Below are 230,686 nucleotides of genomic sequence, written 5' to 3'. Positions count from 1 at the left end.
ACCTCGGCCTTGCCGTGATCATCGCAACGAACCCGATCTTCCCACGCACAGCGGTCCAGGCTCGGCTCGCGTGGGCCGAGCTCGACGACTTGCCATTCGCTGGCGTCACGTCGTTCGAGAACATGACCGCATGCAAGCCTCATCCGTCGTACTTCCGGGAAGCGGCGAGGCTTGCCGGACTCGAGCCTCCCGAGTGCCTCATGGTCGGAGATGACCGCTACCTCGACATGCCTGCCGCCGACGTCGGCATGAAGACGTTCTTCGTCGGAACAGCGGAGGGAGGACTGTGGACCGATGCCAGCGGCTCGCTCGAGGACCTGGTGTCGCTGCTTCCTGCCCTCGTCAGATCTTCCGCCGGATGAGCGCGACCCACGCGCCGTCGAGACGCTGGTCGCAGTCGAACTCGAACTTGCCTCGTGACTCGCGACGAAGATCCAGCTGGTAGCCAAGACCCGATGGGTCGTGGTCGCAGATGACGACGATGCTGTCCATGCAGTCCAGCTCGAGCATCTTGTCGACGACGGCGAAGACGATCGGCCGGCGCATGGCCGGTGTCAGCCCTCGGATGTCAAGCACGAGACCTGTCGGTGCAGCGCGCACGAAGCGCCTCCTTGCCTGCCCTGCCGACTCATGCTGCGTCGGCGGACCTGCGATGCCGTCTAGCGTGAGATTACACGCTCGCAACGCATATCCTGCACCAGCAGTGCGCAGGAGCACCATGCGGCCCTGGCAGAATCCATATTCCCTTCTGCACAAATCGTCGCCGTCTTGTTACACTCGTAGCATGCCAGCACATGCGACAGCATGGCATCCAGGGGGTGCCAGACCGGCGAAGAGGGATCGGCGAGCCACGCGCTCTTCTGCCGAGCCCGCGCGGCCTTCGTCCGCTGGCTCGGCTCATCCTCTCCCCGCGTATTGAGGTCGCGCCCTGCGGCAGGTCTGCCGCCGTCGCTCGCCGAATCTCCGCCGTGCGACGTTTTTCTCCTCGGGAACGACGCCTGCTCCGGCGCGCCACATGCCGGTTATCGGCGTTCGTCCGTGTGCAACGGCAGGTTCTTTGTGAGCATGGAAGGAGGGAAGGTGCGCACCAGGGGCTGAAGCCCCGCACGATCGACGTGTACTGAAGCTCGCATGTCGTTTCGAGATGACACCAAGGAGGTGTATGGCATGGCGCAAGAGGCGCACGGTGCATTGCACGACCTGCTCGCGGTCCGTGGCGTGACCCGTCGCGACTTCCTCAAGTATTGCGGCTCAGTGGCCGCGATGCTTGGGCTGTCTGAGACGATGGCCCCACAGATCGCAGCTGCCCTCGAAGGGGCGCCGAAGCTGATGCCGGCCCTGTGGCTCAACGGTGGTTCGTGCACCGGCTGCACCGAGTCCATCGCGCAGGTCGACACGCCCGATGTCGCCACGATCGTCCTCGACTACCTGTCGTTCGAGTACTTCGAGACGATCATGGCCGCAGCAGGTTCGTGGGCTGAGAAGAACATCACGAAGCGCGCCGAAGAAGGCGGCTACATCCTCGTCTACGAGGGTTCGGTGATGACCGGCCAGGACGGCAACACGCTGTTCGTCGGCGGCGGACCTGAGAACGAGGGCGCCAAGAAGGGCATCGAGATCCTCGAGGAGGCCGCCGCGAACGCTGCCGCCGTGTTGGCGATCGGCTCGTGCGCGGTCGACGGCGGTTGGATCGCTGGCTATCCGAATGCTTCTGAAGCCACCGGTGTGGCCGCATGGCTGCAGAAGAAGGGCATCAAGACACCGGTCGTCAGCATGCCGACCTGCCCGGTCAACCCCGAGTGGGTCGTCGCGATGGTCGTCCAGCTCCTGCTGGTCGCCGACCGCGATCCCGCGAAGTTCCTGCAGGTCACCCCGATGGTCGAGGTTCCGTACAACGATCCTGTCACCGGCGAGAAGGTCACGCTTCTCATGCCGAAGGCGATCTACGGCCAGACCATCCACGACAACTGCCCACGCCGTGGCCACTTCGAGAACGGCGAGTTCGTCACCGAGCTCGGCAGCAAGGAAGAGGCGATGGGCTACTGCCTGTACAAGGTCGGCTGCAAAGGCCCCCAGACCTTCACGCAGTGCCCCGTCACCCGCTGGAACCGTCGTGCGAGCTGGTGCGTCGAGTCCGGCGCCCCCTGCATCGGCTGCGGCGGCCTGAACTGGGTGGACAACAACTCGCCGTTCCTCAAGCGCATGTCCGACATGCGCATCGGCGACACCTTCGTGCAGCCGGGAACCATCGGCGCTGCCGTGGGTGCTGTCGCAGCCGCCGGCCTGGTGCTGCACGGCATCGGCATGAAGGCAGCCGGCCGCATCGGCGACGGGCCTCCCATGGAGGAGATGAAAGCGTACGACCGCAAGCGTCTCGCGAAGAAGGGAGGCGATAAGTAGTGGCTCGCGTCGTTGTCGATCCCGTGACCCGAATCGAGGGTCACCTGCGTGTCGAGGTCGAAGTGACCAACGGCAAGGTCTCGGACGCGTGGGTCTCCGGCACGCTGTGGCGTGGCATGGAGAAAGTCCTTGTCAACCGCGCTCCTGAAGACGCGTTCTGGGTCTCCCAGCGCATCTGCGGCGTGTGCCCGATCTCGCACAGCCACGCCTCCGCACAGTCGTGCGAAGACGCGCTCGGCATCAAGATCCCGAACAACGCGCGCATCATCCGGAACCTCATCGAGGCCGCCCAGTACCTGCACAGCCACATCCTGTGGTTCTACACGCTGGCTGCACTCGACTACGTCAACCCGGTGAACGCGCTCAATGCGGACATCGCCGACACCTACGCGCTCGCGCAGGCCGCCGGCACCCGCATCGCGGATTTCGGCGCTGTCGCCGCTCGCCTCAAGGCCTTCGTCGAGAACGGCCAGCTCTCGATCTTCACCGGTCATGAGGGCTGGTTCGGCGTCGGTGCCGAGAAGCATCCGGGCTACGTCCTTCCGCCGGAGCTCGACCTCATCGCGACGGCCCACTACCTCGAGGCTCTGGAGCTCCAGGCCGTCGCCGCGGAGATCATCGGCATCATGGGCGGCAAGTTCCCACACCAGATGACCTCCATCCCCGGCGGCACCGCGTTCGTCCCGACCGAGCAGAAGCTGGACGACGTCCTGTTCCGCTTCACCCGCGTCAAGGAGTTCATCGATACAGCGCTCATCCCTGACACTCTCGCGATAGCGCCGTACATCCTGGATGCGGCGTCGTTCGGCGGTGGCTGCGGCAACTTCCTGTCGTGGGGCGTCTTCGAGGCCGAGGATTTGGATCCGTACAACCGGTACCTGCCTCGCGGCTTCGTGGAGGTTTCGAAAGGCCTCACGGCGCAAGAAGTCGGTCCCGACGACGTGACGGAAGACGTCGACCACTCCTGGTACGACGTACCGTCCGGACTCAACCCGAAAGACGGCCAGACCGTCCCGAAGTTCGAGCCGTACTCCACGCAGGGCAAGTACTCGTGGGGCAAGGCCGCGCGCTGCAAGGGCGTGCCGGCTGAGGTCGGCCCGCTTTCGCGCATGCTGGTCGCGTACGTCAATGGCCGTCCCGAGGTGAAGTCGATCATCGACGATACCCTGGCCAAGCTTTCGAAGGCCGCAGGCGCTCAGCTTCAGCCCACCGTGCTGGTGTCGCTGCTCGGTCGCGTCGCCGCGCGCAACCTCGAGGCGAAGGTCGTCGCCGACTGGTCGATCGCTTGGGTCCTCGAGCTCATCGAGGCGCTCAAGGGCGGCGACAGCTCCTTCTTCGTCACCGAGCGGGCCGACTCAGGACAGGGCGCTGGCCTGTGGGAGGCACCGCGTGGTTCGGTCGGTCACTGGATGACCGTCGAGGGCGGTAAGATCGCCAACTACCAGGTCGTCGCACCGACCACCTGGGACATCGCCCCGCGCGACAGCAAGGGCGTTCCTGGCCCGATGGAGCAGGCGCTCATCGGCACGCCGGTCGTCGATTCCGAGCGGCCGCTCGAGGTCATGCGCGTCGCGCACAGCTTCGACCCTTGAATCGGATGCGCTGTCCACGTGGTGGACACCGTGACCGGCAAGGACGTAACGCTCTCGACGTCGCCGATGGGGGTGATGTGAGATGGCAGGGCACCCGCACTACCGTGAGGCGCATCCGCTCATCTTCGTGATCACCCACTGGATCAACCTGATCTGCATGGTGATGCTGGCGTTCTCGGGCTTCTACATCCACTACCCGTTCTTCGACGGGTTCATGGGAGTGGCCCGCGGCATGCACTTCGTCGCGATGTACGTGGTCATCATCAACCTCACGTTCCGGATCGTCGCGGCCTTCTTCGTCAAGACGGCCCAGGACCTGGACTCGCGCGAGGTCGACCTCGACATCAAGAACTGGCTGCCGCAGGAGAAGAACCGCCACCAGTTCTTCGAGACCGTGAAGTACTACCTGTTCCTGCGCAAGGAGGGCGTGATCTCCGCCAAGTACGGGTCGCTCCAGAAGATTGCGTACCTGGCCACCATCCCCCTCACCTACCTGCAGGCGTACACGGGCTTCGCGATCTACGGACCGAGCATGGACCTCGGCTTCTTCAAGGCCGGGCTCGACCTGGTGGGCGGCCCGATGAACATGCGCATCATCCACTACCTGGGGATGTGGGTGTTCATCCTGTTCACGATGGTGCACGCGTACCTCGCGAACATCTACAACTTCGCCCCGAGCAAGCTCATCTTCCTGTGGAAGGAGACCGTGCCCGAGGGCAAGCACTAGGGCACGACGCTCAGCGAAGCAACGGGCGGGCCTCGGGAAACCGGGGCCCGTTCCGCTATCATCCGAAGAGACGGTGATGGCATCACACGTTAGGAGCGAGGAGTGCCTGTCCAGCGGATTCTCGTCTTGGGCGTCGGCAATGCCTTGATGCGCGACGAAGGTGTCGGTCCGCGCGTCGTCGACGTGCTCGCCAGCGCGTATCGGCTGCCGCCGCACGTCCGGATCGTGGACGCCGGCACCCTCGGGTTCGCGATGATGCACCTGTTGCGCGACGCCGATCACGTCATCGTCGTCGACGCGGTCGAGGGCACGGGGCGCCCCCCTGGCACCGTGCTTCGCCTGAAGCCTGAGCACTTCGCTCCCAACCAGGTCCTCCACTCGCTTCACGACGTGCGGCTCGTCGATGTGCTGAACGCGGCGCGGCTCGTCGGCATCGAACCTGAGGTGGAGTGCATCGGGGTCCAGGTCGAGGACATCGCTCCTGAGGAGTTCTCGATCGGTTTGACGCCGTACGTCGAGACGGCGGTCCCGCGCGCAGTCGCCGCCGTGCTCATGTTGCTCGAGGAGCGCGGCGTCGAGCACGAGACTGCCGACGGTGCGGACCCAGCGCTCACCGCTGCGGTCGGTCGCGCGCTTTCTCAGATGCGCGAGCGCCTGCAGGCCACCGGATCGTCGGCCGACTACTCGTAAGCGAGCACCGGCAGCACGAACCCGATCGCGCTGCCCCGGCCTTCGACGCTCGACGCGAACACCTGCCCGCCGTGGTCCTCGACGATGCGCTTGACGATGGCGAGGCCGAGCCCGGCTCCGCCAGTCGCTGCGGCCCGCGCCTCGTCAGCGCGGTAGAATCGCTCGAAGATGTACGGGAGGTCTTTCTCCGGTATGCCCGACCCAGTGTCTGACACCGTGAGACGCACCCACCCGTCGATGCGTTCCACGGTGACGACGACCTTCCCCTTGGCAGTGTGACGAAGCGCGTTGCCAAGAAGGTTCCGCACGGCCTGTGCGATGCGGAACTCGTCGGCGTACACCTCAAGCTCGCCGCCTGCGCACGCAAGCTCGACATCGACGCCTTGGTGTGCGAGCACGCGTGCGCGCTCGACCTCGCGAGAAGCGACACTGCACAGGTCCGTGCGGCTCATGTCATAGCGGAGCGCGCCGGCCTCGGCCACGGCGAGCTCTTGCAGCTCGTGCACCAGCCGGGAGAGCTGCTCCAGGTCTTCGACCATCGAGCGCATCCGAGCGTCGTCGAGCGGCATGACGCCTTCCGCGACAGCTTCCGCCTGAGCGCGCAACGCAGCGATCGGGTTCCTGAGCTCGTGTGCGACGTCGCTCACCATGCGACGCCTGAGCGTCTCGCTCCGCTCCAGCGACTCGGCCATCCCGTTGAACGCGGTGGCGAGCTCTTCGATCTCGGCCGGACCGCTGACGTCGACCCGATGCGAGAGGTTTCCGCTCGCAATGGCCTCCACGCCCGAGGTGAGCTGCCGAAGCGGGCGCACGAGGTACCCCGCCAGCACGATCGCCGCGACCGCCGCGATCGCCGCGGCCACCGCTGCCGAGATCAGGATGCCGCGGTCGACACCGGCGAGGAACGATCGCTCGGCGGCGCCGAGCACCATGCGGCCGAACCCGACTCCTGGACCCATGTGCATGCCGAGCGCGCTCAAGTATGCAGCGAATGCGTTCGAGAGCGCTCGACGCGCGATGAAGCCGGCAACGAGCACCGAGGTAAGCGCGACAGCGACGATCGCGAGGAATACCTCCCAGGTAAGGCGCATCCGCTTCACGACGGCGCCTCCACCTTGTAGCCGACCCCAAAGACCGTGCGTATGTACCGCGGTTCCTTGGGATCATCTCCGATCTTCTTGCGGATGTTCTTCACGTGCGCGTCGATCGTCCGTTCGTAGCCCTCGAACGCGTCGCCCGACACCGCCTCCAGGAGCTGCAACCGGCTGTACACGCGGCCCGGGTGCGCAGCCATCGTCGCAAGGATCTCGAACTCCGTGCGCGTGAGGTCGACCTTCGTGCCAGCGACCGTCACCTCACGCCTGTCGGTGTCGATGGTGAGGTCGCCTACGACGAGCATTCCTCCTGCAGCGCTCTCGCTGGCACGGTCCACCCGCCTGAGGACCGCCTTGACGCGAGCGACGACCTCGCGGGGGCTGAACGGCTTGGACACGTAGTCATCGGCGCCGACCTCGAGCCCGATCAGCCGGTCGATCTCTTCGGTCTTGGCCGTCACGAGGATCACCGGCAGGTCGTAGTCCCGCTGGAAACGGCGTGTCAGCTCGATCCCGTCGATGCCGGGGAGCATGATGTCGAGCAGCGCTATGTCCGGCCTGCGCGCTCGGACCGCCTCGATAGCGGCCTCGCCGTCGTGCGCGGTGACGACCTCGTAGCCTGAGGCTTCCAGGTATGCCGCCAGCACCTCGACGATCTTCTCGTTGTCGTCGACCACCAGGACGGTCCGCCGCATCTCTTCTCCTTCCATGGCGCCAGTGTGCCCGCGACTCGTGAAGCGTTCGTGAACCTCGCGTGTCAGTCTCATGCGCTGAGCAGCTCGCGCAACCTCCGCTCGATGCCGTCGGCATCCAGTCCTGCGACGCGGTACAGGTCGCGCGCATGACCGGACCCTTGGTAGCCTGTCACGCCCAGCGGGACGAAACGGGTGCGAATGCCATGCTGGGCCGCGTGCTCGACGACGCTCGCCCACAGGCCCGTGCGCCAGTGGTGGTCTTCCACGCAGAGCACGAACGGCGCCGCTCCGATGCGCTCGGAAAGGGAGTCCGGGAGGTCGAGGGGAGCCGACACCACGCCGACGGCGACCGAGGCGCCAGAGGCGGCGAGCCGATCGGCGGCCTCCACCGCTCCGCCGCTGGGCGTGCCCATGACGAGCACCACGCCGTCAGCGCCGTCCCGCACCCAATCGATCCCCCCGTAGGCGAACTCATACCCGCTTGCGAACCACGGCTTCCCGTCGCGATCCGCGAGCGGAGGAAGCTTCGAGCGCCCCATCGCGAAGGCGACGTTCCCTGGAGCGTCTGCGAGGGCGACGACCGCCTTGTACGTCTGGATGGGGTCCGCCGGCACCACCACACGCCAGCCGAACAGATTGCGGAACGCGCCTACGTAGTCGAGGCACTGGTGCGTCTTGCCGTCTTCACCGACATCGAGCCCGCAGTGCGTGAGCACCAGGCGCACGTTCGTCGCGTTGATGTCGTTGAGCCGCTGCTGGTTGTACGCCTCGTCGATGCCGAACACGCCGAAATCGCTCCAGAACGTCAGCACGTCGCTCACCGAAAGCGCGCCGGCCACGGTGGCCGCGTTGTGCTCCCCTACCCCGCACTGCACGAACCCCTCGGGGCGCACGCGCGCGAAGGCGTCGGTCTTCACCGACGACGCCAAATCGCAGTCGAGGACGGCGATGGCGACGCCAGGGTTCTGCTCGGCGATGTCCGCAAGCGCTCTGCCCCACGCCGAGCGGCAATCGGTGCTCGCGAAGTCGTCCGCCGGACGCGCGGGCTTCGTGGCGATCGCAGGCGGCTGCGGAGTGCGACGACCGTCCACCGTCCGCGGCCTGGCGCTTCGGGCGGGCGCGTAGCGGTCGAGCACGGGTTCGAGCCCAAGCTCGCCCATCGCGCGCTCGTACTCGTCCAGCGTGAGCGCGCGACCGTGGTACTCGGCCTTCCCCTCCATGAACGACACGCCCTTGCCGATGACGGTGTGCGCTATCACCGCAACGGGACGGTGCGTGTCGGCGACGGCGGACGCGATGGCATCGTACAGCGCTCTCACGTCGTGACCGTCCACCTCGATCACGCCCCACCCATCGGCGGCGAAGTCCCTCGCGACGTCCACAGGCATCACGTCGCTCGTCTTCCCGGATATCTGGATGCCGTTGAGGTCCACGACGACGGTGAGGTCGGTGAGCCCCTCCTTGGCCGCCAGCCGGCGCGCCTCGGCGACCTGCCCCTTGTGCTGCTCTCCGTCGCTCATCGCGACGAAGGTGCGCCAGCAGCAGCCGCCGCTCATACGCGATGCGAGCGCGAACCCCACGCCCGCCGAGAGTCCTTGGCCGAGGTTGCCCGTTGCCCACTCCACGCCTGGGACCGACGGCTCCACGTGGCCTTCGAAGATGCTCCCCGCTTGCCTGAAGTGCGCGATGGCCTCCGCAAGGTCGAAGAACCCCGCCTGCCCGAGGACCGCGTAGACGCCTGGCGAGGTGTGGCCGTGGCTGACCACGATGCGGTCCCGGTCTGAGCGCCAGGGATCCTCGGGATCCACGTTCGCGAAGCTCCACAACACCAGGTACATCTCGAGCGAGGACATCGACCCGCCGGGGTGTCCGCTCGCGGCGAGCGTCGTCATCGTCAGGATCGCCCCGCGCGCCTGGCGCGCCTTCTCTTCAAGCTCAGCGACGGTCTTCTCGTCCAGCGTTGCAGCCACGAATCCTCTCGGCACCATCAGCGCCTCCTCACGGCACGACAACGTCCCGCTCACGCGATACGATGAGCATACCCGATACACGGACCCGGAGGTGGCATGGACGCGGTTCTTGAAGCTGCGCAGGCAGCGGCGCGGGCGGGCGGCGCTGTTCTCCGCTCGATGCAAGGCTCGTTCGGCGTGGCGCGCACGAAATCGTCACGCGTCGACTTCGTGACCGACGCGGACATCGCGGCCGGCGTCGCGGCATGCCGCGCGATCGCCGAGCGCATCGAAGGAGCGACGTTCGTCGTCGAGGAGCCGGAGGTCTACGGGCGTGCCGGCGTGCCGCGCGGCGAGCTTGGCCGCGGCGACGTGTGGGTGATCGACCCTCTTGACGGGACGACGTCGTTCGTGCACGGCTATCCGTGCTACTCGACGAGCGTGGCACTCGTCCGCGAAACGCAGCCGGTCGTCGGCGCGGTCTACAACGCCGCTCTCGACGAGCTCGCCTCTGCTGAAACCGGCTCGGGAGCCGATCTCGATGGCGTGCCACTTGCGGTCAGCAGCGTCGCTCGGCTGGAAGACGCGCTCCTCGTCACCGGCTTTCCCTACGACCGCGGACGGCCATTCGAGGTGCAGATGCGCGTGCTCGCGCGCGTTGCTCGCGTTGCCCACGACATCCGCCGAGACGGCTCCGCGGCCGTGGACTGCTGCGAGGTGGCAGCTCGACGCGTCGACGGCTTCTGGGAGTTCGAGCTCAAGCCGTGGGACCTCGCCGCAGGCGTCGTCATCCTGCGGGAGGCGCACGCGCTCGTGACCGGTACGGACGGACGGCCGTGGGACATCTTCACGCCAGGCATCGTCGCGGCCGGACCAGCGCTCCACGACGTGCTGCTCGAGGCCGTGCTCGACGCCCAGCGCTAGCGGCGCTGACCGCTGGAACGGTCTTCGGCGTGCTCGACGCCAAGGTCGCGTAGCACCTTGTCGGCCGCCTTCTCCCCGCCCTCGATGCAGTTCGGGATCCCGACGCCCCGGAACGCACTGCCGGCCATCGCGAACGCGGGGATCTGCGCCGTGCGCGCCTCGATCTCCTCGACCCGATCGAGGTGTCCGAGCGTGTACTGCGGCATCCCGCCCGTCCAGCGGTAGACGCTCGCGAACACTGGCCGCGCGTCGTCGGGCATGCCGAGCATGCGCACGATCTCCCGACGCGTCAGCTCGACGAGGTCTTCGTCGCTCGCCTCGACGAGATGCTGGTTGCGCGGGCCGCCGATGAAGCCGCGCATCAGCACCTTGCCATCGGGCGTGCGGTCTGGCCACTTCGAGGACGAGAGCGTCACGGCAAGCAACGGGCGCTTCTCGACGAGCGGCACCAAGATACCGTGCCACCGCTTGTCGAATGGGCAATCGGCCTCGCGAAACGCCATCGGAACGGTCACCGACGACGAGCACGGGGTCTGTGCGAGAAGCTCCGCGATGCGCGGATCCACGCCCGAGACGATCCCGGTCCCGGCCCACGCCTCCGTGGCGACGATGACGCCGTCTGCCGAGATGGCATCGCCATCGTCAAGCACGACCCGCCACCCAGCGCCCGCGCGCTCGACCGCCGTCACCGCCTTTCCGAGCACGATCCTCTCCGCGCCGACCGCTGCCGCCATCGCATTCGGGAGCGTCTGCATCCCGCGAACGAACGTGTTGAAGAACGACCACGGCTTCTGACCGGGCCGGGCTGGCTGGCGCGCCTTCATCGCCTCGCGCGCCTTGCGCTGTTCGAGGAACCCCCGGATCAGCGAGCCGTGCTTCTGCTCCATCTCCAGGAACTCCGGGAACGTTGCGGCAAGCGACATCACCGTCGGGTCGGACGCGTGGACGCCGCCCACGAGCGGCTCTGCCACGCGATCGAGCGCTTCGCGACCCATCCGGCGCGTCACGAAGCTCTCGAGGGTCTCGTCGTGGTCTTTCGCGCTCTCGCCGGGCGCCCAGCGCTCCTTGCGGGGGATCACGAGGTCGAGCGCCATGCGGAACTTGCCCGGCCAGGAGTACAGCGACGTCGTGGCGAGCGGCATGAGCTTGGTCGGCGCGAACATCATGATGCCGTCGGGAAGCTCGATCAGCCGATCGCCCTTGACGATGAGCGTGCGCTTGTTCTCGTCGCGCGCAGGAACGATGTCGTCCTCGATGCCGAGCGTCCTCGCGATACGACGCACCGCTGGCTTCGTCGAAACGAACGCATCAGAGCCGCCGTCCACCACGTACTCGCCGCCCTCTGGGTCCGGCACGATGTCCGTGGCAAGCTTCCCGCCGACACGCGTGCTCTTCTCGACGACCACCACGTCCACCGGATGGCCGGCCGCTTGCGCACGAATGATGCGGTACGCCGCGCCGAGCCCAGCGACACCGCCGCCGATCACCACCACGCGTTTCATCGCGTCTCCTCCGCAGTCGTTCCGCCGCTCACAACGCCCAGGTCGGCAAGGACCTTGTGCGCTGCCCGCTGGCCGCTTTCGAGCGCGTTCGGCACGCCGACGCCGCGGTACGCGTTCCCAGCGAACGCCACGCCGGCGATCTGCGCCTCGAGCCGCTCGATCTCGTCCACGCGCTCGAGATGACCGAGCGTGTACTGCGGCATTCCTCCCGGCCACCGGAAGAGCCGCGCATAGCGCGGTCGCGCCGCTCGACGCACCCCGAGCAGATCCGCGAGCTCCTCACGCGCAAGAGCGATGAGCTCGTCGTCGGTGGCGTCCAGAACGCCTTCGTCGCGCGGACCGCCGAGAAAGCCGCGCAGAAGCACGCGGCCGTTCGGTGCGCGGTCCGGCCACTTCGAGGACATGAGCGAGATGCCGGTGAGGTGCCGGCGCTCGACGGCGGGCGTGAGGATCCCGTGCCACCGCTTGTCGAACGGGCAGTCCGATTCGTCGTACGCGAGGACCACGGTCGCCGAGGAGGAACACGGGATGCTGCTCAAGAGCTCGGCCGCCCTCGCGTCGACGCCTTCCGCCAGCACCGCGGCGGCCCACGCTTCGGTCGCGACGATCAGCCCGTCAGAGTCGATCACCGACCCGTCTGCAAGCTCGGTACGCCAGCCCTCAGGCGCGCGCCCCACGCGCACTGCGGCGACGCCGGTGACGATCCTTTCCCTGCCCGCAGCGTCGGCAAGCGCGTCGGTGATGGTCTGCAGGCCGTCTCGGAACGACGAGAAGAACGTGCGGCGTGGCGAGCCCGCAGGCGCCTTGGCGCGCATCGCTTCGATCCGCTTCCGCTGCGCGACGAAGCCCCGGATGAGCGATCCGTGCTTTTGCTCCATCTCGAGCAGATTGGGATAGGTGGCTGCGAGCGACATCGTCGCAGGATCGGATCCGTTCACGCCGCCCACGAGCGGTTCGGCGAGCCGGTCGAGGCACTCGCGCCCCATCCGGCGCGTCACGAAGCTCTCGAGGGTCTCGTCGTGGTCTTTCCCGCTCTCGCCGGGCGCCCAGCGCTCCTTGCGGGGGATCACGAGGTCGCACGCCATGCGGAACTTGCCCGGCCAGGAGTACAGCGACGTCGTGGCGAGCGGCACGAGCTTGGTCGGCGCGAACATCATGACGCCGTCGGGCAGCTCCACGAGCCTTCCGTCCTTGACGATGAAGGTCCGCTTGTTCTCATCGAGCGTCCCGCACAGCCGGTCAGCGATGCCGAGCTCAGCAGCAGCGCGATGCACCGCCGGCTTCTCCGTCAAGAACGAGTCGGAGCCGCCGTCTGCGACGTACTCGTCTCCGTCCGGATCGGCCGCCCGGTCCGTGAAGATCTTCCCACCGAGGCGGTCGTGCTTCTCCACGAGGACGAACTCCACGTCTTCGCCCGACCGCCCAGCCTTCGCGATCTCGTACGCGGCGCCCAGCCCCGCGATGCCGCCGCCGATGATGACGATCCGCTTCATGCCGTGCCAGCACCTCGCTCGTCTCGTCGCACGCGACCGCTTGCCGGAGCGTCGGCATGCCTGCTGATTAGAACTACCCCTGCCCACACCCCGTGCCGAGCACGACCTCTGCGATAGCACGCGCGAGCGCCGGATGTGCGTTCGGCACCTGAGCGCGGACGAACCTTACGCCCGCCCGCTCCGCGTGCTCCTTCGCGTCCACGTCGAGGTCGTACAGCGTCTCCATGTGGTCGAGTGCGAAGCCGACCGGAGCGATGACGATGGCCCGCGCCCCGAGACCGGCGACCGCGGGAATCACATCGTCCAGGTCGGGACCGAGCCACGCGCCGCCGCGCGCGCCCTTCGACTGGTAGCACACCGCCCACGGCGTCGCGCCCTCGACATCCCCCCACGTCGTCGCACCCGCAACGGAGACGTCGTGACCGCTCGCCAGGCCTGCGCTCGTTGCAACCACGTCGGCTACCGCCCGCAGCTCGCGATCGTATCTTGCCGCACCCTCGTCGGAGGCCGGCAGACTGTGCGCCGTGAACGCCACGAACGCGGGGCCGTCTGCGACAGCAGCGAGGGCCTGCCGAAGCGCGTGTGCGTGCAGGTCCCGGTACGCCGAGAACGTCGAGAGCTGCGGGGCATCGCACACAACCATGTGCGGAATGCCCGACAGCGCCGCGTCGATGGCCTCACGGTACCTCGCGTGCGTCACAGCAGCCTCGATCGGCGAGAGCGAGACGTGTGCGACGCAGCGAACGCCACGCTCAGCAAGCCGCTCGATCCCTTCCGCGATCGTCGGTTGCCAGTACCGCATCCCGACCTCCACGGGAACCTCGCGCCCCATCTCTTCGAGCGCGGATTCCACTGCGAGGGCGAGCTCGCGCGCTGTCTGGACGAGCGGTGAGCAGCCGCCGATGCGCTCGTAGCGCGCTCTCACGCGCTCGAGGGTCGCCGGATCGGGGTCGCGGCCCGTGAGGTTGCGCATGAACGGACCCACCGCGTCCGGACAGTCAGGACCGCCGAAGCCCGTGAGCAGCACGCCGTCAGCCAGCATGCTTCCCGCCACGGATCCGTTCGGAGTGCTCGTGCACCAGCCGCACGAGCGTCCTGGCCTTCTCTGGATCGGTCGTCTTGTGGATGCCGTGCCCGAGGTTGAAGATGTGCCCGGGCCGCGTCCCGACGGCCTCGAGGATCTCCACGACCATGCGCTCGAGCTCGTCGTCGGGCGCGAACAGCGCGACAGGGTCGATGTTCCCCTGGATGCCGAAGCGCTCGTCGATGAGCTCGACCGCCTTCTTCATGTCGAGGCGCCAGTCGATGCCAACCACGTCGCACCCGGTCTGGAGCGCACGATCGAGCATCGACGTCGCGCCGTTTGGGAAGTAGATGACGGGCACCCCTTCTGGGACGGCCTTCTTGCCGTGCTCGATCAGGGCCTGCACCACGCGCGTCGTGTGCGGCAGCACGTAGCGTTCGTAGTCACGGGGAGCGACGTAGCCCACCCAGCTGTCGAAGACCTGCACCGCCTGCGCGCCTGCGTCGATCTGCGCCGACAGGTAGGCGATCACCGTGTCGGAGATCTTGCTCATGAGCTCGTCCCACGCCGCCGGATCGCCCCACATCAACGCCTTCGTGACCTCGTAGTCCCGCGTTCCGTGGCCTTCGACCATGTAGCTCGCAAGCGTGAACGGCGCACCGCCGAAGCCGATGAGCGGCACCTTGTCGACGAGCTCGCGGCGCAGGATCCGTATCGCTTCCATCACGAACCCGGTGTCTTCGATGGGGTCCGCGACGCGCAGACGCCGCACGTCGGCTGCCGAGCGCACCGGATTGTGGATGACTGGACCTTCGCCCTTCGCGAACTCGAGGTCGAGACCCATGCCGGGGAACGGGATGAGGATGTCCGAGAACAGGATCGCGGCGTCCACGCCGACGATGTCGACCGGCTGGAGCGTCACCTCGACGGCCAGCTCGGGCGTGCGGCACATCTCCAAGAATCCGTGCTTCTCACGGATCGCACGGTATTCCGCGAGGTAGCGGCCTGCCTGCCGCATCATCCAGATCGGGGTCCGCTCGGTGGGCTCGCGCCTGCACGCACGCAAGAACACGTCGTTGAAGGGCATCAGGGGTCCTTTCACACGGGAGGAAATCGCGCACAAGTCTACCACGGAGACGAGAAAGCGGGTCCCGGATCGCTCCGGGACCCGCCTCGAGGAACGCCGTGTCTCGGCGACGCTCGGCCGTTACGCGTTCGGCGCCGTGTCCAGGATCTTCTGCACGATGCTCGGATCGGCAAGCGTGCTGATGTCGCCGAAGGCCTCCATGTCCCGCTCCCCCGCCGCGATCTTCCGAAGGATGCGGCGCATGATCTTGCCGGAGCGGGTCTTCGGCAGCTCAGGCACGAAGTGGATGAAATCCGGCTTCGCGATGGGGCCGATCTCCTCGCGCACGTGACCGGTGAGGATCTTCGCGAGCGACTCGCTCGGTTCCTGACCTTGCCTCAGGATGACGTAGGCGTAGATGCCCTCGCCCTTCACGTCGTGCGGGTACCCGACGACCGCTGCCTCCGCAACAGCGGGGTGGCTCACGAGCGCGCTCTCCACCTCTGCGGTGCCGAGACGATGACCCGAGACGTTGATGACGTCGTCCACGCGGCCGAGCAACCAGTAGTAGCCGTCCTCGTCCTTCCGCGCTCCATCACCGGTGAAGTACTTGCCGGGGAACGCCGTGAAGTAGATCTCTTTCACCCGCTTGTTCTCGGGATCGCCCCACGTGCCGCGCAGCATGCCCGGCCATGGCTTCGTGATGCACAGCCGTCCACCGCTTCCGACCGGAGTCGGGGAGCCGTCCTCATTCACGACCTCAGGCGCGATGCCGAAGAACGGACGCGTCGCAGACCCGGGCTTCATCGGCGTGGCGCCAGGCAGGTTGGTGATGATGTGCCCGCCCGTTTCCGTCTGCCAGTAGGTGTCGACGATCGGCACGCGCTCGCGACCGATGTTCTTGTAGTACCACATCCACGCCTCAGGGTTGATCGGCTCGCCTACCGTGCCGAGAACCCGCAGACTGCTGAGATCGTACTTGGCGGGCCACTCCTCCCCTGCCTTCATCAAGGCGCGGATCGCGGTCGGCGCCGTGTAGAACTGGTTCACGCCGTGCTTCTCGACGATCTCCCAGAAGCGCCCGGGATCCGGATAGGTCGGCACGCCCTCGAACATGAGCGTGGTCGCGCCCACTGCGAGCGGCCCGTAGACGATGTACGAGTGACCCGTGACCCAGCCGATGTCCGCGGTGCACCAGAAGACGTCCTCGTCGTGGTAGTCGAAGACGTACTTGAACGTCGTTGCCGCGTACAGCAGGTACCCTGCGGTCGTGTGCAGCACGCCCTTCGGCTTACCGGTGGAGCCGGACGTATAGAGGATGAACAGCGGGTCTTCGGCATCCATCCACTCGATGTCGCAGTGCCGCCCCACGTCGGCCGCGCGCACCTCTTCGTGGTACCAGAAGTCGCGCCCGGGCTCCATATCCACGCGGGTCCTCGCACGCGACACCACGATCACGGACTCGATAGACGGGCACTCGAGGAGCGCGACGTCGGCCTCGGCCTTGAGCGGCGTCAGGCGACCGCCGCGGATGCCTTCGTCTGCCGTGATGAGCATCTTGGCTCCGCAGTCCTGGATCCTGTCCCGCAGCGCTGCCGACGAGAACCCGCCGAACACGACGGAGTGGATCGCGCCGATGCGAGCGCATGCGAGCATGGCGATCGGGAGCTCGGGGATCATCGGGAGGTAGATGGCTACGCGATCGCCTTTCTTGATACCGTGCTTCTTGAGCACGTTGGCGAACCGGCACACCTTGTAGTACAGCGACTGGTAGGTGTACACCTTCGTGCGGCCTTCGTCCGACTCCCAGATGATGGCCGCCTTGTTGCGCCGCCAGCTGTTCAGGTGGCGGTCGATGCAGTTGTAAGCGACGTTGAGTTTGCCGCCCTTGAACCACTCGATACGCGGTGTGTCGAACTCGTAGTCGAGGACGGTGTCCCACTTCTTGTGCCAGTGAAGCATCTCCTCGGCCATCTCGCCCCAGAAACCTTCGGGGTCCTCGATCGAGCGCCGGTACATCTCCTCGTACTGCTCCATGCTGTTGATGTACGCCCGCTCGGCGACCCACGCAGGCGGCTGGATGACGCGGCCCTCTTGCGACAGCGCTTCGATGTGCGTCGACTCCGACATGCTCGCCTCCTTCGCGTTCGGCATGTTGCGTCCGGCACGCTTTCATCCTGTTCCGGACACACCTTCAGCGTCCATGGTATGAGACGCGACGGTATCTCTGGGACGCGCCCCAGGTGTCCGGCCGCGAATCGTCGGTGGACGGCGCGTTCCATCGTCCGGCGGCCGCTCGCGTCCATGGGACGCCAGGCGCCAGCGGGTCTCGGCAGTCCCGACCGATCTGCGTCGTCCGTCGCTCCGGTTGGTAACTGCAGTTGCAATCCTTGGTATCGTGCGCTATGTTCCGTGCAGAACAGTTTCCCTTCCCTCAGTTAGAGCCGCCCGGCGCGAGCGCCAGACGGCAGGTCTGGAAGATCGGTGACCGGCATCCCGATCTGGCGGCAGAAAGCCGCGGACCGTACGAGACTCAGGGGTAGACAGGGAAGGCATGGTGAGAGCCCTGGCCCGAAGGCCAGGGCTCTCCAGTCTCTTCGGACGCCGACACGCTATCCGACGCGGACAGCGTTCACCGGCCGGACCGCCAGACCGTCGGCCACCTCGGCAAGGCACGCGAGCGCCATTCCTTTCGGGAGCGCGGCCGCCCGACCCAAAGCTTGCCTGATCGCAGCAGGCTGTCCCTCAAGTATCCGTACCGCGCACTGCCCGCAGGTGCCTCGAGCGCCGCACTGGGCAGCGATAGCGATCCCGGCTTTCCTGGCGGCCTCGAGAACCGTGGTTCCCGGAGAGACCGTCACCTCGATGCCGTACGGCTCGAAGCGGACGCGGCAACCGGCCACCGTCAGCCCCTCGGAAGCAGCGCCACGCCCCAGCCGGTCCCGGTGTGCGCGGTGATCACCGGGCCTGCTTCGACCACGTGCATCTCCTCGACTTCGTAGCGCTCAAAGATCCGCTCGACGAGATACCGCGCCTTGTCTTCTGACATGGCGTGCATGACAGCGAAGACGCCCTTCGTGCGCTCGCCCATCTGCTGACCTACCCACGCGAGCGTCTTGTCGAGAGCGGCCCGCGTGCCGCGGGCGCGCCCGACGGCCTCGAACGCACCATCAACGCCAGGGCTGATCATCACCTTGAGGTCGAGGAGTCCTCCGAGGAGCGCTGCCACCTTGCCGATGCGCCCGCCCTTGGCGAGATTGTCCAGCTTGTCCAGCCCCACGATCATCTTCGCCTTTGCGCGCGCCTCTTCGAGCACCTGAAGGACGCGCGGCGCACTTGCGCCTGCCGATGCCGCCCGAGCCGCCTCGAGGACTTGGAGAGCCTCGCCCCACGCGAGGTTCCGGGTGTCGAAGACGTGCACCCGGCCTGCGAACCGCTTCGCCGCCTCGCGTGCAGACTCGACCGTGCCGGAAAGCGCCGACGAGATGTGGACGGAGACGACCTCCGGGTACCGCGCGAGGACCCGCTCGTACGCCTCGACGAACGCGCCGACAGACGGCTGCGAGGTGGTGGGGAGCTCCGGTGCGTGCGCCATCAGCTCGAAGAACTCCTTCTGCGAGACCGAGCCGTCCTTAAACGTCCGGCCTCCGACCGTCACAGACAGCGGCACGACCTCGATGTCGAAACGCTCAGCGATCTGTGGGGTGATGTCCGACGTGCTGTCGGTGACGATGCCGACGGCTCGATCTTCCATCGCACGCCCCCTACCCGAAGTTGACCATGCCGTGGGACATGCGTCTGCCGCCGATCACGTGCACGTGGAGGTGCTCCACGGTCTGCATCGCGTCAGGCCCGTTGTTGACGATGACCCGATATCCGGACTCCGCCACACCTTTGGCCTCCGCCACCTTCGGAACTGCGGCGAACAGCGCGCACGTGACCTCGGACGGAACGTCCGGACCCATCCTGTCGTAGTGCACCTTCGGGATGATGAGGGTATGCACCGGCGCTTGCGGCGCGATGTCATCGAACGCGATGACATGCTCGTCAGAGTACACCACCTTCGCTGGTATCTCACCTCGCGCGATCATGCAGAACACGCACTCGCTCACAGCCGCCCCTTTCTCTTCACGATCACTCGGCTTCCTGTGTGTCTTCAAGCTCCCCGATGAGCATGGTCACCTTCTGCTCGGCCGCCTCGAGCTTGGCACGGCACGCGCGCAAGAGGGCGACGCCACGCTCGTACCGGGTCAGGCTCTCTTCGAGCTCCAGCGTGCCGCTCTCGAGGTCGGCCACGATGCGCTCGAGCTCTGCGAGCGCGTCCCCGAACGACAGCTCGCCGGGTTCGACTGGTGCATTCGCTTCTGTCATGTGCGCTCCTTCTCGACTCCCCGCACTTCGCACGCGATACGGCCGTCAGACACGCGGACCGACAGCTCGTCTCGGGGCGCCACATCGTCGACCGACCGGACGATCCGCCCCGTCGCATCTGCATAACATACCGCATACCCACGCCCGAGCGTCTTGAGCGGCGAAAGGCCGTCCAGCCTCGCCGCGTACAAACCGACCTGCCGCTTCGGTTCGTCGAACAGACGCGGGCCTGCGCGCATGAGGTCGCGCTCGCCGAGCGCGTAGCGCGAACGGGCACGCTCGAGCGCGCACATGCTCGCGTCCGCGAGCGAGCGACGCATCGCATCGAGGCGATCGTGCTCACGCGCGATGCGTGCAGGCAGCGCCGCTGCAAGTCCAGAGGCGGCATCGTCGAGCGCTTGCATCCAGCTCGACAGCACGCTCCTCGGATCGGAGATGGGGCGTTTCTGGGCGACGATCTCGAGGCGATGCCGCTGCCGCTGGACGCCGTGCCGGAGCGCGCGCGCAAGCAGCCGCTGCTGCTCGTCGAACCGCTTCAGGACTTCCGCGGCCGAGGGGGCCGCTGCCTCAGCGGCTGCCGTCGGCGTCGAAGCGTGGACGTCGGCGACCAAGTCGGCGATCGACACGTCCGGCTCGTGCCCGATACCGGTGACCACGGGCACCGGGCACGCCCGGATCGCCCGCGCGACGCGCTCGTCGTTGAACGGCATCAGGTCTTCGTACGAGCCGCCGCCCCGGCACAGGATGACCACGTCCACGCCCGGTTCTTCGCCGATGCGCCGCAGCCCCTCGACGATCGCATCGACCGCCCCGTCCCCTTCCACCTGCACGCCCGCGATGACGACCTCCGCCGCCGGGTACCGACGCTTGAGCGTCCGCAGGACGTCGTGCACGGCCTTGCCGCGCGGCGACGTGACGACGCCGATACGGTCGGGGTACGGCGGCAGCGACCGCTTGATGGCCGCAGACATCAGCCCTTCGGCCTCGAGCCTCCGAGCGAGGGCAGCCACCTGCATCCGCAAGACGCCTTCACCAGCTGGCGCCATGCTCCGGACCTGGAACTGCATGCGACCCTTCTGGACGTATACCGTGAAGGTCCCGACCGCCTCGACGAGCATGCCCTGCCGAAGCTCGAATCCGCACGCCTCATACGCGTCGCGCCACATCAAGCACGGCATCGCCGCCCGGTCGTCGGCGAGCGTGAAGTACACGGCCTTGTAGCCGGGCTTCGAAGTGGCCTCTGTGACCTCGCCGATCACGCGCACGGCGATGGCATCGAGCGCTGCTTTCGCGAGAGAAAGCGCCTCAGACACGGAGAGCGCCTTGTCGTTCACGCCTCGTCACCGTCCTCCCGCTTCACGGCGCCCCTCTCGACCGGCGTGGCTGCCACGCCGCCTTCGGACACGCTGAGCGCTATCTCGCCGCGAAGCAGCCCTTCGAGCTCGGCACCCACCATCGCGTGCCGCCATCCGTGCGCGAGCGGGCTCTCTCGGTCGCCTTCCGCGAAGGCCTCGAGATCGGAGCGGGTGGCTATCAGCGTCGGCGCAACGCCGTGCGCCCGGGCCCGAGCGCGAACGAGCGCTGCCATGAGGTCGACGACCTCTGCCGAGACGGTGCGGCGCGACGATGGCCGCTCGATGACCGGCCACAGCTCGCGCGGCGTGGCCAGCCCCCGCTCGACCGCCTCGATGATGGCGCGACCATGACGCCGGACGACTTGCTCGGACAGACCGCGGACGCCCACGAGATCCGCCTCACGTTTCGGCGCTCTGCGAGCGATCTCCACGAGCGTCTCGTCAGGAACGAGCCACCGTTTGGGGATGTCTCGTCGCTGCGCCTCACGCTCACGCCATGCGGCTAGCTCGCGCAGCACAGCGAGCGACGATCCTCTCAGCGAGGACGCTCGCTTCACGCGCAGGTACTGCTTCTCGGGGTCGACAGCGTAGGTAGCGGGATCGGCCATGCGCTCGAATTCGTCTGCAAGCCACGCCATCCGTCCTGCGGACTCGAGACGCCGCCTCATCTCCCGGTACAGCGGGATCAAGTAGCGCACGTCGTCGAGCGCGTACTCGACCTGCTCGGGAGCGAGGGGCCGCGCCGACCAGTCCGTGTAGCGCTGGGACTTCTCGAGCGTCACGCCCAGCACTGACGCCACCACGTCCTGATAGCTCGCCTGCGCAGCGAACCCGGCGAGCGTCGCCGCTACCTGCGTGTCGAACACCGGTGCTGGGGGTGCGCCGAACACGCGGTTCAAGATCTCGATGTCCTGCCCGCCGGCGTGGAACACCTTCGTCACCGCAGCGTCCCGCATGAGCGGCGCGAGCGGCGCAAGGTCGACGCCTGCGAGCGGGTCGACCGCCACCGCCTCTCGCTCTGTCGCGAGCTGCAGCAGGCACAGGCGCGGGTAGTACGTGCGCTCGCGCATGAACTCGGCGTCGACGGCGAGCGCGCCAGCGCCGGCCGCACGACCGACGAACGATGCAAGCGCTTCGGTGGAATCGATGAGCACGGTCGCCTCACGGGTCAGGTGACGTAGAATCCGTTGAGAGTGTACCGTAACCCTGTGACAGGACGCGCATGGACGTTCTCGTGATCGCCAATCTGCGCTCCGGCTCCTCGGATGTCCGGCTCCTGGAATTCGCTGACGCGCTCACCCGCTCTGGGGCGTCGGTGACGATGCGGCTCGTCGCCCCGCACACGCCCGCGGAGTCGCTTGTCCACGATGCTGCGTCGTTCGACAGGATCGTCGCTGCGGGAGGTGACGGGACCGTCTCATCGGTGCTCCACGCCGTGCGCGACCGCGACGTGCCGGTCGCGATCCTCCCCTCCGGCACAGCCAACCTCAGCGCGCGCAACCTCGGGCTGCCGAGCGACCCCCGTGCGCTCGCGGATCTTGCGCTTCACGGGCCGGTGTCGCGGTTCGACCTCGGCGAGATCGCCGTCGGCGGCGCGGTGCACAGCTTCTTCGTGGTCGCGGGCGCAGGCTTCGACGCGCAGATCATGGCAGGCGCCGAGCCCATGAAGCCGATCATCGGCGAGGGCGCGTACATCCTGTCAGCCCTGCAGGCCGCGCGGACCTGGCCGTCCACGCTCATCCTCACGCTCGACGGCAGGAAGATGGTCACTGAGGGCACGGCCGTGCTGCTCGTCAACCTTGCCCGCATCCAGTTCGACCTTTCGCTCGTCCACGAAAGCGACGCGACCGACGGCGTGTTCGAGGTCGTGGTGATGAAGACGCGCACGCTCGCAGACCTCGTGCCGACGATCTGGGCGGCGCTGCTCGACCGGCTCGCCTCCTACCCGGATCGCCCTGGCTTCGAGGTGCACACGGCCCATGAGGTCGAGCTCATCGCCGAACCACCGCTGCGCGTGCAGCACGACGGCGAGGTAGACGCACCGACGCCGTTCTCTGCCCGGGTCCTGCCGAACGCTGCGCTCGTCGTCGTGCCGGAGGCTCACTCCCGCGTCTGAACGAGCGTGCCGAGCGGGACCTGCGGGAACAGCTCGAGGACGTCTTTGTTGTACATCCGGATGCACCCATGTGACGCTTTCGTGCCGATCACCCACGGCTGGTTCGTCCCGTGGATGCCGTACGCCGTGTACACATAACGCACTGAGTCGCCGCTTCCCACTCGCCGGAACAGCCGCATCTTGCGCGGACCGTACACGCTCGCAGGGTCGGTGTAGTACTTGGCACCGACTTTCCACATCGCGACGGGAGTCTCCATCCCTGGCCTCCCGATGGCGATCGGATACGACTTCACGAGAACGTCGCCCTTCACCCAGTACAGCCGGAAATCAGACTTGTCGATGACGATGCTCGTCGCTGCAGGGTACGCTAACCGGCGGTACCGTGCGGCCGACTGCGTCGTCGTACCGCGCTGGGAGACAGCCACCGCGCGCAACGCCTCGCCGTCGCTCGGCATCGCGACGGCGCCGAAAACGACGGTCGAGAACGGGGCCGCCGCCTTTTCGGCGATCAAGGTGGCGCCTCGGTACAGCCGCACACGGGCGGTGTTCACGCCGGTACGTACGCTCACGTTGGCCTTTTTCGCGACGAGCGAGCCTGATTTCGGCGTCGTGATCGCAGGAGCATGCGGGGCGCCTTGAAGCTCGCCTGCCACCGCCTGCGGAACCGCGCTTGTTCCGCCGACGATGGTCACGGTCGTCACGGGAGGATCGCTCGCGGAGACGCAGCGGGCGGTCTGCTCTGGGACGCCGGTCGCGCTCACGAGCAGCAGCGGGCCGCCGCCACGAGCGCCGAGCTGCGCGGAAGCGACGGCGTCAGCGACGGTGCGCGCGATGATCGCGGAGCCGGTCCGAGCTCCCCCGAGCTTCCAGACCGCAGTGGCAGCGGCAGCAGCGGTTCCATATCGGTCGGCGCCCCACCACCGTTCCGTCGCACCCACTGCCTGTGCGGCTTCGTCAGACACCACGCCGGGGCCGCCGAGCACGACAACTTCCATAGGGTCCAGCGAAGCTAGCCGCGCTGCCGTGGCGCCGGGAACCGAGTCGCGGGCCACGTACAGCACCGGCACGCGGAGCGCCGCTCCAGCGTTCGCAGCGGCAAGCGCGTCCACGAGCCCTCGCGACGGCTCACCGTTCGCGATAAGCACACGGCGACCGCCGTCCGTGGTGGACGAAGCGACGACCGAAGCGACTGCTGCCGCAGTGCCGTACCGGTCGGAACCGAAGACCCGCGTGGTCTCCACCGATCCGCCGAACTCGGCGGCGACCCGTGCCAGACAGGCATCCGAGATGGAGCCCGGACCACCAACGGCCACGACGGGGACCGTTCCGACATGAGAGGCGACGGCGCGGAGCACAGAGGTCGCAGGTGCGGGCACGCCGTCCCGGCGCACCAGCACGAGCGGAGCGTGCAACACGCTGGTGAGCGTGGATGCTGCGAGCGCATCGCTCAGCGCCGTATCTTCACCAGAAGCGATGATGACGGCACGGACGCCCTCCCAGTTCGGGAATGCCGCCTCAGCAACCGCAGCGGCCGTCGCGAAGCGGTCCACGCCCGCGATGCGCTGTGTGGTCACGCACACGTCGCCGCCGTCGTACGCGCCCCATGCCGCCACCGGAGCAGCGGCCAGCACAGCACAGATCGACCCGAGCACCGCCGCTCGAACTGCCCACAGTCGCATGCAGCCACGCTCCCCCGTCGCATCGTTGCACCAACGATAGCACGAACCGCTGACGAGTTCGGCGGAAACGCAAACGGCCCCGGAAGATCCCGGGGCCGAGCTCGTTTGATGGTGGGCGCTGTAGGATTTGAACCTACGACCCCTTCCGCGTCAAGGAAGTGCTCTCCCCCTGAGCTAAGCGCCCGTCTGTCAAGGACAGCGACGCATATTGTATCAGCAACCGGCGTGTGCGCCACCCTGAATTTCATCGACTTCTCACCTTGCGCGCTACCACCCGCGTTGCTAGACTACGCGTTGCGCGCGGACGTGGCTCAGTTGGTAGAGCACAACCTTGCCAAGGTTGGGGTCGCGGGTTCGAGTCCCGTCGTCCGCTCCAGACGACCGTTCGGAAGGTTGGTCCGAGGCCGAGGTGGGCCCACGCGGGCCAACCTTCTCGATTGATAGCCCGATACGCGTGGCGACGTCGCCAAGTGGCAAGGCAGGGGCCTGCAAAGCCCTTATCCCCGGTTCGAATCCGGGCGTCGCCTCCAGACATGAAAGCCCCGGCGCACGCTGTGCCGGGGCTTTTCTCTACACCCCGTACTTGATCTGGATGCGCCGCGCCTGCTCCAAGCGGTGAAGACCGCGAGCGAGCGCTTCAGGGTCCTGGATGTTCTCGACGGCCCACTTGACGATCTCGCGTGGAACCAGCGGATAGCGCTTCCGCGCCTGCGATAGGGTCATGGCCTGCTCCTTCACTGCTACGACTGAGACTGCAACTGCTGCTACGATGACCCGCCTTCTCCTGGATTGTGCTCCGCGCGGCGCCTCGCGTCAAGCGCATTCACGCGCGCCACGGCTTGAAGAGCTCGTGCGGGAAGCCGAGCACGTCGAGGACCTTGCCCACCACGAAGTCCACCATGTCGTCGACGCTCTTCGGCATCGTGTAGTACGCCGGCATCGCAGGCACGATCGCTGCACCTGCTTCGGCCAGCGTCGTCAGGTTGCGCAGGTGGATGAGATGAAGCGGCGTCTCTCGCGGAACGAAGACGACCGGCCGCCGCTCCTTGAGCGCGACGTCCACCACGCGCTCCGCCAGATCGCTCGCCAACCCTGCTGCCGACGAGGCAACGAAACCCATGGACGCCGGCACCACGATGACCGCATCGAGCGCATTGGACCCGCTCGCCACCGGGTCGAACAGGTCAGCGTCATCTGCGACGCGCAGGCGCGCAGACGGCTTCAGGTCCAGGAACCGTCCGAGGGATGCGGCCTTGTCGCGCCCTTCCAGCGAGAGGCCCACCTCATGCCTGGCCACGGCCTCGCCGGTCGGTGTGAAGATCGCCACCACGTCGGCCCCGCCGTCTGCAAGCTGCTGTATGGTGCGCAGCCCGTATGCGGAACCCGACGCTCCCGTCACGATCACCGCTGCCCGCTCGATGCCCGCCATCGTTCACACCCCGATCAAGACGTCTGCCAGCGCTCCTGCGAACACCACGATCGCGATGACGCCGTTCGTCGTGAAGAACGCCGCGTCGACCCTGCTCAAGTCCTCATGGCTCACGATCGAGTTCTCGTACCAGAGCAGCCCCGCCGCGATGGCGACGCCGACGAACCAAAACGCTCCCGCTCCGACAAGGACGCCGGCCGCCGCGAGCAACAGCACGGTCAGCACGTGGAGCGCCTTCGTCTGACGCAACGCGCGTGGAACACCGATGTCTGCCGGCATCGAATGCACCTTGTCGCGGCGATCGCACTCGACGTCCTGCGTGGCGTAGATGATGTCGAACCCGGCGGTCCACAGCGCGACTGAGACCCCCATCAGCCACGGCGCGGGATGGTTGGCTGGGGCTCCGATCGCGAGCCACGCGCCCACCGGCGCGAGTCCGAGGCACATCCCGAGCCAGTAGTGGCACAGGGCAGTGAATCGCTTCGTGTACGGGTAGACCGCGAACGCGATGAGCGGTATCGGTGCCAGCGGCCGCACCACCGGCGCAAGCTGCCACACGCCGACGAGGTAGAGCGCCAGCATCGCTGCAGCGAACAGCCACAGCTCCCACGCCTTCACGAGACCGGCGGGCACCGCCCTGTTCGCGGTGCGCGGGTTTCGCGCGTCGATCTCCTTGTCGATCGCGCGGTTCAGCACGAAGGCGAATGCGCGCGCGCCGACCATCACGACCGTGATCCACGCAAGGGACGACCACGTCGGCACGAGCGTCGAGAGCCCCTTGCCCCACGGAAGATGGACGGCCCGGACCTGCGGAGGCAACGGGGCATCGGACGTCCACGCGATCGCCAGCCGCTGCCCGACGAAGGCCGCGACATCCGCGCGCACCCTTTGCCACACCTCAGAGCGCGCGAACCCTGCCAGCGACGCACCGTACAGCGCCCCCACGTACGCGTACGGGAGCGCGAAGATCGAGTGCTCGAACTTCACGAGTTCGGCGAACAACTTCACTTTGTCGAGCGCTCTACGCATCGAGTCCCAGCCCTTCCCAGAGCTCGTCGATGCGCGCCTTGACCTCAGGGCTCATCTCGAGCGCGTCCGGCCACTCGCGCAGGTGCCCCTCGCCAGGAAGCGGCTTCGTCGCGTCGATGCCCATCTTGAAGCCGAAGCTCTCGTAGTTGCTCGAGTGGTCCAGACGGTCGAGCGGGCCTTTGCTCACCAGCACGTCCCTGCTCGGATCCACGTTGTTGAAGCATCGCCACGCCACTTCCGAGTAGTCGTGGCAGTCCACGTCCTCGTCGACGACGATGACGAACTTCGTGAACATCATCTGGCCCATGGACCAGGCGAAGTTCATCACGCGGAACGCCTGGCCCGGGAACTCCTTCTTGATCTGGAAGATCGCGCAGTTGTGGAACACGCCTTCCAGCGGCAGGTCGTAGTCGATGACCTCGGGCATCATGGCCTTGATCACGGGCAAAAAGAGCCGCTCGGTCGCTTTGGCCATGTAGCAGTCCTCCATCGGCGGTCGACCGACGATCGTGGCCGGATACAGCGGGTCTGAACGCATGGTGATGGCGTCGACGTGAAGCACGGGGAAGTCGCCCGCCAAAGAGTAGTAGCCCGTGTGGTCGCCGAAGGGACCTTCTGTCTTGAGCTCGCCGATGCGCACGTGGCCCTCGAGGACGATCTCCGCATGCGCGGGAACGAGCAGGTCGTTCGTCACGCAGCGGACGACCTCTACTGGCTCGCCGCGCAGGATCCCGCTGAACAGGTATTCGTCGATGATGGGCGGAACAGGGGCCGTGGCCGAGTAGATGGTCGCCGGGTCGGCGCCGAGCGCTACGGCGACCGGCATTCTGTCGTGACCTGCAGCGGCCCACTCGCGCAGGTTCTTGGCCCCGTCGTGGTGTTCGTGGATGTGCAGCCCGGTGGTGCGCTCATCGAAGACCTGCAGCCGGTACATCCCGACGTTGAGCCGCCCTGACAGGGACATCGTCACGACGAGCGGCAGCGTGACGAACGGTCCGCCGTCGCCAGGCCACGTCGTGAGCACAGGAAGGGCGCCGAGATCCACCTCAGCGCCCCGCAGCACGACCTGCTGCACCGGCGCTTTGGACTGCTTGACTTCCCTCGGACCGGAAGCGGCCAGGTCTTTGAGGCCGAGCAGGGCGTCCAGCTTGCCCTTGAGCGACGCAGGGGCGTCGAGCGGCACCAAGTCCATCAGCTGACGGGCCTTCGCGTCCAAGTCCTGCCAGCTGCCTGTCTTCGGCTCCACTCCAAGCGCCCATGCCATGCGCTCATAGGACCCGAACAGGTTCATCACCACGGGCATGCCGAACGTCCGCCCCGATGCGCGGTCGACCGGGCGCTCGAAGAGGAGCGCTGGACCGTGGCGCTTGCTCACGCGATCCGCCACTTCCGGAATCTCGAGGCGCACGTCAAGCTCCACCGGCACCCGCTTGATCTGGCCAGAGCTTTCGAGCAGCGCGATGAAATCGCGCAGGTCACGGAACGCCATCGTCCCTCCTCAGTCCTCGAGTCCGAGCACGTCCGGCAGCTCCACGAAGGTTCGTATGGTCGCACATGCGGCCATCGCAGGCATCACGTCGCTGCCGGTTCGCTGGATCAGCACCGGCGTCATCCCGACCGCTCGCGCGCCAAGAACGTCCGCGTAGTGATGATCGCCCACGTGGACGGCCTCCTCTGGAGCGACACCGAGCCGCTCGCACGCGAGGACGAAAACGCGGGGGTCGGGCTTCCGCAAGCCGACGTCTGCGGAGGACACCACGACGTCGAACATCCCACCGAGCCCGAGACCTTCGATGAGCGATGCAAGCCGTCTGTCCCAGTTCGAGATGATGCCCGTCATGATGCCTGCATCGCGCAGCGCCGTCACTGCAGGCGCGACGTCGGGATACGGGCGCCACCTGCCTGGCTTGCCGAACTCATCGTACACGCGTCGTGCAATGACCGGTGCTTGATCTGCGATTCCGAGCCGCTCGCACAGCAGCGAGTACATGCCCACCCACACCGAGGATGTCTCCTCCTCGTCGGTCCAGAAGGTATCGTCGGCACGGTAGCGGTCCTCGTAGTAGGCGTCCACGAGCGGCATGAGCGACTCGATCGCTTCCAGGTCCGCGGAATGACCAAACTCGCTCAAGACCTCTTGGCACACGCTCGACACGCTCGGATACGGCTGAAGAAGCGTGTTGCCGACGTCGAAGAATACGGCTCGCGGTCGCATCACTCGAGATAGGTGACCGCGTCGCGACGCCGCTCGGTGGGTATGGGCTCCTCGGCAGGCACGCCCACCAAGACGAGCCCTGCGAGCACGCGGTCGTCAGCAACGCAGAGTGCGGCTTTCACCTCGTCGATCACCCAGCGAGGAGCCGTGATGCAGCACGCTCCGAAGCCGAGGTCGGTAGCGCGGAGCATGAGGTTCTCGATGGCGGCTCCAGCAGCCACGAGACGGTTTGTGCGCTCCACATCGTCTTCGCTGTCTGGAACAGACACGCCGATCACGACGGGGGCGTTCCCGAGATCGGCGTAGAACTCCGCCGCCTTCTCCAACTGGCCGGCAGGCAGAATGCTCGCGTACTCCTCGAGGAAGCGCGTGGACTGCGCGACCGCTTCCCCCACGGCCTTGCGCGCGGTTCCGAGCGCCACGTGGAAGTGCCACGGCTGAGAGTTGAGAGGGGACGGCGCGCTGGTGGCCGCATCGATGAGGTCATCGATAACGCTCGTCGCGATCGGCTCTCCCGTGTACAGCCGGATCGAGCGTCTGCGTTTCAACACTTCAGCGAGCTCCACGTGACACCTCCGCACCTCGTGGCCGTACTGACGACAGCATATCACGGGCGATGCGCGATGCTCGTCCGTCGATCCACGTGTTTCTCGAGCCGGACGGAAGTCCCGCCGCCCTCGCACGTTGTGAACTCGACGCGGTCCATCAGCGCTCGCATGAACATCACGCCGCGACCCGAGGCAGCGTAAAGGTCCGACGACTCCGGCAACGTTCCGTCGAATCCGCACCCCTGATCCGAAACGACGATCGCGACGCGGTCTTCGTAGACCTCTACGACGACCCCGACGGTGTCGGATCTGCCGCCGGGCGAGCCGTGCCGCATCGCGTTCGCGAGCGCCTCGCCGACAGCCACTCGGATGTCGAACATCGTCGACTCGGGGATGTCGAGTCCGGCGATAAGCTCGATCACCCGCTGACGCGCCGTAGCGAGCTGGGCGGTATCAGCTGGGAATGACAGCCCCTGCTCCCACGACGGCTCCTGAGCAGTCGGCGCAATCTCCAGCGAGGAAAGGGCCTCATGCTCGTCCGATGCGGTCGAGACCACGGGCGCGACGCGAAGAAGACCTGACAGTTCAAGGATCCGCCCCACATCGGGGCTCGCGCCGGCCAACACCAGCCTCCCGTCACGCGGCTCGAGCACCCTGTTCAGCCACACCAAGAGCGCGATGCACGAACTGTCCACGTACGCGACCCCGGACAGGTCGAGCACCACGTTGCGGCAGCCGCGCTCGATGGCTTTGCTCAGTGCCTCTCGGACTGCGGAGGCGACCGTCACATCGAGATCTCCCTCGAGACGCGCCACGCAGGTGGAATCGCTCTCATACCTCAGATCGACCATCATCGCCGTTCTGGCCTCGGCTGCTCGTACGCGATGGTGTTTCCCCGCGCTTCAGCCGCGGTAAACGACCCAGCCCCAAGATAGCCGACCGCGAGGATCGCAGCGTCATCTCGCAAGGCGCCCCCCGTGTACCTCTGCACTGCTCCGAGCAGCTCCTCGGGGAGCGAAGCTGCGCCTCTGGAGCGCCTCAAGACGCGCCGGATCCGCTCCTCACCGAACAGCCGACCGTTGCGCCTAGCCTCGCTCACGCCGTCCGTATACAAGAGCACCTGGTCTCCGCAACGCAATACCACGGAAGCCTCGTCGTACTGCGCCCCGCTGACGGCCCCCACCAATGGACCGGTCGTGCCGAGCCGTACGATGCTACGCTCTGAAGACCGCCACAGGAGCGCAGGCGGATGGCCTCCGTCCGCCCACAAGAGCGTCCCGGTGCGAAGGTCCAGCATGCCGAGCCAGATCGTGAATATGTCGTTCGCATCGCCGCTTGCGTGAACCGTCTCGTTCAGCGCCTCAAGGATCTCCTTCGGACCCGCGCCCGCCGCCACCATCCCGCGCACCATGAACCGGATCATGGATGTCTTCGTCGCTGCCTCGACGCCTTTGCCGCACACGTCCGCGATGACGAACGCCACGCGCCCGTCAGGTGCAGCGAACACGTCGTAGTAGTCACCGCCGATTCGGGCGATCCCCTCAGCAGGCACATACGCCGCGCCGAGATCGAGGCCGTCGTAGCGCGGAAGCCGATCCGGGAGGATGCTCGACTGCAGCACGTGCGATACCTCGTGCTCGCGGGCGAACAGCTCGGCGGTGTCGATGGCAAGCGCGGCGTGGGAGGCGAACGTGCTCAGCAGATCCGCGTCGGCCTTACCGAACTTGCCGGGCTGCGCGCCAAGCGTCACCAGCACCCCGATGGCCTTCCCGCGAGCCACAAGCGGCACCAGCAACGCCGAATGCAGCCCCCTCTTCAGCGCCGCGCGCGAGAAGGCCGTGCCGATGTCCTCGAGGCGTGACACGAGCATGACCTGCTGGGTCTGCAGCACGGCACCAGGCAGGTCCTCATCGGCCCGGCACGTGTGGTCGAGCATCACTTGGTCGAGCACGCCGCGCGCCATCGAGACTTCCAGCACACGCCGGTCCTCGTTCCGCCTCATGAGCATCACGGTGTCGGCATTGAAGATCTTCTGCACGACGTCGAGGACCCGGCTCAAGACGACGTTCACTTTCAGCGAGGAAGACACGACCTGTGAGACGCGGAACACCGTCTCGAGGCTTGTCGCGCGGTCTTTCGCCTCCTTGAACAGCCGGACGCGCTCAACGGCCAGCGCGGCCTCCTTGCCGATAGTCCCCGCGATACGCATGCATCGCTCATCCACCACGAATGAGTGGTCCGGCGTGCCCGTCACAACCATCCCCATGAGATGGCCGTCGAGCGCAGCATACGAGACGAGGGCCGTAGCGAGGGGCTGGCGTTGCAACCACGCGGTGATGCGCTCGTCACCGTCGTCCGAACGCAAGACGAACACGCCGGAAGCGAGCCCTGCGATATCTTCTCCTGACAAACGCTGCTCGATGAGCTCGACGAGGTCCGCGATCGAGTCACAGCGCTGCTCCTGTCCATCTTCCTCCCGCAGACGCTCGTCAAGCCAGGCGCTCGACCAGCGCATCCCGAGCGACACCGCTTGGCAGGTCGCCACCTTCTCGAGGGCGGACGCGAGGTCGGGCTCCTCTACGAGCATCTGAGCGGCTTGCTGCAAAGCCTCCGCCTCGACCCGCGCCCGCCGCTCCCGTTCGAAAAGGCGCGCCTTCTCCAGAGCAAGAGCGGCCTGCGACGCGAACGAGCTCACCAGCTCTATCTCGGCCGCAGAGAACGGCCGCTCACGCGTCCGCGAGACGGCGAGCACGCCGACGGCTCCTCCCGAGGCCCGCAACGGCACCGCGAGCGTCACAGACCCATCCGCCTCGGCCGAACGCTCGCCGCCGAACAGCGCATCCAGCCCGCCCTCGATGACCCTCGCATCACGAGCATCCGACATATCCGGCAACGCCGTGGACTCGAACTCGAGCAGCGACCCGTCCTCCTGGCCAGTATGCCCGCGATAGGCAGCAACTCTCATGGAGCTCGATGCATCGCCCTCAGCGTCTGCAAGCAGCACCGCCACGTCACATGCTCCGAGGAGGTGTATGACTGCGCGCGCAACGTTCTCCGCGACCTCGCGCGGCTCCTCTGTCCGCGCGAGCACCCGAGCCGACTCCTGGAGACGGTTCAGCCGCATCGCGACGAGGTTGAACGACTCCAGCAGACGACCGACCTCGTCTCCGCGGTCGACAGCGACGGGGTCCAGGACCGCGCCCTGCGCTGCAGCGCGAGCGCGCGATTCCAGCGCACGCAGTGGCCTGACGAGCCACGAGAAGGCGGTCGCAGCGACCACGACGACGAGGACCAAGACCCCCACGTACACGATGATGGCCGGCCGCAGGGCGCTCCACGTCTCGCTCATCGCGGCGCCAGAAGGCTCCAACACCACGACGTCCCACGCCAGGCCGGGCACGCCTGCGACACGGCCCAGGTACCCCTCCATGCGGCCGCGTGACGCAGATGTGGCTGTCACTCGCGCATCGTTCGAATCGTCGACCTTCTCGATCTTGAATTCGGCATCTTCGAGACCCGCGAGGGAGCCCGCCCAGAAGATGATGCGACCGTTTCCGTCTCGGATGAATGCCACGGGCGAGCGCGCCGTTGCCGCGATCTGCTCCAAGGTGCTCTGTATACGATCCGTTGCGACCTGCGCGATGAGCACGCGACCGGCGCTTCCGGAAGATCCCGACCAGCACACGACCCTCAACCCGGACTCGTCGACGAGCCACTCGCTCCTGCTCCCTGCTGCGGCGAGGCGCTCCGACCACGATGCGATGGCAGACGGCGCCGGCGTACCGGTCGCTGGATACGCCGCTATCACGGTCCCTGAAGTCTCAGCGAGAGCCAGATGGGAGAGATACGTCCCGTTGTCGAGGAGCGCTACGCCAAGCGCGAGCTTCGCCTGCGGAGCGGCGCCAGCGGCTACCTCGCTTCGATCAGCCAGCGCCCGCGCGAGCCGGTACGCCGTCTGCAGATGTGACGCCGCTTCCAGGCGCAGGATGTCCCGATACGCACCAACGCGCGCCGCCTGCTCCGATTTCATCACCCGGTACACGCCGAGAGCGGCCGTCGCACCAAGCAGCAACGTCGTAGCAAGCGCAAGCGCTGCGGCGATGCGCGTATACCTCGCAGCAAGGCTGTCTCGGCTCAGAATCGCAGGTCTCACAGGACGCCCGTCCGGTCCATGATGCCAACGACGACGTTCCCATCGTAGTGCAACGGCTCTACGGCGTCACCTGACGCACGGGCCGCCTATCCGATGGTGCCCAAGAAAGGAAAGACCCGCACGAGAACGCCCGAGATGCGTCCGAGCTGGCCGGTCGCGATGAGGACGCCCATCACGACGAGCACGCTTCCCGAGATGCGCGAGATCGCGAGCGAGTGCTTGCCGAGCGCTCTGAGCACGCGTTCAGCACGACCGAACAGCGCGGCAGTGAGAACGAACGGCACGCCGAGCCCTGCCGAGTACGCTGCGAGGAGAACGGCCGCCCTCCCGGCGTCTCCGGTCTGCGCTGCCATGCCGAGGATGACGGCGAGGATCGGTCCGACGCACGGGGTCCACCCGAGCCCGAACGCTGCGCCCATGACGAGCGCTGCGGCCTTCCCGAAACGCCGGCTCTTCGCGAGGTCGGCGCGGAACTCCCGGTACAGCCACGGCACGCGGATCACGTCCATCATGAGCACCCCGAAAACGGCGACCACGACGCCGGCGATCACCGCAAGGACCCGCTTGTAGGAGCCGATCGCAGGGCCGAGCGTCTGCGATGCCGCACCGGCCGCAAGCCCCAGCAGAATGAAGACCGCGCTGAAGCCGAGGACGAACATCAGGCTCGGAACGATCACCTCGGAGGCGCGCCGCTCGCCTGCCTTGAGATCGGAGGCAGAAAGCCCGGTGATGAACGACAGGTACCCTGGGATCAGGGGCAACACGCACGGCGCGATGAACGACAGTGCGCCCCCCGCGAACGCGGCGAGCAGACCGACCTGTTGACCCATCCGGAGCCTCCGTTTCCCGCATCGGTGCGGTGGTGCGCACAGATTATACCCCGGCGGGTATGGCTTGTGTAGGTATCACTCGGGAGCCGAGGCCTCGTAGCCCGCAGACCGGATCGCCTCCACGATGGCCTGCACGTCGACCCGCGCTGGGTCGTACGTCACGGAGGTCGCCTCGGCGCTTCGGTCGGCTTTCGCAGAGATCACTCCATCAAGGTCTCCCAGCGTCAGCTCGATCAGGGACTCGCACGAACGGCAGTGCATCCCGCGCGTCGGGATCTCGACGCTCACCGTCTCAGCCACGCTCTCTCCTCTTCGTCGTTCGGGCTTCCGCATTCTTCGACGCCCATCGAGGCGCCGCAGTAGGGGCACATGCGCCAATCGCGCAATACCGCCTGGCCGCAGGACGGACACTCCTTGAGACCTGGTCGCCGCCTCTCGCCGCTCCTGAGGCCGCCCCGCGTGGCGGCAGCAGTTCCCGCCACCAACGCTACCACAGCGACAGCCACGGCCGCACCGCCCGAAGACAGGCCAGCAGCACCGCATCGCTCCTGGAACCACGGTTGGCCAGCAGCGACGACGAGCAGCGACACGGCGATGACTGCGGCGATCGCGATGCTTAGAGCCCTCAGCACGCCGCTCCGATCCACGCGCATCTCCTACGGCCCATGCCCCATGCAACCGGCGTGCCAACGCGTTGCAGGCAGAGCAGACGCGCTACAGGCCGAACCGCTGCATTCTGGCCTCCAGTGTCTTGGCTGTCAGGCTCAGGAGCTTCGCGGCACGCGGAACGTTGCCACCGGTCCGCTCCAGGGCCTGCGTGATGAGATCCATCTCGACTTCTTCGAGGTTCACGCCCTCGTCAGGAAGCGTGAAGCGACGCTCGCCGCCTTGCAGCGCCACACCCGACCTGATCTCTGCCGGCAGGTCCTCGACACCGATCGAATCGCTTCGTGAGAGGATCACCATCCGTTCGACGGTGTTCTCGAGCTCGCGAACGTTGCCGGGCCACTTGTACTCGACGAGCGCTCGCATCGCGTCCGGTGTTATCTTCCGGTCTCCAGCACGAATCTTCTCCAGGAAGTGCGCGATGAGGCGAGGGATGTCTTCCGGGCGGTCGCGCAGCGGCGGAAGAACGATCGGGACCACGTTCAGGCGATAGTAGAGGTCCTCCCGGAACGAACCATCAGCGATCAGCTGCTGGAGGTCGCGGTTCGTCGCCGCCACGACGCGCACGTCGACCTCGATGCTGCGCGTTCCGCCGAGCCGTTCGAAGACCCGCTCCTGGAGAACGCGCAAGAGTTTGACCTGGACGGCCGGCGAGATGTCACCGACCTCGTCCAGGAAGATCGTCCCGCCGTTTGCGAGCTCGAACCGGCCGGGCTTGGCCTGCAATGCGCCGGTGAACGCGCCTTTCTCGTACCCGAACAGTTCGCTCTCGAGCAACGTCTCCGGGAGCGCCCCGGCGCTTACCGACACGAACGGACGCTGGGCCCGATCTGAGAGCTGGTGGATGGCTCGCGCGATCAGCTCCTTGCCGGTCCCTGACTCGCCGTAGATCATCACCGTCGCGCTCGTCGGAGCGACTTTCCGGACCGTCTCCAGAACCGACAGCATCGCCGGCGAGCCAGCCACGATGCCCTCGATGTCGTACTCTTTGCCGACTTCGGCGCGCAGACGCTCGACCTCGGCAGCAAGCTCTCCGGTCCGCAGCGCCTTGTCGATGACAAGCTTGAGCTCTTCGAGGTCGAACGGCTTCGAGAGGTACTCTGTCGCGCCTGCCTTCATCGCCTCGACGGCGGTCTGCACGTTCCCGTGCGCTGTGAGCATGATGATCGGGAAGGTGAAGCCCTTCCCGCGGACGCGACGAAGCACCTCCATGCCGTCCGGGGCAGGCATCTTGTGATCGAGCACCATCAGGTCCGGCGCGTTCTCCGAGACCTCCGTCATGGCTTGCTTGCCGTCAGCCGCCTCTGAGATCTCGTACCCTTGGGCCCTGAGCGCTTCTGCAAGCACCCAGCGCATGTTCTTTTCGTCGTCGACGATGAGAACGCGTTTGCCCACCTCAGTCCTCCGATCCTGTGGCTGCCGGGAAGTAGACGGTGAACGACGTCCCCTCGCCCACGCGAGAGGCGACTTCGATGTACCCGTCGTGGTCGTCCACGATGCGGTGGACCATCGTCAACCCGAGCCCTGTCCCATCATCTTTAGTGGAGTAGAACGGGTCGAAGATCTTCGGCAGCTCGGCCTCAGGGATGCCCGGTCCGTCGTCTTCGACACGGATAGCGACGAAGCCCCCGTCTGCGCGTGCGCTTAGAGAGATGCTGCCACCGCGCCCCTGCATCGCCTGCACAGCGTTCGAGATGAGGTTGACGAACACCTGCTTCATCTGGTCGGGGTCAGCGCGCACGTACGGGATGTCCGGCGGGATATCGTACGAGATCGAGACGTGCGCCTCTCGTGCGAACCTCCTCGTGAAAAGGACGACGTCGTCGATCACGTCGGCGACCTTCACGGCCCTGAACGCTGGCGCGCTCGGCCTGCCGAAGTCCAGCAGCGCTTTGATGACGCGATCCAGCCGGTCGATCTCCTGCTTTACCACGGACGTCGCCTCAGCGATGCGCTCCGGATCGCCGTTGCTCTCCTCGATCAGCTGCACCGACGCACGGATGATTCCGAGCGGATTGCGCACCTCGTGGGCGACGCCGGCCGTCAGCTCGCCCATCGCTGCGAGCCGGTCGGAGCGGATGAGCTGGTCGGTCAGCGCCTTGACCTCGCTCATGTCCTCAAGGGCGACGACGGCACCGAGGATTCTGCCCTCTGCGTCCCGCATGCGCGATATCGACACCTGCACGTGCACGGCCTTGCCGTTCCTGGTGACGATCTTCGTCTCTCTGACGATGCGTGGCGCTCTCCCTGCGAGCACCTTCGACACGTCCGCATCCAACCCGCCGTCGTCCGCGAGGACTGCCTGGATGCGCCGCGGGACCAGGTCGGGCTCCCGCTGACCGAGGAGCCGTTCCGCAGCCGGGTTCGCCGTGACGATCGAACCATCAGGGCCGAGCGTCATGACGCCGGCCGTGACGGAGCGCAGGATGGCTTGCGTGTACTCCTGGACGCTCGACAGCTGGAGCGCACGCTCTTCGAGCTTGTGGTACGCGCGCTGGAGCTGCGAGCTCACGATGCGAAGGTCCGCGGTCCGCATGTCTGCGAGGTCCCGCATCCAGCCGAACAGGCTTCCGAGCACCACGAAGCTGACGGTCTCGTACAGGTTGTCCAGGCCGGGCCCGAGAAGGCCTCCCATCGAGAGCTGTGCATGGAAGCCGTACAGGACGGCGGCGGCCAGTCCGGTGACCGCACCTCCGCGCCGACCGAACACGAACCCGGCATAGAGGATCGGGACGTAGAAGAGGCGGCGGTACAACAGGTGCATCGACGCCCACTGCCCGGACGGGTCTGTGACCAGGTGGAGCCCCGTGATGGTGGCGAGCAGCGCGGCGATCGATACGGCATCACGGTACGCCGAGCCTGACCGCGCCGTTCCTTGAGCGCTCATCGCAGAGCACCCCGCGTCCGAGCGCCGTCCGCTCGCCGCTTGCGCATCCACGAGGGCGGGATCCCGAGCTCCTCGCGATACTTCGCGATCGTCCGTCGAGCCACCGGAACCCCCTCGTCAGCAAGGAGGTCGGCGATGCGCTGGTCCGAGAGCGGATCGTCGGCGTTCTCCGCTCGCACGAGCTCACGGATCCGCTGCTTCACGCTCGTCGAAGCGACATCGAAACCGGTCCGCGTCCGATAGCCGCCCGAAAAGAAGTGCTTCAGTTCGAACATGCCGTACGGAGTGGCCATGTACTTGCCGGTGACACCGCGGCTCACAGTGCTCAGGTGGACCCCAAGCTCGATGGCGACGTCTTCGAGCCGAAGCGGCTTGAGCGGAGCTCTGCCCGTCTCGAAGAACTCCCGCTGCGTCTCAACGATGACTTTCGCGATGCGGACCACCGTGTCCCTGCGCCTGTCGAGGTTCCGGATGAACGTCTCGGCCTTCTTCACGTGCTCCCTCAGGTACCGCCGAGCCTCTTCGTCCACGCCGTCACCGCTGACGAGCATGGCCCGGTAGCGCGGCGACACGCGGAGCATGGGCAGCACCTCGAAGTCGGGGAACACCACCCACTCGCCGTCGAACTCCCGCACGATGACGTCCGGCGCCACGTACGACACGTCGGCCGTCCATCCGAACGCCGCGGCAGGACGCGGATTGAGGCTTCGCAAGACCTCGATCGCGTCGAGCACGTCTTCTTCCGAAACGTTCTCGGCGCGCGCGATGCGTCTGATACGCCCGGCTGCCACGTCCTCCATGTGCCGCTCGATGATCGCGTCCAGCAGCGGCGAACGGACGCCCAGCGATTCTGCCTGCGTCATCAGCGCTTCCTTGAGGCTGCGCGCGCCGATGCCAGGCGGGTCGAGGCTCTGAACGAGCGCAAGACCGGCGTTCGCGGTACGGAGGTCGACACCTGTCAACCGGCGGACCTCGTCGAGGGCGCCGGTGAAGAAGCCGTCCTCGCCGAGAAGGCCGGCCACGACCTTGGCCGCTCGCGCGACATCGTCGTCAACGGCCGATAGCGCGATTTGCTCCAGCAGGTGATCTTCGAGCGTCGTCGAGGCGGCTACCGGCTCGTCATGCACCTCTGCGAACCTGTCGGGGTCCCGTTCCGACGCCCCGTCGAGCCGTTGCAGCTCCTCGTACTCAGCGACCCACTCGTCCCAGGCGCGCTCCTCTTCGTCCCGCCCTTCGCGATCGGTTTCGCCCTCTGCCGGGTCGGTCTCGATCTCCTCTGGTTCCAGGACGGGGTTCCGTTCGAGCTCGGCATCGACGAGCATGTTCAGCTCGACAGCGGGCATAGCAAGGATCGCGAGGCCCTGGTACGCCTCGGGCGATATCGAGACGGTGTGTTTGAGTTCGAGCCGTTGTTCGAGAGCCATGGCTGTCCCGACGGAAGCGGCGGCCTTAGCAAATAGTATACCACCGCGCGAGCCGCTATCATGTCGCGGGAGGGATCTCCTGCTCTTGCCGCTGCTGCGTTTGCGCGATGGCGATGCCTGCGAGCACGAGGACGCCGCCGACGATCTGCCACGCGGAGAGGCGCTCACGGAGCAGGATCCATGCTCCCGCAGCGGCCATGACCGGCTCCAGCGTCGAGACAACGGACGCTTCGGCGGCCGGGAGCAGCCGAAGCGCAGCCAAGAAGGAGCCGAAGGGCACGATCGTGCTCGCCACGGCGATGTACGTCACGGCCAGGAGCGTGCGTGGCTCGGCGAGCGCGGCGACGATGGGGCCTGGGCCCTTGAGGACGACGAGCCAGAACGCCGAGGCTGCGGCGAGGCCGTACGCGAGCAAGGTCCACGGCGTGTACCGTTCCGCCGCCCACCTGCCCATGACGGTGTACGAGGCGAAAAACGCCGCCGATGCGAGCCCCCAGGCGAGACCCTCCGCAGACACCGCGAGCTCGCCTGCCGCAGCGCCAGCGACGAGGGCGCATCCTGCAACGCTCAAAGCCACCGCGAACGGAAGCCGCCACCCCGCGCGGGTCTTGAACACCGCATACGACGCGACGAGCACGATCACCGGCGCCATGTACTCCAGCAGGATCGCCGTGGCGACGTTGGTGAGCGAGATCGTCTTGAAGTAGCTGAAGTGAACGAGCGCCAGACCAACGACACCGAATGCTCCGAGGAACGGCAGGTCGCGCCTCCGTATGCGCAGGTGCTCCGGCGCCCGGACGACCAGCCCGAGCCAGAGCAGCGCGCCCGCCACGACGGCTCGCGCCGCAGAAAGGACGATGGGGTCGATCGTGACGCCGAGCGGCGGGAGGATCCATCGGCCCGTCTGAGCATCGAGCGGCGAGAACAGCCACTTCGCCGCAAGCCCGCCAGTCGCCCAGAACGCAGCCGCTGCGACCGCCAGGACCAGTCCCGTTCGTCGGCTGCGCACCGTACCCGCGGTAGGCGCCCTGTTTGCGACCAGACCAGCGTCTTTCACGCCTGCTCCGACCAGCGCGCCGACTTGGCCTTCTGGTAGTCATCGAGCGGCTCGACGTGGGCGATCACGTCCGAAACCACGTCGAAGCGTTCGCACAAGACCCGCTCCACCGTCTCAGCGATCTCGTGGCCCGCAGCGATGCTCACCTCTGGATCGACCTGCACGTGCAGATCGACTGCGACGTGCGACGCCGTGCCGCGTGTGCGCACGTCGTGGCAGCCCAGCACGCCTGGAACTTCGAGCGCGACGGCTTCGACCGTCTTCGGGTCGAGACGCGCCCTGTCTGAGAGCGTCTCGTCCACGGACCGGAACACCCGCAACGCAGCGCGGACGATGAACGCGCAGACCACCAGGCCAAGGACCGGGTCCGCAATGGGATAGCCCGCTTTGACGGCAGCAAGGCCGGCGATGACGCCGAGGCTCACGAGGATGTCGCTACCGGTATGGCTGGCATCGGCGATGAGGATGTCGCTCTTCAGACGGATTCCCGCCCGACGCTCCCAGGTCGTGACGGCGACGTTGACGGCGAGCGTCGCAAGCATCACGCCGAACGACCCGGCATCGACTCGCGGAGTTCCGCCCCCGGCAAGCAACCGCTGGATCGACTCGGCGCCGACACGCCACGCAGCGACGGTGAGCAGCACGCCGATCGCTGCCGAGGCATACGTCTCGTACTTCGCATGCCCGTACGGGTGCCCTCGGTCCGCGGGACGCGCCGCTATGCTCACGCCCACGAGCCCGATGACGTTCGACGTGCCGTCGAACAGCGAGTGGAACCCGTCCGCGGTCATCGCGAGCGAGCGGGTGACGAGGCCGTACACGAGCTTCGCGCCCGCGACGGCAAGATTGAGCACCAGAATGCCCCACAGTATCCGCCGCACCTCGCGCAGACGATCGTCGCCACCGCGCCGGTCGCGCGAGCACCCCATGGCCGCTCCTTGCCCTCGATACCCTGCCCGGGTATACTCCCTGTCACGTGCAACGGCATGCATGATACCGCACAGGAAACGGGGTCGAGATGGTCGAACAGACGCGCGCAATCGCGCTCGACGTGCGAGACGAAGAGCGGCGGCGCATCCTCAACCGGCTGCGGCGGCTCGAAGGACAGATCCGGGGCCTTCAGTCGATGATCTCGTCCGACAAGGACTGCGAGGCGATCCTCACCCAGATCATGGCTGCGAAGTCCGCCCTCAACCAGGTAGGACTCCACATCATCGCCCACTCCATGAAGACCTGCCTGGTCGATGATGCCGAGAAGACGCGCGAAGAGCTCATCGACGAGGCGCTCGGCGTGTTCCTCAAGTACTCGAGCTGCCTGAAGTAGCAGCCACGTCGTCCACGAGCGCGACGACCGTTCGATCGAGGTCGCGCATCACGTCTTCGACTGCACCGCGAAGCAGTGCGCTGCATAGCGCGGTCGGCCTGATCGCCCCGACGCTCACATCGTCGTCCACGACCGCGACGTGGACCCTGCAGCGCACGATGACCTCGGGCAGATCGTGCCACTCAGCGCTCTCGCGGGCGGGAAGCATCTCGAAGATCGTCAGCGGCGCGATTGCGAAACCCTTTGCAGCCAGCATGGCCTGGATGTCGCGTTTCTCGCAGATAGAGAAGCCGTGGGAGGCGGACATCCGCTCCACGGCTTCCACGACCTTCTCGTATGGCGCACGGCACGTCCGTGCATACGCGAGTTCCATGGCGCTCCGTCGACACCGCGGCCTCACGGGCCGGTCGTCACCCTCAACTGAAACCGCCTCTCGGCACGCACGATGATACACCGGCCGACGTGCTGCCCGCCGGCGTGCTCACGAACCCGCCTCCGATGCCGCGCGCCACGTCGCGCGACCCGCACTCCGGACACACGCGGTCATCGTCACGCAGCAACCGCGTGAGGAACAGGTCGAACTTGTGGCCGCACGTCTTGCAGGTGAGCTCATACGTCGGCACGAGCCATCACGCCAATCCGAACTCCTTGGCGAGCGCGTCCGCGCCCCGGGCACCGATCACCTGGGTGACGAGCTGCCCGCGCTCGAACTTCGCGATCGTCGGGATGCTCATGATGCCGTAGCGGATCGCGATGTCGCGGCTCTCATCGACGTTGACCTTCACGAACTTCACAGACCCGCCGTGCTTGGCAGCCAGCTTGTCCAGCTCCGGTGCAACGAGCCGGCACGGGCCGCACCACGGGGCCCAGAAATCGACGATGACCGGCATCGAGGCGCCGAGCACCTCGGTGTCGAACTCTTCTTGGCTTACTTCCTTGACGAGAGATCCCATCTCTTCCTCCTTGTGTAGATGATGCGTGTTTCGATTATACCCCGGCGGGTATCCTTGTCAAACAACGACCTTGGTTGTGCTACTGTCCAGTCTACAAGACGCACGCCTCGGAACGGAGTCTTGGTGAGCGCACTCTGGGCTGCAGCTGCGCTGTTCGGCGTCCTCGCTGGCATATCGCTCGTCGTCGGGCTGGTCGCACGCAGGCCGCTCGGCTTCCTGGGGCTTGTCCTGTGCGCGTTGTCATGCCTGTTCGCAGCGTGGTCGGCCGCAGGGCTGGCCGCTGTACACGGGGAGGTGGCCCCGGCGTTCGTCGCGCTCGCCTTCGCCGCGGCGGGCTCCCTTGCAGGGTATCGGCTCGCCGCTTCTCTCGTGCTGAGCGCAGCGTCCGGGAATCCACGAGCGCGCAGGAGAGCGCAGCGCCCGCCAGCGGAGCGCCTGGCCGTCATACTCGCGGACGCCGAGCCGCACGAGTACGATCCGCGCCTTCTCGCCTCCCGGCTTGCCCGTATCGAGCGGACGGGGGCGGCTACGCTGTCCCCTGGCGTGCTGCCCCTCGTCTTCCTCACAGAGCGCATGCGGTACCGGGCCTTGCGCGGCCCGCACCCCGCACGGTACGTCGTCGACGCGATCGCTGATGGCGTCCGAGAACGCCTCAGCAGACCCGGCGGAACGCTCGATGTCGCTGTCGCGTACGTCGACTCCGCCCCCGACCTTCCGAGCGTGATCGCTGCGTCTGGATCCGCTTCGTTGGCGGTCGTCGAACTCGGGGCAGCCGGGTCCTTGCCATACCTCGAGGCACGACTGGCGGCGGAGCGCATCGCGCCGCCGAACCGGCTGCCGCGCGTGACCGAGCCGAGCATCTGGCGCGACGTACGGCTGGCGTCCCGTCTGACGGAGCGGATCCTCGATCGCGTGCCTGCAGACGAACGCGCAGCGACGGGAGTCGTGCTCCTCGGACCGGGGACACCGTCAGCGTGGCATGCCCAGAGCAGGTCGTGGCTCGAGGATGAGACGTACTTCCTGACACGGGTCGCGGTGCTGCTTGAAGACGCCGGAGTGCCGTCTCACGCGATCCGCTCCGCGTGGGTGGACTGGCAGAGCCCGAACCTCGCAGAAGCGCTTCGACACCTGGCAGCCATCGGCTCGACCCGCATCGTCGTGTGTCCCGCCGCGATCCTCTACCCGGACCTGGTGACGCTTCTGGACACCGGCCGCGACGTGCGGGACGCACGCCTGCCGGAACACGTGCAGGTCACGGTACTGCCGCCGTGGGGAGACGATGAAGTGCTCATCGACGTTGTGGCGTCACGCATCGCACAAGCGCTCGGTCTTGAGCCCGACGCACGCTAGCAGGGGCGGGCGACCTGCTTCGCCGCTTTGCAGCGGTCCCAGTTCCACGCCTGCATGCGGCGGATCTTCGGGTAGAGGAACGCGTACCTGAGGGCCACAGAAAGCCCGCCGCGGCCAGCTTCCGCTCTCGTCTCGAGGTTCTCGATGCTCCGACGCAGGTCCTCTGCTGTGGAGCCTCGGAAAAGCGTGTAGCCCGCGCCGATGGCCTTGAGCACGTGCGCGTCGCTCCCGCCCGTGGCCGCGATGCCCTGGCCGCCGGAAAACGCCTTTGCCGCAAGCCGGTTCGCGTGGATGAGGTACGGGGAGGAGTTGTAGACCTCGAGCGCATGGAATGCCACGTCCCGGATCGCGTTGCCGACGCTTTCGAGGCCGAACGGACCGAACGCACGGTTTGCGAACGGGTGCGCGATGACGGCCACCCCGCCCTGCTCCTGGATGCGCGCGACCGTCTCTGCCGCGCTCAGCCCCGGTGGGACCGCTTCGCGCAGCCACAGGCCGATGATGTGGCCCGACCGGGAGGACACTTCCTCGCCCACGACGACTTCCACGTCGTACATCTCGGCAAGGGACTGCGCGAACAGCGCGCCTTCGATGGTGTTGTGGTCGGTGATCGCGATGACCTTCAGGTCGGTGTGCGACGCGACGTGCTCCATGATCTCGGGGATGGTCGCCAGACCGTCGCTGTGATCGGAGTGGATGTGCAAGTCCGCCTTGCTCCAGACCTCAGCCATGTTCGCCTCTCGCATCGGAAGCAGTGCCGTCTTCGTTCAGCAACCGACGTGCCATCGCGATCGCGTCCGCTGTTCTCTATCGGCTCATCACAGTTCGGCCTCAAGCAACGCTTTCTCCGTGAGGGCCATCTCCGCCCGGTCCAGCACGTGCTGCGTTACGAGGTGCTGCAGCCGCTCCGTGGTGACGCGCAGCCGTTCCGCCATCGCGCGCATCGCGCTGAGGGCCAGCTCCGGGTCAGAGCGAAGCGCCGAGAGGAACTCCTCTCTGTCGTACGACGCGAGCTCGGTGTCGCCGACCGCGACCGCGGTCGCTGATCGCGGCCGCTCCTCGAGGACGGCCGACTCGCCGAACATCTCGCCGGGTCCCATCTCCCCGACGACGGTCTCCACGTGCATGCCGCGCTTCTTGATGCGGACCGCGCCGCGAAGCACGACGAACATGCGGTCGCCGGGATCGCCTTCGTTGAACACCGCCTCGCCGTCTGCCAGCTTCACGATGCGGCCGCTGCTGCCGATCTGCACGACGCCACCTCCTGCCCTTCCTTACCCCTGATGCTCGTCCGCGTGCGCCAACGCCCACTCCGACAGGCGGCGCACGCCTTCTTCCAGCCGTTCCATCGATGTCGCGTAGCTGAACCGCAAGAACCCCTCTCCCCCCGAACCGAAGTCGATGCCGGGAGCGACCGCGACGCCTGCCTCTTCGAGCAGCCGCGATGCGAGCGCATGAGAATCGCTTCCCCACGCCCGCGCATCGGCGAACACGTAGAACGCCCCCTGCGGCTCGACATCGATGCGGAGGCCGAGCGAGCGCAGCGCCGGGACGAGGAACGACCTCCGTTGCTCGTAGATCGCCCGCATCCGCGCGACCTCCCCTTGGCCTTCGAGGAGCGCGACCGCACCGGCCACCTGGACGAAGTGGTTGGCGCACAAGAAGAAGTTCTGCTGGATGACTTCTGCGGCCCGGACGAAGGCCCGCGGCGCGATCAGGTACCCGAGCCGCCACCCCGTCATGGCGTACGCCTTCGAGAAGCCGTTCAGCACGAATGCCCGGTCGGTGTACTCGAGGACGGAGCGGCTCCTGTCCGTGAACTGAAGCCCGTGGTAGATCTCGTCGCTCACGATCCACAGGCCACGGCGCTCCGCTATCTCAGCGAGCGCGCGGATGTCGGCGTCGTGCAGCACCGCTCCGGTCGGATTACCCGGCGAATTCACGACGATCGCCTTCGTGCGCGGCGTGATGGCGGCCTCGAGCTCGTCGAGCCGGAACCGGAATCCGTCCTCAGCGCGCACCGTGAGCGGCACCGGGGTGCTTCCCAGGAAGCGCACGTAGTTCGGATAGGCGGGATAGCACGGATCGGCCATGATGACCTCATCGCCTGGGTCGAGCAGAGCGCCGAAGGTGAGCAGCATGGCCGGAGACGTTCCCTGGGTTACGACGATGTCGTCTGCAGAGACGGTGACGCCGTAAGCGCACCGCATGTGCTCGACGATCGCCTCGCGCAACGTCGGCAGGCCGGCCGACTGCGTGTAGCCGGTCTCTCCGGACTCCATGGCCTTCTCCGCAGCCTCGGTGATGCGCCGCGGCGTCGGGAAATCGGGGTCGCCGATCTCCAACCGGACGACGTCTCGTCCTTGCGCCTCGAGCTCTTTGGCCCGAGCGACCACGTCCATCACCACGAACGGCCGCATCGCCTGGGCGCGCTCCGACACGTCGCTCACAGTGCCTCCTTATGCTCTCGCCTCGTACTGACGCTGCAACCACGTCAAACGGACTTCTGCGCGCCGCAGGTCCACGAAGCTCGCTTCGCGCGTGCAGATGACCTCGTGAGGAGGCTCAGGGTCGAAGACCACGCCAAGCTCGTCGGCCCGCTCAAAGAAGTCCGTCCCGGGAAGCACGCGCAGCGTGGATGTCTGGATCTTGCCCGGATCGAGGCCGATGCAGAACCGCATGCTCTCGAAGCTGTCGCCGATCGTGTCGCCGGGCAGCCCCACGATGAGGTCGCACTCGACCCGGATCCCGCGGCGCTTGCACGCCTCCACGCCGGCGACGAAGCGGTCGCGATCGAACGCCCGCCGGCAGGCGGAAAGCGCATCCGCGCCGGTCGTCTGGGGGCCCGTCTCGACAGAGACCACGCCCGCCTCCGCTAGCAGAAGCGCCGCCTCGTCGTCGATGCGCTCGATGTCGACCTCCACAGTGTGGATGCGCGCGCCTTCCTGCGCGTACGGACCGAGGACCTTCGAGAGCCACGCGAGCCGCTCCTGGGTGAGATTGAACACAGGGTCGATGAACGAGAACGACCTGACGCCAGGCGTCGAGGCGATGAGGTCGATCTCCGCCTCGACACGCTGTTTCGAGAAGGCCCTGATGCGCGTGCTGCCCTTGCCCTCGAAGCAGTACCCGCACCGGTGCGGGCAGCCACGATAGGTCTCGATGTAGGTGGCGCCATCGACCGGCTGCAAGATCCCGGTCAAGTACGGCGACGGGAGCACGTCCAGGTCGCTCGGAAGCTGCCGGGGCGGCGTCGACCGGACCTCGCCATCGGGCGACCTGTAGACGATGCCCTCGACTCGCTCGAGCGGCCGCGACTGGATGCGGGCCGCCAGAAGGTCCGCGAACGTGAGCTCGCCTTCGCCTGCCACCACCGCGTCGATCTCCGGATGGTCCGCGAGCACGTCCTCGCCGATCGGCGAGACCTCGGGCCCGCCAGCGACGACGAAGGTGTCCGGCGCAGCGGCCTTGACGATGCGCAGCGCCTCATAGGTGTCACGCGCCGACCAGCACATCACCGATGCCGCGACGACGTCCGGCTGAAGCCCCAGAACGCGGTACGCGACCCACCAGGGGTCGGTTCCGGCGTCGAGATCGAGCGTCGTGAACGCCGCAGCGCCGCTCAGCCGCCGGTCGTGCTGTGCGTACGCACGGACGTAGGCGCACCCGAGCGAGCGGTACCCGGGGCTGTTGAGCGCGAGGAAGACGACGCGAAGCGGTCTCACGCTCGCAGCACCTCCCCGCCTCGGTGCACCTCGTGCGTGGTCGGGAGCGGCACGCCGCGGACCTCCACCCACGCCCGGTTGACCGTGCCGGTATCGCACGCGGCAGCGACAATCGGCCCGGCACTCTCAGCGACCGCTTCCGCCGCTTCGAGCACCACACGCGCAGCACCGGCGCGCGCGGCCGCAGCCACGATGACCGGCAGGTGCTCGACGTTGTGGCGGCACACCGGCACGACGACGGAGACCGCAACGACCAGGTGCTCGTCGGCCGCCACCTGCACGAACCGCTCGATCCCCTGCAGGGCGGTCGCCGACGCCCCGGGCGCCCCGGCCATCGCATCGCCCATCTCGCCGACGCCGAACAGCATCGCAGACAGGTGGCGCACTCCTGCGTGGAGCGACCCGCGCGCGTTCTCGCCCCGAACGAGCGCCGTCGCGTCCGTCTCAATGCCGATGCGCTCGAATCCGGCGTCTCTCGCCGCTGCCACGATCGCCGGGAGCGAGGGGTGCGCGAACGGCTCCGCTCCTGCGAGCAGCACGCTCGGGCCCACAGGCGCCGTCCACTCGGAGACGACCTCCTTAAGCTCGGCAGCGACGTCCGCGACGGACCGCCAGGTGACAGGCGTGCTCGACGGGCGGCAGAGCCGGCACCGCCTCTCTGCAGGCGACCCCACTTCGACGCGCGCAAACGGCAGCATACGCCTCCTTGAGCAGACGACGACAGTATACCGGCACACGCCGACAACGGCTCGGCGGTACGGCTCCGCGGCTGGTAGAATCCGGGCATGGACCGAATGGCGAGCAAAGCCGGTGCACTGGCGGGCTACCTTCCCGGAGCCATTGCGCTGTCCGCATTGCTGTCGACGCTGCTGTACAGCTACGGCCTGTTCCACACTCTTGCCGAGATCTTCGCCATCGCTGTGCAGTTCGCTCTGTTCACGGTCGTGTGGCACTCCAGGCGGCACCTCGACGACGGTGCGCTCGTCGTGATAGGCACCTCGGCAGCGCCCATCGCTGCTGTCGGCGCACTACATCTCCTTTCGTACGTGGAGATCGGGCTCATCACCAGCACGGCACAGGGCTTCTCGGCACAGCTCTGGATCGCCGCACGCTTCTTGCAGGCAGCAGCGCTGCTGGCGGCGTCGTGGTTCGAGCAGACGAGGCCCGCCGCCTGGAAGGCGCTCGCGGCGAGCACGATCGCGACCGGAGTCGTGGTGGGCGCGGCCGCCACGAACCGCTTGCCGCTCAGCGCGGACCCGCTGACGGCCGCCATCGATGCGGCGATCGTCGTGGCGCTGCTCGTGGCGCTCTACCGTTTCTGGAGCAGCAAGGCGGCGTTCGCTCCGGCGGTCGGTCGCAGGCTGCTCTGGGCGGTCGGCCTCGCTGCGGCCGCAGAGACCCTCTTTGCGCTCGGCGGAGACCCGGGCTCTGCGTCCCACGTCGTGGGCCACGTCGTCCGCATCGCTGCGGCCTACGCGCTGTACCGCGCCGTCGTCGTCTCGGTGCTCGAGCAGCCCCAAGCGACGCTGTTCCGGGAGATCAGCCTTCGCAACGCGCAGCTCGAAGAGACCGACCGGGCGCTGCGCTCCGCCAAGGAGCGCAGCGACGCGATGCTTGCCGTGAGCACGATGATCGCGCGGGCTGAGCCGCTCGACGCCGTGATCGAGCGCGCGCTCGAGCTCGGCGCGAACGCCATGGGAGCCGACGGCGCCGCTCTCACGGCGAAACGCGGTGGCGGCTGGGTCGTGACGCACGCGTACGGATTCGACCGCACGGTGATCGGCATGCGGCGCGAGGGCCCATCCGCGCACCACCTTCTTCTCGCGCACGAGAAGCGCTCGCCCGTGATCGTCAACGAGCCCGCCCTCGATCCGCGCGTCGACAGAGAGTTCGTCTCGCGGTTCGGGGTGACCTCGCTCCTCGTTGCTCCGCTCGTCGCTCGGAACGAGGTGTTCGGCGCCCTGACGTTCATCAAGCGGCGCGGACGTGCCGGATTCAGCGAGCAGGACCGCGGCTTCTCTGCCAGGCTCGCGACCTCGCTCGGCCTCGCGATATCGAACGATCGCATGCAGTCCGCGCAGTCCCGGGTCGCCGATGCTCTGCGCAGCGCGATCCTCACGATGCCGGACGCCCTTCCGGGCGTGCAGCTCGGCCACGTGTACCGGTCCGCCGACCGTATCGCGAAGATAGGAGGCGACTTCTACGACGCGTTCTCGCTCGCTGACGGGCGCCACGCCGTCCTCATGGGCGACGTGTCCGGCAAGGGCATCGACGCCGCCGTCTCGAGCTTCGTGACGCGGACCGCTTTCCACGCGCTCGCGCTGCGCGAACCTTCTCCCGCGCGCGTCATGGCTGCGGCGAACGACGTGCTCGCTCGGCTCCTTCCAGATGAAGCGTTCGCAACGGCGATCTTCGGCGTGATAGACGTGCAAGGCGGCACGTTCACCGCGGCCAGCGCCGGCCATCCCGACCCAGTGATCTGCACCCTGGACGGCTGCGTCGAGCACGACGCCGTCCGCAACCTGCCGCTCGGCATGTTCCCAGAGACCGAGTACGAGCAGTTCAGTCTTCCTCTGACGGACGGCGAGGTCCTCGTGATGTTCAGCGACGGTGTGCTCGACGCTCGTCGCGGACAGGAGCCCTTCGGCGAATGGCGGGTCCGCGAGGTGCTCGACAGCGCACGTCTCGTCGATCCACAGGCCATCGCCGAGATGCTGCTTGATGCCGTCACAGCGCACGCAGACGGCACGCACGTGGACGACATCGCGATCGTGGCGCTCCGGCTGGAAGAAGCGCCCCGGTAGCGCCGCTGCCTCGATGATGCGAACGGGCGGCCCCGCGAGGAGCCGCCCGTCTTCGTCTCTGGTGTCGGAGGTGGGAGTTGAACCCACACGTCCTAAGTGGACACTAGGCCCTCAACCTAGCGCGTCTGCCATTCCGCCACTCCGACGAACGGCTGTCCGAAGGACAGCGAAGGGAAGTGTATCAGAACCGATTCGTGCGTTCCAGATGTTCGTGCGCTCTTCCTAGCCGTTCGATGGATCGGCGTCGAGCGCAGCGACGCTCCGCTTCTGCTTCTCCGGCGGTATGGGATTCGGAGCCGCGAAGTGGCACGCGACCTTGTGCCCGGGCGCGACCTCCCGAAGCTCCGGCTCCTGCTCCTTGCACAGCGGGAACTCGGCGATGGGGCAGCGAGTGTGGAAGCGGCATCCGCTCGGCGGATTGATCGGGCTCGGAACGTCACCTTCCAGGATGATGCGGGTGCGCTGACGCTGCCTCTCAGGGTCCGGGACCGGTACCGCGGACAGCAGCGACTGCGTGTACGGGTGGTGCGGCTCGTCGTACAGGCCCTTCCAGTCGCCGATCTCGATCATCTTGCCCAGGTACATCACGGCGATCCTGTCGGAGATGTGCCGGACGACCGACAGGTCGTGTGCGATGAACAGGTACGTGAGGCCGAACTCGTCTTGCAGCTTCTCGAGCAGGTTGATGATCTGCGCCTGGATGGACACGTCCAGCGCCGAGACCGGCTCGTCGCACACGATCAGCTTCGGATTCAACGCGAGCGCTCGCGCGACACCGATGCGCTGCCGCTGACCGCCAGAGAACTCGTGCGGATACCGATTGATGTGCTCGGGGCTCAGACCGACGACTTCGAGCAGCTCCTGCGCGCGCCTCCGCTGCTCGAGCTTGGTGCCGATGCCGTGGATGACGAGCGGCTCCGTGACGATCTCGCCGACCGTCATGCGGGGGTTCAGCGACGCATACGGGTCCTGGAAGATGATCTGCACGTCGCGCCGGAACGCCTTGAGGTCCTTGCCGCGAAGCTTCAAGACGTCCTTGCCCTCGAACTCGATCTCTCCCGCCGTCGGCTCGAGCAAGCGGATGATGCAGCGGCCGGTGGTGGACTTCCCGCATCCCGACTCACCGACGAGGCCAAGGGTCTCCCCCTGCTCCACGTCGAAGGACACGTCGTCGACGGCGCTCACGTGAGCGCCGATGCGCGAAAGCAGAACGCCTTGCTCGACCGGGAAGTACTTCTTCAGGTTCCTGACAGAGAGGATCGTGCTCACACCGCCACCTCCGCCCTGGCCGCCGTACCGCGTCGGAACGACTGGTCGGTCGAGAAGTGGCACGCAGAACCGTGACCGCCCTCGATGGCGCGATACTCAGGGACCTGCGTGCGGCAGATGTCTTGCGCGTACGGACAGCGCGGGTGGAATGCACAGCCCGACGGCACGTCGATGAGGCTGGGCGGCTGGCCGACGATGGGGACCAGCTCGCCTTTCTCTGACACGTCGTGCCGCGGCAGGCTGTCCAGCAGGCCCCACGTGTAGGGGTGCAGCGGCGTGTAGAAGACCTCGTCCGCCGTCCCGAACTCGACGGGCCTTCCCGCGTACATGACGAGCACGTTGTCCGCCATGTCTGCCACCACGCCGAGGTCGTGCGTGATCATGATGATGGCCGAGCCCGTGCGCTGCTGGAGCTCGATCATCAGTTCGAGGATCTGCGCCTGGATGGTCACGTCGAGCGCGGTCGTCGGCTCGTCAGCGATCAAGACGTCCGGATCGCACGCGAGCGCCATGGCGATCATCGCGCGCTGCCGCATGCCGCCGGAGAACTGGTGCGGGTAGTCCTTTGCGCGCGCCTCCGCTTTCGGGATGCCGACGAGTTTCAGAAGCTCGACCGCCCGCTCGAACGCCTCCGTCTTGCCCATCCCTTTGTGGATGCGAAGCGACTCCGCGATCTGGTCGCCGACGCGGAACACCGGGTTCAGCGAGGTCATGGGGTCCTGGAAGATCATCGCGATGCGGTTCCCGCGCAGGTCCCGCACGGCCTCGTCGTCCATCGCGAGCACGTCGCGGCCCTTGAAACGGATGGAGCCGTCCACCACGCGCCCCTGCGGCCCCTTGATGAGCCGCATGATCGACATCGCGGTGACCGACTTGCCAGAGCCGGACTCGCCGACGACCCCCAGGGTCTGGCCGGCCTCGAGGGTGAAGCTTACGCCATCGACGGCCTTCACGACGCCATCGCGCGTGTAGAAGTACGTCTTCAGGTTCTCGACTGCAAGGAGGGTTTCCATCGCTCAGTCCTTCATCTTCACGTCGAGGGCGTCGCGCAGGCCATCGCCGAGCAGCACGAACGCAAGCACGGTGGTGAGGATGGCGAAGCCCGGATAGATCATGATCCACGGCGCGGTGAACATGAACGCCCGCGCCTCAGACAGCATGAGCCCCCACGAGGGCGTCGGCGGCTGCACGCCCATGCCGAGGAACGACAGCGCCGCTTCCGTGAGAATGGCGCCGCCGATGCTCATCGTCCCGTACACGATGATCGGCGCGATCGCGTTCGGCATGATGTGCCGCATCATGATCCGCAGGTCCGACGCACCGAGAGCGCGCGCAGCGTCCACGTACTCGTTCTCCTTCACAGAAAGGATCGAGCCACGGAAGACACGGGCGATCGACGGCCATCCGAGGATGCCGATGGCGATGAAGACGTTGATGAAGCCCTTGCCGAGGACCGCGATGAGCGCGATCGCGAACAGGATGTACGGGAACGCGAGGAACACATCGGCTATCCGCATGATGATCGAGTCCCAAAGCTTCCCGTAGTACGCGGCCAACGCGCCGAGGACAAGGCCGATGATGACCTCGATGGACACCGCGATCACGCCGACCGCGAGCGAGATCCTCGAGCCGTACACGACGCGCGCGAAGATGTCCCTTCCGAGCCGGTCGGTCCCGAACGGGTGCTGGGCGCTCGGCGCAAGCAGCATCCGCTGGCTCACTGTCGTGGTGTCGATGTACTCGGGATCGCCGTACCGCTGCGGGACCCAAAGGTCAGCGCTCACCGCGACGATGATCATGATGAAGACCCACACGAGGCCCGCCATCGCGAGCTTGTTCCGGCGCAGACGGTGCCACGCATCTCCCCACAGCGTGCGGCTGCTGCGCGATGCAAGAGATGCTGCAGGCACGTCTTCGGTGGGCGGCGTCGCTGGAACGCCGGACCGGAAATCCTTCACGGGGTGGCCCTCCTCCGCGAGAGGGTCGTGGACATGTCGGTCGCTCACGCTCGCCACCCCCTCACTTCGCCGGCTCGCCGTAGCGGATCCGCGGATCCAGGAAGGCGTACGAGATGTCGACGACAAGATTGATGATCATCACGGCGAACACGACGATGATGACGCCGCCCATGACGATCGGCCAATCGCGCTGCTGTATAGCGAAGTAGATCTCCAGGCCCACACCTGGCCAGTTGAAGATCGTCTCCGTGAGGATCGCGCCGCTCATCATCGCGCCGAGATCGAGGCCGATGAAGGTCACGACCGGGATGAGCGCGTTCTTGAGCGCGTGTTTGAAGACGACCGCTCGGTCGCTTAGGCCCTTCGCGACTGCAGTGCGGATGTAGTCCTGACCCATCACCTCGAGCAGCTGGCTGCGCATGATGCGCGCGGCGTACGCCGTCGAGACAGACGCGAGCGTCACCGCAGGCAAGACGAGGTGCGCGAAGTCAGGTGGGGAGCCCATGCCCGACATCGGCAGGAAGACGGAGCCCCCGGTCCACTCCTTCAGCTTGATGCCGAAGAACACCTGGAACATCATGCCGAGCCAGAACACGGGCACCGACACGAGGATCGACGTCGACAGCGTCACCAGGATGTCCAAGAACGAGTACTGTTTGATGGCCGATATGATGCCGGCGCCGATGCCGATCACGATCTCGAGCACGATGGCCGCAAGCGCGAGACGGATCGTGTTGGGATACTTGTCGGCGAATATCTCAACCACAGGGCGGTCTTTCTGGTACGAGCGTCCGAGATCGCCCTTGAAAAGTTTTCCAAGATAGGTGACGTACTGCACGGGAAGCGGTTTGTCGAGGCCGTTCTCCTTCACCAACTGGTTGTACAGCGCTGGGGAGATGGCCTTCTCGCCCGTGATCATCCGTATGGGATCGCCCGGCAGCACGCCGGGTGCGCGCAGGATGAACAGCAGGATGGTGACGCCGAAGAACACCGGCACCATCTGCACGATGCGCCTCACGATGTACTTGAGCATCTGGCTGCCTAACTAGTCCGTGGGCCGCTGGGCCTCGCGCCCGCGGCCGCAACTGGCGGGAGGATGCCCGCGCAAGGCATCCTCCCGCTTGTGCGTCGAGTACGACGTACCGTTACTGCGCGATCCAAGCCTTGTCGAGGGCCGCGATGCCCATCGGGCCGTAGACGAAGTCCCGGATGCGGTCAGAGCCGACACGGCCGTGCTTGTAGAACACGATCGGGATGACAGGGGCGTCTTCGCCGATCATGCGCTCCGCCTCGCGGTACTTCTCGATGCGCGCGGCGGCGTCAGGCGTCTTGCGAGCCTCTGCGATCAGCGAGTCGACCTGCGGGTTCACGTAGAACGAGTGGTTGTCGGCGCTCGTCGAGTTGAACAGCGGATACAGGAAGTTGTCCATGACCGGGTAGTCGGCGATCCAGCCGAGACGACCCATCTGGAACTCCCCGGCATCCAGCTTGTCGAGGTACTGCGCCCACTCCTGACCGTCCAGCTTGACGTTCACGCCAAGAGCCTTCAGGTCGGAGGAGATGAGCTCCATGATCGCCTCATGGCCAGAACCGCTGTTGAACGACAGAGTGATCTCGGGCAGGCCCTTGCCCTCGGGATAGCCTGCGTCAGCGAGCAGCTTGGCTGCCTGCTCCTTGTCGTACTTGGCGAACGGCCACGCGCCGTCCTGGTACCCCACAACGCCCTTGGGCACGATACCGGTCGCCGGATCGCGAGTGCCCTCGAAGACGCTGTCCACGATGGCCTGGCGGTTGACGGCCAACGAGAACGCCTGACGGACCGTCTTGTTGCTGAAGACCTTGTCCTTGTTGTTCAGGATGATGTAGTAGACCGCGAGCTCGGGACCGGTCAGGACCTGCTTGCCGGGCTCGACGGTGTACCCGTCCGGGCTCTCGCCGTACTGCTCGATGGTCGCCTTGAGCTGACCGCTCGGAATCGAGGTGAAGTCCAGGTTCCCGGCCTTGAACTCCAGGAACGCGGTCTCCTCGTCCTTGAAGATCTTGAAGTCGACACCATCGAGGTACGCCGGCTCGCCGTAGTAGTCGTCGAACCGTACGATCTTGATGCCCTGGTCGTGGGCCCACGGCTCCGCCATCATGAACGGACCGTTGCCGATCGGCTTGTCGAGGAACGCCTTGGCCTTCTCAGGCGTGTCGAGCTCCTCTTTCGGCACCGGAGCGAGCGCCGGGTGGCCGACGACGTACTCGAAGTCCGCGAACGGTTCCTTGAGGGTCACCTCAAGCGTGTAGTCGTCCACGGCCTTTACGCCCTCGAGCTCCTTGGCCTTGCCTTCCTGCATCTCGTCGTAGCCCTTGACGGCGCTCAGGTGGTACGAGATCTCGGACTTGTTCTCCGGGTTGCAGATGCGCTCCCAGGCGTATTTGAAGTCCTCGGCCTTGACCTCGCGACCGTTGTGGAACTTCGCGCCCTTGCGGAGGTGGAAGGTCCAGACCGTCGCGTCGTCATTCGACTCCCAGCTCTCAGCGGCCGCAGGCCTGATCTCGGAGGTGATCGGGTCGAAATCGACCAGGCTGTCGAACACTGCGCTCACGACCTGCACGCCTTCGCTCTCCTGAGCATTGAACGGGTCGATGAACGCGGGCTCGTTGAGATAGAAGCTCAACGTGCCCCCCTTGACGGGCTTGTCGCCCGTCTCGCCGCCGGTGCCTTCATCGGTCTTCTTCGCGCACCCGGCCAACCCGGAGACACCGAGCGCGAGGACGACCGCGAGCGACACGGCGAGAACCTTACGCAATCGCTCTGACAATGTCAGCCTCCCTTCGAAACGACGGACCCACATTCCTGCCATACCCTTTCAGCTGGACTTCCGCAGGACACCGCCAAACCTGCCGAAGCCGGCTCTGACACACTAATAGTCGCCCTCTTTGCATAGAATGGCAAGGGGGCATGAATCGGTGAGGCGCCGAGGCCTGGACGAGACAGAAGGAAAGCTCGCCGATCAGGCCATGGGCCTGTATACGAGCATGAGAACGACAGCCGTGACCGCGTACAGGATGCCGAAACCGACCGTAATCCGATCGAGGTTCTTCTCGATGATGCCGGTGCCTGTCGACGTCGATGGCATCGCTCCGCCTAGCATGGTGGACAGTCCGGTGCCTTTCCCCGAGTGCAGAAGAACGAAGATGATCAGGCCGATGGCGCTGATGACGTGCAGCGCGATGACGATGTACGCGATGACTTGCACAGCAAGCTCCTTCTCGATCGGACGCTCAGAGGCGCGAAGCGCTGACTGAGTATAGCGATGCCTGCACGACCGCTCAACCGTACACACGCTCACCGCTCTGCGAGCGAGCACCCTGTCCACTCAGCAGGCGCGTCGAGTCCCATCAGGTCGGCCACCGTTGGCGCCACGTCGGCCAAGATACCCCCTTCACGGACGGAGCGCACGCCATCGGCCGCCACGATGAATGGCACCGGGTCCGACGTGTGGGCGGTGAAGGGGGCGCCGCCCTCGTCGAGCATCTTCTCGGCGTTGCCGTGGTCGGCTGTGACGATGGCCGAACCGCCCTTCGCCCTGATTGCGGCGACGACCTGCCCCACCCCGTCGTCGACGGCTTCCACTGCGCGAATGGCTGCTTCGAGGACGCCCGTGTGGCCGACCATGTCGCAGTTGGCGTAGTTCGCCACGTAGAAGTCGGCGGCATTCGCATCGATCGCCTCCACGAGCCGTCTCGTGACCTCCGGTGCGCTCATCTCGGGCTGAAGATCGTACGTGGGAACCTTCGGGCTCGGCACCAGGATCCGCTGCTCACCCGGCTTCGGAGCCTCCTTTCCGCCGTTCAAGAAGAACGTCACGTGCGCGTACTTCTCGGTCTCGGCGATGTGGAGCTGGCGAAGGCCCGCTTCAGCGATGACGTCGGCGAGCACGCAGCACGGGAGGTCCTTCTCGAACGCGATGGGGGCCGGGATCGTCGGGTCGTACTCGGTGAGGCAGACGAAGCGCACCTGCGGTCTCAACGGACGCTCGAACCCATCGAATGCCGGATCGACGAACGCACGCGTGATCTCGCGAGCCCTGTCGGGCCGGAAGTTGAAGAAGATGACCGTGTCGCCGTCTTCGACAGTGGCCACGGGGGAGCCGTCGCGCGTCACAACGGCAGGCTCGACGAACTCGTCTGTGACGCCGGCTGCGTACGACGCTTCGATAGCGGCCTGCGCGCTCGACACCCGGACGCCGTCACCAAGCACCATCGCCCGCCACGCGCGCTCGACGCGTTCCCAGCGCCGGTCGCGATCCATCGCGTAGTAGCGGCCCATCACGGTCGCGACCTCGCCGACGCCGACCTCGGCGAGCACGCGTTCGAGCGCACGGACGTACCCGAGGCCGCTGGAGGGCGGCACGTCACGACCGTCAAGGAACGCGTGCACGAACACCCGCCTCGCACCACGTTTCGCCGCCATGCGCACGAGCGCGTACAGGTGCTCCTGGTGGCTGTGCACCCCGCCGTCGGACACCAGCCCCATGAAGTGCACGGCGCGACCATCGGCCACTGCCCCGTCGATGGCGTGCGCGAGGACCTCGTTCTCTTCCAGCGACCCGTCTTCGATCGCCTTGAAGATGCGCGTGAGCTCCTGGTAGACGACCCTGCCGGCGCCGATGTTGAGGTGGCCGACCTCGGAGTTGCCCATCTGGCCTTCTGGCAGACCGACCGCGAGGCCGGAGCACGCCAGAGACGTCCACGGCCAGCGCATCATGAGCGCGTCGAGGTTCGGCGTGCGCGCGAGCGAGATGGCGTTGCCCGGCCCTGGAGGCGCAAGCCCGAACCCGTCCATGATGATGAGCGCGACGGGGCCTGGCGTCATCGGGTCGCTGCCTTGACGATCTCTACGAAGGAGCCTGCTTTGAGCGACGCGCCTCCGACGAGTGCGCCGTCCACGTCCGGCTCACGGAAGAAGTGAGCAGCGTTCTCTGGCTTCACCGAGCCGCCGTACAGGACGCGCATCTGCATGGCTGCAGGCGGCCCGTACATCGCGCCGATCGTGGCGCGGATGCTCCGCGCCACGTCGTTCGCGGACTCGGGCGTCGGCGTGCGACCGGTACCGATGGCCCAGATCGGCTCGTACGCCACCACGAGACGAGCGGCGTCGTCCGTTTCGAGGCCTGCGGCCCCGGCCAACACCTGGTCGCGGACGAAGCGCTCGGTCTCCCCTGACTCCCTGATAGCGAGCGGCTCCCCGACGCACATGATCGGCGTCATGCCGGACGCGAACGCTGCTTTCACCTTGCGGTTCACGATCTCGTCCGTCTCGTTGAAGTGCTCCCTGCGCTCCGAGTGGCCGACGATCACGTAGGTGCACCCGAGGTGCGTGAGCATGCCAGGCGCGATCTCGCCAGTGAAGGCGCCTTCACGCTCCCAGAACACGTCCTGCGCGCCCAACGCGATCGGCACGCGATCGTATTCGATCACGGTCGAGACTGCCTTGAGCCCGGTGAACGGAGGGCACACCACGACTTCGACATCGCCGTGCACCGCCTCCAGCTCGCGTGCCATGTCCTGCACCAGCACGGCGCCTTCTGCCGAGGTCGTGTACATCTTCCAGTTGCCAGCGACCATCATGCGGCGGTCCATCCGAGCGCTCCTTTCCTGCCTCAGGCGTCCTTGTCGAGCAGCGTTTCGACGCCCGGGAGCGGCGTTCCTTCGAGCAGCTTCATGGCCGCCCCGCCGCCGGTCGAGACGAAGGTCACGCGCTCCTCAAGGTCGAACTTCTTGAGGGCCGCTACCGAGTCTCCGCCGCCAACGATCGAGGCGGCGCGGTTGTTGCGCGCGACGGCGGTCGCCACCTCGCGCGTGCCTGTCTCGAACGGCGTGAGCTCGAACACGCCCATCGGGCCGTTCCAGAAGATGGTCCGCGCGGTGGCGATGGCGCCTTTGTACAGCTCGCCCGTGGTTGGGCCGATGTCGAGCCCCATCATCCCTTCCGGGATCTCCTCGCGCCCGACGATCTTGGTCTCGGCGTCTTCGACGATCTGGTCGGCGATCACGAAGTCCACCGGCAGCATCAGGTCCACGCCACGTTCGCTCGCCTTCTTCAGCATCTCGCCAGCGCGCTCGACCCAGTCCTGCTCGACGATCGACTCGCCGACGTCCACGCCCTTCGCGACGAGAAAGGTGAAACACATGCCGCCGCCGATGAGCAGCACGTCCACGCACTCCAGGAGCCGATCGATCACCCCGATCTTGTCCGAGACCTTCGACCCGCCGAGGATGGCGACGAACGGCCGCTCGGGCTCGGCGAGCATCGAGGTGAGCGTGTCGACCTCGCGCGCGAGCAGCAGGCCCGCTACCGCCGGCAGGTACTGCGCCACGCCTGCCGTCGAGGCATGCGCGCGGTGTGCGGCGCCGAACGCGTCGTTCACGAAGATGTCGGCGAGGGAAGCCAGCGCCTCGGCGAACTCCGGGTCGTTGGCCTTCTCGCCCGGGTGGAAGCGGACGTTCTCGAGCATGAGGACCTCGCCGTCCACCATGCGCGCGACGGCCTCCTGCGCCTCGGGTCCGACGATGTCGTCGACGAACACGACGTTGCGGCCCAGCAGACGCTGCAAGACGCGCCGGACCGGCCGCAGGCTGTACTGCGGATCCGGCGCGCCTTTCGGCCGCCCGAGGTGGCTCATGAGTATCACGCGCGCGCCGTGGTCGATGAGATACCTGATCGTCGGCAGCGCCGCCCGCACCCGCGTATCGTCGGTGACCGCTCCTTCAGACAGCGGCACGTTGAAATCGACGCGCACGAGGCAGCGCTTCCCGCGCACGTCGATGTCTTTCACGGTCTTCTTCGCGAACATCCGTCCTCCCGGTCCCAACACTGCCCATGCAGCAAGCGGGCGGGCGCGTGGCCCGCCCGGCGCATCACCCGATCATGCGGATGAGGTCGACGACGCGGTTGGAGTAGCCCCACTCGTTGTCGTACCACGACACGCACTTGACGAACGTGCCTTCCCCGCCCATGACCATGGTCTGGAGCGAGTCGAAGATCGAAGACGCAGGATTGCCGATGACGTCGCCCGATACGATCGGGTCCTCGCAGTACTGCAAGATGCCCTTCATCGGTCCCTCGGCCGCCGCCTTCATCGCAGCGTTGATGGCGTCCTTCGTGGCAGGCCGCTCGAGTTCAGCGACGAGGTCGACGACCGAGCCGTCCGGGGTCGGGACGCGCATCGCGATGCCGTCGAGCTTGCCGACCAGGTCCGGCATGACGAGCCCGATCGCTTTGGCTGCGCCAGTGGAGGTCGGGATGATCGACATCGCCGCCGCACGAGCGCGCCTGAGGTCCTTGTGTGGCAGATCGAGGATGTTCTGGTCGTTCGTGTACGCGTGGATCGTGTTCATGTAGCCGCGCTTGATCCCGAAGGTGTCGTGCAGCACCTTCGCGAACGGTGCGAGGCAGTTCGTCGTGCACGAGGCGTTCGAGATGATGTGGTGCCGGTCCGGGTCGTAGCGATCGTCGTTCACGCCGATCACGATGGTGATGTCTTCGTTCTTCGCAGGCGCCGAGATGATGACCTTCTTGGCTCCCGCATCGCGGTGAGCCGCCGCTTTCGTCGCGTCCGTGAAGCGGCCGGTCGACTCCACGACGACGTCCACGCCGAGCGCCTTCCACGGAAGCGCCGCGGGATCGCGCTCCGCCAGCACCTTCACTTCGCGACCGTCGACGACGAACGCACCGTCCGCTGCCTTCACGTCGTGCGCGAACGCACGGTGCACCGAGTCGTACTTGAGCAGATGTGCGAGCGTGGACGCGTCGGTGAGGTCGTTCACGGCCACGACCTCGATGGACGGGTCGTCGAACGCAGCGCGGTAGACGAGCCGTCCTATCCTGCCAAACCCGTTGATGCCGACTCTGATCGTCACGATGACACCCTCCTCGAAACTCGCGCACGGACGTGGTTGAGCGGGCCGCCGTGGCCCGGTTGGATAGTACCCGAAGAGCGCCGGTCGCGCACCCGGTGCACGCGCCTACCGCGCCGCGCCTCGGCGCCTGCGCGGCGGAGCCAGGTCTTCGGCGATCTTCACCAGGCGCCGTATGCGGTGGTAGACGGCGGACTTCGTGAGCGGCGGATCGGCGAGCTCGCCCAGCTCTTTGAGTGTCGCGTCCGGGTTGGCAAGCCTGAGCTCCGCCATCTCGCGAAGCGCCGGCGGCAAAGTCTCGATGCCCCGGACCGCGGCGATCGTCTTGATGGCCTCGATCTGCTGCATCGCCGCGTCCGCGCTCTTCTCGAGATTCGCGGTCTCAGCGTTCACCAGCCGGTTGATCTCGTTTCGGATGCCCTTCATGATGCGCACGTCTTCGGTCCTTAGCAGAGCGCGGTGGGCCCCTACGTGCGCGAGGAAGGTCACGATCGGCTCGGCGCCTTTCAGGTACACCGCGTACGATCCACGCCGCTTCGCGACTTTCGCCTGCATGTCGAAACGGCCCATGAGCGCGGCGAGGTCGTCGGCGATCTGCTCGGTCTCCGCGGTGAGCTCGAAGTGGAAGTCGCCGTGCGGATCGGCGACGAACCCGCCGCCGAGGAACGCGCCTCTGAGGTATGCGATCGCACAGCAGTCGCGCTTGACGAGCGCTGGCGGGACCCCGTGCATGAGCGCCCGATCATCGCCGAGGATGCCCAGATCGGCGAGCGCCTCTTCGAGCTTCGGTTGCGCAGGGACGGTGATGAGGTAGTTGTTGGACTTGTGCAGCACCGACCGCCGCACCGTGAGCTCCGTCGTGAGGCCGTACAGGGAGTGCAGCAGCTTGATCGTCTTGCGCGCCACCGGTGCGGTCTCGGTCGCGATCTCCAGGCGCAGCCGGCCGGTTCCGCCGAGGTGCAGCGTGCCCTCGACGCGCACCAGGGCGGAGAGCTCCGCACGAGCGCAGCAAGCTCGGCGCCCTTCCACGCGCGAGAGCTCCTCTTTGACCTCCGCCGTGAAGGACACTACACGACCCTCCTCAGCACCGCGCAGAGGAGCGCCGGGTCGTGGTGCCGTGGGTTGGATGCGTCCACGACGTCTGCCGCGAGCACCTCGGCACCCATCGTCTGGATGCGTGTCCGCACTGCGGCACCTGCATCCACCGGTTCGACTTCCGCAGCCGGACTTGTCGTGTCCGTGTCGTGGACGACGACGACGTCCGCCCTCGCCAGACCGTGGTCGACGAGCGCCTGGAGGTGGTCGGCGGCGTCCATGCCGTGCGTCTCGCCTCGCTGGTTGGCGACGTTGCAGACGTACACCACTCGGCTCGCTGAATCACGCAGCGCCTCGGGTATACCGTCAACCAGCAGGTTCGGGATCACGCTCGTGTACAGGCTGCCGGGACCGACGATGACCACGTCGGCCTCGCGTATCGCGTCGAGCGCCGGGGCGTAGGCCGGAGGGCGTGCAGGCTCAAGGGTCACGCGAGCGATGCGCGCAGGAGCGCGAGCAACGCGCGCCTGACCGCTCACACGTTCTCCTGAGGTCGTCTCAGCGTGCAGCGTGACGTCGGCGAGCGTGCTCGGCAGCACGCGGCCGCGCACCTGCAGCAGCTCGCCTGCCATCTGCACCGCGCGCGCGAAGTCTCCCGTCATGTCGGCCAAGGCTGCGATGATGAGGTTGCCGAGCGCGTGTCCTGCAAGCCCCTCCCCTCGCGGGAAGCGGTACTGGAACAGTTGCGCGAGAATCTCGCCTGAGGGCGCGAGCGCCACGAGGCAGTTCCGGATGTCGCCGGGCGGCAGGACGCCCAGCTCCGCGCGCAGACGGCCGGAGGAGCCGCCGTCGTCCGCCATCGTCACGACTGCGCTCGTCTCGAAGCCGGCGGAGACGAGGCACGACAGGACGAGAGGGAGCCCCGTCCCGCCTCCGATCGCGACCGCCTTCCGCACGCCGCTCACTCGCGGCTCCTGTCCTTGGCGATGTCGCGGTGCGAGACGTTCACTGGATAACCTGCCTTGCGGAGATGATCCGCCGTCTGCTCCGCCAGAACGACGCTCCTGTGCTGGCCACCGGTGCACCCGAGAGCGACGTGCAGATGGGCCTTGCCCTCGCGGACGTAGCCCGGCAGCAGGTGGTCGAGCAGCGCGTACCACCTGCCGAGGAACTCCTCGGTCTCCGGCTGATCGAGCACGTACGCACGCACCGGCCGCTCGAGCCCCGTCCGCGAACGGAGCCTCGGGACGTAGTATGGGTTCGGCAAGAACCGCACGTCCATGACGATGTCCGCATCCACCGGAAGCCCGTACTTGAACCCGAACGACGACACGGCGACCGTCAGCGCAGACTCCTCGTCGATCGGCGCGAACCGTTCACGGATGAGCGACTTGAGCTCGCTCGGACGCATGTCGCTCGTGTCGATTGTGACGTCGGCGCGCGAAGCGAACGGCGCGAGCAGCTCCCGTTCGGCCCGGATGCCGTCGGCGAGAGAGCACTCGTCCGAGAGGGGGTGCCGACGACGCGTCTCCTTGAAGCGGCGGACGAGCGTGCGATCGTCCGCCGTGAGGTAAACGAGGCGGTACGGGTGGCCGGACGATTCGAGCGCGTCGAGCGCGGCAGCGAGCTCGGAGAAGAACTCCCGTCCGCGCGCATCGCACACGACCGCGACGCGTTGCACGCGGCTCCCGGGCAGCGCTGTCAGCTCCACCAGCTGCTGGATGAGCGCAGGCGGCAGGTTATCGATGCAGAAGTACCCCAGGTCTTCGAAGGTGTGCATGGCCTCCGAGCGGCCAGCGCCCGACATCCCCGTGATGATCACGAGGTCCCGTGCCTCGCCTTCGGCGCGACGTCGCTCGTCGGCGGTGACGCGCTCCTCAGTCATCGTCACCCTCGAGGAGTTTGCCTGCGACGGACGAAGCGAACGAGATGAGCACGCTCGCAACGACGGTCTGCCAGAAGCCCGTGGTGCTCACGCCGGGAACGACCCAGTCGACGATGTACAGCATGAGCGCGTTGACGACGAGGCCGAACAGGCCGAGCGTGAGCAGCGTGACCGGGAACGTCAGCACCCGCACCACGGGTCTCACCACCGCGTTCACCACGGCAAGCGCGACGGCGGCGTACACGGCCGCCGGCCAGAAGCTGTCGACCGAGAGCAGCGCCCCGCCGCTCAGATACGCCACTCCGAAAACGGCTGCTGCCGAGACCAGCATGCGTACCACGAACTTCATCGCGCACTCCCCTCGCTTGCGGTCTGCACGTCCGAGTATACCAGCCGCGCTGACATCTACGGCCGGCGCTGCGACGGCTCCTCGGCCGCCCGCAGCGCCTCGAGGACGCGTGCGGCGGTGGCCTTCCCGATGCCAGGGACCTGAGCGATCTCCTCGACGCTCGCGGCCTTCAGACGTTTGAGCGACCCGAAGCGGGCAAGCAGCGCCTTCTTCCGCGAAGGACCGACACCGGGGATCGCATCGAGCTGCGACGCCACGGCACGCGTGCTGCGGACGGCCCGGTGGTGTTCGATGGCGAAGCGGTGTGCCTCGTCGCGCACGCGCTTGAGGAGCATCAGCCCGGGCGACGCGTCGGGAAGCCGCACGGGCTCGTCCCAGCCCGGCACGAACACCTCCTCTTCCCGCTTCGCGAGGGCCACGACGGGAACGGCCACGCCCGCCTCGTCGAGCGCCGACAGCGCAGCCGAAAGCTGCGGCCTGCCACCGTCGACGATGAGGAGGTCTGGAAGCGTCGCGAAGCGCTCGTCCCCGCTGCGAGCGCGCCGGAAGCGCCGCAGGAGCACCTCGCGCATCATCGCCACGTCGTTCGCCTCGCCCGTCGCGAGCCGCACGCGAAACCGCCGGTAGGCGGCCTTGTCGGGCCGTCCTCCCGAGAACACGACCATCGAGCCCACCGAGTCGGCGCCGTGCAGCGTCGAGATGTCGTAGCACTCGATGCGGAGCGGCGGGGCGGGCAACGCAAGTGCGCTTTCCAGCTCGAGCAGCGCGCGGTTGGTGCGCTCCTCGTCGTAGCGCGTCCGGTGCTTGTACCGGGCGAGCGCGAACCGGGCATTCTCGGACGCGAGGCCGAGAAGGTCGCGCTTGAGCCCCCGCTGCGGCACGATCACGCGAACGCGGCTTCCCCGCACGGACGACAGCCACTCGCTCACGGTCTCGCCGCTTGCAGGCGCCTGCGGCACGAGCACCTCTCTTGGCACATGCGGCGCGTCAGCGTAGTAGCGCTCGAGGACGCCTTCGACGAGCTCGCCGAACGGCACGTCCAGGCCGCCTTCCACGACGAACTCATTGCCAGCAAGCACACGCCCCTCGCGTACAAGCAGCACGTGCACCCCCGAGATCGTCTCAGCGCGCTCGATGCCGAACACGTCGAGGTGAAGCGGCCTTTCGGAGACGACCTTCTGCCGCTCGAGCACCCGATGCACCGCCTCGAGCGAGTTCCTGAGCCTGGCGGCCCGCTCGTACTCGAGATTCGCTGCCGCCTCGCGCATGGCTTCTTCGAGCTCGCGCACGACGTCCGCGCGCTTGCCTTCGAGGAACGCGGCCACCGCCCGCACCCGCTGCGCGTACTCCTCGCGCGAGATCGCGCCCACGCACACGCCCGGCCCCTTCCCCACGTGGTAGTCGAAGCACGCCGTACCCACGGGATCGCCGCCGTGTGCGATCACCCGCTTCCACTGCGTGCAGGTTGCGCGGCATATCGGGTAGATGCGCCGCGCCACCTCGATCGTCTCCCGCGCGGCCCGCGCGTCGGTGTACGGCCCGAAGTACCGCGTGCCTTCCCGGTGCCGCTCGCGCGTGTACTTGATGGCCGGGAACGGGTCGTCCATCGTGAGCGCGATGAACGGGAACGACTTGTCGTCGCGGTAGCGGACGTTGAACGGCGGGTCGAACTGCTTGATGAGCGAGTTCTCGAGGATGAGGCTCTCGACCTCGTTCTCTGTCACGACGAACGAGTAGTCCGCCGCCTGCTCCATCAGGAGCGGCACGCGCTCGCGCTCGTCATGCCCGCTTACGTACTGCCGCATACGCTTCTTGAGCGACTTGGCCTTGCCGACGTAGAGCACCGCGCCATCGGCCGCCTTCCAGAGGTACACGCCGGGCGCGTCCGGCACGTCGGCAAGCTTCCGCTTGTCCTCCGGCAGCGGCATCTCAGACCTCCTCCGGCCTCACTGTCGCGCCCTTGCCGGCGAGCACCGGCGCGAGGAACCGTCCCGTGTGCGACGCGGGATGCGCAGCGATGTCCTCCGGCGTACCTACGCACACCACCTCACCGCCCCGATCGCCGCCTTCAGGACCGAGGTCGATGACCCAGTCGGCCGACTTGATGACGTCGAGGTTGTGCTCGATCACAAGCACGGTGTTCCCAGCGTCTACCAACCGGTGCAGCACCTGCAAGAGCTGCCGCACGTCGTCGAAGTGCAGGCCGGTCGTCGGCTCGTCCAGGATGTAGAACGTGCGCCCGGTGCTCCGCCGCTGCAGCTCGCTCGCGAGCTTCACCCGCTGCGCCTCGCCGCCGGAAAGCGTCGTCGCCGGCTGGCCCAGCCGCACGTAACCGAGCCCCACGTCGTGCAGGGTCTGCAGTTTCCGGCGCAGCGGCGGTATGTTCTCGAAGAACGCGAGCGCCTCTTCCACCGACATCTCGAGGATGTCCGAGACGGTCTTGCCGCGGTAGGTGACCTGCAACGTCTCGCGGTTGTAGCGCTTGCCCTTGCAGACCTCGCACCGCACGTACACGTCCGGCAGGAAGTGCATCTCGATCTTGATCTGCCCATCGCCCTTGCACGCCTCGCACCGGCCGCCGCGCACGTTGAACGAGAATCTCCCCGGAGCGTAGCCGCGCGCCCGGGCCTCCGGCGTCGAAGCGAGCAGCGCCCGAACGTCGTCCCACAGCCCAGTGTAGGTCGCCGGGTTGGAGCGGGGCGTTCGGCCGATCGGAGACTGGTCGATGACGATGACCTTGTCGATGGCCTCGACGCCCTCGATGCGGTCGTGCTTCCCGGCGCGCCGCCGCGCGCGATGCACCGCGTTCGAGAGGGCAGGCGCGAGCGTGTCGGCCACGAGCGAGCTCTTGCCCGAGCCGCTCACCCCCGTGACGACCACGAAGTTGCCCAGAGGGATGTCGACGTCGATACCGCGCAGGTTGTGCTCACGCGCGCCCACGACGCGCAGATGCCCACGCTCCGCCGCCCGCCGCCGCTCAGGAACGGGAATGGATGCGCGGCCGGAGAGGTAGGCGCCCGTGAGCGATTCAGGGCATGCCATGATGTCCTCGGGCGTCCCTTGGCAGACGATCTCTCCGCCATGCTCACCGGCACCTGGCCCCATGTCGATGACGTGGTCGGCCGCGCGGATGGTCTCCTCGTCGTGCTCCACCACGATGACCGTGTTGCCGAGGTCGCGCAGCCGCTCCATCGTCGCGATGAGCCGCGCGTTGTCGCGCTGGTGCAGCCCGATCGAGGGCTCGTCCAGGATGTAGAGCACGCCCATCAGCCCGGAGCCGATCTGCGTCGCAAGACGGATGCGCTGCGCCTCCCCGCCGGAAAGCGTCCCGGTGGCGCGATCGAGCGTGAGGTAATCGAGGCCGACGTCCACCAAGAACCGCAGGCGCTCGACGATCTCCTTCACCACGCGCGCTGCGATCTGCTGCTCGCGATCCGTGAGCTCGAGCGCCTCGAAGAACGCGAGCGAGGACTTCGCCGAGAGCTGCGTCACCTCGTGGATGTTGCGGCCGCCGACGGTCACCGCGAGGATCTCCGGTTTCAGACGCGCGCCGCCGCACGCGGGGCACGGGACGAGCGCCATGTACTCCTCGAGCTTCTCTTTGACCTGCTCGGACTCCGACTCCTGGTAGCGCCGCATCACGGCGTTCAGCGCTCCCTCGTAGCGCGTGTACCAGAAGGTCTCGCGGCCGTCGCGGGTGACGTAGTCGAGGCGAATCCGCTCGTCGCCGAGCCCGTGAAGGAGCTTCTCCCGCACCGTCTCGGGCAGGTCCTTCCACGGGGTGTCGACGTCAGCGCCGAGGTGCCGCGCTACCGCCTCGAGGAGCTGGGGGTAGTAGTTGAGGTTGCCTGAGAACGGCTTGATGGCTCCTTCGGCGACGGTGAGCGTCGGGTCCGGCACCACGAGGTCGGGATCGACCTCCATCCGGCTGCCCAGCCCCGAGCACACCGGGCACGCGCCGTACGGGGCGTTGAACGAGAAGTCGCGCGGCTGCAGCTCGTCCATCGAGAAGCCGTGCTCCGGGCACGCGAGCGCCTGCGAATACGCGACCTCCTCGCCATCGACGACGGCCACGATCACGGTGCCGCCCGAGAGCTTGAGCGCCATCTCCACGCTCTCAGCGAGACGAGACGCGACACCGTCTTTGATGATGATGCGGTCGACCACCACCTCGATGGTGTGCTTCACCTTCTTGTCGAGCTCGATCTCCTCGTCGAGCGAGCGCGCTTCACCGTCCACGCGCACGCGCGTGAACCCTTCCGCGCGCAGCTCCTGCAGCAGCCGCTGATGTTCGCCTTTCCTTCCCTTCACCACCGGCGCGAGGACCTGCAGGCGCGTGCCTACCGGCATCGCGAGGATCGCGTCGACGATCTCGTCAGACGTCTGACGCTCGATCAGACGGCCGCACACCGGGCAGTGCGGGACGCCGATCCGGGCGAACAGCAGACGCAGGTAGTCGTAGATCTCCGTGACCGTGCCCACCGTCGAACGAGGGTTGCGGCTCGTGGTCTTCTGGTCGATCGAAACCGCAGGGGACAGCCCTTCGATGTGGTCGACGTCGGGCTTGTCCATCTGGCCAAGGAACTGGCGAGCGTACGCCGAGAGCGACTCGACGTAGCGGCGCTGACCTTCGGCGTAGATCGTGTCGAACGCGAGCGAGGACTTCCCGGACCCAGAGAGGCCGGTGATGACCACGAGCTTGTCGCGCGGTATGTCGAGGTCGAAGCCCTTGAGGTTGTGCTCACGGGCCCCGCGGATGGAGATGCGGTCGAGGGGCACAGCAGACGTCCTTTCAACGCGTCGCACTGCGGGCGAACTTCCATTCTACGCCCTGGCGCAAGAGACGGCCGGAATGCTGGTGTTCTTCATGAACCTCGGCTTCGGACTGGTGGAGTCGGGGTTCTGCCGGGCGAAGAACACGGTGAGCATCATCTCGAAGAACTTCATCGTGTTCGCGGTCTCGACAATCGCGTTCTTCGTGGTCGGTTGGGGCCTGATGTTCGGTGACGGGAACGGGATCCTGGGCCTCAAAGGACTGCTGTTCTTGGGAGGCCGAGACGACAGCCCGGCCGTGGGCGACGCGTATCAGGGCGTGTACTCGGCCTTGAGATGGACGGGTGTCCCGCTGCTTGCGAAGTTCTTCTTCCATGGCGTGAGACCACCGACCACAGGAGAGGAGCTGCGATGAAGGGGCATACCGAGATCTTCCGCGGCGCGGAGTACACCGTGGAGTTCGTCCCAAAGGTCAAGATCGAGATCGTCGTGGACGACGAGCTGGCCGAGAGGTCCGAGGATGCCATCGCCAAGGCCGCCCGCAGCGGCAGCATCGGCGACGGCAAGGTCTTCAACTACGACTGCGAGGCCGGATCGCGCTGAGCATCCGCTTTGCTCAGGCGCCGGCGATGAGGTCCTTCACGACTTTCGGGTCCTGGAGGGTGGAGATGTCGCCGAGCGCTTCGAGATCGGCCTCACCGGCGGCGATCTTGCGCAGGATCCGCCGCATGATCTTTCCGCTGCGCGTCTTGGGCAGGTCGTTCGCGAACTGGATGCGGTCGGGCTGCGCGATCGGGCCGATCACCTTGCGCACGTGGCCCTTGAGGATCGTCGCAAGATCGTCGCTTGGCACCTGCCCATCGCGCAGCACGACGTAGGCATGGATGCCCTCTCCTTTGACCGGATGCGGATAACCGACGACCGCCGCTTCGCTCACCGCTTCGTGGCTCACGAGCGCGCTTTCGATCTCTGCGGTGCCAAGCCTGTGGCCGCTCACGTTGATGACGTCGTCGACACGGCCGAGCAGCCAGTAGTCGCCGTCGGCATCGACGCGCGCGCCGTCGCCGGTGAAGTACCGCCCCGGGAAGCGCTCGAAGTACGTCTCCTTGAGCCGCTTGTTCTCGACGTCGCCCCATGTGCCGCGCAGCATGCCCGGCCAGGGACGGTCCACCACGAGGTAGCCGCCCTCCCCCGCATCGGCGCGGCTGCCGTCTTCCCGCACGACCTCGGCCTCGATGCCGAAGAACGGCCACGACGCCGAACCTGGCTTGAGCGGCGTCGCGCCAGGTAAGGGTGTGATGATGATGCCGCCCGTCTCCGTCTGCCAGTAGGTGTCCACGATGGGCACCTCGCCCCGCCCGATGGTGTCGTGGTACCACTCCCACACCTCGGGGTTGATGGGCTCTCCCACGGTGCCCAAGAGCCGCAGGCTCGACAGGTCGTACCGCTGCGGCCACCCCGCGCCGTGGCGCATGAGCGCGCGGATGGCGGTGGGTGCTGTATAGAAGATGTTCACGCGGTACTTCTCCACCACCGCCCAGAACCTGCCGGGGTCGGGATACGTCGGCACGCCCTCGAACATGAGCGTCGTCGCACCAGCCGCAAGCGGCCCGTACACGATGTAGGAATGCCCAGTCACCCAGCCGATGTCTGCGGTGCACCAGTACACGTCCTCATCGCGGTAGTCGAACACGCTCTTGAAGGTCATGAGCGCGTACAGCAGGTATCCAGCGGTCGTGTGCAGCACGCCTTTCGGCTTGCCGGTGGAGCCGGAAGTGTACAGGATGAACAGCGGGTCTTCCGCGCCCATCGGCTCGGCGGGGCACGGCTTGCGGACCTCAGGCACGTTGATCTCCTGGTGCCACCAGGTGTCCCGCCCAGGCTCCATGTCGACGTCGCCGGCTCCGCGCTTGACGACGATGCACGCCTCGACGCTCGGGCACTCGAACAGCGCCTCGTCCGCCGCGGCCTTCAGCGCCACCTTGCGACCGCCCCGCACGCCCTCGTCAGCAGTGATCAGCAGCTTCGCCGAGCAGTCCTGGATGCGCTCCCGAAGCGCGCTCGCAGAGAACCCGCCGAACACCACCGAGTGGATGGCGCCGATGCGCGCGCACGCAAGCATCGCTATCGGCAACTCGGGCACCATGGGCAGGTAGATCGCCACGCGGTCGCCGCGGCCGATCCCCTTCTTCTTGAGCACGTTCGCGAACCGCGACACCTCGTAGAGCAGCTGCTGGTAGGTGAACGTCCGCGACGACCCGTCGTCGCCTTCCCAGATGAGCGCCGCCTTGTTGCGCCGCCAGGTGCCGAGGTGCCGGTCGAGGCAGTTCGCGCTCACATTCAAGACGCCGTCTGCGAACCACCGGTAGTCCAGCGCCTCGAACCCGCCCTCGAGCACGCGCGTGAACGGCCGCATCCATTCCAGGTGCTCGCGCGCTGCATCGCCCCAGAAGCCCTCCGGGTCGTCGAGCGAGCGGCGGTACAGCTCCTCGTACCGCTCGCGGCCTCCGATGAGCGCGCGCTCAGCGAACTCGGACGGCGGTTCGAAGACGCGACCGGAACCGGTGAGCGCCTCGATGGTGTGTTCAGCGTCATGCTCGGCCATGAACCCTCCGTTCGTCGGGTTTGTCGTAGTGTTTTCCCGATAGGGCTACAATCGTGCACGCTCCCGTGGCACGATGTGAGAGCCGCCTGTGTCGGAGCGAAGCTGGGAGGTCGCGGAACGCCGTGCTCGCGCTCAAGCACGAGAACCTCTGCAACAGGCTGCGCAACTTGGGCAGCGCGCTTGTCGCCTACTCCGGAGGCGTGGACTCCACGCTGGTCGCGTTCGTCGCGCACGCGGTGCTCGGCGACCGGGCGCTCGCCGTTCTTGCCACCTCCGACGTGCACACCGCGTCCGAGATCGCGGCCGCACGCGAGACGGCGCGCGCGCTGGGGTTCCGCCTCCTCGAGGTCGACACCTACGAGATGTCCGACCCGCGGTTCATCGAGAACACCCCCGACCGCTGCTACTACTGCAAGTCCGAGATGTTCGGGCTCCTTCGGCACGTGGCTGACGCGCACGACATCGCGTGGGTGCTCGACGGCACGAACGCCGACGACGTCTCGGACAACCGCCCCGGACGGCGCGCGGCAGAAGAGTACGGTGTCATCAGCCCGCTTCTGGAGGTCGGTCTGCACAAAGACGAGGTGCGTGAGCTCTCGCGCATGCTTGACCTGCCGACCTGGGACAAGCCCTCCATGGCGTGCCTCGCCACGCGGTTCCCGTACGGAACGCCCATCACCGAAGACGGTCTTGCTCGCGTCATGCAGGCGGAACATGCCCTGCGCGAGCTCGGGCTGCGGCAGTTCCGCGTGCGTTCGCACGGCGATGTCGCACGCATCGAGGTGGACCCGCCCGAGATGGAGCACGCCTGGCGGCTGCGCTACGAGATCGCTGCGGCGATCAAGCGCGCAGGCTTCGCGTTCGCGACGCAGGACCTCGAAGGCTATCGCCCGGGAGGCGCCTCGCACCTCTCCGACGGCTGCGTGGAGGACGCCGCCTCGACGCTCACGGCCGACGCCTAGGATACGAGGACCCGCAGCGCCGCTCTGACCGCTTCCGGCATGCGTTCGCGCAGCACCGCCGGGTCGGCGAGCGCTTTCGCAAGCACGCGCGTGGTGAACGGCTGAGCGGTGGCGATGATGTCGATCTCCGGGTAGAGCATCCGCGAGCATCCCTCGACCGTCGCGAGCGACTTGATGAGCATGCCGTACCCGCTCGGTATCTCGATCCCGTGACGACCGAGCAGCCGCAAGAAACCGTAGCCGAAGTGCGCGAAGCTGCTCGTCTCGTTGGTGCCTTCACCGGGACGTGCCAGCGCGTCGAGGAGCTCTCCCAGCTCGCGCCGTACCGTCTGGACCTTCTCGGGCGGCACGTGCACGCCGAGCTCGGCCGAATGCGTGAGCGCGCGGTCCGGGTCGCGGTACACGAGGGCGGCCATCACCTGCGTGATGTGGTAGCGCTCCTGAGGCGTGAGGTAGCCGACGATGCCGAAGTCGAGGTACGCGATACGGTTCTCAGGCGTGACGAAGACGTTGGCGGGGTGCAGGTCCGCGTGGTAGCGGCCGTACACGAACACCTGCCGCATGAACGCCTCAGCGCCGTGCACGGCCAGCCCGTAGAAGTCGACCCCTTCGGCGAGCGCGCGGTCCACTTCGGTGAGCCGCCACCCCTCGATGAACTCCATCGTGAGCACGCGCCGCGCGGTGAGAGGCCACACGATCCGCGGCGCCTGCACGACAGGATCGTCGCGGAAGTCGAAGGCGAACCGGTCGGCGAACCTCCCCTCCACGCGCAGATCGAGCTCGCGCTCGACGCTTGCCGCGAACTCGTCGAGCAGCGCAACGGGGTCGATCCGCCTGACGAGCCCGCGGCGCACCACCGCTTCGGCGAGACGCCGCGCGACCGCCACGTCCGCCCGGATGGCCTCGGCCGCTCCCGGCCGGATGACTTTGACCGCCACGCGCGCGCCGGCGGGAAGCTCCCCGCCCCAGACGGGCCGATACGCGCGCTTGAGCCGCGCTCGGTGCACCTGCGCGATCGACGCGGACGCGACCGGCTCGTCCTCGAAGCAGTCCCAGAGCTCATCGGCGTCCCGCCCGAACTCCGAGCGCACCACCTCCCGGATCGCGGCGGCGGGCAGCGCAGGCACCGCGTCTTGCATCGCCTGCATCTGAGCGACGATCTCGTCGGAGAACTCGTCGGGCCTGACCGAGATGAGCTGCCCGAGCTTGATGAATGCCGGCCCCAGCTCCTCGAACGCCTCGCGCCACGCGCGCGCTGAGGCCGCTCGCAACCGGGCGCGCCCCGCGAGGCCGAAGGCGCTGCGCGCCAGGGCACGGGCCTGGTGCCGGAGGACCACCCCCGCGATCTGCCGGGCCCGCGAGCTCACGCTCGCTCCTCGCCCTCCAGGCGCCCGAGCACGGCGTCGAGCTTCGCCTCCAGGCTCTCAAGGCGTCCCCGGAGCGCACCGACCTCGAAGCGGATCTCGTCGATGACTGGATCGCGCTTCGTCTCCGCAGGCTCGCTTTCCCCCCTCGCTCGCGCGATGAGCTCGGCTTTGAGCTTCTCCTTCTCCTCGGCGATCATGGCCGCCAAGCCGTCGACGAAGGCGTCGGGGCCGCCGCCCATCCCCTCGAGCCCGGCCTCTTGACCGCGCCTGATCGCCGCCTTCACGCCTTCGTCGGCGGCTTCATGAGTGAGAAGCCACGCCGCGAAGAACCGCATCACGTCTTCAGTCATCGCCGTCCCTCTCTCACGATGCGCACGCGCGACCACCCCGGCATTCTACGCCGCTAAGACCTTCCCTGCCGTGAGGACGAGTCCTACACTGCGAGGGTACCCTGACGGATGGAGGATCGATGCGCGCAAGCGACGTGCTGATCGTCGCAGCGGGCGGCGCGATCGGCGCGGCGGCCCGATATGCTGTGGGCGGTTGGCTCGCCGACCGGTTCGGCCCCATGTTTCCCTGGCACACCTTCGTCATCAACATCACCGGCGCGTTCTTGCTCGGCATGCTCGTAGCGCTCTCCGTCGAGCGCGGCATCGTGCCGCAGGCGTGGCGTCTCGCGCTCGGCGTCGGAGTGCTCGGCGGTTACACGACCTTCTCGACGCTGTCGTACGAGAGCGTCGCGCTCCTGTCGGACGGTGCGTACGCTCTCGGACTCGCGAACATGTTCGGAAGCGGCATGGCCGGGCTCGTCGCTGCGTGGCTCGGTCTTGCAGCGGGACGCGTCATATAGGAGGCCACGATGCATATCGAAGGCGATGCCAAACGCGTGACGATCTACGTCGGCGAGAGCGACCGCTGGCACGGGCGACCGCTGCACGACGCCATCTTGGAGCTCCTTCGCCGTGAGGGCTGCGCCGGCGCGACCGTCCTGCGCGGCATTGCCGGATTCGGCAGGACGAGCCGCATCCACACCGCCAGTATCCTTCGCCTCTCGCAGGACCTGCCGATGCTCATCGAATGGGTCGACGAACCCCAGCGGGTGGCGAGGGTCCTGCCGATGCTCGACGAGATGATCGAAGGCGGGATGGTCACCATCGAGGACGTGCACGTGCTCCGCTACGTGTCGCGCAAGGAGGTCTCCGCTCAGTGAGCGACCGGCGGAACGCTGAGGCGGGCGCGTCGTTCGCACAGGTCCGCGCCCTCGGGCTCGTCAGCTTGCTCACGGACGCCTCCTCGGAGGCCGTCTACCCCGTCTTGCCGCTCTTCTTGACGAACGTCATCGGAGCGCCGGTGGCCGCCATCGGTCTCATCGAGTCGCTCGCCGAGGCGACGGCGGCGATCGCCAAGGTGTTCTCCGGCCGCCTCTCCGACCGCGTCGGGAAGCGGCGGCCGCTCGTGCTGATCGGCTACTCGTTGTCGAACCTCGTCAAGCCGGCGCTCGCACTCGTGCCATCGTGGCCGTGGGCCCTCGCGCTGCGCGTCACCGACCGGCTCGGCAAAGGCGTCCGCACCGCGCCGCGCGACGCCCTCATCGCCGATTACGCGCCTGAAGCCAAACGCGGCGAGGCGTTCGGGCTGCACCGGGCGATGGACACCATCGGCGCTGCGATCGGCCCGCTCATCGCGTGGGCGATCCTTGCGCTCGAACCCGAGGGGTACCGCACGGTGTTCCTAGTCTCGGCGGTCCCGGGAATGCTCGCCATCCTCGTCGCGCTCACGATGGTGCGCGACCGTGCGCGCCAGCGGGCCGTCGAACCCGACGCTGCGACGGTATCCTTCCACGGCCTCGGGCGGAAGTTCGCGGCCTTCGCCGCGATCTCGATGGTCTTCGCGCTCGGCAACTCGTCTGACGCCATGCTGATCCTGCGCGCACAGGACCTCGGGGCTGCGCCCGCGACGGTGCCGCTCATGTACTTCGTCTTCAACGTCGTCGCTGCGTCGCTGGCACGCCTCTTCGGCCGGCGTTCCGACCGCGTCGGCAGACGTCGCGTGCTCGTCGCCGGGTTCGCTGGCTACGCGCTGGTGTACGCGGGGTTCGCGCTCGCTCGCCACGCGTGGGCGCCGTGGCCGCTGTTTTTCGCGTATGGTGTGCCGTATGCGCTGACCGAGGGGATGGCGCGCGCGTTCGTCGTCGACCTCGTGCCCGACGAGGTGCGAGCGACCGCCATCGGTGCCTACACTTTCCTGCTCGGACTCGCGACGCTGCTGTCGAGCACCGTCGCCGGCATCCTGTGGGACACCGTCTCGCACGCCGCACCGTTCGCGTTCTCCGCGGTCCTCATGGCAGGCTCGGCCGCTGCGCTCGCACGCACGCGAATGTTGCGCGCGCCGGGGGTATGATTGCATGAGAGTGCGATTGTAGGGGGTGTGGGAGATGAACCTTGCCGGAACCAAGGCGGTCGCGGCGATCGCTGCCGTCGCGGTGGGGGGCGCGGTCCTCGGCGGGGCCGTCGTCTACATTGCGACACGCGGCGAACCGCCCGCACAACCACCGCAGCCGCGCACCGAGCAGACTGCGACGCCTGAGGCCACTGCGACGCCATCACTACCAGCCACGTCGTCCGCGAGCGAGGAGCCGACCGCCGCGCCGAGCGAGACGACTGAGACGACGGCCTCAAGCACAAGCCGGCCGAGCGACGTCGTCGACCAGCCGACGCTCGTGGTGGACTGGAGCCGCTCAGGCGGCCGCATCCGCCTGACGCTCGACTACGTGCAGGTCCTCTTCGGCGAGGACGCCAACCGGGAAGCCGCCCGCCGCGGGCTCGAGGTGCCGGTCCCGAACGACTACCTGATCGTCAACGACAACCCGCGCTTGCGCGTGTTCCCGGTACGGCCCGGCATCATGGTCCACGTCCTGTACAACGACGATGGCACGATGTCGTACGAGGGCAGAGACATCTCGCTCGACGCGTGGTACGCGCGGCTCACCGGGTCGCTCGCGGACCAGTACTCCAGCAGCTACTTCCTCGTCACCGTGCGCGACGGCGAGATCACGAAGATCGCGCAGCAGTACACGCCGTGATGCCGCCGCTGTGAGGCCCGGCATCACGCTCGTCGCGCACGAGGGGCTTCACCGACGCCGCTTCTTGACGCCGTGCGCCGAGCCGCGCCGGGCGCCGCGCTTGAGGCGCGCGAGCACCTCGTCCGCGCTCGTCGCCTCGATCTCTGCGCGCAGCTTGACGACCTGGTCTCGCAACCGCGCCGCGGTCTCGAAGTCGAGGGCCTCGGCGGCGGCGTGCATCTCCTCCTCCATCGTGGCCATGATGCGCGCGATCTCCTCGCGTGGAAGCGCAGTCAGGTCGCGCGCCACCTCCACGGACGGCTCGAGCCCTGCCTCGGTCTCGCGCACGTACTGAGCGATATCGTGGATGGCCTTGCGGATCGTCTGCGGCTCGATGCCGTGCTCGGCGTTGTAGGCCAGCTGCAGCGCGCGCCGGCGCTCGGTCTCGTCGATGGCGGTGCGCATCGAGTCCGTGACCGTGTCGGCGTAGAGGATGACCTCGCCCGAGACGTTGCGGGCCGCGCGGCCGATCGTCTGGATGAGCGACCGGTGGTTCCGGAGGAACCCTTCCTTGTCGGCGTCCAGGATCGCCACCAGCGAGACCTCAGGCAGGTCGAGCCCCTCGCGCAACAGGTTGATGCCGACGACGACGTCGATCACGCCTGCGCGCAGGTCGCGCAGAATCTCCACGCGTTCCAGCGTGCCGATGTCGGCGTGCAGGTACCGCACCTTCACGCCGTGCTCGGCGAGGTACTCCGTGAGGTCCTCCGCCATCTTCTTGGTGAGCGTGGTGACGAGCACGCGCTCGTCGCGCTCCACGCGCTTGCGGATCTCCTCCATCAAGTCGTCGATCTGCCCTCGCGTCGGGCGCACCACGACCTTCGGATCCACCAGGCCGGTCGGTCGGATGATCTGCTCGACGACCTGCTCGCTCACGCGAAGCTCGAAGTCCCCAGGCGTGGCCGAGACGAAGATGGTCTGCGGCACTCGGTCGCGGAACTCCTGGAAGGTGAGCGGCCGATTGTCGAGCGCGCTCGGCAGACGGAAGCCGTGCTCGACGAGCGTGATCTTGCGCGAACGGTCGCCCTCGTGCATGCCGTGGAGCTGCGGCACCGTGACGTGGGACTCGTCGATGATGCACAAGAAGTCCTTCGGGAAGTAGTCGATGAGCGTGTGCGGCGGCTCGCCCGGTTTGCGGCCGTCGAGGTGCCGCGAGTAGTTCTCGATGCCGCTGCAGAACCCCATGGTCTCGAGCATCTCGAGGTCGTACGAGGTGCGCATCTCGAGCCGCTGGGCCTCCAGCAGCTTGCCCTGCGCCTTCAGCTCGGCCAGCCGCGCGCGGAGCTCGTCGCGGATGGAGTCCACGGCCTCCTGGACGCGCTCCGGGCGGGTCACGTAGTGCGTGGCCGGCCACACAGGCAGCGACTCGAGCTGCTCGACGACCTCGCCGGTGAGCGGCTCGACCTCGGCGATCGACTCCACCTCGTCACCGAAGAACTCCACTCTGACGAGGTTCTCCGCGTACGGCGGGAAGATGTCGACCACGTCGCCGCGCACCCGGAAGGTCCCGCGCGCCGCTTCGTAGTCGTTGCGGTCGTACTGGATGCCGATGAGGTCGCGGATGAGCCGGTCGCGGTCGTACGGCCTGCCCCGCTCGAGGAAGACCGCCATGCCGGCGTAGTCTTCCGGCGAGCCGATGCCGTAGATGCACGAGACGCTCGCCACCACCACGACGTCTCGACGCGAGAGCAGCGCGGCGGTGGCCGCGTGCCTGAGCTTCTCGACCTCTTCGTTGATCGAGGCGTCCTTCTCGATGTAGGTGTCGGTCGTCGGAACGTACGCTTCGGGCTGGTAGTAGTCGTAGTACGAGACGAAGTACACGACGGCGTTTCGCGGCATGAGGTCGCGGATCTCCGAGGCCAACTGCGCCGCGAGCGTCTTGTTGGGCGCGAGCACGAGCGTGGGCTTCCTCACCGCCTCGATCACCTTCGCCATGGTGAAGGTCTTGCCCGAGCCGGTCACACCGAGCAGCGTCTGGTCCCGCATGCCGCTTCGCACGCCCTCGGCGAGCTGCGCGATCGCCTTGGGCTGGTCGCCCGCGGGCTCGTACTCGGAGACCACCTGGAACTCGGGCATCAGCGCACCCCCGCGAACGCGTCCGGGTACAGCCGGGCGTAGCGGTCGCGCTCCGCGAGCACGCGCTCGACGTAGGCGGCCGTCTCGGGGTACCGCGCCTTCGTCAGCGTCTCGGTGCCCTCCTCGGCCATCCACCGCCCGACCGTCCCTGCACCCGCATTGTACGCCGCGAGCGCCGTCGCGGTGTCGTCGTAGCGCGCCAGGAGATCGGCGAGGTGACGCGTGCCGATGGCGATGTTCGTGGCCGGATCCGTAAGGTCGAGCCGGTCGCGCGAAATGCCGAGCGCACCTGCCACCTCGGTCGCGGTGGCCGGCATCACCTGCATGAGCCCCACGGCACCCGCCTGCGAGACGCGCTTGGGGTCGAAGCCGGACTCGGCGTTGATGACTGCGCAGACGAGGTACGGGTCCACGCCGTTCGCCTTCGCCGCACGCGCGATCTCGGCCTCGTAGCGCAGCGGGTGGTAGAGCCGCTGTGCCCACACCGGCCCGCGCGCGGCGAGCACCGCCACGAGCGCGAGCACGGCGAGCACGGCGAGCAGCCACACGCGGTGCGGTGCGAGCGCGTGCTCACGAGAAACGCGGCGCGATCTCACGCTCGAAGAACTCCTCCACGGCCTCGCGGAACGAAGACTCGTCGCCGTCGTTCTCGATCACGTAGTCGGCGATCGACCGGCGCTCGGCGTCGCTCGCCTGGCACGCCATCCGGCGCTCCACGTCGTCTGCCGCCATGCCGCGAGCAACCAGGCGCTCCGCCCGCACGTCGTCGGCGGCGGAGATGACGAGCACCGCGTCGAAGAGATCGAGGAACTGCGGCGACTCGTACAGAAGCGGGATGTCGATCACAACGACGCGCGGGGGCCTCGCCTGCGCAGCGAGCGCGTCGAGCGCGCCCGCGAGCGCTGCGTACACGGCCGGGTGGACGATCGCGTTGAGCTTCGCGGCGGCCTCCGGCGACGCGAAGGCCGCCTCGGCGAGCGCAGCGGGCTCGATGCCGCCGTCTCGCGAGCGCACCGTCTCGCCGAACGCCTCGACAATCGGCTCGACGACGGGCGAGCCGGGCCTGAGCAGGCTCTTCGCGAGCTCATCGGCGTCGATGACGACCGCACCGTGCTCGGCGAACACGCGCGCTGCTGTCGACTTGCCAGCGCCGATGCCGCCGGTGATGGCGAGCACGTACATCGTTCCTCCAAGACACGCAGGGCCGGCTGCCCTCGCGGACGCGCCGGCCCTTGCGGGTTGTTCGTCAGCCGCTACTCGGCTGCGGGATCTTCCTCGGCCGGCTCCTCGTCGCTCGCCTCGGGCTCCTCGACCGCCTCGGCGGCAGGCTCCTCGGCTGCGGGCTCCTCTGCGGTCTCGGCCTCGGCCTCCGCAGGCGCCTCGGCCTCTGCCGGCCCTTCGGCGGCCGCGGTCTCCGCCTCGGCCTCAGGCGCCTCTGCCTCCGCCTCTTCGTCGGACGCAGGCACGGCGTCCTCGATGCCGAGCTCCTCGTTCGCCGCGCGGATCGACAGCGAGATCCGGCGACGCTCGGGGTCGATCTCCATGACCTTGACCTGGACCTCCTGACCCACGGTCACGACGTCCTCGGCCTTCTCGACGTGGCCGCGCGCCATCTCGGAGATGTGCACGAGGCCTTCGACGCCCTCGCCGATCTCGACGAACGCGCCGAACGGCACGAGCTTGGTGACCTTGCCGCTGACGATCTGGCCGACCTCGAAGCCCTGGACGAGCTGCTTCCACGGGTCTTCCTGCGTCTGCTTCAGGCCGAGCGAGATGCGCTCGCGCTCCAGGTCGACGTCGAGCACCTGCACCTCGACCTTGTCGCCCACCGACACGACCTCGGACGGGTGGTTGACGTGGCTCCAGGAAAGCTCCGAGATGTGCACGAGACCGTCGATGCCGCCGAGGTCGACGAACGCGCCGAAGTCCACGATCGACGAGACCGTGCCCGGCAGGATCATGCCCTTGACGAGCTTGCTCAGGATTTCCTGGCGCTCCTGCTTGCGGTCCTCCTCCAGCACCACGCGGCGCGACAGGACGACGTTGTTGCGGTTGCGGTCCATCTCGATGATGCGGCACTCGAGCTTCTCGCCGAGGTACGCGTGCAGGTCCTTCACGCGGCGCAGGTCGACGAGCGAGGCCGGCAGGAAGCCGCGAAGCCCGATGTCGAGGATGAGACCGCCTTTGACGACCTCGATGACCTCGCCGACGACGTTCTCGCCCTTCTGGAACTTCTCCTCGATCTCCACCCACGCGCGCTCGTACGCCGCGCGCTTGCGCGAGAGGATGAGCCGTCCGTCCTTGTCTTCCTTCTGCAGGACGAGCGCCTCGATCTTGTCGCCGACCTTGACGACGTCGCTGGGATCGGCGTCCTTGCGGATCGAGAGCTCACGCGCAGGGATCACGCCTTCGGACTTGTAGCCGATGTCCAGCAGGACTTCGTCCCGCTCGACCTTCACAACCGTGCCGGTGACGAGGTCGCCATCATCGAAGTCCGTGATGGTGCCGTCGATGAGGGCGTGCATCTCCTCGTCGGTGTAGTCCTTCTCCTGCTCGATGATGCTGTCGTTCTCTACCACTCTGGTGGCCCCTTTCCGTATGGGGCCCCGATCCTCACGTACTCGTCTCGGTCGACTGCTTTCCGTACATGCATCTCGGGGGCCTACAGTACTCCTGCCCGTGCGGGTCCGCACAAGCCTGATGATGGTACCACGCGAGCGCGTGTGTTGGGTAGAGCGAAGCGCGGGAGAACTGAAAGGTCGTTGACGAGAGATGCCGGCCTTGCTATAAAGGCTCTGCAGGGTTCCCATGATAACGCTGTTGGCTCCGCCTTCAGCGCCGCACGGTAGCCCCCCGAGGCTTCGGCTCCGGGGGTATCCGTTTTCTTGGGGCCGGATTCCGCCCGTTCCGCCTTCGGACCCGGATCCAGGCCCGTTCCGCCTTCGGACCCGGATCCAGGCCCGTTCCGCCGTCGGATTCGGACCGGCGCTCCGTCCGCGATTCCATTCTTTGCATGTGTCAGACCTTCGGGATATGCTTTCAGCGCATGGCTCGCAGCAGCGTGCTGCGTCAGATACCGGGGGTGTTGCACATGCGCTACTCGTTGGGTCTCGACATCGGAAGCGAGAGCGTCGGCTGGAGCGTCGTCGAGCTGAACGACGCTGACGAGCCTGTCCGGCTCGTTCGGCTCGGCGTGAGGGCCTTCGACGCCGTCCGAAAAGAAGCCGCGAACGCGACGACGCCTGCTGAGGAGCGTCGCGTCGCGCGGAGCCAGCGGCGCCGCCTCCGCAACCGGAAGCGCCGTTTGCGCCGCGTCGCAGAGCTGTTCGCTCAGCACGGGCTCGTGAGCAGCCGCGACGAGCTCGAAGACTTCCTCCGCACGTGGCCCGACGACCTGACGCCCTGGCAGCTCAGAGTGCAGGGCCTCGACCGGTTGCTCGAGCCGCGCGAGTGGGCGCGAGCGCTGTTTCACATCGCCCGGCACCGCGGCTTCAAGTCCACGAAGCGTGGAGAACTCGAGACAGCCGACCAGGAGGAGAAGAAGAAGCTCGGCGAGATGCTGAGCGGCGTGAAGGGCATCCACGATGGGATGGTTGCGCACGGCTACCGGACGGTGGCCGAGTACCTGGAATCGCCGGACTGGCCGTACGGCGAGCAGCGCCGGAACAAGGGCGGCCAGTACATCTGCACGATCGGACGAGACGATCTCATCGCCGAGGCCCGCACGCTGTTCGAGGCGCAGCGGCGGCTCGGCAACCCGTATGCCACCAAGGAGATGGAGGACGCCTACGTCGAGATCGTCGATGAGCCGCCGCGCCTGGCCGAAGGCGATGAGCTCATGCGCAAGGTCGGCCGCTGCTTCCTCGAGCCCGAAGAACGCCGCGCCCCCAAAGCCACCTTCACATTCCAGAAGTTCATGGCGCTCCAGACGCTCGTGAACCAGTCGCTCACGCACACCTCCGGATCGAGGCGACGCTTGGATCCTGAGGAGATCGCGCTGCTGTTCGAGGAGGCCCTCGAGGTCAAGGATCTGAAGTACAAGCGAGCCCTCAAAGCGCTCGGCGTGGAAGACGGCTGGCTCTTCGAGGTGCGCGGGCGCAAGCGGGGCAAGACGCTCGCCGACATGCAGAACGAGATACTGCTGAAGCTCGAGTCGTACCACAAGCTCAGAAGCGCGCTCGAGAAGGACTTCCCCGCAACCTGGCAGCGCTTGCGCTCCGACATCGAGCTGCTCGACGAGGTCGCCAGTCGGCTCACCTACTGGCTGCGCAAAGACTCGGCCTACGCTGCGCTGGTCGAACTCGGCATCGAGGACGGCGCCGCCCGCAAGCTGGCAGACTCAGTGGTCTTCGACGGACATGGGCGGCTGTCTCTCAAGGCCATGCGCACCCTCATCCCCTACCTCGAGCAGGGCATGCTGTACAGCGAGGCCTGCGAGGCGGCCGGCTACAACCACTCGCAGCGGCAGGTCGGGACGAAGTCCGACCGAATCCCACCGCTCGACACGCTGGAGGACTTCAACTCCATCACCAACCCCAACGTGAAGCGCGCGCTCACGCAAGCGCGCAAGGTCGTCAACGCAATCGTCGCCGAATACGGGCTCCCGTCACGCGTCGCGGTCGAGCTTGCGCGCGAAGCGGCGATCAGCCCATCGAAGCGACGCGAGATCGAGCAAGAGCAGCTCAAGAACCGCAGAGAGAAGGAGCGCATCTTCGATCGAATCCGCGAGATCGCTCCAGGCGCGGTGCCTGAACGCGTGTGGCGCAAGTACTTCCTGTACGAGCAACAGGGCGGCAAGTGCGCATACTCCCTCAAGGAGCTTGATCTTCAGCGGGTTCTCACCGACGGCTCGTACACCGAGATCGACCATGCCGTGCCACGCAGCGTGTCGTTCGACGATTCGATGGCGAACAAGGTGCTGGTCTTGGCGGGCGAGAACCGTAACAAGGGCGATGAGCTCGCCGCGGTGTACGTGCGGCGCGCGCACGGTGATGCGCACTTCGAGCGGTACAGCGCATGGGTGCAAAGCTCGCAGATGCCGTCGAAGAAGAAGCGCCTGCTTCTCACCGAGGAGCTGACCGAAGAGCAGCGCCGCGAGCTCCAGGGCCGGTATCTGGTCTCCACGCAGTACGCAGCCCGCTACTTCCTGGGCATCCTCAAAGACCACCTCGACGTCCCGGAGAGCCGCGTCCTTTCGGTGAATGGCAGGATGACGAACGACTTGAGGTGGCACTTGGGTCTCGGCGAAGAGAAGGACCGCCAGGCGAGCGACACGCACCACGCCATCGACGCGACGCTCTGCGCGCTTGCCGACCACAAGATGGTGCACCGTATGGCCCGGTACTTCAAAGCACGCGAGTCCTACGAGAAGACGCCAGACGGACGCTGGGTTGACCCGCTGACCGGCGAGGTTGCTGAACCTCCCGTATTGGAGCCGTGGCCAGGCTTCCGCGAAGACGTCATCGAGGCGGTGCAGGGCATCGTGGTCTCAAGGATGCCGAACCGCCGCATGTCCGGCCGCGGCCATAAGGAGACGATTTACTCCCTGAAACACGTCAGGAAGGCGCTTGGCGAGCTGCCGGAGCGCGGGCGTGTCGCGCTCGCCCCCAACGATCCGCGGCCGACGCGGCGCACCAAGCTGACGCAACTCAGCGACTCCCAGATACGAGACATCCTCGAGGAGCCCTCCCCCATCTTGGTGGACGAGGAAGCCAACTGGCGGCTGTACCAGTTGATCCGCGAGCGCCTGCGCGCCGTCGAGCACGAGACCGGCAAGACGTGGGCCGAGCGGGCGTTCGGCGCCCAAGCTGAGCCGCTGCGCATGCCGACCAACGACGGGTCTCCGGGACCTGTGGTGCGGAGCATCCGGCTGTTCACGAAAGCTCGCTCAGGGGTAGTGGTGCGTAGCGGACTCGCCGAGCGTGACAGGATTGTCCGGTTGGACATCTACCGGAAACCAAGCAAGACCGGCCGCATGCAGCATCACGTGGTGCCGGTCTACGCCGCTGATATCGCCGCTGGCTGGGTGCCAAACAAAGCTGCGCTAAAGGGAAAACCTGAATCGGAGTGGCTCGTGATAGACAACACTTATGAGTTCTTGTTCTCACTGTATAAAGGCGACTACTTCCGCGTGTGGCACGAGAAAGACAAGGCCGGGCCGCTGCTGTACATGACATCGTTCGATGTGGCCAACGTAAGAATAGAGGGCAACTTGCACGATCGCGCGAATCGCGCACCCGATGGAAAAGTAGATGCTGTGCGCGTATCGCCCAAGACTGCCGACAGAATCGAAAAAATCGACGTCGGTCTCCTGGGAGAAGTGAGCACCGTCAAGCGACCCGGTAAGCGCCCCTTGTAGCGCCCATGGCCGGCTGGCGGACTCTCATCGTCACCTCGGACGCGCGCCTGGTGGTGCGTGATGGCAACCTGCACCTCGAGCGTGATGACCGACAGCTCACCCTGCCCATCGAAGATATCGACACCATACTCATCGAATCGCCGCAAGGGAGCGTGAGCGTCCCCGTCTTGAGCGAACTTGCGACTCGGGGCATCGCTCTGCTCGTGGTCGACCGCAAGCACACGCCGTGCGGTGTCCTTCTCCCCTATGCCCAGAACCCTCGCATCCCCCCGCTCTTGCAAGCTCAAATCGACCTGACGGAACCGTTCAAGAAGCGCGTGTGGCAACGAATCGTCCAGCAGAAGATCCGCAATGCAGCACGGTGCCTCGATGAGCTCGGCAGACCAGGGAGCGAGAAGCTGCGTCAGATCGCTGCCACGGTCAAGTCGGGCGACTCCACCGGGCGTGAAGCGTACGCCGCCCGAGAGTACTTCAAGTTCCTCGGGCCTGGATTCAAGCGCCGCTCCGAAAGTTCCACCAGTGCCGCGCTCGACTACGGGTACGCCGTGGTCCGTGCCGCGGTCGCGCGGTCTTTGGCTTCGACAGGACTGCAGTGCGCTCTGGGCGTCGGCCACAGAGGAGCAGCCAACCCGTTCAACCTCGCGGACGATTTCGTCGAGGTGTTCCGACCGTTCGTGGACCTCATGGTGTTCAGCCAGCCTCCGCAGACCGAGCGCGAACTTACTTCCGAATACCGGTCGTATTTGCTCTCAACCCTCCGGCTGGAGTGCTCGATATATGGAAATGCGTACTGCATATCCACAGCAGCTCAGGAGGTTGCAGAGTCGTACGCCCGCGCCGTGCTCGCGCGAGACCACCGCAAAGTGAGCCTTCCTGAGCTGGTCGGGGGAGAAGTCCGCCGATACGAGTAGGGCCGGGATGGGTCGTCTGATGCGGCTCATAGTCTTCTTCGACTTGCCAGTGAAGACGCGGCGAGACAAGCGCCACTACGCCGAGTTCCGCCGCTTCCTGCTCCGCGACGGGTACTATCCGATACAGTTCTCTGTCTACGGCCGCGCGTGCGGCGGACTCGATCGGACGGAGATGCATCTCGCGCGTCTGAAGGCGCACCTGCCTCCCAAAGGGAGCGTGCGATGCATGGTCGTGACGGAGAAGCAGTACGCATCAATAGAAGTGCTGCTCGGACAGCAGAAACCCGAGGAAAAACAGTGCGCGTACGAGCAACTGACCTTCTAAACGGCCAGATTTGCGGCAATGCAAAGCCCCAGATCAGCATTCTGACCTGGGGCTTTTCCATGCTCGGATCTTAGCATGGATGGGTCTGCAGGGAACCCATGACTGCGCGACGCGACGAACGCGTGCAATGCGAGATCTTAGCATGGATGGGTCTGCAGGGAACCCATGACAGAGAGGCCTCGCCGTCCCGGATAAGGGTCGATCTTAGCATGGATGGGTCTGCAGGGAACCCATGACCATGAGCCATGTGCACCCTGAACCTGGAACGATCTTAGCATGGATGGGTCTGCAGGGAACCCATGACCCCGCAACTACTCCATCCTCCGCGCTATCAGATCTTAGCATGGATGGGTCTGCAGGGAACCCATGACCCTGAATCAGCACCGGATAGATTGCGTGCGGATCTTAGCATGGATGGGTCTGCAGGGAACCCATGACGCCAGGAAGAGCTGCAATCGAAGCGGCGCAGATCTTAGCATGGATGGGTCTGCAGGGAACCCATGACTCAAGGCGCGGACGAACCTGAACGCCCTCGATCTTAGCATGGATGGGTCTGCAGGGAACCCATGACACCATGACAGACGAGGCCATCTACGAAGCGGATCTTAGCATGGATGGGTCTGCAGGGAACCCATGACCGGGGGGTGCCCCCCCGCCGGAGGCCTTGAGATCTTAGCATGGATGGGTCTGCAGGGAACCCATGACTACGGATCATCGCTCTCGGCTTCGACTAGGATCTTAGCATGGATGGGTCTGCAGGGAACCCATGACCGCAAGGCCGTCAAGGACTACGGCCGCTATGATCTTAGCATGGATGGGTCTGCAGGGAACCCATGACCGCTCGCCTCCGCTCCCCGCGCCTCGGCCGATCTTAGCATGGATGGGTCTGCAGGGAACCCATGACCACCATGGAAGTGAGGGACTACACGGCAGCGATCTTAGCATGGATGGGTCTGCAGGGAACCCATGACCGCCGGAGCGCGCGAGCGCGGTGATGCCTTGATCTTAGCATGGATGGGTCTGCAGGGAACCCATGACGTCCGTCACCATGTCCTCATCGGCGAACCGGATCTTAGCATGGATGGGTCTGCAGGGAACCCATGACCAGGCGAGCCGTAGTTCACGCAGAAGCGCCGATCTTAGCATGGATGGGTCTGCAGGGAACCCATGACGCGGCGAGCTCTACCAGGACGAGGCCGAGGGATCTTAGCATGGATGGGTCTGCAGGGAACCCATGACGTAATCGAACTCGTCACCTGCAAGCACTGGGATCTTAGCATGGATGGGTCTGCAGGGAACCCATGACTGCGGAAAGAAGATGTCTGTCAGATGCTGAGATCTTAGCATGGATGGGTCTGCAGGGAACCCATGACTTCGTATCGTTCGTCTCATACAGCGTTTCGGGATCTTAGCATGGATGGGTCTGCAGGGAACCCATGACACAACACCATGGTTAGTACAGAAACAGGACGATCTTAGCATGGATGGGTCTGCAGGGAACCCATGACGCGCGCTACGACTTCGAGACGTTCGAGAAGATCTTAGCATGGATGGGTCTGCAGGGAACCCATGACTGAACCCGGCAGGAGAGGAGACGGTCACGGGATCTTAGCATGGATGGGTCTGCAGGGAACCCATGACCGCGCCGTGGGCGGACCTCTGGTGAACCACGATCTTAGCATGGATGGGTCTGCAGGGAACCCATGACACTCGACGCAGACGTCGCACCCAGCGGGCGGATCTTAGCATGGATGGGTCTGCAGGGAACCCATGACGCGGCGTCGCCGAGGCGACCGCCACCAGCTGATCTTAGCATGGATGGGTCTGCAGGGAACCCATGACCGCAGACGATGCAGCGCTCGGAGAGCACGGGATCTTAGCATGGATGGGTCTGCAGGGAACCCATGACGTGTCGTGAGTCGTGCGTTGCGAGCCATGCGATCTTAGCATGGATGGGTCTGCAGGGAACCCATGACAGGCGCGGGTACCAGGCCGGCGTGGATCGGATCTTAGCATGGATGGGTCTGCAGGGAACCCATGACGGAGCAGGTCATGCGGTACTACCAAGTAGTGATCTTAGCATGGATGGGTCTGCAGGGAACCCATGACCGCGAGGCGAGCTCGACAGCGAGCTGCAGGGATCTTAGCATGGATGGGTCTGCAGGGAACCCATGACCGGCCTGTCGCGATCGACGCCTTGCGCTCGGATCTTAGCATGGATGGGTCTGCAGGGAACCCATGACTCACGGATACGTCCAACTCAAACGGGCGTCGATCTTAGCATGGATGGGTCTGCAGGGAACCCATGACCGCATGGGCATCACCTCGAAACGCATCGCGGATCTTAGCATGGATGGGTCTGCAGGGAACCCATGACGCTTCCTGGCAAAGGCACAATCCTCGCAGGATCTTAGCATGGATGGGTCTGCAGGGAACCCATGACATCTGCATGCCTTTCGTGAGGATGCCCGCCGATCTTAGCATGGATGGGTCTGCAGGGAACCCATGACCGACGGCCGCCGAGGTCGTGGAGGCGGTGCGATCTTAGCATGGATGGGTCTGCAGGGAACCCATGACTCGACGACGGCGACCTTCCCGCCGCGTCTGGATCTTAGCATGGATGGGTCTGCAGGGAACCCATGACTGAAGAACCCGCCCAAGCGGCGCGACGCCGGATCTTAGCATGGATGGGTCTGCAGGGAACCCATGACACGTTCACCAACGTGGAGAGCGTCGAGATCGATCTTAGCATGGATGGGTCTGCAGGGAACCCATGACCGGCGGTTGCTCGGCCTTCCGCCTCGTCCTGATCTTAGCATGGATGGGTCTGCAGGGAACCCATGACTGCCAGTGAGCGACGCTAGCATCCCCGAGAGATCTTAGCATGGATGGGTCTGCAGGGAACCCATGACAACACCTCGAAGATGGTGAGCGTGGGCACGACGAGATGATCCGGGTCCTCGATCACCGGGGCGAACTCCGAGGCGTTCGGGCCGTCGCCGAAGTACTCGAGCCAGGCCGAGGAGTCAACGACGTTCACACCCGGTCCTCCCGGTCCCGCTCAAAGGTGGTGTCGAGGCCGCGCAACATGCCGCGGAGTTCGCGCGCAGGCTTCAGCGGGATGAACTCGATCCGGTCGCCGTAGGCGATGACTTGGACCTTCTGTCCCGGCACAAGGCGCAACTGCTTCCGAACGGACTTGGGGATGACGACCTGGTACTTGGGAGAAATGGTGACTGCCTCCATGTGGGATCTCCAATCGACATACGCATACTATATCGATGAAAATAGCGTAAGACAACTGCACCAGGGTGCCCTTGAGCGGATGTGGAAGCTGGTCACGTGCAACCTCGGTGTCATAGGCCGCCTGCGCACGCAGCCAGTACCCGTCCGAGAGGCCGAAGACTTGCAGGGGCGCAGGTCGGTGTCAGCGGTGATGGCACGCTTGCCCGCGACGATCGCACCGATACACGCGCGTCAGACAACACACAGCGGCTTGATGCGCCGCACATCATCCTTCACCGCGGCCTGCGCGTCCCACAGGTCGACCGCGCGCTGCAGGTTCAGCCAGAACTCCGGCGAGTTGCCGAAGAGTGCCGATAGGCGCAGTGCCATCTCAGGGGAAAGCGATCGCCGCTCACGCAGCAGCTCGTTCACCGTCTGACGGGACACACCGAGCGCCTCAGCCAGGCCGCTGACCGTCCCCGTAGTCGGGCATGAAGTCCTCGCGCAGGACCTCGCCGGGATGGGTGGGCCGACGCTTCATGGGGGTGTCGTTTGCGATGCCCATCATCTCTGACGACGCTCTCGCGCTTCAGCTGCGCACCTTGCGGAACCAGTGTAGCCGAGCGCTCATCGCGCCTGCCGTTGCTCCTATGTCAAATCTGCACCGCCAGAACGACCGGAGGCGCGCCGAGCTCCAGCCGTGCGAAGGCGCCGGCTCCCTACTTCGCGCTTGCCCAGTCCGGGCCCCAAGCGACGCTGACCTCGAGCGGCACGGCGAGCGTGACGACGCCGCTCATCGCGTCGCGGACGAGGTCCGAGAGACGGTCCAGCTCCTCTGGCGGCGCCTCGAACACGAGCTCGTCGTGCACCTGCAGAACCATCGCGCTCGCCAGGCCCTCCTCGCGCAGCCGCCGGTCGACCTCGATCATCGCAAGCTTCATGATGTCCGCGGCCGTTCCCTGCATCGGGTGGTTCATCGCCGTGCGCTCACCGAACGACCGCACGCTGAAGTTGGAGCTCTTGAGCTCCGGGATCGGTCGCCTGCGCCCGAACATCGTGACCGCGTAGCCGTTCGCGTGCGCATCGGCGATGAGGCGGTCGAGGTACGCCCGCACCTTCGGATACGCCGCGAAGTACCGGTCGATCATCTCCTGCGCCTCGGCGTGCGGGATCCCGAGCGACTCGGCAAGGCCGTGCGCGCTCTGGCCGTACACGATGCCGAAGTTGACGGCCTTGGCGCGCCGGCGCATCTCCGGCGTCACCGCGTCGGGCTCGACGCCGAACACGCGCGAGGCGGTCGCGGCGTGGAAGTCGCGCCCCGAGGCGAACGCCTCGATGAGCCCCTCGTCGCCAGAGAGGTGCGCGAGCACGCGGAGCTCGATCTGCGAGTAGTCCGCCGAGACCATGAGGTCGCCTACGCGCGCCGGCACGAACGCGGCGCGTATGCGCTGGCCGAGCGGGCTTCTGACGGGGATGTTCTGCAGGTTGGGATTGCTGCTCGACAGCCGGCCGGTCGCCGCGACCGTCTGGTTGAAGGTGGTGTGCAGCCGCCCGTCGGCGCCCACCAGCCGGGGAAGCGCGTCGATGTAGGTGCTCTTGAGCTTCGTCACCTCGCGGTACTCGATGATCTTCGCCGCGATCGGGTACGACGGCGCAAGCGCCTGCAGCACCGATGCGTCGGTGGAGAAACCCGTCTTCGTGCGCTTGCCTGCGGGGAGCTGCAGCTTCTCGAACAGCACCTCGCCGAGCTGCTTGGGCGAGTCGATGGTGAACTCGCAGCCGGCGAGCTCGAAGATCTCTCGCCGCAGCCGTTCGATCTCCGCGGCGGTCTCCTGCGCGAGCGCCGACAGCACGCCGACGTCGATGCCGACGCCCGTCTCCTCCATGCGGACGAGCACCGGCACCAGCGGCATCTCGATGCGCCAGAAGACGTCCTGCGAGCCGGTCTCTGCCAGCTTCGCCGCCAGCACCGGCTGGAGCTCGGCCGTCACGCGCGCGACCTCTGCCGGCGGGGCGGCGTCCGGAAGCGCCCGGCCGAGGTAGGCGGCCGCGAGCGAGCCGGCGTCGTACGACGAGCGGTTCGACTCGAGCACGTACGCCGCGATCCCGCAGTCGAAGCAGCGCGCCGGATCGACGCCGTCGGCGCCGCTCCCCTCGCGCGAGGCCACGCTTCCAGGCGGGCAGTCCGCTTCGAGCAGCGCCTTGAGGTCGACGGCCGCCACGCGCGCGTTCGCGAGCAGCGCGCGCCACGCGCTCGCGCGCTCGGGCGGCAGCAGCGCGACAGCGCCGGCGGCGGCAACAGCGACCTCGGCGGCGTTGGCGAAGAGCTGACCGCTCGTCCCGCCGAGCGCGACGCCCACCCACCCAGCCGGCGGGTCGGCCGCAAGCGCCCGCACCCGCTCGAGCGCTTCAGCGCCTGCGAGCACCCGCCATGCCGGCGCCTCCGGCTCTGCGTCGGCGCGCTCGGTATCGGCGCGTCCGCGGCGCGCGATCGCGAGCACGCGGTCCACGAGCGAGGTGAACGCCAGCTCCGACAGCGCCGCCGCTGCGCGATCCGGGTCGAAATCGCCCCACGAGGCCAAAAGCGGCGCGGGATCGAGCGGCACGTCGCGCCGGATCGTCGCCACGAGCTTGCTCGCCCGTGCGGCGTCCGCGTGCTCGCGAAGGTTCTCGCCCAGCTTGCCAGGGATCGATTCCGCAGCGGCGAGCACCGACTCGAGGTCGCCGTACTGCCCGAGCAGCTTCGCTGCCGTCTTCTCGCCGATGCCCGGCACGCCTGGGATGTTGTCGGAGGTGTCGCCCATGAGCCCGAGGAGGTCCGCCACGCGCTCGGGCGGCACACCGTAGCGCTCGACGACCTCGTCGGGACCGTAGACCTCGATGTCGGTGAGGCCCTTCCGGGTCCGCACCACGCGCACCCCGTCGCCGATCAACTGGAGCGCGTCTTTGTCGCCGGTGACGAGCAGCACCGAGCCCCCCTGCTCGACGGCCATGCGCGCGAGCGTCCCCAAGACGTCGTCGCCCTCCCACCCATCGACCTCCACGACCGGGATGCCGAGCGCGCTGAGCAGCTCCTTGACGATCGGGAACTGCTCCTTGAGCTCCGGAGCGGTCGGCGGACGCTGGATCTTGTAGGCAGCGAGGGCCTCGGTGCGGAACGCCGGCTTGCCTTTGTCGAACGCCACGACCACCGCGTCGGGCTTCAGGTCGGCCGCCATCTTCAGCAGCATCGACATGAAACCGAACACCGCGTTGGTGGGGCGGCCGTCGGGCGCCGTCATCGTATTCGGGAGCGCGTGGAACGCGCGGTGGAGCAGGCTGTTGCCGTCGACGACGGCGATGGTGCGCTGGGGCATCTCGTGCGCCTTTCGGGTACGAACAAGCCGACGCCGTGTGGCCGATTCTACCCGAAAGGACCGACATGGGCTTCTTCGACTGGGCAGCTCCGCTCGTGCGCCGCTACGGCGACCGCTTCGACGAGCAGGACGCGGCGCTCATCTCGTCGTGGCTCCGGCCGGCGGTCGCGCCGGGCGGCCGGATCCTCGACGTCGGCGGCGGAGCGGGACAGCTCGCGACGCTGCTATCAGACGCGCTCGAGGCGCACGTGACCGTCCTCGAGCCGACGGCCCGCTTGCTCGCCCACGTGCCGGAAGGCGAGCGCATCGCAGCGGTCCGCGGCCGCGCAGAAGCGATGCCGTTCTCAGACTCGTCCTTCGACGGGCTCGTGGTGACCGACGCGTTCCACCACTTCCGCGACCAGAGCGCCGCGGTGGCCGAGTTCGCTCGCGTCGTGCGTCCCGACGGCATCGTCCTCGTCATCGAGCCCGACCCTCGGCTTCTGGCGGTGCGCGCGATCGCGCTCGCAGAGCAGCTGGTCGGGGAGCCCGCCGCGTTCTTCGCGCCAGACGAGCTGCGCGCGTCGATGGCGTCCGCGGGCATCCTCGGGGAGTGCGAGACGCTCGCGCGCGGCAGCTACCGCTTCCTCGGGAGGGTGTTCAAGCCCGGGTCGGCAGCCTGAAACGCGGTCTCAGCTCCGCCAGAGGTACCCGACGTTCCGAACCGTCTCCAGCCGCGCCGCGAGCTCCGGCCCCAGCTTGGACCGGACGCGGCGCACGTGCACGTCGACGGTGCGCGCGCCGCCGAAGTAGTCGTGGCCCCATACCCGCTTGAGCAGCGCGTCGCGGCTGTAGACGCGGTTCGGGTGCGTGACCAGGAATGCGAAGAGCGCGTACTCGAGGTAGGTGAACTCCACGGGGACGCCGCCGACGTGCGCCTGGTAGGTCGCGAGGTTGAGCGTGAGGTCGCCGACGCGCACGATCTCCTCGGCCGACGCCTCCTCGCCCGGCCAGAGCAGCAGCCGCGCACGCGTCGTCACCTCGCTTGCGGAGGCGTCCCGCACCACGAAGTCGGCCCTCGTGCTGGTCGGCAGGCGGAGCCCGGCCACGGCATCACGCTCGACTACGAGGAGCACCGGAACTGGCTCGTCGCCCGCAGCGCGCCGCTCAGCGGCCACGATGATCTCGCGGGCATCGTGCCCTGCATCGGCCACCAGCAGCGCGGCATCGGGGAGCTTGTCGGCCCGCAGCGCGCGCTCGCGCGGAAGCGTCGCGACCGCGACGTCGAGCCGCTCCAGCGCTTCGCCCAGGCGCACAGCGAGGTGCGCGTCGTCGCTCGCTATGACGACGGTCTTCACGTGCGCCATCATACCCGCTGCTCGCCTCCCTCCTGATACCGCAGGCGCCGGACGGGATACCCGCCCGGCGCCGTTGCCGTTCTTCTGCGAGCCGGCCTAGACCACTGACAGGTACCGGTCGAGCTCCCACTTCGAGACGTTCTTGATGTAGTCGGCCCACTCGGCCTTCTTGTTCTCCACGTAGAAGGCGTGGATGTGCTCGCCGAGGACTTCCTTCATGAGCTCGGAGTGCTCGAAGCGCTCAATGGCCTCGCCGAGGTTCTTCGGCAGCGTCTCGATGCCCGCCTCGGCCAGCTCGGCCTCCGTCATCTCGAAGATGTCGTTGGTGGCCTCGGGCATGAGCTCCAGCTCCTCTTCGATGCCCTTCAGACCCGCTCCCAGCATGACCGCGAAGGCGAGGTACGGGTTGCAGGACGGATCCGGCGAGCGCAGCTCGATGCGCGTGGCGGCCTCCTTGCCCGGCTTGTACATCGGGACGCGCACCATCGCTGAGCGGTTGCGCTGCGCCCAGGAGATGTACACCGGCGCCTCGTAGCCCGGAACGAGCCGCTTGTACGAGTTCACGAGCGGGTTGGTGACCGCGCAGAACTCCGGCGCGTACTTCAGCAGACCGGCGATGTAGTGGCGGGCGACCTTCGAGAGGTGCTGCGGATCGTTCGGGTCGTAGAACGCGTTGCCGTCCTTGGTGAACAGCGACTGGTGCGTGTGCATGCCCGAGCCGTTCTGGCCCTCGATCGGCTTCGGCATGAAGGTGGCGTACACGCCGTTCTGGTATGCGATCTCCTTGACGACAAGGCGGTAGGTCATCACGTTGTCCGCCATGGTGAGCGCGTCCGCGTACCGCAGGTCGATCTCGTGCTGCGAGGGGGCGACCTCGTGGTGCGAGTACTCCACCGGGATGCCGAGCTTCTCGAGGGTGAGCACCGTCTCGCGGCGCAGGTCGCTCGCCACGTCGAGCGGCGTCAGATCGAAGTAGCCGCCTTGGTCGAGCACCTCGGTGCCCTTGTCGTTCTTGAAGTAGAAGAACTCGAGCTCCGGCCCGACGTACATCGTGTAGCCCATCGAGGCGGCCTTGTCGAGCATGCGCTTGAGCGCGTAGCGGGGATCGCCCTCGAACGGCGAGCCATCGGGCCTGCGCACATCAGCGAACATGCGCGCCACGCCGACCTCGCCGGACCGCCACGGCAGCAGCTGGAACGTGCTGGCGTCCGGGAACGCCACCATGTCGGACTCCTGGATGCGGGTGTACCCGTCGATCGACGAGCCGTCGAAGCCCATGCCCTCCTCGAACGCGCCTTCGAGCTCGCTGTCGGTCACCGCGAAGGACTTCAGAACGCCCAGCACGTCGGTGAACCAGAACCGGATGAACCGGATGTTGCGCTCCTCGACGGTCTTGAGCACGTAGTCTTTGTCGAACCTCGTGGTCACTGCAACCTCCTTCACGACACCGGCTGCGCGCCGGTCGCCACACTGTCTGTCGCCATGGTCTCGCGGCTGTGTTTCAAACGTGTTTCCAACAGAAGAACTCTTCGCAACACCGCCTCACAGGTACGCGTACATCTTGCCGTACGGACGGTGGCTCACCGGCGCGATGCGCGTGAACGGAGCACTCAGCACCTCGTCGATGTCCAGGCCGAGCGAGTCGCAGTAGTCCTTCAGCACCGGCGTCAACGCTGCTATGTCTGCGTCGCTTGCTTCTGCGATGCCGACCTCCTTGCCGCACTGCCACGGCTCGACGGCGCCACGGAGGTAGATGACGCCGCCGTGCATCCCGCTCCCGAGGAATCCTCCCGCGATGGGATCGTCCGGGAACTGCGTGTTCATGCCGAGCAGCACGAGCATGCCGCCTGCCATGTACTCGCCGAAGAAGTCGCGCGCTTTGCCTCCGCACACGACCACGGGCACGAGGCTCTCGTACGCCTTCATGTGGATGCCGACGCGGTAGCCGACGTCCCCGCGCACGAACACGCGCCCCCCGCGCATGCCGTAGCCGAGCACGTCGCCAGCGTCCCCGTGGATCACGACCTTCCCAGACGCCATGGTGTTGCCGACGCCGTCTTGGGCGTTGCCGAACACCTCGATCGACGGGCCGTCCATGAACGCAGCCAGGTCGTTGCCTGCCGTGCCGCGCACCTCGATGGCGAGGTCCTTCACCTGGAGGCCCGCTCCGATGTAGCGCTGGCCGTTCGCGTTCTCGATGATGATGCGGCGCGCGCCCGCCTCGACCGCTTGGCGGATCGCGTCGTTGAGCTGCCGGTAGTACACGCCGTTCGCGTCGAAGACGATCGCGTCGCCTTCCGTCCGCACGTGAGGCGCGACCTGCCGGTACCCTTCGATGACTGTGCTCGCCATCGCTCCTCCTCACATCCCCGCCGGTTTGACGCCCAAGATCCGGTTCGTCTGCTCATCGAGCCCGATGGAGCGCAACCGCTCGCGGCTTCCGCGCAGGCTCTCTATCGCGTTGACGCCCAGAGCGCCCAGGATCTCCTGCAGCTCGTGGCTCCACGCGTGGACGAGGTTGCTGACGCGCTCCGCGCCCCACTCGGGATCGATGCGGCGCGTGAGCTCCGGCTTCTGCGTGGTGATGCCCCACGAGCAGCTCCCGGTGTGGCAGCTCTGGCACACGTGGCAGCCCAGCGCGATGAGCGCAGCGGTCCCGATGGCGACGACGTCCGCGCCGAGCGCGATCGCTTTCGCGACGTCTGCCGATGAGCGGATGGAGCCTGCCGCGACGATCGACGCGTGGTTGCGGATGCCTTCCTCGCGCAGGCGCTGGTCGACCACCGCGACGGCGATCTCCACCGGGATGCCCACGTGGTCGCGGATGACCGCCGGGGCCGCGCCGGTGCCGCCACGGAACCCGTCGAGGTAGATGTAGTCGGCTCCCGCTCGCACGATGCCGCTCGCGATCGCCGCGACGTTGTGGACGGCCGCGATCTTCACACCCACGGGCTTGTAGCCGCTCGCCTCTTTGAGCGCGTAGATGAGCTGGCGCAAGTCCTCGATCGAGTAGATGTCGTGATGCGGCGCCGGACTGATGGCGTCGGTGCCCTGCGGGATCATGCGGGTGGACGAGACTTCCTTGTTGATCTTCTCGCCCGGCAGATGCCCGCCGATGCCGGGTTTGGCGCCCTGCCCGATCTTGATCTCGATGGCAGCGCCGCGCTTGAGGTAGTCGGGGCCGACGCCGAACCGGCCCGAAGCGACCTGCACGATCACGTGGTCCTGGTACGGATATAGGTCCTCGTGCAGTCCGCCTTCGCCGGTGTTCATGAGGATGCCGCAGCGCTCGGCCGCCATCGCGAGCGACTTGTGCACGTTGAGCGAGACCGACCCGTAGCTCATCGGCGAGAAGACGATCGGCGTGGCGAGCTCGATGTTGCGGCTCATGCCGCCGTCTTCGGCAAGCCGGTAGCCGCCCGCACCGTCGGGCTCCACCTGCACCGCGTCAGGCTTGCGGCCGAGGTAGGTGCGGAGCTCCATGGGCTCGCGCAGCGGGTCGATGGACGGGTTCGTGACCTGGCACGCGTCGAGCAGCAGGTGATCGAAGATGCGCGGGTACGGCTGCGGGTTGCCCATCGAGGTGAGCAGCACGCCGCCGGTCTCCGCTTGCTTCCACACCGCCTTGCGAAGCGGCGCAGACCAGTTGTCGTTCTCGCGGTATGCGAGCGGGTTGCGCTCGATCGTGATGCAGTGCGCAGGGCAGAACGTCACGCAGCGGTGGCACGCGCGGCACTTCTCGTCGTGCGGGACGGGCCGCTCGTTGAAGTCGTACACGCCCCAGCCGCACTGCTGCACGCAGCGCCCGCACTTGTGGCACTTGTCGTAGTCGATCTTGACCCGGAACTCGGGCTGGATGAATGTCGCAGGCATCTTACGCGGTCACCTCCACCGCTTCGTCGCACACGTCTTCGGTACCGAGCACCGCACACGAGACCTCCGACGGCGAGAGGTGCAAATCGCCGTGGATCGGCCACGGCATCCCTTCGATCCGCGCGACCGTCGGCTCGCCCGCTTTGGGCATCCACACGGCGTCGGGCTCAGGCACGACCGCGCGGATGGCCGCTTCTTCGGACGCGACCACCACGACGCTCCCCGACCTCGCCGCGACGAGCGGGCGCAGCTTGATGCGGTCGTTGAGCGCGACCATCCCGCCGTTGAAGCCGAGGATGATCGCGAAGGGGCCGTTGAGCATCGCAGGCCCGTACACCGCGCGCAGCGAGCGCATCAGCTCGCGCTCGGCCTCCGGCATCCGGTCGATCTCCGACCACAGCGGCGCGGCGAGCGCTTTGCACGCCAGCTCGAGCGGCAGCCCGTGCCGCCTGAGCATGAGGTCGAACAGGTAGGCCGCCACCTCGGTGTCGGTGCCGAGCGTGCAGCGGTAGCCGAACTGCTCCAGGTAGCGCGAGTTGATGCCGTACGACGAGATCTCGCCGTTGTGCACGATCGTCCAGTCGAGCAGCGCGAACGGGTGCGCGCCGCCCCACCAGCCAGGCGTGTTCGTCGGGAAGCGGTTGTGCCCCGTCCAGGTGTGGCCCTCGTACTCCTCGAGACGGTAGAAGTGACCGATCTCCTCAGGGAACCCGACGCCTTTGAAGACGCCCATGTTCTTGCCAGAGGAAGCCACGAACGCACCGTCCACCGTGGCGTTGATGGTCATCACGAGCCGCACGACGAGGTCTTCTTCCGAGAGCTCCAGACGCTCGAGCTCGCCCGGCAGCGGCTTGAGGAAGTAGCGCCACAGCAGCGGCGCATCGGCGATGCCTTTCACCGGACGGGTCGGCATCGGCTCGGCAAGGTCGACCACGCAGTGCTCGTTCAGAAGCGCCTCGGCCTCCTCGCGTGCCTGCTCGTCGTGGTACATCAGATGAAAGGCGAAGTGGTCCGGGAACTCCGGATAGATGCCGTAGCCGGCAAAGCCGCCTCCTAAGCCGTTGCCGCGATCGCGCTGCACGGCCATCGCGAGGATGATCCGCTCGCCGCTCATCGCAGCGCCGCTCTCGTCACAGATGCCGGCGAGCCCGCACCCGCCGTGGATCTTGAACGGCGCCTCTTCAGCGTACCGGGGACGCGTGGTGCTCATCGCGACTCCTCTCCATCGTCCGATCCAAGCAGGCCCGACAGGTCGCCGCCGCGGGCCGGGAGCGGCTCGAGACCCAGCTTCTTGCGAGCAGACTCTCGTGCAGAGCCGAGCAGGCCGGTCTTCACGAAGGTCTCGTAGGCCGCCACGACCTGGTCCGGCCCGAGCCCGGCCTCGATCGCGATCTCTTTCAGCCGACGGAAGGTGTCGGCCATCCCGATGCGGCTGTGGCAGAGCTCCTGGCACGTGTAGCACTCGAGGCACTTCCATAGCTGGCGTTCGGCGAGCACCTCGTCGAGCTCGCCAGCGAGCAGCCGCGCCATGATCTCGGTGGGCTGGAACGAGGGGTCGATCTTGCACACCGGGCAGTCGTCCTTGCACGCCTGGCAGTTCACGCACTTGGCGAGCAGCGACACGTCGAACAGCGCAGCGAGCCGCGCCTTGTCGGCCTGGCGGGCCTCCCACCGCTCCAGGAACGGCTCCACGCCGACGCGGTGCATCTCGAGCCCGATCTCTTCCGGCGAGTGCCCGTACGCGAGGGCAACGAGCTCGGACAGGTACAGCACCGGCACGTTCACGTCTTCTTTCGCGCGCTGGAGCGCCGCCTGGTTGAGGTCGAACTGCTGGAAGCAGCTCGGACACACCACGACAAGTGCGTCCACGCCGTGCGCCTGCAGGTCGAGCAGCTTCCGGCGTGCGAACGCGAGCGACGCGTCCCGCTCTCCCACGCGATCGAGCGCGCCGCCGCAGCACTGCATCTTCGTCGGATAGTCGACCACAGTGGCGCCGAGCGCTGCGACGAGCCCCTCGACCTTGGTCGGGCTGAGCGGGTCGTCCCACCGCACTGCCGGGCTCGGCCGCAGGAGGTGGCAGCCGTAGTGGACGGCGATCCGCAGCCCCCACAGCGGCTTGACGACCTTCGCGGCGACAGGACCCGGACCGAGCACATCGGCGAGCCATTCTGCCAAGTGGACGACGCGCAGCTCACCGTCGAAGCGAAGCCCCTCCGGCTCCAGGCGCGCATTGACCGCCTCGCGCGCACGCCAGTCGGCCGCCAGGTGGCTTTCGGCCTCCTTGAAGGTCGAGTAGCAGCCGCTGCACGGCGTCACGACATCCAGGCCGGCCCGCTCGACGATCGCGAGGTTGCGCGCCGCGACGAGGTAGAAGGCGTCTTCGTCGTTCGACTTGACGAGCACGCCTTCGGGGCAGCAGGTGTGTCCCTCGAGCTCGTGCACCGTCGCACCGAGGTCGTCGAACACCAGGCGCGTCGCCTTCTCGATGAACGGGAACCGCGCAGGGATCGTGCACCCCCAGAAGACCGCGAACTCCTTCACGCTGCCTCACCGCTCCTTGGTCGGAAAACACAAGGCGCCCGCCGCCGGCCTGAGGCCGGGGCGAGCGCCTTTGCTCGCGTCACGTCAGATTCGGCACGCCGTTGTGCCGTACGCGGATTCTAACACACTCGAAACCTGCCGGAAAGCGGGTACGACCCGCCTCCGAGCGCGTCGCTACTCAGGCAGCGAGAACCCGTACGCCGCCAGTACGCGTTTCGGGAACTCGAAACGAACGGTGATGAGCGGACGCCGCATGCCCGGCCAGTGCCCTATGGGGCCGGGATCTTCTCTGGGATGACCCAGCCGAGGAACTTCGGCTTGCCGTCAACCAGTTGCACCAGGGCAGCGGCCTTGTTCGGCTCATGGCCCTTGTCTGCAGGAGCCCAGTCGAGCTTGCCCGTCAGGCAGTCGAAGGTCATGTCTTCCATCGCCTTCGCCACTGCCGCGCCGTCGGTGGTCCCGGCCTTCTCCATCGCCTGGGCAAGCACCATGACGACGTCGTAGCCGGGCATGATCCACACCGCGTCCGGATCAGAACCGAACTTCTTCTTGTATGCGGCAGCGAACTCGGAGTACTTCGGGTTCGCCTCGTCCGACAGGAAGCCGTGCGTATCGTAGTAGACCTCGTTGCCGTACTTCGTCCCGAGAGCCTCGAACAGCGACGGGTCGTCATAGGAGTCGCCGCCCACCACAGGCTGCGTCACGCCGCTTTCGCGGAGCGTTCGGATGATGAGCGCAAGATCGGGCTGGTACGACGAGATGTAGATGAAGTCCGGCTTCTCCTTGAGGGCCTTGATTCGCGCGAGCTGCGCCGACGCGTCGGCCTGGCCCTGCGTGTAGGTGTCCTCGAAGATGACCTTCCCGCCCAGCTCCTTGAAGCGGACGATGAAGTACCGCGAGAGGCTCTTCGTGTAGTCGATGAAGTCATCGGTGATGACGTACACCGAGCGCCATCCCTTGACGTTGTAGGCGTACTCGGCAGTCGCCGCACCCATGGTGGTGTTCCACATGGAAAGCGTGAACTGCTTGTCGCCAAGCGCTGCGGACCCGTACCGCGGCGACGAAGCGCACGGCGATATGCCCACGATGCCCGCCATCTGCGCCTCGCGAGATGCCGGGCCGCCGAAGTCGAAGTCGCCCGGCGCGATGATAGCGTCGGCTCCCTGCTCGATGAGCTGTCTGGCCACGTTGCCGGCCGTCACAGTGTCGCTCTTGCCGTCCATGGCGATGAGCTGGACCTTCTTGCCGAGGATGCCGCCCTTGGCGTTGAGTTCGTCCACCGCGAGCTGCGCTCCCCTGAGCGCAGGCTCGTCGATGGGCGCCTGGATGCCGGTCTGGCACAGCGCGGACCCGATGATGATCGTGTCGTCCGACGCCTTGCCTCCGGTGCCGCCGCCGGTCTTCGTTCCAGAAGAGCACCCGGCCGCCAGAAGAGATGCTGCTACTGCCAGGCTGAGCAGTGCCATTCCTCGCTTCATCGGCCTCCACCTCCCCGTCTTCGCACATTGCGCTCGCTGGTTGCCCACGGCGCGGCTGCCTGACTCCGGCGACGGCATTCGACAGAATGCATCACTCCCCGAAGCCTGGGCGACCCCCGCTCAAACGCCCCTCAGCCCTCGTGCCCCTTCGCCTCCTCGGCGAGCACGATCGCGCGAGCGACCTCTTTGAGCGAAATGCGGCGGTCCATGGCGAGCTTCTGCAGCCGACGGAACGCTTCCGGCTCGCTCAGACCGTGAGCCATGAGCACGCCTTTGGCCCGATCGAGCAGCTTGCGCGTCTCAAGCCGCTCCGAGAGGTCGGCGGCTTCCTGCTCCAGCGCGCGGGCCTCTGCGAACCGGGCGATCGCCACCTGCATCGCGGGCAGGACGTCCTTCTTCGAGAACGGCTTGACGAGGTAGGCCATCGCGCCTACCCGACACGCCTCCTCGACGTAGGAGGATTGTGAGAACGCCGTCACCATCACGACGGGCGCGATCCGCTCGTCCGACAGCACGCGTGCCGCCTCGATCCCGTCCATTCCGGGCATCTTGATGTCCATGAAGACGACGTCGGGCGCGAGCGCCCGGGCAAGACGGACGGCTTCCTCGCCGTCGCGCGCTTCGCCCACGACCTCGTGCCCCTCTTCTTCCAGCATCTCGCGCAGGTCCATGCGGATGATGGCCTCGTCTTCTGCGATGAGCACGCGCACCTCAGCGCCTCCCGCCTTCCGCCGTCATCGGCACCCGCACCGTCACGGTCGTGCCACGCGTGCCCGAGAAGCCCAGCGATCCGCGAAGGTCCTCCTCCACGACGGTGCGGACGATAGCAAGCCCGAGATTGCCGGAGGCGCCTGGGTCGAACCCTTCAGGCAGCCCGGGGCCCGTGTCGCGCACGCTCAGCACCAAGGTGTCTGCAGTCCTGCTGAGCGTGACAGTCACCTCGCCTGCCTCCGCACGAAGGCCGTGCTCGATCGCGTTGTGGACGAGCTCGGCCAGGACGAGCGCGAGCGACGTCGCCGTCGCTGCTGGCACGAGGCCGGTCTCGCCTTCCACCCGAGCGCGCGCCGTGGCCTCCGCGGCCATGCCACGCACCACCATGTCGACGACGGTGCGCGCGACGGCCGTGAAGTCGACCGCCTCTTCCGTGGCGGCAGCCAGCATCTCGTGCACGACCGCCATCGAAGCCACGCGGTCGACCGCCTCGGTCAGCGCTCGCTTCGCCTCCCCGCTCGACGCGCGCCGGGCCTGGATGCGAAGCAGCGACGCGACCGTCTGCAGGTTGTTCTTCACGCGGTGATGGACCTCGCGGATGGTCGCTTCCTTGACCCGGATCTCCTGCTCCCGGCGCCGCACGTCCGTGATGTCCTCCACGAGCACGAGCGCACCGGGGTCGAACCCGATGGCGCGGTAGTTCAAGACGCGCCCCGCCACTTCGATGACGACGGCGCGGCCGCCGCGGGAGTGCACGACAGGCGCGATCGCCGTCGCACCGCCAGGAAGCTCCGTGGCCGCACGTCCTGTGACGGCGCTGTCCGAACCAGCGAGGCGCATGATGTTCACCGCGTTCGGGCTCGCGTAGGCGACGACGCCGCTCCCGTCGATCTCCATGATGCCGTCGCCAGCGCGCCGAACCGTCGCGAACGGCGCGCCGGTGTCGACGTCCAGGATCGGTCCCTCGCTCAGCAGGCGGATCACCCGCTCGGCGAGCCCCATGAACGCGACTTCCATCGCCCCCGGGCTTTCTGTGACCTGCTCGGCCAGGTTGCGCACGAGCACACCGACAAGCGCGCCGTCCGAGCGGATGGGGTACGCCGCAGTCGCGTAGGCGATGCCGCGGGCCGTGCGACGGCGCGTTCCGCACGAAGGCGCCCCGGTGCGAAGCGCTTCGTACGCTTCGCGTTCCGCCGACTCGTCCAGCACCCGCCCCACCCTGCTCGTACCGATCGCGGACACCGCGGTCACCGGTCGGGCGTCGGCGACCACGCGCAATGTCCGGCCCTCGGGGACGGCCAGCGCCACGTCCCCGTAGCCGAGGTCGGCGACCAGCTGCAGGTTGTCCGCGACGTTTTGCACGTGTCCGCTGAGCGGGAACCGGGCGGCGGGAACGCTGTCGATGGTTCTGGCCATGCGCACAGTATAGAGCGGGCGGCGCCCAAGCCCCTCGTGCACCGCGCGGGATCGTGGAGTATCATCTCCTCAGGACGCACGGCTGCACTGAGGGGGTTCGATGGGACCGACGACAACTGCGACGTACATCTACGCGTACATCGCCTTCGCGGTCGTCTACCTGGCATCCGCCGCGGCCTTGGCCATCGCGGGGTTCCGGGCGAGCACGAGGCTTGCGCGCTGCACGCAAGAACCGGCGGCGAGCGAGACGTCTGTCCCGCCTGAGCGGGTGATCCCCCGCGCGTTCCGGCTGCTCGATTGGGTCCAGGGCTCCGCTCTGCTCGCGATCGCGTACGTCGTGGTCTCGGCGGGTCTCGGCTCGCTCATCTTGAAAGGGCAGCCCGCTTCGGTGGTGAACCTCGTGTGGATCGTCCTCAACGCAGCGGCCGCAGGCGCCGCGGTCGTGCTCGCCGTGCTGGGAACACGCGAGCTCGCGGGCATCGCCGACGCCGACGTCGCGTGCACTCCCGGCGACCGAGCCGCCCAAGACCTGCAGCGCGTGAGCACGCGCCTGGGCGCGAGCGCCGTCGTCGTCCTGCTCGTCGGCGTCTTCGTGGCAGTCAACCTGGTCTCCGTGATCGCAGACCTGAGCACGCTTCTCAAGACCGATTTCCTGCTGTAAGAGCGGCGGCTTCCTCCGAGCGCATGTGCGTGTGCGCGCATCCGTCCTGCTATAATCCTTCGCCGTGCGGCACGCCGTGCCCGGGTGGCGGAACTGGCAGACGCGTCGGTCTCAAAAACCGATGGCCGAAAGGTCGTGCGGGTTCGATTCCCGCCCCGGGCACCACCGCCGTGCGACGCGCGAACGGCGCAGCCACGAGGTTTGGGGGATCGATGCGGGACCGAGAGGCGCTCGAGTCCTTCGTCAGGCGGCTGCCGAAGGCCGAACTGCACGTGCACCTGGAGGGCACGCTCGAGCCGGAGCTCGCGCTTACCATCGCCGAACGCAACGGCATCTCGCCGCCCTTCCCCAGCATCGAAGCAGCCAAAGCGGCGTACCGGTTCGAGAACCTGCAGTCATTCCTCGACGTGTACTACGCGACGACCGCCGTGCTGCGCACCGAGCAGGACTTCTACGACCTCGCGTGGGCGTACCTCACGCGTGCGGCAGAGCAGAACGTGCGGCACGTCGAGCCGTTCTTCGACCCGCAGGCGCACCTGGCGCGCGGCGTGCCCTTCGGCATCTTCATCGCCGGCATCCTGCTCGCGCTCGAAGACGCCGAGGCGCAGCTCGGCATCACCTCGCGGCTGATCATGTGCTTCTTGCGAGACCACTCCGTCGAGGACGCACGAAAGACGCTCGCGACAGCGCACCTGTACCGGCACCGCATCGCAGGCGTCGGCCTCGATTCAGCGGAAGCCGGCTACCCGCCCGAGCTCTTCCGCGACGTCTTCGCGGAGGCGGCCGCGTACGGCATGCACCGCGTCGCGCACGCGGGCGAAGAGGGGCCGCCGGAATACGTCGCCGCAGCGCTCGACCTCTTGGGCGCCGAGCGGATCGACCACGGCGTGCGCAGCCTCGAAGACCCCGCGCTCGTCGAGCGCCTCGCCCGCGAGCGCGTGCCGCTCACGGTGTGCCCGCTCTCGAACGTGAAGCTCAGGGTCGTGCCGTCGCTCGAGCAGCACCCGTTGAAGCGCATGCTGGATGCGGGCCTGCTCGTCACCGTGAACTCGGACGACCCGGCGTACTTCGGGGGCTACCTCGTCGAGAACTACGTCGTGGCCGCGCTCGCGCTCGACCTGTCGCGCGACGAAATCGTCACGCTCGCGGAAAACTCGTTCGTAGCATCGTTCCTCGATGAGAGCGCGAAGGCCGCGCACGTCGAAGCGGTGCGAGCCGCGGCCGCACTGCCCTGACGAACGCCTGTTCGACGCGCGCACCGGTATCGTGTACACTCCATGCGAACGCGTGTTCGTATGGAGGCGCCATGGACCGATCCGCCAGCGCAGATGCCGAAGGCCGGCTCGTCGCTCACCTGAACGCCGAGCAGCGTGCCGCGGTCACGTACGGGGACTCCCCGCTGCTCGTCGTGGCGGGCGCCGGCACCGGAAAGACGACCGTGCTTGCCGCTCGCGTCGCAGCGCTCATCGCGCGCGGCGTCGAGCCTGGGCGCATCCTGCTTCTGACGTTCACCCGCAGGGCCGCTGCCGAGATGCTGCGGCGCGTCGAGACGCTGCTCGCGCGTTCGGGCGACGCGCACGTCGCGAGCGGCGCGTCGCGCGTCTGGGGCGGCACCTTCCACGCAGTGGCTGCGCGCCTGCTCCGCGTCTACGGGCAGGCGATCGGGCTTCCGCCCACGTTCACCGTGCTCGACCGCTCGGACGCCGAGGACCTCATGCGGCTCGTGCGTTCGGATCTCGACCTCGGGAGCGCGAAGCGCAGGTTCCCGCAGCCATCGACCTGCCTCGACATCTACTCCCGGTGCGTGAATGCACGCGAACCGCTCGCGCAGGTCCTCAAGACCGCATTCCCGTGGTGCCTCGATGCCGAGGAGGGCCTCGCGCGCCTGTTCGACGCCTACACGGAGCGCAAGGAGCGGCAGCACGTGCTCGACTACGACGACCTGCTGTGGTTCTGGCACGCGCTCCTTTCGACCGAGCCGGTGGCGAGCGCCGTGCGCGGCCGCTTCGATGCGGTGCTCGTCGACGAGTACCAGGACACGAACGCCATCCAAGCGGAGATCGTGGCGCTCGTGCGTCCCGATGGTCGCGGCGTGACGGTCGTGGGCGACGACGCCCAGGCGATCTACGGCTTCCGCGCCGCTACCGTCGAGAACATCGTGCGCTTCTGCGAGCGCTTCGATGCCGCCGAGACGGTCGTGCTCACCCGCAACTACCGGTCCACCCAACCCGTCCTGGATGCCGCCAACGCCATCATCGCGGGCGCGTCGCGCGGGCACCGCAAGGGCCTCGTGAGCCACCGGGGCCCAGGGGAGCGGCCCCGTCTCGTGTGCTGCTCGGACGAGCGCGAGCAGTCGGCGTTCGTCGTCGACCGTGTCCTCGAGCACCGCGAGGCCGGCGTTCCGCTCCGCAAGCAGGCCGTGCTCTTCCGCGCGGCGCACCACTCCGCCGACCTGGAGCTCGAGCTCAAGCGGCGCAACGTGCCGTTCGTGAAGTACGGCGGGCTCAGGTTCCTCGAGATGGCGCACGTCAAGGACCTGGTCGCCCTCCTCCGCCTGGCGGAGAATCCGCTGGACGCGACGGCCGCCGTGCGCGTGCTCGGCCTCGTCCCCGGTATCGGGCCGGCCACGGCCAAGCGGCTGGTCGAGGCCGTGGCGGCCTCCGGCGGCGACTTCAGCGCGTGGCGCGAAGCGCGCGTCCCGGCGCAGGGCGCCGAGATCCTCGGGCGCGTGGTCGATGCCCTCGAGCGGATCAGCAGCGACGGCTCGCTCGACGTGAGCGCGCAGGTGCACGCGGCCCGCGCCGTGCTCGCGCCCCTCGTCGAGCGCACGTACGACGCCCCGGGGCCTCGCCTGGCGGACTTGGAGCAGCTCGAAGCGCTCGCCGCCCGTTTCGAGAGCCGTTCGCGCTTCATCGCAGAGATGGCGCTCGACCCCCCGCGGTGGACCGAGGACCTCGCCGGTCCGCCGCTTCTCGACGACGACTGGCTCGTGCTCTCGACGATGCACTCGGCCAAGGGGCTCGAGTTCGACGTCGTGTTCGTGATCCACGCCGCGGACGGGAACATCCCGTCTGACATGGCCACCGGATCGCCCGATGAGCTCGACGAGGAGCGGCGGCTGTTCTACGTCGCGTGCACGCGCGCCCGCGACCACCTGTACGTCTGCTGGCCGCTTCGATACTACGCAGCCGGTCGCGGCGCGTCCGACGCCTACGGGTACTCTCAGCGCACCCGCTTCATCGACCGCGACGCGCTTCCGCTGTTCGACTGCATCTCGCCGGGTCTCGGGGACGCCGACAGCGACGCCGTGCCGGTCGAGACCGTCGGCTCGACGGCGTGCGTGCGCGAGCAGATGGCGCGCCTCTGGTCGTGACAGCGCCTCAGCGGCCGAGCAGGTCGAGGATCCGCGCGCTCGCCTCGAGCACGCTCAGGTGGTAGAACGCCTCTTCCAGCGTCTCGCCGCGCGCGAAGGCCCCGTGGGTGCGCAGCACGACGACCGGATGCTTCGCAAGCGCGTCTGCGACGAGCCGGGCCGCCTCCGGAGAGCCGATCGTCTCGGCAGAGGTCACGACCGGCACCTCCCCGAGGACGTACCGCCCCTCGGAGTCCTCGGGCACGATCGCATCGGCGCCGAACGAGCGTGCGATGGCGTGCACGGGATGCGCGTGCGCGACGGCACGCGCTTCGGTGCGGCGGTACACCTCGCGGTGCACGACGAGCTCCCGGCTGCAGCGCTCGTCCTTAGGCCCCGGCTCGATGTCGGTCTCGACGAGCTCGTCTGCGCTCAGCCGCCCGAGCATCGACCCGCGGCGGGTGATGAGGATGCGGTCGCCGAGCCTGACCGACAGGTTCCCGCCGTGGCTGGAGATGAGGCCCGCAAGGAAGATGTCGCGGCCCGTCTCGAGGAACGAGCGGATGAGCGCCTCGTCGACCACGCCGCTCAGTCCTGCCTCGACAGCATGCCCTGGTACTCGAGCGCACGGGCGAGCCGGTAGAAGTCGCTGTCGCGGTCGATGAAGCGAACGCGCGTCTTGAGCGTGCTCTCGTCGATGAGCTCCGAGAACGGCACGTACGTCAGCGAGAGCTGGTCGCGCACGCTCACCATCACCCCCGTCAGCCCTTCTTCGACGAGCGCCCGGAACGCCCCCACGCCGAGCTGCGTGCCAAGCAGCACGTCGAACGCGCTCGGCTCGGAACAGCGCGTCTCGTAGCCGATCTGCTTCGAGCGCACCTTCACCTTCACGCCGGTGCGCTCCTGGTACGCCCGCTCCATCGCGTCGGCCAACACGCGCCCGACCTGCGCTTCGCCGAGCCGCACGTTGCCGTGCTCGTCGGTGGCCTGCGGCTTCTGGTCCTCCGGGAGCTTGTCAGCGAGGCCCTCAGCGATGCACACGATGCCGTACCTGCGGCCGTCGTGCTCGCGCGCCAGCATGAGGTCTGCCAGCTCGCGGCCCACGGCGTGAGCGTCGAACTCGCCGTCGAAGTCCTCCACCGACAGCATGCGGGTGGCCTCGCCAGCGATGCCGGACGCGTAGGTGAGCCAGCCTGCTTTCCTGCCCATGATCTCGAGCACGTACCAGGTCTGCGTCGACTTCGCGTCAGCCACCAGATTGCGTATCTCCGACGCGGCGAAGTGCGCGGCGGAGTAGAAACCGAACGTCCAGTCGATGCCGTAGTAGTCGTTGTCGATGGTCTTCGGGAGGTGCACGATCTTGAGCCGCCGCAGGTCCGGCATCAGCTCCTGCATGCGGTAGAGGTAGTTGGCCGTCTTGAGCGTATCATCGCCGCCGATCGACACGAGCGCGTCGATGGCGAGCGAATCGAGCGCACGGTACACCGCAAGCAGCCGTGCGTTCTTCTGCGGATCGGCGAGGTCTGATAGCGCCGTGATGGCCTTGCCCGGGTTCGCGCGCGAAGTCCTGAGGATGATGTCCTTGCGGTTGCGGATGCCCGACACGTCGTCGCGGGTCAGCGTGAGGTAGTCGACCCCTTCGCGGAGCGGAGCGCCCTCGGAGAAGTCTTCGAGCCGCTCATAGCCATCGAGAAAGCCGACCACCTCGATGCCGCTGTTGATGAACGAGAGCGCGGCCGCACAGATCACGGCGTTCGCCGCCGGTGCCGGGCCCCCGCTGAAGAGCATGCCGACACGCTTGATGGACGTCTGCTGAGCCATGGTGCTCCCTCCTCGGCCGACTGCGTTTCGCGCCTGTCGTTCCCATCATTCCCGGACGGCTGCCCGGCCGATCGCTGCGAGACGCTCCTGCCGGCGCGTCACGAGCTCAGGCACGGGGACGCTCGCCAGGTCCCGCAACGACCGGACGATCGCGTCTTCGACTCGCGCGAACACCAGTGCCGGATCGCGGTGTGCGCCGCCGAGCGGCTCTTCGACGATCTCGTCCGCGATGCCGAGCTCGACCAGGTCGGCCGCCGTGAGCCGAAGCGCCGATGCCGTCTCGGCCGCGTGCTGCGGGTCCTTGAACAGGATGAGCGAGCACATCTCCGGCGAGATGACCGAGTAGTACGCGTTCTCGAGCATGATCATGCGGTCGCCGAATCCGATGGCGAGCGCGCCGCCGCTGCCGCCCTCGCCGATGCCGACGACCACCACCGGCGTCGCAAGCCCAGCGAGCGTCTCCAGGCACTCGGCGATCGCCCACGCCTGCCCGCGCTCCTCGGCCTCGATCCCCGGATACGCCCCCGCGGTGTCGAGGAAGCTCACGACGGGCAGGTGGAACTTCTCGGCGAGAAGCATCGCTCGCTTGGCCTTGCGGAATCCCTCGGGATGCGGGCTTCCGAAGTTGCGTCGGATGTTCTCGTTGGTCGTCTTGCCTTTACGGTGGCCGAGCACCACGCAGCGGACGCCGTCGATCGTCGCGAGGCCCGCGAACATCGCCTCGTCGTCCCCGTACGCGCGGTCTCCACGGAGCTCGACGACGTCCGAGAACAGCATCTCGACGTAGTCCTGCGTCTTCGGACGCTCTGGATGACGGGCGATCTGGACACGCTCCCACGGCGTGAGCGCCGAGTACAGCGCCTCCTTGAGCATCTGGATCTCGGACTCGAGCTGCGCGATCTCGTCCGCGAGCCCCGGCTGACCGCTCACGTCCAGGCGCTTGAGGTCCTCCAGCTGCTGCTCGAGCTCGACGATCGGCCGCTCGAACTCCATCACGTACCTGATGGCGGCCACGTCACGACCCCTCCTCGGCCACCGGGCAGGCCGCGCCTTCCGCTGCTGGATGGATGTCTGGCCCGCAGAGGTAATCGAGCACCAGCCCGACGGTCGCCTTGAGCTCCGTCCGGGGCACAACAGCGTCGATGAAGCCATGCCTCACCAGGGACTCCGCCGTCTGGAAGCCCTTGGGGAGGCTCTGCCGCGTCGTCTCCTGGACGAGCTTGGGGCCGGCAAAGCCGACCATGGCTCCGGGCTCCGCGAAGATGACGTCCGCGAGCACCGGGAAGCTCGCCGTCACGCCGCCGTAGGTGGGATTCGCGAGGACCGCGACGTACGGCAGCCCCGCGTCCGAGAACCGGCGAACGGCGGCGGCGGTCTTCGCCATCTGCATCAGCGAGAGCATGCCTTCTTGCATGCGCGCGCCACCCGAAGCCGTCACGAACACCACGGCGCGCTGCTCCTCGCGCGCGCGGTCGAACGCCCGAGCGACCTTCTCCCCGACGGCCGTTCCCATCGAAGCGCCGATGAACCGGAAGTCCATCGCTCCGAGCACCACGGGGTGACCCTCCACGAGCGCGCGGCCGGTCACGACGGCCTCGGCGAGCCCCGTGGTCTCGCGCGCCACCTCCAGCGCGGTCGCGTAGGGCTTCGCCGCAGTGAAGCGAAGCGGGTCCGTCGAGGCGAGCGTCGCATCGGTCTCCTCGAACGTGCCCTCGTCCGCAAGCGAGCGGACTCTGTCGGGCGCGGGCATCTCGGCGTGGTGGCCGCAGTGCGGGCAGACGTTCAGGTTCTTCTCGAAGTCACCGCGGTAGACCGTGCGCTTGCATCCTGCGCACTTCAGCCAGACGCCCTCGGGCAGCTCGGCGGCCGCGCCGGGCGTGACGACCGTGTACTTCCGCTGCTCGCGGGCCTTGAACCAGTCAGAAACGGGCATCGGCTTCCAGGTGTCTCGGGTCCGGGTACTTAAGGATAGCGCGGCGCCGCCCGATGTGCGACGCCGCGCTCGCATCCGCGCTCACGCGCTGCTAGATGGAGAAATCCTTCTCGCCGTTGAAAACGGCCAGCGCGTCTTCGACGCTCCAGTCGCCGAGCGTGATCGCGCTGATCGCCTTCGTGAGGCGGACGGCCTCGTCGAGCGGCCGCTGGTGGATGTTGCGCCCGGTGGCGTTGCCGCGCGCGCCGCCGACGTGGATCTGCTCCCAGAGCTGACGCAAGAACACGTCGGCCGCGACAGTCGAACCGCCCGCGCACACGAGCCCGGTGCGCCCGCACGCCTTCGAGGCCTCGACGAGCTTCTCCGCGGACGACTTGTGCTCGTCGCCCTTCGGCGGGTTGACTTTCACGAAGTCCGCGCCCAAGCACACCGCCACACCGGCCGCGCCGGCGATGAGGTGCGCGTCCTTCTCGTCCGGCACCGCCCTGCCGCGCGGGTAGATCCACAGCACGACGATCAGTCCCGTCGAATGCGCATCGGCGATGAGCTGGCCGGCCTCCATCATCATCTGGGACTCGTACTCGCTGCCGAGGTAGATGGTGTAGCCCACGCCCACCACGTTCACGCCGTTGTCGCGCATGTCGAGCACCGTCTGCAGGTCATACAGCTGCGGCGAGTACGGGTCGTCCTGGTGCTTCGCCGGGTCCTTCGCCGAAGACTTCACCAGGTGCGTCTTCGAGTTCATCTTGACGAGGTAGTTGATGTCCGGGTAGTCCGCCGCGTAGTGGGCGATGAGGCCGCGCTGCCCTGCGAGCACGCCCACCACGCCCTGCGAGCCGATGCGGAACAGGTGCTCCGGATCGGCGTCTTCCGGCGCGATGCCCTCGCCGAAGAAGTCGTCGTTGAGGTGCTCGATCTTCTGGTCGCATGCGAACAGCATGAGGCGACCGGTGCCCCGTGTGGCCTTGAGGTAGCTGTCGATGTAGGTCTCGCGCGCTGCAGCGGGCACATCTGCTGGCACGCGGACCTGGTCGCGCGTCAGTGTCGGCATGGTTCCCTCCTCGATAGATGGACGGTCGATTGCCACTGCATAGGTTAGGCGAACGCGCGCAGCGACGCCACACCTTATACCCGAACGCGCGGCCGATGCGCGGGCCGTCAGCCGATCCGGCGCTCCATCCTCACGTGCAGCTGTCCGGTGCGCCCTGATGCGAACGGCTCTGCGCTCGTCACGACGAACCCGAGCCGCTCGTAGAACGCGACCGCTGGCAGCCGCGCGTTCAGCCACACCAGCCGCGCGCCCATCTCGGTGGCCTTCGCGCACGCCTCAGCCATGAGCGCGGTGCCGACGCCGGTGCGCTGCGCGTCGAAGGCGACCGCGACGTGGCGGAGCTGCGCCTCCTCGCCTCGATGCATGAGCCGCGTGTAGCCGACCACGCGCTCGCCGTCGAGCGCGACCAGGTGGAAGGCGGCCGGGTCGTCGTCGCCCCAGTCGTGGAAAGGCGGGACGCCGAACGGTGCCATCAGCACCTCGTAGCGCAAGGCGCGCGCCGCTCGGACGCGGGCGTCGTCCGATGCGACCCACTCGAGACGCAGCACGCTACCCCCGGAACCGGTTCGTGATAGGCATCCGGCGGTCCTTGCCGAACGCCTTCGGTGTGACCTTGATGCCGACCGGGCCCTGTCTGCGCTTGTACTCCGCGCCATCGACCATCGCCGCCACGCGCTCCACTGTCTCGCGGTCGTGGCCCATCGCGACGATCTCGTCCACGGAGCGGTCGAGTTCGACGTACTCCACGAGGATGGCGTCGAGCACCTCATACGGCGGGAGCGTGTCTTGGTCGGTCTGTCCCGGGCGCAGCTCGGCGCTCGGCGGCTTCGTGAGCGTCGAGTCCGGAATCGCCGGCGAACGCGTGTTCCGCCACCTGGCCAGCTCGTAGACGCGCGTCTTGAAGACGTCTTTGATCGGCGCGAAACCCCCCACCATGTCGCCATAGAGCGTGCTGTATCCCACCGAAAGCTCGCTCTTGTTGCCGGTGGCGAGCACGAGCCACCCGAACTTGTTCGACAGCGCCATCAGGAGCATCCCGCGCACGCGCGCCTGCAGGTTCTCCTCAGTCACGTCCGGCGCCGCACCTGCAAACACGGGCGCAAGCGTATCGAGGGCGGCCGTGAACGTAGGCTCGATGCCGAGTTCCAGCACATCGATGCCGAGCGCATCTGCAAGCGCCCGCGCGTCCGCGAGGCTGCTTTCCGACGAGTAGCGCGACGGCATCATCACGCCGTGCACGCGCTCGGGACCGAGCGCGTCTGCTGCAAGCGTCGCGACGAGCGCCGAGTCGATGCCGCCGGAAAGCCCCAGCACGACATCGGTGAAGCCGTTCTTGTGGATGTAGTCCCGCAGGCCGAGCGTGAGCGCGGCGTACATCTCGGCCTCGTGCTCGATGCGCGGCTCGACCCGCTGAGGCCGGGGCTGCTTGTCGTCGACGTCGACAACGAGCAGGTCCTCGTCGAACGAGCGCGCCCTGCCGACCACCGTGCCGTCCGGCGCGATCACCACCGAGCGGCCGTCGAAGACGAGCTCGTCCTGACCGCCGACCAAGTTGCAGTACACCACCCAGACGCCGAACTCGAGCGCCCGCCTGACGAGCATCCGCTCGCGCGAGACGCCTTTGCCCGCGTAAAACGGCGACGCAGAGAGGTTCACCACCGCTTTCGCGCCGATGCTCGCTAGCCGCGCGATCGGCTCGGGCTGCCACGCGTCCTCGCAGATCGTGACGCCGACGCCTGTGCCGTCGAGCGCCAGCAGCACATTGGCGTTGCCGGGCGTGAAGTAGCGCTTCTCGTCGAAGACGCCGTAGTTCGGCAGCAGGCGCTTCCGGTAGACGTCGCGGATCGCGCCCGAAGCGGTGTGCACAGCGGCGTTGTACAGCGCCCCGCCCTCCTGCCACGGCGTACCGATCAGCGCCGAGCACGCAGCCTCGGCGGCGAAGGTCTCGACCGCCGCCATCGCCCGCTCGACGAAGTGCGGCTTGGCGAGGAGGTCTTCGGGCGGATAGCCCGTGATGACGAGCTCGGGCAGGACCACCAGTTCGGCGCCCGCCTCGGCGGCCTCGCGAGCAGCCTCCAGCGCGAGCACGAGGTTGCCGTCGATGTCGCCGACAGTAGGGTTCACCTGCGCAAGCGCGAACCGCATGCCGCTTCCCTTCGCAGAGCGCTTCTTCGTCCTCGTCACACTGTAGCGCAAACGGCCGACATCGTGGGTGCGCCCCGCCTGCGCGTGCTACGATGAAGCGCGACGGCAACGGACTTGGGGGGTTCTATGCGAGCACGCCCGCGTGCAGTCCTCGCCCTTCTCTGCGTCGCGCTCGCAGGGTCGCTTGCGGCCTCGCCGACGACGGCCGCTGCGAAGTCCTACACCATGCCCTCTGTGCGGATCGAGGCCGAGGTCACGCCGAGCGGAGTCCTCTTCGTCACCGAGGAGCGCACCTTCGACTTCTCGGGCTCGTTCTCGTACGTGTACTGGGAGCTCGACAAGCAGCCGTCCGACGCCGCGTATGCCTTCGGGCAGATCGAGGTGCTCGGCGTGGCCGGTCCTGGCGGCGAGTTCGAGCGCGGCGAGGCGTCGACGGGCCTGCCGGGCACCTACGTGGTGCAGGACCTCGGCCCGACCGTGCGCATCGAGGCGTACCATGCGACGACCGACGCGCGCGCGACCTTCACGCTCCGATACATCGTGCACGACGCCGCGAAGCGGTGGGACGACACCGCCGAGCTGTACTGGAAGTTCGTCGGCGACCGCTGGGACGTCGGCGTCGGCTCGGTGTCGATCCAGGTCCGATTCCCGCCGGGCGTGAGCGAGGACGATCTGCGAGTGTGGGCGCACGGACCGCTCACCGGCACCGTCTCGAAGACAGGCGGCGTCATGACGCTCGCGGTGGACGACCTGCCGCCCAACACCTTCGTGGAGGCGCGAGCGCTCTTCCCGCGAGACGCGCTGAGCGAGGCGCCGGCCACCCCGGGTGCACGCGAGCAGCAGGTGCTCGCCGAGGAGGCGCGCTGGGCAAGCGAGGCGAACGCGGCCCGGCGGCGCGCGCGAGCCACGGTGGCGGCGGCGGCCGTCCTCGGCGCTGTCGTGCCCCTCGCGTCGCTCGTGCTCGCACTGTGGCTCTGGCGGCGCTACGGCAAGGAGCGGCGCCCGTCTTTCGAGGGCCGGTACTTCCGCGAGCTGCCGGCCGATCTGCCGCCAGCGGTCGTCGGCGCGCTCATGCGGTGGGGATCCGTCGGCGAGAAAGAGCTCACGGCGACGCTCATGGACCTGTCGAACCGCGGCATCGTGCGGGTCGAGCCCGTGCAGGAGACCACGGCAGGCCTGCTCGGTCCGAAGTCAAATACGGTCTGGCGGCTCTCGATTGAGACCGCCGACCTCTCGGCCCTCCGCCCGTTCGAACGCGCGCTCCTGAAGGCGGTCTTCGGCGACGCGCGGCCCGGCGCAACGACCACCATCGAAGCGATCCAGCGCGAGGCGAAGAAGCACCCGGAGCGCTACACCGCGGCCATCGGCGAGTGGAAAAAGGCGGTGAGTTCGGAGGCGGACGCGCACGGCTTTTTCGAGAAGAGCGGCACCGGGTTCGTGGTCGGGTTCATCGCGTGGGCGATGATCCTGCTCGTCATGTCCATCGGCGCGGCGATGACGTCGGGAAGCGGCCTGGTCGCGCTCGTGGGCGTCCCCTGCTCGCTCGGCGTCGGGGCGATCGCGTTCTTCATGCCGCGCCGGACGGCGGAGGCCGCCGAGCTTCACGCCAAGTACCGGGCGCTCAAGCAGTACCTCGAGGACTTCAGCCGCCTCGACGAAGCGCCGCCGACGCACGTCGTGCTGTGGGAGCACTTCTTGGTGCTCGCGGTCGTGTTCGGCATCGCTGAGCGGGTCATCGAAGCGCTGCGCGTGAAAGCCCCGCAGGTCTTGGAGGACCCGGCGCTCGCGCACGCCGTCTGGTGGACCACGCCGCAGCAGGGCTTCGCATCACCGGCGCACGCGATGACGAGCGGGTTCGCTTCGGCCTCGCAGATCGCCTCCAGCCAGATGTCGAGCAGAACCGGCGGCGGAGGCGGCTTCTCCGGCGGCGGTGGCGGTGGCGGTGGTGGTGGCGGCGGAGGCGCCGGGTAGGAAAGAGGCGTGATGGGCGACATCCAGACACCCAACGGCGTGGAGTTCTCCATCGGAGCGAAGGTCCTGCGGAACGGTTCGCCTACCTGCACGACGCCTTCTATCCGGAGGTGTCCGACTCGTGGATGCGGACCCACGCGCGGCCCGATTGGGGCATCATCGAGCGCAACGTCATGTTCGCCGTGGCGCAGCGGCAGCACACCGAGGAAGACGACGACGCGCTGTTCCGGTTCGAGATCTTCTGAGCAAGCGAACCTGAAGACAGCCATGCGCTCGGACCGCGCCGAGTACCAGCTCGGTATCGACGGCTGGCGCGCCGCCGTGGTGACCGAGGCGGTCAGGCAGGACCTCCTCGCCCCGGAGCGTAGGAAGCGGACGGCGCGGGGCGAAGCGCTCGCGGAGCTCGGGCTGGAGATCCTCGGCGACCTGCACGACACGGCGCTCGCGCTCAAGGCGCTCTCAGCCCGCTGAGCCCCGCCCGCTCTCGTGCACTGCGCGCGCGAGCGACCGCACGAAGTCGCCAACGACGCTCGGGTCGTGCTGTCGCCGGACGATCGCGCTGCCGACGATCACGCCGTCGGCGATGCGCGCGGCTTCCGCGGCCTGCTCGGGAGTGCCGATCCCGAAGCCGATGGCGACTGGAAGCGTCGTCGCCGCGCGCACGCGCTCGACCAGACGGCGGCCGGCATCGGCGAGCGTCTCGCGCTCGCCGGTCACGCCGGTGGTGCTGACGCAGTACACGAACCCTGCGGAAGCGTCGGCCACCACGCGGACGCGCTCGTCGGTGGAGGTCGGCGCCAGAAGGAAGACGGTGTCGAGCCCGCCCGCGACGGCACGCCACGGGCGAGCCGCCTCAGGCGGCATGTCGGGCACGATGACGCCGGCGACGCCCGCTTCCCGCATGAGGTCGGCCGCACGCGGAAGCCCCATGCTCATCAGCGGGTTCAGGTACGTCATGAGCACGAGCGGCGGGCAGTCATCGCCACGCCCGCTGATGAACTCCCGCGCGAGGTCGATCGTCTCGGCAAGCCCGAACCCGCCGGGAGCGCGGCGCGCCACCTGCGCTGCGTCGGCGATGACGGGGCCGTCGGCGAGCGGGTCCCCGTACGGCACCCCGAGCTCGATCACGTCCGCGCCCGCGTCGGCCGCACGAGCGAGCGCGCGCAGCGAGGTCGTCCGGTCGGGATAACCCGCCATCAGGTACGCGACGAGCGCCGGCCGTCCGCGGCGGAACGCCGCCTCGAGCCGGGACGCCGTTCGCTCGCCAGCCACTGCCGACCTCCCGTCGTCTCGCGTGCCGAGCCCCGCGCGCTCGCTCACGCGCCGAGCCCGGCCTCCCGGACGATGTCCATGTCCTTGTCGCCGCGCCCGCTCACGTTCACGAGCACGCTCGCGTCCGGTCCGAGCTCCGCCGCCAGACGCGGCAGCATCGCGAGCGCGTGCGCAGACTCGATCGCCGGGATGATGCCTTCCGTACGCGCGAGAAGAGCGAACGCGTCGAGCGCTTCGCGGTCGGTGACTGCTTCGTAGCGCACGAGCCCTGCGTCCTTCAGGTAGCTGTGCTCGGGCCCCACGCCGGGGTAGTCGAGCCCCGCCGAGATCGAGTACGCCTCCTTGGGGTTGCCTGCCTCGTCTTGGAGGAGGTAGCTGTAGAAGCCGTGGAGCACGCCTGGACGCCCCTTCGTGAGCGCCGCGCCGTGCTTGTCGGTCTCCAGCCCGAGCCCGGCCGCCTCCGCCCCGATGAGCAAGGGCCGCTCGTCGGCAGGCACGTCGCGCAGGAACGGATAGAAGATGCCGATCGCGTTCGAGCCGCCGCCGACGCACGCCACGACGGCGTCCGGCATGCGCGCCCCCTTCTCGCGGAGCTGCGAGAGCGCCTCCTCGCCGATGACCTTCTGGAAGTGCCGCACGATAGTCGGGTACGGGTGCGGGCCGACTGCGGAGCCGAGCACGTAGAACGTGTCCTCCACCCGCTCGACCCAGTGCCGCAGCGCCGCAGTGACCGCATCGGCGAGCGTGCCGGTGCCGTCGGCCACGGGCACCACCTCGGCGCCGAGGAGCCGCATCTTGTAGACGTTGAGCGCCTGCCGCCGGATGTCCTCGGTGCCCATGAAGATCGCGCACTCCAGGCCCATGAGCGCCGCCGTCGTGGCCGTCGCCACGCCGTGCTGGCCTGCGCCGGTCTCGGCGATCACGCGCCGCTTGCCCATGCGCTTGGCGAGGAGGCACTGGCCGAGCGTGTTGTTGATCTTGTGGGCGCCGGTGTGGTTGAGGTCTTCTCGCTTCAGCCACACCGTGCCGAGCCCAACCGCCTCAGCGAGCCGGTCGGCCCGGTACAGCGGCGACGGCCGGCCCACGTAGTCTGCAAGCAGCGCGCCGAGCTCGGCGTCGAACGCGGGGTCGCCCAGGGCCTCGTCGAACGCGTGGGCGAGCTCTTCTAGCGCAGGCACGACCGTCTCGGGGACGAACGTGCCTCCGTACGGTCCGAAGAACCCCTGCGCGTCCGGGCTCGCGTACGCCTCTTCTGCCGACGGCAGCAGCGATCCGCTCATCTCTCACCCTTCCTCGTCTGCCGCGCGCACCGCGGCCATGAACTGTTCGACCTTCCGCGCGTCTTTCACGCCGGGCGCCGCCTCGACGCCGGACGAGACGTCCACCGCGAACGGGCGCAGCGTGCGGACGGCCGTCCCGACATTGTCTGCGCGCAGGCCGCCTGCGACAACCACCGGGATCCACGAGGGCAGCGCGTCTCGCACGGCGTCCCAGTCGAACGCCACGCCGGTGCCGCCACGCGCCTGCGGCACGCGTGCGTCGAGCAGCGCTGCGCTGATGCTGCCACGATACGCCTCCACGCCCGTGAGGTCCTGCGGCCCGGCGACGCGGAACGCCTTGATCACCGGCACCGGTGCGCTCGCGCACGCCTCCGGCGTCTCGTCGCCGTGCAGCTGGACCGCCGTGAGCCGCAGAGCGCGCACGGCTTCGGCCACGAACGCCGGCTCGGCGTCGACGAACACCCCCACGCGGGCCACCAGGGGCGGAACCGCCGCGAGCGCCCGTTCGGCCTGCGGAAGCGTCACGCGCCGCGGGCTTTCGGCGAGCACCACGCCGACGGCATCGGCGCCCGCCGCAACGGCGAGCGCCGCGTCCGCCTCGTTCGTGATGCCGCAGATCTTCACCCGTGTGCGCATCCCCGCTCCTAGTCATGCAGGACCGTGCCTGCTGCGAAGTCGTAGTCCTTGAGGCGGCCTGCGAGGTACGCCTCGTACGCCGAGAGGTCGAAGTGGCCGTGCCCGGAGAGGTTGAACAGCACGGTCTTGTCCTCGCCCGCCTCCTTGGCGGCGAGCGCCTCGTCGATCGCGACGCGGATGGCGTGGCTCGACTCGGGCGCCGGCAGGATGCCCTCCGCGCGCGCGAAGGTCACCGCAGCCTCGAAGCACGCGGTCTGGTGCACGGCGACGGCCTCGATGTCTCCGGACTTCACGAGCGCGGAGACGAGCGGCGAATCGCCGTGGTACCTCAGTCCGCCCGCGTGGATGCCGGCAGGCACGAAGTCGTGGCCGAGCGTGTACATCATCATCTGCGGCGTCATCTTCGCCTCGTCGCCGAAGTCGTAGCGGTACTCGCCTGCCGTGAGCGTCGGGCACGCCTTCGGCTCCACCGCGACGAGCCGCGCCTTGGACTTTCCGTCGAGCCGACGCTTGTAGTACGGGAACGCGATGCCCGCGAAGTTCGAGCCGCCGCCCACGCACCCGATGACGACGTCGGGCTCGGCTTCGGCCATCTCCATCTGCTGGATGGCCTCAAGGCCGATCACCGTCTGGTGCAGGCACACGTGGTTGAGCACGCTTCCGAGCGAATAGTGCGTGTCCGGGTCCTTGACGGCCACTTCGACCGCTTCGGAGATCGCGATGCCGAGCGAGCCGGTGGAGTCCGGATCCATCGCGAGCACATGGCGGCCGGCCTCCGTGAGGTTCGACGGCGAGGCGTGCACCGTCGCGCCGTAGGTCTCCATCAGGATGCGCCGGTACGGCTTCTGCTCGTAGGAGACCTTCACCATGAAGACCTCGACCTCGATGCCGAACAGCGCTCCGGCGATCGAAAGCGCGCTGCCCCACTGCCCGGCGCCGGTCTCCGTGGAGATCTTCTTCACGCCCTCGAGCTTGTTGTAGTACGCCTGCGGGATCGCGGTGTTCGGCTTGTGCGAACCGGCCGGCGAGACGCCTTCGTACTTGTAGAAGATCTTCACGCCTTCGGGCAGGCCGAGCACGCGCTCCAGCGCCTTCGCGCGGATGAGCGGCGACGGCCGGTAGGTCTTGTACACGTCGATGACCGCGCCAGGGACGTCGATGTAGCGCTCCTGCGAGACCTCCTGCTTGATGCATTCCATCGGGAAGAGCACCGCGAGCTGCTCGGGGCCCATCGGGTTGCCCTCCGCATCCAGCGGCGGCGGGATCTGCTCCGCCAGGTCGGCCTGGACGTTGTACCAGGCGGTCGGCATGTCCCGTTCGTCCAGCATGAACCTCGTCCTGTCAGGCATGACCGTTCTCCTTTCCCACGCCCGTCAACTCCCGTACCGCATCTTCAGGAGACGGCGCACCCATGAGCGCCGTCCCCACCAACACCGCATCTGCGCCGGCCCGAGCCGCCGCCTCGACGTCTCGGCGGGAGCGGATCCCGCTTTCTGCGACGACCACGTCGGCCACCTCCCGCGCACGCCTCACGAGCGCGTGCGCACGCTCGAGGTCGATGGCGAGCGTGCGCAGGTCCCGCGCGTTCACGCCCACCACGCGCGCGCCCGAGCGCACAGCGAGCGCCAGTTCGGCCTCGTCGTGCACCTCCACCAACGCCTCGAGCCCGAACCTCGACGTGAGGTCGAGGTAGCGCGGCAGGTCCTGTCCGAGCACGCTTGCCATGAGCAGCACTGCGTCCGCGCCTGCCGCGCGCGCCGCTGCGACCTGCGCCGGGTCCACCACGAAGTCCTTGCAGAGCACCGGCACGCGCACCGCGGCCGACACCGAAGCGAGGTCTTCGAAGCTGCCGCCGAACCGCTCGGGCTCCGTGAGCACCGAGATGGCCGCCGCGTGCCCGCGCTCGTACGCCTGCGCTTGCGCGCGTGCATCGCACCCGAGCGCGATGCCGCCAGCGCTCGGCGAGCTGCGCTTCACCTCCGCGATCACCGCCACGGCCTGCGGCGCCGTAAGGGCTGCTGAGAACGGTCGCGCGGGGCGCGCGTGCGCCGCCCGCTCTACAAGATCGGCGCGCACGGCGTCGGTGAACTCCCGCGCGACCCGCGCCTTGCGCGACGCCACGATCTTCGCCAGCACGCTCACGCGATCGCCTCCTCGGCGAGCCGGTTGCTCACCGCGATGAGCCGCTCGAGCGCTTCGGCCGCCCGCCCCGAGTCGATCGAGGCACGCGCCCGCTCGACCCCGTCGGCGAGGTCGGTCCCCGCTCCGGCCGCGAGCAGCGCGGCCGCTGCGTTCAGGAGCACGATGTCGCGCCGCGGTCCGTGCTCGCCTTCGAGCACCCGCCTGAGCATCGCCGCGTTCTCCTGCGCGTCGCCGCCGACGACGTCTGCGAGCGTCGAGCGCGCGATGCCGACCTGCTCCGGCTCGATCTCGTAGGTGCGCACGCCGCCTGAGCTCGCATCGAACTCCGCCACGAGCGTGGGGCCGCTCGCAGAGACTTCATCCATGCCCGGGTGCCCGTGCACCACGAGCACGCGCTCGGCCCCGAGCCGTCCGGCGACCTCCGCGAGCACCGGCGCCAGCCGCGGGTCGTACACGCCGAGCAGCTGACGCGCCGCGCCCGCGGGGTTCGTGAGCGGACCCAAGATGTTGAACACGGTGCGGATGCCGATCTCCCGCCGAGGCCCCGCAGCATGCCGCATGCTCGCGTGCAGCGTCGGAGCGAAGAGGAACCCCACGCCGCACTCCTCGATGCACCGCGCCATCGACCTCGAGTCGAGGCCGAGGTTCACGCCGAGCGCCTCGAGCACGTCCGCGCTGCCGGCCGAGGACGACACCGCGCGGTTGCCGTGCTTGGCGACCGGGACGCCTGCGCCCGCCACTACGAACGCCGTCGCCGTCGAGATGTTGAAGGTGTGCAGCCCGTCGCCGCCCGTCCCGCAGGTGTCGAGCACGCCAGGGATCGCGGGCCGCACCGGCGTCGCACGCTCGCGCATCGCCTGCGCGAACCCGACGATCTCGTCGACCGTCTCGCCTTTCATCCGCATCCCCACCACGAGAGCGGCGATCTGCGCGGGCGTCGCCTCGCCGTCCATGATGGCGCCCATCACCGCACGGGCCTCCTCTTCGGCGAGCGACCCGCCCGTGCTCACGCGCGCGATCGCGCCGGGCACGCTCGTAACCGCGGCCGCCTGCTCGGCAGAGCGCACGGCGCCGCCCGCCGCCGAGACCGCCTGCGGCGCAGCAGAGCCCGGCGCCTCGCCCGGGATCTCCCCGCAGACCTTCAGGAAGTTCGCGATGATGCCCGCGCCTTCCGGGGTGAGCACGCTTTCCGGGTGGAACTGCACGCCGAACACCGGCTTGCCGACGACCTCGATCCCCATCACCATGCCGTCGGCCGTGCGCGCCGTCACCGTGAGCTCGCCTGTCACGGTCGCGGCGTCCACCACGAGCGAGTGGTAGCGCGTCGCCGTCATCGGGCTCGGCACGCCGGCGAACACGCCGCGTCCGTCGTGGTGGATCTCGTCCGTCTTGCCGTGCACCGGCCTGAGCGCTCGCACCACCGACGCGCCATGCAGCGCGGCGATCACCTGGTGGCCGAGGCAGATGCCGAGCACCGGGACGCCCGCCTCCTCGGCAGCGCGCACGACCTCGCCTGAGACGCCCGCGTCTTTTGGCGTGCCCGGACCGGGCGAGATGACGATGCCGGCCGGACGCATGGCGAGCGCGTCTGTGGCCGTGACCTCATCGTTTCGCCGCACTTCTACCTCGGCGCCGAGCGCAGCGAGGAGCTGCACGATGTTGTAGGTGAACGAGTCGTAGTTGTCGATGACGAGGATCATCACGCCACCTCCGCCGTCGCGTGCATGCCCGCTGCGAGCTCGAGCGCCCGGTGCAGCGCGCGCGCCTTGTGCAGGCACTCCTCGTGCTCGCGCTCGGGGTCGCTGTCCGCCACGATGCCGGCGCCGCTTTGGATGTACGCGCGCCCGCCGGCGATCACGAAGGTGCGGATGGCGATGCACATGTCCATCGCGCCGTCCGCCCCGAGGTAACCGACGACGCCCGCGTACGGCCCGCGCGCCGCCGGCTCCAGCTCGGCGATGATTTCCATCGCGCGCACCTTGGGCGCCCCCGAGACCGTCCCTGCCGGGAACGTCGCCTCCAGCGCGTCGATCGCTGTCGCGTCGGGCCTGAGCGTTCCTGACACGGTGCTCACGATGTGCATGACGTGGCTGTAGCGCTCGACCTCCATGAGCTGCTCGACCTGCACGCTGCCAGGCACGCACACCCTGCCGAGGTCGTTCCGGCCGAGGTCCACGAGCATGACGTGCTCGGCCCGCTCCTTCTCGTCGGAGAGCAGCTCCGCGCGCAAGCGGCTGTCAGCGGCGGCGTCCGCGCCCCGCGGCCGAGTCCCCGCGAGCGGGCGCGTCATCACGCGATCGCCTTCGACGCGCACGAGCGGCTCGGGGCTCGACCCCACGAGCGTCGCCTCGCGCGTCCTCAGGTAGAACATGTACGGGCTCGGGTTGACCGCACGCAGCACGCGATAGAGGTCGAGCCCGTCGCCTTCGTACGGCGCCGAGAATCGCTGCGAGAGCACGACTTGGAAGATGTCGCCAGCAGCGATGTGCTCTTTCGCGGTCCGGACCGCAGCGAGGAAGTCCTCGCGCGACGTGTGCGCCACAAGCGGCACGGGCGCTGCGTCGCCCACCGAGCCGAGCTCGGCGCCGACCGGCCCGCGATCGATGCGTGCGAGCGTGGAGTCGATGCGCGCGATGGCCGCGTCGTACGCGCGCTCCGGAGCGCCGCCTGGCCTGACGGCCGCGATCACCTGCATCACCCGCCTGGCGTGGTCGAAGGCCACCACGATGTCCGCGTTCATGAACGCGAGGTCGGGCAGATGGAGCTCGTCGTTGCTGTGCCGCGGGACCTTCTCGAAGCAGGTCGCCGCCTCGTACCCGACGTAGCCGACCGCGCCGCCCACGAACAGCGGCAGCCCCGGCACGCGAGCGACGCTGCCTGCTCCGACGCGCTTTTCCACGACGCGCAACGGGTCGTCCGCACGCATGCCGGTGACGCCGCCCTCTTCGACGACGACCTCGTGTCCGCGCGCCGTGACGACGCCGCGGTCGCCGACGCCGAGGAACGAGTAGCGGCCCAGCCGCTCGCCGCCCTCGACGCTTTCCAGCAGGAAGGCGTTCTGGGCGCCGTGCGCGAGCGCCATGAACGCCGAGATCGGCGTGGCGAGGTCCGCGTAGACCTCGCGAGCCACCGGCACGACGTCGTGCTCGGCTGCCAGCCGCACGAACTCGTCTCTGCTCGGGATGATCACCCGTGCCACCTCCTGTAAGCACCGCAAAACAAAAAGCTCCCGTCCCGTAAGGGACGAGAGCCAAGCTCCCGCGGTGCCACCCTCGTTGCCGGCGTATCCGCCGGCCACTCGTCCTGCAGTACTCCGGCCTGTCGGCCGTCCATACCCGGTCCCTTGTATCGGTGGGCTTCCGCCGAGACTAGTAGGCGCATCCGCCGTTGCCTCGGAGCCTCAGGGGCCCATTCCCTCCGGTCGCTCAGATCGGGTTTCCACCGTCCCCGACTCTCTGTGCTTCGCTCCCGGGGTACTCTTCCCCGTCACAGGCGCGTATGTGATTGCGGTGTACTGTAGCAGGGTCGGTGCGAGCGTGCAACCGCCGGTCCTACGCCAGCTCGAAGTCGAGCCGCTTCTCGGCCACATTCGCGTCGATCAGCCGCACGCGCACCCGCTGCCCGAGGCGGTACACCGCGCGGTTCCGCTCGCCGATGAGCATGAACCGCTCTGCGTCGAGCGTGTAGTAGTCGTCGGCCATCGCTTTCACGTGCACCAGCCCCTCGGCGGTGTTCTCGAGCTGCACGAACATCCCGAACGACATCACGCCCGTGATGAGCGCGTCGAACACCTCGCCGATGCGGTCCGCCATGAGCTCGACGAGCTTCACGCGCTGGGAGTCGTCTTCTGCCGACTCCGCCTCGCGCTCCATCACCGAACAGTGCTCGGCGAGCCAGTCGAGCTCAGGTGCGATGCTCGCGGCCGGCTCTTTGTCGAGCGCCTTGGCGAGCTGCGCCTTGAGGAGCCGGTGGACGGTGAGGTCGGGGTAGCGGCGGATGGGGCTGGTGAAGTGGCAGTACGCCTCGCTCGCGAGCCCGAAGTGCGACTCGAGGAGCGCGGAGTAGCGCGCACGCTCGAGCGCGCGGATGAGCAGCGAGTTGATGAGCAGCTCTTCTGGCCGCCCGTGCGCGAAGGCGACGATGCGCTGGAAGGTCTGCGGGCTCGCGCCGTGCACGTCTTTGATCGGGTAGTCGAACTCCTTGAGCACCACCGCGAGCTCGTCGAGCGCTTCGGGCTCGGGATCTTCGTGGATGCGGTACATCATGGGCGCGCCCGCGTCCCGCATGTGCCGCGCGACGACCTCGTTGGCGGCGATCATCGCCTCCTCGATCATGTTGGTAGCGACCGTCCGGCGCCTGAGCGTCACGCCGGTCGGGCGGCCGTCCTCGTCGAGCGTGACGCGCGCCTCGACCGTCTCGAAGTCGAGCCCGCCCCGCTCGATGCGCCGCGCGTGCAGCTGAGCCGCGAGGTCGCGCAGCGCGAGCAGCAGCCGCTCGGTCTCGGCGTCTGGGAAGCCGCCGCGCTCGAGCCACCCGTCCACGCTGTCGTAGTCGAGCCGCCGGTCGCTTCGGATCACCGACGGGTACAGCCGGTACGCCCCGACGCTTCCGCGCGCGTCGCACTCGAACTCGACGGTGAACGCGAGCCGGTCCTCGTTCGGCCTGAGCGAGCACAGGTCGTTCGAGATGCGCTCTGGCAGCATCGGCAGCACGCGGTCGGCGAGGTACACCGACGTCGCGCGGACGCGCGCCTCTTCGTCGATCGGGTCGTCCCAGCGCACATAGTGGCTGACGTCGGCGATGTGCACCCACAGCCTAAAGCCGCCGACATCGAGCCGCTCGATCGAGATGGCGTCGTCGAAGTCCTTCGCGTCCACCGGGTCGATGGTGACCGTGAACAGGTCCCGCAGGTCCGGACGGCCGGCCGCGAGCTCCGCGTCCACGCCCATTGCGAGCGCCTCGGCTGCGGCGATCGCTTCGGGAGAAAACGCGGTGCGAAGCCCGTGCTCGCGGATGACGATCTCGATGTCCACGCCGGGCGCGTCGGCCGGCCCGAGGACCTCCTCGATGACGCCTTGCATCGCGTCGCGCCTCGTCGGATACCGCGTCACGCGCACCACCACGATGTCGTTGTCGCGGGCCTCGAGCGCGCTCTGCGCCATGTCGACGAACACCTCGTGGCGGATGCGCGGGTCGGTGGGCACGACGATGCCGAGCGCGCCGTGCCGCTCCAGCCGTCCGACGACGTGCGTGACGCCGCGCTCGAGCACCTGCACGACCTCGCCCGACCGCCGCTCGCGCGTGCGCTGGGTATGCAGCCGCACGGCCACCGTGTCGCCGTGCAGCGCGCCGCCGGTGTCGCGCCGCGCCACGTACACCTCGCCGAGCGGCGTGGAGACGAACGCGAAGCCGCGGCGGTGCATCGACAGCCGCCCCACGAGCAGGTTGCGCTCTTTAAGCGCGAGGTACCGCCCGTCGGGCAAGAGCGCGACTGCACCGGACACGACAAGCGAGCGCAGCACGCGCCTCACGCGCTCCGCATCGATGCCGTGACGCCTGACCGCCTCGACGACCTCATCGCCCGTGCACGCCGTCCGCGCGTCCCGCAGCGCCTTCAAGACCGCTTTTTCCGGCCTCACGCGTCCCCCTTCGACTGTTCGATGTCAGACCCCGCGTGGTAGAATCCACGCAGGTGCAACTCTACACCTCAGAACTTTGGAGAGCACATGCGACAGCAACGGGAGCTCGCTCCCTGCCTCATCGGCACCGGCACCGTCACCGAACTCCGTGACATGATCCGCGCGCTTGAGACCGTCGAGACGTTCGAGTACGCGTATGTCGTCGACGGCCAGCCCATGAACACCGGCCGCGCCACGCTCGTGAAGCTCATGGCCGACCCCGAGTCGTCCACCATGCTCGTGAACGGCTGCCTCTTCTTGAACGTGGCGAGCTTCCGCTACCTCACCTTCGAGGAGATCAGCGCGGACGAGACCGTCTTCACGCTGGTCGGCGACGGCGTCCAGCTCGAGATGCGCGTCACCGAGGAGCCCCAGCAGCGCGAGCAGCGGGCCGTGTCGCGCATCATGGAAGAGTCGTTCGACATCGCGCTTCGCGCGCGGTTCGACGACGACGAGGACGACGAGCAGCCGTTCTAGCGCTGACGCGCCGCGCGGGTGCCCGGCGCCTCGGGTCTCTCGCGAGCAGATTGGCTCGCACGCAGCGACCGCGGTCGCGGGCTTCCCGGCCTCCTGCTGGATTCTCAACGGTCAGGTCACGAAAGACGCATACTCTCAGCATCGGCGTGCATACTGATGCGCGAGACCGTGCTCGTCTGACGAGGAGTTCCCGGAGTGTTTGCATCGCTCGCCACGACCGTGACCGGCGCCGCCGCAACGGCGACAGCGGCGGCCACCAGCGCTGCCGGCGTGACCGCGTCCGCCGAGCCGACCGGCCTCGCCGCCATCGTCACCACCGTCGTGCCGAGCCTGGTCGCAAGCGCGCTCCCCTCTGAGCTCACGACGACCGCGCCGGTCTCGGAGATGGTGGTGCACGTCCCGCTGTTCTACGAGGTCACCGCCGCGTTCATCGGTGGGCTGTCCGGCGCGGTCCACGCCGACGAGCGGCGCATGGACATCTCTGGCATCGTGACGCTGGCGATCGCCAACGCGCTTGGCGGCGGTATCGTACGCGACGTCTTGCTGCAGAAGTACGGCATCGCGGCCTTCCAGCACTGGTGGCTGCTCGCCGCGGCGCTGCTCGCAGCCCTGTTCGGGTTCTTCTTCTCGCCGCTGCACCGCAAACTGCGCGGGCCGTTCCTGTACCTCGACGCGCTGTCGCTCGGGCTGTTCGCCGTCGTCGGCGCCGACAAGGCGCTGAGCGCGGGGCTGAACGTCATCCCGGCGGTGCTGCTGGGCGTCATCACGAGCGTCGGCGGCGGCATGATCCGCGACGTGCTGTGCGGGGAAACGCCGCAGATCATGCGACCCGGAACGCTCTCTGCGACGGCGGCGGTGCTGGGCTCGTCGCTCTACGTCTTCCTGGTGACATACCTCAACATCGTGAAGCCCGTGGCGCTCGTCGTTGCCGCCGCGACGACGCTCACGATCCGCGTGCTCGCGGTCAAGCGCGGATGGACGACGCCCACCCCGGTGCACCTCACGACCGAGCCGGGCCGTCCGTGGCGTATCGTGCGTGTGGACGAGCTCGACTCCGCGCGGCGCGATGACTCCCACGAGCCCGCAGCCAGCGAGCACAGTAAGGGGCCGTGAGGCCAGCGCCCGGGCTTGGGCTTGGGCTTGGGGGGCTCAAGAGTAGACGAGAGCGCCCGCGTCGCGCGCTCCGCTCGGGATCACGGGACGGTCACGCGTTGGGCGCGCACCATTCCTGAAGCTCCTCCACGTACCACGACGGAAAACCGTTCTCCATGGCAGCCTCAACGATGCCGGCCATGTACCCGTCTCTCGGAACCCCGCGCTGTGAATCGCTCGCGACGTACACGAGCGCTGCGCAAGAGCGCCCGTCGTCCGTCTGGACTTCGAACTCCTTCTTGTAGTAGAAGCCGGATTGCACGCCTTCACATGTGTCGAGGGCCTGCTCGTCCTCTTCTGCGAGAACCCATAGGATGCCGTAGACAATGCCTTCTTCTTCCGGAATCACGGTGGCGACCCCGCGGCTGTTGATGTGGAACTTCCAGCCTCTGATCGTGGCTGAGGAGACCTTTTGGGCGCTGCAACACCGCCTGGCCATCTGCGACTCGTTCATGTTCGAACCGTACGCGAAGTAGTACCGTTCCGACATGTCCTCCGCCTCCCTCGACTCATGTCCAAGCCTCACCGCAGCGATCATTCCCCCGGCACTTTGAGCCGGAGACTACCGGATGAACCGCCTGCTCTCAACGGCTCATTCGACCGCAGTGAATCCGACACACGACACATGAACCACGCCATGGCGTCGTCTCCCGCTCGGCGGCGCTTCACCTTCTGATTACGCTCCGCGGACCCGGATTCGGAACGCGACGCTCCCGCCCCGGTGGGATCAGCGACAAGCCTGAGGTTGAGCGAACCGTAAGGGCTGGAGTCTTTGCCGTTCCCAGCGGCGGTGCGGTAGACAATCTAGACCTGTGTCCCGGGCGCGGGGGTCCTCTGCGTAGAAGCACCTCTCGAAAAGCATCGGCGTCCCGCTTGCACTCTGTGACGTTCGGTCCGCCAGACGCACGCCGTGCGTCCAAGCGCGGCCGGCGCAAAGCCTCGGACTGCGACTGGCCGATCCGAGGCTCCCGTCCTCGTCCCACGCGCGTCCGGGAAGTTCTCGCCGGTCGCGATGACCACGACCCTCGCTCCGTCAGGATATGCGCGCTTCGACGCTTCGATGGCCGTGGCGTAGCGGGTATCGCCAGCCACCTGCGTCGACTCGGTTGCGATGCTCACGTTCCACTTCGAGATGCGGTGAAGGTCCGGGTCGGCCACGTAGACCGTCCGATCGAGACCGACTGCGAGGCCATAGGGAGCCGCGAACTGTCCGTTCCCGGATCCGACCGAGCCGAAGGTCGTGAGATACGTGCCGTCAGGCCGCGCTCGGAGCGAGGACCTTCTGATTCGATGACGTAGACGTTTCCCAACGGATCGGTCGCGACGTCGTACGGGCGCGCGAACTGACCCGACCCGGTGCCAGAACCGCCCCAACTGGTCACGTAGTCGCCCGTGGACGTGTACTTGATGACCGAGTTCGTGGTCCCGGAGGTGATGTCCGTCGTCGCGTAGACGTCGCGGTCGTGCGAGACGCCCACGCCGATCGCACCGATGCCGGCAGGCGCCCACTCGCCGACGTAACTCCGGTTGCGCCAGCGCTGCACGCTCGTGCCATTGTCCGTGAGATACGCTGTGCCATCGAGACCCACGGCGATGCCGTTCGGGGCCCATATCTCGTGGATCGGACTCTCCTGGAACGTCCCGCTCAGGCTGTACAGCCGTGGGTTGAACACCTGCACGAGACCCGGGTCCTTCTCAGCGACGTAGATCATGCACCAGCGGTCCGTGGCGATGCTTCGCGCATGGTTGACGATTCCCGTGTTCGGCGAGTCTGTCGTGCCAACGGACTTGATGAAGGTGCCGTCGGCGGTGAACATCTGGATGCGGTTGTCGCCGCTCTCGCCGCCAGCGACGTAAACGTTGCCCCACGTGTCAGTCGCCACATCGGGCGGGTAGTGGAACTGCCCGTCCAAAAGCCCATTGCTTCCCCACTGCCGCTCCCAGGTGAGCGACACCGGAGGCACCACTGCCTGCGTCGGCGAGGCAGCGCACAGGAGCGCTGCGAGCGCGACTGCGACCGTGGCGATACGGACCGAACCCGACATTCTCATGGCGCCCTACCCACTCGTGCAGCGCTCCTTGCGAACGCTCCCTGGCGCCCGCTATACGCTTCTCGGGGTGAGGTGCGCCGCCTACAGCCGCTTCTTGAGCTCCTCGATGGCGCGTTTGAGCTGGACGTCGGTCGCCTTGTCAGCCTGGTCTTCGGGATCCATCTTCACGACGACGTCTGGCGTCACGCCGACCTTGTCGATCAGACGGCCCTTCGGCGTGAGGTAGTGCGCGATCGTGAGTTTGATCGCTCCGCCGAAGCTGAGCGGCTCGATCTGCTGAACGCTGCCTTTCCCGAACGTCTTGACGCCGACGAGCGTCGCCCGCTTGTAGTCCTGGAGCGCCCCGGCCACGATCTCGCTCGCAGACGCCGAGTTCTCGTTGACGAGCAGCACGATCGGCGCGTCCGTGACGGTCCGGCCGCTCACGCGGAAGACCTCGTCGTCCCGCGGATTCCGCGCATCGACGGTCACGGCGACGCCGTCTTTCACGAACAGCGATAGAACCTCCACGGACTCGGACAGAAGCCCGCCCGGGTTGTCCCGCAAGTCGATGATGAAGCCCTTGGCGCCCTTCGCGGCGAGATCCTCGATGGCCGATGCGACATCCTCAGCGGCGCGCTCGTTGAAGGTGTAGAGCCGCACGTAGCCTACGGCGCCATCGACGAGCTCCGTCTCTGTGTTCGGCACCTCGATGCGTGCGCGCGTGATCGTGAACTTCAACAGAGACTTCGCGCCCTTGCGGCGGATCTCGATGGTGACTTGGGTCCCTTCCTCGCCGCGGATGCGGCGCACGACTTCGTCGAGGTCCCACTTGTCGCGCTTGACACCATCGATCGAGACGATCTCATCGTCGGCCTTGAGACCCGCCTTCTCCGCCGGCGTGCCAGGCAGCACCGACACGACGTACGGCTGACCGTCGCGATCGGAGATCGTGATGCCGATGCCGTAAAACGCGCCGTCGGTCTGCTCCTGGAAGTACTTGTAGTGCTGCTTGTCGAAGTACATCGCGTACGGGTCGCCGAGCGACTCGACCATGCCCTTCGCGACGCCGGCCGCGAGCGACTCGTCGCTCGACGGCTTCAGCGCCTCCCGCATGATGATGTTGCGCACCTCGCGCGCCGCCGAAACCGGCGTCGGCTGCGCCTCGCCCACCACGGGCACGTCCACGGCAGGCGCGTGCCTACCGACGTACATGCCGCCAGCGAAGGCAAGCAGGATGCCGGACACAGCGAGGACGACGACCGTCGCCCGGCTCAGGATCTTGTTCATGGTGAACGCCTACACCTTCAGGTATCTGCGAAGCGCGAACGCCGAGCCCGCCAGACCGATGATGCTGCCGCCGATGATCAGCACCGCCGCGATCTGGGCGGCCGCCCCAGCGGGCAGCGACAACGGCAGGAACGGCACCGCCTCTTGGATGCGCGGCATCGCGAAGAGCTGGAACGCCGCGAGCGAACCGAGCGCGAGCAGCGCACCGACCAAGCTCTGCAGCAGCCCCTCGAAGAGGAACGGCATGCGGATGAACCAGTTCGACGCTCCCACCAGCCGCATGATGCCGATCTCCTTGCGCCGCGCGTAGATCGCCAGACGGATGGTGTTGTTGATGAAGATCAGGCTGATGACGGCGAGCATGATGATGAACAGCACACCCACGAGCCTCAAGATGCGCGTGAACGAGAACAGCCGGTTCACCCACTCCTTGCCGTAGCGGATGGAGCGCTCCGGGTCGTCCGGGCGGTCGCAGACCTTCAGGAACGTCTGGTTCCCCTTGATGCTCTCAGCAAGTGCAGGCACATCTTGCGGTTTGTGCGTCTCGACGTCCAGCGAGGCCGGGAACGGGTTCACGCTCAGCTGGTCGACCATCTCGGGGCTCGAGGAGTACGACTTCTTGAACTCCTCGAACGCCTCTTCCTTGCTCGTGTACTTGACGGTCTTGACGCGCGGATCCGCCTGCAGGTCCGCCTGGAGCTTGCTCACGTCTTCAGGTGCCGCGCCGTCTTTGAGGAAGATGCGGATCGACACCTTCTGCTCGACGCTTTTCACGATCTGCCCGGCGATCATCGAGCCGCCCACAGAGACCCCGACGAGCAAGAGCGAGAGGTAGATCGTGATGACGGCGCCCAGGCTCATCACCCAGTTGCGGCGGAAGCTCGTGACGGACTCTTTGACGAAGTAGCCGACGTTAATCGCCATCGCCGAACACCCCCCGGTCCTGGTCGCGGATGATGCGGCCGTTCTCGAGCGCGATGACGCGCCGGCGCAGCGAGTCAACCATCTCCCGGTCGTGCGTGGCCACGAGCACCGTCGTGCCCGTCTTGTTGATGCGCGAGAGCAGGCTCATGATGCCGAGCGAGGTCGCCGGATCCAGGTTGCCGGTCGGCTCGTCGGCGAGCAGAAGCGGCGGGCGGTTCACGAACGCGCGCGCGATCGACACGCGCTGCTGCTCGCCGCCGGAGAGCTCATCGGGATATGAGTGCATCTTGTCCTCGAGGCCGACGAGGCGAAGCACCTCGGGCACCTGCGTTCGGATGACGTGCTTGCTGCGCCCGATGACCTCGAGCGCGAACGCGACGTTCTCGTACGCCGTCTTGTTCGGCAGCAGTTTGAAGTCCTGGAAGACGCAGCCGATGTTGCGCCGCAGGTACGGGACCTTCCAGCTCTTCATCCGCACGAGGTCCTGACCGGCCACGATGATCTGGCCGGTGGTCGGCAGGATCTCGCGCAACAGCAGCTTGATGAAGGTGGACTTCCCGGATCCCGAGTGCCCGACCAGGAAGACGAACTCTCCCTGGCCGATCTCGACGTTCACATCGGACAGCGCGGGCTTGTCAGCGACGTACGTCTTGCTGACGTTCCGCATCGATATCATGTGGGTGCTCCATCTTTCGGCAACGATTCCCGCGATATTCTAGCAGACGCCTTGCCAACTCCGCGCGCGGCGGCATCCGTTACCGGCACGCAACGGCCTTCTCACACGCGGCGCACGACCGAGCGGGCCGCCTCGGCCACGTCTGTCGCGGTGAGCCCGTAGTGCGACATCAGCTCCGCCGGTTCGCCCGAGGTGCCGAACGAGTCGCGCACGCCGACGCGCACGACGGGCACCGGCTCGCGCTCGGCGAGAAGCTCGGCGACGGCCGAGCCAAGCCCGCCGATCACGGAGTGCTCCTCGGCGGTCACGACCGCGCCCGTCTTGCGCGCTGAGGCGACGAGCGTGACCTCGTCGAGCGGCTTGACGGAGAAGACGTCGACGACTTCCGCGCTGATGCCGTCGGCCGCCAGCGCCTCTGCCGCAGCGAGCGCTTCGGCCACCATCACGCCGCACGCGGCGATCGTCACGTCCGTGCCTTCGCGCAGCACGGTCGCCTTCCCGACGCCGACCTCGACGGCTTCGGGGTACAGCACCGGCACCGCCGCTCGGCCGAGACGCACGTAGAACGGCCCCGGCGTTGCAGCGGCAAGCCTGATCGCAGCCGCGGCCGCATTCACGTCGGCCGGCACGAGCACGCGCATCCCCGGCAGCACCCGCATGAGCGCGATGTCTTCGAGCATCTGGTGGCTTCCGCCGTCGGGCCCGACCGTGATGCCCGCGTGCGTCGGCGCGAGCTTCACATTCAGTTTCGAGTAGCACACCGTGTTGCGGACCTGGTCGTAGGCGCGGCCCGTCGCGAACACGGCGAACGAGCCCGTGAACGCCACCTTTCCCGCAGCGGCGAGGCCGGCGGCCGTTCCGATCATGTTCTGCTCCGCCACCCCGGCGTTGAAGAACCGCTGCGGATAGGCGGCCGCGAACTTCGCCGTCGTCGTCGACTTCGAGAGGTCCGCCTCGACCACCACCACGTCGACGCCTTCGCGCGCCAGCTCGACGAGGGTGGGCCCGTACGCTTCGCGCGTCGCGCGCTTCTCGCTCACCCGGCCACCTCCTTCGCGCACCCGAGCTCTGCCAAGGCCGCGTCGGCCTCCTCGCGGCTTGGCGCCTTGCCGTGCCAGTCGGCGTTGCCTTCCATGAACGACACGCCCTTGCCCTTCACGGTGCGGCACACCACCGCGACCGGCTGGCCAGCGGCCTCGCCGCGCGCGCGAGCGGAGCCGAGCACGTCGAGCAGCGCGGCCACGTCGTGCCCGTCGCACTCGACTGCTTCCCAGCCGAACGCCTGGAACTTGCGCGCGATGTCGCCGAGGCACATCACCTCGCTGCACGCCCCGTCGATCTGCAGGCCGTTGTTGTCGACGATCGCGACGACGTTCGTGAGCCCGTGGTGCGGCGCGAACATCGCCGCCTCCCACACCTCGCCTTCCTGCAGCTCGCCGTCGCCGAGCAGGCAGAACACCGTCGGCTCCGTTCGGCCGTCGAGCCGAAGCGCGAGCGCCATCCCGTTGGAGACGGCAAGCCCTTGCCCGAGGGAGCCCGTGGAGATCTCGACGCCCGGCGTCTTGGTGCTGTCGGGATGGCCCTGCAGCATCGAGCCGAGCTTGCGGAGGGTCTTCAGGTGGTCGCGCCCGAAGTAGCCGTGCTGCGCGAGCGCCGCGTACAGCACCGGAGCCGCGTGCCCTTTCGAGAGCACGAACCGGTCGCGGCCGGGGTCGCGCGGGTCCTCCGCGCTGTGCCGCATGACCGCTCCGTACAGCACCGCCACGATGTCGGCCGCCGAGAGCGACCCGCCCGGGTGCCCTGAGCCTGCCTCAGCGAGCATCTCGATGATGTCGCACCGCATCCGCCGCGCCAGTTCCGCGACGTCGCGCACGCGCACATCGACCGCCTCCCGCGCTGTCGTCACCTGCTCACGCTCCTATCTCCTTGAATCCTTCACCGAGCGTCTCGTGGACGTCTGCGATCACCAAGAACGCGTCCGGGTCGACCGCATACACGAGCGCCTTGAGCGCGTCGAGCTCCCGCCGCGAGACGACCGTCATGACCACTTCGCGCTCCGCGCCCGAGAACAGCCCGCGGCCCTTGAGCCCCGTCGCGCCGCGCCCGAGCTGGTTCAGCACCGCGTCTGCGATCTCCTCCGAGTTGTCCGAGATGATGAACGCGGCCTTGTCGACCGACAGGCCCTCCTGCACCAGGTCGATGACCCGGCCGCCGATCACCACGGCGACCGCGCCGTACAGCGCGAGGTCCGGACCGAACTTGAGCGCCGCTGCGAGCGTCACCACGGCGTCGGCGGCCAGCAGCATCTGGCCGACACCGAAATTCGTGCGGTCGGCGAGCAACTGCGCCACGATGTCCGTGCCGCCGGTGTTGCCGCGCGCCTTGAAGACGAGCCCCATGCCGATGCCGGTGATCGCGCCGCCGTACAGCACCGCGAGCAGACGGTCGTCGGCCGCCAAGTGCGGCGTGAACGGCGCGAGCGCGTCGACGGCGACGGAGAGCGCGACCATGCCGTAAATCGTCTTGGCCCCGTAGCGCCACCCGCGGGCCATGACCGCGATGACGAGCAGCACGGCGTTCATCGCCAGCATCTGCACGCCGACAGGCACGACGATCCCGTAGTCTTTGAGCGTGTAGTACAAGACCGTCGCAAGACCGGAGACGCCGCCTGCGGCAAGCTTGTTCGGGATGAGGAAGGCGTCGAGCGCCCACGCGGTGATCACGATGCCGATGGTCATGAGCACGTAATCGCGGACGCGTCGGCTCTTGAGCACCTCGCTCGGCGCCATCTTCTTGAGGACGCGCTTCACCATCGTCTCACCTCGTCTCGGTCGTCGACCGACCACGCGAGCGCCGCGCGCTCAAGAACCCGAGCACGCGTGCCGCGTCGCGATTCACGATGCGCTCCGGCGGGAAGCCGATCTCTTCGGCCACGGCAAGCGCCGCAAAGACCTCGCCCACGAGCGTGTGGATGTGCGCGTCGGAGTCGATGGCGATCCACGCGCCTGCGTCGCGCGCCGCCTCGGCGAACGCGCGCTCCCGCGCTCGCGTGGCGTGCCTGCCGCTTCGCGCGTCGAACGAGAAGTTGTTGAGCTCGATGATCACGTCGTGCTCGACGCACGCGGACACGACGGCGTCGAGGTCCACCGGGAAGTCCTCGTCGTTGCCCGGATGGGTGATCATGTGCACGAGCGGGTTGGCGATTGCACGCACGAGCGCGTCGGTGTTGCGGGCGCGGTCCTTGCCGTCGTAGCCGCACTCGGGGTGCAACCCCACCGCGACGAAGTCGAGCGCCGCGAGGACCTCGTCGGGGATGTCGAGGCCGTTGTCGGTGTCAGGGACGGGATTGGCCTCGCAGCCCTTCAAGATGCGGACGCCTGCGATCTCGGCGGGTATCGTCCGGCTGTTCCAGAAGTGCCACAGGTGCGCGCCGCCAGGCACCGCCGGGCCGTGATCGGTGATCGCGACGAGCTCAAGCCCGCGCGCGGCAGCAGCGCTCGCGATCTCGCCGACGGTCGAGAACGCGTGCCCCGAGGCGACGGTGTGCGTGTGGAGGTCGGCGAGCAGCCTCACTCCTCGCCTCCTCCGACGAACGCGGGCGCGCCTTCTGCGACCCTCCAGCGGTGGTAGCCGACGACGAAGTCGTCGATCTCGCCGTCGAGCACGCGGTCGACCTGGCTCGTCTCGATGCCGGTCCGGAGGTCTTTCACCAGCTGGTACGGATACAGCACGTAGCTGCGGATCTGGCTGCCGAAGGAGATCTCTTTCTTCTCGCCTTTGAGCGCCTCGATCTCCTGCCTGCGCTTCTCCTGCTCGAGCTCGTAGAGCCGCGAGCGCAGGATCGTCATCGCGGTCTCTTTGTTCTTGAGCTGGCTCTTCTCGTTCTGACACGTCACGACGATGCCCGTCGGCAGGTGCGTGATGCGCACGGCCGAGTCGGTGGTGTTGACCGACTGACCGCCCGGCCCGCTCGAACGGTACACGTCGATGCGCAGGTCTTCTTCTTTGATCTCGACTTCGACCTCGTCGGGGAGCACCGGCAGCACCTCCACCTTCGCGAAGGTGGTCTGGCGCCGCTTCTTCTCGTCCGTGGGCGAGATGCGCACGAGACGGTGCACGCCCGCTTCGGACTGGAGCATGCCGTACGCGTTCTTGCCGTGCACGGTGAACACCGCGCGGTCGATGCCGATCTCCACGCCTTCGGGCGCTTCGTGCAGGTCGACCTTCCACTTGCGGGACTGCGCGTACTTCGTGAGCATGCGGAGCAGCATCTCGGCCCAGTCTTGCGCCTCCAGGCCGCCGGCGCCCGGGATGATGGTCACGATGGCGTCGCCGTGGTCGAACTCGCCGGTGAACCACGAGGAGAGCTCCAGGTCGTCCACGCGCTTGACGAGCCGCTTCAACCGCGACTCGGTCTCGACGGCGAGGTCTTCGTCTTCCTCGCTCACCGCGAGCTCGTTGGCGACTTCGAGCTCCTCGACCTCGCGCATGAGCTCCGCGTGCTCCTCGACCTCGTCACGCAGGGACGCGGCTTTCGCCATCACGCCTTGCGCCGCTTTCGCGTCGTCCCAGAACCCTGGCTCGGCCGCCTTCTCCTCGAGCCGCGCGATCTCCTCGCGCTTCGCGTCCAGGTGCAGGTACTCCGCGATGCGCTCAAGGCGCTCTCGCAGTTCAGCGATCTCTGTGGAACGGTCTTCGATGATCATGGCCTTTTCGGATCCAGCGCCGCATCGGCGCACGTCGGGAACGGGGATGGGGACGGCCGGATTGTAGCACCGGCAGGCTGCCGCTCACCTGCGAGCGGTCGGACGCGGAGGGCGTCAAGCGTTCTTGCCGTGGCAGTGCTTGTACTTGAGCCCGCTGCCGCACGGGCACGGGTCGTTGCGGCCGACGTTCGCGAACGGGTCGGCCTTGTCCTTCACGACCGTGCGGGCCGCAGGCTCCGCGCGGCCTGCTGCGGCCGCCGCGGCCTGCATGCCCTCAGCGGAGGGGCCGCCGACCGCCGCTGACGCTTGCTTGAGCGCGCCCGAGAAGATGGTGGACTCGCTCGGCGCGGTGTATTCGACGGGTCGGCCGACCATCTCGACCGGCGCGGGCTCGTGCACCACCTGGATGTGCATGATGGTGCGCAAGAAGTCGCGATTGATGTCCCGCACGAGCTGCGCGAACGCCTCGTACGCTTCGGTCTTGTACTCGACGAGCGGGTCGCGCTGCCCCATCGCGCGCAGGCCGATGCCTTCCCGCAGGTAGTCCATCTCCAGCAGGTGGTCGATCCAGCGCGTGTCGATGACGCGCAGCATGACCTGCCGCTCGAGCTCGCGAAGCACGTCTGCGCCGAGCTCCTGCTCCTTGCGCTGGTATGCGGCCATCGTCTGTTCCGACAGCACGTCGGTGAGCTCGAAGGGGCTCTCCACCCGCGTCTTCATGTCGGGAGTGACCAGATCGAGGCCGGTCAGTTGCTTGACCTCCTCGCGCAGGCCGTCCCAGTCCCACTCCTCCGGGTAGCTCTTCTCGGGGCAGTGCTCGCTCACAAGCTCGCTGATGGCCTCGCCGATCATCTCTTCGACGCGGGCGTGGATGTCCTTGCCGTCGAGGATGCGGTTGCGCTCGGCGTAGATGACCTGGCGCTGCTTGTTCATCACGTCGTCGTACTCGAGGACGTACTTGCGAGCGGCGAAGTTCTGCGCCTCGACCTGCCGCTGCGCGCTTTCGATTGCCTTGCTCACGAGCGAGGCCTGGATCGGCATGTCGTCGGGAATCTCGCTTCGCTCCATGAGCCTGCTGATGCGGTCCATGCGCGTCCCACCGAACAGCCGCATGAGGTCGTCTTCGAGCGAGAGGTAGAACTGCGAGAGGCCCGGGTCGCCTTGGCGGCCGGAACGTCCGCGCAGCTGGTTGTCGATGCGGCGGGACTCGTGGCGCTCCGTGCCGATGACCGCCAGACCGCCGAGCTCGACGACTTTGCGGTGCTCCTCGTCGCAGATGCGCTTGGCTTCGGCGAGCGCCTCCGCGCGCTGCTCCTCGGTCGCCTCTGCCGGGTCGATCCCGCGCTCACGCAGCAGGTCCTCGGCAAGGAACTCGGGGTTGCCGCCGAGGATGATGTCGGTGCCACGACCCGCCATGTTGGTGGCGATGGTGATGGCTCCGACGCGGCCGGCCTGCGCGATGATGTGCGCCTCTTGCTCGTGGTACTTGGCGTTGAGGACCTTGTGCGGCAGCCCGCGCTTGGCAAGCATGCGGCTCAGCCGCTCGGAGTTCTCGATGGAGATGGTGCCCACGAGCACCGGCTGGCCCTTGGCGTGCCGCACGACGATGTCTTCGACGACCGCGTTGAACTTCGCCTCCATCGTGCGGTAGATGAGGTCGTTGCGGTCCTCGCGGATCATCGGACGGTTCGGCGGGATCACGACGACCGAAAGGTTGTAGATCTCCCGGAACTCCTGGTCTTCGGTCACCGCCGTGCCCGTCATGCCGGCGAGCTTCTCGTACATGCGGAAGTAGTTCTGCAGCGTGATTGTCGCGAGCGTCTGGTTCTCCTCGCGCACGTGCTGCTTCTCTTTGGCCTCGATCGCTTGGTGAAGCCCTTCGCTGTATCGGCGGCCGTACATGAGGCGGCCGGTGAACTCGTCGACGATCAGGACCTCGCCGTCCTTCACGACGTAGTCCACGTCCCGCTTGAACAGGAACTGCGCCTTGAGCGCCTGCTGCAAGTGGTTGACGAGCTGGCCGCTCGGGTCCGCGTACAGGTCGTCGATGCCGAGCATCTGCTCGACCTTGCGGATGCCCTCCTCGGTGGGCGCGACCGTGCGCTTGGCCTCGTCGAGCTCGAAGTCGACGTCCGGCTTGAGCCGCGGCACCACCTTCGCGAACGCCTTGTACAGGTCGGCCGACTTCGTGCCTGGGCCGGAGATGATGAGCGGCGTGCGCGCCTCGTCGATGAGGATCGAGTCGACCTCGTCGACGATCGCGTATTGATGCCCCCGCTGCACGCGGTCCTCGGCGCGCGTGACCATGTTGTCGCGCAGGTAGTCGAAGCCGAACTCAGAGTTGGTGCCGTAGGTGACGTCCGCCTCGTAGGCCGGTTTGCGCTGAGCCGGGTCCATCTGCGCCTGGATGAGCCCGACCTTCAGGCCCAAGAAGCGGTAGACCTTCCCCATCCACTCGCTGTCGCGCTTCGCCAGGTAGTCGTTCACGGTGACCACGTGCACGCCCTTGCCCGCGAGCGCGTTGAGATACACCGGCAGCGTCGCGACGAGCGTCTTGCCTTCGCCCGTCTTCATCTCAGCGATCATGCCGCGATGCAGCACGATGCCACCGATCAGCTGCACGTCGAAGTGCCGCATCCCGAGCGTGCGCTTCGCGGCTTCCCGCACGACAGCGAACGCTTCCGGCAGCAGGTCGTCGAGTGATTCGCCCGCAGCGTACCGCGCCCGGAACTCGTCTGTTTTGGCCCGCAAGTCAGCGTCGGAAAGCGGTGCGATGCTCGGCTCGAGCTCGTTGATGCGAGCAACGATCTGCTCGTATTCGCGCAGCTGCCTGCCTTCGCCCAGCGTGAGCAGCTTCGTCAGGATGTTCGGCATACGGATTTGACCTCGTGAAGTGAGTTGTCTCGACCTGCGACGGGCGTCGTGTGGCGCTGCCGCAGCACGCCGATTCTAGCACACGGCGTGCCATCGCCCGTCGGGCGTCGAGACCGCACGCCGCACCTCCTCCCGCCGCTCCGGAATCCCGGGGTGGCGGCGGCTCGCTCGATGCCACGACACGAGCCGCCGCAATCGTCCCAGCCCATCAGCTCGGCCGCCGTGCGCCACTTCAGTGCCCCTCAGGAGTCTCCCGTCTCCTCACCTACATGGCACGGCGCCCCGCTCTGCCCGTCCGTTCGGGAGCTGATCGACCGTGACGCCCGTCCCCCGCGGGACGGCTCCACTGTAGCGGCGCGGACTAAACGCAATCTTTCAGTGATGAGAACCGGAGCCTGCCGCCTTGACTTCATCCCCGCCTCGGCGCACAGCATCAGCAAGGAACCAGCCCGCCCCGGCGACTAGCAGCAGGTCCCCGATGCTGACGACGCCCCTCAGACCTCTCGGTCCGGGAACCGGGATGACGTCCGTGAGCCACGGGAGCAGCGTCTCGTCGTCCATCGTTCGGTGAACAAGGTCGCTCACCTCGACGGTATCGCTTCTTGCAACGATGTTCAGCGCACGCTCAGACACCGGCATCCCAGCGTTCAACCCGATGACCATCAGGTTCAACGCCACGCCGAGCGCCACGAGCACCATGCCGGGCTCGCGCGTGTTCACAAGCGCGAGAACGACGAGCCCGGCCATCGCGAGCAGCCACGCGCCCAGCGCGAGCATCGCGGGCACCCCAAGCCTGGTCGTCACCGCCGGCAATGCCATCTGCAACACCAGCAGGAACACAAGCCCGGCCTCGCCGCGCAGGCGCACCTGCTCGAGGCGCGCAAGAGAGCCTCCGCGAGCCAGCCCCACGGCGATGCCGACGATCACGGCAACGAGGAAGAGGATCACCGCTGCGCCTCCCGGCCGGCTCGGCGCCTCAGCACCGCGGCACCGCCGTCCCGCCCGCGTCTTCCATGGCCAGGACCTGCTCGTAGAGCCGTTGCGTCTCCAGCGACGGGTCGAGGCCGAGGTCCTCGGCGAGCTTCTGCCGGCACGCCATGTAGGTCTCGATCGCGCTGCTGCGCTGACCCGCCACGATCTGATAGCGGAGCGCGGCCTGGTACAGATCCTCGCGCCACGGGTCGAACGCGAGCGCGTGGCGCACGAGCCGCACCGCGCGATCGGGCGCGCCGCTCGCCGCGAGCGCCTCGGCCCCGGCGAGCATCGCGTCGCTGAGCTCGTGCCGAGCGCGCTCGCGCGTCTCCGCGCACCAGTCCTCGTACAGGTCGCCGGCAAGCAGCTCGCCTGCGTGCAGATCCGCCATTCGCTCCGCTGCCGCGACGACCGCGTCCTGGTCCCCGCGTGCGCGAGCGCGACGCAGCTCCTCGGCCGCCTCGAAGAACTCCGCGAGGTCGGTCGTCACGACCTCAGGAACGACCCTGCACACGCCGCCCCGATGCTCCAGGTACGGGCACGGGCCGCCGTCAGGGGACAGCGCTTTCTTCATGTAACTCCACGTGACATAGAAGTTGCTCTGCGCCTTGTCTGCTGGCATATCGGGCCACAGCCGCTCGAAGATGACGTCTCGCGGCAGGTCCCTGCCGCGATTCATAGCGAGCATCGCAAACAGGAGCCGCGCTTTGCGCTTGCCCCACGCCTTATCGCTCACCGTCCCGTGAGGCCCCTCGACGCTCAGCCCGCCGAACAGCCGGACCTTGAGCACCGGCGGTCCCTCGTGCGCCGCGAGGAACGCCGCGCCCGACGCTTTCCCAAGCGTGCGGAGCACCAGGCGCCTCCAGCCGGCGTCATCGAGCACCAGGCGCGCCATCTCGAGCGACCTGCTTGCCCACGGCTCGAGCAGCATCCGCAGCATGTGGACGGGGATCCCGTCCGGGCCCAGCGCCCGCGCGAACACGCCGAGCAGGCCGGGGAACGCCCGGGTGTACATGGCCATGTGCCAGTTGCTGCCCTCGCCGCGGATGTGCTCCGTGTGCTCTGCGATGCGCGAGGCGGCCTGGTCGATCAGGCCGCGGCGCCGCTCGATCTCCGCAAGCACCATGTCTAGACGCAATAGGTAGAACGAGTAGCCGGTGTCCTCGAACTCCTTGCGCAGTTCGAGGCCCTCTCGGTACACGAGCTCCTCGTCGCCCAGCGCGAGCCGCGACGCGAGCCGCTCGGTGTGAGCTTGCCAGCGGAACAGGCGCCACTCGAGCGGCTCGAGCAGCGCGCACGCGCTTTCGGCCTTCTCGAGAGCTTGGGCCGGTTCTCCAGATGCGCGGAGAAGCATGCTGTAGTCGAGCAGAGCCGTTTGGACCTCGAAAGTCCGATTCGCTCGAGTAGCGGACGCGTACAATTCTTCCAGGTACGGAATCGCATCGCAGACCCGACCCGCAGCGGCCAGGATAAGCCCTTTGGTTTGCCGCGCAGACTCCTCGCACGATGAGACACCCTGGCGCTGGCTTGCCTCGATGGCTGCGTCGATCGCCGTCATCGCCGCGTGGAGCCGTCCGGCTGTCAGCAACAACATGCCGAGGTTCGCTGCACCCATTGCAAAGGGAGTGCGGCCGCTCGCCTCGGCGTTTCGCAGGAGGGTCAGCAGACCGAGGCTGTGACCTACGTCGCCCAGGTGCATTGAATACACACAGGTCAGGGCGAAGCAAGCAAGGTAGTGCTCCTCTTCATGCTGGGTCTGCGACAGTATCTGGTGATACAGCCTGTCGCACTGGTTCTGAAGCGACGACCGGTCCGTGCGCTCCGCCAGAAGCATGAGCTCCCAGGCCCTCGCCCACATGCGGAACGAGGGCCTGACGGAATCCAGCAACGGCCTCAACCGTGATGCACATCCTTCAGCCGAGGCCAGCAGCCCCAAGTGCCAGAGTGTCACCGTCTGTCTCATGAGACCGCTCGCCTCAGATTCGGTGTTGAGCGCACTTGATGCGAGCTTCTCCGTGAGCTCGTAGTGCGAGAGCGCCTCGCGGGTGTCTGCGGCATGCTGCAAGACATACCCTTCCAGGCAGACAAGAGCGGGCCGCTCGATCTTCATCTGTGCAGGAATCCGCGACAGGTATCGACGGACTTCCGACATGCTGACGTCAGCGGGAAACTTGCGACTGCACTGCTCGAGCAGGTCGACGAGCGCAGAGACGTGGCGAGCGCTGTCCGCGACGCGCAGCGCACGTCCACTTCGGTTCGAGGAGACCAGCTCCTGGACAACGCAATCGACCAGGCTTCTTCCATGTTCGTCCTGCGCCAGGTTCCTAGCATCCAAGGCTTCGAATACCAGGTCGTGAACGCGAAACGTCAGCGGCTCCGTGTCCGACACTCTAAAGAGCGGGAGCTTGGCCGAGAGTCCCTCGAGAGCATCCCCTACGCGCTCGGCTGTAAGCTCCGGCATGCACCGAACGAGGCTGTCTGCATCGCCTTCGGACAGCAACGATGCACACCACAAGACCTCGGCTTCCCACGGCTCCAGCAACGCGGTGATAAGGCTTCGCAGGCACTGCTTCACGGTAGCGGGCACGCTTCTCCGTCGGCTCGTGCGGGCGTCTTGCAGAAGGCTGCCCGGATGTCTGATGAGCAGGTCGAACAGAGCCGCTTGACCTTGCGACGCTTCGTAGCACGCAGCGAAGGTCTCTTCGTCTGGCATGCTTGCTGCGAGACGCTCCGCGAGCGCTCGCGCCTCCTCCCGACTGAACGAGAGCAGGTCCATGCCTACCATGAGAATCTCGTAGGCGCTGGCGGCCGGCTGCCACGAGGCGATATCGCGTGCGGTCACAACGAGCATGCTGCGCGATCCGACAGTTTCACGAAGCAGCCGTCCGACGGTCGCCATGTCCTGCAAGCTCGCCTCTTGGCTTGCTCCGTCGAGCACGATGCAGAGCTCTTCAAGGTCTTGACTCTGGAGCTCCTTCTTCAATGCGATAAACGGGTCCTCGTCGCGAGAGGAATGCCCTTCTGCGCGTGCAAAACCCGCAGCGCAAGCGACCCGCCCCTCGAGAGAATGGGCGATAATCTCAGCGATGTCTTCGAGGTAAAGGCCCCGCCCCTCGGCGTTGATCCAGAGACTCTCTTTGAACTCCGCGGCGATTTGTGCTGCGGCAATGCTCTTGCCGTACCCTCCGGGTGCGGATAGCACCACGAGCGGAGCATTGCGCCCCTGGATGAGGTGCAGGACGGCAGTGCGGCGAACATCGGTCGCCGACGAGAAGATGGGCGTTCGCGTGTCTCGGAGCGACATCCCCTCCCCCTATCCGGAGACTCACCGAGGGTGTCGTGTTTTGTACCACGAGACCGGCCGCCTGAAAAGACACCGCCTTGCGCCCCATGCATGTTCTGCACGCCACGACGAAGCGCTCGGTTGTGCATCGAGCTCCATCATCCTGCTCCGCTGCGCTTCGTGCTCCAACGCCCGCATCACTTGCTCGCAGGTCTGCAACCGGTCCTGTATGCACCGAAGGGCGAGCTCCGGCTGCGCAGATGCCGAAACCTCTTCCTGGTATAGAACGCAGGCCTCGAGGATTTGCGCCGCGGCAGCCGACTCCTCAGCACACCCGCTCTCTACGACCGTCGGCGCGATGATCGTGGCGGCCCCCCTGAGGAACTCGATCGAGGAGAGAACGCCCGCGCTTCTCTCTGCGCCATGGGTCGGTGGAGAGCCTGCACCTGCTGCGGCCTCGGTGTCCGTCACAAGCCCGATCCATCCGATGCGTCGCAGCAAGGCCGCGTAGTTCAGGTTCTCCAACGTCTCGCTCTTCAGGCCGATCCACTTTCCGACCCTGACAGCCAAGTCGGCCAGATCGCTTGACGAACCCGGGGCGTCACCCAACGCCATCTCTATGGCCCGCGAAAGAGCTGCGATGGTCTGCGAGTAGGCGAGCCGGATCCTCATGTACATGACGAGCCCGTACTGGAGCAGCAGAAGGATGCTTAGAGGCAGGAGCGTCCCCCATACACCCATGAGAGCGATGAGCCTGCTGGCCACCGATGAGAGCAGGATGTGTAGCGCATAGATGCTTGCAACTGGCTCGGCAGGCATCGCCCCAGCCCTAAACAATCGCCTATGGTCCCTCGCCATGGCTGCTACCAAGACGCGATGGGACGCTTCGTCCACAAGCGCGTGCACGCAGCCGAGAACGAGCACTGCCGCAACCACTCCATCGCCTTCGATACCGTTCGGCACAACGAGCAAGAGAGATCCGACGACGAAAAGCACAAGAAGCCGGCGAAGGATTTCTGCCACGGCATCGACCGCCAGAGAGGCCGGCTCTTTCAGAATCAGCCGGCGGTGCAGGGCTTCTACGGCGCCCGTCAATACTGAGATAGCGATTCCGGGAACTAGACCCAGATGCCAAAGGGCCAGGACAACGACTGCGGTGTCAAAGGAACGCATTTCCCCTCTGGGGAGCTTGACGCGAAGCAACCTCAGGGCGCTTCCCGCCAGAACCAGAATGCCCGACATCTCCAGCGCTTTGATCAAGGACTCACCATCTCTCACTGAGAAGGCGCAGGCGTGCGGGGTGCCCCATCATCGAGCGCATCGCCGTGCTCACCCTGGAGAACCTGCACGAGCGCCTCTACCGCTCGCGGATCGAACTGCGTGCCGCTGCATCGGTACAGCTCTCTCACGGCCTCTTCGCGCGACATGCCGGGTCTGTATGGCCTGTCCGAAGTCATGGCATCGTACGCGTCTGCAACAGCCAGTATTCTCGAAAGCAGCGGAACCTCATCGCCGTTCAGGCCGTCCGGATACCCAAGCCCGCCGACCCGCTCATGGTGGTGCCGGATGATGGGAAGCAGCTCTTGCGCGTAATCGATGTGTGCAAGCACTTCGACGGCCATGGCTGGATGCTGCTGGATCAGATCATAGTCTTCGTCGCTGAGTCTTCCCTGATACTGGAGTATCCGGCCTGGAATAGCTATCTTCCCCACGTCGTGTAGCAGCGCGGCTCGCTCAAGAGCAACGATCTCGCTCTTGCCGAGCTTCAGAGCAGCACCAATCTTTCGAGCGATTCCCGCGACCCTCTCAGAGTGGCCCTTCGTGTATGGGTCCTTGGCCTCGATAGCGCTCACCAGCGCCCCGAGGGTTGATGCGTACATCGATGCCAATTCTGCGTACACTCGGAACGCTCTACGCACCACCACGACCGGAGCTAGAAGAAGAACCGCGCCGACCCAGCTCCCCGCAGATACGAGCACGGCCAGGGCGTACCCTAGGATTGCGAGAACCAGATTGCCTGGCATGTCGGCAAGTGAGTCGACCGACTTCAGCGCATCGACAAACCTCATCCTTTTGCTTAAAGCGTAGTAGAGAGCAACGTCTGCATCATTGAACCAGTTCATCAGAACCACGAACGGGACTGCAACAAAGAATCCCTGCGCCGTGCTGGACCAACCCATGGAGCTCGGCCCTGAGAGCAGCCTGATGGCTTGAGAAACGACGAAACCCGCCACGGCGGCCACGGAGAAGGCCGCCGCCATGTTCCGCACGACAACCACGAGCGGGGTGCGGTCCCGGATGTAGGCGCGGAGGGGTAGCACAAAGGACGCCACGGTACCAGCCCCCAGCGGCCCATAGAGCAAATAGGCGGCCGTCACAACGGAACTGTCCAAAGAGTTGACCAGGCCAGGCCGTAGGTCCAGAGCGAGATTCGCAAACATGAATGTGAGCAACGACAATCCTGCAAGCGGAAGCCACTGGGTCAGCGGATAGACCCTCCAAACCCCTGCAGCAATGAAGACTGCAAGGATCACAGTGAGTATCGCAAGTAGCCTTTTTCGGTTCAGCCTCACCAGTAGCTCCAACCAGGAAGTGATGAGCCAACGCCGACGCCGTTTGCTGGAAGACGCTCTATTGGGTCGGGATTTTCAGAGCCCCGCCACCAAGAACGAGAGCGGCGAGAGACGCGAGAAGGAAAGCAATCCGCTTCATTTGAGAAGACCCCCTTTACCAGTGGTGTCTTCTCCCATCCCGCTAGCAATGGAAGAACCCTGTCCGCTCCGCTCGATCGAATGCTGACAGTGTTCATGCAATACGGCACGGCGTTGGCCCAAATTTGTCTATGTCGTTGTCAAAAACCCGAGGCGTCGATTGAGCGCGTCCAGCGTCGCCTTGACGATCGAATCCTTCTCGCTCTGGCGCACGAGGGCCGCGCCGGTGAGCGGTTGTTCTCCGAGCGATGTCACGAGGGCGATGCACGCCACGGCCACGGTCTGCTGACCGAGCCTGACGATCGCGACGTCCTCGAGCGCGAACGCCATGGATCCCTGCAGGTACTCTTCGACAGCGTTCAAGGCCGCTTGCGCCACGAGCCGTTGCCTCGTCGTCTGGCTTGCCGGCCCTGTGGCCGTGCCGATGAAGAGCTCGCCCCCAATCTCCAGCGCCACGGAGACCTTCACTTCCAGACCCGCGGTCTCGGTGCTGACGGAGCGGATGAGGGCACGTGGATGGTCGTACGGTGAGGTCTTCGGAACCGCGTCCTGACCGAGCTGCGCAATCGAGATCTTCTTGTGGTCGACCGGGATGCCGAAGGTGGCCATGATCGTCGACTCGATGTCGCGCACGAGCTGCTTCGGCGACTTGGTCGGCAGAGCGAGCACGTGGATCTCTTCGATGTATCCCTCGGAAGACGCCACGACGCGCGCAGCCTTGATTTCGGAGACCTGCGACAGCGCCTCTTCGATCTCGGCTATCGTGGCTGCAGAGATGCTGCGCTCCACGTCGGACCTCCTGCTGCTGCTGTGCTGCACGTGCACGTCTGCGAATGTGTCTGCCTTGGCCCGCTGCGCTCTATCTAATCCCAGCGGCCGGACTGTGTCAACAATCACAGCACGATCGTAACTCGCAGTAACAAATAAGAGGGCGGCTCGCGCCGCCCTCTCGCAATCGCCGCAGCCAGCTCTACCGTGGGACGATGAGTCCGTAGTCGCCGTCGCTCCTGCGATACAGCACGTTGATGCTCTCGGTCTCAGCCGAAGCGAACACGAAGAAGTCGTGCCCCAGAAGCTCCATCTGCAGCGCCGCCTCTTCAGGCGCCATCGGCTTGACCTCGATGACCTTCCGCTTGACGATGCTCGGCTCGGACTCCTCAACAGGAGCCGCTTCGGCAATCGCCGGCGCAGCGGCCTTGTGACGGTTCTGCAGCTTCGTCTTGAGCTTCTGGACTTGGCGCTCGAGCTTCTCGGACACAAGGTCGATGGCCGCGTACATGTCGACGGCGGCCTCCTTCGCCCGAATGACGTGGCCTTTCGTGAACAGCGTGACCTCCGCCACGTGCTTCTTCTCGATCGCCGGGTTGCGCTCAGCGCTCAGTTCGATCTCGATGCTCATCACCATGTGATCGTTCAGAAGCTTGGCGGCCTTGCCGATTTTCTCTTCCGCGTACTCGCGGAGAGCCGGCGTGACATCCATGTGGCGACCCTTCACGACTGTGTTCATCGCAGACCTCCTCACGTGGTCGGACACTTTGAAGATACCCAACCGCCCTGAGTTGGTACGAGAGCTCGGCGCACCTTGGTCCCGGCAGCACCCACTGCAGACGCTAGCTGATGTGCCCCAGGAAGTCCTTGGTGCGCTCGTGCTTGGGGTTGTCGAACACCTCGTCCGGAAGCCCCTCTTCGACGATGACGCCCCCGTCCATGAACACGACGCGGTCTGCGACGTCGCGCGCGAACCCCATCTCGTGCGTCACCACGAGCATCGTCATGCCGCCGAGCGCGAGCTGCTTCATCACGTCGAGCACGCCGCGCACCAGCTCGGGATCGAGCGCGGAGGTCACCTCGTCGAACAGCATGACGTGCGGATCCATCGCGAGCGCCCGGGCGATGGCGACGCGTTGCTGTTGGCCTCCGGAGAGCTGCGCCGGGTAGTAGTCGATGCGGTCGGCGAGCCCCACGCGCGTGAGCTGCTCGACGGCGATGCGCTCGGCCTCTTCCTTCGAGCGCTTGAGCACCTTGCGCTGTGCGAGCATCACGTTGCCTTTGGCGGTGAGGTGCGGGAACAGGTTGAAGCTCTGGAAGACCATCCCGATCTTCTCGCGCACGCGGTTGATGTCGGTCTTGGGGCTGTTCACAAGGATGTCCTCGAACCACACCTCGCCGCCCGTGGGCTCCTCAAGCCGGTTCACGCAGCGCAGCAGCGTGGACTTGCCTGAGCCCGACGGCCCGAGGATGACGACGACCTCGCCCTTGCGCACGTCCATGTCGACGCCGCGCAGGACCTCGAGGTCTCCGAAACGCTTGCGGAGCCCCTTGATGCGGACGACCGGCTCGCTGCTGGGATCCATTCGCGCCCCTTCTCACACCGCTATCGCGTGCTCGGAATCGATGGTCGGCACGCTCTCCGACACGGATATCCCTCCGCCCTCGGACTGCGCCAGCCGGTTCTCCAGCCGGTGCACCAGACGACCGAGCGGGATGGTCACCACGAGGTAGAACGCCGCTGCGAGCAGGTACGGCGAGACGTTGTAGGTCGAGGAGGCCGCCTCCCGCGCTCGCATCACCATCTCGCCCATGCCGACCGCCGCCAGCAGCGAGGTGTCTTTGAACAGCAAGATGAACTCGGACATCATCGTCGGGAGTATGCGCCTGACCGTCTGCGGGATGATGACGAAGGCCATCGCCTGCGGAGTGGTCATGCCGAGCGAGCGCGCCGCCTCCATCTGGCCCTTGTTGATGGACTGGATGCCGGCGCGGAAGATCTCGGCCATGTACGCGGCGGAGTTGAACGACAGCACCGCGAACGTGCGGACGTACAACGAGTACGTCGGCCCGAACGGCCCTGGCTCATTGAGTCCCGGGAACGCCGCAAGCAGCGCTTGCCACGGGGGCAGGAGCGGGAGCCCGAAAAAGACGATGAGGATCTGCAAGAACAGCGGCGTGCCGCGGATGAAGTCGATGTACGCGGTCGATGGGAGCCGGAACCACCCTGAGCGTGCCATCTTCATGAAGGCGAGCGCAAGACCGATCGGGATCGCGAGCGGGTACGCCACGAGGACGCATAGCAGCGACACCGGGAACGCCTTGAGCACCTGGGGAAAGGCCTGCACGATGACCTTCGGCGATGCGAACAGGTGCGAGACCTTGCCTGTCTCCCACCAGTCCAGAGCACCGAGGACACCTCGGCGGCCCGCCTCGAAGGTGATCGGCACGCCGCCCACGGTCAGCACATCGCCATCAGCAAGCGTCGTCTCGCCAGCGACCGGAGCACCGTTGAGCAGGACCGCCGGGGAGGTCTCGACCGCCCCCAGTACCCACGTGGAAGAGCCCATGCCGCCACCCGGTGGCTGACGCTTGAGCGTCACGACGCTTCCCGGCGCAAGCGTCGCCTGCGGCAGCACGACGTTCGCGTTCTGCCTCGCGATGGTGACGACGTCGAGCGTCGGCGGAATCGGGAACTCGTCTCGCACCATCCCGGTCTGACCCCGCGGCGCCGGACGGTCGTACGTCAACCGCTCCGGACCGGTCATCGTGAGCAGCGCTGCGAGCAGCGCTATCCCCAGCGTCAGATACACTGCCTGAACGATGCGAGTGCGAACGTGCCGCTTCACGCGCTTCCTCCTCGCGCAGAACCGTCTTGCGCATCATACCGCAGGGCCGGCGAGACCTGCCCGCCGGCCCTTCACGGCTCTTGAGCCTCGTGACGCCCGCTCTGCTACTTGGCCTTGCGGACGGCGAGGGACTGGTTGGAGTTGATGTACGGATCCGAGAAGTCCACCGACTGCTTGCGCTCCTCGGTGATCGTCATCGCCGACGCGACCATGTCGAACTCGGTGCCGGCCTGCAGGCCGGTGATGAGCGCGTCGAACTTGTAGCTCTTGAACTCGACGTCCATCCCGAGCTTCTCTCCGATCGCCTTCATGAGGTCGACGTCGAACCCCACAATCTCGCCACCCTCGACATTTTCGAAGGGCGGGAAGGCGGTGTCGGACCCGACGATGATCTTCCCGGGGGTGAGCGTCTTGATCTCGCCGGCCGGCTTCTCGCTAACGCCGCTGGTCGCCTCAGGCATCGACATCGGCTCGGAACCGAACCACTTCTTGTAGATCTCGTTGTACGTCCCGTCCTTGATGACCTCGGCGAGCGCCCAGTTCACCGCGTCGCGCAGCGTCGGGTTGTTCTTGTTGAAGGCGAACCCATACGTCTCGTCGGTCTTGATCTCCTGGACGATCTCCAGCCCGCGCGTTTCATCCTTCACGATGTCTTGGGAAATCGGCAGGTCGTTGATGACACCAACGACGTCGCCCGCCTGCAGCGCCTGGAACGCGAGGAGGACGTCATCGTACGGCACGACCTGGACGCCCTTGGGCGCGAGGTTCTTCTTCGCCCACTCCTCGCCCGTCGTCCCGGACTGGACGCCGACCTTGTCGCCGCTCTTCAGATCGTCCACGCTCTTGATGACCCGCGCACCGGTCTCGCCGCCAGTGCCGGTGTCTTCCTTCTTGGCGCACCCGCCGAGCGCGAGAGCGCTCAGAGCCAGAGCGCACACGACTGCCAGTGCGAGCGCCTTGCGGAACCTGCTCATGGACTCCTCCTGTCTTCCGCCCCGGGCGCCTGAGCTGCCCGGCCCCAATCGCTGCGCATAACTATAGCGCAAATCGGAACGCTATGTGGAAGCGGTTGGCTGCATATGCATTTTCGAAAGAGTTATATGCGGTCGCGCTATTGAGTCGAGCCGGTCGTCTCGGATGAGCCGAGCGCCCGCAGTTCGGGCAAGTCCCCCACCCACTTCGTCCGGATCGTCGCCAACGTCCCATCTGCCGCCATGCCGTCGAGGACGTCGCGCACAGCGCTCTCGAGGTCGGTCGAGTCCTTCGCGACCAGCACGCCGAGCGGCGTCGCCTCGCCGAGCGGCGCGACGAACCGGACGTTCTGGTAGTCCCGAGAGAGGTACGCGCCGACGAACGCGTCGCACGCCACGTAGTCGACCTCGCCTGCGATAAGCGCGTCGAACGCCTCACGGACGGTGTCGTAGGTGATGGCGAACCCTTCCCAGTACTCCGATTCGAGGTACCACTGCGCAGCAGACCCGGACTGGCATGCAACGCGCGCTCCACTGACGAGAGAGGCCGCCTGCTCCGGTGCCACAGATGCAGTCGCCTCTGCTGTCTGCGACGTGGCGACGCCGAACAGACCGATGCCGTCGGTCGCGTACGAACCCGCGACCGATACATTCGCGAGCACGGCGTCTGTGATTGGAATCGCTGCAAAGCCGACGTCAACCGCACCCTTGGCCACCGCAGCCGGGACATCGCTCCACGGCATCTCGACGATCTTGAGCTTCAGTCCGAGACGCTCGGCGAGCGCAGCAGCTACGTCGACGTCCAGGCCGTCCACCTGGCCGTCGACCGTACCGGCGAACGGCGGTTGCGTCGGATCGATGGCTGCCGTGAGCACGCCGGCCTGCTTGATGGCTGGTGGCGCCACCTTCGGCGTCAATGCGGGCCCCTCTGCCTTCTTCTGGCAGCCGACGCCCGCAAGCGCGAGCGCCACGACCGCCGCTACGGCAAATGCTCGCCAGCGCATGCCGTCTCGCTTCATCCGAGGCACCTCCGGTGACCGAGAAGTGTACGTGCTTCCATCCGGCTGACCTGGTCTTTGGCCCCACACTCGCGCACTGGGGCTTCCGCTTGATGCTATCTCACTACCGGCCCTCTCGCCCGCCGAAGCGGACGGTGCGACTTACCCCTAAGGCGCGCCATGCTCACACGGAGGCATGGCCTCCGGCTTACGTGGGTCCTTTCGGCCGCGCCTACCCTGGACTAAGGCGCCGAAGCGCCCGCAACCACAGACCCGGATGGAAGCATCATGAAGTGTAGCAGGTGTGCACGCTGCCGGCAGCACCTCCTCAGGCGCGTGCGACCACGACAGCTCGGACCGCGTCTGCTCCGTGCGACCTGAGCACGCGGGCGGCCGCGTCGAGCGTTGAGCCGGTGGTCATCACGTCGTCCACGAGAAGCACCCTCGCTGGTACGCGGACGCCTGGTCGCACAACGAACGCCCCGAGCACGTTCTCGCGGCGCGCCTGCCGTCCGAGCTCCCGCTGGTCTGGCCGCTCCCGCGCCGCCAGCAGCCGCTCGACAGGCGCACCCAGGCGTTCTGCGACGACGCGAGCGAGCGGCTGCGTGTGGTCGTACCCGCGGCGCAGACGGGCGCTGCGCGTCGGCGGGATCGCCACGACCGCCTCCGGCCACCCGCTCCACTCGGCGCACGCCGTGGCAGCGAAAGCGCCCAGCATGGGGCCGTAGCGACGTTCGCCAGGATCCTTATGCAGCGCGATCGCCGACGAGAGCGGCGGCGCCAGCACACCGAAGCACCGCACGGCCTCGAACGCCGCGTGCCGGCACCCGCACGCATGCCGACCGCCGGCCGCACACGGCTCGCCGCACCGCGGGCAGGCTCCCGCAGGGTCGATGCGGACGACCTCCCGCCAACACGCCTCGCACAGCGCGGTACCCGGCTCGTCGCACCCGGCGCACTTCAACGGCGCGATGAGATCCAGCACGCAGTCGAGCATCCCCTCCCCCTGTTCCGGCATCCGCCGACGCTGCTCACACGAGCATCTGCCACACTGGAATGGCGACGACCGACACCACCGTCGTCACCAGCACAGCCGAAGCGATGAGGTCGGTGTCGAGGTCGAACCGATGCCCCATGATCACCGCCATCATCATCGTCGGCACGCTCGCCTCGAGTACGACGACCCGGGCCGACGCCTCGTCGCGCAGGATCAGCCGCGCCGCCAGCAGCCCCACCAGCGGCAGCACCACCAGTTTCACGGCAGCAACAGCGGCAACCACCCCCGCCTGGTCCTTGAGCTTCCGCGGCCTGAGCGACAGGCCCACCGAGATCATGATCAGCGGTACCACGATCCTACCGAGCGCGCCTAACCAGTCCATGAACGCGATTGGAACGTCGACGCCGCGCGTCGCCAACGCCAGTGCGAGCGCGACGAACGGTGGGAACGTCACTATCTCCTTGAGCGGGCGGACGTCGGCCTCGTGCCGCGCGATGCGTGCCGCGACCAGCGCACCGACCGCAATCATCGCAAGCGTGTTGCCGAATATGTCCGAGAAGATCGCCCGCACGAGCCCCGGCTCGCCGAGAAGCGCGTGCGCCACCGGATACCCGATGTAGCCCGTGTTGCCGAACACCGCCGCGAGCACGAACGCCCCTGCTGCCGCCGGCGGAAGCTTCAGGACGCGTGCAAGCAGGAGCGCCGCCGCGAGCCCCACGAGCGCAACCACCCACGCGAGCGCAGGCACGAGAGCGAGCGAACGCTCGATCTTCGCGCCATGCACGGACGAGAACACGAGCGCAGGCAGCCCGACGTTGAGCAGGACTGCGTTGAGCGGCTTGGCGTCCTCGGGCTTGAGCACCCCGGTGACCCTGAGCGCCACGCCGATGGCAACATAGCCGAGGATCGTGGCGATGACGCCCAAGAGCTCGCCGAGCGGCACGCGCGCCTCCCTACAGCTCGTGGATGGCGCCCGAACCGCAGCACGCGCTCGCCAGCGCCTCTTCGTACGGCGCCCGCACGACGCCGCGCTCGGTGACGATCGCGGTCACGTACGCCGCAGGCGTGACGTCGAACGCAGGGTTGTACACCTCGATGTTCGGCGGCGCGACGCGGAACCAGCCGTCGAAGCGGTACGCCGCGCCTTTGCGCTCGATCACCATTTGATGGCCCTTCTGGATTGGCACCGTGTACGGGCCGTTCTCCGTGAGCGCATCGAAGGCGCGCTGCGCACTCGCCGAGTCCGGCTCGATGACGCCCGAGGCCGTCACGCCGAGCACTTCGCGGGGGTCGCGCTCCTCGATGACGATGTCATCGCCGCTTTCGAGCGTGAGGTCGACCGTGGAGGTCGGCGCCGCGACGTAGAAGGGGATCCCGTGCTCCTTCGCGAGCACCGCAAGCCCGTAGGTGCCGATCTTGTTCGCAACGTCGCCGTTCGCGGCGATGCGGTCCGCGCCGACGATCACCGCATCCACGAGGCCCGCACGCATGATGCTTGCGGCCATGTTGTCTGTGATGAGCTTGAAGGGGACGCCCGCCAGCTTGAGCTCCCAGGCGGTGAGCCGCGCGCCTTGCAGCACCGGCCGTGTCTCGTCCACCCACACGCCTTCGACCTTGCCCTGCTGGTGCGCTGTGAAGATGACGCCGAGCGCTGTGCCGTAGTACGCGGTGGCGAGCGAACCGGCGTTACAGTGCGTGAGGATGCGGCTGCCCGGCTCGATGAGCGCAGCTCCGTGAGCGCCGATGGCGCGGTTGCGCTCCTCGTCCTCGGCGCGGATGCGGAGCGCCTCCTGCACGAGCAGGTCGCGAAGCTCGGACAGGCCCGCATCGGCGTTGTCGTGAGCGAAGCGGCGCATGCGCTCTGCGCCCCACGCGAGATTCACCGCCGTCGGCCGCGTTGCCGCGATCTCCCCCGCCACCTCGTCGAGCCGTGCAAGGAACGCATCGATGTCGTCGATGTCCGCCCCCTCGGTCGTGGCCCAGAGCGCGACCCCGAGCGCAGCAGCGACGCCGAGCGCGGGAGCGCCCCGGACCGCCATGCCCTTGATCGCCTGACAAACGCCCTCGTAGGTGTTGCAGGCGAGAAGGTCGCCCTGGAGCGGCAACCGCGACTGGTCGACGAGCATCACGCGCCCGTCTTGCCACCAGATTGTACGAGGGATGTCATCGAGCGAAGGCATGGGTGGCTCCACAATCTCGTCATAGCGAAAGACAACACGAGATGTGATTATAGACGAGCGTGAGACGCTCAGCGGACGCCAAGAATCTGCACGCACCCACGCTGTCCGTCGTCGAGCCCGAGCACTATCTCGTCGCGACCGTTCTCATCCAGGTCGACGACCTGCACCGAGAGCGGCTGCAGCGAGAATCTGTTCCAGACCACTGGTCCAAGACCCCCACCATCAAGTCCTTTGGCGATCCCCATCTGCCACCCGGGAAGCCCTGTGACATCGGCCTCCATGGTCGGAGCGAACATGATCACGTCTCGGCTCCCATCGCCGTCGAAATCGCAAGGAATCGCCAACTCGACATCCCCGTGCGTGATGCCTGCGTCGATTTGCACAACGCGCTTTCCGCTGCCGACATCGTAGATAGAGAACGTGTGGGACCTATGGTCACTCAACAGGATCATCGCGTCACTCCCATCACTCGCATCCACAAGGCCGCACACATCGGCTCCGAGGTCCAGCTTGCGCATGCGCCCTTGACTATCAGCAACCAGCGTCTCGGGGTAGGCGCCTCGCACGTCATGCTCGAATACCAGGCGGATACCCCCCTCTGTCCGCATGTGACCGAAGAGGTGCAAATTCCGAGCGACGCCTTTGCGCTCCTCAGGGGTCCATGCCACAGACCTCCCGATCTCGCGTACAGCATGCTCGCCTGATTCTGGCACTTGTATCAGCAAGAACTCGCCCTTGGGAAGCGACTCGCTGAGGCCGTAGATGAGCGCTGCAAGGCCGCCGTCCTTGCAATCGTCAACCACTCCATAGAGCCCCACGAATCTGGGCCAGTCCCTATCGCTCGACCATACTGTCTCCCAGGAACCGGAGCCGACGCACCTGGCAACAAGGACTCTGGTGCTCCCGGTCATAGACTCTGACCACCCAACGATGACCATGCCCCGCCCGTCACTGAGACGGGCATCGAACCAATCGATCGCCCCAGGAGCGGAGATGATCGTCTCTATCCGTGCCGGGTCGTGCACGTCCATGAGGACGAGCTCGTCCTCGTGTTTCACGACCATGTTGCCAGCATCATCGCGGCTTCGCGCAGGCTTCTGGCGAGTCAACAAGATCCGGCCGTCTGCAGTCACGCACGGGGGAATATGATACGGGTGCCCAAGACTGCTCCAGCCCCGGTACGTGCTGTATTCCTCGGAGAGCAGCACGTGCCTCGCAACCCTCCACCTGCGACCGAACTCCAGGACGGCGTTCTCAGCCACAACCACCGGCCGCCGAGAGTCAGGCACCGCGACGACAGCGCCAGGCGCCACGTCCGGGTTCTCATACAACACTTGCAGCCGTAAGCGGTCGGAAGACGAGAAGCTGCCGCCTGTCGAGCAGCCCTGACCGAGGACTGCTGCAGCGACCGCTGCGGCCACGGCTATTCCAGCGAATGCGCTTGATATCCCATGAGGGCGCGTGCGGTTCAACGGCATCGACCTCTACCGATTCCGCATTTCAGTCGATCATGATGCGGCCGGTCACCGCGTTCACGTATACATCATTTCCGCTGACGCGGATCCGCCACGCCGGAAGCAGTGCCTGTGCTCCTGCTATGCTGCTTTGCGCGTAGTAGACGAGTTCTATTTCTTCGATATCCGCTACGCTTGGTACGTCGAGGATCCGCTCTCCGTCTCGAGCGACAGCTGCAAGCGCATCACTTGCCGAGATGATCGGAACGCTGCGCGAGCCTCGACGAATACCTTCCACTGAGTGCCAGGTCTTCCGGTAATGGAACACGCCTTCGCTTGTCAGACGGCAGACGATCTTGTCCGCCAGGTGCCCCGCAATGGGTATTCCATCGAGACTGTGTCCGAATTCGACCACTGCCGCAAGGACCCCGGCATCGCTTTCGACACCCGTAGAAGGATCAAGCCCGTCGCCTGCAAACCCTCGTACGGATACCACCACGGCATCCGCTGGGAGCGAATCAACGCGCGACACGTACTCGCGCGCAACGCGAACCGCCGGCGCTTTGTTCTGGTCAGTCTCCCGCGTAAGATCCCCTACGCGAACCGGGCTGTAGAACGTCATGAGGTTCGAGCGTCCGTGAGTCGAGAGATACAGCAAATCCCGAGCGTTTGCTCCGGGCCACGGATCTTTGTCCGGATAGCCGTTCGTGATATCCCAGTGATTGACATCGTCCTCGTCTCGGTAGTACGAGGATTGGGTCTTTCCTCGCCAAGAACCAGCATACCCGTGGTAGTACAGACGATACGAGAAGCGATGCGCATCAGCGTCGTCGAAGTTGCCGCCGTACAACACCGAGTATCTTCGATCCGACACGTCATCGGCGAAGGCTGCCAGTGGCATCGCCGTAAGCAACATGGCCAGCGCGGTCGAACCTGCAACGAGAGACGTGGCGACGGGTCTGGTTCTGTGTTCGAACACCACCGCGCAAGCTTTACGGATCGCACACCGAAACCGAGCCATCGAGACGGATACCGACCTGCCGGCACGCGATCGCATGGCTGCCACCTCCCCTTCGGCACCGTAGCGAACCCCGGACTCAGAGGAATCGTAACCCCCTCTGGCCGACGTCAAGTTGGAAGAGCGGCCGCGTCTTCAAACTGTATGACAGCCGTCATGGGACTGTGACATGGTCGTCTCCGACCCCCACGTCTCAGCTGCTGAGCCGCTCTCTCGGCCCCTACACCGTCCCCTCTTGCCAGGAGCGCAGGTACCGCTCCTGCTCTTCGGTGAGGGTGTCGATTCGCACGCCCATCGAGGCCAGCTTGAGCGCAGCGATGCGCTCGTCGATCTCGCGCGGCACGTCGTACACGCCGGGCGCGAGCTCGGCCGCGTGCTTGACCATGTGCTCGGCGCTGAGCGCCTGGTTGGCGAAGCTCATGTCCATCACGGAGGCGGGGTGACCTTCCGCACACGCGAGGTTGACGAGCCGGCCGTCGGCGAGCAGGTAGATCCGGCGGCCGTCGGCGAGCTCGAACTCCTCCACAAGCGGCTTGACCTCGCGCACCGCCACCGCCCGCTCGCGCAGGTGCGGGATATTGATCTCGACATTGAAGTGGCCCGAGTTCGCGATGATCGCACCGTCTTTCATGGCGTCGAACGCGGACGAATCGATGACGTTGATGTCGCCTGTGACCGTCACCCAGATATCGGCCTCGCGAGCAGCCTCAGCAGCAGGCATCACGCGGTAGCCGTCCATCACCGCTTCGAGCGCGCGCAGCGGGTCGACCTCGCACACGATGACGTTCGCACCGAGCCCCTCGGCGCGCATCGCCACGCCGCGGCCGCACCAGCCGTAGCCGCTCACCACGACCGTCCGGCCAGCGATAAGCCGGTTCGTCGCCCGGATGATGCCGTCGATCGTCGACTGGCCGGTGCCGTAGCGGTTGTCGAACAGGTGCTTGGTGTTCGCCTCGTTCACCGCGATGATCGGGTACTTGAGCGCGCCTTCGGCTGCCATCGCCTTGAGGCGGATGACGCCGGTCGTCGTCTCCTCGGTGCCGCCGATGACACCTTCGAGCGCTTCTGTGCGCTCGGCGTGGATACGGCCGACGACGTCAGCACCGTCGTCCATCGTGATGTGCGGCTTGTGGTCGATCGCGGCGTCGATGTGCGCGTAGTAGGTCTCCGTGTCCTCGCCCTTGATCGCGTAGGTGCGGATGCCGTACTCCGCGACGAGCGCTGCCGCCACGTCGTCTTGCGTCGAAAGCGGGTTGCTCGCGCACAGCACGACGTCCGCGCCGCCCGCCGCGAGCGTGCGCACCAGGTTCGCGGTCTCGGTCGTCACGTGCAGGCACGCGCTCACGCGCACGCCAGCGAGCGGCTTCTCGCGCTCGAAACGCTCTCGGATGCTCGCGAGCACAGGCATGTCACGGTCGGCCCACTCGATGCGAGCGACGCCGGCCGGAGCGAGGGACAGGTCTTTCACGTGGTGCTGCACGGGAACCTCCTTGTGCGGGCCGCGCCTTAAGGCGCGCCGTTTCCTGAACCCGTGCAGTATACCAAGCGATGCTCAGGCGATGCGCGCGAAACCCTCGATGAAGGCGGTGGCGAGCAGCTTCATGCTCTCGGCCGCCTGCCTCCCCGCTTCGAGGACCTCTTCGTGCGACAGACCCACGCCTGCGGCTGCGTTCGTCACGAGCGACAGCCCGACCACCCGCAGGCCGAGCGCACGGGCAGCGATCACTTCGGGGACCGTGGACATCCCGACCACGTCTGCGCCGAGCGTGCGCAGCATCCTGACCTCCGCAGGCGTCTCGTACGACGGTCCGAGCAGCCCGGCGTACACGCCGTCGTGCAGCGCCACGCCGATCCGCTCCGCTGTCGCGCGCATGAGCGCCCGCAGCTCCGGGTCGTACGCGTCGCGCATCGGCACGAACGGGAAACCGCCGTCAGGCCCTGGCCAACCGATGAGCGGGTTGGTGCCCATGAGGTTCAGGTGGTCGGAGATCAACACCAGGTCGCCAGGACGCAAACCCTCGCGCACTCCGCCGGCCGCGTTCGTCACGAGAAGCGTCTCGCATCCCGCCGCGGCCGCGAGCCGCGCAGGGTACGCTGCTTGAAGCGCCGTCGCGCCTTGGTACTGGTGCGCACGGCCCTGGAAGAGGAGCACCCGCTCGCCGGCGATCGTGCCCGCAACCAGACGACCAGCGTGACCAGCGACAGCACCGACTTTCGGGAAGCCGTCGAGCTCCGCGTACGGGATCGCGACCGCATCGGCAGCGTCGTCGGCGAGGCCCGAGAGCCCGGAGCCGAGCACCACCGCGATCCGTGCAGGCGCACCGAGGGCCTCACGCGTGCGACGCGCGTCCTGCTCGGGCACATCCAGGGTGACCGGCAGCATCCGCACCTCTCCTTCCAGCATGCTTACTGCGCCATGGCGGATTCGAGCGCCGCTTCGCCGGCGTCGCTGATCGCGCCGGGGCCGCCGAGCAGCCAAAGCGTGCTGATCGCAAGCTTGTGCTCGCGGAGGAACGCGGCGGTGCCCTCGGGCACCGAGTCGCGCCGCATGAGCAGCAACGGGAAGCCGCGTGTGCCGGCGAGCGCGCTCGCCGCAAGCGCATCGGGGTACGTGAGCCCGGTGGCGAGGTACGGCTCCGTCGCGGTGAACCCGTCGCCGAGCGCCCAGCGCGCGACCGCGGCGGCCGTTTCGTAGCGGTCGCCACCGTAGAGGCGTCCGGCCGCTCCGCCCGTGAGCGCGGCGACGGAAGCCTCGACCGATTCGTCGACGACGCTCGGTCCGCCCACCACCTGGACTTCCGCGGGCTTCGCAGCGGCAAGGAACGCGGCGGTCGCGCTCGGCACGCTCCAGCGGCGCACGAGGAGCACCGGGTAGCCCTTGCGGTACGCAACAGGCGACACGGCGGCGGCATCTGCCCATGACTCGCCGCTCACCACGAACGCCTTTGTGGTGGCCTTCATCGAGCGTGCGAGCGCTGCGACCTTCGCGGACGTCTCGTAGCGGTCGACCCCTCCGACGCGCGTCACCTCTGCAGAGGGCAGCGCGCTCTTCAGAGCCTTCAGCACGTCATCGCTCACCGCGCCGGCGCCGCCGAGGACGTACACCTTTGCGGGCTTCAGGCGCGTCACCTCGATCCGCACGGCGTCCGGAAGCTCGTTCGGCCGCGTGAGCAGGAGCGGGCCCTTTGCCGCCCCAGCGAGCGCCGAGCCAGAGAGCGCGTCCGGGTACTGCTCGCCAGAGGCCAGCACCACGGCCGCGCTCGTGGTCGGGTACGCCTTCTTCGAGACTTCGACCGCCGTCGCATACCTGTCCGCGCCTGCGATGCGCTGCATCGGGAAACCGAAGAACCAGAAGTTCGGTGACTTGAGACCGAGCTTGATGCGCACCGAATCGGCGCCGAGCGTCGTGCTCGTGCCGTTGCTGAAGTAGAACGTCGTCGACTTCGGGTAGCCGCTCGAGCCCCGTTCGATGGAGACGCGCCGGACGTAGACCGAGGGTGGTGCGCCGAGCTTTCCCGCCATCGCCAGACCGTCCATCGTCTCCGTCCAGCTCTGGTTGGGGTTTCCAGCGTCGGCCTCGTACGGAGATTCGACGCCGGTGTAGTACGACTTCGGAGTCGCGGACGGCCACACGTCCTCGATGTTCGCCGTATTTCCGCCCGAGGACGAATGGAAGAACGTCATCACGATCGTCGAGCCGTCCTTCGCGATGAGATCGCGCGTCGCGTCCACAGCGGCGTTGGTGCTCGACGCCTCGTGCATCACCACCGTGCCGTTCGACAGGCGCGAGTGCCCGCCGTAGACCTGATCGGCGGTCGTGCACGCGAGGCTGTTGTCGCGTTTACCGTCGTCGTTCGGGTCGATCTTGGCTTTCGCGTACGAGCGCGCCGCCACCGCTTGCGCTTTGAGCGCTTCCGGTTTCCAGCTTGCCGGGCTCTCCCGCGGCACGACGCCGTACAGGTACTGCTCGAGTGGAACGAGGTTCCATGCGTAGAGCCCCTGCGTCCCGTCGCGCGTCACCTCGAAACGCCCGCGCCACCGGACGTACGGGTACCCGGAGGGATAGTCGCGGTGCAAAGGCGGGCCTGAAGGGTCCTTCACCTCGAAGAGCGCCTCGCCGTCAGGGTCTGCCTTGACCCACGAGCCCGTGAAGGTGGCCACGACCGACCCCGTGCCGTATTTCGTGACGACGACGCCAGCGTCGTTCGTGAACGTGTAGTAGGTGTTCTTCGGCAGCTTCACGGATGCAGCGCCATCGTACACGGTCATCGTGGCGTCGACCGACCTCACCGTCCACGATTGTCGGGACGCGCTGTCCTTGTCGAGGTTGACGCGCACTTCCACCGCGTTCGATGCCTTCTGGATGCTCGTGCCCTGGAAGTAGTGCTTGATGATCCAGTCATAGGTGTAGCCGTGCAGCGCGAACCCTTGGCTACCGTACTGCGAGAGCCCGATGCCGTGCCCCCAGCCACCGCCTGAGATCGTGAAGGTCGGGATCGCCGCAGGTTCGAGCGCACGAGCGCGCAGCGGAAGCGACGAGCAGACGAGGAGCAACGCAAGAGCGACAGACGCTAGGTGGATGTGCTTGCTGCGACGCACGGAGAGCCTCCGCAGTGGTTCGACGACGACATCCCTGCGTCAGTCTACCACATCCGGACCCGGTCCGGCCTCGCCAGCAAGCCCGCGGTAGGCGTCTGTGAGGCGTCGCGCCGCTGCCGCCCAGTTCAGCCCGCCCTCGATGATCGCCCTGCCCCGCCGCCCCATCTCCCGCGCGAGCTCGCGGTCGGACGAAAGCCTGAGCAGTACCTCTTCCACCTCGGCGACGTCCAGCGGGTCGATCGCAAAGCCGAGCTCGTGCTGCTCGACGAAGTCACCGATCCAGGTGCCGCGCGTCACGATCACTGGCAGCCCGCACGCCATGCCCTCGAGCGCCTTCACGGGGATCGTCGTTCTCCAGTTTCCGAGCGAGGCGTCGTAGCACGCGTACACCGCGTCGCACCGGTGGTACAGCCCGGGGATCTCGTCCGGTTCGACCCGGCCGAGCACTTCGATGCGCTCCATCGTCGACGCGATGCGGGCGATCTCCTCCGCCGCCGTGCCGCCGCCCGCGAGCAGGGCCTTCAGGTGCGGGTGCGGCTGGATCGCTTGCATGAGCTTGACCAGCCCGGTTATCCACCGCTTCTGGCCGATGAAGCTCACCACAAAGTCGTCTTCGCGCCGGTCGACCACCGTGTAGCGATCGAGGTCGGGCGCGTTCTCGACGAGCACCACGCGCCGCGCCCCCAGCCGCTCGTAGTACGCCACGTGGGCCGAGGTCACGGTCACGACGACATCGGCCTTCGGTATCGCCGTTCGCTCGACGAGCCGAGCCGCCGCACGCGCGATGACGCCGGGCAGCCCTCCCTGCGGGAGCGCGCGGCTCTCACGGTACAGCTCGTGGAAGTCGAGCACGACCCGCAGACGCGGCAGACGACGCCTGGCTCTCACCGCGACGATGGCGGTGTCAAGGTCGTGGCAGTGGATGACGTCCGGTGCGAGCGCAACGCACCGTGCGGCGGCCTCTGCCCAGAACCGCCAGTACTTCGCGACGTTCCGTGGCCCGCCGCCGTGCGCCGCTTCGGGACCGACGCGCTCGATGCGCCAGCCGTCGCGCTCGATGCGCTCCGGATCGCGCCTCGCACGGTCCCACGCGAGCACGACGACCTCCCAGCCGTCAGCGACGAGCGCTTCGGCTTCTTTGATAATGCGCGGATCGGCTGTGACCGACGCGCTGGCCACCATGACGATCGTGCCTCGCACGCTCATCGCTCGCCTCCAATCGCATCGCGCGGTGCGCGACCAGCGATGACGTCCTCGTACACCCTCACGAGCCTGGCGGCCACCGCAGCCGGCGAGAACCGCTCGGCCGCGCTGCGCGCGATCTCGGCCCCATCGAACGCGTCGAGCCTCTCGACCGCCTCACGCATGCCGTGCGCCAGGTCCTCAGCGTCTCCGGCCTCCACCAGGATCCCGGCACGAGGCGTCACGATGTCTTCAGGCCCCCCGCATCGGGTAGCGACGACCGGCAGGCCGGTCGCCATCGCCTCGACGAGCACGACACCGAAGCCCTCCGAACGCGAAGGCAGCACGAATACGTCGGCGTTCGCGAGCTCTGCAGCAAGCGCCCTGCCAGCGAGCGCCCCAGCGAACCGCACGCTGGCTTCGAGCCCGAGCTCTCGTGCGCGCGCCTCGAGCGCAGCGCGCTTCACGCCGTCACCGACGATCGTCAGACGCGCACCGTCGATGGCAGAAGCCACAGACGCGAAGGCGTCAAGAAGCACATCGTGCCCCTTCTCGGGAACGAGGCGCCCGACCGCGACGAACCGCGGCGCACCTGCCCGCGACCGTTCGACGAACCGGAAGCGGCCGGTGTCGTACGTGTTCGGAACAACGACGACTTTCGCCGGATCGGCACCGACGAGCCGGACCGCATCGTCAGCAAGACGCCTGCTCACGCACACCACTGCCGCAGCCGCCCGCACAGCCTGCTCCACCTCGCGGTGCCACGCAGGACGGCGCAGGTTCGAGTACAAGTCCTGGCCATGTGCCGTGACCACGAACGGCAGACCCGTGCGAGCGCACAGCCGACGCGCAGCGCCGCCCCCAGTGAACAGCTCGTGCGCGTGCACGAACTGCGCGTCGACCTCCATCTTCGCCGCCCTGAACGCCTTGTCTGCCGTGCGCGCGATCGCTCCGGGCACCAGGCGGTGCGCGAGGCGGCGCGGCACTACCGGATAGCGCGGATAGCGGACGCTGGCCCCGTCGATGCTGCCCGATCCCTTGATGTACGGCTCGTCAAAGATGCGAGCCAGAACCTTGGGCACGTAGGGGACCGGCGCCACGACCGACCACACGACAGCGTCCGCCGTCGCCCGCATCTGCTCTTCCACGAAGAGTCCCCGGATCGGCTCGGCCGGGTTCGGGAACGACTTCGAGAGCAGCACGCCCCGAAGCCGCGACTCCCGTGATGTGCGGTCTCCGCTCACCGCGCTTCGCGCGTCAGGCCGCACGGCTCGCCAGGAACTGCTCGCGTGCGACCGCGAGCACCGCCCCTGCGACGAAACCGAGCACCAGCCCGCCGATGGCCGAGCGCATCGCGCGCGAGCGCACGCTCGTGATAGACGACGTCACGGAGCCGTCGTAGAGGTACACGTTCCGCAGCGCCTGGAGAGCGTCTTGCTGGTCCACGAGCGCCATCTCGATGTTCCAGCGGTCGAAGACCGCCTCTGCCGTGGTGGCGCTGGCGCCCGTAGACGCAAGGTCCTTCAGCGCCTGCTGCGCGATCTCGACGCGCCGTTCGCGCATGTCTATCTGCGACGCCACCGCAGCCAAGTGCGCCTCGATGAGCGTGCGTGCCGCCGCCTGTGCGACGCGCTCCGCCGTATCTTGGGAAGACATCGTGCACGTCACCGTCACCTTTGTGATCGGGCTGCCGCTTGCAGCGACGCGCAGCGCACCCGCGACCTCGTCGGCTGCGACGCCGGCTTCCTGCGCGACGGCGGCACGGAACTGCTCGGTCGACGACTCCCTCACGAGGTCGTCGGGAAGCAGCACGCCCCGGACCCTTCCAGGGGACGCAGCATCCACGGCGATCCTCGCCGTGGCCGTGACGCTCGGCTCGGAGCGCATGGCCGGCACCACCGCGACCGTCATCGCGACAGCCGTCACTGTCGCGATGAGCCACCACTCTCGTTTCACGAATGTCATCATGCGTGCGCACATGCTCTCAGCCATCGTGACCTCGCTCGAATCCGATCGCGACACCGGCGCCAAGACGACTCGCCGCCACCGCGAAAGCCAGGAACAACCACAGATACTCGAAGTACAGATAGTACTGGAATAGCGAGCCCGCAAGCAGCGACACCAGTCCGGCGAGAGCCGCGCCCTCGTACACCGACCATGGTCTGCCCCTGCGAGGCCAGAATAGCATCCACACACCGAGCGCGAGCACCATCTCGACGGCCAGTCCGAGAACCCCCATCTCCGCCCAGAACGAGAGCGGGAGCTGATGCGGCTTGACAACGACCTGGCTGGTCCCGGGCTTCCGATAGGCAGGGTACACCTTCTCGTACGCGGCAAGGCCCGTGCCCAAGACCCAGTCGTCTCGGATCATCTCGATGGTCGACTGGTACATCCCGTAGCGCGTACGGTTCGACTCGTCCCGTTCGGTGTCGAAGATGGACGCCGCCCGCGTCGCCACGGTGCCCGGCGCCACCGCCGTGAGTCCGAGCACGCCGACCAAGCCTGCCGTCACGATCCACATCCTCCTACGCGGAGGCGCGGTGAGCGCTACTACCACCGCTCCGAGCGCAGCCGTCACCCAGCCCGTGCGCGAGAGCGTCGCCAGCAGCCCGGCCCCGGTCACCGCCGTGGCGATCGACCAGACGAGGAGCTCGCGCCGCGTGGAGCTGTGCACGACGAAGGCGAGCCCCGCCACGAAAGAAGCAGCCAGGAACCCGGCAAACATGTTCGGGTCCTCGAAGAAGCCGGAGGCGCGCACGAAGTTCACGCGACCCCCTGCCGCCATGTACACCCTCACGCGCCCGAGGTCGAACCCGGGCACGAACTGCTGCGCGAAGCCGATGGCCCCGTGCAGCACGGCGGTGCCCAACAGAACGGCGTACGCGAAACGGAAGCGCTTTCGGCCGGTGAGCACGTTCGCCGTGAACAGCGCGAGCAGCCATGCGAACAGGACGCGGACCCCCGCGCGGAGCGTGCTCGGCGGATCGACCGACCACACGGCGGACGCGAACGCGGCCGCCACCAGCATCGCGCACCCGACGTCCACCGGCGCGAACCGCACCCAGCGGCCCGGCTCTGCTGCTGCACGCACCCACCACGCAGCGAGTGCGAGGGCGAGCGCGAGCTGGTAGAGCGTGAGCGGGACCGGGCGCGAGATGATGCGGCCGTAGATGTCGAGCGGCACCAGTGCGACGATGAGGTAGACGCCGAGGTGCGGTTTACGCACCACGGCCGCGAATGCCGTGGCGCCGACCACGGCCGCAAGCACGAGCATTCCGGCCCGACTCGTGGCCGCAAGCCCCGCAATCGCTCCGCTTGCGACGGCCGCGGCGAGCCACAGGGACGCGCTCTTCCACGCAGCGCCCCGTCCCGCCTCGACCTGTCCGGCTGCCTGCACGCTTCGCTCCTGACCTTCTGCTGCTACCTGAACGTCACCTTGCGTATGTTACCCTTGCGTGCGGACGTCGCAAAACCGACAGTCCGCGTCCCGCCTCTTTACGCAACACAAGGAGATGCCATGGCGTCCGTCACCGTCGTCGGAACAGGATACGTCGGTCTCGTGACCGGCGTCTGCCTCTCGAAGTCCGGCCATACCGTCACGTGCGTCGATATCGACCCGAAGAAGGTCGACCTGCTGCGCTCTGGCAGAAGCCCGATATTCGAGCCCGGCGTCGAGGACCTGCTGGCAGAGGGCATCGCCGCTGGAACGCTTCGCTTCGAGACCCCTGCCAACGGCTGGCGCGACCTGGTGGGCGATGTCACCTTCGTTGCGGTCGGCACCCCGATGGCGCCCAACGGCTCAGCCGACCTTTCTGCGGTGCGCGCAGCGGTCTCGTCGCTCGCTCGCGAGGCCGACCGGCCATTCGTGCTCGTCATGAAGTCGACCGTGCCTCCCGGCACCGGTGCGGCGCTCACGGAGCGCTATCTACGACACGCCGCCACGCCGATCGCCTACGTCTCGAACCCCGAGTTCCTCCGGGAGGGCCACGCGGTCGACGACTGGTTCCACACCGACCGCATCGTGCTCGGCAGCGACGACGCGGCTGCGCTCGAGACCATGCGGGCGCTGTACGCGGACATCGAGGCACCCGTGCTGGCCACCGATGTGACCAGCGCCGAGACGATCAAGTACGCGAGCAACGCGTTCCTGTCCACGAAGATCTCGTTCATCAACGAGATCGCCAACCTGTGCGACTGCATCGGCGCAGACATCGACGCGGTGGCCCGCGGCCTGGGTCTCGACGCGCGCATCGGCGCACAGTTCCTGAAGGCCGGCATCGGATACGGCGGGTCGTGCTTCCCGAAAGACACGCGGGCGCTCGACTTCATCTCGACGCTGAACGGCTACCAGTTCACCTTGCTCAAGTCCGTCATCGAGGTGAACAACAGGCAGCGGCTGCTGCCGGTGGTGCACCTCACACGTGCGATGCGCGACATGCACGATCGCTCGATCGCGGTGCTCGGTCTCTCCTTCAAACCGGACACGGACGACGTACGCGAGTCCCCAGCCCTCGACATCGTGCCGCTCCTCGTCGAAGAGGGAGCGGACGTGCGCGCCTACGACCCGATTGCTGCACCTGTGCTGCTGCCGTCAGGCGCTCGGCGCACCGAGACCGTCTGGGAGGCGCTCGATGGGGCGTCTGCCGCCGTGGTCGTCACCGAGTGGCGGGAGTTCATGGATCTCGACTGGGCGCGCGCACGCGAGCTCATGCGCGATCCGGCCGTCGTCTTCGATGGACGCAACTGCCTCGACTCGGCGCGAGTCTCTGCAGCCGGACTGACGTACATGGCCGTGGGCCGTCCTGGAGCGCATCGCGGAGCGTAAGGCGATGCGGATACTGTACATCCACCAGTTCTTCGCCACCCGTGAGTCCTCGCTCGGACTCATCCGGTCGTACGAGTTCGCCCGGAGATGGATCGCCGAGGGACACGAGGTCACCGTCATCACGAGCTCGTCTCGCCTGCCTGAGGAGTTCGACAAGCGGCTTCTGTGCGAGGGCTTCATCGACGGCATCCGCATCCGGTCAGTTCGCGTTCGCTACTCGAACTACATGGGGTACGCGCGCCGCATGTGGTCGTTCTTGCTGTTCACGATCGGCGCGACGTTCCTCGCCGTGACCTCCGGCAAGCACGACGTCGTGTTCGCCACCTCGACGCCGCTCACCGTGGGCATCCCAGGATGGGTCGCCTCCGCACTGACCCGCACCCCGTTCGTGTTCGAGGTGAGAGACCTCTGGCCTGAAGCGGCCATCCAAATGGGAGCCCTCAAGCGCAACGGCCTCCTTGCACGCGCAGCCAAGCGTCTCGAACGCTTCTTGTACCGGCACGCAAAGCACGTCATCGCCTTGTCTCCCGGCATGGCAGACGGCGTGCTCGCCGAGGGCGTGCCTCCTGAGCGCGTCCACATGGTTCCCAACTCGTCGGACCTGGACCTGTTCTACCCCGCTCCGAAAGACCACGGGTTCTTGGCATCGCTCGGCGTTCCCGAGGGCGCCTTCGTGGTCGGGTACGCCGGCGCGATCGGGCCCTCCAACGCTGTCGAGGCGCAGGTGCCAGAAGCTGCGCGCACCCTGCACGAGCGTGGACGCGATGACATCGTCTTCGTCATCGCGGGGGACGGCAAGTGCTTGCCGAAGCTCAAGGAGCTGACCGACGGGCTTCCGAACGTACGCCTCGTCGGCTCGCTCCCCAAGAAGGACGTCCCGGTTCTCACGCGTTCTGCAGATGTGCTGATGACGCTGTTCGCCGACGTGCCGATCCTTGCGACGAACTCGCCCAACAAGTTCTTCGACGGGCTTGCCTCGGGACGCCCGATGATCGTCAACTCGAACGGCTGGACGCGCGCGCTCGTCGAAGAGCACGACTGCGGCGTGTACGTGCCGGCGGGTGACGGCATCGCCCTGGCCGACGCGCTCGAGAAGCTTGCTTCCGACCGCGATCGCCTCGAACAGATGGGCCGCAACGCACGGAAGCTTGCCGAGGAGCGGTTCTCGCGCGACGACCTGGCTGACCAGGTGCTGGCCGTCTTGAAAGACGCGGCTGGAAGCCGCTAGCGAGCGGTCGAGGTCGTGGCAGCGGACGCCCAGTCCTTGCCGACCACGACGAGCACGTCGGTCTTGAAGGAGTACATCCCCCGAGACGGCACCAGGTCTGCCACGGGCAGCGCCGCTGCCACCGCCTCTGCCTTGGCTTTCGCGGCATCCGTCGCGTAGACCACGAGCGTCCGGTCGTACACGAACTGATTCGCGTTCCCGACCTCGACGACGTTGAAACCCGCACGCTTGAGGACGTCGGCGGCAGAGGCTGCCACACCCGAGATGCCGGCGCCGTTTCGCACTGTCACGCTCACCTGGCTCGGAACGACCGGCTCTGCCGTGGGCGTGCTCTCGAACGGCCTGCCCGCATTCATCGCCTCGACAAGCTGCCGCATCTTCTCTTTGTCAGGGTAGACGTACGGGCTCTTCCACGTACCAGGGATGGTCGCCGCGTCGATGTCGTCAGGCGAGATGCCTTGCAGCGATCGGGCGATGCGCACGATCTCGCCAGCGGGCAAGGTCGAGGTCATGTACTCGGATATCGCCGTGATCGCAGCCGGCAGCTTCACCATGCCGCTCGGGTTGGCGAGCTGCTTGGCGAGCGCCTTGAAGAACGTCTGTTGGTGACGCATGCGGGTGAAGTCTGCGTCCGGGAAGGCGCGGCTTCGCACATACACGAGCGCGTGGTATCCGTCCAGAAGCTGGTAACCTGGCTCGATCTTCTTGGCCGTCTTGAACGGCGAGATGTCCGCTCTCCAGTCGTCGATCGGCGTGTCGACGTCCACCCACACGCCACCGATGGCGTCGACGGCCTTCACGAACCCTTTGAACCCGATGTCGACGTAGTGGTTGACCTCCAGACCGGTCTCGTTCTTGATCGTCTCCACGAGCAGCGCGTCTCCGCCGTAGAACTTGGCGGCGTTGATCTTCCCGACACCGTAGCCAGGGATCTCAGCGCGCATGTCTCGCGGGATGGACAGCAGCCAGACCTTCTTGGCCTTCGGGTCGATGCGCGCGACGATGATCGTGTCCGCGCGTGACGCAGTGTCGCGGGGCCTCGCGTCGCTGCCCGTGATCAGCACCGTGAACGGCTCGAGATGATCCTGCTTCGGCTTGTCGAGCGCTTGCTGCAGCTTGCTGTCAGCGAGCGCCGCCTTGCTGATACGCCGGTCGAGGCTCCGGAACCATATCAGCCCGTAGGCCGCAACGCCGAGCACGATGAGCGCGAGCACGCCCGCAGCGATCGCAAGCCTCCGCTTGAGCGCTCGCTTGCGCTGCACCTCGTGCACGCGCATCCGCGGTGCTGGCTCGACGATAGGTCGAGCAGGAACAGCGGCGCGGCCGCTTCGCAGCGAGGCGCCTCGCTTCTTCTTATGCCGATCGGACCGCCTGTACCCTTCAGCTGGCACGGTGCTCCTGACTCCTCGTTGCTTCGCGTGCGGCCGTCCGGCTCACGCCCCAAGCGTCTCTTCCACAACGCGTACGACCTCGCGCTGTTGCTCCACGGTGATGCCCGGGTAGCATGGCAGAGCGAACGTCCGGCCGTCGCACGACTCCGCAACGGGGAGGAACGGCCGCTGGAAACCGGGAAGCTTGGCCAACGCCTCCTGCTCGTGCAGCGCAAGCGGATAGTACAGCGCCGTCCCGATGCCGGCCTCGTTGAGCGCGCGCATCACGCGCTCCGCCGTTTCGGTATCGGCCGCCTTGACGATGTACAGGTGGAACACCGCATCGCCGTATTCGCGCACGACCGGAAGCTCAAGACCAGCGACGTCCGCCAGCAGCTCGTCGTAGACAGCAGCTGCCGCACGACGCTGGTCGTTCCATGCGTCCAGGTGCGGGAGCTTCACGAGCAGGATCGCGGCCTGCAGCGCGTCGAGGCGCGAGTTCACGCCGAACGAGTCGTGGAAGTACTTCTTCGTGGTCCCGTGCTGCGCCATCGTGCGGCATGCGGCGGCAAGCGCCTCGTCGTCGGTGGTGATGATGCCGCCGTCTCCCGCGCAACCGAGGTTCTTGCTCGGGAAGAACGAGAAGGCAGCGGCACGAGCGAGCGAGCCTGCCTTCTTGCCCTTGTAGGTCGCTCCGATGGCCTGGCACGCGTCTTCGACGACGATGAGGCCGTGACGGTCGGCGATCTCGAGCAGCGGGTCCATGTCGACGCACTGACCGAAGATGTGCACCGGCAGGATCGTCTTCGTCCGCGGCGTGATGGCCGCTTCGACCTGCGCCACGTCCATGTTGTAGGTGCCGGGCTCGATGTCGACGAACACCGGCGTCGCGCCGGTGTGCACGATCGCTTCCACGGTCGCGAAGAACGTGAACGGCGTGGTGATGACCTCGTCGCCCTTGCCGATGCCGAGCGCGGCCATGATCAAGAACAGCGCATCGGTGCCGTTGCCGCACGCCACTGAGTGCGCGGTGCCGACGTACGCCGCGATGGCGTCTTCCAGCGCCGTCACCTTCGGGCCGCCGATGAACGCGGCGTTCTCCATCACCTCAGCGAAGGCTGCGTCGAGCTCCGTCTTGAGCTCGCGGTACTGGCTCTTCAAGTCGAGCAGGGGGACACCCACGTCTTGACGCTCCTTACGCACCGTTCGGGACACGTCATTGTCGCACGCCGCCGCCCGCGGGCGACAAGGCGTCACGGTCGCGTTACTGGTTCTCCAACAGCTCTTCGTCTGGCACTGAACGCACGGCGCGTGCTGGTACGCCCATCACGACGGTCTTCGGGGGGACGTCTCGCGTGACGCCGGGGTATGCGGCCTCGAACCGCGCGCGGTTCTTCTCGGAGGCATCGCACAGCGCGACGAGCTCCGCCGAGGCGAGCCGCGCGAGGTTGCGGACGATGTTCGGCCCCCAGTACCCGTAGCCGACCATGCCGATGCGGAGCGGCGCGGCGCTCACAGCAGCACCACCCGCTCGGTGCGGTGATCGCGCATGGCGTTACGGGTGTCGAGCACCAGGCGCGCATGCTCGGCTATAAGCCCGTAGTCCACGTTGGAGTGGTTGGTGACGACGACGAGCGCATCTGCCGAGCTCACCGTCCCTGCGTCGAGGGCCACATGCGGAACGGCGAGGCCGTCTACAACGAGCTCGGGCACGTACGGGTCGTGGTACACCACGTCCGCGCCCTTCGCGCGAAGAAGCTCGATGACCTTGATAGCCGGGGATTCGCGCATGTCGTCGATGTCCGCCTTGTACGCGACTCCGACGACGAGCACGCGGCTGCCGTTGAGCGGCATCCGAAGGTGCTCGTTCATGGCGTCCATGAGCCGGCGCACGACGTAGTACGGCATCGACTCGTTCACCTTGCCGGAAAGCTCGATGAACTCCGTGTGGAAGTCGTACTGCCGCGCCTTCCACGAGAGGTAGAAGGGGTCGATGGGGATGCAGTGCCCGCCGAGACCCGGACCGGGGTAGAACGGCATGAAGCCGAACGGCTTGGTCTTGGCCGCGTCGATGACCTCCCACAGATCGATGCCCATCCGCTCGCACAGCTGCAGAAGCTCGTTGACGAGCGCGATGTTCACGCTGCGGAAGATGTTCTCGAGAAGCTTCGTCATCTCCGCCGCGCGCGTCGTCGAGACGGGCACGACGGTGTCGATGAACCGTGAGTACATCGCCACGGCCCGCTCTGTGCACGCCGGCGTGACGCCGCCCACGACCTTCGGCGTGTTCTTGGTCTGGTACACGGGATTGCCCGGGTCCACACGCTCAGGCGAGAACGCCAAGAACAGCGTCTCCCCCACCTTCAGGCCGCCCGATTCCAAGATCGGCTGGATGACCTCTTCGGTCGTTCCAGGGTACGTCGTCGACTCGAGCGTCACGAGCGTGCCCGGCTTCAGGTGCGGAGCCACCGACCGCGCGGCCGCCTCCATGAACGACGTGTCGGGCTCCTTCATCTCGTCAAGCGGCGTGGGCACGCAGATCGCGATGGCATCGCACTGCGAGACGTCTGAGAAGTCGGTCGTCGCACGGATGAGACCGTCGTTCACGAGCGGAGCGAGCCGCTCGCTCAAGACGTCGGGGATGTAGCTCACGCCCGCATTCACCGAGCCCGCCTTCTCCGCGGAGACGTCGAACCCGATGACCGTGTGGCCGGCGCTCGCCATCTCCACGGCAAGCGGCAAGCCGACGTACCCCAGGCCGACCACGCCGAGCACGGCCGAACCGTCCTGTAGACGCTCAAGAAGCCCCATCGTGTTCCCTTCCGTCGAGTGGAGCTGCAGACGACGCGAACCTTAGGATTTTATCGCAAACATGAGCTTGCCGCTGCAGGCGAGCTCCTCGCCGACGTAGGCGCGCGCCTCACCGAACCCGAGCGCTCCGCGCGACCTCGTGATGCGGACCTCCATGCGGAGCGTGTCGCCGGGGCGCACCTGGCGCTTGAAGCGCACGCCGTCGATGCCTGCGAACAGCGCGATCCGGCCGCGGTTCTCCGGCAGCGAGAGCAGCGCCAGAGCACCGACCTGCGCCATCGCCTCGACGATGAGCACACCGGGCATCACCGCGTACCCGGGGAAGTGCCCCGGCACCCAGAAGGCGTCCTCGCACACGTCGAGGTACCCGGTCGCGCTCTCGCCCGGCACGACGTCCTCGGCACGATCGACGAGCAAGAACGGGTCCCTGTGCGGTAGGATGCAGGCGATCTCTTCACGCGTGAGCACCGACGTCTCCTCCCTCGGCCTCGACCCACTCGATGGCAGCGCCCACCGCGGCCAGCTTCCCGACCAGGTCCTCGTATCCGCGCTCGATGTGGTAGGTGTCGCCCACCAGAGTCTCCCCCTCGGCCACAAGCCCCGCGAGCACCAGCGCGGCACCCCCTCGCAAGTCCGGCGCCTTGACCGGAGCCCCCGAGAGCCGCTTCACGCCCCGAACGATCGCCCGATGCCCGTCGATCGTGATGTCGGCGCCCATCCTGCGGAGCTCGTCGGCGAACATGAACCTGCTCTCGAACACGTTCTCGGTGATGACGCTGTCGCCGTCGGCAAGCGACAGCAGCGTCATGAACTGCGGCTGCATGTCGGTCGGAAAGCCGGGATACGGCAGCGTGGCGACATCGACGGGCGCGAAACGGCCCGGGCCTGCCACCGTCATCCGCGCCCCGTCCACGGACACCGGCACACCGGCGTCCGCGAGCTTGCTGAGCACGAGCTCGAGGTGCGCCGGGTCCGCACCTTCGACCGTCAACGACTCGGCGGCAAGCGCACCTGCCACCAGCATCGTTCCCGCCTCGATGCGGTCCCCGATCACGGTGTGCTCCGCCGGGCGGAGCTCGGGCACGCCCTCGACGACGAGCGTCGAGGTGCCTGCACCTTCGATACGAGCTCCCATGGCCCCAAGAAGCGCGATGAGGTCCTGGATCTCCGGTTCGCGAGCGGCGTTCTCTATCGTGGTCGTGCCGCGCGCTTTGACTGCTGCCATGAGGAGATTCTCGGTCGCACCGACGCTCGGAAAGTCCAAGAAGATGTGCGCTCCGGAAAGCCCTGTCGGCGCGCTCGCCTCGATGTAGCCGTGCTCGCTCGAGATGGAGGCGCCGAGCTGTTGGAGGCCTTTGAGGTGCAAGTCGATCTTCCGGGAGCCGATGTTGCAGCCGCCCGGCATCGCGACTCGCGCCGTGCCGAAGCGCGCGACGAGCGGCCCGAGGACGAGGATCGAGGCGCGCATGGTGGCTACAAGGTCGTACGGCGCCTCGAACGAGTCCATCGAGGTCGTGTCGATGAACGCCGTGTCGCCCTCGAAGCGCACGTCCGCCCCGAGCCTGCGAAGCACTTCGGACATCACCTCGACGTCCGCGATGCGCGGGACGCGATGGAACGTCGACACGCCCTCGGCCAGGATCGCAGCGGCCATGTGCTTCAAGACGGCGTTCTTCGCGCCGCTCACCGTGACTGTTCCGCGAAGGGCTCTGCCGCCTGCTATGTGGATCGCGCGGGACATTCGCCAAGACTCCTCGGAATCGACGGGCGTACAGGACGACATACCCGTAGACGAACCTGAAGAAGCGTACAGGTTCTGGTTGCGTTCCCGCAACGCGCCGGCATCCGCTCCCGTAACGCGAACGGGGCGTCCGAAGACGCCCCGTCTTGGACCGTGCAGCGTCACGCTCGTCGTTCAGCGACTCTGATCTGGACCTCGCACCACTCGAGGTCGGCGACGCACGACGCGATCTCCTCTGCGACGTCCGCGGGCCGCTCTTTGAGCTCTCTCATCCGCTCCTCGATCAACGCTTTGGCGCGGCGTGCGCGCTCCACGTCGATCTGCGACGAGATGGCAGCGTCGTCGGCGAGCACGATGACCTTGTCCTCGTGCACCTGCAGGTAGCCTCCGGACACCGCGAACCACTCCACGTCCTTGCCATCGTTGTACCGAACGCGCAGCTCGCCCGGGGCAACCAGGGTGACCAGCGGCGCGTGCAGCGGCAGGACACCGATCTCGCCGTCCGGAGTCGGAGCGATCACCATCTCCACCTCGTTGGTGTACAGGATGCGCTCCGGCGTGACGATCTCGCACAGGAGGGTCTTGGCCATCCCGGACTACACCGCCGCTTTCGTCTGCTCGGCCGCCTCGAAGACCTCTTCGATGCCGCCCTTGTACCGGAATGCCTGCTCAGGCAGTTCGTCGCACTCGCCCTTCACGATCATGTCGAACCCGCGGATCGTGTCTTCGAGCTTGACGTACTTGCCCTTCATGCCGGTGAACTGCTCGGCCACATGGAACGGCTGCGAGAGGAACTGCTGGATCTTGCGGGCACGCGCGACGGTCAGCTTGTCCTCTTCCGACAGCTCGTCCATGCCCAGGATGGCGATGATGTCCTGGAGGTCCTTGTAGCGCTGCAGCACCTGCTGCACCGCACGCGCCACGCGATAGTGCTCCTCGCCGACGATCTCAGGGTCGAGCGCGCGCGAGGTCGACGCGAGCGGATCGACGGCCGGATAGATGCCGAGCTCAGCGATCGAACGCGACAGAACGGTCGTCGCGTCCAGGTGCGTGAACGCCGTGGCGGGCGCCGGGTCGGTGAGGTCGTCGGCCGGGACGTAGATCGCCTGCACCGAGGTGATGGAGCCCTTCTTCGTCGAGGTGATGCGCTCCTGCAGCTCGCCCATCTCCGTTGCGAGCGTCGGCTGGTATCCGACAGCGCTCGGCATGCGGCCGAGGAGCGCCGATACCTCGGATCCGGCCTGCGTGAACCGGAAGATGTTGTCGATGAACAGGAGCACGTCTTGACCCTGGTCGCGGAAGTACTCGGCGGCAGTCAGGCCGGCGAGCCCCACGCGCAGACGGGCGCCGGGCGGCTCGTTCATCTGGCCGTACACGAGGCACGCTTTGTTGATGACGCCCGACTCCGACATCTCGTTGTACAGGTCGGTGCCTTCGCGGGTGCGCTCGCCCACGCCCGTGAAGACGGACGTGCCGCCGTGCTCTTGGGCCAGGTTGTTGATGAGTTCCATGATGATGACCGTCTTGCCGACGCCAGCGCCGCCGAACAGGCCGGTCTTGCCGCCCTTGATGTAGGGCTCGAGGAGGTCGATGACCTTGATGCCGGTCTCGAAGATCTCCGTCTTCGGCTCGAGCTCCTCGTACTCCGGCGCCTCACGGTGGATGGGGTAGTAGTCCTCCACCTCAGGCATCGGCATGCCGTCGACCGGCTCGCCCACGACGTTCCAGATGCGGCCGAGGGTCGAAGGACCCACGGGCATCATCATCGGCCTGCCGGTGTCGATGACCTCGGCGCCACGAGTGAGCCCGTCGGTCGACGACATCGCCACGGCCCGCACGATGTTCCCGGGCAGGTGCTGCTGCACCTCGGCGACCAAGCGGATGCGCCCGATCGGGCTCTCGGCGTCCACTGTGAGCGCGTTGTAGATCGCAGGGATCGACTCCGGCGCGAACTCGACGTCGATGACCGGGCCGATGACGCGAACGACTCGTCCGACGTTCATAGGCGCTTCTTTCTCCTTCGAAGTTGCCATCACGATTCCTCCAAGGCGGCTGCGCCGCCGACGATCTCGGCGATCTCGTTGGTGATCGACGCCTGACGCGCACGGTTGTAGCTGCGCGTGAGCGTCGTGATGATCTCGCCCGCGTTGTCCGTTGCCGACTTCATCGCCACCCGGCGCGCGCCCTGCTCGGAAGCGGCACTCTCCAGCAAGGCCCGATAGACGAGCGTCTCGACGTACGTCGGCAGGAGCTTCTCCAGCACGGCCGCTGGCGACGGTTCGAAGAGGTATTCGGGCCTCGGCCCGAGCGGCTCCTCATCGACGTCGACCACTTTGCGCTCGATCGGGAGCAGCTGATGAACCTCGGCCTTTTGCTCCGCCACGTTCTTGAACCGGTTGAACACCACGTAGGCGGCGTCGATACGGCCTTCCGAGTACGCCGCGATGATCCGCGCTGCGATGTCCCGCGCGTGGGCGTATGTCGGCTTGTCCGAGATGTCGCGGTACTCGGCTACCGGCTGCACCCCGCGGTACTTCAGGTAGCTCAACGCCTTCTTGCCAACGGCGATGACGTCCGCTTCGGCGCCTTCTGAAGCGGCCTTGCGCATCAGCTCTTCCGTCAGACGGAGGATGTTCGCGTTGAACGCCCCGCACAAGCCGCGGTCGGACGTGAGCGAGATGATCGCGATGCGCTTCTGCTCGGGATGCTCTTCGAGCAGCGGATGCGTCGCTCCCTGCACGTACCGCGCGACGTTGCCGAGGACCTCCATCATCGAGAGCGCGTAGGGACGCGCAGACTCGATGCGCTCCTGGGCCTTCTTGATCTTGGCGGTCGCGACCATCTCCATGGTGCGCGTGATCTGCCTCGTGCTCTGCACCGAGGAGATGCGCCGCTTGATGTCGCGAAGGTTCGGCATCTAGCTCTCCTGCACGCCGGTGAACTGCGCGGTGAACTCCTCGAGGGCCGCCGACAGCTTCTCAGCGGTCGCATCGGAGATGACTTTCTCGGCAGCGATGGCCTGCGGGATCTCGGGATACGCGCTGTGCACGAACTGCAGGAACTCTGCGCGGAACCGCAGCACGTCGCTCACCTCGACGCGGTCGAGGTAGCCCTTCGTGCCGGCGAAGATCGCCATGACCTGGTCCTCGACGGCCATGGGCACGTAGCGGCCCTGCTTGAGCAGCTCCACCAGGCGCGAACCGCGAGCGAGCGTCGCCTGCGTGGCCTTGTCGAGGTCCGATCCGAACTGCGCGAACGCCTGGAGCTCTCGGTACTGCGCAAGGTCGAGACGAAGCGAGCCGGCGACCTGCTTCATGGCCTTGATCTGCGCGTTGCCGCCGACGCGCGACACCGAGATGCCGACGTTGATGGCAGGTCTGACGCCCTGGTAGAACAGGTCCGTCTGCAAGAAGATCTGGCCGTCGGTGATGGAGATGACGTTCGTCGGGATGTAGGCCGATACGTCGCCGGCCTGGGTCTCGATGATCGGCAGGGCCGTCAGCGAGCCAGCGCCGTTGGCGTCGTTCAGCTTCACCGCGCGCTCGAGCAGCCGGCTGTGCAGGTAGAAGATGTCGCCCGGATACGCCTCGCGTCCCGGAGGACGGCGGAGCGTGAGCGACATCTGGCGGTACGCAACGGCCTGCTTGGACAGGTCGTCGTACACGCACAGCACGTGCCGTCCGGGGTTCTCGGCACTTGCCGGCTTGCCGTCCTTGCCCGTGTACATGAAGTACTCGCCCATCGCGCAACCCGCGAGCGGCGCGATGTACTGGAGCGGTGCTGGGTCGGACGCGTTCGCCGCAACGACGATCGTGTACTCCATGGCGCCGTACGCCTCGAGCGTCTCCACGACGCCGGCGACAGTCGAGGCCTTCTGGCCGATCGCCACGTAGACGCAGATGACGTCCTTGCCTTTCTGGTTGATGATCGTGTCGATAGCGACGGCGGTCTTGCCCGTCTGACGGTCACCGATGATGAGTTCGCGCTGTCCACGGCCGATCGGGATCATCGCGTCGATAGCCATGATGCCTGTCTGCAAGGGCTCGTGCACGCCCTTGCGCTCGATGACACCCGGCGCCTTGAACTCCACGGGGCGGTACCCTTCGGCCTCGATGGGGCCTTTGCCGTCGAGCGGTTCGCCCAGCGGATTCACGATGCGGCCCAAGAAGCCGCGCCCCGACGGGACCTCGATGATACGGCCCGTCGTGCGGACCGTGTCGTTTTCCTTGATGAGCGAGGTCTCGCCCATCAGCACGGCGCCGATCTCGTCACGGTCGAGGTTGAGCGCCATGCCCATGACGACGCGACCGGTGCTGCTCGACACGAACTCGAGCAGCTCGCCGGCCATCGCGCCTTTCAGTCCCTCGACGCGCGCGATGCCGTCGCCGACCTGGATGACCGTTCCCACCTCGCGAACGTCGACAGACGGCTTGAAGGAGGCGAGCTGCGCCTTCAAGACCTCGTCGATGCGTGATGCACTGATCTCGACCACGCTATGCGTCACCTCCTTGGCGTGCTGTAGAAAGGACCTGCCTGAGCTCGCGCAGCTGCGTGGTCACGCTACCGTCGAGCACGCGGCCGGCCACCTTGATGACGATGCCGCCGACGATTGCCGGGTCGACGTGCTCACGAAGCGAGACCGTACGGCCCGTGGCGGCCGCAAGCTTCTCGACGAGCCGGGCGCGCAGGGCGTCCGAAAGCGGCACAGCCGTGGTCACCTCTGCGACGACAACACCGCGCTTCTCTTCCAAGAGGCGCTCGTACTCGCTCGACACCTGACCGAGCAGGTCGGTGAGGCCACGCTCGACCATGAGGCCCGCAATGGCCACCACCTCGGGCACGACAGCGTCGCCGAAGATGGCGCGCACGATCTCGCGCTTCTTCTCCGCCGGAACGCCGGCGTCGAGGAACGCCTCGCGCAAATCGACGTTGCCACGCACGGCCTTCACGACCGCCTTGAGACCTTCATCCACGGCGTCGAACGCGTCAGACACCGCAGCGAGGTCGTACAGGGCCCGCGCGTAGGTGCTGACCGACTCGCTAGCGCTCATCCAGGCTGCCCACCTCTGCGATGTAGCGCTCGATGAGGGCCTCATGCTCCGATGGCGAGAGCCGCTCGCCGAGGATCTTGCCGGCCACAGCGACAGACAGCTCGGCCACCTTGGCCTGGAGCTCAGCGAGCGCAGCTGCGCGCTCCGCCTTGATCGCCTCGAGCGCCTTGGCCTTCTCGGCCTCGGCCTCTTCGCGGGCCTTCGCGATGATCTCTGCCTTCATGTTCTCGGCCACGGTCCGGCCCTGCTCGATGATCTTGGCGGCCTCCTGGCGCGCCTCGGCCATCTGCTGCCGGTACTCCTCCAGCAGGCGCTCGGCCTCGATGCGCGTGTCCTCCGCCTTCTCGAGCGACTCGCGGATCTTCTCGGCCCGCTCGTCGAGCATCTTCGTGATGGGCGGGAAGGCGAACTTCCACAGCAGCACGAACAGGACGACGAACGCGGCGAGGTTGACGTAGAGCTCTACGCCAAGCGGGATTATCTTCTCCACGCGTCCCTACCTCCCGGGATCGTTGCGTCGGCTACTTGACGCCCTGCAGGACGAATGCGAGCACGAAGCCGAGCAGGCCGATGGCCTCGGTCATGCCGAGCGCGATGAACATCGTGGTCTGCAGACGGCCGGCCATCTCCGGCTGACGGGCCATGGACTCGATCGTCTTCGAGCCGATCATGCCGATGCCGAGCGCGGCGCCGATGCCGCCCAGACCGAAGGCGAGACCTGCACCCAAGACTGACAGCGAACCGATCACGACTTCCTCCTCCTGTTCGCGCACCGTCCGGACCTCCCGGCGGTGTCTGTTCCCACGGTTCTGACGCCGCACGACGCGCGGCGGCCTTGCCTTCTTAGTGCTCCGACGCGTGCAGCGCGCCGTTGATGTAGACGGCCGTCAGGATGGCGAAGATGTACGCCTGCAGCACGGCCACGAACAGCTCGAAACCGCGCAGCACGACCTGCATCAAGAACGACAGCGGCAGCACCACGAAGCTCGTGGCAGCAACGTGCTCGATCGCGATGGCCATGAAGATCGCGAACACGCCGAGCATGATGTGGCCAGCGTACATGTTGGCGTACAGACGGATGCCCAGCGTGATCGGGCGCAAGAAGTGCGAGATGATCTCCAACACGAAGATGAAGGGAGCAAGCCACCCTGGAGTCCCTGACGGGATGAAGCTCTTTATGTAGCGGAACAGGCCGTTCTTCTTGATGCCGATGCCGTTGTACACCGTGAACACGATCAAACCCCACATGAACGTGGTTCCGAGCGTGCCGGTCCCCGGCAGCGCGGGAGGGACATTGCCGAGGAGGTTGTTGAACAGCACGAAGAAGAACACCGTTCCCACGAAGGGGAAGTACTTCCGACCCTCCGGCCCCATCACTTCAGCGCACAGGTTGTCGCGCACGAACGCGACGCCCGCTTCCGCGACATTGTAGATGCCGCTCGGCACCAACTTCGGCTTTCGGGACGCGACGACGAAGAACAGGACCGTCAGCGCCAAAGCGATGAGCATCCAGAAGGTGTAGTTCGTCAAAGTGAAGCGAGCGGGGTTGTAGCTCTCGGCGATGCCGATGTGCTCGCCTTTGAGCGGCAGGACCGACAGCTCGTGGATGAGCTTCTCGATGCCTGCGTTCAACGGGTCTGCCGATGCGGTTGGCGCTGACACCTGCAGCACTCCCTCCTACGCGGTGATGCCTGACGAAACGGACCGGATCTCGCGGATGCCCTCGACCACCGTGGTGGCGAGGAACGCCGTCACAAGACTGATGCCGAATGGCGCCATGACGCCCGGAGCGATCGCCGAGCAGGCAGCAAGCATTGCAGCGTACACGACCAGACGCACGAACGTGAGGGACGAGATGACCGCGAGCCCGACGTAGACCCTGCCTGGGCGGATGAATGACACAGCGAAGCGGGACAGGAACGCGAAGCCGAGACCCAAGAGCAAGCCGAACGCACACGCGCCGGCCACACCCATCACCCCACGCACGCTATCGAGCACGCTCGCTCCCAGCTTGGAGCCCCTCTCACACGACGATCCGCGTGAACACGACCCCCCGAAGACACGCCACAGCATGAAACCGCATGCGGCATCGACTGCGACGTATCGCTGAACGCTCCCGGCCGGGGGGACCCGAAAGCGTGCTCACTATACACCAAGGTTCACAAGCGCAACAAGGACTACCGCTCCACCTCATCATCGTGCTGGACGACCTCGAAAAGGCCGAGCCAGCGCGCCATGGAGCCCGACAGCGCGGCAAGCACGATGAGCGTCACGAAGCGATACTGCGGCGGCGCCCAGCGCACCGCATAGCCGCCGATCGCAAGCGCTGCAGACCACACGTAGATGATGAGCACGGTCTGCGTGTGGCTGAAGCCCCGGTGCAGGAGCCGGTGGTGGATGTGGCCCTTGTCGGCTGCTTGGATCGGCTTGCCGCTGATCTTCCGCCGGACGATCGCCGAGAAGGTGTCGAACACCGGCACCCCTACGATGACGATGGGCACCACGAGCGCGATGGCCGCGAGCGACTTCATCACGCCCAAGAGCGATATGCACGCCAGCATATAGCCGAGCGTGAGCGCTCCGGAGTCGCCCATGAACACGCTCGCCGGATGGAAGTTGTACCGCAGGAAGCCGACGCATGCCCCGACCAGAGCCCCTGCGAGCAGCGCTGCGACCAGCGTGTTGCCTTGCACTGCAAGCGCGAACAGCGACAGACCGGCTATCGCCGACACGCCCGCCGCCAACCCGTCGAGACCGTCGATGAGGTTGATGACGTTCGCGAAGCTCACGATCCAGAGCACCGTGAGCGGCACCGAAAGGGCGCCGAGCACGATGACCCCGCCCGCGAACGGGTTTCCTACGTAGCCGATGCGCAGCCCGCCCAGCGCGACGACGAGGGCGGCGACGATCTGTCCGAGGAACTTCGCTCCTGGATTCATCTCGATGACGTCGTCCACCACCCCGACCACGAACATCACGACAGCGCCTGCAGCGATCGCGAGCACCTGCCGGGGGGACGCCGCGAGCACGCGATGCCACCCGAAGAAGCGCTCGCCCGCAAGCTGCAGCAGCACTCCGGCGACGATGCCGAAGAACATCGCCACGCCGCCGATGCGAGGGATCACGCCCCTGTGCACGTGCCTGCCGCCCGGGTGTGCCACGATGCCGAGGCGGAGGCCCGCGGCACGCACTACCGGCGTGAGCGCAAGCGTGACGGCCGCGGCGACCGCAGCGTCGAGCAGCAGCTGGACCACCGCGTTGCTCACGGACGCCCCTCTCCGTACGGCCTGACGACGATCCCGCTCTTATCGAGCAGCTCCTCGGCGAGCGCATCAGGATACGGCTCCGCGTAGACGATCTCCGTCACTCCCGCATTCACCAAGATCTTCGCGCACAGAACGCACGGCTGGTGCGTGCTGTACAGCGTCGAGCCGTCGATGGCGATGCCGTGGCGAGCGGCCTGGACGACTGCGTTCTGCTCAGCGTGGATACCGCGGCAGAGCTCGTGGTTGCTTCCCGACGGAACGGAAAGCCGTTCCCGGAGGCACCCGGCCTGTTCGCAGTGGGCGAGCCCTGAGGGAGCTCCGTTGTACCCCGTCGACAGGATGCGTTTGTCCTTGACGAGCACCGCTCCTGTGTGCCGCCGCAGGCACGTCGAACGCTCGGCGACGTGCTGGGCGATCGACATGAAGTACTCGTCCCACGACGGGCGCGTCACGACGCCTCCGTCACTTCGTCCCGAAGAGCCGGTCACCTGCGTCGCCGAGGCCAGGCACGATGTAGCCATGGTCGTTCAGGTGGCTGTCCACGGCACACGTGTAGATGGTGACGTCCTCGCACGCAGAGAGCACCGCTTCGATGCCCTCGGGGGCGGCGATGATGCACAAGAGGTTGACGGCGTTCGCACCGCGCTGCCTCAGGAACTGCACGGCCGCGGCCGCCGAGCCGCCCGTCGCGAGCATCGGGTCGACGATGAGGATGTCGCGCTCGCCGATGTCTTCGGGCAGCTTGCAGTAGTACTCGACGGGCTGCAGCGTCTCAGGGTCGCGGTACAGGCCGATGTGGCCGACTTTCGCCGCCGGGAGGAGCTCAAGGATGCCGTCGACCATGCCGAGCCCTGCGCGCAGGATCGGGATGACGGCAACCTTCTTGCCGGCCAGCACGTAGGTGGTCGTCTCGGCGATTGGCGTCGTCACCACCGTCTCGGAAAGCTGGAACGAGCGCGTCGCCTCGTAGGCCATGAGCATCGCCAGCTCCTTGACGAGCTCCCGGAACTCCTTGGCGCCGGTGCCGACGTCCCGCAGGATCGAGAGTTTGTGCTGGATGAGCGGGTGGTCCATGACGACCACGTTGTCCCAGCGGCGCTCTCCCATGACGACCTCCTTCGTCCGGTGAACCGTCACAGCTCGGGGTACAGCGGGTGCGCAGCGAGCAGCTCGCGGACCTGCCCCGCGATGCGCTCGAGGGTCTTCGGCTCGTCGCGGTGGTACAGCGTCTCCGCGATGAGCCGGCCGACCAACCTGGCGTCGTCTTCGGAGAATCCGCGCGTCGTCATGGCCGGCGATCCGACGCGGATGCCGCTCGTGACGAACGGGCTTTCCGGGTCGTTGGGGATGGCGTTCTTATTGACCGTGATGCCGACCGTCTCGAGCAGGTTCTGCGCGTCCTTGCCCGTGATGCCCGCAGACCTGAGGTCGACGAGCATGAGGTGGTTGTCGGTGCCTCCCGACACCAGCCTCAGACCCGCCTCCACCATCGCCTCGCCCATCGCGCGGGCGTTCGCAACCACGCGGTCGATGTACTCCGCGAACTCAGGCTGCATCGCCTCGTAAAACGCCACCGCCTTCGCCGCGATGATGTGCTCGAGCGGTCCGCCTTGCAGCCCCGGGAACACCGCCTTGTCCAGCGCCGCGGCGTGCTCGGCCTTGCACAGCACGAAGCCGGAGCGCGGCCCGCGGAGCGTCTTATGGCTCGTGGAGGTGACGAAGTCCGCGTGCGGGACGGGCGACGGGTGCGCACCGGTGGCGACGAGCCCGGCGATGTGGGCCATGTCGACCATGAGGTACGCTCCCACCTCGCGCGCGATCGCCGCGAAGCGCTCGAAGTCGATGATGCGGGGGTACGCGCTCGCACCGGCGATGATGAGCTTCGGCCGGTGCTCCTTGGCGAGCCGCTCGACCTCGTCGTAGTCGATCGTCTCGGTCTCGGGATCCAGGCCGTACGGCACCACCTTGAACCACTTGCCTGAGAAGTTCACGGGCGAGCCGTGCGTGAGGTGTCCGCCCATCGCGAGGCTCATGCCGAGCACCGTGTCGCCTGGCGTGAGCGCTGCGAAGAACACGGCCATGTTCGCCTGCGCGCCAGCGTGCGGCTGCACGTTCGCGTGCTCGGCGCCGAACAAGCGCTTGGCGCGCTCCCGAGCGAGGTCCTCGACGATGTCGACCTTCTCGCATCCGCCGTAGTACCGCTTGCCTGGAAGCCCTTCGGCGTACTTGTTCGTCAGGACCGTCCCGGCCGCTTCGAGCACGGCCATCGACACGAAGTTCTCGCTCGCGATGAGCTCGATCGTGTTGCGCTGCCGCTCGAGCTCTGCGTCGATCGCTGCTGCGATTTCGGGGTCGGTCTGCCGCAGGTGCTCCAAAGCCATGTCACGATTCCTTTCTGTCCGCGCTGCCAGGCCGGTACTGCTGCTCTATCGCTGCGATCTTGCCGACGCGGCGCTCGTGCCGGCCGCCCTCGAACGCGGTGCTCACGAAGGCGTCGACGATGCGCTCGGCCGTCTGAGGGTCCGTGTGCCTGCCCGCGAGCGTGAGCACGTTCGCGTCGTTGTGCTTGCGCGCCATGACCGCAAGCTCCGGGTCCATGACCTGCACGGCGCGCACGCCTCGCACCTTGTTGGCCGCGATCTCCATCCCGAGGCCGGTGCCGCACACCAGCACGCCGAGGTCGGCCTCGCCCGACGCGACGGCGCGCGCGACCGCAAGCGCGTAGTCCGGATAGTCCACTGACTCGTCGGAGTGCGTGCCGACGTCCACCACGTCGTGACCGGAGCGTTCCAGATACGACTTCACGTGCTCTTTGAGCGCGAAACCGGCGTGGTCGCTCCCGATGAAGATGCGCATGGGCAGACCCTTCGTGACACGGATGCGGGAGGCGCACACGGCGCCTCCCGCATTGTAGCAGCAGCGGCCTGTTCCGCGAGACCGGCTCTACGCCTCCTGCGCAGAGGCCGCCGCGAGCACCTGCTCCGCGGGGATGGCGCCTTCGCGCACCACCACGGGCTCGGGCCCCGTGCAGTCCACGACGGTGGAGGCCACGCCGTGCTCCGTCTCTCCACCGTCGAGCGTCAGGTCCGCTGCCGCGACGATGCGCTCCTCAAGCTCCTCGAACGAGGCAGCGGGAGGACGCCCCGAGGTGTTCGCGGAGGTAGCGATGATCGCCGCGCCGGTGGCCCGGATCAGCTCTTGCACGAGTTCGTGGTCAGGACACCTGAGCGCCACCGTCCCCCGCTCGTCCCGGAACTCCGGAGCGACGACAGGGGCGGCCTTGACGACGATCGTGAGCGCGCCCGGCCAGAACGCCCGGGCGAGCCGGCGGGCATACTCAGGCACGTCCACGCCGTAGGTGTCAAGCGCGCTCGCGTCTTCGACGAGCCACGGAAGCGGCTTGCTCTTGGGACGCATCTTGATGTCGATGATCTCCTGCGGCCCGATGCACGACGAAGCGGAAGCGCCGATCCCGTAGACTGTCTCGGTCGGGAAGACGACGATGCCGCCTTCTCGCAAGACCGTCGCAGCGAGATTCACCGCTTCCGCTGACGGATTGTCGGGGTCGATCCTGATCACCTTGCTCATCGTCCGCTCGCCTCCCGTTTCTTCCCGACGACGATCCTGTCGCGCCCCGTCAGGTCCTTGACGACCGCGACCTCGCAGAGCACCGCCGAGATCTCCTCGGCGAATGCCGATGCCCTGTCTTCAGCCAGCTCGAGCGCGACGAACCCGCCTGGCTTGAGCAGCTCGATTGCTTGCCTGACGATCCGGCGCGCCACCTCGCATCCGTCCTCCCCGCCATCGAGGGCAGCGCGGGGCTCGTGGCGCGCGACCTCTTCGGGCAGGTCGGCGAGCTCGCCGCGCGGGACGTACGGGGGATTCGACACGACCGCGTCGAACGCGCCGCTCGATGACGGCTGAGCGAGGACCGGTTCGAGAAGATCTCCATGCAACACTTGTACCCTGTCGTCCACCTTCGCGTACAGAGCGTTCTGACGAGCGGTATCGACGGCGGTCTCGCTCACATCGGTCGCGACGACGCGGGCACCGGGAAGCTCGTGCGCGATGGAAGCGGCGACACAACCCGAACCGGTGCACGGCTCGGCGACGAGCGGCTGCTCGACGTCCCCGAGCGCGCGTACAGCGACCTCGACAAGGACCTCGGTCTCGGGACGCGGGATGAACACCCCTGGACGGACGCGGATCACGAGGTGCCTGAACGGCATCTCGCCAGTGACGATCTGCAACGGCTCGCCTGCGGCCCGTCGCCGCACCGCCGAGCGGAGGTACGCGCGCTCGTCGGGCGAGAGCGGCCGGTCGTGGTAGGCGTACACCTCGACGCGCGACAGGCCGGTGGCCGCGCTCAACAGCCATTCGGCAGACCGCCGCGGCTGCTCGTCGCCTTTGGCCTGCAGGTAGCCGACGATCCACTCGAGCGCGTCGCGCACGGTCCAGACGCGCTCGGCCATCTCAGTCCACCGCCGCTGCCAGCTTCTCGGCGCGGTCTGCTGCCGCCAGCGCCTCGATGATCTCGTCGATCTCGCCCATCATGATCGCGGGCAGGTTGTGGACCGTGAGCCCGATGCGGTGGTCGGTGACGCGGTCTTGCGGGAAGTTGTAGGTGCGGATCTTCTCCGAGCGGTCGCCTGAGCCGATCTGGCTGCGGCGGGCGGCGCCGAGCTCGGCGCGCTGCTTCTCGAGCTCCATCTCGTACAGGCGCGCGCGGAGGACCCGGAGCGCCTCTTCTTTGTTCTGGAGCTGCGACTTCTGGTTCTGCGACTGGACCACGAGACCGGTCGGCAGGTGGGTGATCCGCACCGCCGAGTCGGTCGTGTTCACGGACTGTCCGCCAGGCCCGCTCGAACGGAAGACATCGATGCGCAAGTCGTTCGGATCGATCTCGACTTCGATCTCGTCGGCCTCCGGCAGCACGGCGACGGTGGCGGTCGACGTGTGGATCCTGCCCTGCGACTCGGTGACCGGGACCCGCTGCACACGGTGAACGCCGGACTCGAACTTCATCTTCGAGTACACGCGGTCGCCGCGGACGCGGAACGAGACCTCCTTGAAGCCGCCTGCTTCGCTCGGGCTCGCGTCGATCTCCTCGACCTTCCAGCCTTGCGACTCCGCGTAGCGCGTGTACATGCGGTATAGGTCTCCGGCGAAGATCGCCGCCTCGTCGCCGCCGGCCCCGGCACGGATCTCCACGATGATGTCCTTCTCATCGTTCGGGTCGCTGGGAAGCAGCATCACCTTGAGCTCCTCTTCGAGCGTCGGCAGCTGCGCTTCGATGCGTCGCACCTCATCGACGGCGAGCTCTTTGAGGTCAGGGTCGCTCTCGGTCTTGAGGATCTCCTTCGCGCCTTCGATCTCGTCGAGCGCGGCGAGGTACTCGCGCGCCTTGGTCGCCAACGGCTCCTGCGAGCGGTGCTCTTTCGCAAGACGGGCGTAGGCCTTCTGGTCCGCGAGCACCTCCGGGTCGCCGAGACGGGCGGTGAGCTCGTCGAAGGCAGCGACGATCTGTTCGAGCTTCTCTCTCATGCGGGACGATCCTCCTGGGCGAAGTCCAGCGTAGCACTATACCACGCGTACCGAGCGGCGACGCTCAGTCGATGGCAGGCGCGGCCTCGGTGTGCGCGGCCTGGTTCGCGGCTCCGGCCTCCTCGGTCTGCTCCCGCTCGATCACGGCCTTCATCGCCGCGATGGCGACCTCGACCATGCCGTCGTCAGGCTCGGCGGTGGTGAGCCGCTGGAGCTGCATGCCCGGCCACGTGACCACGGCAGCGAGGCGGCTGCCCGTGTGCGAGCCCGCCCACTTCACCGAGATCTCGTACGCGAGCCCTGCGATGAGCGGGACGAGCACGATCCGCACCCCGATGTTGAACAGGAGCGTCCAGCCGCGCCCGGACACGCCCGCCGCCGCGAGGATCGCCTTGCCTGGCACGAGTGAGAACACGAGGATCGCGATGACCATCACCATGAACAGGAACGCCGTGCCGCACCGGACGTGCAGCGTGCCGAACCGCTGGACCGCCTCGGGCTCCAGCGGCACGCCGTGTTCGTACGCGTGGATCGTCTTGTGCTCGGCCCCGTGGTACGCGAACACGCGCTTGATCTCCTTCATGCGGCCGATCGCCACGATGTACGCGAAGAAGACGACGAGACGGAGCACGCCGTCCACAGCGTTCCAGACGAACGGCCGAGCGGTCTGCGGCCCCGCGATCCAGTCTGTGACGACCGCAGGCAGCACGATGAACAGAGCGACGGCCAGGGCGACGCCTGCCACCATCGTGAACCCGACTTCTGTGCTCGTGAGCTGCTCGTCTTCGGTCTCGCCTGCGTGAGACGCAGCGATTGCGAACGCCTGCATCGCGAGCTTCATCGTCTCGACGAACGCGTACACGCCGCGCACGATCGGCCGCTTCGACCACGCAGGCCGCGTCGCAGGGTCAGGCAGGTCGTGCGCCTCGAGGTAGATCGAGCCCGTCGGCTCGCGCACGGCGACCGCCCAGTTGCGAGTCCCGCGCATCATCACGCCTTCGATGACGGCCTGGCCGCCGATGTGCGTGTGCTTGATCGTCTCGCGCTCAGTCACGGCGCTCTGCCCTCGGGTACGGGTCGCCGCACGTCATGGGGCCTTCCTTGCACGGCCCGCGGCGACACGATGCTCCGGCGTCGAAGAACAGGTACGGTGCCGTGGGCGTCACGAGGTCGAGCATCGAAAGGGCAAGCGCGCGGATCTCCCACTGCGCTCGCTTGCAGCACCGAAGCTCGAAGAAGTGCAAAAGCTCGCGCACGTTCATCGTCACGACGATCTTCGTCTCCATTGCGTTCGGCAGAACGTAGCGCGCGTCTTCGGGAGGAACGCCGAGGTCGAGCATCTTCCGGTACGCGTCGAATGCGGCCTCCGTGGCCAGAACGAACAGCTCGTGGGCCTGCCTGTCGCCCTCGACGGATGCCGGCTCGATGAACTCCGGCGGCAGGTCGTATCGCACGTAGCGCTGGGATTGTTGGTTGTACGACGCCAGACGATGCCGCACGAGCTGGTGCGTGAGAGCCCGGGAGACGCCTTCGATGGCGAACGTGTACGACGCGTGCTCCAGCGCGGACAGGTGCCCGGACGTGATGATGGTCTTGAGCACGCGGCGTACGGCCTCGTCGCTCAGGTCTTCCATGAGCTCTGCGGCGCCTGCCGGCGAGTAGCACAGCCGGGCAGCCGCCGCGATAGCGCGCTCTGGGTCCGGAGTGTGGTACAGCAACCTGACGTCCACCGCGAGTCCTTCCATCAAAGCAAAGAGGCGAGCGGTGCGCTCGCCTCCCGATGATACCAGCCGAACCGGCTACTCGGCGGACTCGACAGGCTCGCTTTCGGAGCCGTCCGCGGCGGCCTGCCCGCTCTCGACGGCTTGCTTCACCTCGAACCGCGCGGCGCGGCCCGCCTTCTCGGCCGCCTTCGCCTCGCGCTCTGCCTTGAGCTTCGCAGCCGCCTCTTCTGCCGCCTTGCGACGGGCCTCGCGCTCGGCCGCCTCACGCTCCATCACAGCGGCCGCAGCGTTGCCGAACTTGTCGGCGAACCGCTGCACGCGACCGCCGCTGTCGACGAACTTCTGCTGGCCCGTGTAGAACGGGTGGCACTGGTTGCAGAGCTCGACGTGCAGCTCTGGCTTGGTGGAACGCGTGACGAACGTGTTGCCGCACGAGCACACGACGCGGCATTCGACGTAGTCGGGATGGATACCCTTCCGCACCTCGGTTCACCTCCACGAAGCGCCTGGTTTCCAAGCAGGCGCACGGACAGCCGGCACAGGATAGCACCTGCCACGCCGGGTGACAATCACTTGCTGCGCTCGGGATCGACCGGCTTCGGCGCGCTCGTCTCCTCTCGCGCGTCCACGACGACCCAGCGGTCGCGCACCAACGACAGCGAGAACACGGTCACCTTCGGCCAGTCCTTGAACGCTTCGTCGGGCTTCCAGACGACCGCCACGTCGGCCGTGGACGAGCCGGCCTTCGAGAGGTACACGTCCCGCCAGTCCGGCACGCGCGGAGTCCCGGTCGGGACCGCGCCCGGCTCGACGAGCGCAGTCGCGAGCGCCGAGTCCTCGAAGAAGCGCGTGTAGGCCCTCGCGTCTCGCACGTCGGTGCGTCGAAGCACGAGCAGCTCGCGCACGGCGCGCACGGCAGGGTGGTCGGCCGAGCGTCCGCCGCACGCCGCCAGCCCCGCCACGAGCGCGCAGAGCAGCACCGCGAGGCAGAAGCGCTGCGCGTGCCCCGCCCAGCGTCCCGCTCTCATCGCAGACCCCACGTCGCCGGGACGTCGCACACGACCACCGTCCCCGTCCGGGCGTCCGATGCGAACAGGCGCCCACGCTTGGCGTCCCACGCGAGGCCACGCACCGAGGTGAGCGTCGCTCCGGGGACGCTCGCGGCGTCGATCGCACCGCTTCTTTCACCATCGTGGAAGATGACGATGCTTCGCTCGAACGCGTCGGCCACCGCAACGCGGCCGCCTCCGAGAGCGACCACGTCGCGCGGAAGCCCGAACCGCGCCTGCAGCGTCGTGACGAGCGCGCCCGTGCGCGCGTCCATCTCGACGACGCGCCCTGCGTTCGAGTCGGCGACGAGAAGCGTGCCGTCTACCACCGCCATGCCCGTGACGAACGTGAGCGGCGGGTCGAGGTCCGCGCCCAATGTCGCCACCTGCGACGAGCCGTCGAACGCCTTGATGGTCCCGTCCGCAGCGTCCGCGACGAACAGGCGCCTCCCGTCAGCGGCGACGGCTGTGGGCTGCGACACCATCGGCTCGCCGATCACCCGCTTCACACGAGCGTCGCCCGTCCCGGCGGAGGACACGACGACGACGCGCGAGCCGGCGGTGTCCGCGAGCGCAAGTTCGCCCCCTTCGAGCACGCAGACAGACACCGGGTAGGAGGTGGTCGCTCCGCTTGCTGCGGGAACGCGGATGACGCCTCGTCTCCGCCCGCGCGCGTCGAAGACGGCGACCGCGCCGGCATCGGATTCGCACACGTACAGACGCGAGCCGTCCCACGCCAGCCCGATCGGGTTCGCGAGCCGCCCCGATCCGCCTGGGAGCACCCCGGCAAGGACGGGCTTGGTGGCCGAACGGTCCGGCTCTTTCAAGACGGCAGGCCCGCTGCATCGGGTCGCGAGCACGCTTATCGCTGTTGCGAGCAGGCCGATGAACACGATCGCTGCGCCCGCTCGCACGACGGTGCGCGGCCTGACGCCGCGCATCGCGTTCTGCGCCATGTCCTTGCCTTTCGTCGGTCGCTCTCCCAATGGTACACGACCGCCGCCACGTGGCTCCACGAAAGCCAGAGGTCCCGCGCACGGGGCCTCGAGAATCCTGGGGTGGGCAACGGGACTCGAACCCGCGACCTTCGGAGCCACAGTCCGACGCTCTAACCAACTGAGCTACGCCCACCGTGTTCGCTTTGGCACGCCCGGAGGGACTCGAACCCCCGACCTAGAGATTAGAAGTCTCCCGCTCTATCCAGCTGAGCTACGGGCGCGTATCGAACCGGCCCGGGCACCGAGGCGATACGGTACCCGCGCCGGCAGCATGTTGTCAATGGAGCGGCCGACGGGACTCGAACCCGCAACAACCAGCTTGGAAGGCTGGGGCTCTACCAATTGAACTACGGCCGCCTACCTGGTCGGGCCGGCCGGATTCGAACCGGCGGCCCCCTGCTCCCAAAGCAGGTGCGCTACCAAGCTGCGCTACGGCCCGACCTCGCGCCGGGGAGGCGCCTGCGGGCCACCTGCCCCGAGGGCACGTCACAGTATATTCGGCCGACGGCGCGAGCGCTACCCGTCCGCGGGCGCGCCCTGCTCGAGCGCGGCGCGCAGCGCCCGAAGGGCTGAGCCTCGGTGGCTGATCGCGCTCTTCTCGGCCGGAGAGAGCTCCGCCATCGTCCGGCCCGGCGCAGCGGCAGGCCAGAACAACGGGTCGTAGCCGAAGCCTCCTGAGCCCCGCGGCTCGAAACCGATCGCGCCTTCGCACACGCCGTCGGCGGCAAGCACACGTCCATCAGGCCACACCAACGCCACCACGCACCGGAACCGCGCGGTGCGCTCGCCCGCTGGAACGTCGGCGAGTTCAGCGAGCAGCTTCGCGTTGTTCGCGGCATCGTCGCTCGGCTCCCCGGCGTATCGTGCCGATCGCACGCCTGGCGCGCCGCCGAGAGCGTCCACTTCAAGCCCGCTGTCATCCGCGAGCGCTACGCAGCCGAAGTGCTCGGCGTACGCGCGCGCTTTCAACAGCGCGTTCTCCAGGAACGTCGACCCTGTCTCCTCGACCTCAAGAGCCTCCGCGCCCAGGTCAGCAGCTCGAACAACGTCCCAGCCGAGCGGCTCGAGCACGTGCCTGATCTCCCGTACCTTGCCTTCGTTGGTGCTCGCCACGACGACGCGCATCACGCCCACTGCTCCGAGATCTCGTCGAGTCCTTCGTCGATCATCGTCCGCTGCACGCCCGTCAAGCGGAGCGCTCCGGCAATGGCGAGGTCGAGCATCTCGCCGAAGCGTCGCCGGTCGAGCGGCGACTGTTCGGCCGTTCCTTGGACCTCGACGATCCGCCCGCGTTCGTCCACGACGACGTTCATGTCCACCTCGGCCACGCTGTCCTCCGAGTAGTCGAGATCGAGCAGGACCTCGCCATCGACGAGGCCGACCGAGATCGCGGCGAGCGCCTCGCGCACGGGAAGCGCCGGAATGCGTCCCGCCTCCTTCCACGTCGCAAGCGCGTCGTAGGCCGCTAGGAAAGCGCCGGTTATCGCCGCGGTGCGCGTGCCACCGTCGGCCTGGATGACATCGCAGTCGACAGTCATCGTCACCTCGCCGCCAAGCCCGCCCAGATCGATGACGGAGCGGAGCGCGCGTCCGATAAGGCGCTGGATCTCGTGCGTCCTTCCGCTCGGGCTCCCTGGCCCGACCTCTCGCTTGGAGCGCGTGTGCGTCGATGCGGGAAGAAGCGAGTACTCTGCCGTCACCCAACCGAGACCGGAGCCCCTTCGCCACTGCGCGACCGAGTCCGACATCGACGCAGCGCACAGCACGCGCGTGTCTCCGAGCTCTATCAGGCAAGACCCATGCGCATGCTTGAGGTAGCGCCTGACGATGTGAAGGGGCCTGAGATCATCTGGTCCGCGCCCGCACGAGCGTTCCATTCACTCCTCCTCGGGGATTTCGATTGCGAGCAGCTCGCTCGCGACAATGATACGCCCGCCGAACGACCGGGCAGCGTCGAAGACGGCCGCGTCGCGGTTCACGCTCGGCCACAGGTGCGTGAGCACGAGCGTCTCGGCACCGACGGCCGCAGCAAGCGCGCCTGCCTGCGCCGGCGTCATGTGAGGCGCGCGGCCCGCGTACTCGTCTGGCAGCGTGGCGTCCGCCAGCAGGAGATCGGCTCCCTGAGCGGCGTCTATAAGCGCGTCGTCCAGCACCGCGTCCGAGGTGTAGAACAACCGGCCGTCGCAGCCATCGATTGCAAGCGCGAAGGTGCTTTCTGCGTGCGTGACCGGCACCGGCGTCACAGAAAGGCCGCCGACGTCGGTCGGGACGCCGGCCGCAAGCCCGTGCACCACGAACGCATCCCGCATCTCGCGCCTCCCACGCTCGGACAGGGGCGCGAGAACGACGTCCAGCACGCCCTCTGCCACGAACAGGTCGAGCGCCGGCGCAGGACCTTGTGGCGCGTATCGGAGCGCAGCCTGGAGCACGTAGAGGTCCGCGAAGTGATCCACGTGCGCGTGCGTGACGAAGACGGCCGACAGGCGCTCGGGCTCGACGACGCGCGCGAGGTTCGACACGCTGCCGTTCCCGCAATCGACGAGCACGCGGGCCTCGCCGACCTCTACGAGGTACCCGGCGCACGCGTGGCCGGCGCCAGGATACGACGCTCCCGAACCGAGGACGGTCAGCCGCATCACAGCTCCTCGGGACGCGCCGACGCCATCGACTCGGGATCAGGCGTCAGCAACCGCTCCAGCTCCTCGACGCCCACAGCTTCGACGGGGCCCGTCGGCCAACCGAGGATCCGCGACCCCAGCCGCTCGAACTCCTCCGGATCGCCTGTCGTGACGAACCGGTGCGCCGGCCGAGCCGCAGCGGGCGCTGCATGGCCGCGCACCTCCAGCGTCTCTCGGACCTCCCGCGCCGTCTCCTCTGCGGAGGATATCAGCCGCACGCTCGGGCCGACGACTTGCTGGATCGCGGTCGATAAGAGCGGGAAGTGCGTGCACCCGAGCACGAGCGTGTCGATGCCAGCACGTTTGAGCGGGTCGAGGTAGTCGCGTGCGAGCTCGTAGAAGCTCGGTCTCACGAACACGTCCGTGGTCTGCGACATCAGCGACTCGAGCGCGCTGTCGTCCATGCGCAGACCGGCCTCCACGATGTCGACGAACTTCGGGGCCGGGGCAGAGAAGACCGTCACGCCGGCGTCGAGCGCTCGCACCGCGTCGCTGTACGCGCCTGAGCGCACCGTCCCCACCGTGCCGATGACGCCCACGCGGCGGTTCCGGGTCGCCTGCACCGCCGCCCGCGCGCCCGGTTCGACGACGCCGATGACCGGCACGTCGAACGTCTGTTGCGCGAGCGCGAGGCCCGAGGCGGTCGCGGTGTTGCACGCAATCACCATGAGCTTGATCTCCTGTGCTGATAGCCAGGCCCCGATCTGGAGCACGAACCGCCGGACCTCGTCCGGTTCTCGCGGGCCGTACGGGCAGCGCGCAGTATCTCCGAGGTAGAGGACGGATTCGTGAGGAAGCGCGGAGACGAGCTCGCGGACCACCGTCAGGCCGCCGAGCCCTGAGTCGAACACCCCGATGGGACGATCGCGGACGTCGCGCATGGGCGCCAGTATACCTGACGCCGCCCCCGTGCACGCTACGCGCGCACCGCCGCTTTCAGCGCATCGGCGATCTGCTGGACGGGAAGCACCTTGCGCGCCGCTCCCATCTCGATGGCGGCCTTCGGCATCCCGAACACCGTCGAGGTCGCCTCGTCTTGCGCGATCGTGAGCGCGCCGGTGTCGTACAGCGACTTGAGTCCGCGCGCGCCATCGTCGCCCATGCCTGTGAGCAGCACGCCGACTGCACTTGCGCCGTGCGTCTTGGCCACGGACTCGAAGAGCGTGTCGGCCGACGGGATGTACAGCTGCCGCTCGCCAGGCTTCTTGAAGCGCAGCGTGAGCGTATCGACTGCAAGGTTCAGACCGGTCGGGGCGAGATAGGCGTTCCCCGGCTGCACCGTCTCACCATCGACCGCCGCACGAACCGTGAGCTTGCACGCTGCGTCGAGCCAGCTCACGAGCCCCGGGACGAAGCCCTCCGCGATGTGCTGCGCGATGACGATCGGCACCGGGAAATCGGCAGGAAGCGGAGCGAGCACGCTCATGAGCGCCGACGGCCCGCCCGTCGAGGAGCCGACCGCCACGAGCGAGACGGTCCCCGGCTGCCGCGCCGGGACGGGCGTAGGAGCGGCTGGACGACCGCTGGCCCGGCGTCCGCGGATGTGCGTGATGACCCGGACACGCGACAGCAGCTTCACCTTGCGGATCAGTTCGGCCGCGATGCGGTCCAGCTCCGCCCAATCGCGCGGCTCCGGCTTCTTCATCACTTCGAGCGCGCCGGCCGCCAAGGCGTCGAACGCACGCCCGACCCCCTCGCCGTGCACGGACGAGGACACCACAAGGATCGGGGTCGGCGTGTACGCCATGATCTGCTCCACCGCCGTGATGCCGTCCATCTTCGGCATGTGGATGTCCATCGTCACGAGGTCGGGCTTCAGCCGCGCGACCGCCTCGACGGCCTCCGCGCCGTTGGAGGCCACCCCGACGACTTCGATGCCCGGATCGCTCTGCAGGATCTGTGTGAGCATCTCCCGCGCGACGAGCGAGTCGTCGACCACCAGCACCCTCACGGGCGTCGCTGCCATGCCCTCCCCCTGTCCCGGCTACCGGATGAGACGCTCGACGGTGTCGAGCAGCGTGTCTTGGTTGAACACCGACTTGGTGATGTAGGCGTCTGCGCCCGCCTCGATGCCCTCGGCCTTCTCCTCCTCGCGCTCCAGCGAGGTGACGATGATGACCGGGATCTCCTTGAGGGCGTCGTCGCTCTTTATCGCCCGCGTGAGCTCGAACCCGGTCATGTTCGGCATCTGCACGTCGGTGACGACGGCGTCCACCTTCAGCCCTTCGCGCAGCTTCGTAAGGCCCGCCGCGCCGTCTGTCGCAGTCTGTACGACGTAGCCGGCCGCTTCGAAGATCGAGCGCTCCAGTTCGCGAGTGGTGAACGAGTCCTCGCAGATGAGCACCGTGCGCGGCCCTTGCTCCTTCTCGGGCTTGACGTGCGTCCGGCCGCTCGACCTGCCGGTCATGCGCCGCGCATTCGCCATCAAGTCGGGCACGTTCAGGATGGGCACGACCTCGCCTGCACCGAGGATCGTCACGCCCGCCACGTTGTCGACGTGCTTGAGATGCGAGCCGAGGGTCTTGATCACGATCTGCTGCTCGCCGACGAACGCGTCCACCAGGAAGCCCATCCGGTGGCCCGAGAAACCGATCGTCACGACCGGCAGCTTCCCCGGCTCTGTGTCCTCGTCGACCGGGAGGCCGAGCACGTCGCGCAGGTGCACGAGCGGGATCGTGCGGCGCTGCCGCCGGATGACTTCCCGGCCCTCCGCCTTGATAACCTCGGCCGGATCGATACGCAGCGTCTCTTCGATCGATGCCGTCGGTATCGCGAACAGCTGGCCGCTTACGCGCACCAGCAGCGCGCGGATGATGGCGAGCGTGAGCGGGATGGTGAGCCGGAACGTCGTCCCTTCTCCTGGCCTGCTCTCGACGTCCAGCGAGCCCTTGAGCTTGTCGACGATGAACTCCCGGACCACGTCCATGCCGACACCCCGGCCCGAGATCTCGGTGATGATCGGACTCGTGGAGAAGCCGGCCTCGAAGATGAGGTAGGTGGCCTCTCGGTCGGACATGGACTTCGCTTCGCTCTCGGTGATATAGCCCTTGCGGACCGCAGCGGCCTTCACCGCGGCCGGGTCGATGCCGGCGCCGTCGTCGGAGATCTCGATGACGATGTGGTCGCCCTCCTGGCGCGCCGCGAGCCTGATGGTGCCCTTCTCGGGCTTGCCGAGCTCACGGCGCCGCTGCAAAGGCTCGATGCCGTGGTCCACGGCGTTTCGCATGATGTGGATGAGCGGGTCGTTGATCTCTTCGAGCACCTTCTTGTCGAGCTCGGTGTCGCCGCCCTCGATGATGAGGTCGACTTCCTTCTTGAACTGGCGAGCCAGGTCCCGCACCGCCCGCGGGAACGCGTTGAAGACGGTCGAGACCGGCAGCATGCGGATGGCCATGCTGTGCTCTTGGAGATCCCCGACGACTGTCGACGCGCGAGAGACCTCCTCGGAGTACTCCTTGAGCATCTGCGTCATGCGCGTCCTGAGCTCGCCTACCATCTCGTCGATGATCGCGAGGTCGTCGGAGACTGCGGCGAGACCGGACTGCTGCTCGAACGCGATCGCCGCGCTCACCCGGCGCCACGCCTGGTACAGGTCCGTCGCAAGCGCCTGCGCCCCGCGAAGGTCGCGCGCGTGCTGCTCCGCCTTGATCTGAGAGATGACGACCTCGCTCACGAGGTTCAAGAGCCGGTCGACCTGCTCGGTGCGGATGCGGACCGTCTGCTGGACGCGCGCCTGAAGCTTCTCTTCGACGTGCTGCTGGTCGGTTCCCGCAGCGCGCTCTGCGGGCGCAGCAGGCGCCGGCTGCGGCTCCTCGGCTGCCGCGGCCGGCGGCGGCTCGGGGGCCGTGGTCGCCGGCGATCCGGGAGCCGGGTTCGTCGGCTGAGGTTCGGCGTGCGCCTCGGGAGATGGTACAGCGGTCGCATCGCCAGGCGGCTCCTCTTCGTGCGAGCCGCCCGCGACCGCGGCAAGGCGGTCCAGCAGGGCCGGTACGTCCAGCTGGCCTGCGATGTCCTTGCCGGCGTTGTCCTTCAGAAAGACGATGGCGTCGAGCGCCTCGAAGAACGCGTCCGACATGCTCGGGTCGTACGCCATCTCGCCGTCGCGGACCTTCACCATGATGTCTTCGAGCCGGTGCGCGATGTCGGATATCTCGAGCAGGCCGACCATCCTCGACGACCCCTTGAGCGTGTGGGCGTCCCTGAGCATCTGGTCGATGAGCTCCCGGTTCTTCGGGTCGCCCTCGAGCGTGATCACGCCCTCGTTGAGCCGTTGGAGGTACTCGGCGGCCTCCTCCTGGAACTTGTGTATGAATGCCGAGCGGTCGAAGTCGACCATCGTCGCAGCCCTTCCCTACGCAGCCTCTCGCGCTATCGCACCAGCCGGAATGCCGCGCCGACCTGGCTCGACTCCCGCGCGATCTGCGAGAGCTGCTCGGCTGCTGCGGCCACTTGCTTGCTTCCTGCAGCGGTCTGCTGAGCGACGGCAGCGACCTCGCGCATCGCCTTGACCACCTGGTCGGTGGCGCTTCGCTGCTGCTGGGTGGCAGCGGAGATCTCCTTGGCCGCGACCGCAGTCTGCTCGATGGCGTGCAGGATCTGCTCGAAGCTGTCGCCCGTGACCTGCGCCAAGTCCACGCCCTGGCTCACCTGCTTGAGCTCCTGCTCGGTGGAGATGACCAGGTCGTTCGCCGCGCTTTGGATCTCGGTCATGATCGTCTCGATCTCGCGGGTGGAATCGACCACCGACATCGCCAGCTTGCGGATCTCCACTGCGACCACCGAGAACCCCTTGCCCGCTTCTCCTGCCCGCGCCGCCTCGATGGCCGCATTCAGCGCGAGGATCTTCGTCTGGTCCGCGATGTTGTTGATGATGGTGAGCACCTGGCCGATGTGCTGGCTCCGCTCGCCGAGCTGCATGATCTTGTTCGCCGACGCCTGCGCCCGCACCTTGATCTGCTCCATCGCCTGAAGGGTGTTGGCGACCGCCTGCTGCCCCGACTCCGCGCTCCCGAGCGACGCTTCGGCGAGGTGCACCACCTGGTCCGCGTTCTCCGCGATCTGCCGGTAGGTCGCTGCGAGCTCTTCCATGGTCGCCGTCGTCTGAGCGATCGACGCCGCCTGTTCCGCTGCCCCGGACGCCTGCTGCTCTGTCGCAGACATGATCTCGGCCGCCGCACCGGCAAGCCGGCTGGACGACTCTTGCGTCTGCGTCACGAGGTACATGATGAGGTCGAGCATCTGGTTGTACGAGCGGGCGAGCACCCCGAACTCGTCAGGCGAATCGACGTCGACCTTGTGCCCGATCTCGCCCTCGCAGGCGGCCTTCACGCTCGATGCCACCAGGCCGAGCGGCGCCATGAAGCGCTTGCCGATCTGGATGTAGACGTAGATGAACACGACGAGCATGATCAAGAACGTGCCCACCACGATCGCTGCCTGCGTGACGAGGTTCTCGCTTCGCGCAAGAACGTCTTTGAACACGAGCCACGCGACGACGAGCTGCACCGTGTTCACGACGGCGATTAGCGCGAAGTTGACGAGCGAGTACTTGAGCAGGAAGGTCGTGCGCACCTTCTCTACGAGGTTCTTGAACATGCGGTCCTCCTGTTTCGCTGGGGGCCTATGCCGCCTCGCCGATCGGCTGCAGGATGCGAGCAAGGTTGACGATCGCGACGAGCTGTCCGTTCTGGTACACGGTCCCTGACACCATCTCCGCGTGCGCGCGGTCGAGCGCTGAGAGCGGTGGCTCCACCGATGCCATGGGGACGTCGATGATGTCGCCGATCTCGTCGACGACCAGCATCGCCGTCACGTCTTCGGAGCGGACGATGATGCCGCTTCCCTCCTCTTCTTCGCGCGAGCGCCCTGCTGAGGAGCCCACGTTCAGCACGGCAGCGAGGTCGATCACCGACACGATCTCGCCGCGCACGTTGATGACGCCCAGCACGTGAGCAGGAACGCAGGGGATGCGCGTCACAGAAAAGCCGTTGACGATCTCCCGGACGCTTTCGACGCCCACCGCGTAGGTCTCCTCGCCGAGCCGGAACAGGAGGAGTCCTCGGGTCTCTACCGCATGCTCTTCGGACTCCGCTTGCGCCAACGACTCCGCACGCTCGCGAAGTATCCTCCGCACCTGCTCGTCCACGCCGGCCCGCTCGTCCAGACGCTCCATCGCTACGGCCTTCCTTCTCCGTCGTGCGAGATGCCGCTCGGCACGAGCCGGTCGGGGTCGAGCACGATGACCAGCTCGTCACCGATCTTGCACACACCGATCATCGTGTCCTTGAGCGAGTACAGGTCGGACGGCGCCTGCAGCGACATCGGCGGCACCTCGAACACGTCGTCGACCTCGTCGACGACCGCTGCGATCAGGCGCTTCCTGCTCAAGAACAGGATCATGGGGGTCTCGAGACGGATCTCGCGCCTCCCGAGCCCAAGCAGCACGCCCATGTCCACCGCCGGCGTCACGATGCCGCGCACGTCCACCATCCCCAGCAACGCCGGATGCGCGTCAGGAACCGGCGCGAACTCGACCACCTGCTGGATCTCCTGGACGTCCTCGATCGGCAGCGCGTAGCGCTGACCGTCGAGCGAGAACACGACGACGCGCCCGACCGCTGCACCGAGCCGGGCCCACGGGACTTCGCACGCGTCGCCGTGACCGCCTTCCGCGGTCGCGCGAACATCCGGCACGGCGCCTGCTTCGTCGCGGGGCTTCACGTCTTCTGCCGTCTTCTTCTTCCGAGGCACCTCGCACGACCTCCGCTAGATCCGCAAGACGCGCGCGAGCTCGTCTGCGCTCACCTGGCCCGCACGCACGCGGGCCAGCCCTGATTCCGCCAGCGAACGCATCCCCGCTGCTGCTGCCGCATCAGCGAGCTCGTCGGCCGAGGCCGACGCCGCGACCCGTGCGCGGAGCGGCTCCGTGAACGGCAAGACCTCGAAGATGCCCACCGCGCCACGGAATCCCGTCTTGTTGCAGTTCGGACACCCGAGACCGGCCTTGTTCACGATCTCCGGCGTGCCGCCGGGCAGCAGGGCGAGCGCCTGGCTCGGCACTTCCTGGGTGCAGTTGGGGCAGTTCAGCCGGACGAGCCGCTGCCCCACGCCGAGCGTGAGCGCCTGCGCCAGGCTGTGCGGCTCGACTCCGAGGTCGAGCAACCGCCGGACGCCCGAAGCGATGTCGGCGGCCGGGAAGGTCGCCACGACCAGCTTGCCCATGCCCGCGGCCTCGACGGCGAGGTGAACGTCTTCGACCGAGCGTATACCGTCGATGGCGACCACGTCCGTGTCCTGCCTGAGCCCTGCCGCGAAGTAGTTCGCAGCGGGCACCGGCGACGACGCGTCCACCATGACCTGCGCGACGGCAGGGATCTCGTACGCCACGGCGTGCTCGACGGAGTAGACGGTCTTGCCGGCCGATGCCGCGTGGGCGAGAAGCGCGTAGTACGTGGAGCTCGCACCGGACGCAACGGGGGCGCACACGAGCAGCATGCCGCGCCCGCGCTCCACCATCGCGTGCAGCGCGCGCACCTCGGCGTCTGTCATGCCGAGCGCGTCCAGCCCTTTGGGCTCGCGCCGGCGCGGCTCGAGGGACACCACGAGGCGTTGCCCGGCGACGGTGGGCACCGAGGAGAGCGTCACTGCGAGGTCGTGCTCCCCGATGCGCACGGCGGACCGCGCGAGCGAGGGACCTGACACCGGCCCTGGCGGGGCCTTGACGAACGCCCGGAAGCCCTCGGCGAGCGCGCCTTGCAGCGATAACGGAGCGCTTGCGACCTTCTCCAGAGCGCCGGCGACGCGCAACACCAAGAAGAAGTCGTCTTTGTATGGCAGCAGATGGATCTGCGATGCCTTCTGGGCGACGGCAAGCTCGAAGATCTGCGTAACGAGCACGGCGACCTTGCGCGCGTCGGCCACCGCTAGGACGTCCAGATCGATGGACGACTCGGCAGCCGGGCCTTCTGCCATCCGCTCGATCGCCTCGCCGCTCAGCTCGGCTTTCGCCGCTGGCTCGGCCGCTGGAGCAGCGGCGACGACCGGCGCGACAGGGCCGGCCTCTTCCTCGAAAAAGTCCGACGCGGCCACCGCAGGCTGCTCCGCGACAGGAGCGGGCGGCGGCGTCTCGCTCGCCGGCGCCGAGACAGGCTCCGGAGCGTGCTGCGCGCTGCCGTAGTGCTGCTGCAACGCGGCCACGATCGCGTCCGGCTCCGCGAGCACGGGCTCGACCTCGACCCCCAGCTCGCGTGCGAGGTCGTCCAGCAAGAACACGTCGAACGGCTCGCCGATCGCAACGGTGAGCATACCCTCGATCTCGAACAGCGGCAGGATGCGGCGCGAAACCGCCACAGAGGCAGGCACCATGCGCAAAGCTGACTCTTCAGGCGCGTAGCTGGAGAGGTCCACGCGCGGAACGCCCATCTCGTGCTCGAGCACCGAGGCGATGTCCGATGACCGCACGAACCCGCTCTCGCGCAGCACCGTGGCGATGGTCTCGCCGCGTGACTGCGCCGTTTGGTCCAACGCCGCGATCTGCTCCACGGTGAGCAGCCCCGCTGAAGCCAGGCTGTCCAGCACGCGGCCCGCGATGCTCGCCGGATCGATCATCGCCGTCACTGACCCTTCGCCTTGCCCAGCTCCTCGGCGACAGCTGCGAGCAAGGTGTCGGGCTCCACGGGCTTGGTGAGGTACTGGTCCGCACCGGTGCGGATGCCCGTCGCCATCGCCTGCTCTTCCGTCTTGGCGGTCAGCATGATGATGGGGATGTCCTTGTAGTTCTGGTCGAACTTGAGCAGACGGCACACGCGGTAGCCGTCGAGCTTCGGCAGCATGACGTCGAGCAGGATGAGGTCTGGGTGCTCGCCGCGCGCCTTCTCGAGCGCCTCGTTGCCGTCGGACGCGGTGATGACCTCGTACCCGCCCGACTCGAGGATCGCCTTGATCATCTCGAGGATGGTCGGGCTGTCGTCCACCGCCAGTATCCGTGCCGCCATCAGCATCTCCCTCCGTGCCTGCCGCTTGCGCCTGTTATCGGCGAGAACGCGGCCGCTCTACAGCGTGGGCGCTATGCGACGCCCATGGCCTTCCGACACTCTAGCAGACTGCGCTCGCACGTCTTCGCGAGCAAATCGAGCTTGAACCCGCCCAAGAACTCCGTCCACGCTCCTTCCGGGTTCTTGTACAGGGCCTTCAGCGCGTTCTCGTACTCCTTCGCGGCCATGTCCCACTTCCGCTGGCTCTTGTATATGTTGGCGAGGTTGAGGTGGGCAAGCGCGAACGTGTCGTCGATGTACACCGTCTTCTTGAACTCGCTGATCGCCCGGACCGCGTCGCCTTGCCGCTGGTAGATGATCCCGAGGATGTAGCGCGCAGACGGAAGCAGCGGGTTGATCGCAAGCGCGCGATGGCAGGACTCGAGCGCCGCGTCGTAGTCTCCGGCGTCCGCGTGCACGTGCGCGGCGATGAGGTGCGCTTCCGCGTTGTTCGCGTCCTCGCCGACCGCTCGGTGCGCAAGCTCGAGGGCCTCCGCGATCCGGCCCTCCTCCAACGCGCGCCGGGCCGCCGCGACCGCATCGGTGTTCGAGCCTGGCGAGGTCGATGCGCTCCTCGCAGGACGGCGCGCCTCCGATCCGCTCGGGCGCTTCGTCGTCCCCTGCGTCCGCCGGGACGCCGCGTGCTCGGTTCGCCGTTCCGCTGCTCGCTGCGGCCGTTCCGGTTTCGGCACCACCGGCTCCACGGGCGGCGCGGCAGGCGCGGACGGCCGCCTCGACGAGAGCCCGACGCCGCGACGCGCTTTCGGCTTCCGGTACAAGAACACGCCGCCGATCTCGACCGCCTCGAACTGGTCGTTGATCTGCGACAGGGTCTCAGAGTGCCCGATGAACAGGTATCCACCCTCGTTCAGGCTGTTGTAGAAGTTCGCCACCACGCGCTTCGTGGACTCCAGCTTGAAGTAGATGGTCACGTTCCGGCAGAAGATGATGTCCCAGTTGCCCATGAGCGCCAGGGGATACGGCTCCTTGATGAGGTTGTGGTAGCCGAAGTCGACGAGCGAGCGCACGTGCGGAGCGACCGCATACCCGTTCGGAACGGGCTCGAAGTGCCGAGCGATGACCTCGCTCGGAACGTTCAGGAGCGACCGCTTCGGGTACTCGCCCTTCTTCGCAACGCTGAGCGCCCTCGTGGAGACATCAGTTCCAAGGATCTGGACGCGCCACCCCAGCGAGATGATGCCCGCGTCGATGAGCGTCATGGCGATGGAGTAGGGCTCCTCGCCGGTGGAACAGCCGGCCGACCAGACCCTGATCGTCTTGTTCGTGTCGGGCTTGTTCGCCATGATCTCGGGCAGCACCCGCGTGCGGAGCGCTTCGAACTGCTGGGGAAACCGGAAGAAGCTCGTCTCGTTGATGGTGACGAGGTTGAGCAGCTCGTTGAGCTCGTGCTCGTCGCGCTCCAGGACCGAGAAGTATTCGTCGAAGCTCGACAGCCCCAAGCGGGTCGCCCGCGTCACCAACGAGATGCGGAGCGAGTCTTGCTTCAGGTCCTCCATGTAGATGCCAGAGACGGCGTGGATGAAGTCCCTGAATCGCACGAACTCCTCGTAGGTGAGGTCTTTCGAGCCGGACCACTCGCTCATGAGCGCCTGCTCCTACGCATCCGCGGCGCTGGTCTGTTCGTCCACGCGCTCGATGAGGCCGGCCGCGTACATGCCGTACAGGATCTTCGCAACCTCGAAATCGTCGTACCCGGTGAGCTGGACGAGCTCACGAACCGATCGGCCACCGTGCATGTAGCACAGGAGCATCCACTCTTTCGGCTTCAGGTGGATCTCCATGGACTTGTCGCCGGGCGCGGAGGCCATGACGAACTCCGTGTCCATGCTCGGGATCTTCTCGCGGATCTTGCTCCACAGCTCCAGACGCCGCGACGCCTCCATGATGATGTTCTCGACCGACACCGATATGCCGATGTCCTCTTCGTCGCACGTCTCATCGGGTTCGAAGCGGAGCTGCCCTTCTTCCCACCGAAACAGGTCGAACAGCGTGTCGTTGATCTGGTCTTGGATGAAGCTTTCCAAGACCTTCGCGTCCAGGTAGCCCTCATCGACGAGGATCTGGCCGAGCCTGCGATCGGCCTTCTCCTTCTTCTGGATCTTCTGCAGGCCGAGCGCCTGCCTCAGCTGCTTCTCCGAGATGACGCCCGCCTTGACCAGCCGGCGACCGAGCGACTCGCGATGCCAGTTCGACGACGCGAAGAAGACGCGGCCCTTCTTGAAGCACACCTTCCCTTGCGCGTCGGACCTCTCAAGGTAGAGCGTGCCCGTCTTCCTGCCCGCACCCAGCAGGCGGAACATGTCGGCAAGCGAGAAGTCCTTGAGGTTGCCCTCGAGGGCCACGGTTCCCTCCCGGATCGGAAACGTGCACCTTGAGCCAGCGCCGCGCACCGCACCGACGCGGAGCACGCCGGAAGAATCGTAACACGCAAGCGGCGGCTTAAGAAGCCACGACGCACAAGCGACGCAGCGAGGCTCGCTTGTGAAAGATGTTGACATGATGATTAGGCCGCCTTAAGATGCACGCATAGAGACATTCGTGTATTCGCATGTTCTCATTCGAAGGCGGGACGATGAACGACCAGGAGTTCTTCTGCCTCCACTCGGACCTGTGCAAGACCCTCGCGAACGCAAAGCGCCAGGCGATCCTGAGCGCGCTTCGCGACGGAGAGGTATCGGTCTCTGAGATCGTGGAGCGCACAGGCATCCCTCAGCCGACCGTGTCGCAACACCTCGCCACCATGCGCACCAAAGGCGTCGTCGTAGCGCGCCGCGAGGGGTCCCGCGTGCTGTACCGCGTGTCGAACCCGAAGATCGTCCAGGCGTTCGACCTCATCACCGAAGTCATGCGAGAGACGCTCGAATCGCAGACTAAGACCGTGGAGCCGTGGAGCGGCTCTTCGAACGAGAATGACGGCTGATACGGAGGAGGTACGCGATGCCAGACGAGACAGAGAAGCAGAAGAGCCTTGCGATGGTGGTGATGAGCGGCGACATGGACAAGCTCTTCGGAGCGTTCATCATCGCCAACGGCGCGGCCGCCATGGGCATGGACGTGACGATGTTCTTCACCTTCTGGGGCCTGCGCGCCATCAAGAAGGACGTCCGGACGGGCAAGACCCTGTTCGGGAAGATGCTCGGGGCGATGTACGGTGGCGACATCTCGAAGGCGAACCCCTCGAAGTTCTCCTTCGCAGGGCTCGGCCGCTGGATGTTCAACAAGATGATGGGCAACCACAACGTCGCCAAGCTCGCCGAGCTTCGCGACATGGCCGTTCAGCTCGGCGTGAACATGTACGGATGCCAGATGTCGATGGACGTCATGGAGATCCCGCAAGACGCGTTCATCGACGGCGTCAAGGAGCCCGTGGGCGTCGGCTTCTTCTTGCTCAAGGCGCAAGACGCCGACATCACCCTGTTCATCTAGGAGGCCAGGTGCGGCACAGATGCCGCGTGGAGCGCCGCGCGATGCCGGGCGCGGCCTGAGAGAAAGGAACAGCGATGTCAGAGGAGATCAAAGTGGACCTGGAACTCGACTTGAAGGGCCTGCTCTGCCCGCTGCCGATGGTGAAGGTCAGCCAGAACATCGGCAACGTGCCCGTCGGCGGCGTGATCCGCGCGGTGGCGACCGATCCGGGCTCTATGGCGGACATCCCCGCGTGGGCGAAGTCCACGGGCAACGAGGTGCTCGCGGCCGAGAAGCAGGGCAACGAGTTCGTGTTCCTCGTCAAGCGGGTGAAGTAGCCGGATGGAGACCTACCTCGCCATCACGGCGGTGTGGGGCGTGTACCTGACCGCCGTCGTGTTCTTCGCGGGGATGGGCGTGCGCGTCTACCAGTGGGCGACCACGCCGCGCTCGCCCGTCCCGCTGGGGATGTTCCCGAAGCCTGCCACCACGGGCGGGCGCGTGGCCAAGATGCTCAAGGACACCTTCCTTGCGCCGCATTCGGCCCGCATCGAACCCGCGATGTGGATCTTCGCCATGGCGTTCCACGTGGCCGCGCTCGGCGCATTCATCGGTCACGGCCGCCTGCTCGCTGAGTTCCCGGTGCTGCCGGAGATCCTCGGCGAGGAGGGCATGAACTCGTTCGCGGCGTGGTCCGGGTCCATCGCTGGGTCGCTCATGCTCGTCGGGGTCATCTACTGGATCGCGCGCCGGACGTTCGGCCCGTACAAGAACCTGTCGGTTCCCGAGGACTACCTCTTGCTCGCGCTTCTGCTGGGCGTGGTGGTCATGGGCGACCACATGCGTTTCATCTACGGCGGCACCATCCACGCCGACACCTACCGCGAGTGGTTCGTAAGCCTCCTTCGCTTCCGGCCGCAGATCCCCGAGAAGATCCTCGCAAGCAACGTCGGCTGGTCGCTCGGGACGCACATGCTGTTCACGGACCTGTTCTTGATGTACTTCCCGTTCAGCAAGCTCGTCCATGCGATCGGGGCGTTCTCGACGAACCTGACGAGGAGTGAGTAGCGTGGACGCGCAGACGATAGAGACCATCACCGGCGTCATCGACAAGAAGATGACCCGGCAGCTGAAGCAGTACCTCGACATCTGTGCTCGCTGCGCGATCTGCAAGGACGCGTGCCACCAGTACGTGGGGACCGGGGACATGAAGTACCTGCCTGCCCGGCGCGCCGAGCTCGTCCGGCAGGTCTACAAGAAGTACTTCGACGCCGCCGGAAGGTTCGTGCCCGCGCTCTACGAAGCGCGCGACCCCGACGAGAACCTCCTCGACGAGCTCTACGAGTCCTGCTACGCGTGCACGGGATGCCGTCGTTGCATGTACTACTGCCCGTTCTCGATCGACACCCAGTGGGTCGTCGCCGTGGGCAAGGCGATACTCATCGCGGCGGGACGCGGACAAGAGATGCTCGGCCAGCTCGCGGACGCGGCGATCTTCAAGGGCGAGAATGCGGAGATGTTCCGTGATGTGCTCGTCTCTGGCTTCAAGGACGTCGAGGCCGAGGTGCGCGAGATCACCGGCGACCCTGAGGCCGTCATCCCGGTGGACAAGCACGGGGCAGAGATCTTGTACGTGGCGCTCACGGGCGCGCACTCCATCCGTCCGGCGGCCGTCATCTTCCACGAGGCCGGCGTCGACTGGACGATCTCGCTGTTCGAGGCCTCGAACTACGGCTACTTCTTCGGAGACGCCGAGAAGGCGAAGCTCATCGCCAGACGGTTCATGGAGGAGGCGAAGCGGCTCGGCGTCAGAGAGGTCGTGGTGCCCGAGTGCGGTCACGCGTACCGCGTCGCTGACATCTTCTACGAGGCCTGGGCGCAGGAGAAGCTCCCGTTCAAGGTGAGCCACATCCTGGAGGTCGTCGACCGCTTCATCAAAGAAGGCCGCATCACCGTCGAGAAGGGGCGCATCGAAGGACGGGTCACCTACCACGACCCGTGCCAGATCGCGCGCAACGGCGGCATCTTCGAGCAGCCCCGCAACGTCGTCAAAGCGCTCACCGACGACTTCGTCGACCTCGTGCCGAACCGCGCCGAGCAGTGGTGTTGCGGCGGAGGCGGCGGCATCGTCGCGATCGAAGAGATGCGCGATGTCCGTCTGAAGAGCGGGACGAAGAAGGTCGAGCAGCTCCGTGCGAGCGGCGCTTCGGTGCTCGCGTGCCCGTGCGAGAACTGTCGGCTGCAGATCGAAGACCTGAACGAGCTTCACGGGCTGGGGCTCCAGGTGCGGCAGGTCATCGACCTCGTGGTCGAAGCGATGCCGCTTCCGAAGAACCGCCAGACGAGCGCGTAGGCGCTTCGTACGAACGACGGACCGGGGCGCGTGCGCGACGCAGGCGCCCCGGTCGTTCTGTCCGTCTATTCGCGCGAGGCCCCGGCCGCTTCCCGCGCCGCCGCGACCGCCCGGACGAGGGCGTGCGCCTCGGCGGCCGTCGTCACGCCACCGTCGTCCGCCACCAGGAGCTTGCCGGCCCGCGCGAGAAGCCCCGCGCGGCTTCCGACGACTTCTGCGTGCGTGAGTCCCGCTGCGAGGTCGCGAGTCGGGATGCCGCCGATGGTCATGAGCTCCGCTGAGCGCGCCGCCCAGAAGATCCGCTCGAAGCCATCGAAGTCCAGCCCGCCGCCGGCGTGCACGGCCGAGAAGCCCGCTTTGCGAGCGGCCGCGAGAAGACCCCGAACGTCGCCGTCGGAGTGCCAGACGGCGGGCACCGCAGCTTCCGTGGCAGCCTGCGCGAGTGCGGCGAGTCGCGGCATGAGCGCCTCGATCACGAAGTCGGGCGCGAGAAGCGGGCCGGTGCTGCCAGCGACGTCCTCGGCAACGACGACGGCGCGGATGCCCGCGTCGAGAGCGGCGCGCACCTGCTCCAAACGACGCTCGAGCACCGCGTCCATCGCTGTGCCGATGCGCTCCGGCTCCAGGAGCGTGGCTTTCAGCCCCGCCTCGTACCCTTCGCGCTCCAACACCTCTCCGAGCACGCCGCTCACGACGCCGAACGGTGCGACACCGGCTTCCAGAAGCGCACCTGCAGCGCTTTCGGCCCACGGGCGGTCCCAGGGCACGAAGGCGAACGCGGCGTCCAGTGCCGCGCACGCCGCTTGAAGCGCACGGTCGGGCCGCTCGGCGCCCTGCGAAAGCGCAGATAGGGCGGCGGGACCGACGAACGTCAGGCCGACGGTGATGCTCGGCCGCTTGGGGAGCTCAGCCCGCTCCACTCCCTCGCCTCCCTACAGGAGCTTGACGCCGGCCGCCACCAACTCGCTCGATGCCCAGACCACGGCGAACGCGATGACGACGCCGGCAGAGACAGCGAGAAACGCCCGCTTGGGCTCGAGGTCCAACAGCCACGCCGCCGCCGTGCCCGAATACGCGCCGGTCCCCGGCAGCGGGACCGCAACGAACAGCGCGAGCCCGATCATGCCGTAGCGTTCGACGAACGGGTGCGCCTTCGCACGGACGCGCTCGAGCTTCCGATGCACCCAGCCGCCTTCCGGCAGGCGCTCGTACACGAATTCGAGGAAGTAGTAGCCGGGCCAGAAGATCGCGAGGTTGGCAAGGAGCACGAGCGGCAGGTACGCCCGCTCGTTCGCGGCGATCGCCATGGGGACGGCTCCGCGAAGCTCGATCCACGGGATGACCGTGACGACGGCGTACTTGAGCCACGCGGGGAGCGACGCGACAAACGTAGGCACGGCTACTCCTTACCAGCGAACGCCGCGTAGATGCGCTCTACTTCAGCTTCCCAGAACGCGCGCCTGTCGGCGACGTCGCGACCCAGCGTCTCAGCGAAGGCGAAGTAGCCGTCTCCAGGCAGACCGGTGTCCTTGCGGGTGACGAGCGAGGCGAGCATCACGCCGTGTGCGCGGTCTGCCTCCGCGCATACCTGGTTCAGAAGCGCCATCATCGCGAAGGAGTACGGCTTGATGTCGACCGCCGTGACGGCGCTGCACAGCCCGGAGTACGTCGTCGTCGCGCGTGCGCGCGCGAGAGAGACGAGGTGGGCGCTCGCCTGCTCGACAGCAGCACGCCACGCGTCGCGAGAGAATCCGTATACAGTGTCACCGGCCATCAGCGCACAAGTATCGCACACCCGCAGGCCCGAAGGCCGCGACAACGGCTAGATGCGCCGTGAGTCGTACGCCCAGTTCATGAGAGCCTGGCGCTGCTTGCGCCTGCAGTCCCAGTCGCCTGGCAGGCAGTGGGCCTGCACCTGGGCGGCATGCCGGCGGAACGCGATCCAGCGCTTGATCTGCCGGTCGTCCTCGCCTGGCATCCTTCGGCCCATCCAGTACCTGCAATACCACTGGAACCAGCCCCGAGGGTCGTCCGGGTGTATCCAGCCTCTGCGCCGCCACTCGGACAGCGGCAGGCTTGCGTTCACGCCGAAGAAGTTGAGCTCGGGCACGTGCCGCTCGTGGCAGAGCTTGGCGTCGTCGAACCACTCGTCCGGGAACTCGTCACGGCAGTCGGTCATGTACTTGCCACCGAACACCCCGAGGTGGAGCATCTCGCTCGGGGCGAGCTCCGGTCTGAACCTCGGGTCGAAGTTCATCCCAGCAGGCTCGACCAGCACGTACTCATAGCCCTGCTGCATGAGGTCGTTCACGACGATGCGCTTCGGACGGATCCCGTCATCGAGCATGGGCCCTCCCGCGATGGTGTTCGCTTCCGGCTCGCGCGCGGACCGACAGACAGGTCGGCGTACACAGACGCCCGCCGCACGGAGCGACGGGCGTGACGAAGTGCTGGTGGAGGCGCGGAGAATCGAACTCCGGTCCACGATAGACCCCTGGGAAGCATCTCCAGGCTCAGTCACCCGTTGTCGTCAGCGTCTGGGACACCGGTGACCCGCGTCCAGACGCCCTGGCGGTCAGCGTCTTTCGCAGCGGCGTTCCCGCCTGTTGCCGCTGCGGCAGTCCCCTTGCGTGGCGCCTTACCGGTGACGGGGACGCTCACCGGGTCGGCGTCGCTGCGCTATCAGGCAGCGAGAGCAAGATCAGAGTTGACGCTTGAGCGTCGGCACCCCTGTTTAACGAGGCGAGGAGACCTCGGCCTGCTTCTTCCCTCAGACCTATCGTGTCGAATCCAGTCGCCCCCGGATCCGACGCATGTCAACGTGCATCGCACGCTTAGTATACCCCGCAGATGCCTATCGCCCAAGCGTGCGGTCTTTGAGCGCTCGCTCGACCTCGCGCTTGTGCTCGCGCTCCGCGATGGCCTCCCGCTTGTCGAAGAGCTTCTTGCCCCGCGCGAGCCCGAGCTCGACCTTCACGCGACCAGCAGGCGAGAAGTAGAGCCTCAGTGGGACGAGCGTGAGCCCTTTCTCCTTCGTCTTGCCGATGAGGTAGCGGATCTCGTTCTTGTGCAACAGCAGCTTCCGCGTGCGGTCGGGGTCGACGTTGCTGCGGTTGCCGTGGCTGTACGGCGCGATGTGGACGTTGTGCAGCCACACCTCGCCGTTGCGCACGGTGGCGAACGAGTCGCGCAGGCTCGCCCGGTTCTCCCGAAGCGACTTCACCTCGGTGCCCGTGAGCGCGATGCCAGCCTCGAAAGTCTCCTCGATCGTGTAGTCGTGGAAGGCCTTCTTGTTGGTGGCTATCGTCCGTTCCTCACGCGGCATCCCTGACGCTCCCTAGGGGGTGAAGTCCACGCCGGGCTCGAGGCGCAGGACGAACGCCGCCATGAGCTTCGCGGCGTTCTCGACGTCCGCGAGGGCCAGGACCTCGGTGGGCGTGTGCATGTAGCGCAGCGGCACGCTTACGAGCGCGGCCGCCTTGCCGCCCTTGGTGAGCTGGATGACGTTCGCGTCCGTGCCGGTGCCCCGCGGCGCGCCCTCGATCTGGTACGGGATGCCTTCGGCCTCGGCCGCTTCGCACAGCAGCTCGAACACGCGCGGGTTGATGTTCGGGCCGCGCGAGATCACCGGGCCGCCGCCGCACTTCACCTCGCCGTGCTTGCGCTTGTCCACGTCGAGGTAGTCGGTGGCGTGCGTCACTTCGATCGCGATGCCGATCGCCGGATCGACGCTGTACGCCGAGGTGGCGCCGCCCCGAAGCCCGATCTCCTCCTGAACGGTGGCGGCCGCGACGAGATCGCCCTTCGCGCCGCCGGCCTCCTTCACGAGGCGCAGCGTCTCGGCCGCGACCCATGCGCCCATCTTGTCGTCGAACGCGCGCGACACCGCCATGCCCTCGCCGAAGAGCTCCATGCCCACGGCGTAGGTCACCGGGTCGCCGATCCGCACGCGCTTCTTCACGTCCTCGCCGGGCAGGCCGAGGTCGATGAACATCTTGTGCATCTTGACGACCTGCTTGCGCTCCTCCTCTTCAAGGAGGTGGATGGGCAGACGGCCGAGCACGCCCAGGAGCGGGCCTCCGGCGGTGTGCACCACGACGCGCGCTCCGGGCAGGATCTGCGGATCATGGCCGCCGATCGGCGCGAACGCGCAGAACCCGTCGTCGGTGATGTACGTGACCATGAAGCCGATCTCGTCGATGTGGCCCGCGAGCATCACCGACGGAGCGCCAGAGCTCCCGCGCAGCAGCGCGTGCACGGAGCCCATGACGTCGGTCGTCACCTCGTCCGCGAACGGACGGACGTGCTCACGGAAGACGGCAGCGGCCGGCTGCTCGTAGCCGGACGGCGACGGAGCCTCGACAAGTTCTCGAAGGAAGGCGAGCGACTCGGGGTTCATACGGAATCCTCCTCGATCGATGCACGGAACTAGTCAGTTTACCGCTCAGAGCACGGGGCGGCAATCGCACCCCGCTTGGTCTCGCTCACGAGATCGAGGGGCTCACCGCTCGCCCAGGCAGTAGAAGTACCCGTCGCGCGAACCGATGTAGATGCGGCCTTGCCAGACGATCGGCGTGGACTCGTAGGTGCCGCCGCCCGTGAAGCGGGCCACGCGCTCGACGCGCACGCTCGCTCGCTCGCCGGAACGGGCAGCGGCCGTCACGCCGCCAGCGTCCGGCGACCCGTACGAGATGCGGTAGACGTTCACGGTATTGCCGTACCCGGCAGCGACGATGTGGTCGTCGACGATGATCGGGGTCGAGATCGCACCGCCGATGTAGTCCTTGTAGACGAGCACCGGCGTCGCCAGCCCGCGCTCGCCATTCGGCCCGGCGACGGTCTCGGTGGCCGTCTCGTCACGCGCGACGACGTACAGGTGGCCGTCGATGGCGGAGAACGCGGCGAGGCGGGGCCGCGTGCCGTCGGGGTCGTACGCGTCGTTCACCGAGCACGACCCGATGACGCCGCCCTGCCAATCGGCAAATGCGCGGTCGCCCGTCGGGAAGAACCACACGACGGCATCTTCGGGAGGCTTGCTCGGATCGAGCATGAGCACGCCGCCGTGGCCGCGGATGTACTGCTTCTCGACGGGGACCAGGAGCTTCTGGTCGTCGGTCGCCACGACCGTACCGTCAAGGTCCGATCCGATGTAGAAGTCCCACTCCACCGCAAGCGTCTCTGCGTCCAGCCCGTAGACGTGCCCGGCTCCGGAGGCCACGTACACGCGGTCACCAAGCAGCACCGGCGAGCTTTCGAGCACGAGGTTCCCGCCGTGGCTCTTAGACCGCTTGTCGCCCAGCAGCAAAGCCTGGCGAAGGACGCGCGGCGACCGATGCCCGCGCCACGGCTCCGTCGCGAACGGATCGATGCGGTACACGTGGCCGGACTCGACCCCCACAATCGCATGCGAACCGAGCACGAGCGCGCTCCCGTCGGCGTCCCGGCTGTAGCTGCGCGTGTGCGGGACCGGCAGGCGCCACGCCTCCTTCCCGGTGGCGTACCACACGCCGCGGAACGGGGCGATGTCCGCAGCGGTGATGCTTTGCGGGAAGCCGCGGCGCGAACCGGTCATGACGAGGTACCGGGACGGGTCGTCGGGAGCCGCGGGATCAGCGATGACGGCGGGCGAGCCCTTGATGACGTCGTCGTACTCGTACCGCCACACCGTGCGGCCCGTCTCGGCGTCGATCTTGCGAAGACCGTGGTCGAACCCGCCGACCAGGAGGTACAGCCGGCCGTTCTCGCGCACGAGCGCGGGCTGGCCGGTCCATCCCGTGCCGTACCAGGTCACCATGCCGCCAGACGCGCTCGCTTCGGCCGAACGCTTGCCCGTGCCGCCGGTCGTTCCCCCGCCGATCCGCGCCTTCCACACGACGTCGAGCCGCTCCGGCACCGGCCCCACGCCGTAGAACGACCGGCTGTCGTTGCCGAGGAACGTCGCGATCTTGATGCCGTCCGCGTCCGGGTCGGCCTGCATCGGCTTCGGCAGCTCGACCGTCAGCGTCGGCAGCACCGAGGGGACGGGCGTCGCCGGCCGCACCAGCGGGGGCGCTGAGGCGCGCGCGTGCCAGACCCCCAGGGCCACGCCCGCTGCAAGCGCAAACAGCGCGAGCCCGGCGACCAACCGGAGCCAGATGGGCGAACGTCTCACGGCTTGAGCTTCCTCCCGCACACTGTGCACCGGCGGTTCGCCGGCGCGTTGCTCGCGCCGCACGCGCGGCACGTCACCGAGATGCGGGCCTCGGGCGCAGCAGGCGCCGCAGCAGGCGCCTCCGCGTGAGGCGCGATCGGCCGCTCTGCCATCGTCTCATCGTAGCGGCGCACGAACCGGCGCCGCCACTCCTCCCGCGATATCTCCTCGCCGCTCGCCACGCCTGCGAGCGTCGCGACGAGCCACACCGGTGCGAGCACGATCCCGGCGCCGAGCGTGCACGCGAGCAGCACCGCGAACGCGACGGCGGCCGTCGCGCGGCCCTGTCGGCCGCCAGACCCCTGCGCGGTGACGAGCCGGACGCCGACGAACGCCCCGCCTGCGGCCACCGCTGCTGCAACCGCCGCAGCGATGCCAGCCGCTCGCGTCTCGCCCGAACGCCATGCCACGAGCGCGATGTCCAGCACGGCAGCGGTCACGAGCGCGGCCCCTGCCAGCAGCCGCGTGCCGTCAGGGCCGCGCTCGACCTGCGTTTCGACGGGCGCTTCGAGGACGGCGGGAGCGCCCGCGGACGTCTCCGCGAGACGAGGCGCCTGCGGCCAGCCAGGCACGTTCGGGCGCGGCAGCACGGCGAGGCCTTCCGCTCCCAACACCTCGCGGAGCCTCGCGACGCGCCTGGCCTCCGGATCGTTCTCGGGCGCGAAGCCGAACCCGGACCAGCAGTAGAAGAGCTGCGAGTACGCGTCTCCCGCACTCGGGACGTGGTTGTTGCGCGCCAGGACGTCTTCGAGGGCCGTCAGCATCTCCTGCGGGTCGCGCAAGAGCAGCATCCCCTCGGCGTCCGCCTTCTCGGCCGCACGCCACGCGAGCTCCTGGTGCCAATACGCCAGCACCTCGGTCACCACGACGACGAACGTCTGGAAGATCCACCAGCCCAGCAGCGGCGGGCCGACCTCCCGCGCCGCGACCGCAGCCTTCGTGGCGCTCATCTGCTCGCCGTCATCGCCCACACCGAGCGTGCGCGGCGTGCGCAGGTCCGCGTCTCTGAGCGCCCACACCGGGCCCGCGAGCGCAGAGACGGCCGTCGCCCACAGCGTGTCGCCCGAGAGCACCCGCGCCATGAGGTTCGCGAACACCGCGCGCTGGTCGTCGCGAGACAGGCCCTCCGCGAAGCCGCGCGTCACGCCCACGACGACGCGCGCAGGCGTCCTGCCGACGACGAACGCGTTCACCCGGTCGGTGTCGATGAGGTGAAGCGGCGGGGAGTGCTCGAACCCGGCGGCGAGGCTCATGTCCTTGAGCGCGCTGCGGGTGACTTCGAGCGTCCCCGGTCGCGGCAGCTGCGCGCCCAACCGCGCGAGGATCGTGCGCTCCGACCTCACCAGGGACGCACCCGCCCACACGCTCACGGCGAGCACGCTCGCAGCCACTGTGACTTTCGCGATGAGCGGGAACACCCTCAGCACAGCGCACGCGACCCCCACGCTTTGCGTGATGAGCGGCATGAGGATGACGAGCAGAAGGACCGCCGACGAGATCGAGCCTGCCACGGCCACGACGTACGCGACCGTGAAGGCGACGAACTTCCAGCGGTTGCCCGCTACGCGCGCCTGCAGCGTCTCGAGGCGGTCGCTCCGCACCCCCGGCGGGAGCGTCACCTCGGTCATGCCGGAGCGCGAACCGGCCATCGACCCGCTACTTCCTTCTCGAAGCGAGCTCGCGCGCGAGGTCCTCGAGCGTAAGCCCCTCGCGCACCATCACGACGAGCAGGTGGTAGACGAGGTCGCCGATCTCGTACCGCAGCTGGGCGCTGTCCCGGTCGCGCGCTGAGATGATGACCTCGCTCGCCTCCTCGCCGATCTTCTTGAGCAGCTTGTCTTGCGGACCGGCGAGCAGCGCGGCCGTGTAGCTGCCCTGGGGCATCGTGCGCTTGCGCTCTTCGAGCACTGCGAACAGCTCCTCGAGCACCGCGCCGATGCGAGCGTCCGTATCGCCTGCGATCGCTTCGGTTCCTTTGTCTGGCATCGCGCGTCCCTTCGTCACGAAAGCGGCAGCCCCTCGTCGGATCCGGCCGCCTCGTCCGTGCCGCTCACGGTCGCAAGCGTCCGGAAGAAGCACGAGCGGGCACCGGTGTGGCACGCTGCTCCGGTCTGGTCGACGAGCACGAGCAGCGTGTCGCCGTCGCAGTCGTAGCGCACCTCGAGCACGCGCTGCACGTTCCCCGAGGTCTCGCCCTTGTGCCAGTGCTCCTGCCGCGACCGGCTCCAGAACCAGGTCGTGCCGCTTGCAAGCGTGCGCCTGAGCGCCTCGGCGTCCATCCACGCCACCATGAGGACCTCGCCGGTGTCGTGCTGCTGGACGACCGCGGGGATCAGGCCGCGCTCGTCGAATACAAGCTCGCCGAACTCCATCTCACTGCCCTCCGGACCCGCGCACGACGTCGTGCTGCTTACCCTCCATCGACTCAATCACGATCTCCACGACCGCCGTCTTGTCGAGCACCCCTGGATCGAACCCGTCCACGGGGCCCCCGTGGTGGCGCATCAGCACCTGGAGCCCTGCGCGCTTCTCCTCGGCCGTCTCGAGGACGCGTGCCCGGCCGTAGCCGATGACGCTGCAGAACCGCGCGGTGTAGCCGCACGGCCGCTCGGCCGGCACGACCTCGCCTTCGTCCACCTCGAAGCACACGCGTGGATCGCGTGCGATCGCGTCCATGCGCCGGCCCTCCGCAGGCCCGTGGAGGTAGATGCGTCCGGCCTCGTAGCCGAAGTTGAGCGGCACCACGTACGGTCCGTCCTCGTCGACGATGCCGAGCCTCACGACGGCAGCGCGCCGCAGGAGCGCTTCGGCCTCCTCGCGCGGCATGCGGTGGTCCTCGCGGCGCATCGGTCGCATCCTGCCTCCTTACAGCCGCACCGGGACGCCTTGAGCGGCCATCGCTTCTTTCACCTGGCGGATCGTGAACTCGCCGAAGTGGAAGACGCTCGCGGCCAGCACTGCGTCGGCGTCGGCCTCGATGACGACCTCGGCGAAGTGATCGAGCTCGCCCGCGCCCCCGGAGGCGATGACCGGGACGTCCACTGCGCGCGTCACTGCGCGCGTCAGGTCGATGTCGTACCCGTCTTTCGTGCCGTCGCGGTCCATGCTGGTGAGCAGGATCTCGCCTGCGCCGCGGCGGACGGCCTCCTCGGCCCACGCCACGGCGTCCAGGCCGGTGTTCTTCCTTCCGCCTGCGACGAAGACCTCCCACCGTGCAGGCGAGGAGCCAGGCGCTCTGCGCGCGTCGATCGCCACGACGATGCACTGCGAGCCGAAGATCCGCGCCGTGCGCGTGATGAGCGCGGGGTCCGCGACCGCCGCGCTGTTGATCGAGATCTTGTCGCTTCCCGCCGACAGCATCGCCCGGATGTCGTCGGCGGAGCGCATGCCGCCCCCGACGGTGCACGGGATGAACACCTCTTCTGCGGCCCGCCGCGCGACGTCGAGCATGAGCGGGCGCTCCTCGTGCGTGGCGGTGATGTCGAGGAACACGATCTCGTCCGCGCCCTCGCGGTCGTACGCCGCCGCGAGCTTGACGGGGTCGCCTGCGTCCCGCAGGTCCACGAAGCGCACGCCCTTGACGACGCGCCCGGCGTGCACGTCGAGGCACGGGATGACGCGCCGCATCAGCACGCGATCACGCCTCCCCGTAGCCGGCTCGCACGGCCTCGGCCAGATCGAGCGACCCTTCGTACAGCGCGCGCCCGATGATCACGCCTTCGAGCTGCGGGCCGAGCGCGTACAGGTCGCGGACGTCGTCGAGCGTTGTGACGCCCCCGGATGCGGTGATGGGTATGAGCGTCTGACCCACGAGCGCGCGGTACGCTCCGTAGTTCACGCCGGTCTGCATGCCGTCTTTCGCGATGTCGGTGTAGGCCATCCGTTTGACGCCCAGAAGCTCGAGGTCCTGGACGAGCTCGAGGACGCCGTACTCCGTCCCCTCGCGCCAGCCCTGGATAGCGACTCTCCCGTCGCGCGCGTCGACGCCTGCGACGATCGCTGAACCGTAGCGCTCGCATGCCTCGGCCACGAACGCCGGCTTCGTGACGAGCGTGGTTCCGAGCACCATGCGCTTCACGCCCGCGTCAGCGACCCGCTCGAGGACCTCCATCGAGCGGAGACCGCCGCCGAACTGCACCGGGACCCCGAGAGCGGCGATGCGCTCCACGATGCCGAGGTTCGCCGGCTCGCCGAGCACCGCGCCGTCCAGGTCCACGACGTGCAGCCACTCGGCGCCCTGGTCGATCCAGCGTTTCGCCTGGTCGACGGGGTCGTCGTTGTAGACGGTGACGGCGTCGAGCCTGCCCTGCCGAAGTCGCACGACCTTGCCGTCCAAGATGTCGATGGCCGGGAAGATGATCACGTGGCCCTCAGCCTTTCGCACACGCTGCGAAGTTCGCCAGCACTCGAAGCCCCATCTCGGAGGACTTCTCGGGGTGGAACTGCACGCCGAACACAGATCCGCTCTCCACCGCAGCGGCGAACGGAACGCCGTGCTCGGCACGCCCGATGATACACGACTCGTCTTTCGGCACGACGCGGTACGAATGCACGAAGTAGAAGGCCGTGCCGTCCGGGACGCCTGCGAACAGACGGCTCGGACGGGGCTGCTCCACGGTGTTCCACCCGATGTGCGGCACTTTCACGCCGGCAGGAAGCCGCTCGCACGTCCCGTGCACGAGCCCGAGCCCTTCCCACTCGCCGTCCTCGAAGCTCGTGTCGACGAAAAGCTGCATCCCGAGACAGATGCCGAGCAGCGGCACGCCTGCAGCGACGCGCTCACGCACCAGGTCCCACATGCCGGCCGCGCGCAGGTTCGAGGCGGCGTCGCGAAACGCGCCCACCCCCGGCAGCACGAGCGCGTCGGCCCGCGCCACCTCGCGCGGGTCGGCCGTGACGACCGCGTCTCGCACCCCTGCGTGCTCGAAGCCCTTCTGAACGCTCCGCAGGTTGCCCATGCCGTAGTCGATGATGGCGATCACGGCGCCTCACGCCTTCGACGCGTCGCCGAGCGCACCTTTGGTGCTCGGAACGCCGACGGCCCGCGGATCGAGCTCGCACGCCTCTTTGAGCGCACGCGCGACAGCCTTGAAAGCCGCCTCGACGATGTGGTGGGCGTTCTCGCCGGCAAGCGAGCGCACGTGCAGCGTCATGCCTGCATTGGTGGCAAGCGCGACGAAGAACTCCTTGGCGAGCGTCGTGTCGAACGTCCCGATGATCTCGATGGGAAGGTCGACCGCGTAGTGGAGCTGGCCGCGCCCGGAGATGTCCACGGCCGCGAGCACGAGCGCCTCGTCCATCGGCACCGCGGCAGAGCCGAACCGCCGGATCCGTTCGCGGGTCGCGAGCGCGCGGTCGATCGCCTGGCCCAGCACGATGCCGACGTCCTCGACGGTGTGGTGCGCGTCGACTGCGAGGTCGCCTTCCGCCCGCACACGCAGGTCGAGAAGCGCGTGGCGTCCGAGCGCGTCGAGCATGTGGTCGAAGAACGGCACGCCGGTCGTGACCTCGGTGCGGCCCGATCCGTCCAGGTCGAGCCAGACCTCGACGCTCGTCTCGTTCGTCGAGCGGACGATCTCAGCCTCGCGTCCCATGCCCGTCACTCCCCCTCGCTGCCCGCGTGAGCGCCGGCGACGCCGAAGTGCGCCGCGGCCCGTCGTCTCGTCATGATCTCCTCCATCGCCGCCAGGAAGCGCCGCACCTCGTCTTCGGTGCCGACGCTCACGCGCAGGCACTCCTCCAGCCCTGGCGTGCGGGAGAAGTCCCGCACGAGCACGGAGTGCTCCTTGAGCAGGTCGCGCCACACCGCGGAGGCGTGCTCCACGCGGAAGAGCACGAAGTTCGCCTCCGAGGGGAACACCTCCACCCCCGGTATCTCGCTCAGCCCGTGAACGAGCACGTCGCGGTTGCGCAGAAGCTGGCTTATCGCCGCCTCGAACACCGGGCGCTCGCGGAACACCAGCCGCGCCGCCGCCTGGGTGAACCGATTGACCGAATACGGCTGGCGCACCTTCGTCAGCTCGGTGATGACGTCCTCGTGGGCGAGCAGGTAGCCGGCGCGCAGTCCGGCGAGCGAGAACGCCTTCGAGAACGTGCGCAGTATCGCCAGGTTGGCGTGGCGCGACATGTGCGGGCGCATGGTGTGCCGGGAGAACTCGAAGTACGCCTCGTCGACCACCACGAGCGCGTCGGTGGCGTTCAGCACGTCGATGAGAAGCGTCTCCGGTGCGAGCGTGCCCGTGGGGTTGTTCGGGTTCGCGATGAAGATGAGGTCGACGTCGCCGTCGGCGAGCCGGGCCTTGAGCGCCTCTTCGTCGATCGAGAAGTCGGGTCTCCGCGGGATCTGCACGAGCGTGCTTCCGGTGGCCTTCGCGTCGATCGAGTACATGACGAACGTCGGCGGGAAGTCGAGCACGACGCGTCCCGGTCCGCCCCAGGCGAGCACGAGGTCCTGGATGATCTCGTCGCCGCCGTTGCCGACGAGCACGTTGCTGGGCTCCAGGCCGTTGGCTGCCGCGATCTCCTCGCGCAGCCCGGTGGCCATCGGATCGGGGTAGCGGTTGTACGGGATGCGCTGGGCGAGGTCCGAGAGCCGCTCGAGAAGCTCGCCCGGCAGATTGAGCGGGTTCTCGTTGCTCGCAAGCATCACCTCGGCCTCGAGGTGCTTGGCGTCGTACGGGGAAAGGTCTCGCAGCGCCTCGCGAGGTGGGCGGACACGGTCCATCACGCGTCCTCCTCGTCGCCGTCTTCCTCCTGCTCGAAGAAGTGCTCGGCAAGCGCGAGCCTGAGCCCGACCGCCCCTGCGTGTGCGGCGAGCCCTTCAGCAGAGGCGATCTCCATGACCGTGGCGCCGTCCGCGTACAGCCCTTCGAGCGTGTAGGAGATCACCGACGTCTTCTTGATGAAGTCGTCGACCGAAAGCGGGCTCGAGAAGCGCGCCGTGCCGCCCGTCGGAAGCACGTGGTTCGGACCGGCGACGTAGTCGCCGACGCTTTCCGGCGTCCACGGCCCCAAGAAGACCGCGCCTGCGTTGCGGATGCGGCCGAGCAGCTCGAACGGCGACTCCACCTGCAGCTCGAGGTGCTCCGGAGCGATCTCGTTCGCGACGTCGAGCGCCACGTCGATGTCCGGGCAAACGACCGCCACGCCGTTGTCCTGAAGCGCTCGGACGATCACCTCCGCGCGCGGCGAGTCGCTCAGCAGCTCCCGGATCGCCTCCTCCACGGCATCGGGCAGATCCGGATCGGTCGTCACCAGGAACGTCGCGGCGCGCGGATCGTGCTCGGCCTGCGCCATGAGGTCGATCGCCACCAGCAACGGCTCGGCCGTCTCGTCCGCGACGATGAGCACCTCGCTCGGTCCCGCGAGCATGTCGATCCCGACCTCGCCCATCACGAGCTTCTTCGCTGCCGTGACGTACGCGTTGCCCGGGCCGGTGATCTTGTCGACGCGCGGCACGCTCTCGGTTCCGTATGCGAGCGCTGCGATGGCCTGCGCGCCACCGATCTTGTAGATCTCCGTGATGCCGGCCTCGGCGGCGGCGGCGAGCGTGTACGCGTCGACGCTGCCGTCCGGCGCGGGCGGAACCACCATCGCGATCTCCTCGACGCCCGCCACGACGGCCGGTATCGCGTTCATGAGCACGCTGGACGGGTAGCGCGCCCGGCCGCCAGGGACGTAGATGCCAACGCGCCTGATCGGGTTCACCAGCTGGCCCAGCACGATGCCGTCCTCGCCGGTCGTGAACCACGACTGCTGCACCTGCCTGCGATGGAAGTCCTCGATCGCCCACGCGGCTTCTGAGATCGCGCGACGGAAGCGCTCGTCCACCGAGGCGACGGCCTGCTCGATCTCGGCCTCGCTCACGCGAAGGTCGCCGAGCACCACGTGGTCGAGCTGCTCGGTGAACTCGCGCACCGCGGCGTCACCGCGCGCTCGCACCTCGTCGATGATGCGCTGCGCGACGCCCATGACCTCGGCGTCGATGCCGGTGCCCGCGGGCCGAAGCTCCGCTTCCGACACGCGTCGTCCCCGTTCGATGTCGATGCGGCGAAGCACCGCTCACGCTCCTTCCCCGGCGGCAACGGCCCGAGATAGCCGGTCCGCCATGTCGGTGACCAGGTCTGGCTTCGTCGCCAGGCTGGCAGGGTTCGCCACGAACCGCGCCGTGGAGCCCATGACCTCTTCTACCACACGGAGGTCGTTCTCGCGCAGCGTGGTGCCCGTCGCGGTGATGTCGACGATCCAGTCCGCGATGCCGATGAGCGGCGCGATCTCGATGTTGCCGGCGAGTCTGATGATCTCCACCTGCAGCCCGCGCTTCGCGAAGTGCCGCTCGGTGATGCGCGGGTACTTCGTCGCGACGCGGATCTGCCCGAGGTGGCGGTAGAGCTCCTCGGCGCCGCGCGTCGCCGACATCGGCTCGGCCACGACGAACCGGCACGCGCCGAACCGCAAGTCGACGAGCTCGACGACCTCGAGCGCCGCCTCCTCCAGCACGTCACGGCCCGCGATGGCGACGTCCACGGCGCCGTACGCCACGTACACCGGCACGTCGGTGGGCTTGGCGATCACGAACTTTGCATCGCGGCCACGGACGATGAGCGTCCTGCCCGGATCGCGCAGCCCCTCCACGTCGTATCCCGCGCGCGCGAGCGCTGCGACGCTGTCATCGAACAGCGCGCCTTTCGGGACCGCGACGCGCAAGAGGTCGCCCGCGCTGGCCGTCCGCACCATCACGGCCGTCTCCTTCCCGAGAACCGCTCAGACGGCGGCGGACCGGGCGGTTCGGGCAGCGCGTCCGCGCGGCCGCCTGCCCGGTCGAGCCGGTACAGCGCACCGCCCGACGCCTCGATGGCCTCGAAGGCGTCGGTCCGCTCGGCGGCCCGTACGAGATCGAGCCCGGAGATGCCGCACGCGAGCCGCACCCGCCAGCCCGCCTCTCGCAGCGCCGCAGCGCCTGCGAAGCACGCCGTGGCGTCTGCCCCGCCCACCACCGCGTCGACCCGGCGTGCCTTCGGCGTCGCGCCGGCTTCGGACAGCGCGATCGTCAGGCGCTCCAGACCGATGGCGAATCCAGCGGCTGGCGCCGGGCGGTCGAACGACGCGAGCAGCCGGTCGTACCTGCCGCCGCCGCCTACCGGCAGCCCGAGCCCCGGTGCGTACACCTGCATGACCATCCCGGTGTAGTAGCCGAACGAGCGCACGGTCCCGAAGTCGACGACGACCTCGTCCGAGTACCCCAGCTCGTCGAGTATCCCGTACGTCTCCCGCACGCCGTCTGCCGCCTCCGGCCGCCCGCAGACGGCGAGCGCATCGCGGCACTCCTCGATCGCCGCCGAGGCGCCGCGCGTCCGAAGCACGCGCACGAACGCGTCGCCGACCTCTGCCGGCACGCCCGGCTCGGAGGCCAGGCGCTGCACCTCGGGGAGGTTCCG

216 protein-coding genes, 9 tRNA genes, 1 other RNA gene, 4 pseudogenes and 1 CRISPR repeat array (2 of these 231 running past the window's edge) are annotated in these 230,686 nt (G+C 67.3%); of the genes and pseudogenes, 38 read left to right on the top strand and 192 right to left on the bottom strand.

The window, feature by feature from the left end; all coding sequences use genetic code 11:
• Positions 1–362, top strand: partial view of an HAD family hydrolase gene (locus MX659_RS04935; protein ID WP_267192340.1) — the 3' portion only. 352 nt of this gene lie to the left of the window's left edge; the window shows 362 of its 714 coding nt (coding positions 353–714); its start codon lies off the left edge, out of view; the stop codon is at positions 360–362.
• Here MX659_RS04935 and MX659_RS04930 read toward each other — a convergent pair.
• Positions 343–600, bottom strand: a complete 258-nt coding sequence (locus MX659_RS04930) for a DUF2249 domain-containing protein (RefSeq protein ID WP_267192339.1) — start codon at positions 598–600, stop codon at positions 343–345. The two genes, MX659_RS04935 and MX659_RS04930, sit on opposite strands and share 20 nt — an antisense overlap.
• 567 nt (positions 601–1,167) lie before the next feature.
• Here MX659_RS04930 and MX659_RS04925 point away from each other — a divergent pair.
• The 4 genes from MX659_RS04925 (at position 1,168) to MX659_RS04910 (ending at position 5,409) form a co-directional block, all read left to right on the top strand.
• Entirely contained in the window at positions 1,168–2,400 is a 1,233-nt protein-coding gene (locus MX659_RS04925; RefSeq protein ID WP_267192338.1) for a hydrogenase small subunit, read from the top strand.
• On the top strand, positions 2,400–3,992 hold the full coding sequence (locus MX659_RS04920) for a nickel-dependent hydrogenase large subunit (RefSeq protein WP_267192337.1): 1,593 nt from the start codon (positions 2,400–2,402) through the stop codon (positions 3,990–3,992). Before MX659_RS04925 ends, MX659_RS04920 begins: the two co-directional genes overlap by 1 nt.
• Positions 3,993–4,074: 82 nt before the next feature.
• Positions 4,075–4,719, top strand: a complete 645-nt coding sequence (locus tag MX659_RS04915; RefSeq protein ID WP_267192336.1) for a cytochrome b/b6 domain-containing protein — start codon at positions 4,075–4,077, stop codon at positions 4,717–4,719.
• 102 nt (positions 4,720–4,821) lie between these two features.
• Positions 4,822–5,409 (top strand): HyaD/HybD family hydrogenase maturation endopeptidase, encoded by a 588-nt coding sequence (locus tag MX659_RS04910; RefSeq protein ID WP_267192335.1) that lies wholly within the window; start codon positions 4,822–4,824, stop codon positions 5,407–5,409.
• On the opposite strand, the gene MX659_RS04905 is transcribed toward MX659_RS04910, so the two are convergent.
• The 3 genes from MX659_RS04905 to MX659_RS04895 all read right to left on the bottom strand — a co-directional run bounded on the left by MX659_RS04905 (position 5,400) and on the right by MX659_RS04895 (position 9,186).
• Positions 5,400–6,500 (bottom strand): sensor histidine kinase, encoded by a 1,101-nt coding sequence (locus tag MX659_RS04905; RefSeq protein ID WP_267192512.1) that lies wholly within the window; start codon positions 6,498–6,500, stop codon positions 5,400–5,402. The genes MX659_RS04910 and MX659_RS04905 overlap by 10 nt on opposite strands.
• A 5-nt stretch (positions 6,501–6,505) precedes the next feature.
• Positions 6,506–7,198 carry a response regulator transcription factor gene (locus MX659_RS04900; protein ID WP_267192334.1) on the bottom strand — a complete coding sequence of 231 codons (693 nt, stop codon included), beginning with the start codon at positions 7,196–7,198 and terminating at the stop codon, positions 6,506–6,508.
• Between the two features lie 68 nt (positions 7,199–7,266).
• Positions 7,267–9,186 (bottom strand): transketolase, encoded by a 1,920-nt coding sequence (locus MX659_RS04895; protein ID WP_267192333.1) that lies wholly within the window; start codon positions 9,184–9,186, stop codon positions 7,267–7,269.
• A 78-nt stretch (positions 9,187–9,264) separates the two neighbouring features.
• On the opposite strand from MX659_RS04895, the gene MX659_RS04890 reads away from it, so the two are divergent.
• Positions 9,265–10,071 carry an inositol monophosphatase family protein gene (locus MX659_RS04890; RefSeq protein WP_267192332.1) on the top strand — a complete coding sequence of 269 codons (807 nt, stop codon included), beginning with the start codon at positions 9,265–9,267 and terminating at the stop codon, positions 10,069–10,071.
• On the opposite strand, the gene hemG (MX659_RS04885) is transcribed toward MX659_RS04890, so the two are convergent.
• From hemG (MX659_RS04885) to rnd, 11 genes are all read right to left on the bottom strand, one after another.
• Positions 10,068–11,573: a protoporphyrinogen oxidase gene (gene hemG / locus MX659_RS04885; protein ID WP_267192331.1), complete on the bottom strand. Its 1,506-nt coding sequence runs from the start codon at positions 11,571–11,573 to the stop codon at positions 10,068–10,070. The two genes, MX659_RS04890 and hemG (MX659_RS04885), sit on opposite strands and share 4 nt — an antisense overlap.
• Positions 11,570–13,066, bottom strand: coding sequence for a protoporphyrinogen oxidase (hemG, locus tag MX659_RS04880; protein WP_267192330.1), 1,497 nt, complete (start codon positions 13,064–13,066; stop codon positions 11,570–11,572). The genes hemG (MX659_RS04885) and hemG (MX659_RS04880) overlap by 4 nt, the downstream gene beginning before the upstream one ends.
• Positions 13,067–13,139: 73 nt before the next feature.
• Positions 13,140–14,108 (bottom strand): ferrochelatase, encoded by a 969-nt coding sequence (locus tag MX659_RS04875; protein ID WP_267192329.1) that lies wholly within the window; start codon positions 14,106–14,108, stop codon positions 13,140–13,142.
• A complete protein-coding gene (hemE, locus tag MX659_RS04870) occupies positions 14,098–15,177 on the bottom strand; it encodes a uroporphyrinogen decarboxylase (RefSeq protein WP_267192328.1) in 1,080 nt (359 codons plus the stop codon). The genes MX659_RS04875 and hemE overlap by 11 nt, the downstream gene beginning before the upstream one ends.
• Positions 15,178–15,297: 120 nt before the next feature.
• Positions 15,298–17,286: an acetate--CoA ligase gene (gene acs / locus MX659_RS04865; protein WP_267192327.1), complete on the bottom strand. Its 1,989-nt coding sequence runs from the start codon at positions 17,284–17,286 to the stop codon at positions 15,298–15,300.
• 482 nt (positions 17,287–17,768) lie between these two features.
• Positions 17,769–18,059, bottom strand: coding sequence for a 2Fe-2S iron-sulfur cluster binding domain-containing protein (locus MX659_RS04860; protein WP_267192326.1), 291 nt, complete (start codon positions 18,057–18,059; stop codon positions 17,769–17,771).
• A 2-nt stretch (positions 18,060–18,061) separates the two neighbouring features.
• Positions 18,062–18,910, bottom strand: coding sequence for a DegV family protein (locus tag MX659_RS04855; protein ID WP_267192325.1), 849 nt, complete (start codon positions 18,908–18,910; stop codon positions 18,062–18,064).
• Positions 18,911–18,920: 10 nt separating this feature from the next.
• Positions 18,921–19,268: a histidine triad nucleotide-binding protein gene (locus MX659_RS04850; RefSeq protein ID WP_267192324.1), complete on the bottom strand. Its 348-nt coding sequence runs from the start codon at positions 19,266–19,268 to the stop codon at positions 18,921–18,923.
• Positions 19,269–19,290: 22 nt separating this feature from the next.
• Positions 19,291–19,527, bottom strand: a complete 237-nt coding sequence (gene xseB, locus MX659_RS04845) for an exodeoxyribonuclease VII small subunit (RefSeq protein ID WP_267192323.1) — start codon at positions 19,525–19,527, stop codon at positions 19,291–19,293.
• Positions 19,524–20,861, bottom strand: a complete 1,338-nt coding sequence (xseA, locus tag MX659_RS04840; protein WP_267192322.1) for an exodeoxyribonuclease VII large subunit — start codon at positions 20,859–20,861, stop codon at positions 19,524–19,526. The genes xseB and xseA overlap by 4 nt, the downstream gene beginning before the upstream one ends.
• Positions 20,858–22,036 (bottom strand): ribonuclease D, encoded by a 1,179-nt coding sequence (gene rnd / locus MX659_RS04835; RefSeq protein ID WP_267192321.1) that lies wholly within the window; start codon positions 22,034–22,036, stop codon positions 20,858–20,860. The genes xseA and rnd overlap by 4 nt, the downstream gene beginning before the upstream one ends.
• A gap of 68 nt (positions 22,037–22,104) precedes the next feature.
• Here rnd and MX659_RS04830 point away from each other — a divergent pair, with 68 nt between their 5' ends.
• Positions 22,105–22,998, top strand: coding sequence for a diacylglycerol/lipid kinase family protein (locus tag MX659_RS04830; RefSeq protein WP_267192320.1), 894 nt, complete (start codon positions 22,105–22,107; stop codon positions 22,996–22,998).
• Here the strand turns inward: MX659_RS04830 and MX659_RS04825 are convergent.
• Together MX659_RS04825 and MX659_RS04820 are read right to left on the bottom strand one after the other, a co-directional pair.
• Positions 22,983–24,677, bottom strand: a complete 1,695-nt coding sequence (locus MX659_RS04825; protein ID WP_267192319.1) for a cell wall-binding repeat-containing protein — start codon at positions 24,675–24,677, stop codon at positions 22,983–22,985. The two genes, MX659_RS04830 and MX659_RS04825, sit on opposite strands and share 16 nt — an antisense overlap.
• A 109-nt stretch (positions 24,678–24,786) precedes the next feature.
• A tRNA-Val gene (locus tag MX659_RS04820) sits at positions 24,787–24,861 on the bottom strand.
• A gap of 116 nt (positions 24,862–24,977) precedes the next feature.
• Between MX659_RS04820 and MX659_RS04815 the strand changes: the two genes are divergently transcribed.
• Positions 24,978–25,053, top strand: a tRNA-Gly gene (locus MX659_RS04815).
• An 80-nt stretch (positions 25,054–25,133) separates the two neighbouring features.
• Positions 25,134–25,207: transfer RNA gene (locus MX659_RS04810), tRNA-Cys, on the top strand.
• A gap of 40 nt (positions 25,208–25,247) precedes the next feature.
• Here the strand turns inward: MX659_RS04810 and MX659_RS04805 are convergent.
• The 16 genes from MX659_RS04805 to MX659_RS04730 all read right to left on the bottom strand — a co-directional run bounded on the left by MX659_RS04805 (position 25,248) and on the right by MX659_RS04730 (position 41,844).
• Positions 25,248–25,400, bottom strand: coding sequence for a hypothetical protein (locus tag MX659_RS04805; RefSeq protein ID WP_267192318.1), 153 nt, complete (start codon positions 25,398–25,400; stop codon positions 25,248–25,250).
• A gap of 100 nt (positions 25,401–25,500) precedes the next feature.
• Positions 25,501–26,106, bottom strand: a complete 606-nt coding sequence (locus tag MX659_RS04800) for a UbiX family flavin prenyltransferase (protein WP_267192317.1) — start codon at positions 26,104–26,106, stop codon at positions 25,501–25,503.
• A 3-nt stretch (positions 26,107–26,109) separates the two neighbouring features.
• Positions 26,110–27,135 carry a UbiA-like polyprenyltransferase gene (locus MX659_RS04795; protein WP_267192316.1) on the bottom strand — a complete coding sequence of 342 codons (1,026 nt, stop codon included), beginning with the start codon at positions 27,133–27,135 and terminating at the stop codon, positions 26,110–26,112.
• Entirely contained in the window at positions 27,128–28,624 is a 1,497-nt protein-coding gene (locus MX659_RS04790) for a menaquinone biosynthesis decarboxylase (RefSeq protein WP_267192315.1), read from the bottom strand. Before MX659_RS04790 ends, MX659_RS04795 begins: the two co-directional genes overlap by 8 nt.
• A 9-nt stretch (positions 28,625–28,633) precedes the next feature.
• Entirely contained in the window at positions 28,634–29,350 is a 717-nt protein-coding gene (locus tag MX659_RS04785; protein WP_267192511.1) for an HAD family hydrolase, read from the bottom strand.
• Positions 29,350–29,916 carry a nitroreductase family protein gene (locus MX659_RS04780; RefSeq protein ID WP_267192314.1) on the bottom strand — a complete coding sequence of 189 codons (567 nt, stop codon included), beginning with the start codon at positions 29,914–29,916 and terminating at the stop codon, positions 29,350–29,352. Before MX659_RS04780 ends, MX659_RS04785 begins: the two co-directional genes overlap by 1 nt.
• Positions 29,917–29,957: 41 nt before the next feature.
• The gene (locus MX659_RS04775) at positions 29,958–30,752 is read right to left on the bottom strand and encodes an anti-sigma factor antagonist (protein WP_267192313.1); all 795 of its coding nucleotides are present in this window, start codon (positions 30,750–30,752) and stop codon (positions 29,958–29,960) included.
• Positions 30,749–34,051, bottom strand: a complete 3,303-nt coding sequence (locus tag MX659_RS04770) for a SpoIIE family protein phosphatase (RefSeq protein ID WP_267192312.1) — start codon at positions 34,049–34,051, stop codon at positions 30,749–30,751. The genes MX659_RS04775 and MX659_RS04770 overlap by 4 nt, the downstream gene beginning before the upstream one ends.
• 86 nt (positions 34,052–34,137) lie before the next feature.
• The gene (locus tag MX659_RS04765) at positions 34,138–34,881 is read right to left on the bottom strand and encodes a cytochrome c biogenesis CcdA family protein (protein ID WP_267192311.1); all 744 of its coding nucleotides are present in this window, start codon (positions 34,879–34,881) and stop codon (positions 34,138–34,140) included.
• A gap of 75 nt (positions 34,882–34,956) precedes the next feature.
• Positions 34,957–35,181 carry a heavy-metal-associated domain-containing protein gene (locus tag MX659_RS04760; RefSeq protein WP_267192310.1) on the bottom strand — a complete coding sequence of 75 codons (225 nt, stop codon included), beginning with the start codon at positions 35,179–35,181 and terminating at the stop codon, positions 34,957–34,959.
• A complete protein-coding gene (locus MX659_RS04755; protein ID WP_267192309.1) occupies positions 35,166–35,528 on the bottom strand; it encodes a zinc ribbon domain-containing protein in 363 nt (120 codons plus the stop codon). Before MX659_RS04755 ends, MX659_RS04760 begins: the two co-directional genes overlap by 16 nt.
• A 67-nt stretch (positions 35,529–35,595) precedes the next feature.
• On the bottom strand, positions 35,596–36,942 hold the full coding sequence (locus tag MX659_RS04750; protein ID WP_267192308.1) for a sigma-54-dependent transcriptional regulator: 1,347 nt from the start codon (positions 36,940–36,942) through the stop codon (positions 35,596–35,598).
• 1 nt (position 36,943) lies between these two features.
• Positions 36,944–38,434, bottom strand: coding sequence for a two-component system sensor histidine kinase NtrB (locus MX659_RS04745; protein WP_267192307.1), 1,491 nt, complete (start codon positions 38,432–38,434; stop codon positions 36,944–36,946).
• Positions 38,431–39,858 carry an RNA polymerase factor sigma-54 gene (gene rpoN / locus MX659_RS04740; RefSeq protein WP_267192306.1) on the bottom strand — a complete coding sequence of 476 codons (1,428 nt, stop codon included), beginning with the start codon at positions 39,856–39,858 and terminating at the stop codon, positions 38,431–38,433. The genes MX659_RS04745 and rpoN overlap by 4 nt, the downstream gene beginning before the upstream one ends.
• A 58-nt stretch (positions 39,859–39,916) precedes the next feature.
• Positions 39,917–40,867, bottom strand: a complete 951-nt coding sequence (locus tag MX659_RS04735; protein ID WP_267192305.1) for an EamA family transporter — start codon at positions 40,865–40,867, stop codon at positions 39,917–39,919.
• Positions 40,868–40,911: 44 nt separating this feature from the next.
• Positions 40,912–41,844 (bottom strand): cation diffusion facilitator family transporter, encoded by a 933-nt coding sequence (locus MX659_RS04730; protein WP_267192304.1) that lies wholly within the window; start codon positions 41,842–41,844, stop codon positions 40,912–40,914.
• Positions 41,845–41,933: 89 nt separating this feature from the next.
• Between MX659_RS04730 and MX659_RS04725 the strand changes: the two genes are divergently transcribed.
• On the top strand, positions 41,934–42,239 hold the full coding sequence (locus tag MX659_RS04725; RefSeq protein WP_267192303.1) for a metal-sensitive transcriptional regulator: 306 nt from the start codon (positions 41,934–41,936) through the stop codon (positions 42,237–42,239).
• Here MX659_RS04725 and MX659_RS04720 read toward each other — a convergent pair.
• Genes MX659_RS04720 through trxA form a run of 3 tightly spaced genes read right to left on the bottom strand, consistent with a single transcriptional unit; the run spans position 42,214 to position 43,192 of the window.
• Positions 42,214–42,612, bottom strand: coding sequence for a hypothetical protein (locus tag MX659_RS04720; RefSeq protein ID WP_267192302.1), 399 nt, complete (start codon positions 42,610–42,612; stop codon positions 42,214–42,216). The genes MX659_RS04725 and MX659_RS04720 overlap by 26 nt on opposite strands.
• A 43-nt stretch (positions 42,613–42,655) precedes the next feature.
• Complete coding sequence (locus MX659_RS04715; protein ID WP_267192301.1) at positions 42,656–42,862, bottom strand: FmdB family zinc ribbon protein; 207 nt, start codon at positions 42,860–42,862, stop codon at positions 42,656–42,658.
• Between the two features lie 6 nt (positions 42,863–42,868).
• Complete coding sequence (trxA, locus tag MX659_RS04710; RefSeq protein ID WP_267192300.1) at positions 42,869–43,192, bottom strand: thioredoxin; 324 nt, start codon at positions 43,190–43,192, stop codon at positions 42,869–42,871.
• Between the two features lie 123 nt (positions 43,193–43,315).
• Here trxA and MX659_RS04705 point away from each other — a divergent pair, with 123 nt between their 5' ends.
• Complete coding sequence (locus MX659_RS04705) at positions 43,316–44,542, top strand: sirohydrochlorin chelatase (protein WP_267192299.1); 1,227 nt, start codon at positions 43,316–43,318, stop codon at positions 44,540–44,542.
• Here the strand turns inward: MX659_RS04705 and MX659_RS04700 are convergent.
• The 5 genes from MX659_RS04700 to MX659_RS04680 form a co-directional block, all read right to left on the bottom strand.
• Positions 44,539–45,273, bottom strand: a complete 735-nt coding sequence (locus MX659_RS04700) for a CehA/McbA family metallohydrolase (protein ID WP_267192298.1) — start codon at positions 45,271–45,273, stop codon at positions 44,539–44,541. The genes MX659_RS04705 and MX659_RS04700 overlap by 4 nt on opposite strands.
• An 87-nt stretch (positions 45,274–45,360) precedes the next feature.
• Complete coding sequence (locus MX659_RS04695) at positions 45,361–45,795, bottom strand: Crp/Fnr family transcriptional regulator (RefSeq protein WP_267192297.1); 435 nt, start codon at positions 45,793–45,795, stop codon at positions 45,361–45,363.
• 21 nt (positions 45,796–45,816) lie between these two features.
• Entirely contained in the window at positions 45,817–46,992 is a 1,176-nt protein-coding gene (locus MX659_RS04690) for a pyridoxal phosphate-dependent aminotransferase (protein WP_267192296.1), read from the bottom strand.
• Positions 46,993–47,001: 9 nt separating this feature from the next.
• The gene (locus tag MX659_RS04685) at positions 47,002–48,267 is read right to left on the bottom strand and encodes a B12-binding domain-containing radical SAM protein (protein ID WP_267192295.1); all 1,266 of its coding nucleotides are present in this window, start codon (positions 48,265–48,267) and stop codon (positions 47,002–47,004) included.
• Complete coding sequence (locus tag MX659_RS04680; protein ID WP_267192294.1) at positions 48,264–48,965, bottom strand: hypothetical protein; 702 nt, start codon at positions 48,963–48,965, stop codon at positions 48,264–48,266. Before MX659_RS04680 ends, MX659_RS04685 begins: the two co-directional genes overlap by 4 nt.
• An 87-nt stretch (positions 48,966–49,052) precedes the next feature.
• Between MX659_RS04680 and MX659_RS04675 the strand changes: the two genes are divergently transcribed.
• The gene (locus MX659_RS04675) at positions 49,053–51,071 is read left to right on the top strand and encodes a SpoIIE family protein phosphatase (protein WP_267192293.1); all 2,019 of its coding nucleotides are present in this window, start codon (positions 49,053–49,055) and stop codon (positions 51,069–51,071) included.
• Between the two features lie 59 nt (positions 51,072–51,130).
• Here MX659_RS04675 and MX659_RS04670 read toward each other — a convergent pair.
• From MX659_RS04670 to uvrA, 17 genes are all read right to left on the bottom strand, one after another.
• A tRNA-Leu gene (locus MX659_RS04670) sits at positions 51,131–51,217 on the bottom strand.
• A 76-nt stretch (positions 51,218–51,293) separates the two neighbouring features.
• Positions 51,294–52,340 (bottom strand): ABC transporter ATP-binding protein, encoded by a 1,047-nt coding sequence (locus MX659_RS04665; RefSeq protein ID WP_267192292.1) that lies wholly within the window; start codon positions 52,338–52,340, stop codon positions 51,294–51,296.
• Positions 52,337–53,353: an ABC transporter ATP-binding protein gene (locus tag MX659_RS04660; protein WP_267192291.1), complete on the bottom strand. Its 1,017-nt coding sequence runs from the start codon at positions 53,351–53,353 to the stop codon at positions 52,337–52,339. The genes MX659_RS04665 and MX659_RS04660 overlap by 4 nt, the downstream gene beginning before the upstream one ends.
• A gap of 3 nt (positions 53,354–53,356) precedes the next feature.
• Positions 53,357–54,250: an ABC transporter permease gene (locus tag MX659_RS04655; protein WP_267192510.1), complete on the bottom strand. Its 894-nt coding sequence runs from the start codon at positions 54,248–54,250 to the stop codon at positions 53,357–53,359.
• 109 nt (positions 54,251–54,359) lie between these two features.
• Positions 54,360–55,331: an ABC transporter permease gene (locus tag MX659_RS04650; protein WP_267192290.1), complete on the bottom strand. Its 972-nt coding sequence runs from the start codon at positions 55,329–55,331 to the stop codon at positions 54,360–54,362.
• A 112-nt stretch (positions 55,332–55,443) separates the two neighbouring features.
• A complete protein-coding gene (locus MX659_RS04645) occupies positions 55,444–57,075 on the bottom strand; it encodes a peptide ABC transporter substrate-binding protein (RefSeq protein ID WP_267192289.1) in 1,632 nt (543 codons plus the stop codon).
• 222 nt (positions 57,076–57,297) lie between these two features.
• Positions 57,298–57,543, bottom strand: coding sequence for a preprotein translocase subunit SecG (gene secG, locus MX659_RS04640; RefSeq protein ID WP_267192288.1), 246 nt, complete (start codon positions 57,541–57,543; stop codon positions 57,298–57,300).
• An 89-nt stretch (positions 57,544–57,632) separates the two neighbouring features.
• On the bottom strand, positions 57,633–59,162 hold the full coding sequence (gene gpmI, locus MX659_RS04635) for a 2,3-bisphosphoglycerate-independent phosphoglycerate mutase (protein ID WP_267192287.1): 1,530 nt from the start codon (positions 59,160–59,162) through the stop codon (positions 57,633–57,635).
• On the bottom strand, positions 59,159–59,929 hold the full coding sequence (gene tpiA, locus MX659_RS04630) for a triose-phosphate isomerase (RefSeq protein WP_267192286.1): 771 nt from the start codon (positions 59,927–59,929) through the stop codon (positions 59,159–59,161). Before tpiA ends, gpmI begins: the two co-directional genes overlap by 4 nt.
• A gap of 20 nt (positions 59,930–59,949) precedes the next feature.
• Positions 59,950–61,143 carry a phosphoglycerate kinase gene (locus MX659_RS04625; RefSeq protein ID WP_267192285.1) on the bottom strand — a complete coding sequence of 398 codons (1,194 nt, stop codon included), beginning with the start codon at positions 61,141–61,143 and terminating at the stop codon, positions 59,950–59,952.
• Between the two features lie 64 nt (positions 61,144–61,207).
• Positions 61,208–62,209 carry a type I glyceraldehyde-3-phosphate dehydrogenase gene (gene gap, locus MX659_RS04620; RefSeq protein WP_267192284.1) on the bottom strand — a complete coding sequence of 334 codons (1,002 nt, stop codon included), beginning with the start codon at positions 62,207–62,209 and terminating at the stop codon, positions 61,208–61,210.
• Positions 62,210–62,314: 105 nt separating this feature from the next.
• A complete protein-coding gene (gene whiA / locus MX659_RS04615; protein WP_267192283.1) occupies positions 62,315–63,274 on the bottom strand; it encodes a DNA-binding protein WhiA in 960 nt (319 codons plus the stop codon).
• Complete coding sequence (locus MX659_RS04610; RefSeq protein ID WP_267192282.1) at positions 63,274–64,206, bottom strand: gluconeogenesis factor YvcK family protein; 933 nt, start codon at positions 64,204–64,206, stop codon at positions 63,274–63,276. Before MX659_RS04610 ends, whiA begins: the two co-directional genes overlap by 1 nt.
• On the bottom strand, positions 64,203–65,126 hold the full coding sequence (gene rapZ, locus MX659_RS04605) for an RNase adapter RapZ (protein WP_267192281.1): 924 nt from the start codon (positions 65,124–65,126) through the stop codon (positions 64,203–64,205). Before rapZ ends, MX659_RS04610 begins: the two co-directional genes overlap by 4 nt.
• Positions 65,119–65,475, bottom strand: a complete 357-nt coding sequence (locus tag MX659_RS04600) for a phage holin family protein (RefSeq protein WP_267192280.1) — start codon at positions 65,473–65,475, stop codon at positions 65,119–65,121. The genes rapZ and MX659_RS04600 overlap by 8 nt, the downstream gene beginning before the upstream one ends.
• A gap of 56 nt (positions 65,476–65,531) precedes the next feature.
• Positions 65,532–67,403, bottom strand: a complete 1,872-nt coding sequence (uvrC, locus tag MX659_RS04595) for an excinuclease ABC subunit UvrC (RefSeq protein WP_267192279.1) — start codon at positions 67,401–67,403, stop codon at positions 65,532–65,534.
• 1 nt (position 67,404) lies between these two features.
• Positions 67,405–70,254: an excinuclease ABC subunit UvrA gene (gene uvrA / locus MX659_RS04590; RefSeq protein WP_267192278.1), complete on the bottom strand. Its 2,850-nt coding sequence runs from the start codon at positions 70,252–70,254 to the stop codon at positions 67,405–67,407.
• A gap of 73 nt (positions 70,255–70,327) precedes the next feature.
• Between uvrA and MX659_RS04585 the strand changes: the two are divergent.
• Together MX659_RS04585 and MX659_RS04580 are read left to right on the top strand one after the other, a co-directional pair.
• Positions 70,328–70,621: pseudogene (locus MX659_RS04585) on the top strand (ammonium transporter); the annotation flags it as partial.
• Positions 70,585–70,851: a P-II family nitrogen regulator gene (locus MX659_RS04580; protein ID WP_407674455.1), complete on the top strand. Its 267-nt coding sequence runs from the start codon at positions 70,585–70,587 to the stop codon at positions 70,849–70,851. The pseudogene MX659_RS04585 and the gene MX659_RS04580, both read left to right, overlap by 37 nt.
• A gap of 13 nt (positions 70,852–70,864) precedes the next feature.
• Here the strand turns inward: MX659_RS04580 and acs (MX659_RS04575) are convergent, their stop codons facing one another.
• Positions 70,865–72,853, bottom strand: a complete 1,989-nt coding sequence (acs, locus tag MX659_RS04575) for an acetate--CoA ligase (protein WP_267192277.1) — start codon at positions 72,851–72,853, stop codon at positions 70,865–70,867.
• Positions 72,854–72,975: 122 nt separating this feature from the next.
• Between acs (MX659_RS04575) and larE the strand changes: the two genes are divergently transcribed.
• Entirely contained in the window at positions 72,976–73,815 is an 840-nt protein-coding gene (gene larE / locus MX659_RS04570) for an ATP-dependent sacrificial sulfur transferase LarE (RefSeq protein ID WP_267192276.1), read from the top strand.
• Here the strand turns inward: larE and MX659_RS04565 are convergent.
• Both MX659_RS04565 and MX659_RS04560 read right to left on the bottom strand, forming a co-directional pair.
• Positions 73,812–75,182, bottom strand: a complete 1,371-nt coding sequence (locus MX659_RS04565) for an ABC1 kinase family protein (protein WP_267192275.1) — start codon at positions 75,180–75,182, stop codon at positions 73,812–73,814. The two genes, larE and MX659_RS04565, sit on opposite strands and share 4 nt — an antisense overlap.
• A complete protein-coding gene (locus tag MX659_RS04560; protein ID WP_267192274.1) occupies positions 75,179–75,532 on the bottom strand; it encodes a hypothetical protein in 354 nt (117 codons plus the stop codon). The genes MX659_RS04565 and MX659_RS04560 overlap by 4 nt, the downstream gene beginning before the upstream one ends.
• Before the next feature lie 119 nt (positions 75,533–75,651).
• Here MX659_RS04560 and crcB point away from each other — a divergent pair, with 119 nt between their 5' ends.
• The 4 genes from crcB to MX659_RS04540 are packed head-to-tail and all read left to right on the top strand — an operon-like array spanning position 75,652 to position 78,264.
• Complete coding sequence (gene crcB / locus MX659_RS04555) at positions 75,652–76,032, top strand: fluoride efflux transporter CrcB (RefSeq protein WP_267192273.1); 381 nt, start codon at positions 75,652–75,654, stop codon at positions 76,030–76,032.
• Between the two features lie 9 nt (positions 76,033–76,041).
• On the top strand, positions 76,042–76,392 hold the full coding sequence (locus MX659_RS04550; protein WP_267192272.1) for a DUF190 domain-containing protein: 351 nt from the start codon (positions 76,042–76,044) through the stop codon (positions 76,390–76,392).
• Positions 76,389–77,582 (top strand): MFS transporter, encoded by a 1,194-nt coding sequence (locus MX659_RS04545; protein ID WP_267192271.1) that lies wholly within the window; start codon positions 76,389–76,391, stop codon positions 77,580–77,582. Before MX659_RS04550 ends, MX659_RS04545 begins: the two co-directional genes overlap by 4 nt.
• A 34-nt stretch (positions 77,583–77,616) precedes the next feature.
• Positions 77,617–78,264, top strand: a complete 648-nt coding sequence (locus tag MX659_RS04540) for a hypothetical protein (protein WP_267192270.1) — start codon at positions 77,617–77,619, stop codon at positions 78,262–78,264.
• A gap of 48 nt (positions 78,265–78,312) precedes the next feature.
• Here MX659_RS04540 and uvrB read toward each other — a convergent pair whose 3' ends face one another.
• From uvrB to rpsA, 4 genes are all read right to left on the bottom strand, one after another.
• The gene (gene uvrB / locus MX659_RS04535) at positions 78,313–80,379 is read right to left on the bottom strand and encodes an excinuclease ABC subunit UvrB (RefSeq protein ID WP_323745466.1); all 2,067 of its coding nucleotides are present in this window, start codon (positions 80,377–80,379) and stop codon (positions 78,313–78,315) included.
• Positions 80,379–80,975, bottom strand: coding sequence for a lytic transglycosylase domain-containing protein (locus tag MX659_RS04530; protein ID WP_267192269.1), 597 nt, complete (start codon positions 80,973–80,975; stop codon positions 80,379–80,381). The genes uvrB and MX659_RS04530 overlap by 1 nt, the downstream gene beginning before the upstream one ends.
• A complete protein-coding gene (gene coaE / locus MX659_RS04525; protein WP_267192268.1) occupies positions 80,950–81,561 on the bottom strand; it encodes a dephospho-CoA kinase in 612 nt (203 codons plus the stop codon). Before coaE ends, MX659_RS04530 begins: the two co-directional genes overlap by 26 nt.
• A gap of 71 nt (positions 81,562–81,632) precedes the next feature.
• A complete protein-coding gene (gene rpsA, locus MX659_RS04520; protein ID WP_267192508.1) occupies positions 81,633–82,904 on the bottom strand; it encodes a 30S ribosomal protein S1 in 1,272 nt (423 codons plus the stop codon).
• A gap of 566 nt (positions 82,905–83,470) precedes the next feature.
• Between rpsA and cas9 the strand changes: the two genes are divergently transcribed.
• Genes cas9 through cas2 form a run of 3 tightly spaced genes read left to right on the top strand, consistent with a single transcriptional unit; the run spans position 83,471 to position 87,973 of the window.
• Positions 83,471–86,737, top strand: a complete 3,267-nt coding sequence (cas9, locus tag MX659_RS04515; protein WP_267192267.1) for a type II CRISPR RNA-guided endonuclease Cas9 — start codon at positions 83,471–83,473, stop codon at positions 86,735–86,737.
• A gap of 5 nt (positions 86,738–86,742) precedes the next feature.
• Positions 86,743–87,648: a type II CRISPR-associated endonuclease Cas1 gene (gene cas1, locus MX659_RS04510; RefSeq protein WP_267192266.1), complete on the top strand. Its 906-nt coding sequence runs from the start codon at positions 86,743–86,745 to the stop codon at positions 87,646–87,648.
• A gap of 19 nt (positions 87,649–87,667) precedes the next feature.
• A complete protein-coding gene (cas2, locus tag MX659_RS04505; RefSeq protein ID WP_267192265.1) occupies positions 87,668–87,973 on the top strand; it encodes a CRISPR-associated endonuclease Cas2 in 306 nt (101 codons plus the stop codon).
• A gap of 66 nt (positions 87,974–88,039) precedes the next feature.
• Positions 88,040–90,885: a CRISPR direct-repeat array (repeat unit 37 nt; unit sequence GATCTTAGCATGGATGGGTCTGCAGGGAACCCATGAC).
• 56 nt (positions 90,886–90,941) lie between these two features.
• Here the strand turns inward: cas2 and MX659_RS09190 are convergent.
• The 5 genes and pseudogenes from MX659_RS09190 to polA form a co-directional block, all read right to left on the bottom strand.
• Positions 90,942–91,013: pseudogene (locus MX659_RS09190) on the bottom strand (VapC toxin family PIN domain ribonuclease); the annotation flags it as partial.
• Positions 91,010–91,219, bottom strand: coding sequence for an AbrB/MazE/SpoVT family DNA-binding domain-containing protein (locus tag MX659_RS04495; protein ID WP_267192264.1), 210 nt, complete (start codon positions 91,217–91,219; stop codon positions 91,010–91,012). The gene MX659_RS04495 and the pseudogene MX659_RS09190, both read right to left, overlap by 4 nt.
• Before the next feature lie 70 nt (positions 91,220–91,289).
• Positions 91,290–91,441, bottom strand: a pseudogene (locus MX659_RS09185) (helix-turn-helix transcriptional regulator); the annotation flags it as partial.
• Positions 91,442–91,450: 9 nt separating this feature from the next.
• A pseudogene (locus tag MX659_RS09180) lies at positions 91,451–91,763 on the bottom strand (HigA family addiction module antitoxin).
• Between the two features lie 154 nt (positions 91,764–91,917).
• A complete protein-coding gene (gene polA, locus MX659_RS04480; RefSeq protein ID WP_267192263.1) occupies positions 91,918–94,554 on the bottom strand; it encodes a DNA polymerase I in 2,637 nt (878 codons plus the stop codon).
• Positions 94,555–94,619: 65 nt separating this feature from the next.
• Here polA and MX659_RS04475 point away from each other — a divergent pair, with 65 nt between their 5' ends.
• Entirely contained in the window at positions 94,620–95,216 is a 597-nt protein-coding gene (locus MX659_RS04475) for a class I SAM-dependent methyltransferase (RefSeq protein WP_267192262.1), read from the top strand.
• A 9-nt stretch (positions 95,217–95,225) separates the two neighbouring features.
• Here MX659_RS04475 and MX659_RS04470 read toward each other — a convergent pair whose 3' ends face one another.
• The 9 genes from MX659_RS04470 to MX659_RS04430 all read right to left on the bottom strand — a co-directional run bounded on the left by MX659_RS04470 (position 95,226) and on the right by MX659_RS04430 (position 105,910).
• On the bottom strand, positions 95,226–95,903 hold the full coding sequence (locus tag MX659_RS04470; protein WP_267192261.1) for a winged helix-turn-helix transcriptional regulator: 678 nt from the start codon (positions 95,901–95,903) through the stop codon (positions 95,226–95,228).
• Positions 95,904–95,987: 84 nt separating this feature from the next.
• On the bottom strand, positions 95,988–97,319 hold the full coding sequence (locus MX659_RS04465; RefSeq protein ID WP_267192260.1) for a glutamine synthetase family protein: 1,332 nt from the start codon (positions 97,317–97,319) through the stop codon (positions 95,988–95,990).
• 114 nt (positions 97,320–97,433) lie between these two features.
• On the bottom strand, positions 97,434–98,243 hold the full coding sequence (locus MX659_RS04460) for a GltB/FmdC/FwdC-like GXGXG domain-containing protein (protein ID WP_267192259.1): 810 nt from the start codon (positions 98,241–98,243) through the stop codon (positions 97,434–97,436).
• A gap of 9 nt (positions 98,244–98,252) precedes the next feature.
• Positions 98,253–99,764, bottom strand: a complete 1,512-nt coding sequence (locus MX659_RS04455) for a glutamate synthase-related protein (RefSeq protein ID WP_267192258.1) — start codon at positions 99,762–99,764, stop codon at positions 98,253–98,255.
• A gap of 1 nt (position 99,765) precedes the next feature.
• Entirely contained in the window at positions 99,766–100,974 is a 1,209-nt protein-coding gene (locus tag MX659_RS04450; RefSeq protein WP_267192257.1) for a class II glutamine amidotransferase, read from the bottom strand.
• Positions 100,971–102,305 carry a heterodisulfide reductase-related iron-sulfur binding cluster gene (locus MX659_RS04445; RefSeq protein ID WP_267192256.1) on the bottom strand — a complete coding sequence of 445 codons (1,335 nt, stop codon included), beginning with the start codon at positions 102,303–102,305 and terminating at the stop codon, positions 100,971–100,973. The genes MX659_RS04450 and MX659_RS04445 overlap by 4 nt, the downstream gene beginning before the upstream one ends.
• A 269-nt stretch (positions 102,306–102,574) precedes the next feature.
• Entirely contained in the window at positions 102,575–103,783 is a 1,209-nt protein-coding gene (locus MX659_RS04440) for an ABC transporter substrate-binding protein (protein WP_267192255.1), read from the bottom strand.
• Between the two features lie 131 nt (positions 103,784–103,914).
• Positions 103,915–104,493: an ANTAR domain-containing response regulator gene (locus MX659_RS04435; protein ID WP_267192254.1), complete on the bottom strand. Its 579-nt coding sequence runs from the start codon at positions 104,491–104,493 to the stop codon at positions 103,915–103,917.
• Between the two features lies 1 nt (position 104,494).
• Positions 104,495–105,910 carry a sensor histidine kinase gene (locus MX659_RS04430; RefSeq protein WP_267192253.1) on the bottom strand — a complete coding sequence of 472 codons (1,416 nt, stop codon included), beginning with the start codon at positions 105,908–105,910 and terminating at the stop codon, positions 104,495–104,497.
• 100 nt (positions 105,911–106,010) lie between these two features.
• Here MX659_RS04430 and MX659_RS04425 point away from each other — a divergent pair, with 100 nt between their 5' ends.
• From MX659_RS04425 to MX659_RS04410, 4 genes are all read left to right on the top strand, one after another.
• The gene (locus MX659_RS04425) at positions 106,011–106,571 is read left to right on the top strand and encodes a hypothetical protein (RefSeq protein WP_267192252.1); all 561 of its coding nucleotides are present in this window, start codon (positions 106,011–106,013) and stop codon (positions 106,569–106,571) included.
• 78 nt (positions 106,572–106,649) lie between these two features.
• Positions 106,650–106,736 (top strand) — tRNA-Leu (locus MX659_RS04420).
• 47 nt (positions 106,737–106,783) lie between these two features.
• Positions 106,784–107,806 (top strand): adenosine deaminase, encoded by a 1,023-nt coding sequence (locus MX659_RS04415; RefSeq protein WP_267192251.1) that lies wholly within the window; start codon positions 106,784–106,786, stop codon positions 107,804–107,806.
• A 71-nt stretch (positions 107,807–107,877) separates the two neighbouring features.
• Positions 107,878–109,944, top strand: a complete 2,067-nt coding sequence (locus MX659_RS04410) for an ATP-dependent helicase (RefSeq protein ID WP_267192250.1) — start codon at positions 107,878–107,880, stop codon at positions 109,942–109,944.
• Between the two features lie 7 nt (positions 109,945–109,951).
• Here MX659_RS04410 and MX659_RS04405 read toward each other — a convergent pair whose 3' ends face one another.
• From MX659_RS04405 to MX659_RS04375, 7 genes are all read right to left on the bottom strand, one after another.
• Positions 109,952–110,506, bottom strand: a complete 555-nt coding sequence (locus tag MX659_RS04405) for a class II aldolase/adducin family protein (RefSeq protein WP_267192249.1) — start codon at positions 110,504–110,506, stop codon at positions 109,952–109,954.
• 5 nt (positions 110,507–110,511) lie between these two features.
• Complete coding sequence (locus MX659_RS04400) at positions 110,512–111,744, bottom strand: 6-phosphofructokinase (RefSeq protein ID WP_267192248.1); 1,233 nt, start codon at positions 111,742–111,744, stop codon at positions 110,512–110,514.
• A gap of 45 nt (positions 111,745–111,789) precedes the next feature.
• Complete coding sequence (locus tag MX659_RS04395; protein WP_323745463.1) at positions 111,790–112,758, bottom strand: acetyl-CoA carboxylase carboxyltransferase subunit alpha; 969 nt, start codon at positions 112,756–112,758, stop codon at positions 111,790–111,792.
• A 1-nt stretch (position 112,759) separates the two neighbouring features.
• Entirely contained in the window at positions 112,760–113,677 is a 918-nt protein-coding gene (accD, locus tag MX659_RS04390) for an acetyl-CoA carboxylase, carboxyltransferase subunit beta (protein WP_267192247.1), read from the bottom strand.
• Between the two features lie 91 nt (positions 113,678–113,768).
• Entirely contained in the window at positions 113,769–114,728 is a 960-nt protein-coding gene (locus MX659_RS04385; RefSeq protein WP_267192246.1) for a beta/alpha barrel domain-containing protein, read from the bottom strand.
• A 107-nt stretch (positions 114,729–114,835) separates the two neighbouring features.
• Positions 114,836–115,276 (bottom strand): GNAT family N-acetyltransferase, encoded by a 441-nt coding sequence (locus MX659_RS04380; protein WP_267192245.1) that lies wholly within the window; start codon positions 115,274–115,276, stop codon positions 114,836–114,838.
• Between the two features lies 1 nt (position 115,277).
• Complete coding sequence (locus tag MX659_RS04375) at positions 115,278–116,873, bottom strand: NAD+ synthase (protein WP_267192244.1); 1,596 nt, start codon at positions 116,871–116,873, stop codon at positions 115,278–115,280.
• A 126-nt stretch (positions 116,874–116,999) separates the two neighbouring features.
• Here MX659_RS04375 and MX659_RS04370 point away from each other — a divergent pair, with 126 nt between their 5' ends.
• Together MX659_RS04370 and MX659_RS04365 are read left to right on the top strand one after the other, a co-directional pair.
• Complete coding sequence (locus MX659_RS04370) at positions 117,000–118,844, top strand: DUF2207 domain-containing protein (RefSeq protein WP_267192243.1); 1,845 nt, start codon at positions 117,000–117,002, stop codon at positions 118,842–118,844.
• A 267-nt stretch (positions 118,845–119,111) separates the two neighbouring features.
• A complete protein-coding gene (locus tag MX659_RS04365; RefSeq protein WP_267192242.1) occupies positions 119,112–119,315 on the top strand; it encodes a hypothetical protein in 204 nt (67 codons plus the stop codon).
• On the opposite strand, the gene trpA is transcribed toward MX659_RS04365, so the two are convergent.
• From trpA to rnr, 8 genes are all read right to left on the bottom strand, one after another.
• A complete protein-coding gene (gene trpA, locus MX659_RS04360) occupies positions 119,304–120,116 on the bottom strand; it encodes a tryptophan synthase subunit alpha (protein ID WP_267192241.1) in 813 nt (270 codons plus the stop codon). The genes MX659_RS04365 and trpA overlap by 12 nt on opposite strands.
• A 44-nt stretch (positions 120,117–120,160) precedes the next feature.
• A complete protein-coding gene (gene trpB / locus MX659_RS04355) occupies positions 120,161–121,396 on the bottom strand; it encodes a tryptophan synthase subunit beta (protein WP_267192240.1) in 1,236 nt (411 codons plus the stop codon).
• Positions 121,397–121,399: 3 nt separating this feature from the next.
• Positions 121,400–122,032 carry a phosphoribosylanthranilate isomerase gene (locus MX659_RS04350; protein WP_267192239.1) on the bottom strand — a complete coding sequence of 211 codons (633 nt, stop codon included), beginning with the start codon at positions 122,030–122,032 and terminating at the stop codon, positions 121,400–121,402.
• An 8-nt stretch (positions 122,033–122,040) separates the two neighbouring features.
• A complete protein-coding gene (locus MX659_RS04345) occupies positions 122,041–123,381 on the bottom strand; it encodes a TrpB-like pyridoxal phosphate-dependent enzyme (RefSeq protein WP_267192238.1) in 1,341 nt (446 codons plus the stop codon).
• Positions 123,374–124,174: an indole-3-glycerol phosphate synthase TrpC gene (locus tag MX659_RS04340; protein ID WP_267192237.1), complete on the bottom strand. Its 801-nt coding sequence runs from the start codon at positions 124,172–124,174 to the stop codon at positions 123,374–123,376. The genes MX659_RS04345 and MX659_RS04340 overlap by 8 nt, the downstream gene beginning before the upstream one ends.
• On the bottom strand, positions 124,171–125,874 hold the full coding sequence (gene trpD / locus MX659_RS04335) for an anthranilate phosphoribosyltransferase (RefSeq protein WP_267192236.1): 1,704 nt from the start codon (positions 125,872–125,874) through the stop codon (positions 124,171–124,173). The genes MX659_RS04340 and trpD overlap by 4 nt, the downstream gene beginning before the upstream one ends.
• A complete protein-coding gene (trpE, locus tag MX659_RS04330) occupies positions 125,874–127,364 on the bottom strand; it encodes an anthranilate synthase component I (protein ID WP_267192235.1) in 1,491 nt (496 codons plus the stop codon). Before trpE ends, trpD begins: the two co-directional genes overlap by 1 nt.
• A 361-nt stretch (positions 127,365–127,725) precedes the next feature.
• The gene (gene rnr, locus MX659_RS04325) at positions 127,726–129,813 is read right to left on the bottom strand and encodes a ribonuclease R (protein ID WP_267192234.1); all 2,088 of its coding nucleotides are present in this window, start codon (positions 129,811–129,813) and stop codon (positions 127,726–127,728) included.
• 87 nt (positions 129,814–129,900) lie between these two features.
• On the opposite strand from rnr, the gene MX659_RS04320 reads away from it, so the two are divergent.
• Together MX659_RS04320 and MX659_RS04315 are read left to right on the top strand one after the other, a co-directional pair.
• Positions 129,901–130,329: a hypothetical protein gene (locus tag MX659_RS04320; RefSeq protein ID WP_267192233.1), complete on the top strand. Its 429-nt coding sequence runs from the start codon at positions 129,901–129,903 to the stop codon at positions 130,327–130,329.
• A gap of 195 nt (positions 130,330–130,524) precedes the next feature.
• Positions 130,525–131,442 (top strand): trimeric intracellular cation channel family protein, encoded by a 918-nt coding sequence (locus MX659_RS04315; RefSeq protein WP_267192232.1) that lies wholly within the window; start codon positions 130,525–130,527, stop codon positions 131,440–131,442.
• Positions 131,443–131,533: 91 nt separating this feature from the next.
• Here MX659_RS04315 and MX659_RS04310 read toward each other — a convergent pair whose 3' ends face one another.
• From MX659_RS04310 to MX659_RS04150, 33 genes are all read right to left on the bottom strand, one after another.
• Entirely contained in the window at positions 131,534–131,971 is a 438-nt protein-coding gene (locus MX659_RS04310; RefSeq protein WP_267192231.1) for a gamma-glutamylcyclotransferase family protein, read from the bottom strand.
• A gap of 625 nt (positions 131,972–132,596) precedes the next feature.
• Positions 132,597–133,526 carry an NHL repeat-containing protein gene (locus tag MX659_RS04305; protein WP_267192230.1) on the bottom strand — a complete coding sequence of 310 codons (930 nt, stop codon included), beginning with the start codon at positions 133,524–133,526 and terminating at the stop codon, positions 132,597–132,599.
• A gap of 87 nt (positions 133,527–133,613) precedes the next feature.
• Positions 133,614–134,801 carry a S41 family peptidase gene (locus MX659_RS04300; RefSeq protein WP_267192229.1) on the bottom strand — a complete coding sequence of 396 codons (1,188 nt, stop codon included), beginning with the start codon at positions 134,799–134,801 and terminating at the stop codon, positions 133,614–133,616.
• Between the two features lie 9 nt (positions 134,802–134,810).
• Complete coding sequence (gene ftsX, locus MX659_RS04295) at positions 134,811–135,725, bottom strand: permease-like cell division protein FtsX (RefSeq protein WP_267192228.1); 915 nt, start codon at positions 135,723–135,725, stop codon at positions 134,811–134,813.
• Positions 135,715–136,401, bottom strand: coding sequence for a cell division ATP-binding protein FtsE (gene ftsE, locus MX659_RS04290; RefSeq protein ID WP_267192227.1), 687 nt, complete (start codon positions 136,399–136,401; stop codon positions 135,715–135,717). Before ftsE ends, ftsX begins: the two co-directional genes overlap by 11 nt.
• A 101-nt stretch (positions 136,402–136,502) precedes the next feature.
• Complete coding sequence (locus MX659_RS04285) at positions 136,503–137,441, bottom strand: transketolase family protein (RefSeq protein WP_267192226.1); 939 nt, start codon at positions 137,439–137,441, stop codon at positions 136,503–136,505.
• The gene (locus MX659_RS04280; RefSeq protein WP_267192225.1) at positions 137,438–138,307 is read right to left on the bottom strand and encodes a transketolase; all 870 of its coding nucleotides are present in this window, start codon (positions 138,305–138,307) and stop codon (positions 137,438–137,440) included. Before MX659_RS04280 ends, MX659_RS04285 begins: the two co-directional genes overlap by 4 nt.
• A gap of 4 nt (positions 138,308–138,311) precedes the next feature.
• Complete coding sequence (locus MX659_RS04275; RefSeq protein ID WP_267192224.1) at positions 138,312–139,214, bottom strand: YitT family protein; 903 nt, start codon at positions 139,212–139,214, stop codon at positions 138,312–138,314.
• Positions 139,215–139,218: 4 nt separating this feature from the next.
• The gene (locus tag MX659_RS04270; protein WP_267192223.1) at positions 139,219–139,974 is read right to left on the bottom strand and encodes a phosphatase; all 756 of its coding nucleotides are present in this window, start codon (positions 139,972–139,974) and stop codon (positions 139,219–139,221) included.
• Entirely contained in the window at positions 139,971–141,107 is a 1,137-nt protein-coding gene (gene prfB / locus MX659_RS04265) for a peptide chain release factor 2 (protein ID WP_267192222.1), read from the bottom strand. Before prfB ends, MX659_RS04270 begins: the two co-directional genes overlap by 4 nt.
• Before the next feature lie 114 nt (positions 141,108–141,221).
• On the bottom strand, positions 141,222–143,981 hold the full coding sequence (gene secA / locus MX659_RS04260) for a preprotein translocase subunit SecA (protein WP_267192221.1): 2,760 nt from the start codon (positions 143,979–143,981) through the stop codon (positions 141,222–141,224).
• A gap of 375 nt (positions 143,982–144,356) precedes the next feature.
• The gene (locus MX659_RS04255; RefSeq protein WP_267192220.1) at positions 144,357–144,929 is read right to left on the bottom strand and encodes a DUF5317 family protein; all 573 of its coding nucleotides are present in this window, start codon (positions 144,927–144,929) and stop codon (positions 144,357–144,359) included.
• A gap of 28 nt (positions 144,930–144,957) precedes the next feature.
• Positions 144,958–148,257, bottom strand: coding sequence for a BTAD domain-containing putative transcriptional regulator (locus tag MX659_RS04250; protein ID WP_267192219.1), 3,300 nt, complete (start codon positions 148,255–148,257; stop codon positions 144,958–144,960).
• Positions 148,258–148,278: 21 nt separating this feature from the next.
• On the bottom strand, positions 148,279–149,496 hold the full coding sequence (locus tag MX659_RS04245) for an HD-GYP domain-containing protein (RefSeq protein ID WP_267192218.1): 1,218 nt from the start codon (positions 149,494–149,496) through the stop codon (positions 148,279–148,281).
• Between the two features lie 14 nt (positions 149,497–149,510).
• Positions 149,511–150,809, bottom strand: a complete 1,299-nt coding sequence (locus MX659_RS04240) for an HD-GYP domain-containing protein (RefSeq protein ID WP_267192217.1) — start codon at positions 150,807–150,809, stop codon at positions 149,511–149,513.
• A gap of 267 nt (positions 150,810–151,076) precedes the next feature.
• Positions 151,077–151,736, bottom strand: a complete 660-nt coding sequence (locus MX659_RS04235; RefSeq protein ID WP_267192216.1) for a hypothetical protein — start codon at positions 151,734–151,736, stop codon at positions 151,077–151,079.
• Positions 151,737–151,917: 181 nt separating this feature from the next.
• Positions 151,918–152,454, bottom strand: a complete 537-nt coding sequence (gene hpf / locus MX659_RS04230) for a ribosome hibernation-promoting factor, HPF/YfiA family (protein WP_267192215.1) — start codon at positions 152,452–152,454, stop codon at positions 151,918–151,920.
• Between the two features lie 103 nt (positions 152,455–152,557).
• Positions 152,558–153,301: an amino acid ABC transporter ATP-binding protein gene (locus MX659_RS04225; protein ID WP_267192214.1), complete on the bottom strand. Its 744-nt coding sequence runs from the start codon at positions 153,299–153,301 to the stop codon at positions 152,558–152,560.
• A gap of 12 nt (positions 153,302–153,313) precedes the next feature.
• Entirely contained in the window at positions 153,314–154,564 is a 1,251-nt protein-coding gene (locus tag MX659_RS04220) for an ABC transporter permease subunit (RefSeq protein ID WP_267192213.1), read from the bottom strand.
• A gap of 104 nt (positions 154,565–154,668) precedes the next feature.
• Entirely contained in the window at positions 154,669–155,538 is an 870-nt protein-coding gene (locus tag MX659_RS04215) for a transporter substrate-binding domain-containing protein (RefSeq protein WP_267192212.1), read from the bottom strand.
• Between the two features lie 137 nt (positions 155,539–155,675).
• Positions 155,676–156,554 (bottom strand): substrate-binding periplasmic protein, encoded by an 879-nt coding sequence (locus tag MX659_RS04210; protein ID WP_267192211.1) that lies wholly within the window; start codon positions 156,552–156,554, stop codon positions 155,676–155,678.
• A 307-nt stretch (positions 156,555–156,861) separates the two neighbouring features.
• Positions 156,862–157,530: a ComF family protein gene (locus tag MX659_RS04205; RefSeq protein ID WP_267192210.1), complete on the bottom strand. Its 669-nt coding sequence runs from the start codon at positions 157,528–157,530 to the stop codon at positions 156,862–156,864.
• Positions 157,531–157,564: 34 nt separating this feature from the next.
• Positions 157,565–158,473, bottom strand: a complete 909-nt coding sequence (locus MX659_RS04200) for an AEC family transporter (RefSeq protein ID WP_267192209.1) — start codon at positions 158,471–158,473, stop codon at positions 157,565–157,567.
• 10 nt (positions 158,474–158,483) lie between these two features.
• Positions 158,484–159,710 (bottom strand): S-methyl-5-thioribose-1-phosphate isomerase, encoded by a 1,227-nt coding sequence (gene mtnA, locus MX659_RS04195; RefSeq protein WP_267192208.1) that lies wholly within the window; start codon positions 159,708–159,710, stop codon positions 158,484–158,486.
• Between the two features lie 68 nt (positions 159,711–159,778).
• Entirely contained in the window at positions 159,779–161,131 is a 1,353-nt protein-coding gene (locus MX659_RS04190) for a hypothetical protein (RefSeq protein ID WP_267192207.1), read from the bottom strand.
• 79 nt (positions 161,132–161,210) lie between these two features.
• Positions 161,211–162,221 carry a hypothetical protein gene (locus tag MX659_RS04185; protein ID WP_267192206.1) on the bottom strand — a complete coding sequence of 337 codons (1,011 nt, stop codon included), beginning with the start codon at positions 162,219–162,221 and terminating at the stop codon, positions 161,211–161,213.
• Between the two features lie 181 nt (positions 162,222–162,402).
• The gene (ahcY, locus tag MX659_RS04180) at positions 162,403–163,662 is read right to left on the bottom strand and encodes an adenosylhomocysteinase (protein ID WP_267192205.1); all 1,260 of its coding nucleotides are present in this window, start codon (positions 163,660–163,662) and stop codon (positions 162,403–162,405) included.
• A 72-nt stretch (positions 163,663–163,734) separates the two neighbouring features.
• On the bottom strand, positions 163,735–164,565 hold the full coding sequence (locus tag MX659_RS04175) for a purine-nucleoside phosphorylase (protein WP_267192204.1): 831 nt from the start codon (positions 164,563–164,565) through the stop codon (positions 163,735–163,737).
• Positions 164,566–164,588: 23 nt separating this feature from the next.
• Positions 164,589–166,781: a cell wall-binding repeat-containing protein gene (locus MX659_RS04170; RefSeq protein ID WP_267192203.1), complete on the bottom strand. Its 2,193-nt coding sequence runs from the start codon at positions 166,779–166,781 to the stop codon at positions 164,589–164,591.
• 39 nt (positions 166,782–166,820) lie between these two features.
• Positions 166,821–167,987, bottom strand: coding sequence for a glycosyltransferase family 4 protein (locus tag MX659_RS04165; protein WP_267192202.1), 1,167 nt, complete (start codon positions 167,985–167,987; stop codon positions 166,821–166,823).
• Positions 167,984–169,207, bottom strand: coding sequence for a glycosyltransferase (locus MX659_RS04160; RefSeq protein WP_267192201.1), 1,224 nt, complete (start codon positions 169,205–169,207; stop codon positions 167,984–167,986). Before MX659_RS04160 ends, MX659_RS04165 begins: the two co-directional genes overlap by 4 nt.
• Positions 169,208–169,220: 13 nt before the next feature.
• Positions 169,221–169,955 (bottom strand): hypothetical protein, encoded by a 735-nt coding sequence (locus MX659_RS04155; protein ID WP_267192200.1) that lies wholly within the window; start codon positions 169,953–169,955, stop codon positions 169,221–169,223.
• Complete coding sequence (locus MX659_RS04150; RefSeq protein ID WP_267192199.1) at positions 169,948–171,360, bottom strand: O-antigen ligase family protein; 1,413 nt, start codon at positions 171,358–171,360, stop codon at positions 169,948–169,950. Before MX659_RS04150 ends, MX659_RS04155 begins: the two co-directional genes overlap by 8 nt.
• Positions 171,361–171,480: 120 nt before the next feature.
• Between MX659_RS04150 and MX659_RS04145 the strand changes: the two genes are divergently transcribed.
• Positions 171,481–172,788, top strand: a complete 1,308-nt coding sequence (locus tag MX659_RS04145) for a UDP-glucose dehydrogenase family protein (protein WP_267192198.1) — start codon at positions 171,481–171,483, stop codon at positions 172,786–172,788.
• Between the two features lie 4 nt (positions 172,789–172,792).
• Positions 172,793–174,016 carry a glycosyltransferase family 4 protein gene (locus tag MX659_RS04140; protein WP_267192197.1) on the top strand — a complete coding sequence of 408 codons (1,224 nt, stop codon included), beginning with the start codon at positions 172,793–172,795 and terminating at the stop codon, positions 174,014–174,016.
• Here MX659_RS04140 and MX659_RS04135 read toward each other — a convergent pair.
• The 45 genes from MX659_RS04135 to MX659_RS03915 form a co-directional block, all read right to left on the bottom strand.
• The gene (locus MX659_RS04135; protein ID WP_267192196.1) at positions 174,013–175,287 is read right to left on the bottom strand and encodes an LCP family protein; all 1,275 of its coding nucleotides are present in this window, start codon (positions 175,285–175,287) and stop codon (positions 174,013–174,015) included. The genes MX659_RS04140 and MX659_RS04135 overlap by 4 nt on opposite strands.
• Before the next feature lie 162 nt (positions 175,288–175,449).
• Entirely contained in the window at positions 175,450–176,568 is a 1,119-nt protein-coding gene (locus tag MX659_RS04130; protein ID WP_267192195.1) for a DegT/DnrJ/EryC1/StrS family aminotransferase, read from the bottom strand.
• Between the two features lie 82 nt (positions 176,569–176,650).
• Entirely contained in the window at positions 176,651–176,902 is a 252-nt protein-coding gene (locus MX659_RS04125; RefSeq protein WP_267192194.1) for a hypothetical protein, read from the bottom strand.
• Positions 176,899–178,197, bottom strand: a complete 1,299-nt coding sequence (locus MX659_RS04120; RefSeq protein WP_267192193.1) for a nucleotide sugar dehydrogenase — start codon at positions 178,195–178,197, stop codon at positions 176,899–176,901. Before MX659_RS04120 ends, MX659_RS04125 begins: the two co-directional genes overlap by 4 nt.
• 42 nt (positions 178,198–178,239) lie before the next feature.
• Positions 178,240–178,665 (bottom strand): 3-hydroxyacyl-ACP dehydratase FabZ, encoded by a 426-nt coding sequence (gene fabZ, locus MX659_RS04115; RefSeq protein WP_267192192.1) that lies wholly within the window; start codon positions 178,663–178,665, stop codon positions 178,240–178,242.
• Complete coding sequence (murA, locus tag MX659_RS04110) at positions 178,652–179,938, bottom strand: UDP-N-acetylglucosamine 1-carboxyvinyltransferase (protein WP_267192191.1); 1,287 nt, start codon at positions 179,936–179,938, stop codon at positions 178,652–178,654. Before murA ends, fabZ begins: the two co-directional genes overlap by 14 nt.
• 161 nt (positions 179,939–180,099) lie before the next feature.
• Complete coding sequence (gene atpC / locus MX659_RS04105) at positions 180,100–180,528, bottom strand: ATP synthase F1 subunit epsilon (protein ID WP_267192190.1); 429 nt, start codon at positions 180,526–180,528, stop codon at positions 180,100–180,102.
• Between the two features lie 6 nt (positions 180,529–180,534).
• The gene (gene atpD, locus MX659_RS04100) at positions 180,535–181,941 is read right to left on the bottom strand and encodes a F0F1 ATP synthase subunit beta (RefSeq protein ID WP_267192189.1); all 1,407 of its coding nucleotides are present in this window, start codon (positions 181,939–181,941) and stop codon (positions 180,535–180,537) included.
• Between the two features lie 29 nt (positions 181,942–181,970).
• Positions 181,971–182,855, bottom strand: a complete 885-nt coding sequence (gene atpG, locus MX659_RS04095) for an ATP synthase F1 subunit gamma (protein WP_267192188.1) — start codon at positions 182,853–182,855, stop codon at positions 181,971–181,973.
• Entirely contained in the window at positions 182,856–184,430 is a 1,575-nt protein-coding gene (gene atpA, locus MX659_RS04090; RefSeq protein ID WP_267192187.1) for a F0F1 ATP synthase subunit alpha, read from the bottom strand.
• 1 nt (position 184,431) lies between these two features.
• The gene (gene atpH, locus MX659_RS04085) at positions 184,432–184,989 is read right to left on the bottom strand and encodes an ATP synthase F1 subunit delta (RefSeq protein ID WP_267192186.1); all 558 of its coding nucleotides are present in this window, start codon (positions 184,987–184,989) and stop codon (positions 184,432–184,434) included.
• Positions 184,979–185,479 carry a F0F1 ATP synthase subunit B gene (gene atpF, locus MX659_RS04080; protein WP_267192185.1) on the bottom strand — a complete coding sequence of 167 codons (501 nt, stop codon included), beginning with the start codon at positions 185,477–185,479 and terminating at the stop codon, positions 184,979–184,981. Before atpF ends, atpH begins: the two co-directional genes overlap by 11 nt.
• A gap of 31 nt (positions 185,480–185,510) precedes the next feature.
• A complete protein-coding gene (gene atpE / locus MX659_RS04075; protein ID WP_267192184.1) occupies positions 185,511–185,738 on the bottom strand; it encodes a F0F1 ATP synthase subunit C in 228 nt (75 codons plus the stop codon).
• A gap of 94 nt (positions 185,739–185,832) precedes the next feature.
• Positions 185,833–186,651 carry a F0F1 ATP synthase subunit A gene (gene atpB, locus MX659_RS04070; RefSeq protein WP_267192183.1) on the bottom strand — a complete coding sequence of 273 codons (819 nt, stop codon included), beginning with the start codon at positions 186,649–186,651 and terminating at the stop codon, positions 185,833–185,835.
• A 15-nt stretch (positions 186,652–186,666) separates the two neighbouring features.
• Positions 186,667–186,987, bottom strand: coding sequence for a hypothetical protein (locus tag MX659_RS04065; protein ID WP_267192182.1), 321 nt, complete (start codon positions 186,985–186,987; stop codon positions 186,667–186,669).
• Between the two features lie 179 nt (positions 186,988–187,166).
• Positions 187,167–188,255, bottom strand: coding sequence for an MraY family glycosyltransferase (locus tag MX659_RS04060; RefSeq protein ID WP_267192181.1), 1,089 nt, complete (start codon positions 188,253–188,255; stop codon positions 187,167–187,169).
• A complete protein-coding gene (locus tag MX659_RS04055) occupies positions 188,252–188,707 on the bottom strand; it encodes a deoxycytidylate deaminase (RefSeq protein ID WP_267192180.1) in 456 nt (151 codons plus the stop codon). Before MX659_RS04055 ends, MX659_RS04060 begins: the two co-directional genes overlap by 4 nt.
• Before the next feature lie 10 nt (positions 188,708–188,717).
• Positions 188,718–189,362 (bottom strand): uracil phosphoribosyltransferase, encoded by a 645-nt coding sequence (gene upp, locus MX659_RS04050; RefSeq protein ID WP_267192179.1) that lies wholly within the window; start codon positions 189,360–189,362, stop codon positions 188,718–188,720.
• 26 nt (positions 189,363–189,388) lie between these two features.
• A complete protein-coding gene (locus tag MX659_RS04045) occupies positions 189,389–190,636 on the bottom strand; it encodes a serine hydroxymethyltransferase (RefSeq protein WP_323745462.1) in 1,248 nt (415 codons plus the stop codon).
• 1 nt (position 190,637) lies between these two features.
• Positions 190,638–191,111, bottom strand: coding sequence for a ribose 5-phosphate isomerase B (gene rpiB / locus MX659_RS04040; protein WP_267192178.1), 474 nt, complete (start codon positions 191,109–191,111; stop codon positions 190,638–190,640).
• A gap of 87 nt (positions 191,112–191,198) precedes the next feature.
• Positions 191,199–191,843: an L-threonylcarbamoyladenylate synthase gene (locus tag MX659_RS04035; protein WP_267192177.1), complete on the bottom strand. Its 645-nt coding sequence runs from the start codon at positions 191,841–191,843 to the stop codon at positions 191,199–191,201.
• Positions 191,840–192,727, bottom strand: a complete 888-nt coding sequence (gene prmC / locus MX659_RS04030) for a peptide chain release factor N(5)-glutamine methyltransferase (protein ID WP_267192176.1) — start codon at positions 192,725–192,727, stop codon at positions 191,840–191,842. Before prmC ends, MX659_RS04035 begins: the two co-directional genes overlap by 4 nt.
• Before the next feature lies 1 nt (position 192,728).
• Positions 192,729–193,799: a peptide chain release factor 1 gene (gene prfA / locus MX659_RS04025; protein WP_267192175.1), complete on the bottom strand. Its 1,071-nt coding sequence runs from the start codon at positions 193,797–193,799 to the stop codon at positions 192,729–192,731.
• A 64-nt stretch (positions 193,800–193,863) separates the two neighbouring features.
• A complete protein-coding gene (locus tag MX659_RS04020; RefSeq protein WP_267192174.1) occupies positions 193,864–194,853 on the bottom strand; it encodes a DUF1385 domain-containing protein in 990 nt (329 codons plus the stop codon).
• The gene (gene thyX, locus MX659_RS04015; RefSeq protein WP_267192173.1) at positions 194,846–195,529 is read right to left on the bottom strand and encodes an FAD-dependent thymidylate synthase; all 684 of its coding nucleotides are present in this window, start codon (positions 195,527–195,529) and stop codon (positions 194,846–194,848) included. Before thyX ends, MX659_RS04020 begins: the two co-directional genes overlap by 8 nt.
• A gap of 69 nt (positions 195,530–195,598) precedes the next feature.
• Positions 195,599–196,006 carry a 50S ribosomal protein L31 gene (gene rpmE / locus MX659_RS09175; protein WP_267192172.1) on the bottom strand — a complete coding sequence of 136 codons (408 nt, stop codon included), beginning with the start codon at positions 196,004–196,006 and terminating at the stop codon, positions 195,599–195,601.
• Positions 196,007–196,092: 86 nt separating this feature from the next.
• Positions 196,093–196,551, bottom strand: coding sequence for a hypothetical protein (locus MX659_RS04005; RefSeq protein WP_267192171.1), 459 nt, complete (start codon positions 196,549–196,551; stop codon positions 196,093–196,095).
• Positions 196,548–197,528, bottom strand: coding sequence for a hypothetical protein (locus tag MX659_RS04000; protein WP_267192170.1), 981 nt, complete (start codon positions 197,526–197,528; stop codon positions 196,548–196,550). The genes MX659_RS04005 and MX659_RS04000 overlap by 4 nt, the downstream gene beginning before the upstream one ends.
• A gap of 98 nt (positions 197,529–197,626) precedes the next feature.
• A tRNA-His gene (locus MX659_RS03995) sits at positions 197,627–197,703 on the bottom strand.
• Positions 197,704–197,714: 11 nt separating this feature from the next.
• A tRNA-Arg gene (locus tag MX659_RS03990) sits at positions 197,715–197,791 on the bottom strand.
• 60 nt (positions 197,792–197,851) lie between these two features.
• Positions 197,852–197,927, bottom strand: a tRNA-Gly gene (locus tag MX659_RS03985).
• A 5-nt stretch (positions 197,928–197,932) separates the two neighbouring features.
• Positions 197,933–198,009, bottom strand: a tRNA-Pro gene (locus MX659_RS03980).
• Positions 198,010–198,086: 77 nt separating this feature from the next.
• A complete protein-coding gene (locus MX659_RS03975; RefSeq protein WP_267192505.1) occupies positions 198,087–198,695 on the bottom strand; it encodes an XTP/dITP diphosphatase in 609 nt (202 codons plus the stop codon).
• Entirely contained in the window at positions 198,695–199,447 is a 753-nt protein-coding gene (gene rph / locus MX659_RS03970) for a ribonuclease PH (protein WP_267192169.1), read from the bottom strand. Before rph ends, MX659_RS03975 begins: the two co-directional genes overlap by 1 nt.
• Positions 199,448–200,206 (bottom strand): MBL fold metallo-hydrolase, encoded by a 759-nt coding sequence (locus MX659_RS03965; protein ID WP_267192168.1) that lies wholly within the window; start codon positions 200,204–200,206, stop codon positions 199,448–199,450.
• A complete protein-coding gene (gene murI, locus MX659_RS03960) occupies positions 200,206–201,129 on the bottom strand; it encodes a glutamate racemase (protein ID WP_267192167.1) in 924 nt (307 codons plus the stop codon). The genes MX659_RS03965 and murI overlap by 1 nt, the downstream gene beginning before the upstream one ends.
• 35 nt (positions 201,130–201,164) lie before the next feature.
• Entirely contained in the window at positions 201,165–202,214 is a 1,050-nt protein-coding gene (locus MX659_RS03955) for a protein-glutamate methylesterase/protein-glutamine glutaminase (protein WP_267192166.1), read from the bottom strand.
• Between the two features lie 18 nt (positions 202,215–202,232).
• The gene (locus MX659_RS03950; RefSeq protein ID WP_267192165.1) at positions 202,233–204,584 is read right to left on the bottom strand and encodes a hybrid sensor histidine kinase/response regulator; all 2,352 of its coding nucleotides are present in this window, start codon (positions 204,582–204,584) and stop codon (positions 202,233–202,235) included.
• Between the two features lie 32 nt (positions 204,585–204,616).
• Positions 204,617–205,843, bottom strand: coding sequence for a methyl-accepting chemotaxis protein (locus tag MX659_RS03945; protein ID WP_267192164.1), 1,227 nt, complete (start codon positions 205,841–205,843; stop codon positions 204,617–204,619).
• 25 nt (positions 205,844–205,868) lie between these two features.
• On the bottom strand, positions 205,869–206,420 hold the full coding sequence (locus MX659_RS03940) for a chemotaxis protein CheW (RefSeq protein WP_267192163.1): 552 nt from the start codon (positions 206,418–206,420) through the stop codon (positions 205,869–205,871).
• A gap of 2 nt (positions 206,421–206,422) precedes the next feature.
• A complete protein-coding gene (locus tag MX659_RS03935; RefSeq protein WP_267192162.1) occupies positions 206,423–206,998 on the bottom strand; it encodes a chemotaxis protein CheW in 576 nt (191 codons plus the stop codon).
• A 15-nt stretch (positions 206,999–207,013) separates the two neighbouring features.
• The gene (locus tag MX659_RS03930; protein ID WP_267192504.1) at positions 207,014–208,855 is read right to left on the bottom strand and encodes a GspE/PulE family protein; all 1,842 of its coding nucleotides are present in this window, start codon (positions 208,853–208,855) and stop codon (positions 207,014–207,016) included.
• Between the two features lie 5 nt (positions 208,856–208,860).
• Positions 208,861–209,241, bottom strand: coding sequence for a response regulator transcription factor (locus tag MX659_RS03925; protein WP_267192161.1), 381 nt, complete (start codon positions 209,239–209,241; stop codon positions 208,861–208,863).
• A gap of 71 nt (positions 209,242–209,312) precedes the next feature.
• Entirely contained in the window at positions 209,313–210,884 is a 1,572-nt protein-coding gene (locus MX659_RS03920) for a CheR family methyltransferase (RefSeq protein ID WP_267192160.1), read from the bottom strand.
• 12 nt (positions 210,885–210,896) lie between these two features.
• Positions 210,897–211,643, bottom strand: coding sequence for a DUF4388 domain-containing protein (locus MX659_RS03915; protein ID WP_267192159.1), 747 nt, complete (start codon positions 211,641–211,643; stop codon positions 210,897–210,899).
• Between the two features lie 230 nt (positions 211,644–211,873).
• Here MX659_RS03915 and MX659_RS03910 point away from each other — a divergent pair, with 230 nt between their 5' ends.
• The 5 genes from MX659_RS03910 (at position 211,874) to MX659_RS03890 (ending at position 215,059) form a co-directional block, all read left to right on the top strand.
• Complete coding sequence (locus tag MX659_RS03910; protein WP_267192158.1) at positions 211,874–212,221, top strand: ArsR/SmtB family transcription factor; 348 nt, start codon at positions 211,874–211,876, stop codon at positions 212,219–212,221.
• A 17-nt stretch (positions 212,222–212,238) separates the two neighbouring features.
• A complete protein-coding gene (locus MX659_RS03905; protein WP_267192157.1) occupies positions 212,239–212,727 on the top strand; it encodes a DsrE/DsrF/DrsH-like family protein in 489 nt (162 codons plus the stop codon).
• Positions 212,728–212,801: 74 nt separating this feature from the next.
• Positions 212,802–213,044 (top strand): sulfurtransferase TusA family protein, encoded by a 243-nt coding sequence (locus MX659_RS03900; protein WP_267192156.1) that lies wholly within the window; start codon positions 212,802–212,804, stop codon positions 213,042–213,044.
• A 4-nt stretch (positions 213,045–213,048) separates the two neighbouring features.
• On the top strand, positions 213,049–213,774 hold the full coding sequence (locus tag MX659_RS03895; RefSeq protein WP_267192155.1) for a respiratory nitrate reductase subunit gamma: 726 nt from the start codon (positions 213,049–213,051) through the stop codon (positions 213,772–213,774).
• A gap of 1 nt (position 213,775) precedes the next feature.
• Positions 213,776–215,059, top strand: a complete 1,284-nt coding sequence (locus MX659_RS03890) for a (Fe-S)-binding protein (protein ID WP_267192154.1) — start codon at positions 213,776–213,778, stop codon at positions 215,057–215,059.
• Between the two features lie 65 nt (positions 215,060–215,124).
• Here the strand turns inward: MX659_RS03890 and MX659_RS03885 are convergent, their stop codons facing one another.
• From MX659_RS03885 to hisZ, 20 genes are all read right to left on the bottom strand, one after another.
• Positions 215,125–215,979, bottom strand: coding sequence for a uroporphyrinogen decarboxylase family protein (locus tag MX659_RS03885; protein ID WP_267192153.1), 855 nt, complete (start codon positions 215,977–215,979; stop codon positions 215,125–215,127).
• A 12-nt stretch (positions 215,980–215,991) separates the two neighbouring features.
• A complete protein-coding gene (locus MX659_RS03880; RefSeq protein ID WP_267192152.1) occupies positions 215,992–216,456 on the bottom strand; it encodes a COG2426 family protein in 465 nt (154 codons plus the stop codon).
• A gap of 2 nt (positions 216,457–216,458) precedes the next feature.
• Positions 216,459–216,833: a hypothetical protein gene (locus MX659_RS03875; RefSeq protein ID WP_267192151.1), complete on the bottom strand. Its 375-nt coding sequence runs from the start codon at positions 216,831–216,833 to the stop codon at positions 216,459–216,461.
• A 48-nt stretch (positions 216,834–216,881) separates the two neighbouring features.
• A complete protein-coding gene (locus MX659_RS03870) occupies positions 216,882–217,406 on the bottom strand; it encodes a hypothetical protein (RefSeq protein WP_267192150.1) in 525 nt (174 codons plus the stop codon).
• Between the two features lie 104 nt (positions 217,407–217,510).
• Positions 217,511–217,861, bottom strand: a transfer-messenger RNA (tmRNA) gene (gene ssrA / locus MX659_RS03865).
• Positions 217,862–217,913: 52 nt separating this feature from the next.
• Complete coding sequence (gene smpB / locus MX659_RS03860) at positions 217,914–218,384, bottom strand: SsrA-binding protein SmpB (RefSeq protein ID WP_267192149.1); 471 nt, start codon at positions 218,382–218,384, stop codon at positions 217,914–217,916.
• Positions 218,385–218,396: 12 nt separating this feature from the next.
• Positions 218,397–219,458 (bottom strand): M42 family metallopeptidase, encoded by a 1,062-nt coding sequence (locus MX659_RS03855; RefSeq protein ID WP_267192148.1) that lies wholly within the window; start codon positions 219,456–219,458, stop codon positions 218,397–218,399.
• Positions 219,459–219,560: 102 nt separating this feature from the next.
• A complete protein-coding gene (locus MX659_RS03850; RefSeq protein WP_267192147.1) occupies positions 219,561–221,210 on the bottom strand; it encodes an outer membrane protein assembly factor BamB family protein in 1,650 nt (549 codons plus the stop codon).
• Positions 221,207–222,898 carry a hypothetical protein gene (locus tag MX659_RS03845; protein ID WP_267192146.1) on the bottom strand — a complete coding sequence of 564 codons (1,692 nt, stop codon included), beginning with the start codon at positions 222,896–222,898 and terminating at the stop codon, positions 221,207–221,209. Before MX659_RS03845 ends, MX659_RS03850 begins: the two co-directional genes overlap by 4 nt.
• Positions 222,899–222,905: 7 nt before the next feature.
• Entirely contained in the window at positions 222,906–223,235 is a 330-nt protein-coding gene (gene hisE, locus MX659_RS03840; RefSeq protein ID WP_267192145.1) for a phosphoribosyl-ATP diphosphatase, read from the bottom strand.
• Positions 223,236–223,249: 14 nt separating this feature from the next.
• Positions 223,250–223,621, bottom strand: a complete 372-nt coding sequence (hisI, locus tag MX659_RS03835) for a phosphoribosyl-AMP cyclohydrolase (RefSeq protein ID WP_267192144.1) — start codon at positions 223,619–223,621, stop codon at positions 223,250–223,252.
• 1 nt (position 223,622) lies between these two features.
• Positions 223,623–224,105 (bottom strand): pyridoxamine 5'-phosphate oxidase family protein, encoded by a 483-nt coding sequence (locus MX659_RS03830; protein ID WP_267192143.1) that lies wholly within the window; start codon positions 224,103–224,105, stop codon positions 223,623–223,625.
• A 9-nt stretch (positions 224,106–224,114) separates the two neighbouring features.
• Positions 224,115–224,882 carry an imidazole glycerol phosphate synthase subunit HisF gene (gene hisF / locus MX659_RS03825; protein WP_267192142.1) on the bottom strand — a complete coding sequence of 256 codons (768 nt, stop codon included), beginning with the start codon at positions 224,880–224,882 and terminating at the stop codon, positions 224,115–224,117.
• Between the two features lie 4 nt (positions 224,883–224,886).
• Positions 224,887–225,612, bottom strand: a complete 726-nt coding sequence (gene hisA / locus MX659_RS03820) for a 1-(5-phosphoribosyl)-5-[(5-phosphoribosylamino)methylideneamino]imidazole-4-carboxamide isomerase (protein WP_267192141.1) — start codon at positions 225,610–225,612, stop codon at positions 224,887–224,889.
• Positions 225,613–225,619: 7 nt separating this feature from the next.
• Positions 225,620–226,231, bottom strand: a complete 612-nt coding sequence (gene hisH, locus MX659_RS03815; protein WP_267192140.1) for an imidazole glycerol phosphate synthase subunit HisH — start codon at positions 226,229–226,231, stop codon at positions 225,620–225,622.
• 6 nt (positions 226,232–226,237) lie between these two features.
• Positions 226,238–226,843, bottom strand: a complete 606-nt coding sequence (gene hisB / locus MX659_RS03810) for an imidazoleglycerol-phosphate dehydratase HisB (RefSeq protein ID WP_267192139.1) — start codon at positions 226,841–226,843, stop codon at positions 226,238–226,240.
• A 5-nt stretch (positions 226,844–226,848) separates the two neighbouring features.
• Positions 226,849–227,973 carry a histidinol-phosphate transaminase gene (gene hisC / locus MX659_RS03805; RefSeq protein ID WP_267192138.1) on the bottom strand — a complete coding sequence of 375 codons (1,125 nt, stop codon included), beginning with the start codon at positions 227,971–227,973 and terminating at the stop codon, positions 226,849–226,851.
• Positions 227,973–229,307, bottom strand: a complete 1,335-nt coding sequence (gene hisD / locus MX659_RS03800) for a histidinol dehydrogenase (RefSeq protein ID WP_267192137.1) — start codon at positions 229,305–229,307, stop codon at positions 227,973–227,975. The genes hisC and hisD overlap by 1 nt, the downstream gene beginning before the upstream one ends.
• 3 nt (positions 229,308–229,310) lie before the next feature.
• Complete coding sequence (hisG, locus tag MX659_RS03795) at positions 229,311–229,985, bottom strand: ATP phosphoribosyltransferase (protein ID WP_267192503.1); 675 nt, start codon at positions 229,983–229,985, stop codon at positions 229,311–229,313.
• Positions 229,985–230,686 carry the 3' portion of an ATP phosphoribosyltransferase regulatory subunit gene (gene hisZ, locus MX659_RS03790; protein ID WP_267192136.1) on the bottom strand. The gene runs 564 nt beyond the window's last position, so 702 of the gene's 1,266 nt are visible here — the last part of the coding sequence; its start codon lies off the right edge, out of view; it ends in the stop codon at positions 229,985–229,987. Before hisZ ends, hisG begins: the two co-directional genes overlap by 1 nt.

The sequence above is a fragment of the Parvivirga hydrogeniphila genome (assembly GCF_023371205.1).
Classification (GTDB): domain Bacteria; phylum Actinomycetota; class Coriobacteriia; order Anaerosomatales; family Anaerosomataceae; genus Parvivirga; species Parvivirga hydrogeniphila.
Note: the sequence above shows the minus strand (reverse complement) of the source record. Positions and strands in the feature narration are given on the sequence as shown.

Coding starts and splice junctions, on each gene's coding strand:
- MX659_RS04925 (WP_267192338.1), top strand. CDS start 1,168: ATGGCGCAAGAGGCGCACGGTGCATTGCACGACCTGCTCGCGGTCCGT.
- MX659_RS04915 (WP_267192336.1), top strand. CDS start 4,075: ATGGCAGGGCACCCGCACTACCGTGAGGCGCATCCGCTCATCTTCGTG.
- MX659_RS04905 (WP_267192512.1), bottom strand. CDS start 6,500: ATGCGCCTTACCTGGGAGGTATTCCTCGCGATCGTCGCTGTCGCGCTT.
- MX659_RS04900 (WP_267192334.1), bottom strand. CDS start 7,198: ATGCGGCGGACCGTCCTGGTGGTCGACGACAACGAGAAGATCGTCGAG.
- MX659_RS04895 (WP_267192333.1), bottom strand. CDS start 9,186: ATGGTGCCGAGAGGATTCGTGGCTGCAACGCTGGACGAGAAGACCGTC.
- MX659_RS04890 (WP_267192332.1), top strand. CDS start 9,265: ATGGACGCGGTTCTTGAAGCTGCGCAGGCAGCGGCGCGGGCGGGCGGC.
- hemG (WP_267192331.1), bottom strand. CDS start 11,573: ATGAAACGCGTGGTGGTGATCGGCGGCGGTGTCGCTGGGCTCGGCGCG.
- hemG (WP_267192330.1), bottom strand. CDS start 13,066: ATGAAGCGGATCGTCATCATCGGCGGCGGCATCGCGGGGCTGGGCGCC.
- MX659_RS04875 (WP_267192329.1), bottom strand. CDS start 14,108: ATGCTGGCTGACGGCGTGCTGCTCACGGGCTTCGGCGGTCCTGACTGT.
- hemE (WP_267192328.1), bottom strand. CDS start 15,177: ATGCCCTTCAACGACGTGTTCTTGCGTGCGTGCAGGCGCGAGCCCACC.
- acs (WP_267192327.1), bottom strand. CDS start 17,286: ATGTCGGAGTCGACGCACATCGAAGCGCTGTCGCAAGAGGGCCGCGTC.
- MX659_RS04855 (WP_267192325.1), bottom strand. CDS start 18,910: ATGGAAGATCGAGCCGTCGGCATCGTCACCGACAGCACGTCGGACATC.
- xseB (WP_267192323.1), bottom strand. CDS start 19,527: ATGACAGAAGCGAATGCACCAGTCGAACCCGGCGAGCTGTCGTTCGGG.
- MX659_RS04830 (WP_267192320.1), top strand. CDS start 22,105: ATGGACGTTCTCGTGATCGCCAATCTGCGCTCCGGCTCCTCGGATGTC.
- MX659_RS04825 (WP_267192319.1), bottom strand. CDS start 24,677: ATGCGACTGTGGGCAGTTCGAGCGGCGGTGCTCGGGTCGATCTGTGCT.
- MX659_RS04805 (WP_267192318.1), bottom strand. CDS start 25,400: ATGACCCTATCGCAGGCGCGGAAGCGCTATCCGCTGGTTCCACGCGAG.
- MX659_RS04800 (WP_267192317.1), bottom strand. CDS start 26,106: ATGGCGGGCATCGAGCGGGCAGCGGTGATCGTGACGGGAGCGTCGGGT.
- MX659_RS04795 (WP_267192316.1), bottom strand. CDS start 27,135: ATGCGTAGAGCGCTCGACAAAGTGAAGTTGTTCGCCGAACTCGTGAAG.
- MX659_RS04790 (WP_267192315.1), bottom strand. CDS start 28,624: ATGGCGTTCCGTGACCTGCGCGATTTCATCGCGCTGCTCGAAAGCTCT.
- MX659_RS04785 (WP_267192511.1), bottom strand. CDS start 29,350: ATGCGACCGCGAGCCGTATTCTTCGACGTCGGCAACACGCTTCTTCAG.
- MX659_RS04775 (WP_267192313.1), bottom strand. CDS start 30,752: ATGATGGTCGATCTGAGGTATGAGAGCGATTCCACCTGCGTGGCGCGT.
- MX659_RS04765 (WP_267192311.1), bottom strand. CDS start 34,881: ATGGGTCAACAGGTCGGTCTGCTCGCCGCGTTCGCGGGGGGCGCACTG.
- MX659_RS04745 (WP_267192307.1), bottom strand. CDS start 38,434: ATGAGCGCTCAAGGAACGGCGCGGTCAGGCTCGGCGTACCGTGATGCC.
- rpoN (WP_267192306.1), bottom strand. CDS start 39,858: ATGGCTCTCGAACAACGGCTCGAACTCAAACACACCGTCTCGATATCG.
- MX659_RS04730 (WP_267192304.1), bottom strand. CDS start 41,844: ATGGGGTGCTCGCGCGACCGGCGCGGTGGCGACGATCGTCTGCGCGAG.
- MX659_RS04725 (WP_267192303.1), top strand. CDS start 41,934: ATGGTCGAACAGACGCGCGCAATCGCGCTCGACGTGCGAGACGAAGAG.
- MX659_RS04720 (WP_267192302.1), bottom strand. CDS start 42,612: ATGGAACTCGCGTATGCACGGACGTGCCGTGCGCCATACGAGAAGGTC.
- trxA (WP_267192300.1), bottom strand. CDS start 43,192: ATGGGATCTCTCGTCAAGGAAGTAAGCCAAGAAGAGTTCGACACCGAG.
- MX659_RS04700 (WP_267192298.1), bottom strand. CDS start 45,273: ATGGCTGAGGTCTGGAGCAAGGCGGACTTGCACATCCACTCCGATCAC.
- MX659_RS04680 (WP_267192294.1), bottom strand. CDS start 48,965: ATGCTGCCGTTTGCGCGCGTCGAAGTGGGGTCGCCTGCAGAGAGGCGG.
- MX659_RS04675 (WP_267192293.1), top strand. CDS start 49,053: ATGGACCGAATGGCGAGCAAAGCCGGTGCACTGGCGGGCTACCTTCCC.
- MX659_RS04660 (WP_267192291.1), bottom strand. CDS start 53,353: ATGGAAACCCTCCTTGCAGTCGAGAACCTGAAGACGTACTTCTACACG.
- MX659_RS04650 (WP_267192290.1), bottom strand. CDS start 55,331: ATGCTCAAGTACATCGTGAGGCGCATCGTGCAGATGGTGCCGGTGTTC.
- gpmI (WP_267192287.1), bottom strand. CDS start 59,162: ATGACGCCAGGCCCCGTCGCGCTCATCATCATGGACGGGTTCGGGCTT.
- tpiA (WP_267192286.1), bottom strand. CDS start 59,929: ATGGACCGCCGCATGATGGTCGCTGGCAACTGGAAGATGTACACGACC.
- MX659_RS04625 (WP_267192285.1), bottom strand. CDS start 61,143: ATGTTCGCGAAGAAGACCGTGAAAGACATCGACGTGCGCGGGAAGCGC.
- rapZ (WP_267192281.1), bottom strand. CDS start 65,126: ATGACTGAGGAGCGCGTCACCGCCGACGAGCGACGTCGCGCCGAAGGC.
- MX659_RS04600 (WP_267192280.1), bottom strand. CDS start 65,475: ATGAAGTTCGTGGTACGCATGCTGGTCTCGGCAGCAGCCGTTTTCGGA.
- uvrC (WP_267192279.1), bottom strand. CDS start 67,403: ATGCCGCTGCCGGAGGACAAGCGGAAGCTTGCCGACGTGCCGGACGCG.
- MX659_RS04580 (WP_407674455.1), top strand. CDS start 70,585: ATGGACGGGTGTCCCGCTGCTTGCGAAGTTCTTCTTCCATGGCGTGAG.
- acs (WP_267192277.1), bottom strand. CDS start 72,853: ATGGCCGAGCATGACGCTGAACACACCATCGAGGCGCTCACCGGTTCC.
- MX659_RS04560 (WP_267192274.1), bottom strand. CDS start 75,532: ATGACTGAAGACGTGATGCGGTTCTTCGCGGCGTGGCTTCTCACTCAT.
- crcB (WP_267192273.1), top strand. CDS start 75,652: ATGCGCGCAAGCGACGTGCTGATCGTCGCAGCGGGCGGCGCGATCGGC.
- MX659_RS04550 (WP_267192272.1), top strand. CDS start 76,042: ATGCATATCGAAGGCGATGCCAAACGCGTGACGATCTACGTCGGCGAG.
- MX659_RS04540 (WP_267192270.1), top strand. CDS start 77,617: ATGAACCTTGCCGGAACCAAGGCGGTCGCGGCGATCGCTGCCGTCGCG.
- uvrB (WP_323745466.1), bottom strand. CDS start 80,379: ATGCCCGAGTTCCAGGTGGTCTCCGAGTACGAGCCCGCGGGCGACCAG.
- coaE (WP_267192268.1), bottom strand. CDS start 81,561: ATGTACGTGCTCGCCATCACCGGCGGCATCGGCGCTGGCAAGTCGACA.
- rpsA (WP_267192508.1), bottom strand. CDS start 82,904: ATGCACGCCCTCATCGACGGCACCATCACGGACTTCGATGATGGCGAC.
- cas9 (WP_267192267.1), top strand. CDS start 83,471: ATGCGCTACTCGTTGGGTCTCGACATCGGAAGCGAGAGCGTCGGCTGG.
- cas1 (WP_267192266.1), top strand. CDS start 86,743: ATGGCCGGCTGGCGGACTCTCATCGTCACCTCGGACGCGCGCCTGGTG.
- cas2 (WP_267192265.1), top strand. CDS start 87,668: ATGCGGCTCATAGTCTTCTTCGACTTGCCAGTGAAGACGCGGCGAGAC.
- MX659_RS04495 (WP_267192264.1), bottom strand. CDS start 91,219: ATGGAGGCAGTCACCATTTCTCCCAAGTACCAGGTCGTCATCCCCAAG.
- polA (WP_267192263.1), bottom strand. CDS start 94,554: ATGCCCCAGCGCACCATCGCCGTCGTCGACGGCAACAGCCTGCTCCAC.
- MX659_RS04475 (WP_267192262.1), top strand. CDS start 94,620: ATGGGCTTCTTCGACTGGGCAGCTCCGCTCGTGCGCCGCTACGGCGAC.
- MX659_RS04470 (WP_267192261.1), bottom strand. CDS start 95,903: ATGATGGCGCACGTGAAGACCGTCGTCATAGCGAGCGACGACGCGCAC.
- MX659_RS04460 (WP_267192259.1), bottom strand. CDS start 98,243: ATGGCGAGCACAGTCATCGAAGGGTACCGGCAGGTCGCGCCTCACGTG.
- MX659_RS04455 (WP_267192258.1), bottom strand. CDS start 99,764: ATGCCTGCGACATTCATCCAGCCCGAGTTCCGGGTCAAGATCGACTAC.
- MX659_RS04450 (WP_267192257.1), bottom strand. CDS start 100,974: ATGAGCACCACGCGTCCCCGGTACGCTGAAGAGGCGCCGTTCAAGATC.
- MX659_RS04440 (WP_267192255.1), bottom strand. CDS start 103,783: ATGAAGCGAGGAATGGCACTGCTCAGCCTGGCAGTAGCAGCATCTCTT.
- MX659_RS04430 (WP_267192253.1), bottom strand. CDS start 105,910: ATGGCCAGAACCATCGACAGCGTTCCCGCCGCCCGGTTCCCGCTCAGC.
- MX659_RS04425 (WP_267192252.1), top strand. CDS start 106,011: ATGGGACCGACGACAACTGCGACGTACATCTACGCGTACATCGCCTTC.
- MX659_RS04415 (WP_267192251.1), top strand. CDS start 106,784: ATGCGGGACCGAGAGGCGCTCGAGTCCTTCGTCAGGCGGCTGCCGAAG.
- MX659_RS04410 (WP_267192250.1), top strand. CDS start 107,878: ATGGACCGATCCGCCAGCGCAGATGCCGAAGGCCGGCTCGTCGCTCAC.
- MX659_RS04400 (WP_267192248.1), bottom strand. CDS start 111,744: ATGGCTCAGCAGACGTCCATCAAGCGTGTCGGCATGCTCTTCAGCGGG.
- accD (WP_267192247.1), bottom strand. CDS start 113,677: ATGCCCGTTTCTGACTGGTTCAAGGCCCGCGAGCAGCGGAAGTACACG.
- MX659_RS04385 (WP_267192246.1), bottom strand. CDS start 114,728: ATGCCGACACTGACGCGCGACCAGGTCCGCGTGCCAGCAGATGTGCCC.
- MX659_RS04375 (WP_267192244.1), bottom strand. CDS start 116,873: ATGCGGTTCGCGCTTGCGCAGGTGAACCCTACTGTCGGCGACATCGAC.
- MX659_RS04370 (WP_267192243.1), top strand. CDS start 117,000: ATGCGAGCACGCCCGCGTGCAGTCCTCGCCCTTCTCTGCGTCGCGCTC.
- MX659_RS04365 (WP_267192242.1), top strand. CDS start 119,112: ATGCGCTCGGACCGCGCCGAGTACCAGCTCGGTATCGACGGCTGGCGC.
- trpB (WP_267192240.1), bottom strand. CDS start 121,396: ATGAGCGGATCGCTGCTGCCGTCGGCAGAAGAGGCGTACGCGAGCCCG.
- MX659_RS04350 (WP_267192239.1), bottom strand. CDS start 122,032: ATGCGCACACGGGTGAAGATCTGCGGCATCACGAACGAGGCGGACGCG.
- MX659_RS04345 (WP_267192238.1), bottom strand. CDS start 123,381: ATGCCTGACAGGACGAGGTTCATGCTGGACGAACGGGACATGCCGACC.
- trpD (WP_267192236.1), bottom strand. CDS start 125,874: ATGATCCTCGTCATCGACAACTACGACTCGTTCACCTACAACATCGTG.
- MX659_RS04320 (WP_267192233.1), top strand. CDS start 129,901: ATGCGACAGCAACGGGAGCTCGCTCCCTGCCTCATCGGCACCGGCACC.
- MX659_RS04310 (WP_267192231.1), bottom strand. CDS start 131,971: ATGTCGGAACGGTACTACTTCGCGTACGGTTCGAACATGAACGAGTCG.
- MX659_RS04305 (WP_267192230.1), bottom strand. CDS start 133,526: ATGTCGGGTTCGGTCCGTATCGCCACGGTCGCAGTCGCGCTCGCAGCG.
- MX659_RS04300 (WP_267192229.1), bottom strand. CDS start 134,801: ATGAACAAGATCCTGAGCCGGGCGACGGTCGTCGTCCTCGCTGTGTCC.
- ftsX (WP_267192228.1), bottom strand. CDS start 135,725: ATGGCGATTAACGTCGGCTACTTCGTCAAAGAGTCCGTCACGAGCTTC.
- ftsE (WP_267192227.1), bottom strand. CDS start 136,401: ATGATATCGATGCGGAACGTCAGCAAGACGTACGTCGCTGACAAGCCC.
- MX659_RS04275 (WP_267192224.1), bottom strand. CDS start 139,214: ATGGTGAAGCGCGTCCTCAAGAAGATGGCGCCGAGCGAGGTGCTCAAG.
- prfB (WP_267192222.1), bottom strand. CDS start 141,107: ATGATCATCGAAGACCGTTCCACAGAGATCGCTGAACTGCGAGAGCGC.
- secA (WP_267192221.1), bottom strand. CDS start 143,981: ATGCCGAACATCCTGACGAAGCTGCTCACGCTGGGCGAAGGCAGGCAG.
- MX659_RS04250 (WP_267192219.1), bottom strand. CDS start 148,257: ATGTCGCTCCGAGACACGCGAACGCCCATCTTCTCGTCGGCGACCGAT.
- hpf (WP_267192215.1), bottom strand. CDS start 152,454: ATGAACACAGTCGTGAAGGGTCGCCACATGGATGTCACGCCGGCTCTC.
- MX659_RS04225 (WP_267192214.1), bottom strand. CDS start 153,301: ATGGATCCCAGCAGCGAGCCGGTCGTCCGCATCAAGGGGCTCCGCAAG.
- MX659_RS04215 (WP_267192212.1), bottom strand. CDS start 155,538: ATGAGCAGGTTCCGCAAGGCGCTCGCACTGGCAGTCGTGTGCGCTCTG.
- MX659_RS04210 (WP_267192211.1), bottom strand. CDS start 156,554: ATGAAGCGAGACGGCATGCGCTGGCGAGCATTTGCCGTAGCGGCGGTC.
- MX659_RS04205 (WP_267192210.1), bottom strand. CDS start 157,530: ATGCTCGACTGCGTGCTGGATCTCATCGCGCCGTTGAAGTGCGCCGGG.
- mtnA (WP_267192208.1), bottom strand. CDS start 159,710: ATGCCTTCGCTCGATGACATCCCTCGTACAATCTGGTGGCAAGACGGG.
- MX659_RS04185 (WP_267192206.1), bottom strand. CDS start 162,221: ATGCGATCGCGTGCCGGCAGGTCGGTATCCGTCTCGATGGCTCGGTTT.
- MX659_RS04175 (WP_267192204.1), bottom strand. CDS start 164,565: ATGCTGCCGGTCACCCTGGATGTGCCCGAGCAGGACGCGCGTCGCACG.
- MX659_RS04165 (WP_267192202.1), bottom strand. CDS start 167,987: ATGAGCGTGCGAGGCACGATCGTCATGGTGGCCAGCGCGTCGGTCACA.
- MX659_RS04155 (WP_267192200.1), bottom strand. CDS start 169,955: ATGGCTGAGAGCATGTGCGCACGCATGATGACATTCGTGAAACGAGAG.
- MX659_RS04145 (WP_267192198.1), top strand. CDS start 171,481: ATGGCGTCCGTCACCGTCGTCGGAACAGGATACGTCGGTCTCGTGACC.
- MX659_RS04140 (WP_267192197.1), top strand. CDS start 172,793: ATGCGGATACTGTACATCCACCAGTTCTTCGCCACCCGTGAGTCCTCG.
- MX659_RS04120 (WP_267192193.1), bottom strand. CDS start 178,197: ATGGGGCTTCTTGAGCGTCTACAGGACGGTTCGGCCGTGCTCGGCGTG.
- murA (WP_267192191.1), bottom strand. CDS start 179,938: ATGTCCCGCGCGATCCACATAGCAGGCGGCAGAGCCCTTCGCGGAACA.
- atpC (WP_267192190.1), bottom strand. CDS start 180,528: ATGGCCAAGACCCTCCTGTGCGAGATCGTCACGCCGGAGCGCATCCTG.
- atpD (WP_267192189.1), bottom strand. CDS start 181,941: ATGAACGTCGGACGAGTCGTTCGCGTCATCGGCCCGGTCATCGACGTC.
- atpG (WP_267192188.1), bottom strand. CDS start 182,855: ATGCCGAACCTTCGCGACATCAAGCGGCGCATCTCCTCGGTGCAGAGC.
- atpH (WP_267192186.1), bottom strand. CDS start 184,989: ATGAGCGCTAGCGAGTCGGTCAGCACCTACGCGCGGGCCCTGTACGAC.
- upp (WP_267192179.1), bottom strand. CDS start 189,362: ATGGGAGAGCGCCGCTGGGACAACGTGGTCGTCATGGACCACCCGCTC.
- MX659_RS04045 (WP_323745462.1), bottom strand. CDS start 190,636: ATGGCTTTGGAGCACCTGCGGCAGACCGACCCCGAAATCGCAGCAGCG.
- rpiB (WP_267192178.1), bottom strand. CDS start 191,111: ATGCGCATCTTCATCGGGAGCGACCACGCCGGTTTCGCGCTCAAAGAG.
- MX659_RS04035 (WP_267192177.1), bottom strand. CDS start 191,843: ATGAGCAAGGTGATCAGGATCGACCCCGACAATCCGTCAGCGGAAGCG.
- prmC (WP_267192176.1), bottom strand. CDS start 192,727: ATGGCCGAGCGCGTCTGGACCGTGCGCGACGCGCTCGAGTGGATCGTC.
- prfA (WP_267192175.1), bottom strand. CDS start 193,799: ATGAGAGAGAAGCTCGAACAGATCGTCGCTGCCTTCGACGAGCTCACC.
- MX659_RS04005 (WP_267192171.1), bottom strand. CDS start 196,551: ATGAGAGCGGGACGCTGGGCGGGGCACGCGCAGCGCTTCTGCCTCGCG.
- MX659_RS04000 (WP_267192170.1), bottom strand. CDS start 197,528: ATGGCGCAGAACGCGATGCGCGGCGTCAGGCCGCGCACCGTCGTGCGA.
- MX659_RS03975 (WP_267192505.1), bottom strand. CDS start 198,695: ATGCGCGTCGTCGTGGCGAGCACCAACGAAGGCAAGGTACGGGAGATC.
- rph (WP_267192169.1), bottom strand. CDS start 199,447: ATGGAACGCTCGTGCGGGCGCGGACCAGATGATCTCAGGCCCCTTCAC.
- MX659_RS03965 (WP_267192168.1), bottom strand. CDS start 200,206: ATGCGGCTGACCGTCCTCGGTTCGGGAGCGTCGTATCCTGGCGCCGGC.
- murI (WP_267192167.1), bottom strand. CDS start 201,129: ATGCGCGACGTCCGCGATCGTCCCATCGGGGTGTTCGACTCAGGGCTC.
- MX659_RS03955 (WP_267192166.1), bottom strand. CDS start 202,214: ATGGCAGCGACGCCCGTGAGGGTGCTGGTGGTCGACGACTCGCTCGTC.
- MX659_RS03950 (WP_267192165.1), bottom strand. CDS start 204,584: ATGGTCGACTTCGACCGCTCGGCATTCATACACAAGTTCCAGGAGGAG.
- MX659_RS03945 (WP_267192164.1), bottom strand. CDS start 205,843: ATGTTCAAGAACCTCGTAGAGAAGGTGCGCACGACCTTCCTGCTCAAG.
- MX659_RS03940 (WP_267192163.1), bottom strand. CDS start 206,420: ATGGAGCGTCTGGACGAGCGGGCCGGCGTGGACGAGCAGGTGCGGAGG.
- MX659_RS03930 (WP_267192504.1), bottom strand. CDS start 208,855: ATGATCGATCCGGCGAGCATCGCGGGCCGCGTGCTGGACAGCCTGGCT.
- MX659_RS03925 (WP_267192161.1), bottom strand. CDS start 209,241: ATGGCGGCACGGATACTGGCGGTGGACGACAGCCCGACCATCCTCGAG.
- MX659_RS03920 (WP_267192160.1), bottom strand. CDS start 210,884: ATGAGCGAGTGGTCCGGCTCGAAAGACCTCACCTACGAGGAGTTCGTG.
- MX659_RS03910 (WP_267192158.1), top strand. CDS start 211,874: ATGAACGACCAGGAGTTCTTCTGCCTCCACTCGGACCTGTGCAAGACC.
- MX659_RS03905 (WP_267192157.1), top strand. CDS start 212,239: ATGCCAGACGAGACAGAGAAGCAGAAGAGCCTTGCGATGGTGGTGATG.
- MX659_RS03900 (WP_267192156.1), top strand. CDS start 212,802: ATGTCAGAGGAGATCAAAGTGGACCTGGAACTCGACTTGAAGGGCCTG.
- MX659_RS03895 (WP_267192155.1), top strand. CDS start 213,049: ATGGAGACCTACCTCGCCATCACGGCGGTGTGGGGCGTGTACCTGACC.
- MX659_RS03875 (WP_267192151.1), bottom strand. CDS start 216,833: ATGGCCGGTGACACTGTATACGGATTCTCTCGCGACGCGTGGCGTGCT.
- MX659_RS03870 (WP_267192150.1), bottom strand. CDS start 217,406: ATGCTCGATGACGGGATCCGTCCGAAGCGCATCGTCGTGAACGACCTC.
- smpB (WP_267192149.1), bottom strand. CDS start 218,384: ATGCCGCGTGAGGAACGGACGATAGCCACCAACAAGAAGGCCTTCCAC.
- MX659_RS03855 (WP_267192148.1), bottom strand. CDS start 219,458: ATGAACCCCGAGTCGCTCGCCTTCCTTCGAGAACTTGTCGAGGCTCCG.
- MX659_RS03845 (WP_267192146.1), bottom strand. CDS start 222,898: ATGGCCGGTTCGCGCTCCGGCATGACCGAGGTGACGCTCCCGCCGGGG.
- hisE (WP_267192145.1), bottom strand. CDS start 223,235: ATGCCAGACAAAGGAACCGAAGCGATCGCAGGCGATACGGACGCTCGC.
- hisI (WP_267192144.1), bottom strand. CDS start 223,621: ATGGAGTTCGGCGAGCTTGTATTCGACGAGCGCGGCCTGATCCCCGCG.
- MX659_RS03830 (WP_267192143.1), bottom strand. CDS start 224,105: ATGCGACCGATGCGCCGCGAGGACCACCGCATGCCGCGCGAGGAGGCC.
- hisB (WP_267192139.1), bottom strand. CDS start 226,843: ATGGGACGCGAGGCTGAGATCGTCCGCTCGACGAACGAGACGAGCGTC.
- hisC (WP_267192138.1), bottom strand. CDS start 227,973: ATGGACCGTGTCCGCCCACCTCGCGAGGCGCTGCGAGACCTTTCCCCG.
- hisG (WP_267192503.1), bottom strand. CDS start 229,985: ATGGTGCGGACGGCCAGCGCGGGCGACCTCTTGCGCGTCGCGGTCCCG.